The sequence below is a fragment of the Sphingomonas turrisvirgatae genome (assembly GCF_001721295.1).
Lineage (GTDB): Bacteria > Pseudomonadota > Alphaproteobacteria > Sphingomonadales > Sphingomonadaceae > Sphingomonas > Sphingomonas turrisvirgatae.
Genome location: NZ_MDDS01000035.1, coordinates 1 through 230060, shown reverse-complemented (window position 1 = coordinate 230060; position 230060 = coordinate 1). Strand labels below are relative to the sequence as shown.

Below are 230060 nucleotides of genomic sequence, written 5' to 3'. Positions count from 1 at the left end.
CCCGCCTCAGCCTCCTTCAGGATGCCAATAATCTGCTCTTCCGAAAACTGCTTCCGCTTCATCTGTCCGTCCCTTGTAGGGGCCGGTCTCTAGTTCCAACTGGATGAAGAAACGGGGGTCACGTCACGTCCCGCCGCCGTGGACCTGATCGAGATCAAGCGTGCGCCTGCGGTCCGAACGCTTGCCGTCAATGGAACGATCCGGCCGCGCCTTTCGGTCGAGGTGCAGGCACCGGTGGCGGGAACGCTGACGGCCCTTCCTTACGATGTGGGTGCGCAGGTCACGGCGGGACAATTGCTCGCGCGTGTCGACGATGCGCCGCAGCGCGCCGCGATATCGGAAGCGGCGGCCGCCGTCGCTGCGCAGGAAGCGACGCTTGCACAGGCGCGCCGCGACTTTGCCCGGTACGAAAAGCTGGGGCAGTTCGTCACTCGCCAGCGCCGCGAAGAGGCTCGCCTGGCGGTCGATCAGGGCACCCAGGAACTGGCGCGCCGGCGCGCCGTCGTCATGCAGGCGCGGGAAGTGCAGCAGCGTTATGCGATCCGCGCGCCCTTCTCGGGCGTTATTCTCGAGCGGCCGGTCGATCCCGGCCAGACGATCGGCGTCAGCACCGTGCTTTATCGGCTGGCAGACCTTTCTGCGCCCGAGATCACCGCGGAAGTGGACGAATTCTACGCCGCGGCTCTCCGCATTGGTGGCCAAGCATTGCTCAGTCTGCCGGGGCAGGCGCAATCACTTCGCGCCGCGATCGTCCATGTCGAGCCGCGGGTCGATCCCGCGACGGGCGCGCGTGAAGTGCGGCTTCGCGCCGCACGGCCGCTGGATGGGCTGCCCGCGGGCGTGACGGTCTCGGTGAACCTGATCATCGAGCGGGAGAAGGCTGCGATCAGCATCCCGCGCGGTGCCATATTGCGGCCGGACAGCAATCCCGCGGTGCATGTGGTCGATGGTGGCGGCATTGTCAGCGAACGGGGCATCCGGTTTGTCGACTGGCCCGCGGAAACGGTAACGGTCAGCGGCGGACTGGAGCCGGGTATGCGCATTCTGGCGGATCCGCAGGCCGCCGCGCCCGGTAAGCGCGTGCGGTCCGCCCGCTAACGATGCGGTACGCGGCCAAACTCGCCCTGCGGCATTTGTTGTCCAGCCCCGGGCAGACCCTGTTGCTGGTGACGGGCGTCGCGCTGGGTGTGACAGTCTTCATCTTCATGAGCGCGCTGATCGGAGGGCTGGCGACGCTGCTTACCCAGCGAACCGTTGGCAGCATCCCGCATGTCACGCTGGAGATGCGGGAGCGCGATCCACGGCCGGCGCAATTGCCGGGCACGCTCCAGACCGTGGTCCAGAAGGATCTCAGCCGCCGCGAGCAGATCGCAGTCTGGGAGCCCTTTGTAACGGTGATCGAGCGGACGCCCGGCGTCGTCGGCATTTCTCCCCAGATCCGCGGCAGCGCTTTTGTCGAGCGGGGACAGGCGATCGCGCCGGTTGGCGTGACCGGCGTGTCTCCCGGCAATCTATCGGTGATCGCCGACATCCGCGCGGCGGTGGTGAGCGGCGATGCTGGCCTTCCAGTGGACGGCATCTTGATCGGCGAAACGCTGGCCGACGACTTGGGCGTCCGCGTCGGTCAGGTGCTCCGGCTGGTTTCAGATCGCGGACGCGAGCGCAGCTTCCGCATCGGCGGTATCTTCTCGCTCGGCATCGCCAGCGCGGATCGTCAGGCCGTCTATATGAACTTTCGGGCGGCCCGCGCCCTGTTCGACCTGCCGACGGGGGTTTCGCGCATCGAAGTGAAAGTGGCGCCGGTGGACGATGCGCCGCGGATCGCCGAAACGCTGCGCCGCGCGACCGGCCTCAAGGTAACGGCGTGGACCGAGGAGAATGCACAACTCTTCGAAGCACTCGATGCTCAGGCACGGACAGGCACGATCATCAAGGCGTTCGCGCTGATCACCATCGTGGTGGGCATCGCCAGCGCGATGCTGTTGTCGATCGTGCGCCGCCGCGCCGAGATCGGGATCATGCGGGCGGTGGGCGCCAGCAAGCGGCTGGTGACGACGGTGTTCGTGCTGGAAGGGACGCTGATCGGTGCGTGCGGCGCAATCGGCGGCGCGCTGCTCGCCTGGGCGGCGTTGGCGCCCTTTCCCCCGGTCAGCGACGTGCCGGGGGGCGGCCTGCCGATCGACAGCGGACAGGGGCAGTTCCTGCTTGCAGTGCTCCTGACGACAGCCGCTGCCGCCCTTGCATCGATCGTCCCGGCGCGCCGCGCGGCGAGCGTCGATCCGGTCGAGGCGATCGGACAATGAGTGCGCAGCCGCTGATGTCCGCCCGCGGCCTGGAGAAGACCTTTGGCGAGGGCGAGGCCAGCGCAAAGGTGCTGCACGGGATCGACCTCGACCTGGCGCCTGGCGAACTTGCGGCGCTGATCGGCCCCTCCGGATCGGGCAAGAGCACGCTGCTGACCATCCTAGGCACGTTGCTCAAGCCGAGCGCCGGCACGCATCATATGCTCGGGGTGGACCTCACCGGCGCCAGCGAGGCCGAGCGGACGCGTTTCCGCAATCGCAATCTCGGCTTCGTCTTCCAGTTCCATCACCTGCTTCCGGACCTTACCGCGCTGGAAAATGTCATGATGCCGGCGGCAGCGGATGCCGGGCGCGAAACCGCAGCGATGCGCGAGCGCGCCGCCGAACTGCTCGATGCGGTGGGTTTGGCGGATCGCAGGGACTATCGCCCATCCGCGATGTCGGGGGGGCAGCGCCAGCGCGTGGCGGTAGCGCGCGCACTGATGAACCGGCCTGCGCTGGTCCTTGCGGACGAACCCACGGGCAATCTCGATCGCCAGTCCGCCGATCAGGTGATGGCACTGATTGCGAAGATCAACGAGGCGACGGGGTGCTGTTTCCTGATCTCGACGCATGACGAGCACATATCGGCTCGCTGCCGCCGCAAGATCGAACTGCTAGACGGCTCGCTGGTCGGCCAGGGTCAATCAACCATTTCGTCCGCATCATCCGGGGCTGGCGCCTGATCGGCATCCTGCGTCCGGGAGAGCGCGGCGCGCGCCAGAAGCATGAATGCGACCGGCGCCGTGGCGGTCAGGAACAAACCGATCAGCAGCTCGTGCACCGACAGGCGCGAGCGCAGAACCGAGAAGCAGACGATCGAGGCTGCGACGATCAACGCCATGCCAAGCGTGCCGCCCAAGGTCGGCGGATGAACCCGGTCGTAGAAGCTCTTGAAACGGAGCAGCCCGACCGAACCGATCAATGTGGTCGCGGCACCGGCAAGGACCAGCAATCCGACGATGGTCGCCGCCCATGCCGGAAGGTCGGGAGCCTGAATCATTCGATCACTTCCCCGCGCATCAGGAATTTGGCCAGCGCCACGGTGCTGACGAACCCCATCAGGGCGATGACCGCGGCGGCCTCGAAATAAAGCGTGCGCCCGGTCTGGATGCCGAAGGTCAGGAGCATCAGCATCGAGTTGGTGTACAGGGTGTCCAGCCCCAGCACCCGGTCCTGCGCACGCGGGCCGTGGAACATGCGTGCGGCGGCGCACAGCATGGCAAGACCGAGAAGGACCTGGGCGCCGGTTATCGCCAGCGCGAGCAGCAGCGTGGTCATTGGTGGAACATCTCCATCAACAACCGCTCATAGCGCCCCTTGATCAATCGCACCCACTCGCTCTCGTCGACCAGGTCAAGCACATGGATCAGCAGCCTCCCGCTGCGCCGGTCGAAATCAACCCACAGGGTGCCCGGCGTCATTGTAATGATGAGCGCCAGTAGCGCGAGGGCGTCTCGATGGGTGAGGTCGATCGGCACGCGCACGAAGCCGGAGACCCGGTCAGCCCGTCGCGACATGACGATCGACGCCACGGCGAGGTTGGAGCGCAAGATGTCCGTCGCGACGAGACCTGCCAGCCTGAACGCCGGCCGCAATCTTATCTTGCGGGTCTCGTCCGGGCGCAGCGCGGCAAAGGCAAGGCTCGCCAGCCACGCGACGAGGCTGCCCAGCAAGACCTGGCCCGGCGAAAAGGACTGCGTGAGCAACAGCCAGACGAGCAGCAGCGCGGCCGCGAGAAACGGATGGGGCAGGAACCGCGTCATCGGCCGGTGTCCGGCTGCGGCCGGGCGGGATTGCCAAGGACGGCGCGGCCATAGCCCTGCCGGTCGCCGAGCGACTGGCTCGTGCGCTCCATATACCGCATCGTCGGAGCGGCCAGCACCATCAGCCCCATGCAGATCACGAGCAGCAGCGCGACGGGTGCCGCCTCGGCGACGCGCAACGCCGGCTGCGGCTTGTCCGACGGCGCCCAGATCAAGTCGATGCCGGCGCGCGTGGTGGCGACCAATGTCGCAAGCCCCGAGCCTATGATCAGCCCGATCAACAGCCACGACGTCGGCGCGACGGTTTCGCCCAGGCTTAGCAGCCCATCGATCATGACGAACTTGGCAATGAAGCCGGACAGCGGCGGAAGCCCGGCGATCAACAACGCGCAAAAGGCAAAGCCGCTGCCCAGGATCGCCATGGTCGCGGGGATCGCGACGCGCACCTCGGTCTCGACCTGATCGGGCAGTCCGCTGAATTCGTCGTCGAACACCGGCGCTCCGGCTGCGTCGGACGAAGCCTCGCGTCGGTCGACCAGTTCGATCAGGAGATAAAAAGCACCGACGGCCAGCGTCGAGCTGACCAGATAGAAGAGCGCGCCGGCCAGCACCGCGCCTTGGCCGGCACCGACCGCGGCGAGCAAGGTCCCGGCCGAGATGACGAGCGAATAGCCGGCGATGCGGCTCAAGGTCCGCACGGCGAGCACGCCGACGGTGCCGAACGCGATCGTCGCCATGCCGCCGAACAAGAGCCATTCCTCGCCGAAATTGGCCGACCAACCGACCTCGCCGTTCAGCAGCAGCAGGTAGACGCGCAGGACCGCATAGACGCCGACCTTGCTCAGCATCGCAAACAGCGCGGCGACGGGCGGAGAGGCGGCGGCATAGGTGCGCGGCAGCCAGAAGCCGAGCGGCCACATCCCCGCCTTGACCAGGAAAGCCATGCCCAGGATCGCCATGCCACTTTGCAGGATCGCCAGATCGCTGCCGCCGATCGCCGGGATGCGCACGGCGAGGTCGGCCATGTTGAGCGTGCCGGTCACGCCATAGATCGTCGCCGCGCCGATCAGAAACAGCAGCGAGGTGGCGACGTTGATCGAGATGTAATGCAGCGCCGCCTTGATCCGCGCCTTGCCGCTGCCGTGGAGCAGCAGCGCGAAGGATGCGGCGAGCAGGACTTCGAAGAACACGAACAGGTTGAACAGGTCGCCGGTCAGGAATGCGCCGTTGAGGCCCATCAGCTGGAACAGGAACAAGCTGTGGAAGCGTGGCCCGGCGCGATCCCACCGGGCCGTCGCATAGATGAGCGACGTCAGCCCCAGGATACTGGTGAGCATCAGCATCAACGCCGAAAGCCAGTCGAGCACCAGCACAATGCCGAAGGGCGCTGGCCAGCTGCCCAGCTGATAGGCCGTGGTCCCCGGCTGGCCTGAAAAACCCGCATCGGCCACGCGCGCGACCAGCAGCCCTGCCACGACCAGCAAGGTGGCCGCCGTGCCGATCGCGATGCCGCGCCGGACCAGATGGCGCCTGTCCTTGAGCAGCAGGATCGCGGCACCAGCGATGAGCGGCAGCAGGATCGGCGCGACGATCAGGTGATCGATCCAGGGTGTCATTCGCCGTCGTCCCCATCGACGTGATCGGTGCCGGTAATCCCGCGCGAGGCGAGCAGCACGACAAGCAGCAATGCAGTCATTGCAAAGGAGATGACGATCGCGGTGAGCACCAAGGCCTGGGGCAGGGGATCGTCATACAGCGCAGGATCAACCCCGCCCGTACCCACGATCGGCGGCGCATCCACCTTGAGCCGGCCCATCGCATAGATGAACAGGTTGACGGCATAAGAGAGGAGCGACAGCCCCAGGATCACCTGAAAGGTGCGCGGGCGCAGGATCAGCCATACGCCGGACGAAGTGAGCACGCCAATGCCGATCGCGAGGACGATTTCCATCAGGCCCGCCTCCGCCCCGCCGCATCGGCATCGACCGGCGTGCGCACCGATTGATGTGCGATGGCAATGAGGATCAGCGCGGTCGCGCCGACCACGAGCAGGAAGACGCCGATATCGAACAGCATCGCGGTGGCGAGCGGCACCTTGCCGATCACCGGCAGGTCGAGATAGCGGAACCACGAGGTGAGGAACGGGTGCCGCAAGGCGATGGCGGCAGTGCCCACGAATGCAGCGATCAGCAGGCCGCTCGCGATCCACTTGATCGGACGGACGCGCAGGCGCGTTTCCACGCTTCGCGTTCCGGCCGCCATATATTGCAGGATCAGCGCAATCGACATCGTCACCCCCGCCGCAAAGCCGCCGCCGGGCAGGTCATGCCCGCGGATCAGCAGATACAACGCGAACACGGTGATGACGGGAAACATCCATTCCATGACGACGCGCGGCACCAGCAGCGATTCGGCCAGCGTGTCGCCGACGTCGCGCCCCTCGCGCGCATGATCCGACGCGTCCTGCTGCCGTTGCTGCACCGGGTCTGCCACGCTTTCGCGGGCCGGGCGGAACCGCCGCAGCAGCGAGAAGATGGCGAGTGCGACAATTCCCAGAACGGTGATCTCGCCCAGCGTATCGAATGCGCGAAAGTCGACCAGGATGACGTTGACGACATTGCGGCCGCCAGCGGCGGAATAGGACTGTTCGAGGAAGAAGCGCGAGATCGTATCGGGCATCGGGCGAGTCATCACGGCATAGGCAAATAGCGCCATGCCGAGCCCCGCCGCCACGGCGATGAACAAGTCGGTGCCGCGTCGCTGATTGACGCTGGCCGGCTTGTCGCCCTCGGGCCAGATGTCGGGCAGCCGCTTGGGCAACCAGCGCAGGCCCAGCAGCAGCAGCACGGTGGTGACCGTTTCGACCAGCAGCTGGGTAAGCGCGAGATCCGGCGCGGAGAGCCAGACGAAGCTGATGCAGCTGACAAGGCCTGCACCCGACACGAGCACCACGGCGGCAAGGCGATGGTATTTGGCTTGCCACGCCGCGCCGATCGCACAACCCGCACCGATCAGCCAGATGATCGCGAAACCGGGATCAAGCATCGTTCCATCGTTCGCGCCGAGGTCATAGCCATGGCGGACGAAGGGCAGCAGACCGGCAATGCATGCCAGGACGACCAGGATGCGAAGCTGCGGCTGCAGCCGCTGCGTGCCGAATATCCGCTCCAACCGTCGTGCCGCGGTGACGATCGCGGACAGCGCGGTTTCGAACACCCGCCGACCCTTGAGCACGCCGATCAGCGGCGCGGCCGTGATGGCGTTCAGCCGCCGGGCGAACACGACATAGGCGAGCGTGCCGATGACCAGCGCGATCACGCTGAGCACCAGTGGCTGGTTGACGCCGTGCCAGATCGCCAGGCTGTAGGCCGGCGGCTCGGCGCCGATCGTCGATCGCGCCGCCACCGCCAGATACGGGCCGATGGTGGCGGCGGGGAAGATGCCGACGGCCAGGCAGGCCATGACCAGCACCTCGATCGGCAGCCGCATCCAATGGGGCGCCTCTTCCGGCACGCGCGGCAGCCCCTGCGGTGCCGGACCGAAGAAGCTCTGGTGGATGAACCGCACCGAATACAGCACGCTGAAGATCAGCGCGAGCGTCGCCACATAGGGCAGCAGCAGATCGAGCAGCGTGTCGTTATAATCCTCAAGCGCCTCGGCCAGCAGCATCTCCTTGGACAGGAACCCGTTGAGCAGCGGCACGCCGGCCATCGCCGCGGCCGCGACCATCGCCAGCGTCGCGGTGATCGGCATGAACCGCCGTAGGCCGCTCAACCGGCGCAGGTCGCGCGTGCCCGCCTCATGGTCGATGATCCCTGCCGCCATGAACAGCGATGCCTTGAACGTCGCGTGATTGGCGGTGTGAAAGATCGCCGCCACCGCCGCCAGCGGACTGCCGATGCCCAGCAGGAGCGTGATGATGCCGAGGTGGCTGATCGTCGAATAGGCGAGCAGGCCTTTCAGGTCCTGCTGGAAGATCGCCGACCATGCGCCGATGAGCAGCGTCGTGAGGCCCGCGCCGGTTACGATGAAATACCAGGCGTCGGTTCCCGCCAGCACTGGCCACAGCCGCATCAGGACGAAGATGCCCGCCTTCACCATCGTCGCGGAGTGAAGATAGGCCGAGACCGGCGTCGGCGCGGCCATCGCGTGCGGCAGCCAGAAGTGGAAGGGAAATTGCGCGCTCTTGGTAAAGGCGCCCACCAGGATCAGCAGCAATGCGGGCAAATAGAGTTCGTGCGCACGGATCGCGTCGCCCGCCGCCAGCACCACGTCGAGATCGTAGCTGCCGGCGATCTTGCCGAGCAGCAGCACGCCGAGCAGCAGGCAAAGCCCCCCTGCCGCCGTGACGATCAGGGCCATTCGAGCGGCGCTTCGCGCGGCTTCGTTCTGGTGCCAATAGCCGATCAGCAGGAACGAGGAGAGGCTGGTCAGCTCCCAGAAAAAGGCAATCTGGATAAGGTTGCCCGACAGCACGAGCCCGAGCATCGCGCCCATGAAGGCAAGGAAGAACGAGAAGAAGCGAGGGACGGGGTCCTCGGGCGACATGTAGTAATGCGCATAGACGACGACCAGAAAGCCGATCGCCAGAACCAGGAAAGCAAACAGCCACGACAGGCCATCCAGCCGCAGCACGAGATTGAGGCCTTGTGCGGGCAACCATTGCAGTTCGCTGCGCAGCACCAGCCCGTCGCCGATCATGGGGTAGAGGGCGACCAGCAGCGCTGCACCGGCAAGCGCGATTCCGCCGGCAACAAGTCCGGCAGCACGGCGCATGGACGGTGGGAAGAAGGCGGCAATAATGCTCCCGACCAACGGGATCAGTACGATCAGCCACAGGGTACTTGCGCTCGAAATCGCTATGCCTTGCCTCCATGTCGAGCCACCGTCGCTCGATCAGGTCATTGATCACGTTGCTGTTCGTGCCAGCCGAGATTTCGCTCCACCCGGCTGGATCGGCACTAACAGCACGTCTCGGTGCGCGTCGAGCAATACCTGTCATCCAACGCAGGCGAGTAGCAGTCGTTTCAAGCCGCTGCACCGATTGACCTCCGGCACGATCGGATCGGCCTGCGCCTCGGTCGGGCGGCAGGCGCAATTTCCGGACACAAGCTCCCGTCGTGACTGGCCTCCGCCGGATCGAGGGACGGGATTGATCCAAGCTGCGCATCGATCGAGTGCGGCTTTGGCTTGGACCGTCGTGTCTCCGCGCAATAGGCAGGCATCGAAGCGTTCCGCGCATCGATGCGACGCCAGCAAGCTTGGGAGAAGCCAGTGACGACGATGAGCCCGATCGAGATGGGCCGCAGCCTTGGCCAAGGGCTTCTGTCTTTCCCCGTCACCCATTTCGACACCGACGGTCAGTTCGATGAAGCGCCCTATCGCGCACACTGCGCCTGGATGCTGGAACATGACCTGGCTGGCTTGTTCGCGGCTGGTGGCACCGGCGAGGTATTCTCGCTGACGCCGCAAGAGGTCGTCAGGGTGGTTACCGCCGCGGTCGCGGAAGGGCGTGGCAAGCTCCCCGTCATCTCAGGCTGTGGCTATGGCACGGCGATCGCGACCGAAATCGCTCGCGGTGCGGAAGCGGCGGGCGCCGACGGACTGTTGCTGCTCCCGCCCTATCTCACCAATTCCACCCAGGAAGGCCTTGCCGCGCATGTTGAGGCGGTGTGTAAATCGACCGGGCTTGGCGTGATCGTCTACAATCGCGACAACGCCGTGCTGAACGACGAGACGCTCGCGCGGTTGTGCGAGCGCAACCCCAATCTGGTGGGGTTCAAGGACGGCGTTGGCGATATCGAGCTGATGACCCGCATCTTCGTGCGCATGGGCGACCGCCTGACCTATATCGGCGGACTGCCGACCGCCGAAACCTTTGCCACGCCGTACCTTACGATGGGCGTGACCACTTATTCGTCGGCGATCTTCAACTTCATGCCAAAGTGGGCGCTGGCCTTCTACGCCGCCGTGCGCGCCGGGAACCATGCCGAAGTGCAGCGCCAGCTGCGCGAGTTCGTCATGCCCTATCTCGACCTGCGTAACCGCGGACGCGGCTATGCGGTGTCGATCGTCAAGGCGGGGATGCGCGTGATCGGTCGCGATGCCGGCCCCGTGCGCACGCCGCTCACCGATTTGACCCCGGCTGAACAAGACGAGTTGCGCGCGCTGGTCGAGCGCGCGAGCGGGTCGATCGCGAAATCGGCCTGAGGGACCGGTGAACGGCTTGGCCAGTGCCGGCGTGACATTGCCCGTTGCGCCGCGTTACACCGGGGCCATGTTCGAACTCAGCCAGCTCCGCTGCTTCGTCGCGGCGGCCGAGGAACTCCATTTCGGTCGCGCGGCGCAGCGGCTGAACATGACTCAATCGCCGCTCAGCCGGCAGATCCAGTTGCTCGAGCGGATCCTCGGCGTCAGCCTGCTCGAACGTACCAGCCGGCAGGTCAGCCTGACGCCAGCCGGTCACGTCTTCCTGATCGAGGCGCGGCGTATCGTGCGGCTCGCCGAAAGCGCCTCGCTTTCCGCCCGGCGGGTGGCGAAGGGGGATGCCGGCAAGGTCGCGATCGGCTTTACCGCGGTTTCAGGTTACAGTCTGGTTCCCCAGATCGTGGCGCAGGCGCGCGCGAGCCTGCCGCATATCGAGCTGGAACTGCGTGAGATGGTGAGCGGCGATCAGGTCGACGCGCTGCTCACTGGCCTGATCGATATCGGGTTCGTGCGCCCGCCGATCGATCGTCATGAATTCGACACGCTGTGCGTGCTGCACGAACCCCTGCTGGTCGCATTGCCGCCCGGCGATCCGCGGCAAGGCGAACCGACGCTATCGCTTGCCGATTTCGATGGTGAGTCGCTGATCATGTATGCGCGGCAGGGCGCGGGATATTTCCACGACATGCTGGTGCGGCTGTTCGACGATGTCGGGGTGAGGCCGAACTATGTCCAGCATGTGACTCAGATCCACTCGATGCTGGGGCTGGTCCATGCCGGCGTTGCCGCCGCAATCGTGCCGCGCTCCGCTTCCGGCCTTCACCTGCTGGACGTGCAATTTCGCGCGCTACGCACCGAGCCGGCGGCCCCGGTCGAGCTGCACATGGCGTGGCGGCGCGACAATGCGAACCCCGCGCTCGAACCCATGCGCCTGCTCTGCGCACAGCTGGCTTCGACATGATCAATCGGCGGATGCTGCTGGGTGCGCCGCTTCTGATCCCGGCATCGGCATGGGGTCAGCGGGGCGGCGATCCGGTCGCGGCGACCCGCCATGGCCGGGTGCGCGGCACGGTGGAACGTGGCGTGCTGGTGTTTCGCGGCGTACGCTATGGCGCCGACACCCGCCCGCGTCGCTTCGAACGTGCGCTGCCGCCTGCGCGTTGGAGCGGCGTCGCCGACGCCACCGTGTATGGTGCTGCCGCGCGGCAGACACGGGCTGACGAGCCGACCAGCGAGGATTGCCTGTTCCTCAATGTCTGGACGCCCGCGCTCGATCGCGGCCGGCGGCCGGTCATGGTCTATTTCCACGGCGGCGCGCATGCCCATGGCTCGGGATCGGACCCGCTATACGATGGCGGCAATCTGGTGCGGCGTGGCGACGTGGTGGTGGTCACGGTCAACCATCGCCTCGCAGGGCTTGGCTATGCCTATCTCGCTCAACTCGGCGGTCCGGCGGAGTCGGGCAATGTCGGCAATCTGGACCTCGTTCTTGCGCTGCAATGGGTCCGCGACAACATCGCAGCGTTCGGCGGCGATCCGAACTGCGTCATGATCTTTGGCCAGTCCGGCGGCGGCGCCAAAGCGATCACGCTGATGGCGATGCCCGAGGCACGCCCGCTGTTCCACCGCGCCGCGACGATGAGCGGCCAGCATGTCACCGCCGCCGGGCCGCGCAATGCCACGATCCGCGCGCGAGCGTGGATGGAGAAGGCCGGCGCAAAGTCGATCGCCGAGCTGAAATCCTTGCCGGTCGAGCGGCTGGTCGAAGCGATGGCAATGACCGACCCGATCGAGCGCAAGGGGGAGATCAGCTTTACCTCGACGCTCGACCACCATGTCCTTCCGCGCCATCCCTTCGTGCCCGACGCGCCGTTCGAGGCGGCGCATATCCCCCTGATCGTCGGCAACACGCATGATGAGACTGCGCTGTGGATCGGCGACTGGTTGAAGCGCGGGGATACGAGCTGGGATAACCTTGCCGAGCGGATCGGCAGCCAGATTACCAAGGATGTCGCCCCCGATTGGGTCGTGCGGCGCTATCGCGAAATCTATCCCACGAAGACCCCGGGCCAGATCCTGCTCGCCGCGACCACCGCCGGCCGTTCCTGGCCCGGGCACCTCATCCAGGCCGAAGCGCGCGCAAGGATCGGCGCGCCGACCTGGATGTATCAGCTCGACTTCATATCGCCCGAGGCGGGCGGCGTGCTTGGCGCGTTCCACACGCTCGACATCCCGCTGGTGTTCGACAACGTCGCAGCGAAGGGTTCGCGTACCGGCGACAGCCCCGCCGCGCGGCGGTTGGCCGGGCGGATGGCCGACAGCTTCATCGCGTTCGCGCGCGCCGGCGATCCCAATTGCGCGAGCGTGCCGCTCTGGCCGAAGTTCGGGCTCGATCAGCGCCGCACGATGATCTTCGATGCCGACACGCGCGTGGTAAGCGACCCGCGACGCGAAGAGCGGCTGTTGTGGTCGGTCGCGCCCTATATCAAGCCGGGCGGCTGATCAGCGGTCCCACGGAAATGCCAGCGTCGGTGTGTTGGCGTAGCGCCGCATCGCCAGCTTCAGCCGCGCGCCGCAACCCGGTTCGAGTCGCAGCGTGAAATCGCGTCCGCCGACCGCGATCTCGCGCGCGTTCAGCGTGACGCGTTCGATGCGATGCTCGGCATAGGCACCGCCCTGCACCGTCACCGTGCGGGCCACCTTGCCAAGATTGACCAATGTCACCTCGGTCGTGGCATCCCCCAGCGCGTGCACGAGCGCGGCGACATCCTGCGGCACGCCAGCGCGGCGGCGTTCCGCATCGAAATAGCGCAACCGCGCGTGCAGCACGACGCCGCCCTGGCTCGGCGAGGTGAGCGACCAGGACGGGCGCGCGATGTGCAGGCCGCCGGCCATCAGCTGGATCAGGCTCTTGACGCTCGCAGGAGTCTTGTCGAGCGGCCAGTCGGCAAGCCGGGTGTCGCGCGTGGTATCGTCTTCACGCATCTTCTTCTCGCGTTGCGCAACACGCTCCAGGTCGGCGTTCAGCGCCTCGATCGGATAGCCGTCATGGCGCCCTTGCAGGAACTCGACCCAAGGGTCCTTGCCCGCTAGTGCAAGATCGTCGGCACGCTGCGTGACATACCAGATTTCGAACCCGTTTGTCCGGTATGGCCGTGGCTTCCACCCGTACCACCCGTCCGCGCCGTACATGGTCGGCGTCTCGAACTTGCCGTCGCGCTGCCGCCCCGCATCGTTGATCACGGCATTCTGCCGCCGCCACACCTCGATATAAGCGCTGTCTCCGGTCAGCAGCGTGCCGTTCATGAACGCGGTGATCGATCGCGGCACGCGGTTGCGGTCCTCGCGCTTCCCAGTCTGCGGCACGACCGGCGAGAAGCCCCAGCCATACACGCCGCCCCACCAATCGGGCGCGGTCTTGCCGTCCAGACCGACCTTGCTCGGCACGATGCCGTTATTGGCGCCGGCCCGGCTCACCCAGGCGTCGAGATAGTCGAGTGCCCACCGCCGATAGCGCTCGCCGCCGCCCAATGCATAGGCATTGAGGCCAAGCGTCGTCGCATGCAGGTTCAGCGGGTTGTCGCCCACCACATCGTTATATTCGGCGTAGTGATCGAGCGTTTCCTGATAGGTCGTCTCGCCATGCTCCATGTGGAAGCGCGCGCCCGCTTCGAACGGGTCGCCTGCCCAGTCGAGGGAGGTGGCAGGGCGAAGCATCGGGCCGCGACTGCCGTTCATCACGCTGCGGATGATGCGGCGCTGCGGGTCATAGTTGCGCACGCTGGGGTCGCGGCCGGTATAGAAATCGGCGAACCGTTTGGTTCGGACCACCAGTGCCGGGTCGCGCGGCGCGGACAGGCCCATGACGTTGAACGTCGTCAATCCCTCGGCATTGTGCTGCCAGTCCATCTGTACCGGAAAGTCGCGATAGTACATGCCCTGGCGCGCGATCGGCACATCGACCGTGCGCATCGCGGTATACTGTCTTAAATGCCCCTCCCAGAAGCGCTGCGTCAGGGACAGGATCCGGTCCGGGCCGCCCAGCGCATGCAGGATCGCCCAGTCGTTGGTCGCCTCGGCCGCATCGTCGGGGCCGTCATTCGCGCCCCATCGTTCGAACACCTGCAGCCAGTCCCGGCGATCGACATATTTGGCGTAGAAGGCCTCGCACGCTTGCGCATTGCGCGCGAGCAGCTGGCGCTGAAGCACCGCCCAGCGCGGTGCGGCCATTGGCGTGTCGATGACCAGCACTGGCGCATTTGCCCGCGCGATGCCCGGGGCGAGCGAGGCGGCCACGCCACCCATCAACACACGACGCCGATTTGCCCTCATTCGCCCAGTTCCATGCGCTTGATCGGTCCCGCGATGACCAGAAAGGCGAAGATCGTCAGCAGGCAGTGCGCCCCGACATAAACCAGCGCCCAGTCGAACGATCCGGTCGATGCGACGATCACGCCGACCACGATCGGTGTGACGATACCCGCGACATTGCCGAACATGTTGAACACGCCCCCCGACAGGCCTGCCAGCCGCTTGGGCGCGACGTCCGCCATCACGGCCCAGCCAAGCGATGCGATACCCTTGCCGAAGAAGGCGACCGACATCAGCGTCACCACCAGCCACTCCTGCTCAGCCCATACACAGGCGATGATCGCGGTGGCGAGCAGCATGCCGACCGTCAGCGGCCCCTTGCGAGCAAGGTCAAGCGAGCCGGTGCGCTTGAGGATCAGGTCCGACACGAAGCCTCCGGCAAGGCCGCCGGCAAAGCCGCACAAGGCCGGCGCGGCGGCCGCGAACCCGGCCTCCATGATGTTCAGCCCGCGCTCCTTGACGAGATAGATCGGAAACCAGGTGACGAAGAAATAGGTGAGCACGTTGATGCAATATTGGCCGAGATAGATGCCCAGCATCATGCGGTTGGCGATCAGCTTACCGACATTGCCCCAGTCGAATGCTGCGGCCTTGCCCGCGCTGCCCTCGTCCATGTGGACCAGCCCGCCGCCCGCTTCGATATGGTCGAGCTCGGCCTGATTGATGGACGGGTGTCGGGCAGGGCTGTGAATGAAGCGGACGAACACGGCGGTGGCGACGAGCCCCAGCGCGCCCATCACCCAGAAGATCGAGCGCCAGCCGAAGCTGTGCGCCAGCCAGCCCATCAGCGGCGCGAAGGCGACGAGTGAGAAATATTGCGCGGAGTTGAAGATCGCGGACGCCGTGCCGCGCTCGGCCGAGGGGAACCAGGATGCGACCAGACGCGCATTGCCGGGGAAGGACGGCGCTTCGGCGAGCCCGACCAGGAAGCGCAGGGCAAACAGCATCGCGACGGCGGGGAGGAACGCGACCAGCCCGGCAAGTCCCTGCAACGCGGTGAAGATCGACCACAAGGCGATGGCGGCGGCATAGACCCGCTTGGTTCCGAACTTGTCGAGCAGCAGCCCGCCCGGCACCTGAGCCAGCACATAGGCCCAGGCGAACGCCGACAGGATGAACCCCGTCTGCACCGCCCCGATGCCCAGTTCGGCAGCAGCCTGGCTGCCGGCGATCGAAAAGGTCGCGCGATCGGCATAGTTGACGCTGGTGATAATGAAGATGAGCGCAATGATCGCGTAGCGCACATGCGTGGGGCGGGCATCGCTCGCCAGGGTGCGCTGATGGGTCACGCGTCGCTCTCCTTGTCCTCGCACGTCGAACTCGCGCGAGCTTATAGGTGAGTGGCTAGCCGCGCGCGTGCCTGTCGTCCAAGACAAAGAGCGGGATGATCAAGTCGCAAACTGGCTCGATTCGACTGTGCCAGCGCTCGATTCCGGGCGATCGGTGCGTCTCGTGCATCGATCCATGTTCGATTGGCGTTGGCGTTTCGGTGGCTGCGATGACTAGCAAGATCGTGCAATCGGCTCGTGACGAAGCCGTAATTGGTCACTCGAGGGGAGTCTGAAATGTCCCGTACCCGAATCCGCAAGTGCACGCTGGCGCTGTCGAGCGCGGCCTTCGCGCTGTCCGCAGCTCATGCCCAAACGGCCGATGAACTCGCCGTCCCTATCGCTCAGGATGCCGAGGCCGCGCAGGACATCGTCGTCACCGGCTTTCGCGAGAGCCTGACGAGCGCGCTCAACGTTAAGCGCCGTGAGACTGCGGCCGTCGATGCGATCAAGGCCGAGGACATTGCCGAGTTCCCCGACCTCAACCTCGCTGAATCGCTCCAGCGCATCCCTGGCGTCGCGATCAGCCGCGTGAACGGCGAAGGGCGCAACATTTCGGTCCGCGGCCTTGGCCCGGAATATAGCCGCGTTCGCATCAACGGCATGGAAGCGATCGGCACGACCGGCGGGACCGATAATTCCGGCGGCGTCAATCGCGGGCGCGGGTTCGACTTCAATATCTTCTCGTCCGACCTGTTCAACAGCCTGACGGTGCGCAAGACCGCGACGGCCGATGTCGAGGAAGGCTCGCTGGGCGGGACGGTCGATCTGCAGATCGCGCGGCCATTCGACTATCGTGAGCCGACTGCCGTCATCTCCGCCTCGGTCAGCTATAACGACCTTGCGCAAAAGGCGACGCCTCGCTTCTCGACGCTGCTCAGCACGCAGAACGATGCCGGCACGTTCGGCGCGTTGCTGTCGATCGCCTATGAGCGCCGCCGCCTGATCGAGGAAGGCGCGAACATCACGCGCTGGACCTATGGCGGGTTCAACGGCGGCTTCAACCCCGCCTCGACGATCGCAGGCAAGACGATCGCGCAGATCAACGACACCAACCCCGCAACCGCGCTGTTCCATCCGCGCATCCCGGGCCTCGTCAGCTATGACATCGACCAGCAGCGGCTCGGTGCTGCGCTCGCGCTGCAATTCCGCCCGAGCGAAAGCACGCTGGTCTCGATCGACGGCCTCTATTCGCGGCTCGACGGCACGCGCAAGGAAGCACAGTTCCAGGCGATCGGCTTCAGCCGCTCGGGGACCGGCAAGCCGCAGACGATCATCCGTTCGGGTACGGTCGACAGCAACAACAACATCATCAGCGGAACGTTCGATGCGGTCGATCTGCGCGTCCAGTCGCGGTACGACGAGCTCAAGACCGATTTCTACCAGATCACCGGCACGCTCGACCAGAAAATCGGCGAGAGCCTGAAGTTCGGTGCCATTGTCGGCTATTCGAACTCCAGCTTCCGCAATCCGGTTCAAACCACCGTGACGCTGGACGCCGCCAACACCAACGGCTTCTTCTACGATTTCTCCACTCGCTTCCCAACGATCCGCCCGGGCGTCGACATCGCCAATCCGGCGAGTTTCGCGTTCACCAACGGGACGTCGGAAGTGCGCATCCGGCCGCAGACCGTCGACAACAGCTTCACCAATGCCAAGGGCTTCCTCGAATGGACCGCAAGCGACGCGGTCAAGTTCAAGGTCGGCGGCGACTGGCGCCGGTTCGAATATGACTCGACCGAACGCCGCCGCCTTCAGGGCGAAACCGTCGTCACCACGCTGACCGCCGCGCAACTCGCGCCGCTCACCAGCCAGTTCACCGGCTTTGGCCGCGGACTCAACGTTCCGAGCGGCACGCCGACCGGCTGGGTCGTGCCTAATCTCGATGCGTTCGCCAGCTTCCTCACAATCCCGAGCAACCCGACCTATGCCACCGGCGGCGTCGAGAATGCGACTGCGCGCGGCTCATATGTGACGGTGCGGGAAGATGACCTGGGCATCTGGGGTATGGCCGAATTCAACCTTGCCGATGCCGGCGTCCCGATACGCGGCGATATCGGCGTGCGCTATGTGAAGACCGATCAGGTCTCGACCGGTTACGCCAGCCAGGGCGCGAGCGTGAATCTCGTCACGGCCGAGCGTAGCTACGACCGCTGGCTGCCATCTGCCAACCTCGTCTTCGACGTGACAGACACGCTGCTGGTGCGCCTTGCCGCGGCCAAGACGATCGCGCGTGCCGGGATCGGGTCGCTCACCCCGGGCGGCAACCTCAATGTTTCGGGCGGCAACCGCACCTTCAGTTCGGGCAATCCGGACTTGGTGCCGACGGAGTCGACCAATCTCGATGCATCGGTTGAATGGTATCCGACGCGGGGCGCGATCTATGCCGTTTCCGCGTTCCAGAAGGATATCGGCACCTTCGTCCAGACGCTGAGCACGAGCGTGCCGTTCGCCAGCCTGGGCCTGCCGGCCTCGCTGCTGACCGGGACGACGGCGAGCCCGACCGACGTCTTCATCGTCAGTCAGCCGGTCAATTCGAAGGGCGGCCTGCTGCGCGGTTTCGAAGTAAACGTCCAGCAGCCCTTCACCTTCCTGCCGGGCGTGCTCTCCAACTTCGGCGTGCTGGCCAACTACACCTATGTCGACTCCGACATCGAGTATCTGACGTCGGCCAGCGGGGCGACCACGGTGACCGCGCCGCTGCTCGGCCTGTCGAAGCACGCTGCCAATGCGACGCTGTATTTCGAGACGAAGAAGTTCTCGATCCGCGGCTCGGTCGCCTATCGTTCCAGCTATCTGACCGCAGTGCCGGGGACCGAAGGAAACGCCTATAACGGCACGAACGGCACCACCAACATCGATGCGCAGATCTCGTACAACATTACCGACAAGGTGAAGCTGAGCCTGGAAGGCATCAACCTCACCGACGAGCTCAACGATCAGTTCGTGGATGAGACGAACCGCTTGAACGTGCTGACCCACAGTGGTCGCCAGTTCGTTCTGAGTGCCCGCGTGGCGTTCTGATCCTCCCCGATGGGGAACGCCGCTGCACTCTTGGCCAGTCGTCTGCGGACGACTGGCTTTTTGTTGCAGGACAAGACAGCTCCTGCCGGTCGCCACGCGACAAAATTCTGCATCGTGGTTCGCCAAATGCCGGATAGGGTGTGCCCCAGGTTAGGAGAGACGCGATGATCCGGATGGTTGGCAGCGTGCTGATGTTGAGCGCGATGACTACGGTGCCGTCAGGGGCCAAGGTGATCGGCACGATGACGTCGGCGCTGCCGGTGACCGAGGCGCGGATCGAGCAGGCCCCGGCTGCCGAGCGGCCGGCTTGGCGAACCTACATCGCGCGATCACGCGCGCTGATGGCGGCGGACAAGGCGGCGCTGGCTGCCGAGCGCAAGGGTATTGCCGTGCCTGCCGGCCCTGTTGACGGGCCGTCGGGCGGGGGCGGCATGCCGATGAATCGGCCCGCATCATGGTATGCCGGTCCTGAGGGACGGCGCATCGCCGACACCATCGTCAGCTTCCAGACGCCGGCCGGCGGATGGGGCAAGAACCAGGACCGTTCCGGCCCGGCGCGGCTGCGCGGGCAAAGCTATGTCATCGGCGAAATCCTGCCCGGCTATGCTCAGGACGATATCCAGGCCGACGCCGCGTGGCGCTATGTCGGCACGATCGACAACAATGCCACGATCGACGAGTTGCGATTCCTGGCGCGGGTGCAGGCGCAATTGCCCGGAGCGGAGGGAGATCGCTACCGCGCGTCGTTCGAAAAAGGGCTGCGATACTTGCTGTCCGCGCAATTCCCCAATGGCGGCTGGCCGCAGGTCTATCCCTTGCAGGGCGGCTATCACGATGCCGTGACCTTCAACGATGGCGCGGTGGGACAGGTCGCGCAGCTGATGCTGGACGTTGCGGGCCGCAAGGGCGATTTCGCGGTAGTGCCCGGCCCGATCGCGGCGCAGGCCGGCGAAGCGGCGGCGCGCGCAACGGCGCTGATCGTGCGTACGCAGGTCGTGATCGACGGCAAGCGCACCATCTGGGGCCAGCAGCACGACGCCTTCACGCTCGCCCCGGTCGGCGCGCGCAATTTCGAGCCGGCTGCGCTGTCGAGTGCGGAAAGCGCGGGCCTGATCGGATATCTGATGAAGCAGCCCGACCGCTCGCCAGCAATCCGGGCTGCAGTGCGCGATGGCGTCGCCTGGCTTGGGGCGCACGCGCTGCGCGACGTGGAATGGACGCGGCCGACCGGGCGTGATGGGCGGCTGCTGGTGGCAAAGCCAGGTGCCCCGCCGATCTGGGCACGCTTCTACGATCTGCGAACCCAGCGCCCGATCTTTGGCGATCGCGACAAGACGATCCACGACGATGTAGCCGATCTCAGTGCCGAGCGGCGCAACGGCTATAGCTGGTTCAACACGCGTCCCGCCAAGGTGATCGCGGCCTATCCCGCAGGGGCGGGGCGAGGCCCCGCCCGCCGCTGCGAGCGATCACCGCCCCGACCCCTGCAAGCTGAGCCCCCAGCAAAGGGGCTGCTACACACGGACGCTGGGGGAAGCGCCGGCCGAACGCGACTTGCCCGGAAATTCCCGTTCGCCGCACGAGGTGATTGGGCGATACCGCGATCCGTGCGTTACAAGCGCTGCGGTACCTGTACAGCAATCAGCATGGGGCATGACCAGCGTGACGGAGCTTGAGATGACGCGGCGCGGCGTTCTGACGGCGGGAGCAGCGGGCGCGGTGGCCGGCGGCGTGCCGGTATCCACTTCGGCCGAGCGCCGGGAAATGGCGACGATGCCGGTGCGCTTCGAGGTAAACGGCAAGCGCCGCGAGCTGGCGCTCGATCCGCGCACGACCTTGCTCGATGCGCTCCGCGAGCATCTGCACCTCACCGGTACCAAGAAGGGCTGCGACCATGGTCAGTGCGGCGCATGCACCGTGCTGGTCAACGGCGTGCGAATCAATTCGTGCCTGAGCCTGGTGGTGCAGCACCAGGACGACAAGGTGACCACGATCGAAGGACTGGGCACGCCCGAGAAGCTGCACCCGATGCAGGCGGCGTTCGTGCGGCACGACGGCTATCAATGCGGCTATTGCACGCCGGGGCAGATCTGCTCGGCGGTAGCGGTGCTGGATGAGATCAAGCGCGGCGTGCCGAGCCATGTTCAGGCCGACGTGACCAAGACCGCGCGGCCCACCAACGTGGAGCTGCGTGAGCGGATGAGCGGCAACATCTGCCGCTGCGGCGCCTATTCCAATATTGCCGAGGCGATGGCCGAAGTCGCCGGAGCGAAGGCATGAGGTCGTTCACCTACGAGCGCGCAGCCGATCCGGTCACGGCCGCACGCGCGGTGGCGCAGCGGCAGGGCGCCAAGTTCATCGCAGGCGGCACCAACCTGCTCGACCTTATGAAGATCGAGATCGAAACGCCGACGCATCTGGTCGACGTGCAGGATCTCGGGTTCGACAGGATCGAAGCGACCGAGGATGGGGGGCTGCGCATCGGGGCGCTGGTCACCAACACGGATCTTGCCGCCGACAAACGGGTACGCCGCGACTATGCCGTGCTGACCCGCGCGATCGTGGCGGGGGCGAGCGGGCAATTGCGCAACAAGGCAACGACCGCCGGCAACCTGCTGCAGCGCACGCGCTGCCCCTATTTCTACGACCCATCGATGCCGTGCAACAAGCGCAGGCCCGGGTCGGGTTGTGGCGCGATCGGCGGCTATTCGCGCCAACTGGCGGTGATCGGCGGCAGCGACAAGTGCATCGCCACCAACCCCAGCGACATGGCGGTGGCGATGCGGCTGCTCGACGCGAAGGTCGAGACGATCGACCCGCAAGGGGCGACGCGCACCATTCCCATTGCCGACTTCCACCGCCTGCCCGGCGATACGCCGCATATCGAGACCGCGCTCGAACCGGGCGAGTTGATCACGGCCGTCACCCTGCCCAAACCGATCGGCGGCCGGCACGTCTATGAAAAGGTGCGCGACCGCGCCTCCTATGCCTTTGCCATCGTTTCGGTCGCCGCGGTGATCGCGAAGGACGGGTCGGGCCGGATCGCGGCGGGCGGGTTGGCGCACAAGCCGTGGCGGGTCGAAGCCGCCGACACCGCGCTGCCGCAAGGTGCGAAGGCGGCGGCGACCGCGCTATTGGCAGGCGCCCAGCCGACGCCTGATAACGCCTTCAAACTGCCGCTGGTCGAACGGACCATCGCGGCGGCGCTCGACACTGCGAGGTCCGCATGAAGTTCGACACGCCTGCGGGCACCAACCCGATCGACCGCATGAAGGTGGTCGGCAAGCCGATCGACCGGATCGACGGCCCGCTCAAGACGAGCGGGACCGCGCCCTATGCCTATGAGCACCATCGCGAGGCGCCCGACGCGGCCTATGGCTATGTCGTCGGGGCGACGATCGCGAAGGGCCGGGTCCGCTCGATCGACCTCGACGCGGCAAGGCAGTCCCCGGGCGTCATCGCGATCGTCACCGCTGCAGAGGCCGGCAAGCTGGGCCAGGGCAATTTCAACACCGCCAAGCTGCTCGGCGGGCCGGATGTCGATCATTATCACCAGGCGCTTGCGGTGGTGGTTGCCGAAACGTTCGAACAGGCGCGCGCCGCCGCGGGACTGGTGCGGATCGACTATGCACGTGGGGACGGGCGGTTCGATCTCGACAAGGAACTGAAGACCGCGCCGCTGCATGGCGGCAACAGCGACGAGGGCAGCGAATCCGGCCCCGAGCATCGTACCGGCAAGTTCGAGGCCGCGTTCGATGCCGCGCCGGTCAAGCTCGACGCGACCTATACGACTCCCGATCAGAGCCATGCGATGATGGAGCCGTTCGCATCGATCGCGGCCTGGAAGGGCGACGAGCTGCAGCTGTGGACGTCGAACCAGATGATCGCCTGGGGGCATTCGGACCTGGCCAAGACGCTGAACATTCCCAAGGACAAGATCCGCTTCATGTCGCCCTATGTCGGCGGCGGGTTCGGCGGGAAGCTGTTCCTGCGCGCCGATGCGGTGCTGGCGGCGCTGGGTGCGAAGGGGGCCGGTCGACCGGTGAAGCTGGCGATGCAACGCCCGCTGATCGCCAACAACACCACCCATCGCCCGGCCACGCGCCAGCGCATTCGCATCGGGTGCGAGGCGGATGGGACGATCACCGCAATCGCGCATGAAAGCGGATCGGGTGACCTGCCCGGGGGCGAGCCGGAAACGGCGGTCAACCAGACCGAACTTCTTTATGCCGGCGCGAACCGGCTGACCGCGATGCGGCTTGCCGTACTCGATCTGCCCGAAGGCAATGCGATGCGCGCACCGGGTGAGGCGCCGGGCATGATGGCGCTGGAGATCGCGATCGACGAGATGGCGGAAAAGCTAGGCATGGATCCGGTCGCCTTCCGCATCAAGAACGACACGCAAGTCGACCCGATGAAGCCCGAGCGGCGCTTTTCGGAACGTAACCTGATCCGCTGTCTTGAGGACGGGGCGAAGCGGTTCGGGTGGAGCAAGCGCAATGCCACGCCGGGGCAAATGCGCGACGGCCGCTGGCTGGTCGGCATGGGCGTGGCGGCGGCGTTCCGCAATCACCTGGCGCTGACGTCCGGCGCCCGGGTGCGGCTGGGTCAGGATGGCCGGGTGACGGTCGAGACCGACATGACCGATATCGGCACCGGCAGCTACACCATCATCGCGCAGACCGCGGCCGAGATGATGGGCGTGCCGGTCGATCGCGTGGTCGTGAAGCTCGGCGACTCGTCCTTTCCCCGCTCGGCCGGATCGGGCGGACAATTCGGCGCGGGCAGTGCGACGTCGGGCGTCTATGCCGCCTGCGTGACGCTGCGTGAGGCGGTCGCGCAGAAGCTGGGGTTCAACGCCACGGACGCGGTGTTCGACGACGGCAAGGTGCGCGCCGGCAACCGATCGGTCGCGCTTGCCGATGCAGCGCGCGAAGGCGAGCTGGTAGCCGAAGACAAGATCGAATGGGGCGACCTTGGCAAGAAGTTCCAGCAATCGACCTTCGGCGCGCATTTCGTCGAGGTCGGGGTGGACGCGTTCACCGGCGTCACGCGCGTGCGGCGGATGCTGGCAGTGTGCGCGGCGGGACGCATCCTGAATCCCAAATCGGCGCGCAGCCAGGTGATCGGCGCGATGACGATGGGCGTGGGCGGTGCGCTGATGGAGGAACTGGCAGTCGACAAGCGCTTCGGCCTGTTCATCAACCATGACCTTGCTGGCTATGAAGTGCCAGTCCATGCCGACATTCCGCATCAGGAGGTGGTGTTCCTGGACGAGGCAGATGCGACCGTATCGCCGATGAAGGCGAAGGGCATCGGCGAACTGGGGCTGTGCGGTGTCGGCGCGGCAGTGGCCAATGCGATTTACAACGCAACCGGGGTGCGCGTGCGCGACTATCCGATCACGCTTGAAAAGCATCTCGACCAGCTGCCCGCCTACGCCTGATTGTCAGGACGGCCTGCGCATGGTTATCGGCGGTATGCGAGCCAGCCAGTTACAGGACCTGATCGTCACCATGCTCGTCAGGCGGGCAGGCGGCACACAGCGCCAGTGGCGCGCCGTGGTCGGGCCGGTCAAGCTGCACGACATCGCCACCCATGCCCATTGCAACTGGTCGCTCGCACCCTCGGGCCGTGCCGACCAGGTGGCGGAGGTCGAGCGCCTGCTCGACACCGTCCGCCTCGATCACCCGATCGTCACCCCGGGTTAAATCGCCCGAGCGGATCGCCGGCGCGGGCCCAGCGTTGATGGCGCGAGGAGAATTGCCATGGACGAGCAGAACCGCGCCAACCCGTTCGATACCGAAAACGGCTATTCGGGCCAGGATTATCATCGCGCCCGCGAAGCCGAACTGGCTGCGCAAGGTTCGGCGGGCAGGGACGGACAGCCGGCGGCCGATGACGACGCGACGCCGCCCGAAGCCGGCAAGCGTGCCCATATCGATCCGGCAACCGGCGCCGTCCATGGCGCAGGCGCCGGGGCGGGCGGCGGCAATGCCGGCGAGGATTATGACGACGACGCCACCGGCGGCAGCGGCTATCCGCGCACCGGCGTGGATGGCGAAGGACCCGTCATTGAAGCGAGCGGCGACTGAGGCGCGTTGGCGCGGCGACCCCCGGGCGGGCCGCTGCGTCCTTAGTCCTTGTTCTTGGGTTCGGCCATGCCGCGGTGCAGTTCGGCCATCACCGCCATCGGCGTCACGCCGGCGGCGGCGACCTGAAGTTTGTTGAGCAAGCCCGATACGACCGACGCCTTGCCCGCCTTCATCGCCTCCCAGCCGTCCTTGGCCGGCTTAGCAGGATCGGCCTTGGAGTCGGACTGGCCGACATTGGTATCCAGCATGTCGGCGCGCGCGAAGAATTCCGTGTCGGTCGGTCCGGGCATCAGGTTGGTGACTGTGACACCCTTCACGTCCTTCAACTCGTTCTGCAAGGCGGGGAGGAAGATGTCGATGAACGCCTTCGTCCCATCATAGACCGCGTTGAACGTTCCGGGGATAAAGCCAGCGATCGACCCGGTGACCAGCACCTTGCCCTCGCCACGCGCGACCATCTCCTTCAGCACCTTCTGCATGAGATAGAGCGTGCCGGAGATATTGGTGTCGACCGCCCTGCGCCATAACGCCGGTTCGATGTCGAGGAACGCGCCGCCGGTACCGGTCGCTGCGTTCGCGCACAGCACGTCGATCGGCCGACCCTTGGCGGCGGCGAGCAGCGTATCGACGCCATCGAAGGTCGACAGATCCGCCTCGACCGCCGTCACCTGCGTGCCGAACTGTTCGAAGTCGCGCGCGGCGGCATCGATCAGCGGCTCGTCCGCAACGACGATCAGGTCATAACCGTCCTTTGCCGCCAGCGTCGCGAGTTCGAAGCCGATGCCGGTCGAAGCCCCGGTGACGATCGCCAGTTTGCGCGACATGCCGGTCACTCCGCCGCCTGCTGCCATTCGGGTTTCAACACCACCTTGGTGACTTCGTTCTGGTTGTCGTGAAACATGCGGTAGCCCTCAGGCGCCTGTTCCAGCGGCAGGGTGTGGCTGATCAGGAAGGTGGTATCGATCTTCCCCTCCATGATCGCGTTGAGCAGCGCGGGCATGTAATGCTGAACATGGGTCTGTCCGGTCTTGAGCGTCAGGCCCTTTTGCATGAACGCGCCCAGCGGGAACTTGTCGACGAACCCGCCATAGACCGCCGGCATCGAGACGCGCCCGCCCTTGCGGCACGCGATGATCGCCTGACGGATCGCATGGATGCGATCGGTGCCAAGGAATGTCGAAACCTTGATCTGGTCGATGACATTGTCGGCGAACAGCCCATGCGCTTCCAGGCCGACCGAATCGATCACGGCATCGGGGCCGATCCCGCCGGTCATTTCCATCAGCGCCTCATAGGTCGCCGATTCCTCGAAGTTGATCGTCTCGGCGCCGAAGCGCTTGGCGAGCTCGAGGCGACGGGGGAAATGGTCGATCGCGATCACCCGCTCGGCCCCCATCAGGAACGCCGACTGGACGGCGAACAGGCCGACCGGGCCGCAGCCCCAGACCGCGACCGTATCGCCCGGCTCGATCTGCGCATTCTCCGCCGCCATCCAGCCGGTGGGCAGGATGTCGGACAGGAACAGCACCTTCTCGTCCTCAACGCCATCGGGGATGACAATCGGGCCGGCATCGCTGAACGGCACGCGGACATATTCGGCCTGGCCGCCCGAATAGCCGCCGGTCATGTGGCTGTAGCCGAACAGGCCCGCCATCGGCTGGCCATAGCCGGTCTGCGCGATATCCTGATTGTCGGCGGGTAGGCTGTTCTCGCACGCCGAATATTGGTGCTTGCCGCAATGGAAGCATGATCCGCACGAGATGGTGAAGGGCACGACCACGCGCTGCCCCTTCTTCAAGGTCGATTTGGGTCCGGTCTCGACCACCTCGCCCATGAATTCGTGGCCGAGAATGTCGCCGGCCTGCATCGTTGGGATATAGCCGTCATAGAGGTGCAGGTCGGACCCGCAGATTGCGGTCGAGGTGATCTTGATGATCGCGTCGCGCGGGTTGAGGATCTCGGGATCGTCGACTGTGTCGACGCGCACATCATGCTTTCCGTGCCAAGCCAAAGCGCGCATCAGTTCTTCCCTTCTTCGAGGAGGCGGCGGTTGCGGGCGCCGGTGGCGATCTCGCCGGTTTCCATCAGTTGCTTGAAGCGCCGCAGGTCGCGCCGCGCCTGAATTGCCGGCTCACGCTGGAACAGCTTGGCGACGACCTTGCCGATGATGCCGGCGGGCGGATCGTAGAGGATGGTCGCAGTCACCACCGTCCCGCGCCCGCCCGTCGCGTCGCGAAAGTCGATGCGGCCGCTATTGGGCACGTCGGCGCCCTCGACCGAGGTCCAGGCGATCGTCTCGCCCTCTCGCGCCTCGGTGATCTGCGCGACCCATTCGACGGTCGTGTCGCCGGGCGCCTTGACCACCCAGCGCGAACGATCGGCGTCGAGTATCTCGACCTGCTCGACATTCTCCATGAAGGTCGCAAGGTTCGTGAAGTCGCGCCAATAGGCATAGAGTTCGGCGCGCGGCTTGTTGATCGTCACCGACCGGCCGATCAGCGTGTCGGCGTTTCCCTGATCGGGCTTGTCGATCAGCGTAGCGGTCGCGGCATCAAGTGCGGCATCGGTGCGTTTGGACGTGGTGAGCGGCGCATCGTCGGCGACGTTCGGGTCGAGCGTCTCGGCCATCGCAGGTCTCCTGTGTGGAAAGCGTGCGCCAAGAACGATGCCGAATGGCCGCCTGTTCCCCAGGTCGGCAAAAAGGGTTCGAATCTAAAACAGGTTAGGTGCGCGCCCGACCGATTGGCCGGGCGCGCAGCGGATCAGGCCAGCGCCTCGAACTTGAAGTTGCTGAATTTCGCCTCGCCCTGGCCGGCCGAATACAGGCCGGGACGCAGCATCAGGAAGCCGCCACGGACATTGTGGTGATAGCCCGACACTTCCATGCCGCGATCGAAGCGTTGCCACGTGCGGCCGCCATCGCTCGACGTATCGTAAGTGACGATGTGCCGGTCGTTGGTCACGCGCATGCGCAGCTTGCGGTCATGGGGATTGGCCGGACGCCCGCGTTCGATGCCATATTGATGCGTGACGAAGCGCTTCTCGTCGAAGCCGAGGCCGCAATAGAGCTTTTCGTCATAGAACAGGATCAGCCCGGCGACCCCGCCCGGCGCGATCTCGATGTCACACTCAAACCGATAGGCGGTGTCGCCTGCGATGAGCAGCAGTGGCGACGAGGTCGACGGTGCTGCGCCGCGCGCCTTCAGGAACAGCGCGCCATCGCGTACGCGGGCGCGCGTGGGTTCGTCGGCGGCGGGCTTGAAGAAGTTCCACTTGGTGCCGAGCGCCAGGGTCGAGAAATCGTCCGACAGCTGCATGCCGTGCGGGCCGACCTTGGTACCGCCCCTGGGTTTGGCGATCGGCTGCGACAGGTCGCCGCCCTTCATGCGGAACCAGCCATCGGCGGTCCATTCGATCGGATCGAGCAGGGTTTGCCGGCCAAGCGTCCAGAAGCCGTTCTCGAAGCCGTGATACACGCTCCACCAGCTGCCGTCCGGACCCTCGACCAGCGTGGCATGGCCGCGCGACCACCATTTCTCGTCCAGCGAAGTGGTGCGCACCAGCGGGTTGTGCGGACAGTTTTCCCACGGTCCATTGATCGATCGCGAGCGGGCCGCGATGACCATGTGGCCGGTCGGCGGGCCGGCGGTGCCGCCGACCGCAGTGATCATGTAGAACCAGCCATTGTGGCGCGTGATCTTCGGCCCCTCGGGCGCGAAGCCTTCGACCACCCAGTCGCTGGGATAGCGCCATGGATCATAGACATGCTCGGGCTCGCCGATGCGCTTGAGGCCATCGTCCGACAGCCGCACGCGATCGCCCCCCGACAGGAACAGCCAGCGCGATCCATCCTCACCAACGGCATGGCCGGGATCGATATGATTGGGCAGGTTGAGGTCGATCGGTTCCGACCACGGCCCCTCGATCTTGTCGGCCCAGATCACCCAGCTGGTGTTCGGCCCCTTGGTCGGGATGTAGAGGAAATAGCGGCCGTTGTGCTTGGTCAGCTCAGGCGCCCAGACCGACCCGATATTCTTCGTCAGGGCGGCGCCGACCGGCTGCCAGTTGATGAGGTCGCGCGAGTGCCAGATGACCAGACCCGGATAGGAGTCAAAGGTTGAGAAGGTCATGTAATAGTCCTTCCCGTCCTTGAGGATCGTCGGATCGGGGTGGTCGCCCGCCATCAGCGGATTGAGGAAGCGCCCGTCGCCCAGATCCGGCACGCGCTGGTTGTCGAAGCCGCGCTTGTAAGGCGGCGCAGGGCGAGCGCGCCGCTGCTGCGCCGGCGCCGTGCCCGGGATCAGTATGGTACCGCTACCAATCAGCGCGGTGGTCATCATGTCGCGGCGGTTGAACGTCATCGCATCGTCCTTCGGCAGTGATGGGTTAGAGAAGGAGGCCGGTGGCCCAGCTCAGGAACAGGTCGGACCATGCCGCCACCGGCTTGCCGGCGGTGAAGCGCAGGCCGAAGCCGTGCCCGCCATGAGTGAACAAATGCGTTTCGACGGGCACGCCGCGCGCGCGCAGGGCCGCACGCAACAGCAGCGCATTCTCGACCGGCACGGTCGGATCGTCCTCGGCATGGACGATGAAGGTGGGCGGTGCGTCGGCAGGCACGTTGCGGTCGGGCGAGTGTGCGACCTCCAGCGCGGGCGTCGCATCCTTGCCGATCAGCAGCTCGCGCGATCCGGTATGGGCGTGCGGCGCCGACATGGTGATGACGGGATAGATCGGCGCGGCGAGGATCGGCTTGGCCGACAGCTGGTCGGCAGCGTCGACCGGCTTGTAGGTCGGGGTGGCGAAGCGGGTGAGCAGGTCGGCGCACAGATGGCCGCCTGCGGAAAAACCCATCGCTGCGACACGCAGCGGATCGACGCCGTAATCCCTGGCGCGGTGGCGGATGAGGCGCATCGCGCGCTGCGCGTCGGAGAGCGCGACATCGGGTCCTGCGGCCCAGCCTTCGCCAGGCAAGCGGTAGAAGAGGACGAAGACGGTAAAGCCGCGAGCGGACAGCCAGCGGCCCATCTCATAGCCTTCCTTGTCGACCACGACCCAGCGATAGCCGCCGCCAGGCGTGATCATCACCGCCGCGCCGTTGGGGCGGACGGGACGGAAGACAGCAAGGCGCGGCCGGCTGATGCCGAACACCGCGCGATCGGTCAGCAGCGCATTATCGCTGCGTTCGTTGACGGTTTCCTTGAGCGCCGCGCGCGGCATGCCGGGCGCGCCGTTCGGCCACAGGTCGATCGTCTCGATCGGCTGTGGCAGGCCCGGCGGCAGCGGCTTGTCCGCTACCGGCGGGGCAGTTTGGCCGCGGGCGACGAGGGGGAGGAGTGCCCCGCCGCCCGCGACCGCGAGGAAGCGACGTCGGTCGGAACGGGTATCGAGTTCGTTCGGATCGGCCATCGCTTCCTCTCGTGTCACATCTTCACACGGGCGCCGAACAGGATCGTGCGGCCGAAGTGGTTGTTTTCGTACGCACGCTCGGCGGTCTGGTCGACATAACGCGTGCGATAGGTGTCGAGCAGGTTGGTGCCCTCCACCGACAGCTCGATCATCTCGGTCAGCTTGAACCGCACCGACGCGTCGAGGTTGGTGTAGCTCTGATAGCCCTCGAACACGTTGCTGTTGCCGCTGCCGCTGTCGTTGAACGGACCGCGATAGGCGAGCGAGGTGCGCGCGCTGAAGCGGCCGTCATCGTAATAGAGCGTCGCGTTATACGCTTCCTTCGACAGGTTGTAGAGCGTCGAGCTATAGTCACCCGCCACGCCGACGAGCGCGCAGGCCGAAGTCGGCGTCGCACGGGTGCAGGCCGACACTGCCGGACCGGTCAGGCGGTAGGTCGCCGACGAATCCACGAAGGTCGCATTGGCCTGAACACCGAAGTTGCCGAGCAGACCGGGCAGGAAGTTGAACGGCATCTGGAAAGCGACTTCCACGCCCTTCAGGCTCGCGCCGGTGCCGTTGATCGGGCTGGTGATCGTCCAGTCCGGCACCGCCTGCAGCGCCGGGTTGATCGCCGCCGGATCCGACGGCGCCAGCACCGAGGCGGGCAGGCCGGTCTCGGTGAAGGAACCGAGGCGGCTGGCGCTGATCGGGAAGCTCTCGATGTTCTTCTTGAAGAGCGCGACCGAGAAGACAGATTCCGGACGGAAATACCATTCGACCGCCAGGTCGAGCGCGGTCGCGCGGAACGGATCGAGCTGCGGATTGCCGAAGCTGACCGTCCGCGTGAAGCCCGATGCCGAGCCGCCGGGAGTCAGCTGACCGAGCGACGGACGCGTGATCACGCGCGACGCGGCGCCGCGGATGATGACATTGCGTGCCGGGTAGAGCGCGACGTTGAGCGAGGGCAGCCAGTCGTTATAGTCGCGCTCGACCTCGACCTGCACGCCGTTGTTCACGCCATAGGAGGACTGCTCGGTCCGCACGAAGCGCGTGCCGGCATTCGCGGCATAGTCCATGCCGAACACCGTGCCCTTGACGTCGAACTGCACATAGCCACCCGTGGTGGTTTCCTGCACGCCGCGAACGTTGGCATTGTCCACGATCAGCGGGCGCTCGTACAGCCGCGTGAAGTCGATCGCGGCCGGGAAAGCCGGGACCAGCCACTGGGTGGTGGTGCCTGCCGGCGCGCCGGCGCGCGGCAGCGTGGCCAGCTCCGACAGCGCCGACGTCGCCTGGAAGCCATAAATGGCGCCCGGGCCGAACGCGCTGGTGGGCGAGCAGGTGATCGTGCCGAGCACGCGGTCCGCGCCGCCATTGCCGCACACCGGCGTGCTGCGGCCGGCCGCCCACAGATCGAAGTTATAGCGACGCCACATGCCGCCGACCTTGACCTGGAATCCTTCGGCCACGTCCCATTCGGTGCGCAGCTGAACCGTCTTGAACTGGTTGGTGTTGTTCGACGGCTGGTCGCGGATTTCGGCGAGCTGGAAGTTCGCCGGATCGGTCACGCTGGTGCCATAGCTGAGGACCGGGAAGTCCATGTTGCTATAGTCGTACTTGTAACCCTGGGCATCGCGATCATCGAACATGATCGTGGTTTCGACCGGCGTGTCGGCGTTCGACTTGGAGAAGCCGCCGAGCAGGGTGAAGCGGAAGCTGTCGGAGAGCTCCTGATCCCATGTCGCACCGAGCTGATAGAATTCGGTGTTCAGCTCGCGGCGGTAATGTTCGGTGCGGACATAGGCGTCGTTGAGCGTCGCCGAGATCATGTTGCCCTTGTTGTCATAGACGGGGTTCACGACATCGACAGCGCGCTCCTGGCTGCGCAGCAGGACTTCGAGCCAGCGCTCCTCGCGGACCTGGTTGTACTTCGAGTACAGGCCGTCGATCGCGATCGCTCGGCGCGAACTGGACCGACCCGGTGATGCCCAGACGCTCGCGGTCATGCTCGATATAGCCATAGCGAGGGATACGCGGGTGGAAGGCGAGCGCGGCGGCGTCGCAGGCCGCGCTGGGGCGATAGAAGCCGCCGGTGTTCGTGACCGGCGTGCCGCCCGTCGCGCCTGCGACCGAATAATAGCAAGGCGTGCCGTTGACCGAGTCGAAATAGGCCTGCGCCCAGCGGACGGTGTTGTTGCCGACTTCCAGCGTGTTGGTCTTCTGATAGGCGACCGACGCATTGACGCCGAACGTTCCGGCTTCGTTGCGCCAGCTCAGCAGGCCGGCGACGCGCGGGCCGACTGTTTCCGACAGGTCGTTATACGATCCCTGCACGGCGGCGACGGCGGTGAGGCCGGCCTTGCCGCCCAGCGGGTTGCCGGTGTTGAGATCGACGACCGCGCCGAGCGAGCCCTCATCCAGGCTGGCTTCGGCGGTCTTGCGCACGACCAGGCTGGTGAACAGCTCGGAAGCGAAGACGTTGAAGTCGAACGAGCGATCGCGGTTGGCCGATGCGCCGTCGGAGGTGGTGGTGATCGTTTCAAGGCCGTTGACGCGGACGCGCGTGAACTGCGAACCCAGGCCGCGCACGGTGATCGCGCGCCCTTCGCCGCCGTCGCGCTGGATCGCGATGCCGGGGATGCGTTGCAGCGATTCGGCAAGGTTCTGGTCGGGGAACTTGGCGATGTCTTCCGCGACGATCGCATCGACCGAGCTGACCGACTGCTTCTTGACGTTCAGCGCGGCGTCGAGCGAGGCGCGGAAGCCCGAGACGACGATTTCCTCGCCCTCGACGACTTGGTCCGTCTGCGCCTCGGCCGGCGCCTCGGCGGCGGTCTGCGCGCTGGCGGCTTGAGCCCAGCCAGCAATGACCATCAGCGATGCGGCGCCCAGCAGGCGAGCGTTGCGTTGGCGATCGGCACGGTTGCGAAGCGTGTTTCGCATGTAATTACCCTTTATTACGGTGTCACTGACACCGGTGGCTTGTTCGTTCGGCCGCTTTTCAGCGTCCAAATGGGATGGTGAAGGGTTGGTGCCGGGCCGCGCCTGGTGGCGGCGATCGAGCGATCCTCCCCCTTTCCGCCGCGTGTTCGCGGTCGAACGCCGGAAAATTTCTGCTTGAGAAACCGGTGTCATAAGCACATTGTCCGCTTCGGACGCGCATGTCAATAAGTCGGCGCAGAGCGGAGAGGGGTAAGTGCCATGCGAACACTGCTGCTGATGCTCGGCGCGTGGCTGCTGATCGGCGCGGCGCAGCCCGCTCCCGCCATCCTCATCTTCAGCCACACGACCGGTTTCCGCCATGGCTCGATCGAGCCTGCGGTGGCGGCGATCGGGGCGGCGGCGCGCGCCAGCGGCTATGCCGTCACGACCAGCGAGTATCCGGCGCTGTTCGACGATGCGGCACGGCTCAGGCGCTTCGGCGCGATCGTGCTGGTCAGCACGACGACGCGGCGCGACCTGCCCGCCAGCGAGTGGCTGGTCGGTGCGCGCCGTGACGCGTTGCAGGCCTTCGTTCGCGGCGGCGGCGGGGTGGTCGGCATCCATGGCGCGGCGGATTCGCATTATGGCTGGGACTGGTACGGCCGGATGATCGGCGCGCGCTTTGCCCGGCATCCCAAGGGCACGCCCGTCGGCGCGGTGACGCGCGCGCCGCTCGACCATCCGGCGATCCGCGCCTTGCCCGCAGCGTTCTCGCATACCGACGAATGGTATTGGTTCGACGATCTCGACCCCCGCCTGCGTCCGCTCCTGCTACTCGATCCGGCTTCGATCGGGGAAAAGGGCGCCAATCCGCGCCCGCTTGCCTGGGCGCATGCCTTCGACGGCGGCCGGGTGTTCTACACCGCGCTTGGCCATACCGACGCCGCATGGCGCGACCCGCGGGTGGTGGCGCATGTGATGGGCGGCCTCGACTGGACGCTCGGGCGCGGCGCGCGACCCATGGTGGTGATCGACGAGGCTGCCAAGCGCGTGCAGGAGCCGCCGCCGCACGGCCGTATCGGGATGAGCACCGCCTGGCGCATCACCGATGGCGTGCCCGGCCGAATGATGGAATATCGCCGGCGTACGCTGCATCGCGGCAGCGCAATCGGCGCTCACCCCATCGATCATGACGAGGTCTACGCCGTCGTCTCGGGCGAGGGTGAGGTCGTTTCGGACGGCGTCACGGCGAAGCTGCGGCCGGGCATGACCGCCTATCTCTATACCGGTGCGCAGGTCGGCATTCGCCAGACCGGTCGCGCACCGCTCGCGCTCATCATCAGTTATCCGCTCGAAAAGGTTCCCCAGCCATGATCTCACGCCGCTCGCTGCTCGCCGCATCGGCGACTCTTGCCCTCATGCCGGGCGCGACGCTCGCACAGACGCGCGGCGCGCCGGTCGGCAAGGCGAGGATCCTGGAGACGATGAAGCGGGCGACCCGGTTCATGGTCGAAAAGATCGCCTATCGCGGCGGCTATCTCTGGTCGTACCTCCCGGATCGCTCGCGCGTGTGGGGCGAGCTGGAAGCCTATAAGTCGATGATCTGGATCCAGCCGCCGGGCACGGCGACGATGGGCCATCTCTATCTTGACGCTTATCACGCGACCGGCGACGACTATTACTATCAGGCGGCGGCCAGCGCGGCACAGGGGCTGATCGACGGCCAGCTGCCGACCGGCGGCTGGGGCTATTTCGTCGATTTCGGTGGCGCGAAATCGGTCCGACGCTGGTTCGACACGATCGGGAAGAACGCGTGGCGGCTGGAGGAATTCCAGCATTACTACGGCAATGCGACGTTCGACGATCAGGGCACGGGCGAGGCGATCCGGCTGCTAACGCGGATCTATGTCGAAAAGCGGGAACAGCGCTTCAAGGCCGGACTCGACAAGGCGATCGACTTCATCTTCGCCAGCCAGCTCGATAATGGCGGCTGGCCGCAGCGCTGGCCGGCCGTCAAGGATGGCGGGTTGCACGGCAATCCCGACTATACCGGTTACATCACCTTCAACGACGGGGTGATCCACGACAATATCGAGCTGCTGCTGACCTATCACCAGGCAATCGGCGACCCGCGGATCGTTCCGGCGATCCGCCGCGCGATGGACATCTATCTCGCCACGCAGCAGCCGGCGCCGCAGGCCGGCTGGGGGCTCCAGCACTCGCTCGATCTCAAGCCGGCGGGCGCGCGCACCTATGAGCCCAAGGCGTTGGTGACCCATGCCACGGCGGCGAACATCGAACAGCTGATGCATTTCTATCGCCTGACCGGCGAGGCAAAGTATCTGGCACCGATCCCCGCCGCACTCGACTGGCTGGAGAGCGTGCGCCTGCCCGCCGCGCTGCAAGTCGGCGGGCGGCAATTCCCGACCTTTGTCGAGATCGGCACGAACAAGCCGCTATGGGTACATCGCCGCGGATCGAACGTCGTCAACGGCGCCTATTATGTCGACCATGATCCGGCGAACACGATCGGCCATTACAATGCCCGCCGCTCGATCGACACCGCCAGGCTGCGCCGCGAATATGAGCGGCTGCGCGCCATGCCGGGCGCGCTCGCGGCAAAGGATTCGCCGCTGCTGAAAGGACGGCAGGCGCTGCCCGCCTATACGCTGGCGGCGGTTGAGCCGGGATCGGACAAGAACACTGCGGGCGGCAAGACCCCGGCCGAGTTGGTTGCGACGCTGAACAATGAGGGCTGGTGGCCGACACAGCTGAGCGCAATGAGCCACCCTTATGCCGGCCCGGGTCCAAAGACCGTGACACCCGGCGACTTCCGTTCGACCGATGTCGGTGATCGTTTCGATACCTCTCCGTTCAACGTGAAGAACGGGCCGATCGGGATTTCGACCGGCACCTATATCGACCACATGATCACGCTGTTGAACGCGCTGCGCAGCGGCGGCTGATCGAGGGCTACCCAATCGCGACAAGGGAGAAGACGATGTTCGGTAAGGCCGCATGTGGCGTGTTGTTGGCGGCGGTGGGCGGGGCGATGCCCGCTCAGGCGGCGGCGTCCGAACCCTGGTATGTCCGTGAGGATTTCAAGCCCGTGCGCCGCATCGCGGTCCAGATCACCAACGATCTCGACCAGTTCCGCCGCGCGACGCCGGTGACGATCACCCCGGCGCAGATCCCCGAACTCGCCGGCATGCACGAGCTGACGGTGACGCTCGTCGATCCCAAGGGGCAGCCGCGGCCGGTGCCGACCAAAGAGCAGCTCGCGCAGATGGGGCCGCATGGCATCCGTCAGGAAACCAACGGCCGCCAGCTCGACTTGCAGATGGACGATCTCGACAAGGATGGCGTGTGGGACGAGCTGTTCTTTCAGCTCGACCTGAAACCGCGCGAGACACGGACCGTCTATCTCTATCTCGGCTTTCACCAGCGCGGCTGGAACCCGCATGGCGCCGCCGCCACCATCGGCAGCTATTCGCGCCACATGGTGCCTTTCTGGGAAACGGGCAATGTCGGGTGGAAGCTGTGGTTCCCGGACAGCGCCGACGTGTACGGCAAGCGCAAGAACATCCTCATCGCGCCTCAGATTCTGAGCAACAATTGGGACGGCTATGCGGTGTCTTATGTCGATCCGGCTTATGGTTCGGATATCATGTCGGTGGACGACAGCTTCGGTGGCGGCGGGATCGGGTTGTTCGAGACGCCCGGCAGCGACATCGTGTCACGCCCGCGCTTCTCGCCCACCGCCGATGCCGCGGAGCGCTGGAACACCAACCAGCTTACCGACACGCGCTATGCCTTCGAGGTGATCGTCAACGGGCCATTGCGCTCGATGGTGCGGATCAAGACGATGAACTGGAACACCGGCAAGGGGCGCTATGCGCTCGAGCAAGTGTACACCGCCTATGCCCACCACAATTACGCGACGGCGAAGGTCAAGTTCGACCAGTGGCAGCCAGTGGGGAAGGGGGTCGAGTTCGCGGCCGGCATCCGTAAGAAGGAGGGCGAGACGCTGGGGCTGCGGTCGCGCGGCGTGGTGGTGACGACGGCGCCCGAGGCGATCCGCAATCCGGACGACACGGATTCGACCCAGAACGCGCTGCGCGTCGCCTATGCCGGATCCGCGCTGGTGGTGAAGGACAGCTATGGCGCCCGCCACGTCTCGGTGCCGCAGCAGCAGGGGAACGAGCTGTTCCGCTTCCCGGTGCGCGCCGACGGGCGCTATGAATATATGATCGCCGCCGGGTGGAGCGAGGGCGAAGTGCTGAAGACCGCTGCCGAGTTCCGCGACTATGTGGTGGGCGTGGCGAAGGAGTATAATTCGCCAGCGCGCCTCAAGGGCTATGTCGTCGAGACGCGGCAGTAGGGCGGTTCTTAAAGTCGTCTCCCTGCCCGGTGCCGGGAGGACGGGCGCCCACGGCGCCCCTAGGTCCCCGGCTGGATATATGGCACGCGGGCGAACAGCTCGCGCTGCCATTTGCGCGGATCGTCGACCGCGCGGCTGCGCGCATCGACCAGCAGCGTCTGGCGCTGCGGCAGCGTGTGCCGGGGCCAGGCGGGAACGCCGGCGCCGTTCGGATCGCCTTTGGCGGCGAGGTTGATGAACGCGCGCATCAGCGTCGCCGACGCTGCTTGCGCGGCGGGACCGGTGCCTGAAACGCTGCCCTCCGCGCCAAGCGTGCCGAACACCAGCGGGATGTCGTGCGTGTGCGCCGCGCCGCGCTCGGGCCGCAGCGGCGAAGTGAAGTCGAGCTGATAGACCCACGCCGGGACGTCAGCCTGCGCGCGCGCCTCCGCCTCGATCACCTGCCCGCGCCAGCTGCGCCCGGCGGTGGTGGCCGCATAGAAGATTTCGGTGGGCGACCAGCTGGGATATTGTGCGCGATACTGCGCGACGACCCATTCGGGATGAGCGTCGATGCGCAGTCGCGGCTCGATCCGCGCGGCAAGGTTCGACCAGTCGAGCGTGCGGACAAGCTCGCTTTGCGGATCGTCGAAGGCGCGCGTCTCGTCGCGCGTGTTCCCCAGGATCAGCGGGATCGCGTTGCCGAGCGGATTGGGGTCCGGCCAGAAGGGGTGGCGAGTCAGCCACTTCATGTCGAGCACCGGCCCCATATAGACGCCGCCGCCCAGGATCGGATCCTCGGCCTTCAGGCCGTCGATGATGCGCTCTACGGGCATGTCGACCAGATCGCCGGGTCTGGCCTTCAGCCGGTCTAGCAGCGCCTGCGCGCGACGGGTGGCGTTAAGCGGCCCGCTCGCGGTGACCTGCTGGCCGGACATGGTAGCAGCGCGGTGGAACAGGCCCTTGGCAGCGGGCATGCCCATCAGCGTCGCGACCTTCGCCCCGCCCCCCGATTGGCCGAACACCATTACGCGGCGCGGATCGCCGCCAAAGCCCGCGATATTGTCGCGCACCCATTGCAGCGCGAGGATCAGGTCGAGCTGACCGACATTACCACTGTCGGGGAAACGCGGGTCCAGCCGCGCCAGATAGAGATAGCCGAGTGCGTTCAGCCGGTGGTTGACCGTGACGACGACGACATCGCCCTTGTCCGCCAGCGTTTGCCCAAACACCTGCGGTTCGATCACCGTGCCGTTGGAATAGGCCCCGCCATGAAAGTAGACCATGACCGGCCGCCGCGCCGCAGGGTTGGTATCGGGCGTCCATACATTGAGGAACAGGCAGTCCTCGCGCTGGTCGGCGATGCGGCTCGACTGCGGGCAGCTTGGACCCAGGCGCGTGGCGGACAGGGTTTCGCGCACCGGTGCTGGCGCCGTTGCCGGGCGAAAGCGGTTGCGGCTCGGGTCATTGCCATAGCGGATGCCCAGGAACGCCGCGGTCGCGCCATCGCGCTTGCCCCGCCAGCGTCCTGTCTTTCCAGTGGCGACCGGGTCCGCCTGGGCTAAAGCCGGACCGGGAAATGCCGCCAGCGCCGCGCCTGCGCCCAGCACCGTTCGCCGTCCGACCATCGCCACTCTCCCGATCTGTTATCTACGTACGTCGAGGCCACCTTCGAGGAAGGCGTCGATATCGCCCTGCCGGAAGAGCGATGCATCGCCCGGCAGTGAATGTTTGAGGCAGGTGAGCGCCAGGCCGGAGGCAACGGTGCCCTCCAGGTCCTGGCCCGACAGCACGCCGTGCAGGATGCCGGCGGCATAGGCGTCGCCGCCACCGATCCGATCGATGATTCCGGCGACCACCACTTCCCCGGTCTGATAACCGCGCTCGAGCGTATCGACGCGCGCGGCGATGCGATGGCGGTCGGCATCGTCGACATGGCGCGCGGTCGAGGCGATGCGCTGAAGGTTGGGGAAGGCGTCGAACGCAGCCTCGGCGGCCTCGCGGCGGCGGTCGGCGCCGTCGCCCGAGAAGCGCTTGCCGAGCAGCAGCGATACGTCGCGATGATTGCCGAACAGCGTGTCGGAAAGGCTGACCAGTTCGGTGAGGATCGCGCGCGGATCGCTGTCCCACGCTTCCCACAGGCGCGCCCGGTAATTGCCGTCGAAGCTGACCGCGACACCCAATTCCTTGGCGGCGCGTGCGGCCCGCAACGCGGCTTGCGCAGTCGCCGGGCCAAGTGCGGGCGTGATGCCGGAAAGGTGCAGCATCGCCGCGCCGTCCAGCAAGGCTTGCCAGTCGAATGCATCCGCCGGCGCCCTGGCGAAGGCAGAGTCCGCCCGGTCATAGACGATGTCCGACGCGCGCAAGCCCGCGCCCTGCGTCAGGAAGTACATGCCCATGCGGCCGTCGCGATACTGCACGCCGCTGGTGTCGACGCCCTGGCCGCGCACGAACTGCACGGTCGCGCGGCCGAGCGCATTGTCCGGCACCGCGCTGATCATCGAGACGGGGTGGCCAAGATTGGCAAGGCCGATCCCGACATTGGCCTCCGCGCCGCCATAGACGACATCGAGCCGTGGCGTCTGGAGCAACAGTTCGCGACCCGGTGCGGTCAGCCGCAGCAGCAATTCCCCGAAACAGACGATGCGGCCAGCCATGTTCACTCCCTGTGCTGTGCCGGCGTCAGCGCGCCAGCCAGCCGCCGTCTACCGCCAGGATATGGCCTTGCACATAGTCCGATGCGCGCGATGCCAGGAACACCGCCGCGCCGCCCAGGTCCGACGGCTCGCCCCAGCGCGCAGCCGGGATGCGCTCGAGGATCTGGCGGTTGCGCGTCTCGTCCTTCTGCAGCGCGTCGGTGTTGTTCGTGGCGATATAGCCGGGCGCGATCGCGTTGACCGTGATGCCCTTGCTTGCCCACTCATTGGCGAGCAATTTGGTCAGGCCACCGACGCCGCTCTTCGAGGCGGTATAGCTCGGCACGCGAATGCCGCCCTGGAAGGTCAGCATCGACGCGATGTTGATGATCTTGCCCCCGCCATTGGCGATCATGTGGCGCGCCGCGGCCTGGCACAGGAAAAACACGGACTTGAGGTTGGTGTCCATCACCGCGTCCCAGTCTTCCTCGGTGAAGTCGACGGCGTCGTTGCGGCGGATGATGCCGGCATTGTTGACCAGGATGTCCAGCCCGCCCAGCTTCTCCAGCGTCTCGTCCACCACGCGCTGCACCGGCTCGATGCTGGACAGGTCGGCGCTGACGATCTCCGCCTTGCGGCCAAGCGCGCGAACCTTTTCCACCGTCTCGGTCGCGGCCGAGCGACCGACGGCGGCGATGTCCGCACCAGCCTGCGCCAATGCGAGCGCGATGCCCTGGCCGATGCCGGTGTTCGCGCCGGTGACGACGGCCACCTTGCCAGTGAGATCGAATGGGTTGGTCATGGCGCTCTCCTGCCGCACGTGGCGGGGCGGCTCAGGCAAGCCACCCCGCCATCGGACGGTTCATGCAATGGATAATCGGTCGACTTACGCCAGCGCGGGCTCGGCCTGCGTGGCACCCTGCGACAGGCTCTTGAGATAGTCGCTGATCGCCTGATCCTGCGAGTTGGCATAGAACAGCTCGGCGAACTTCTCGCCCGCGATCGCCTTGCGCAGCAGGTCCTGGTCGACATTCTTGAGCACGGTCAGCATGTCATGGCAGCTCGCGGCCTTGAGGTCCTTGAGGATGCCGCGGTTGGTGCGCATGATCTCGGCGCGCTCCTTGGGATAGCCCAGGCCCCGCTCGCCTTCGAACAGCTTGCGATAGACGTCCTGCAGGTTGAGTTCGGCCGCCCAGCCAAACCCCTTGGCATAGGGCATCGAGATGGCGTTGCCGTCGTTGATCTGGCCGAACAGAAACGCATCGGTCGGGTCGATGACCAGGCCGCAGAACACGCCCGGCATCGCATTGCACGCCAGCATCGAACCCATGCCGGTGCCACAGCCGGTGACGACGAAATCGGCCGCCTTGCTGTTCAGCAGGATGCCGGCAAGCAGGCCGTTCATGACATAGGTGAGCGAGGCCGAATCCTCGGCCGTGTACATGCCATAGTTGAACACTTGATGGCCCAGCGGCTCGGCGACGGCGGTCAGCGCCTCGTGGATGACGCCGTTCTTGGCGGCTTGGCTGTTCTCGGTGATCAGCGCGATCTTCATGGCGTGTTCCTCATTTAGCGATCGACCGCGACGCGGCCTCTGCGGTGCCGATTGGCATGTTGCCCGGCGGAATTTCGTGATCCGCGCTGGTAACCGGTGTCAGGCAAAAATGCAAGGCTGGCGGCGCGCGTCGGCCGTACTCATTCCAGCGGGGCGGCGACCGAAGCGCGCCGAATCAGCGTCGAGACGAACAGCGATTCGCCGCTATCCTCGTCATCCTCGCCGATCAGCTTCAGCGCGGCGGCGCGCGCCATCGTCGCGATCGGCCAGCGCACCGTGGTAAGCGGGGGCCACAGGTGCGAGGCGATCGAGGTATCGTCGAACCCGACGATCGACAGATCGCGCGGCACATCCAGCCCCCGCTGCCGTGCGGTGTGCAGCACGCCCGCGGCCATCGCATCGTTCGAACAGAAGACGGCGGTCGGGCGCGGCGACAGGTCGAGCAGCCGCTCGGCAGCGCGCATCCCGGATTCGAACGTGTAATCGCCCTGCGCCACCAGCGTCCGTTGAAGCGTGATGTCGGCGCGGTCCAGTGCGTCCTCATAGCCGCGCCGCCGCTCCAGCGCCGATCGGAACCCATGCGGCCCCAAAACCAGTCCGATGCGGCGATGCCCGGCCTCGATCAGGTGACCGACTGCGCTGCACACGACTTCGCGATCGTTCGAGGCAACCATGTGCAGCGGCTCGTCGAACTGTGCCGAGCCCATGCGGACATAACGCACGCCATTGTCGCGGCACAGCGCGGCGAGCGAATCATTGTCGGAGATCGGCGGCAGCAGCATGACGCCGAATGGCCGCTGCCGCTCGACGAAGCGCTTGATGTCGTCGAGCATCGTCGGCGCGCCGCGATCAACGGGGTGCACGATCAGTTCGAACTCGGTATCGCGCAGCACTTCGAGCAGGCCCTGCTGCACGTTGAGCACCATGTGCGGGTTCGGGTTGTCGTGGATCAGCCCGATCAGGAAATTACGCCGCAGTGCCAGCGCGCGCGCCTGCGGATTGGGCACATAGCCGATTTCGGCGATCACCTTTTCGACCCGGTCGCGGGTTTCGTCGTTGAGCAATGGCGAGCGATTGATCACGCGGCTGACCGTCTTCTTCGAAACGCCCGCTAACCGCGCCACGTCGTTGATGGTCGCTTGCCCTGTCTTCTTCATCGCACCGGCATAGCGCGCCCGATCCCCGCCGCCAATGGATCAGTACCTTGTCACTGACACCGGTTTCCATTAGTCCGATCGCGAAAGCTTATAAGCGAGGGGTGGATGAAGGACTTTGACGCGATCGCAGCGGCGTTCGTCACGGCGCGGCGCAATGCCAGCGGGCTGGCGGATTATCCGGGTACCAAGCCCGCTTCGCTGACCGACGCTTATGACATTCAGGATCGCGCGCTCGCTCTCGCCGGTGGCGAGGTCGTGGGCTGGAAAGTCGGCAAGATCAACGCCCCGCTGGACGGCGAACTGGGCGCGAACCGCCTGGCCGGTCCGATTTTCGCCGACAGCGTCCGCGACGGCGTGGACCAGGCCCCGGCCATGCCCGTCTTCGCCGACGGTTTTGCCGCTGCGGAAGCCGAATTCCTGTTGCGGATCGGCCGCGCGCCCGATCCCGCCAAGACCAGCTATACGATGGAAGAAGCGGCAGACCTGCTCGATGCGGTGCATGTCGGGATCGAGATCGCCAGTTCGCCATTCCCCGGGATCAATTCGGCCGGCCCGCTCGTCACCATCTCCGACTTCGGCAACAATTACGGCCTGGTCGTCGGCGCAGCGATCGAGAACTGGCGCGACCTGTCCTTCATCGACTGGCCGGTGACGCTGGACATCGACGGCGAGCGCATCGGCGCGGCGACATCGCGCACCATGCTGGATGGTCCGATCGGCGCGGCGCGTTTCCTGTTCGAGGCTTTGGCCAAGCGTGGCATCGCGTTGCGGCCTGGCCAATTTATTTCATCCGGGGCAGTAACCGGTGTACACGAGGTGGTCGTCGGCGCGTCCGTGACCGCGACGTTCAACGGAATTGAGGTGAGCTGCTCGATCGAGGCAGCCGGGCCGGCACAAGGAGACTAAGGGATGAATGTCAGCCAGGGCGAGGGGATCCGCACGGCGGCCGCCGCCAATGCGGGACGCTATCGATGGGGCATCGTCGCGCTGCTGTTCGCGGCGACGGTAATCAACTATATCGATCGGCAGATGATCGGCGTGCTCAAGCCCACGCTGATGGAAGACCTCAACTGGACCGAGCGCGACTTCGCCAGCGTCATCATTTGGTTCCAGATCGCCTATGCCATCGGCTATATCGGCTTTGGCAAGTTCGTCGACATGGTCGGCGCGCGGGTCGGCTATGCCGTTGCCTTCGTCATCTGGCAGGTGGCGCACATCGCGCATGGCGGCGCTTACTCGATGACTCAGTTCGCCATGGCGCGCTTTGGCCTGGGCATCGGCGAGTCCGGCAACTTCCCGGCGGGCATCAAGGCGGTGACCGAATGGTTCCCGGCCAAGGAGCGCGCGTTTGCGATCGGCGTGTTCAATGCGGGCGCCAATATCGGCGCGGTGATTACCCCGCTGGTCGTGCCGCTGATGGTCGTCGCCTGGGGCTGGCGCATGGCGTTCGTCATCACGGGCGTGCTCAGCTTCGTCTGGCTGATCGCCTGGTGGACGATGTACAAGAGCCCGCGTCAGCATCCCAAGGTGAGCGAGGGCGAGCTGGCCTGGATCGAACAGGACCCGGCCGATCCGGTGACGCCGATCGGCTATGGCACCGTGCTCAGCCGCAAGGAGACCTGGGCCTATGCGCTGGGCAAGTTCTTCATCGACCCGATCTGGTGGTTCTTCCTGTTCTGGCTGCCTGGCTATCTGTTCAAGCAGTACGACCTCAATCTGCTGACCTTCGGCATTCCGCTCGCCGCGATCTATCTGATCTCGGATGTCGGAAGCGTGTTCGGCGGATGGATGTCGTCGCGGCTGATGAAGGCGGGCAAGTCGGCCAACTACGCACGCAAGCTTACCATGTTCGTCTGTGCCTGCCTGGTGCTGCCGGTGGTGTTCGCCGAATCCATCACAAGCGTGTGGCTGGCGGTGCTGGTCATCGGCGTGGCGACGGCGGGTCACCAGGCCTTCTCGGCCAACCTCTACGCGCTGCCCTCGGACCTGTTCCCGCGCGGCGCTGTCGGATCGGTGGTCGGTATCGGTGGGACGGTCGGCGCGGTCGGCGGCATCCTGATGGCCTTCTACGCCGGCGAGATCCTGGATCGGCTGGGCGTGTACTGGCCGCTGTTCTGGGTGGCGGGCAGCGCCTATTTCCTCGCGCTGCTGGTCGTTCACCTGCTTTCGCCAAGGCTGGATCGGGTCCAGGTCGAGGCGTAAGTTGAAGGCGACGGTTTGATATTATCTGTCGCTCGTTTCGTAGAAGGCGCAAGGAAGGGATGCTTTCCTTGCGCCTTTTGCATGTCTGAGGCATTCACTGTCCTATGACGGCAACACTCAAGCTGGACTCGTTCCTCCCCTATCGCCTGTCGGTGGCGTCGAACCGCGTGTCGAGCACGATCGCCAATGCCTATCATGCGCAATTCGGGCTGCGCATTCCCGAATGGCGGCTGGTCTGCGTGCTCGCCGAGTTCGGCGCGATGAGCCAGCAGGCGATGTGCGGCCGGACTCAGATGGACAAGGTGACGGTCAGCCGCGCCGCCATCTCGCTCTACGAACGCGGGCTGGTGACGCGAACGCCCAATCCCGACGACCAGCGATCGCACCTGCTCGATCTCAGCGGCGATGGCTGGGCGCTATATCGGCAGATCGCGCCACAGGCGTTGGACTTCGAGCGTCGCATCTTCGCCAGCCTGTCGGACGAGGAGCAGGCATCGCTGCGCAAGATGCTGGAGCGGGTGGAAAGCGCCGCCGCCGGCCTCTCGCCGGGTCGCTGATCGGGCCGCGGCGACCCCGCCCGTGCCGACAACATCTTATACACGAAGCGAAAAATCGTTTCGACAGCGAATGAACCTTCTTCGCAGTTGCTCGTTGGCGACGGACGAGCGGGTGCGGCTTCGCGCAGCCCGTCGGGAGGGCAGGGCGATTCTCGGGGTGCGGTTTTTGATGGTGCTGCTGGCGAGCAGTGCGTTCACGCCGGTGAGTGCGCTGGCGCAGATCAATGCGACGCCCAAGCCTGGGCAAGGCGCGCCCGCCGATGATCCCAAGCCCCAGCCCCCCGCGGCCACCGCCTCGGAAAAGCCGATCGTGCCGGACGCCGAGTTCGACGCAGCGCTGCCGCAACTGAGCGACGACATGAACGCGCCGCTCGAACAGATCACACCGGCCGACCCGGCGAGCGCGCCGCAGCCGGTCGAGCCGATCGAGGATGCCGAGGATCTCGACGCCGCCGGCAAGGAGGCGGAGATCGCATCGCCGCTCGCGCCGATCGATCAGTTCGACACCACGCCCGTGGCCGAGACGGCGCCCGTCAACGACGAGAAGGCTGTCGAAATCCGTTACGCCACCCGCATCGTCGGGTTGGACGAACTGGGGCTGGACGATCAGTTCGACGATCTCTCCGCGCTGGAGGATGGCGACGGCCGCGCCGCCAATGCCGCGATCATCACTGCGCGCGCGCGGGAGGATGAAAAGCTGGCCGTGCGGCTGATGCGCTCGATCGGCTATTACGATGCCAGCGCGGTCTCGACGATCGAGCAGACCCCGGGCGCCGCGCGCAGCGTGACGGCGGTTATCACGGCGACGCCGGGGCCGCTCTATCGTCTCGGCTCGATCAAGCTGGATGCCGGCCCGACCGTACCGCCCACGCTGATCGCCGACAATTTCAGGCTGAAGGTCGGCGAGGCGATCGATGCCGTGCGCGTCCAGGCGGCAGAAGCGAATGTCAGCCTGATCCTGCCGCAAAATGGCTATCCGTTTGCGCAGGTGGGGCAGCGTGACATCCTGCTAGACGACGAAACGCACACTGGCGACTATACGCTGCCGATCACGACGGGGATGCGATCCAGCTTCGGCGGCATTCGCACCGAAGGCGATCCGGTGTTCGATACCGGGCATATCGGCATCCTCACCCGCTTCAAGCGCGACCAAATCTATGACAGCCGCAAGGTCGACGACCTGCGCGACGCGCTGATCGCGACCAGCCTGTTCTCGACCGTGTCGGTCGAACCGGTGAAGACCGGGCAGGCGGGTCCGGATGGTACCGAATATGTCGACTTGCTCGTGCGGCAGACGCGCGGGCCGGCGCGGACGCTGGCGGCGGAGGCGGGTTACAGCACGGGCCAGGGCTTCCGCGCCGAAGTAAGCTGGACTCACCGCAACCTGTTCCCGCCCGAAGGCGCGCTGATCCTGAGCGCGATCGGCGGCACGCAGGAACAGGGCGCGTCGGCGACCTTCCGCCGATCGAACGCGGGCAAGCGCGACCGCACCTTCCAGGTATTCGCCTCCGCGCTGCGGTCGGACGTGGAGGCGTTCACCAGCCTGACCGGCACGCTCGGCGCACGCTATTCCTATGATTCAACGCCGATCTGGCAAAAGCCGTTTACCTGGTCGGTGGGGGTCGAGCTGGTCGGCACGCGGGAGGATCGCTACGACTTTGCCCGCGGCGCGCGTGAGCGCGGCAATTATTTCATCGGCGCGCTGCCGCTGTTCGCCGGGTGGGACAAGTCCGACGATCTGCTCAACCCCACGCGCGGTTTCCGCCTGAAACTCAATCTCAGCCCGGAAACCTCGGTGCGCGGCGCCGCGCGGCCCTATGTCCGCGCGATGGCCGAAGGCACCGCCTATTATCCGGTGGGCGACAGCATCGTCGTCGCCGGCCGCGCTCGCTTCGGCACGATCCAAGGTATCGAGCGCGACCTGCTCGCCCCGTCACGCCGCTATTATGCCGGCGGCGGCGGGTCGGTGCGCGGCTTCGGCTTCCAGGAACTGGGACCCCGCTCGCCCGACGGCAAGCCGATCGGCGGCCGCAGCTTCAACGAATTCGCGATCGAGGGGCGCTATCGCTTCGGCAATTTCGGGATCGTGCCGTTCATCGATGCGGGACAAGTCTATGAGAGCAATATTCCGCAATTGACCAACATCCGCTTCGGTGCAGGCATTGGCGGGCGGCTCTACACGAACTTCGGCCCGCTGCGACTTGACGTGGCGACACCCATCGCGCGCAAGCCGGGCGAGAGCAAGGTCGCGCTCTACATCTCGATCGGGCAGGCCTTCTGATGGCCGAGGATATTCAGCCCGACACCGCGCCGGCGCCGGCCGACGATGACGTCGTGATCGTTCGCCGTCCCTTGTGGCAGCGCGTCGCCAAATGGGTCCTGATCGCGCTCGCCGGGCTTGCCGCATTGCTGCTGCTCGCCATTGCTGGCCTCAACACCAGCCCCGGCAAGCGCTTCGTCGTGGATCAGCTCGGCAAGTTCAGCACCGCAACCGGCCTCAACATCAAGGTCGGCCGCATCGAAGGGTCGATCTATGGCGCGATGGTGCTGCGCGACGTGCGCATCAGCGACCCCAAGGGCGTCTTCGCAACGTCGCCCCAGATCGCAGTGGACTGGCGGCCCTTCGCCTTCTTGAGCAACCATGTCGATGTACGGTCGGCGACCAGCCCGCTGGTGACCGTGCGTCGCCTGCCGGAATTCACGCCGGGCGACCCCGATGCGCCGCTGCTGCCCGATCTCGATATCGATATCGGCCGGCTGAGCATCGACCGGCTGGTGCTCGAGCCGCCGGTGGCGGGTGAGCGGTATGGCGCGACATTGGCGGGCGAGGCGGACATTGCCGATCGCCGCGCGCGCGTGATCCTCAACGGGCGCACGCTCGGCGCCAATGGCGGCGACCGGCTGGCGCTGGTGCTCGATGCTGTGCCCGAAGCCAACAAGCTCGACCTGCGCGCCGACCTGAACGCGCCGGCGGGCGGCTTGGTCGCCGGGATGGCAGGGCTCGAACAGCCGCTCGTGGCGCGTGTCTCGGGCCGTGGCAGCTGGGATAACTGGCGTGGTCGAGCGATCGGCACGCTGGGCGGCGCACCGCTCGCCGATCTCGGCATCACGGCGCGCAAGGGCACGTTCGCGCTGCGCGGGACCACTCAGCCCGGGCTGATCCTGAAGGGGCCGGTCGAACGGCTGGCAACGCCCAACATGCAGGTCGCGCTGGACGCGACGCTCGATCAGCGCCGCGCCGATACGCGGCTGCGGCTGCGCTCAAATGCGCTTGCGCTGACCACGACCGGGGTGCTCGACCTCGGCAAATCGGCGTTCGACCAGTTCCGGGTCGAAGCGATGCTGCTCACCCCCGGCGCGATCGCGCCCAATCTCAACGGACGGTCCGTGATCGGCGCGGTCGCGCTGAACGGTCCGTGGGCGACGCCAACGGTGGATTATAAGGTTCAGGCGGCATCGCTCGGCTTTGGCGAGACGCGGCTCGAGCGCGTCTACGCCGAGGGGCTGGCGACGGTGAATGCCGATCGCATCCTGGTACCCATCCGTGCGCGCGCCGCACGGGTCAGCGGCCTCAACGCCGCCGCCGGCGGCCTGCTCACCAATGTAACGCTGAGCGGCGATCTCGCCATTACCGGGCCGCAGATCCTGTCGGAGAACCTGCGCATCCGGTCCGACCGGATCGACGCCACCGCGATCATCGCCGCCAATGTCAGCACCGGCCGCTACACTGGCGCGCTCAAGGGGCGGGTCAACGACTATACGATCGACGGCATCGGCATCGTCAACCTCACGACCGATGCCGACCTCTACGCCGCGCCCGGCGGCGGTTGGGGGATAAAGGGCCGTATCGTCGGGCGCAGCTCGCGATTGTTCAACAGCGGCGTACGCGACTTCCTGGGTGGCAATGCGATCATGCGCGTCAGCGTTGCGCTCGACCCCAGCGGCATCATCAATTTCAGCGACCTGAAACTCGCCGCGCCGCGGTTCAAGGTGCTGCGTGGATCGGGCCGCTATGATCCGGCCGGCGCGCTGCTGCTGAACGCCGACGCCTATTCCAACGATTACGGTCCGCTGTTCGCGCGGGTGAGCGGCAGCCTGACTGCGCCGGTCGTCAACTTACGCGCGCCGCGTCCTGGACTTGGCGTCGGGCTCGCCGACCTCAATGCGCGCATCATCGGGCGCGGCGACGCCTATGCCGTCACCGCGACCGGTGGGACCAGCTATGGCCCGTTCAGCGCCGACGTGCTGGTCCGCACCGGGCGGCAGCTTGCGATCGATATCAACAAGGCGCGCTTCGCCGGAACCGACATCACCGGCCGCGTCGTGCAGACCGCCGCCGGCCCGTTCGCGGGCGAGCTGCGGTTCGCCGGCTCCGGCCTCGCCGGCAATGTCGCGCTGTCCGCCGCCGGCCGCTATCAGCAGGCAGTCGTCCGCGCGACCGCCAACAATGCGCAGATACCCGGGGACATGGAGCTGACCATCGGGCGCGCGGTGATCGACGCGACCGCGATCCTCTATGACGATGCGCCCGCGATCACCGGTCAGGCACAGATCGCCAACCTGCGCAGCGGCGACTTCGTGCTCGCCCGTGCCCGTGCCAAGGTCGATTATCGCGGTGGACGCGGCAGTGCGCAGGCCTTTGCCGAGGGCTCTTCGGGCGTGCCGTTCCGCGTCGCGGCCAATGCGCGGTTCGCGCCCGATCAATGGCTGCTCGCACTGGCCGGCCGTTCGAACGGGATCGACTTCAAGACGGCGCAGCCCGCGCGCATCCAGATCGCGAAGGACAGCTATCGCCTGCAGCCGACGCGCATCGATTTCAGCCAGGGCAGCATGCGTCTTGCCGGCAGCTGGGGTGATGGCCTCGTCATGCAGGCGCGGCTCGACAAGCTCGACCTTTCCGTCGCCAACGCGCTCTCGCCCGGTATCGGGTTGGGCGGGACCGCGACCGGCGCGCTCGATTTCCGTCAGCCGAGTGGGCAGAGCTTCCCGCGCGCCATCGCACGGCTGAACATCGCCGGCTTCACTCGCTCCAGCCTGGCCGGCGTCTCGACGCCGGTGGACGTGGCCTTTGTCGGCCGGCTGCTGCCCGATGGAGGCGACGCGCGCGCCCTGATCAAGCGCGGGCCGACGACGATCGGCCGGATGGTCGCCACGCTCCAGCCGTTGGGCCCGGGCGCAGGCAGCTGGACGACGCGGCTGCTGGCCGCGCCGCTCGCCGGCGGCATCCGCTACAACGGCCCGTCGGCGGTGCTGTTCTCGCTCGTCGGGTTTGCCGACCAGACCGTCACCGGGCCGGTCGCGATCGCCGCCGACTTCTCGGGCCAGGTCCGCTCGCCGCGGGTCGCCGGGATCGTGCGCGGCACCAACCTGGTCTATGAGAACGAGACCTGGGGCACGCGCCTGTCGCAGATGAAGGTCGAAGGGCGCTTCGACATGGACAGCCTTGAGATCAGTGAGATGGAGGCCGTCGCCGGCAATGGCCGCGTCACCGCCGCCGGTACGATCGGCCTGTCGGCAGACCAGGGCTTCCCGATCGACCTCACCGCGCGCTTCCGCAACGCGCGCCTTGCCCGCAGCGAAGCGCTCGGCGCGACCGCGACCGGGCAGCTGCGCATCACCAACGGCCCGGACGGCGGCGCAATCCAGGGGCGGATCATCATCCCCGACGCGCGGTATCAGATCATCCGTCAGGGCGCGGCCGAAGTGCCCGAGCTGACCGGCGTCTATCGCAAGAGCGAGCTGACGTCGGACGGCAAGCGCCCGACGCGCAAGCCGGCCGGCGGGGTGTGGAAGCTCGACATCAGCGTCGTCGCCGACAACCGCCTGTTCGTTTCCGGCATGGGTCTCGAATCCGAATGGGAAGCGCGGATGCAGGTCAGCGGCACGTCCGCAGCACCCGTCGTGACGGGTGAGGCGCGCGTGGTGCGCGGCACCTACAGCTTCGCTAGCCGCCGGTTCGAACTCACGCGTGGCATCGTGCAGTTCGAGGGCGGGGCGCTGTCCGATCCTTCGATCGACATCGCCGCCAGCACGACGGCCGAGGGCGTAACCGCCATCATCAACATCACCGGCACCGGGCAGCAGCCGCGCATCGCCTTTACTTCGACGCCGACATTGCCGCAGGACGAGGTCCTGTCGCGCCTGCTCTTCGGCAGCTCGGTCACCAACCTGTCCGCGACCGAGGCGATCCAGCTGGCTTCGGCCCTCAATGGCCTGCGCGCCACGGGCGGTGGCTTGAACCCGCTCGGCCAGATCCGCTCCGCTACCGGGATCGACCGGCTGCGCATCCTGGGCGAGGACGAGGCAAGCGGGCGCGGCATGGCACTGTCGGCGGGCAAGTATCTGACCGACGACATCTATGTCGAGATCATCACCGATGCGCGCGGCTTCACCGCGGTGCAGCTCGAGATCGCGCTGACCCGGGCGTTGAGCCTGCTGTCGCAAACCGGATCGTTCGGCGGATCGAGCGCCGGCATCAAATATTCGAAGGACTATTGATCGCCCCGACGGCTTGCGCGCCACTTACACGCGTGTAAGTTACCCGGCGGAGAGGCGGATGACCGAGCATTTCGACGTCGTGGTGGTGGGGGCCGGCCTGTCCGGGATCGGCGCGGGCTATTTCCTCCAGCGCGACTGCCCGGACCGCAGCTATGTGATTCTGGAGGGGCGTGAGCGGCTGGGCGGTACGTGGGACCTGTTCCGCTATCCCGGCATCCGCTCCGACAGCGACATGTACACGCTCGGCTACAGCTTCAAGCCGTGGACCGATGCGAAGGCGATCGCCGACGGGCCGTCGATCCTGCGCTATCTGGAGGATACCGCGCGTGAGCATGGCATCGACCGGCACATCCGGCACGGCCATCGCGTGGTCGCGGCAAGCTGGTCGACGCCCGATGCGCGCTGGACGGTCAGCGTGGAGCGGGGTCCGGAACGTGAGGCGACCCAGTTCACCTGCAACTTCCTCTTCATGTGCTCGGGCTATTACAACTATGCCGCGGGCTATCTGCCCGACTTCGCCGGGCGCGAGGATTTTGCCGGCACGGTCGTCCACCCGCAGCATTGGCCCGACAGCCTCGATTATGCGGGCAAGCGCGTCGTGGTGATCGGGTCGGGCGCGACGGCGGTGACCTTGGTGCCCGAAATGGCAAAGACCGCCGCGCACGTCACCATGCTGCAACGCTCGCCCACCTACATCGTCGCACGGCCGGCGCAGGACAAGCTTGCCAACTGGCTGCGCGCCAGGCTGCCCGGGCGGCTCGCCTATCGCCTGACGCGGTTCAAGAATGTGACGCTCGGGCAGTTCTTCTATCGCCTGGCGCGCAAGCGGCCGGAGAAGGTCAAGACGCGGCTGATCGACATGGTGCGGCAGGAGCTGGGACCCGATTACGATGTGGCGACCCACTTTACACCGAGCTACAATCCCTGGGACCAGCGCATCTGCCTGGTGCCCGACGCCGACCTGTTCGCCGCGATCCGCGATGGGAGCGCATCGGTCATTACAGGGCATATCGAGCGCTTCGAAGCGGACGGCATTCGCCTCCAATCAGGCGAGCTGCTGCCGGCCGACGTGATCGTGACCGCGACCGGCCTCGACATGCAATTGATGGGCGGCATTCCGTTCATGGTCGATGGGCGGCGCGTCGATCCGGCGCAGTCGCTCGGCTACAAGGCGATGATGTATTCGGACATTCCGAACCTCGCCTCATCCTTCGGCTACACCAATGCCAGCTGGACGCTGAAGTCGGACTTGACCGCCGCCTATGTCGCGCGGCTGCTCAACACGATGAAGAAGCGCGGGATGCGCCAGGCGACCCCGCGCCTGTCCCCGGGGGTCGAGCCGCAGCCGTTCCTCGAATTCACCTCCGGCTACGTCCAGCGCGGCATGGCGAAGTTCCCCAAACAGGGAAGCCGCAAGCCATGGCGCGCGCATCAGAACTATGCCCTCGACCTGATGGCGCTGAAGTACGGCAGCGTCGATGCCGACATGGAGTTCTCCAACCCCGATCCCCAGTGCCGCGCGGCTTAGCGCCTGGGTCGGCTGAAGTCTGCTTTCGTGGACGAACTGGACGGCGGAAATTAGGTGGTTAGCTGCCCTAAGTCCCTCTTCCAGGGGGAGAGGGAGCCATGTCCGCAATGGGGTCGTTAGCTGACCGGCAGCCTTCATGAGGCAAGCTAGGCGGTGAAGATCGCCCCGTCGCGCACCTCCAGCGGCCACGGGATCAGCGCCGCGCCGGCGCATGGCCCGCCGACACATACGCCATCGGCGATCCGAAACAGCGCGCCGTGCCAGCTGCACTGGATCATGGCGCCGTCGTCGGTCAGATAGTCGTCCAGCCGCTGCGCCAGCGGCGGGCCCATATGCGGGCAGCGATCGACATAGCCGGTAACGGTGTCGCCGTGCCGCACCGCAAAGCCGTGGAAGCGCCCGGCCTTCATTTCCACCACGAAATTTCGCGCGGCGCCGTCACCGATCTGGTCGAGCGGGCCGAGGCGCACGTTCGGCGGGGTGGCGGTCAGGCGTTCGATCATGGGAGTGAGGTTAATGGCCGGGGGTCAGCAGCACCATACGCAACCCGCACGCTGCCCCCGGCCTTCCTCTCCAACTCGTCAGGCGTCGACCTTGATGACGCCGCGCCGGATCTGGTCCAGCTCGATCGATTCGAACAGCGCCTGGAAATTGCCGTTGCCGAACCCTTCATTGCCCTTGCGCTGAATGATCTCGAAAAAGATCGGGCCGAACATGTTCTCGGTGAAGATCTGCAGCAAGATGCCTTCTTCGCCGACATTGCCGTCGATCAGGATGCGGTTGCGCCTGAGCCGCTCGAGATCCTCGCCATGGCCCGGCACGCGCTTGTCCACCAGTTCGTAATAGGTCTCGATCGTATCCTGCAGCTTCACGCCGCGCGCGCGAAGCCGCTCGACCGTGTCGTAGATGTCCGGGGTGGTCAGCGCGAGATGCTGGATGCCCTCGCCCTTATACTCGCGGATGAATTCCTCGATCTGGCTCTTGTCGTCCTGGCTTTCGTTCAGCGGGATGCGGATCGCCTTGTCCGGCGCGATCATCGCCTGGCTGAACAGGCCGGTCGCCTGGCCCTTGATGTCGAAATATTTCTGTTCCTCGAACCCGAACAGCGTCTTGTAGAACTCGCTCCACACCCGCATCTGCCCGCGCCGGACATTGTGGGTAAGGTGATCGAGCAGGTCCAACCCGACATTGTTCTCCGCTTCGGCCGCTTCCCAGCCGGGGATTTCCTCCCAGTCGGCATAGAGGTCTGCGCCGTCCTGGATGAAGTAGAGATAGCTGCCGCCGATGCCCTGGATACAGGTATCCTCTTCCTCGGTACGCTCACCACCATGGGCCAGCGCCCATCCCAGCGCCTTGGCCGGATCGGCGACGCGGAACGCCATTGCGCTGGCCGATGGGCCATGCGCCGCGCGGAATTCGGCAACTCGCCCGGTTTCGTCGCGGTTGAGCATCAGGTTGATGCGCCCCTGCTTGTAGCGGGTGATGTCCTTGCGCGGATGGCGGTGCGTCGGCACGAAGCCCAGCTGTTCGAACTGCGCCGCCATCGCGGCCGGATCGGGCGAGGTGAATTCCACGAACTCGAACCCGTTGAGGCCAAGCGGATTGTGCCCGGAAAGGTCGGCGTCGGTCATGGCAAGCTGCTCCGTCTGTCCACCGGCACGATAGGGCCTGCCGCATTTAGTGTCAATTGATACCAAATGCATATGCCAGTCTGTCGTCAACGCTTGGGACGGGATCGAGGTTCATAACCGCGCGAGCGTCGTAGGGCGGGGGGGCGCACAATCGCAGCCAACTACCCACTCAACGCAATCTTCATTGCCTAGTAGATCGCTGGGAATATGTTCGGGTCATGGAGTCGTCGGACAAAGGAACAGTGGCATGTCCATCTTCTCGAGCCATGACGTGAATGCACCGATCGTCCTGACCGTCCCGGGCCTGGGTGGCTCGGGTCCCTCGCACTGGCAGACCTTGTGGGAAAGCGCGCGACCCGACACGCGGCGAGTCGAGCTTGGCATGTGGCATACGCCGCATCGCAACAGCTGGGTGACGAAGCTCGACCAGGCGATCCGCGAGGCGGAAGGGCCGGTCGTTCTTGCCGCCCACAGCCTAGGATGCCTTGCCGTCGCCTGGTGGGCGGAACTTGCCGGCCAGACCTATGGCACGCCGGTTGCCGGCGCGCTGCTGGTGGCACCGGCCGATGTCGATGGCGGATCGCATGAGGCATTGCGCGCCTTTTCGCCTTCGCCGGCCAATCCGCTGCCATTCCCGTCGATCTTGGTGGCGAGCAGCGATGATCCCTGGGTAGGGATCGATCACGCACGAAATCTGGCGGCCAATTGGGGCAGCGTGTTCGTCGATGCCGGGCCGCAAGGGCATCTCAACGCCGACAGCGACCTTGGCTGGTGGAGCGAGGGGCAGGCGTTGCTCGACCGGGTGCTCGACACGGCCACCGATCGCCGTGGCCGCGCCACGCCGGTCGAGGCGCATCGCTTGCTGGCGGTCAACGCGACCGACGCGGCGCAGCGGCACTATCTGGGCGCGAACTAGGCTCCCGCGTCCAGTGCCGGCGGCGCGCTCAGGCCCGCGCGCCGCCGGTCACTTCATGCTCGTTCCAGCGCAGCGCGTTCAGCACGGTGTCGACGATATGCTCGGCATTCAGCCGCGCCTCGTCATATTGCAGTTCCGGCTTGTCCTGGTCCTGGAAGATGTCGGGCAGGCGCATCGTGCGCAGCTTCAGCCCGGCGTCGATCAGCCCGGCATCGCTTGCCAGCGTCAGGACATGCGCGCCAAGGCCGCCGACGGCATTCTCCTCGATCGTCACCGCCACTTCGTGCGTGGTCAGCAGCCGCCGGATCAGCGCCTCGTCCAGCGGTTTGGCGAAACGCAGGTCGGCGACGGTGGTCGACAGCCCCTTGGCATCGAGCGTGTCGGCCGCCTTCAATGCCTCACCCAGGCGCGTGCCGAGCGACAGGATAGCGACCTTCTTGCCTTCGCGCACGACGCGCCCCTTGCCGATCTCCAGCACTTCGGGCGTAGCGGGCAGCGCGACGCCGGTGCCGTTGCCCCGCGGATAGCGAAGCGCGATCGGACCACTGTCATGCTCGGCGGCGGTTCTGGTCATGTGGACCAGCTCGGCCTCGTCCGCGGGAGCCATCACCACGAAATTGGGGAGGGTGGCCAAATAGGTGACGTCGAAACTACCCGCATGAGTCGCGCCATCGGCGCCGACCAGCCCCGCGCGATCGATCGCGAAGCGCACCGGCAGGTTCTGGATCGCGACGTCATGGACCACCTGGTCATAGGCGCGCTGCAGGAAGGTCGAGTAGATCGCGCAGAATGGCCGCATCCCTTGCGCCGCCAGGCCAGCGGCAAAGGTCACCGCATGCTGTTCGGCGATGCCCACGTCGAAAGCGCGCGTGGGGTGCGCCTTGGCGAACTTGTCCACCCCGGTGCCCGACGGCATGGCGGCGGTGATCGCGACGATCCGCTCGTCGGTATCGGCCAGCTTCGCCAGCGTTTCGCCGAACACGTTCTGATATTGCGGCGGTCCCGGCGGCGCCTTCGTCTGCGCGCCGGTGATGACGTCGAACTTCTGCACGCCGTGATATTTGTCGGCGGCGGCTTCGGCCGGGGCATAGCCTTTGCCCTTCTTGGTCACGACATGCACCAGCACCGGGCCTTCCTTGGCGTCGCGCACATTTTCAAGCACCGGGATCAGATGGTCGAGATTATGGCCGTCGATCGGGCCAACATAATAAAAGCCCAGCTCCTCGAAGAGCGTCCCGCCGGTCACCATGCCGCGGGCATATTCCTCGGCTTTGGCCGTCGCGCTGTGGACCCGGCGCGACAGCTTGCGCACGACCTTGCTCGCCAGATTGCGCAGCCCGAGATATTCCGAACTCGAGACGACGCGCGCGAGATAGGCCGACAGACCGCCGACCGGCGGCGCGATCGACATGTCATTGTCGTTCAGGATCACGACCAGGCGATTGCCGGCCTGCTCGGCGTTGTTCATCGCCTCGTACGCCATGCCGGCGCTCATCGATCCGTCGCCGATCACCGCGATGCCGCGCCCGGGCTTGTCGTTCAGCTTGTTCGCCACCGCAAAGCCCAATGCGGCCGAGATCGAGGTGGACGAATGCGCCGCGCCGAACGGATCATATTCGCTCTCGCTGCGCTTGGTGAAGCCGGACAGGCCGCCGCCCTGGCGCAGCGTGCGGATGCGATCCCGGCGTCCGGTCAGGATCTTGTGGGGATAGCATTGATGGCCCACGTCCCACACCAGCCGGTCGTCGGGCGTGTTGAAGACATAATGGATGGCGACGGTCAGCTCGACGACGCCCAGTCCGGAACCCAGATGGCCCCCGGTCGTGCCGACCGCGCTGATCGTCTCGGCGCGCAGTTCGTCCGCCAACTGTCGCAGCTGTTCGGGCTTGAGCTTGCGCAGGTCAAACGGGGTATCGACGGTGTCGAGCAGGGGCGTGCTTGGAAGATCGGCCATCGACGGCACTTACTCCAGGTGAAATCCAGTGTCGATTGCGACCGTGCCGACATGCGCCGGCCGCGAACGGAAGGTCATGACGAAATCCTGAGAAATCGGTGAATTCGCGACGGTTCAGTCGCAGTCGGCGCACTTGCCGCGCACCTCGATCACCGGCCGCACCGGCGAAAAGCCGGCGCCCTGCGCTGCCGATCGCACGGTCCGTGTAATCGTGTCGTCGTCGAGATGCGTCGTGTTCCCGCACGAATCGCATACCAGGAAGATGCAGTCGTGCAGGCAGTCGGGATGCGCGTTGGCGACATAGGCGTTGGCGCTCTCGACTCGCCGGGCAAGGTTGGCGCCGACGAACAGGTCCAGGATGCGATAGACGCTGTTGGCCGCGACTCGCCGCCCTTCGCGCTTCGACACCGCCTCGGCGATGTCATAGGCGGACGCAGGCTTGTCGAATCCGGCCAGCGCCTCGAAGATCACCGCGCGCATGTTCGTCCACTGCTCGCCGGCCTTTTCCAGCGTCGCCTGGGCGGCATGGGTCAGGTCGGAGCCGTGATGCTCGTGATGCCGATGATCGTCTGACGGATGAGCGCGCATGGATGGCATGTAAGCCTGCCGACCGGTTGCAGCAAGCGCCGCCGGTTGGATCAGTAAGTCGCCCGGCGATTGAGATCGTGGCCCAGCGCCAGCACCAGGACGCCGATGATCGTCCACAGGATCTCCTGGCTGCCATGCGGCAGCGAGAGCGCGCCAGCCATCATGCCCAGTCCGAATGCGCCGACCGCGGCCGGCATCATATAGCCATGCATGAAGATGCCGCGCCCCAGCGCCACGACCCCGAACAGGATGGCAAGGCCCAGTCCGATCTCGTGAATCATCGGGTGCAGCAAGGCGCCAGCCGCGCTCATCAGCGCCAGCAACACCGTGCTCGTAACGCAATGAACGAGGCACAGGCTCGACACCCCGATCGCGATACGATCGAAGCTTGTGTCCACCTGTTCCCAGAAACGCGGGGCGAAAACGGCTGCCATGAACCGGGATATAGACCTGCATTTCTGAAGTTACAATATAACATGGAGCGCCCGCGGCTGGCTTTTGTGCTTGCGAAGGAATAAACCGCCCGCGTGTCCGAGTTTCGTTACCCCATCCGCCCGCGTGCCATCTCCAACTGGCTGTTCGCCGTCGCCGCACTGATCGTCCTGATGGTCGCCGTGGGCGGCATCACGCGACTGACCGAATCGGGCTTGTCGATCACCGAATGGAAAGTGGTGACCGGCACGCTGCCGCCGCTCAGCGAAGCTGCCTGGGCGGCCGAGTTCGAAAAGTACAAGCGCATCCCCGAATATCAGCAGATCAACCAGGGGATGACGCTGGAGGCGTTCAAGGGCATCTATTTCTGGGAGTATCTGCACCGCCTAATCGGGCGCCTGATCGGGCTCGCCTTCGCGCTCCCGTTGCTGTGGTTCGCCATGCGGCGCGCTATCCCGCGCGGCTATGGCGTGCGGTTGACGGCATTGCTGCTGCTCGGTGGGCTACAGGGGGTGATCGGCTGGTGGATGGTGACCTCGGGCCTTGCCGATCGCACCGATGTCAGCCACTTCCGCCTTGCCGCACATCTGCTCCTGGCGCTCTTCATCCTCGCAGCGCTGGTCTGGACCGCACTCGACCTGCGCGGCCTTTCGCGGGATCCCGGTGCGCGGCCGGCACGGCTGACCGGGGTTGCATGGATCGCAGGCGCGATCCTGACGATCCAGCTGGCGTTCGGCGCGTTCACCGCAGGGCTCAACGCCGGCCTCGTCACCGATCAATGGCCGCTGATGAACGGCAAGTTCTTCCCGTCGGAAGTGCTCGGCGTGCGCACGCCCATCGACGCGATCCTCAACGATCCGGCGATGATCCACTGGATCCATCGCTGGTGGGCGTGGGTCGCCGTCGCCGCGCTGATCGTGCTCGCGCGGCGGGCCAAGGCGGCGGGCGACCGACGCGCATCGATCGCGATCCATGCCGCGTTCGGCACGCAGATCCTGCTTGGCATCGCCACGGTCATGAGCGCGGTGGAGATCCATACTGCGGTCCTCCACCAGACGGTCGGCGCGCTGGTCGTGGCGGCAACCGCCTGGGGCGCGCACAGCATCGGACGGCGGGCCGGCTCGCGGTGAGCGGCATCGCACTCGCTCGCGCGAGTTCGCGGTGAGCGACATCGCACTCGTCCACGCGACCTTCGCCGATGCGGCCGAGGCGGAGCGGATCGGGCGCGCGATGGTCGAGCGGCGCCTGGCCGCCTGCGTCAACCTGCTGGGTCCGTGTCGCTCCATCTATCGCTGGCAGGGGCGGGTCGAGGCGGCCGACGAACATCGCGCGCTGTTCAAGACGACCCCGGCGCTGGCGCGCGAGCTGGCCGACGGCATCGCCGCCCTGCACAGCTACGACCTTCCGGCGATCGAGATCTGGCCGGCAGCCGGGGGCGACGCGCTGGCTGCCTGGGTGGCGGAAGCTACTCGCTGACAGTCCCATCGATCGTCATGGTATCATGATACCCGTCAGCAAAGCGGCGGTTTGCTTGACTTTCGACTCGCATTTCGTCATTTGACCGCCGTTCGCGCCGCTCCATCTGGGGCGGCGTCACTCGTTCAAAGAGGTCAAAGCTCCATGAAGGCGCTGATGAAGACCACCAAGTCGGTAAAGCCGGCTGAGGTGGAGAAGAAGTGGCATATCGTCGATGCCGAAGGTCTGGTGGTCGGTCGCGCGGCGGTCGTGATCGCCAACGTGCTGCGCGGTAAGCACAAGACGAGCTTCACCCCGCACGTCGATTGCGGCGACAATGTCATCGTCATCAACGCCGACAAGGTTCGCTTCACCGGCAAGAAGCTGGCCGACAAGGTGTATTACAAGCACACCGGTTATGCTGGCGGCATCAAGGAAGTGACCGCAGCCAAGGTGCTGGAAGGCCGCTTCCCCGAGCGCGTGCTGGAAAAGGCCGTCGAGCGCATGATCCCACGCGGGCCGCTGGGCCGTCAGCAGATGCGCAACCTGCGCATCTACAAGGGCGCCGAGCATCCGCACGAAGCGCAGAACCCGCAGGTCCTCGACATCGCCGGCATGAGCCGCAAGAACAAGGTGGGCGCATAATGTCCGACAATCGCCAGTCCCTCGCCGATCTCGGCGCCGTCGCTGCCGGTGCGCAGACCGACGCCGCAACTGAATCGACCAGTGCCGACGCCTATCTCTCGGGCGCTCCGGTGGTCGAGCCGGCGCCGCTGCGCCAGCAGGAACTCGACGCCTATGGCCGCGCCTATGCGACCGGCCGTCGCAAGGACGCCGTTGCCCGCGTGTGGCTGAAGCCCGGCTCGGGCAAGATCACGATCAACGGCCGCGATCAGGAAGTCTATTTCGCGCGTCCGACGCTGCGTCTCGTCATCAACCAGCCGTTCGGCGTCGCCGAGCGTGACGGCCAGTATGACGTCGTCTGCACCGTCAAGGGCGGCGGCCTGTCGGGCCAGGCCGGCGCTGTGAAGCACGGCATCGCCCAGGCGCTGACCAAGTTCGAGCCGGTGCTGCGCGCGCCGGTCAAGGCTGCCGGGTTCCTGACCCGTGACAGTCGCGCGGTGGAGCGCAAGAAGTACGGCAAGGCCAAGGCCCGCCGCAGCTTCCAGTTCTCGAAGCGCTGATCCCAATCGGATCGGAAATCGGAAAGGGCGGTCACGCTGGGGCCGCCCTTTTTCGTTTCGGTTGCGAACGATACTGTTGCTCCGCGGCATCGCCCGTCCGGCAATCGCGCCTTTGCCCTTTCCGCCTCCTTGACGCCAAGCATCCAGCTCATAGCGTGCAGGCAATCGAAACCGGCGGGAACCGGTCGGCATTTCTAGGGGGTTTGCATGAAATCTGTTCGCACCATGCGTCGTCTTCGCGCGTCGCTGTTTCTGTCGGCTACGGCCATCCTTGCCGTTCAGCCGGCCCTTGCGGACGAAGCAGACAATGCACTGCCGCGCATCGACGGCAGCGCCGCGTTGCTCGAGGCGCACGACACCGCCATGTCGATCAACTCGGCCGACGTTCTGCGGGAAAGCTACAAGCCCGGCCCCACGACGATCCGGATCGATCCGGTCGCGCCCGAACCCGAAGTCTTGATTGCCAACCCGGGCACGCCGACGACGGCGCGCGACCCGGTGAACATCAACGGCATCGCTCAGATGGTGATCGACAATGGCGGCGGATCGGTCGGCCTGTGCACCGGCACGCTGATCAACCCGCGCACCGTCATTTTCGCCGCGCACTGCGTCAACAGCCGCGCCGCGACAGCCTATGGCTCGCAGCAGGGCGGCACCCCGATTGCATTCGGGTTCGAGACCAACACGCGCGCCAATGCCGCGGGCGAAACCGACGAACTGGTCCGCTGGCTGTTCGGCACCGGCCCCAACACGGCCGGACGTTGGCAGACCAATCTTGCCCAATCGTTCTTCAACGTGAACTGGGTGGCCTATAATCCGCTGTCGCTCGAACCGGAGGCGCAGTCCTTCCTGTATGGCGACGTGGCGATGGCCTCGCTCGACACGCCGGCTGCTGGCATCCCGACCTGGGCGCTGCTGTTCTCGCCGCTGACCAATAACGGCACGATCGGCGCTGCGGGTACCGGGTACAATGTCGGTATCGCCGGCTATGGCAATAACGGCACCGGCACCACCGGCGCGAGCGGGTCCGATTTCCGTCGCCGCGCGGCTGAGAACATCCTGGGCGCGCTTACCGACCTGCAGACGTTCGAAGGCTTTCTGTTCGGCGGCGCGCCCAACGGCCTCACCCAGAACCTCTATTTCCTCGATTTCGACGATCCGCGTCGCGGCGGTCTGGGCGCCAGCCCGTTCGACTTCAACGCGTTCCGTGATAATGCCCGTCCGGGCGTCAATGGCGGCCCCTCGCGTGAGGGCATTACCTCGCAGGGCGATTCGGGCGGTCCGCTGATCCTGCAGAATTTTGCGCAGCAGTTCGTGATCGGCGTCTTGTCGGGCGGCTATACCCGCTTCTTCAACGGCCAGCCGGCAAATGGCTATGGCACGGTCAGCTTCTATCAGCCGCTCTATCTCTATTGGGACTGGGTCGCGGCGAACAACCCGTATCACTATGTCGCGGCCAAGGCGGGCGACGGGCAGTGGACCGATGCCGCGCGCTGGGAAACCACGCTCGATCCCGCTTATTACGTCCTGAACGGCAACACGCCGGTCAACGGCATTCCGGGGCTGACCGGCGAGCAGAAGGACGGCACCAGCGGTGACTTCGGCCAGATCTGCTTCCAGTCGGGCGGCGTCAGCGACTGCCTAGACACCCGCACCGGGGTCGAGACGGTCGAGGCGCGCGCGATCGGAACCGGGGGCGCGACCACGGCTGAGAACAGTGCCGGCAGCGCGACGGCGGAGGAAGTCGCCGCCGGCCAGGCGGTCACGCGTGACCAGCTGATCCCGGGCGCTCAGCCCGAGGCGCAGGCCGTCGCCGCCGCTTTGCCCGCGCCGACGCTGGGCAACGGCCTACCGGGCGCGAGCAATTTCGTGCCGAACAACAGCTTGCCGCTCCGCCCGCAGGGCGTGAAGCCTCAGTATTTCGACGTGACGCTGGGCCAGGCCGGGACGACGACGCTGTCGGGTGCGAACATCGCCATCGATCGTCTCACCATCGCAACCGCGGGCGCGTCGCTGGTGGTGGCGAGCGGCGCTTCGCTGCGGACCGAGATCAACACCAACCAGTTCGCCGGCACCAACACCGTCAACGGCACCTTCTCCACCGTCGGCGACTATAGCCTTTTCGGCGGCACGCTGCTCGGCAGTGGTACGATCAACGCGCCGTTCGTCAGCAGCGTCGCGGGCCGCTTCGCCCCCGGCACGGCGGGCACCATCGGCACGCTGACGATCAACGGCAATCTGGTGATGTCGTCAGGTACGACCTATCTCGTCGATCTCGCCAATGGCAGCTCGGACCTGCTGGCGGTCAGGCGGGTCGGCGGCACCGGTGGTACGGCGAACCTTGGCGGCCAGCTTGCGCTCAGCTTCACCAACGCGCTGCGCGCCAGCCAGAGCTATACGATCCTGACGGCAGAGGGCGGCCGCACCGGCACCTTCGCCGCGCCGGCCGCGTTCAGCGCGATCCTGACCCCGACGCTCAGCTACACCGCGAATTCGGTGGTGCTGACCGTCACGGCGGGCAGCTACACCAATGTCGTGCCGGCCTCGAACCCGATCGCCTATGGCTTTGCCCGCCTGCTCGATCAGAACCGCAGCCGCGCGAGCAGCTTCGACTCGCTCTACGGCCCGCTTGACCTGCAGAACGCCGCGACCATCCTCACGACGCTCAGCGCCCAGGCGCCGGCAATCGAATCGACGGTTCAGACCGTCGGCATCGCGGCGGCCGACTCCAATTCGACCTTCATCCGCAATCGCCTGAACAGCCTCGATCCGTCCGAGCTGGGTGGCACGTTCGCCAGCTATGGTCGGCCGGTGCAGGTGGCGTCGCTCGGCTTCTCGCCAGTCGGCGGCAACACCATCGCCAGCGACATGGCCGCGCCGACCATGCTTCAGGAAGGCGCGCTGCCCGAAACGATGAGCGCCTTTGTGTCGGGCGGTTACCTCAACGGTGACGGCCGCAGCATGACCGCGATCGGCGGGCGCGACGATTTCGACGGCTGGTATATCGGCGGCGGCATCGAAACGCAGGTCGGCGACAACGGCCTCATCGGCTTCGCATTCAGCTATACCGATCTCGACGGCGCCGCCTCGTTCGCCGGTCAGACGGTGCGCAGCCAGGCATATCAGGGTACCCTCTATGCCAAGCAGGTCAGCGATTCCGGACTGGTGATCGAAGGTCAGCTGACCGGCGGCCTGCTCAGCACCGACAGCCGCCGCGCGATCAGCTTCCTCGGCACGCCGACCACGCTGCGGGCCAACGACCGTGCCCTGATCGTCAGCGGCGAAGCCACGATCGGCAAGGATTTCGGCACCGACATGTTCGCGATCACGCCAAAGGTCGGCATCCGCAACACGCATATTGGCTTCGGCAGCGCGGTGGAGAGCGGCGGCCCAACCGCGCTGAACCTCACCCGCCAGTCGTTCGACAGTGTGCAGGGCCGCGCCGGCGTGACCTTCGCCGGCAAGGGGGCGTTCCGCCCGTTCCTGACCGGCACCTATGTCCACGAGTTCCTGGACCAGCCCAACTTCGTCCAGGCGAATCTCGTCGGCGGCACGCCGGGCGGCGTGTTCTTCGCGCTGAATGGCGAGGATAGCGACTGGGGCGAGGTGAGCGGCGGCCTCACCTTCCGCACCGGATCGGTCGATCTGTCGGTCGCGGCGGACACCACGGTGTTCCGCAGCGACCTGTCGGCACAGACCTATCGCGGATCGGTGACCTTCCACTTCTGATCGGCAGCGCAATACGAAAAAAGGGCCGTCCCTCACGGGGCGGCCCTTTCACGTTCCTCGTTACTGCGGATGGTCAGGCCGACTGCTGCCTCAATCGCTCGGCAAAGCTTTTGCGCAGCTTGTTGAGCTTGGGCGGGATCACCGCCAGGCAGTAGGGATTGCGCTGGCCTTCGCCCTCCCAATAATCCTGATGATAGGCTTCGGCCGGATACCAGGTGTCATTGGGCTCGATCGTCGTGACGATCGGCGCGGGCCATTCGGACGCATTACGCTCGATACCGGCACGCGCGCGCGCTTCCTGCTCGGGCGATTGCGGGAAAATGGCCGACCGGTATTGCGTGCCCACGTCATTGCCCTGACGGTTCAACTGCGTCGGATCGTGCGTGGCAAAGAAGATGTCGAGCAAGTCATCATAGGACAGCTGCTCGGGGTCGAACACCACCTTCAGCGCCTCGGCATGGCCGGTATCGCCACCGCAAACCTGCTTGTAGGTCGGATCGGCGACATGCCCGCCGATATAGCCGCTTTCGACCGACTGGACGCCGATCAGGTCCTTGAACACCGCCTCGACACACCAGAAGCAGCCGCCCGCCAGGATTGCGGTTTCGCTTGCCATTCGTTTCAACTCCTTGCTTCGTGGACCAAGATAGGGTTGGGCTGGGCTGGCAACCAGAGGGGCGAGCAAGATGCGTGACGGCGCGGTGATGGTGACGGGTGGAGCAGGCTATATCGGCAGCCATGCCGTGCTGGCGCTGCTCGACGCGGGCTGGCGCGTCGTGGTGGTCGACAACCTCGTCACCGGGTTCGACTGGGCGGTCGATCGGCGCGCCCGGCTGGTGGTCGCCAATGTCGCCGATGACGAAAAGGTGCGCGACGCGATCCGCGAGCATGGCGTCACCGCCATCATGCACTTTGCCGGATCGGTGGTCGTTCCCGAATCGGTCAGCGATCCGCTCAAATATTATCGCAACAACACCGCCGCCTCGCGCAGCCTGATCGAGAGCGCGGTGAGCGAGGGCGTGAAGCACTTCATCTTCTCATCCACCGCCGCCACCTACGGCGTGCCCGAGGTGGTCCCGGTGCGCGAGGATTCGCCACAGCTGCCGATCAATCCCTATGGCATGTCGAAGCTGATGACCGAGCATATGCTGCGCGATGTCGCCGCAGCGCATCCGCTCAACTTCGCGGCGCTGCGCTACTTCAACGTCGCCGGCGCCGATCCGCAGGGCCGTTCGGGCCAGTCCACGGCCGGCGCCACCCATCTCATCAAGATCGCGGCAGAGGCGGCGACGGGCAAGCGGGGGCATGTCAGCGTGTTCGGCACCGACTTCGCGACACGCGACGGCACTGGCGTGCGCGATTACATCCATGTCAGCGACCTGGCGGCGGCGCATGTCGATGCGCTCGACCTGCTGCTCGCCGAACCGGGCAAGAGCCACTTCCTCAACGCCGGCTATGGCCGGGGCTATTCGGTGCTCGAAGTGCTCGATGCTGTTGATCGCGTGACCAACATGAAGATCGAGCGCCGCATGGAGGGCCGCCGCGCCGGCGACCCGGACGAGCTGGTGTCGGACAATCGCGCGATCCTGGAAGCGCTGCCGTGGCGGCCGAAATATGATGATCTCGACCGCATCGTGACCGACGCGCTCAGCTGGGAGCGCCATCTCGCGTCCCGCCAATGATCGAACTTTTCATCTCCGCCTTCGCGACGCTGTTCGTCGTCATCGACCCGCCCGGTTGCGCGCCGATCTATGCCGGCCTGACCAAGGGTGCGACGCACGTCCAGCAGCGCGCAATGGCGATCCGGGCGGTGCTGATCGCCAGCTCGATCCTGCTCGTCTTCGCACTGGTGGGCGAAGCACTGCTCAAGACGCTGGGGATCAGCCTCAATGCATTCCGCATCGCGGGTGGTATCATGCTGTTCCTGATCGCGCTCGAGATGGTGTTCGAAAAGCGTCAGGAGCGCCGCGAGGATCGCGCGCAAAAGGTGATGGACACACCTGAGGTCGAGGATGTGTCGGTGTTCCCCATGGGCATGCCGATGATCGCCGGCCCAGGCTCGATCGCGACCGTCATGCTGCTCGTCTCGCGCAGCGACGGGCCGGCCGAGACGGCGGTGGTGTTCGGCGCGCTCGCAGCCGTCCTGGTCCTCACCCTGATCGCCTTGCTCGCCGCCGGGCCGCTGATGCGGCTGCTCGGCGCGAAGATCGAATCGGTCATAACCCGGCTGCTCGGCGTGCTGCTCTCGGCGCTGGCGATCCAGTTCGTGATCGACGGGGTGCGCCGCAGCTTCGGGGTTTAGGGTTGCGGCACCGGCCGGCAGCGTAGCGTCAGACCGAGCTCATCTCGTCGGGCGGTTCCTCCGCGCCCTCCGGCTCGCCCAGCCGCTGTTCGGTCAGGGCGGCCCAGCCGGTGATGAACAGCGCGGCGGCAAGCGGCCCGACGACGATGCCGCTCAGCCCGATCAACTCGATCCCGCCTAGCGTCGTCACCAGCACCATCCAGTCGGGGATGCCCGTATCGCGTCCGACCAGGATCGGGCGCAGCACATTGTCGGCCAGGCCGATCACCAGCACGCCCGACGCGATCACCACCACCGCCTGCCAGATCGACCCGATCGCCAGCAGGTAGATGGCGACGGGCGCCCAGACGATCATCGGCCCGACCGCGGGCAGCAGCGCGGCGATGGCCATCAGCACGCCCCACAGCAGGGCGGCGGGCAGGCCGACGATCCAGAAGGTGATGGCGCCCAGCGCACCCTGAACCAGCGCGACGACCCCCGACCCCTTGATCGTCGCGCGCACCACGGCGCAGAAGCGCTCGGCCAGCCGATCGGCGATGCCGCGTTCCAGCGGCAGCGCGCGCACCACCGCAGGACCAATCGTCTCGCCGTCGCGCAGCAGAAAATAGGTGACATACAGGCCGACGCCGAAGCTCAGCAGGAACGCGGCCGCGTTGGCGCCGATCGACAGCGCGCGCGACGCCAGCATGCTCGCGCTCGAACTGACCGCCTGGCTGATCCGGGCCTGTGCCCGCTCGAAACTGCCGAAACCCGACCGGTCGAGCACGGCCTGCAGCCGCTCGGGCAGTGCGTCGTGCATCTGCTGGAAATAAGTCGCGAAGTTGATCTGGCCCGACCGTATCTGCTGGAACACGCCTGCCGCCTGATCGACGACCAGGCTGGCGACGATCAGCGCCGGGATCACCACCGCCACGGTCAGGATCAGCAGCGTGACGCCCGCCGCCTGATTGCGCCGGCCCGGCCAGCGCGCCAGCAGCCGCTGGAACAATGGCTGGAACAGCAACGCTGCCAGCGTCGCCCACAAAAGCGCGCCCAGATAACCCGATACGATCGCGATCAGCCCGATCGTGATGAGGGCGAGATAGACGATCAGGCCGCCCCGTTCGAGCCGCGCGCCGGACAGCGCCATCAACAGATCGCCTTTCATGAAGAGGGAACCGGGCCTGATACGCGGCCGGTCAGTCTAACGCGGATCGGCGCGCTTGGCTCCATCGGTCAAGGAATTCGGCGGATCGTAACGGATGCGCCACATCCGATACGGCGCATCCTTGGGCAGCGGTACCGGCGTCAGCCAGTCCGGCACCCGACCCTTGGCGAGCTGGCCATAAAAGCCGTTCGGTTCCCGCGCGCGGTATACCGTCGTCTCGGCCATGTTGGGGCAGACGAGCAGATATTGCGCGCCATAACGCCGCGCGATGCCGCGAAACGCGTCCGGCGGCCCGGTAAAGGCGTGATGCACGCCCAGGATCGCGCGCTCGTTGCGATGATATGGCCCTGCGATGCCCTTGTGGTGGGTCATCACGATCAGGCGCGGCCCCAGATCGACATGCGTGAAGATCGTCGAAGGGGGCAGCGTCCGGTCGAGCAGCGACATCGCCGTCGCGCTCGCACAGCGCGCGTTGGCGCGATACACCGTCGACCGGCCGGGCTGCGGCTTGTCGAGCTTCACGAACTGCACGACGAAGCCGGCGAAGAGGCCCGACAGCAGCAGGAACGCCGCCACCCCGCCCAGGATGCGGATTACCATCGATCCGCGTTCCAGGAACCAGGGAACGACGATCCATACCAGGGCGACCGATCCCGGCACCGCCAGCAGCTGCGCCGCCGGCCCGCCGCGAATCTGCCAGAACAGCATCGCGCCGGCGAACGCATTGAACAGCAGGATCGCAATCCACGCCACCAGCTGGTCATGGCCGCGCGCGCGCCATGCCGCGACACCGGCACCGATCACACCGATGACCGGCAGCGCGGCGAGCGGGAATCCGGCGCGGAACGTCTGCGTGGTGATCGACCGCGCCTCGCGCACATTGTTCAGCCAGGTTCGCGTCAGCTCGTCCGACACGCCTTCCGGCCGCGACAGGCAGTGCGGGAACAGCGCCGCGAACCCGCCGGCGATGGCGCCGCCCGCCACCAGCGCCAGCAACAGCCGCGCGCCCCGCGCAGCTGGGTTGATGCGGCTGAGCAGGAACAGCAACGCGCCCGCCGCGACCATCACCGACAGCCACACCGGCGTCAGCGCGTCGCAGCGCATCGCATAATTGGCGTTCGACGCGAACAGCGCAAAGCCAGCCGCGCTGCCGCCGGCAAGACTGAGCGAATAGCCCTGCAGCCGCCGCGCGTCGCCCGCGTCCCAGACCCAGCGCAGCGCGACGATCGCGCCCGCCATCGCGCAATAGGGCAGCAGCTCGAGGCCGATGGTCAGCGACCCCGCGCTCGACAGGCCGACGATGACGCCGCCCCGCGCGCGGGCGGGATCGCTCAGGCCCATGACGGTCAGCGTCAGGAACGCGAGCTGCCAGCCATGATGGTCGATACGCAACGGTGCGAACATGTACATCGCCGCGCCGCAGCCGAGCAGCACGATGATCGCGATCGTCCAGGCCGCCGGCGCGACCAGCCGCCGCACGATCGTCCCCAGTGCGGCGATCACCACGCCGAGCGGCAACAGCGGGGCGATGCCGCATGCCAGCCGCTCGGCCTGCGCCACACCGACGAACGGCTTGAACAGCAGGATCAGCGCCGCGATCGGCAGGTCCACCAGCCGCGACCAGTGGATATCGAGGCCCTCAGGCGGTGCCAGCCGGTATTGCCGCAGGTCGTACCAGCCCTGGCCGGTCAGCAAGCCGCGCACCTGCATCAGGCGCATATTGTCGTCGGTGTCGCCCAGCGCCAGGCCGCGCACCGAACCCCAGCGATCCCACAGGTACCACCCCGCGATCACGCCCCATGCCAGCAGCGCCCAGCGCAGCCAGTGGCGGTCCAGTTCCCGCTCCAGATCGAAGCCGCGTATACAGTTAGCCAAAACTGCTTTCCCTCTCGCCTGCCGCGCATTAGGGCGGCGCGCGGCTTCAGGGCAACAGGCGTGACAGCACTTCTCCATCGTTTCGGCGAATTACAGCGCAGCGGCCTGCTGAGGCAGATCGTGCGGTTCGGCATCGCCGGCGGCATTTCGACGCTGATCTATTCCGCCGTCTATCTGCCGCTGACCTTCTGGGTCTTCGCGCGGAAGGATGCGGTCTATGCGGTTCCGTTCGCCTTTGCCGTCGCGGTGACCGCGGGTTATTTCCTGCACAGCCGGTGGAGCTTCAAGGGGCATGGCACACGCGATCCGGGGCCTCGTCAGAAGCTTCAGTTCGTCGCCGTGCAGGGGGGCGGCGTGGCGCTGAACGGCGTGATTACCTGGCTCGGCACTGCGGTGCTTGGCTATCCCGGTTGGGTTCCGCTGCTGCCGGCGGTGGGCCTCGCGACGATTTTTACCTTCATCCTCAACCGCTGGCTGGTATTCCGCTGACATGGACCGCATCGTCTACGACCGCATGGCCGAGCATGATTCCACCCATTGGTGGTACGTCGCACGCCGCGACATCCTTGCCGACTATATCGACCGCTACGTCAAGCCGCCTGCCGGCGCGCGGATTCTCGAGATCGGCTGTGGGACCGGCCATAACCTTCCGATGCTCGGCGCATTCGGAACGGTCGATGCGATCGAGATCGATCCCGCCGCCGCCGGCATCGCCGCCCAGCGGCTGGGCAAGCCGGTCGGCAGCTCGCCGCTCCCCGAACTGACCGGGGTGGCGGAGGGTCAGTACGATCTCATCGCCGTGCTCGACGTGATCGAACATATCGACGACGACGTCGCCGCGCTGCAGGCGATGGCCAGGCGGCTGAAGCCAGGCGGCAAGATCCTGATCGCCGTCCCCGCGCATCAATGGATGTGGAGCGCGCACGACGTGGTGAACCACCACAAGCGCCGCTATTCGAAAGCGACGCTGACCGATGCGCTGCGCAAGGCAGGCCTTCGCTGGGACAAGCTGCGCTGGTTCAACTCGCTGCTCTTTCCCGCCGCGGTCGCCGCGCGCGTCGCCGGCAAGCTCAGGGGCAAGGACGACAGCGATGATTCACCGCCCGCCAAGCCATTGAACTGGGCGTTCGAGAAGATTTTCGGGCTGGAACGCCATCTGCTCGGCCGCGTGCCGCTGCCGCCCGGCCTGTCGCTGATCGTCGTGGCGCAACCGAAGTAGCACCTCCCCACCGGGAGAGGGGAGGGGGACCTAATTCGCGACCGCTACGGCCAGCAACGCCGCGTCCATCTGCGGCGTCGCGCTGCGATCGCCCGGCACATCGTTGGCAAAGGCGGCGAAGGTCAGCGTCCGCCCGCTCTTCGCGATCAGATAGCCGGCGAGCGCATTGGTCTGGTTGAGCGATCCGGTCTTGGCGAACACCTTGCCCTCCAGCGGCGTGCCCTTGAAGCGCCGCGCCAGCGTGCCATCGACGCCGCCGACTGGCAGCGTGGCACGCCATGCCGCGCCCCACGGCTGTGCGTCGATCCAGCGCAGCAGCGCGATCATCCCGCGCGGTGCGATGCGGTTATAGCTCGACATGCCCGACCCGTCGGAAAAGTCCCATGTCGTCCGCGCGATGCCGGCCGCCGCGAACATCTTCTCGATCTGCGCTACGCCATAAGCGACCGAGCCGCTGCCGTCCTTCAACCCCAGCCGGCGCAGCAGCAATTCGGCATGGAGGTTCTGGCTCACCTTGTTGATCGTGCGCAGGTCCTCGGCCAGCGGGGGCGGGGCAAGACGGGCGATCGCCTCGCCAGCCTGCGGCTCGGGCGCCAGCGCCAGCGGCGATGCCGGATCGTCGGTGAGGGTCACGTACGGGCGGTGACGCGTCCGCACATCGCCGACCTTGACGCCGCGCTCGCGCAACAGCGCCATCAGCCGCCACGCGGCATAATGCGCCGGATCGTCGATGCCGAGCGCCAGCAACTGCGGCTTGGCGTCGGCGGCGATCACCCCGCTGATGCGCAGCGTGCGATCGAGTGGGAGCCGACTGAACTCGATCTTCGTCGTGCCGCCCGCGCGACCGGTCACCGCGTCGTTGACGATGGTGTAATAACCGATCGAGGTCAGCACCGGCGGCTTGCCGGCCGCGCCCGGCACAACTTCGATCCGTGCCTCGTTATCGTCGAGCGTCAGCGCGGAAATCGCGGTGCCATATCGCGTGGGAATGTTGTTCCAGCTCATCCCCGCGCTCCACCGCTCGTCGGGGAAGCGCGTATCGTCGCCGATCACATGACGAACGCGCGACACCTTCTTGGCAATCGCGTCGGCCAGCTGGCTCAGGCAATTGGCGACACAATCGGGGGCGCTCGACAGCCGCGCGTCGCCGCGCCCGATCAGCAGGATATCCTCGCCGACGCGCCGGACCGCTGCGCCGCCATCCAGGTCGGGCGCGTCCAGCCCGGTCAACGATGCATAGGCCGCCGCGGTCGTCACGATCTTGGTGTTCGACGCGGGCATGAAGCGCTGGTCGGGGTTGATCGCAACGATCTCGCGCCCGGCCTCGTCGACCGCGACGATGCCGAACCGCGTGCCCGCCGGCGCTTGCGCGATCGCGGCCTCGACCTGGCGCTGGCCGCCGGCCGACTGCGCCGTGGCCGGCGCGGCGAGCATCAGCGCGAGAAGGAGCGCGACCCGCTTCAGAGCAGGGTCGGCGGCATGGACCCGCCATCGTCGGGCGCTACGTTCGTCGCCGGCTTGCGGCGCGCAACCTTCGCCTTCGCCGCATCGGGTTCGGACAGATCGGGACGCGGCGGGGCATAGGGCGCGACCGTCACCTCGCCTGAATCGGCATAGCGATAGCCGAGCGAGGCATGACCCTTCACCGGTCCGGCAACGTCCGCGACCAGATACAGTGGCCGCCGCTTGGATTCGACATACAGCCGTCCCAGATATTCGCCGATCATCCCCAGCACGAACATCTGCACCGCGCCCAGGAACACGACGACCAGCATGGTCGAGGTCCAGCCCTGGATCGCATTGCCGAACAGCCAGCTGACCACGATGTACAGGAACAACAGCACCGACAGGCCGGTGAGCGCCAGGCCGGCATGGCTGGCGAAGCGCAGCGGCGCGGTCGAGAAACCGGTCACCGCGTCGAGCGCGAAGCGGATCATCTTGGCCAGTGGATATTTGGTCTCGCCGGCATGGCGCTCGTGCCGGTCATAGACGAACGGCACCTGCCGGAAACCGACCCAAGCGACCATGCCGCGGATGAAGCGCGCCTGCTCGGGCAGCGAGAGAAACGCGTCGAGCGCGCGGCGCGTCATCAACCGGAAGTCGCCGGTGTCGAGCGGGATCGGGGTGTCGGTGATGCGATCCAGCATGCGATAGAAGAAAGCGGCCGTCACCTTCTTGAAGAAGGTTTCGCCCTCGCGCTTGCGCCGCACGGCATAGACCACGTCGGCGCCCTGTTCGCGCAGCGTCGCGCGCATCTCGCTCAGCAATTCGGGCGGATCCTGCAGATCGGCGTCGATCACCAGGATTTCCTCGCCCGCACACAGGTCAAGCCCCGCAGTCAGGGCTAGCTGATGCCCGTGATTGCGCGACAGGTTGATCGCGACGAGCCGCGGGTCGGCGAGCGCCAGCCGCTGCATCACCGCCCAGCTGCCGTCGCGTGATCCGTCGTTGATCAGCACGATCTCATAGTCGTCGCCCACCGCCGCCCGCGCCGCGTGCGAGACGCGACTGTGCAGCATCTCGAGGCAGGCTTCCTCGTTGTAACAGGGGATGACGACCGACAGCTTGGGACGTTGCATGGCCGAAGGGTTTAGCGTCGCGCTATCGAAACGTCATGCGCGATTTGCAGCATCGTGAAAGACGCTACTGACGATATGCCGAGGCCCGTGCCGCGAGCGATACACTCAGGCACCCCATGTGCTGACATGGCGCGCCTTGTCGCCCGTCGCCGCCAGGTCAAGAAGCCTCCGGCTGACCCGAAAGCGCGGCTACGCCTTTTCCAGCGTGCATTGCAGCGGGTGCTGGTTCTCGCGCGCGAAATCCATCACCTGCGCCACCTTGGTCTCCGCGACCTCATAGCTGAACACGCCGCACACCCCGACACCACGCTGATGCACGTGCAGCATGACTCGCGTCGCTTCCTCCATATCCATCCGGAAGAAGCGCTGGAGCACGAGGACGACGAACTCCATCGGGGTATAGTCGTCGTTGAGCATCAGCACGCGATAGGGCGTCGGCTTCTTCGTCTTGGCGCGCGTGCGGGTGGCGACGCCAGTGGTGGTCCCCGCATCGTCGTCGCGGTCGTGGTCGTCAGCCATGAAGGGGTCGAGCGGCGCTGTCATGAGGTGGCCGAAAATATGGCGCGCGAGGGAAGAGGGCAAGGGCGTAACCATGAATTTCGCGGGCAACACCGACTTGGCAGCTTGCCGCCCGGTCGTTGGCTCAAACGCAAGAAGGGCGGCTGCCGCGCGGCAACCGCCCTCATTGTTCGGTATCCGTGCGATCGATCAGGCCGCGGTCTTGACCTTCTCGACGGCCAGCGCAAAGCGGCTCGAGAGCGGCTGTGCGGCGTCGCCAGCCAGCTTGATCATCGCTTCGGTGTTCTTCGAGGTCTCGGCGACCATCGAGTCGAAGTGCGAGCGGACGAAGTCGCTCTGCAGCTTGAAGAAATCGGCCGGCGACTTCACCGCCGACATGCTCTTGAGCACGGCGGTCGCGTTCTCGAACGAACGGCGGCCATAGTCGGCAGCGTCCTGACCAAGCGTCTCGAAGCCCTTGGCAGCGATCTTGCCGCTTTCGACCAGCGCCTCGACATTGCCCTTGGCGAATTCGGTGGCTTCACCGACCAGGGCGGTGTTCTTTTCGACCTGAGCCTTCGCCTTTTCGTTGAAGTCGGCGAAGAAAGCCTGGGTCTTTTCGATCGTGGTTTCCATGATGTGCTTTCCTTGAACTGCGGTTTCCGCCGCCTGCGAGGCGGTCTGTTCGATTGGAGCGACGACGGGCTCGGCAAGAGGCGCGGACGCCACCTGCTCGACCGTCTCGGTTACGCGGTCCGCCACAACTTCGGCGGCTTCAACAATCGGCTCGGCGACGCGCTCGGCCGTCGGCGCAAGGTCCAGCGCCTCGGGCTCAACCGTCGTGGTCACCGGCCACTCGATCTGCGGCTGCGAGGCAACCGCCGCCGGCATGCTCAACTCGACTTCAGGCGCCTTGATGTCGGCGAACGGCACGGCCACCTTGGCCTGCGGCGTTGGAATCTTGCCGGCTGACTTCTTGCCGGGTCCCGGCAGCTTGCTGGGCATCGCGTGATCCTCTCGGCACTGTTGCGATGCAGCATATATTGCGCCGGGCAACCCACTTCAAGGATTTTTTTGTGCAGTGCACAAAAATGATCAGCGGTCCCGAACGTAGCGTCCCGGCGCTGCGCCAAGTTCTTCGATCAGCTGCGGAATCCTGGCGCCTTCGGCCTTGATACGGTGGCTGTCGCGAGCTTCGATCCACGCCTGCCAGTCCGGCCACCAGCTGCCCTTGGTCTCGGTCGCACCTGCAACAAATTCCTCCAGCGTCGTGGCCGGGGCATCGTTGGTCCAATACTGATATTTACCGGACGAGGGCGGGTTGACCACGCCAGCGATGTGGCCGGAACCGGCCAGGACGAAGCGCAGCGGTCCGGTGAAATGCTCGGTGATCTTCCACACGCTTCGCGCCGGCGCGATATGATCCTCACGCCCCGCCTGGATATAGGCCGGGGTGGTGACGGTCGTCAGATCGATCGGCGTGCCCGCGACACTGAGCGCGCCGGCCTGCACCAACCGATTGTCGCGATACAGGTCGGACAGATAGCTTTGATGCCATCTGGCCGGAAGGTTGGTGACGTCCGAATTCCAGTGAAGCAGATCGAACGGCATATAGTCTTCGCCCAGCAGATAATTGCTGGTGACATAGTTCCAGATGAGGTCGCGCCCGCGCAGCAGGTTGAAGGTCGCCGCCATGTAGCGCCCGTCAAGGAAGCCGTCGGTGGTCAGCGACTGGATGAGTGCGAGCTGATCGTCGTCGACGAAGACCTGAAGGTCACCGGCCTCGGAAAAATCGACCTGCGCGGTAAAGAAGGTGGCGCTTCTGACCTTGTCCGCCTGGCCGCGCGCAGCAAGCACTGCCAGCGTCGCGGCAAGCGTGGTGCCGGCGACGCAATAGCCGATCGCATGGACCGCCTCGACGCCGAGCAGCTCGCGCACCGTTTCGATCGCATCGATCTGCCCGCGCTCGACATAATCGTCCCACACCACGTCGGCCATCGTCGCGTCGGCTGACTTCCACGATACGACGAAGACGCTGTGCCCCTGTTCGACCGCCCAGCGGATGAAGCTTTTTTCGGGCGACAAGTCGAGGATGTAGAAGCGGTTGATCCAGGGCGGGAAGATGATGAGCGGCGTTTCGAACACGTCCGGCGTGGTCGGCGAATATTGGATGAGTTCGTACAGCGGGGTGCGCTTCACCACCTTGCCCGGCGTGATGGCGATGTTCCGGCCGAGCTCATAGGCGCCCTCGCTTGTCTGGGTCATCTGCCCCTTGCTCAGGTCCTTCAGCATATGCTGCAGGCCCTTGAGCAGGTTTTCGCCCTTCGTCTCGATCGTGCGTTCCAGTACCAGCGGGTTGGTCGCGGGGAAGTTGGAGGGGCTCATCGCATCGATGAATCCCTGCGTTGCAAAGCGCAGCTGCGCCGCATGTTTGGGATCCAGCCCCTCGAGCGCATCGACGCTCTTGAGCAGATGGTTCGACAGGGTGAGATAGCTTTGCCGGATGAAGTCGAACACCGGCTGCTCGCGCCATTGCGGCGCCTTGAAGCGCTTGTCGCGGGCCTGCTCCGGCGTCTCGGCAAAGGGTTCGGCCTGCGCGGGGTCGAGGAAGCGCTGCCACAGCTTCACCGTGTCCGACCAGAAATCGGCGCCGGCCCGCATCGCCGCTGCGGGATCGAGCGCGGGGGGCACCAACGTCGCGCCTTGCGGCACCGGCGGGACCATGGCCATCAGGTCGAAGCCCTGCTCCATCAGCATCTGCTGCGCGCGGCCGAGCACCCAGGTCCAGTGCTGAAGCTCGCCGAGCGAGGGCTGGGTGTCATCGCCGGCCGCGTCCTCGCCGAAGCGCGGCGTATCGGCCTTGGGGTCTGCCGTCTTTTTCTTTTCCGCCACGTCCGGCCTCTCCTATGGCTTGCCCGCCCCGCCCCTGTATAACGAGGGTGCGCATCCGGCGCGACCCAAGAGGAGCTCACCAGAGAAAACGATGTCCGAAGAATTCTACCGCATGAAGCGACTGCCGCCCTATGTCATCGCCGAAGTCAACGGCATGCGGGCAGCGGCGCGAGCGGCGGGCGAGGACATCATCGATCTTGGCATGGGCAATCCCGACCTGCCGCCGCCGGCACATGTGATCGAGAAATTGTGCGAGGTCGCGCAAAAGCCGAGCGCACACGGCTATTCGCAGTCCAAGGGTATTCCGGGACTGCGGCGCGCGCAGGCCAACTATTACGGCCGCCGCTTCGGCGTCGAGGTCGATCCGGAAAACGAAGTCGTGGTGACGATGGGGTCGAAGGAAGGCCTGGCCAGCCTGGCCACCGCGATCACCGCGCCGGGCGACGTGGTACTGGCGCCGAACCCCAGCTATCCGATCCACACCTTCGGCTTCATCCTGGCCGGCGCCACGATCCGTGCGGTCCCGACCACGCCCGACGATCGCTATTTCGAGAGCCTGGAACGCGCGATGGCGTTCACCGTGCCGCGGCCAAGCGTGCTGGTGGTCAACTATCCCTCGAACCCGACTGCCGAGACCGTGGGCATCGAATTCTACGAGCGGCTGGTCGCCTGGGCGAAGGAGAACCAGGTCTGGATCATCTCGGACCTGGCCTATTCGGAGCTTTACTTCGACGGCAAGCCGACCGTGTCGATCCTTCAGGTCAAGGGTGCGAAGGACATCGCGATCGAGTTCACCTCGCTGTCCAAGACCTATTCGATGGCCGGCTGGCGGATCGGCTTCGCAGTCGGGAACCAGACGCTGATCGCGGCGATGACTCGCGTGAAATCCTATCTCGACTATGGCGCCTTCACGCCGGTCCAGGCCGCCGCCTGCGCCGCGCTCAATGGGCCGCAGGATATCGTCGAGAAGAACCGCCAGCTTTATCACAAGCGGCGCGACGTGCTGGTCGAAAGCTTCGGCCGCGCGGGCTGGGACATTCCAGCGCCGCCCGCCTCGATGTTCGCCTGGGCGCCGCTGCCGCCGGCGCTGGCGCATCTTGGCAGCCTGGAGTTCTCCAAGCAGCTGCTGGCCCATGCCAAGGTCGCGGTCGCGCCCGGCGTCGGCTACGGCGAAAATGGCGAGGGTTTCGTTCGCATCGCGATGGTCGAGAACGAGCAGCGGCTGCGCCAGGCGGCGCGGAACGTGAAACGCTATCTTCAGTCGATGGGCGTCAACACGGGCGCGAAATCGGCCTGAGCGATCGGCCAGCGCAGGCGAAGGCGCGACGACCTTTAGGAAACCGCGCCTTAACCTCCTTTGGCTAGTGCGGCCGGATGCGGTCGGGCTTTCTGAATCGAAATAATGTGGCGCATGTCCTTGGCATCGCGCTGGTCTATTTCGTGCTTGCCGCCGCTGCCATCGCCTTCACCCGGCTCAGCGCCAATGTCGCCTTGCTGTGGATTGCCAACGCGCCGCTGCTCGCCGCGATGTTGGCGCGACCGGCGGTCGAGCGGCCGTGGCACGTGGCGGCCTGTTTCTTTGCTTCCATCGCCGCGAGCGTCAGCGCTTCGCCCTATGCCATGCTCTCGCCGCTGCTGGCCGTGGCCAACATCGGCGAGGCGCTGATCGCCTATGGATTGCTGGTGCGCCTGGGCGCGGCGCAGAGTCCGTTCGCGTCGCTCGGACGGTTGCTCGTGTTCGGCATGGCGGCGGGGATCGCGGCGCCGGTCGTGTCGGGGATCATTCCGGTCATCTCGATCTGGGCCTTCCAGGGGACCGCGCCGCTGACCATCTGGTCCAACTGGATCGTCGGCCACGGCCTTGGCGCGATGATCGGAACGCCGGTGGCGCTGCTCGTCATTGCCGGCGGCGCCTATCGCGAGCGGATCACCCGCAGGCACGAGTGGCTACGCGCTATATGGGTGAGCGGCTTGCTGCTCGGCATTACCGGCTTGTGCTTCGCGCAGGACGGGCTGCCGGTCCTGTTCCTGCCAATGCTTCCGCTGATCGTGGCGACGATGGCGTTTCGTCTGGCCGGCGCGGCGCTGGGCGTGTTCGCCATTGCCGTCATCGGCGCAGTGTTCACCGTCGCCGGCCACGGCCCGATCCAGCTGATCGCGGCCAGCCAGGCGCTGCACCTGCAATTCTTCCAATTCTACCTTGGCGTGCTGTTCCTGACCGCGATGCCGTTCGCCACCATGATCGCCGAGAAGAACAAGCTTGCACGCGCGGTCGCGGAGAGTGAGGCGCGCTACCGCCTGATCGCGGAACATGCCTCGGACGCGGTGTTGGTCCTCGATCGCGCCGGCGACGTGATTTTCGCCTCGCCCGCGGTCCGTGAAGTCGGCGGCTACGATCCCGACGGCCTGATCGGGCAAAGCAGCTTCGCCTTCATCGCCGAGGGTGACCGCGCCCGGGTTCGCGAGCTGCACGCGCGAACGCTGGCGCAGCCCGAACGCGTCCACCGCGCTGAATTCCGCGGGATGACGGCACGCGGCACCGCGCGCTGGTTCGAATCGACGGCTCGCGCGGTGACGGACGAAGAGGGCCGGGCGACCACGATCGTCACGATCATCCGCGACCTGTCGCAGCGCAAGGCCCGCGAAGCCGACCTTGAACGACAGGCAACGACGGATTCGATGACCGGCGTGCTCAATCGCCGGGCCTTCCAACGGCGGCTGGCCGACGGGCCTTCGGGCGAAAACGGCGTCGGTGTGCTGGCGTTGCTCGACCTCGATCACTTCAAGTCCGTCAACGACCGATTTGGTCATGCTGCAGGCGACGCGGCCTTGCTGACCTTCGCCGATGTGATGCGCAGCCGGCTGAGGCAGGAGGATGCCATCGGGCGGCTGGGCGGCGAGGAGTTCGCGGTGCTGTTCCCCACGCTGGACGTGCGTGCGGCATCGGCGGCATGCGAGCGATTGCGCAAGGCGCTGGAGCGAACCGAAATCGTGACGCCGCACGGCAGTTTCGGCATCACGGTCAGCATCGGCCTTGCGCCGTTGTCCCCGGGCATGACGCCCGAGGCGGTCTTCCGCCAGTCCGACGCCGCCCTGTATCGGGCAAAGGCGCTGGGACGGAACCGGGTTGAGCTGGCCGAAGCCTGATTACTCCGCCGCTTGTTCGACCGTCTCGCCCACGACATTTTCGGGTAGCGACCAGAGCAGGTCGTGCTTGCCCAGGATGCGGCCGTCATGGCTCATCACCTGGACCGGCGCGATGCGGCGGTGGTCGCGCGCGTCCACCAGCACCGGGGTGGCGGGCATGCCGGTTTCCCACCGCTCGCCCCATTGCCGCAGCGCCACCATGGTCGGCAGCAGCGCAAAACCCTTTTCGGTCAGGCGATACTCGACCTTGCGGCGATCGTCGTCACAGGTCTGCCGCGCCAGGATGCCGTGGTCGACCAGCCTCGCGAGCCGGTTGGCGAGGATGTTGCGCGCGATGCCGAGCTCGGACTGGAACTCCTCGAAATGGCACAGGCCGTTGAACGAACCGCGCAGGATGAGGAACGACCAGCGCTCACCCATCGCTTCGAGCGCGGCGGGGAGGCTGCAGCTCGCGGCGAGCTGGCGAAGCGGCTCTCGCAGTCCGTTGTGACCCATGACGGCGAAACTACCTGAAAATTGACGGTGGACAAACAGCTTAAACCTGTCGCAATGCAGCAAAGGTTTCTTGTTGCAACTTAAAACCTATCGAGATAAGTAGCGTTTCGCAACTTAATGTTGCACGCCCCAGGGAGAACCGTGATGATCCGCTTTGCCTCGCTCACCGCCACCGCGCTTTCGCTGGCCGCGCTGACCCCCGCCGCAGCGCTGGCGCAGTCGGGCGGCTATTATGCCGCGACCGCTGCCGTCGCTCCGAAGAAGGCCTCTTTCGTCACCGCCAATACGGTATGGAAGTGCAACGACGGCGTGTGCACCGCGCCCAAGACGCCCACCCAGGACAAGGTGATGTGCGAGCGCGCGGCCGCCCGCATCGGCGCGCTTTCGGCATTCAGTGCCGGCAGCACCGCGTTCGACGCCGCAGCGCTCGAGGCGTGCAACGCCCGCGCCAAGTAAGTTGCGTTTCTGACACAGGTTAGGCGGGCGTCGGGTCTCCGGCGCCCGTTTTCGTGCAAACCTATTGCAAAGCAGCACATTCTCGCACCATCTTGAGCCGGTGCTGCGTCAATATGAGCTTGTAGACCGGGTCCTGTCCTATGACCCCGATGCCGATGAGGCGTTGCTGAACCGCGCCTATGTCTTCTCTATGCATGCCCATGGCAGCCAGAAGCGCGCGAGCGGCGACCCATATTTCAGCCATCCGATCGAAGTCGCGGGCATCCTGACCGACCTGCACCTGGACGACGAGACGATCGCGACCGCGATCCTGCACGACACGATCGAGGACACGGTCGCAACGCCGCAGGAGATCGAGGCGAAGTTCGGGCCAAGTGTTGCACGGTTGGTCGACGGCGTGACCAAGCTATCCAAGATCGAGGCGCAGACCGAGAGCGAGCGCGCGGCGGAGAATCTGCGCAAGTTCCTGCTCGCCATGTCGGACGACATTCGCGTGCTGCTGGTGAAGCTGGCCGACCGGCTGCACAACATGCGCACGCTGCATCATATCCCAAAGCCCGAGAAGCGGCGGCGGATCGCGCGCGAGACGATGGACATCTATGCCCCGCTCGCCGAGCGGATCGGCATGTACGAGTTCATGAAGGAGATGCAGACGCTCGCCTTCCAGCAACTCGAGCCCGAAGCGTATGAAAGCATCACCAGGCGGCTCGACGCGCTGAAGGTCGAGGGCGAGGATCGTATCGCCAAGATCGGGTCGGGCCTCAAGCTGCTGCTCTCGCGCGGCGGGATCGATGCCGAGGTGTCGGGGCGCGAGAAGCACCCCTATTCGATCTGGAAGAAGATGTCGGAGCGGCACGTCAGCTTCGAGCAGCTGTCCGATATCATGGCATTCCGCGTGATCGTGGACAGCGAAGAGGAATGCTATCGCGCCCTGGGTATCGTCCACCGCCGCTGGCCGATGGTGCCCGGACGGTTCAAGGATTACATTTCGACGCCCAAGCGCAACGGCTATCGCTCGCTGCACACCACCATCATCCATGCCGGCGACACGCGCGTCGAAATCCAGATCAGGACCCAGGCGATGCATGCTCAGGCCGAGTTCGGTCTGGCCGCGCATTGGGCCTATAAACAGGACGTGGTGCGGCCCGACACGCAGGTGCGCTGGATCCAGGATCTGGTCGAAATCCTCGACAATGCCGACAGCGCCGAGGAGCTGCTCGAACATACGCGGATGGCGATGTACCAGGATCGCATCTTCGCCTTCACGCCGAAGGGCGAACTGATCCAGCTGCCCAAGGGCGCGACGCCGATCGACTTTGCCTATGCCGTGCATACCGATCTGGGCGACCAGGCGGTCGGTGCGAAGATCAACGGGCGCGTCGTGCCGCTGCGCACCGAAATCGCGCAGGGCGATCAGGTCGCGATCCTGCGGTCGAAGGCGCAGCATCCGCAGGACAATTGGTTGAACTTCGCCATCACCGGCAAGGCGCGCGCTGCGATCCGCCGGCACCTGCGCCACAAGGAGCGGGACGAGACGATCGCGCTAGGGCGCAAGCTGTATGACGACATCGTCCGCCGCCTGCCGGTCGAGATCGGCAAGGAAGCGCTTGGCGCCGCGCTGACGCGATTGAAGCTCAGTGAAAGCGACGCGCTGATGGAGGCGATCGCGCGGCAGAAGCTGACCGACCGCCAGGTCATGGAAGCCCTGATGCCCGGATCGACGACCGGCGACGATGCCGTGGCGCTGCCCGCGCAGCGCGAGCCGATTTCGATCAAGGGGCTGACGCCGGGCGTCGCCTTCGTCCTCTCGCCCTGCTGTCATCCCATTCCGGGCGACCGCATCGTCGGCGTGCGGCATCCCGATGCGCCGATCGAGATCCACCAGATCAGCTGCCCCGTGCTCGACATGGTCGAGGATGATGACTGGCTGGATATCGGCTGGGGCGACAAGGCGGAGGGCGGCACCGCGCGGATCGCGGTCACGGTCAAGAACGAGCCGGGCGCATTGGGCGCGGTGGCGACGCTGCTCGGCCAGCACAAGGCCAACATCCTCAACATCCGTTTCGACACGCGCGACACGACGTTCCACACCAACATGATAGACCTGGAAGTCCGCGACGCGGCGCACCTCATGAAGCTGATCGCGGCGCTGCGCGCGGCCGATGCGGTCAGCACGGTCGAGCGGGTGTGAGGTTGCGCTGATCCTTTCTTGCGCGGCGCGGCAGGTGCGCTAGTCTGACAGCACACCGCTGAAAGGACCGCCAATGGATCGCCGCACCTTCCTCGCTTCGGGCACGGCGACCGCCGCCTTGGCCGCAACGCCCGCGTTCGCCCGGCAGGCTGCGCAGCCAGCGGCCGGACCGGCAGATGCGGCGCTCAACAAGATCTTCGACGAAGTGCTGGCCAACTATATCGCACGCTCACCCGAAACCGCTACTCAGATCGGGTTCGACAAGGGGCCGGCCAAGGGCAAGCTCGACGATCGCTCACCCGCCGGGAAGGTGGCCGTCCTCGCCGACACCCGGGCAGGGCTGGCGCGCATCCAGGCCGTCGATCCCGCATCCCTGTCCGAAGCGGCGAAACTCAATCGCGAGGTGGTGAGCTATTCGCTCGAATCGCAACTGACCGCGGACAAGTTCAAGCTCGATTCGGTGCAGCGCCCGTTCGCGATCTTCCAGCAAGGCGGCGTCTATTTCGAATTGCCCGACTTCCTCAATTCCACGCACACGATCGCGACGAAGGACGATGCCGAGGCGCTGCTGTCGCGCCTGAGCCAGGTGGGGCAGGCGCTGGATTGGGATACGCAGGCGCAGGCCGATCTCGGCAAGCGCGGCATCCTCGCGCCGGACTTTTCGCTAGACCTCACGCTTGACCAGATGGCCAAGCTGCGCAGCCCCGCGCCGATCGACAACAGCATGGCCAAGTCGCTGATCGAGCGCACCGCGGCCAAGGGCATTGCCGGCGATTGGGGCACACGCGCCGCAAAGATCATCGAAACGTCGGTTTATCCGGCGCTCGACCGGCAGATGGCGCTCATCCGGCAGCAGCGCGCAAGCGCACGCAAGACCTCAGGGGTGTGGGACGTGCCGCAGGGCGACGCGATCTATGCCGCCGCACTCGCTCAGGCGACGACCACCAACTTCACGCCCGACGAGGTGCACAAGATCGGGCTGGAGGAAGTCGCGCAGATCACCGCACAGCTCGATGCGATCCTCAAGAAGCAGGGGCTGACGAAGGGCAAGGTTGGCGAGCGGCTGACCGCGCTGAACAACCGGCCCGATCAGCTTTACCCCGACACGCCCGCCGGCCGGGCCGAGTTGATCAAGTCGCTGAACGCCGACAACGTCAAGGTCGGCGCGCTGTTGCCGCGCATGTTCGACAATCCGACCAAGGCGCCGCTGGAAATCCGTGCGGTGCCGGTCGAGATTCAGGACGGCGCGTCGAACGGCTATTATCATATCGCCGCGCTCGATGGTTCGCGCCCGGCGATCTATTGGATCAACCTCAAGAGCGTCGCCGACTGGCCCAAATACACGCTGCCCTCGCTGACCTATCACGAAGGGCTGCCGGGCCATCACTTGCAACTGAGCGAAGCGATGGGGGCCGCCGGTCCGCTGCTGCGCAAGTTCAGCTTCTTCGGCGCCTATAGCGAAGGCTGGGCGCTCTACGCCGAGCAGGTCGCGGACGAACTGGGCGCCTATGCCGGCGATCTGGAGCGCGCGGGCTATCTGCAATCCTTCCTGTTCCGCGCCGCCCGGCTGGTGATCGACACCGGCATTCACGCCAAGAAGTGGACCCGCGAACAGGCGACCGATTACATGGTCGATACGGTCGGCTTCGCCCGGCCCCGCTCGCAGCGTGAGATCGAACGCTATTGTACCCAGCCGGGCCAGGCCTGCAGCTACAAGATCGGGCACACCAGTTGGGTGCGCGCGCGGGCCAAGGCGCAGGCGATCGCCGGCGACAAGTTCGACGTGAAGCGGTTTCATGAGGTGATCCGGCGCGGCGCGGTGCCGCTCACCATCCTTGAACGGCTGGTCGAGGAAGATGCCCGGCGAGTGGCGAGCGCCTAAGCTCGGGGTCGGGTTTCGGGCAGCCTGAGCAGCACCGGCAGCACGCCGACCGCCACGGCCACCATCAACAGGCCGGGAGCGGCCGGCGAGTTGCCGAGCGTCGTCAGAAGCTGTGCGAGATAAGGCGCGAAACCGCCGAAGATCGCGGTGGCGGCAGTCGCCCCGAGCGCGAGGCCGGTCAGCCGGCCCTCGCCTGGAAACTGTTCCGCCGTGGCGACTGCGCCAACTGCGCTGACCCCGCCACCCAGGGCGGCCAGGATGAGCGCGGCGAGTAGCGCGAGGCCGGCACTTTTCGTCAGCAACGCGAACATGCCCCAGGGCAGCAGAATGGCGAGGGCGCAAAGGCCGATCAGCACCGGCCGTCGCCCGACGCGGTCGCTGAGCCAGCCGACCGCGGGCGTGACGAGGATCACGACCACCGCCGCCGCCGTGGCGAGCCACAGCGCATCGCCCTCGCTCATCGCCCCATGCTGGGTGAGGAAGGCCGGGACATAGGTGATGCCGACATAATAGGTGATCGACCCCAGCGCCGAGATCGCGAAGCCCCGGCCGATGGCGAGGCGATAGTGGCGCAGCGCGTGCCGCAGCGGCCGGGCGGGCACGCTGCCGATCGCCTGCTGCCGCTCGAATTCGGGCGACTCCTGCATGGTCGAGCGCGCGAGCAGGACGAGGCTGGCAAGGCCCGCGCCGATGAAGAAGGGAATGCGCCAGCCCCAGCTTTCCAGCGCCCCGGGCGCCAGGCTGGACACTGTTGCGGCCGAGACGCCGGCGGCGAGCAGGGCGCCGACCTCGCTCGCCGCCGATGCGGACGAGGTGATGAGGCCGCGCCGCTCGACCCGTGCGCCCTCCAGCAGATAGGCGACCACCCCGGTATACTCGCCGCCGACCGAAAAGCTCATCACGCAGCGCAGCAGGATCAGCAGGACGCCGGCGGCGGGCCCGATCTGCGCGGCGGTGGGCAACAGCGCCGTCGCCAGCATCGCCGCGGTCATCAGCGCCATCGAGGCCAGCATCATCGGGCGTCGACCGTATCGATCGCCGAAATGCCCGAACACCGCCGCGCCGAGCGGGCGCATCAGATAGGCAATGGCGAACCCGCCAAGCGTCCCGGCCAGCGCCGTCGCGCCCGCCCCGAAGAAGACGCGCGACAGGACGGTCGCAAAATAGAGGTAGAGGGTGAAATCATACCATTCGACGATGGTCGAGAAGGCGGCGACCAGCATCGAGGCGCGGGTGACCGGCTGTCGCGGCGTGGCCGTTTCGTCCATGGCCGTTCCCCCGCGCCGCATCGCTCGCGACCAGCCTAGGGTCATGGCCTATTACTGGCAACGGCCGTCATCGCCGACGACATAAGCTCCGGCGGCGATGTTCGGGGGAGATGTTCGGGGGGCAGGGCGGCCTGAACGGCTCGGCCCCTCAGCCCGCCCGACGCGTTTCGATCACGATGCGGCGATGACAGCGATGGCAAAAGGCATAGTCGAACAGCTCGGCCAGCGACCAGCGCTGCGCCGCCACGTCCCACGCCGCCCACGCCTCGCGCGTCACGCTGGAGGATGCGCAGCTCGCGCAGACGAAGGTGATCGGTTCGGGCTGGCTCATGCCGCATGTCTAGCGCGCCGCGCATCCGTTTCGGCGCCAAGTGCATCCGTTCCGGGGTCGAATCGCGGTCGGTCCGTTTCGGCGGGAAGCCGCGCCGATCCCGGCCCGTCTGGCAAGGATTTGGTGACCGCCTCGTCCTACGACTTGCGGCATGAAGCATCCGTTCGAACTGCATCGCGACCATCGCGGCAGCTCCGCGCCGCGCCGTCGCACCGATGCGCGCCGACCCAGGTTTCGCTTCGCCGACCTCGCGGTCCTTGCCGGCGCCGCGCTGGCCGGGATCAGCGGCGGCATCGCCTGGACGATGGGGCCGGGCGCCCCTCCGACCGATGCGGCGGCACCGCTCGTGGGCTTGCACGCGCCTTCACCGCCGGATCGCGCCGGCAGCGGTACGCGCGCCAGCTTCGGCCTGTGCCACCGCGGCGGCGGCATCGACTGCGTCGTGGATGGCGACACCTTCTGGATGGGCGGCGAGAAGATCCGGATCGCCGATATCGATACGCCCGAAACACACCCGGCGCGCTGCCATCGCGAGGCGGAGCTGGGTACGGCGGCGACTCGCCGGTTGCAGGCTCTACTGAGCGGCGGGGCCGTCACTCTGGAAGCGGCCGATCGCGACACCGACCGCTATGGCCGCAAGCTGCGTATCGTGCAGGTCGACGGCGTCGGCGTTGGCGACACGCTGGTGGCGGAGGGGTTGGCGCGACCCTATGAAGGCGGACGCCGCGCCGGCTGGTGCGATTGATCGACGGACGCAGGCCGCTCGCGCGCGGCCGGGTGCCGACATCACTTTTCTGTGGATGAATTTCGCTGTCGGATTTTTTTGCGGTTCGCAGTTCGTTCTCTTGCCTTCTGAAAAGGCGAGGAAGGTCCGCGCGTCGCGCCCGACCCGGTACCATTGGCACGCCATGAACCGACTCAAATCGGCGATGAGCCGAGTTTGCGCGCCTTCATTTACCGTCTTGCGAACTCGTGCGATCTGACACAATCTCTTGTGGTCACGACGGGGGACAAGCCCAAGCACTGGTGAAACGCGGCTGCGATCCCATATCGCGGCCTGGACGTGCCATGGCTTGGAGCGGGCGAATGGACACTTTTTGTTCTCACGCCCGGGCGCGCACGATGGTACCATCAGGCTGCATCCCCGAGTCGGATCGAATGGGTACGGGGGCAGGACGATGGACTTCAGGGAACAGCAGGAACCAAGCGTGAGTGAAACCGTGACCGACACCGCAGACCTTCTCGCCGGCGTGACGCCCGCGCCGGAACCGGCGAAGAAGAGGCTCGACACCAAGTCGGTCGCCCCGCGCATCTTCCCGGTCGAGGTCGATCATTCGCGCGACGCGCTGCTGACCGAATTCGGCAAGGAAACGCTGCGCGACCGCTATCTGCTGCCCGGCGAATCCTATCAGGACCTCTTCGTCCGCGTCGCCTCGGCCTATGCCGACGACGCAGCGCACGCCCAGCGCATCTACGACTATGTGTCGAAGCTGTGGTTCATGCCCGCCACGCCCGTGTTGTCGAACGGCGGCACCGGCCGCGGCCTGCCGATCTCGTGCTTCCTGAATTCCGTGCCCGACAGCCTTAACGGCATCGTCGATACCTGGAACGAGAATGTCTGGCTCGCCTCGCGCGGCGGCGGCATCGGCACCTATTGGGGCAATGTCCGCGGCATCGGCGAGCCGGTTGGCTTGAACGGCAAGACCAGCGGCATCATCCCCTTCGTGCGCGTGATGGACAGCCTGACGCTCGCGATCAGCCAGGGCAGCCTGCGCCGCGGCTCGGCCGCCTGCTATCTCGACATCTCGCACCCTGAGATCGAGGAGTTCCTCGAGATCCGCAAACCCTCGGGCGACTTCAACCGCAAGGCGCTCAATCTGCACCACGGCGTGCTGATCCCCGACGCCTTCATGGAGGCGGTGCGCAATGGCGAGGAATGGACGCTGCGCAGCCCCAAGGACGGTAGCGAGCGCGGCAAGGTCAACGCCCGCGCGCTGTTCCAGAAGCTGGTCGAGACGCGTCTTGCGACCGGCGAACCGTACATCGTGTTCGCCGATCATGTGAACAACAACATGCCCAAGCATCATCGCGATCTGGGCCTCAAGGTCTCGACCTCGAACCTGTGCAGCGAGATCACGCTGCCGACCGGCAAGGATCACCTCGGCAACGAGCGTACCGCTGTCTGCTGCCTCTCCTCGCTGAACCTCGAAACCTGGGACGAGTGGAAGGGCGAGAAGGGGTTCATCGAGGACGTGATGCGCTTCCTCGACAATGTGCTTCAGGACTATATCGACCGCGCCGAGCCGGGCATGGAAAAGGCTGCCTATTCCGCCGCGCGCGAGCGTTCGGTCGGCCTTGGCGTCATGGGCTTCCACAGCTTCCTGCAGGCACGCGGCCTGCCGTTCGAAGGCGCGATGGCCAAGACGCATAACTTGCGCATCTTCAAGCATATCAAGGCGCAGGTCGACGAAGCCTCGATGCAGCTCGCGGTCGAGCGCGGCCCGTGTCCCGATGCCGCTGACATGGGCGTGATGGAGCGTTTCAGCTGCAAGATGGCGATCGCGCCGACCGCGTCGATCAGCATCATCTGCGGCGGCACGTCTGCGTGCATCGAGCCGATCCCGGCCAACATCTACACGCACAAGACGCTGTCGGGCAGCTTCTCGGTCAAGAACCCGTATCTCGAAAAGATCCTGATCGAGAAGTCGAAGAACTCCGACAATGTCTGGAATTCGATCCTCGAGCGTGGCGGCAGCGTCCAGCACCTCGACTTCCTCTCGCCGGAGGAGAAGGATTGCTTCAAGACGTCGTTCGAGATTGACCAGCGCTGGCTGCTCGAACTCGCTGGCGACCGTGCGCCCTATATCGACCAGGCGCAGTCGCTGAACCTGTTCATCCCGGCGGACGTCGAGAAGTGGGACTTGCTGATGCTCCACTTCCGCGCCTGGGAGCTCGGCATCAAGTCGCTCTATTATCTGCGATCCAAGTCGGTGCAGCGCGCCGGTTTCGCCGGCGGCGTCGAAGCCGACAACACGATCGACGCGCCCAAGTTCGACCTGGGCGAGAGCACCGATTACGACGAATGCCTGGCGTGTCAGTAAGGTGGTGGGGGTAGGTCGCCCTCACCCTCCCATCGCTGGCGCGATGGGCCCCTCCCTCTCCCAAAGGGAGAGGGGTTCTGATGTCCCTCTCCCTTTGGGAGAGGGAGGGAGCCGCGCAGCGGCGGAAGGGTGAGGGCGATGCGCCTTTACGAGGACCAACCATCCGGCACCGTCCCGCGCGCGCGTCAGCTCCGCCGCGAGGCATCCGAACCCGAACGCCGCCTGCTACGCGCACTCCGCGAAGCGCTACCCGCGTATAAATGGCGGCATCAGGCGCCGGTCGGCCCGTTCTATGCCGACATTCTGCGGTTCGCCGGAAAGCTGGTGATCGAAGTCGATGGTGACACGCATGCCGACACAATGCGCGATGCCAGCCGCACCGCGATCATCGAACGCGAAGGTTTTAACGTGATCCGCTTCACCAACACCGATGTGATGCAGAACCTGGACGGCGTGCTGACCCAAATCTCCCTCTCCCTTCGGGAGAGGGAAGGGGCCCGTCCCTGCGAAAGCAGGGATGGGAAGGGTGAGGGCGACCGTCAATGACAACGCCCGTCACCTTCACCCTTCCGCGCCTGCAGCGCTCCCTCCCTCTCCCACCGGGAGAGGGAAAGCAGCCCTCATTCTTCCTCGATAAACCCGGCGACGTTCGCCGCGGTCGCGCTCAATCGCACCTGATCCCCTTCGACCTCGGCGACCAGGCCGGTCGAGATGTAATGGTGGTGTCCGGCATGCGCGCCTTCGGCGCCCTCGATTTCCGCGCCGCTGTCCTTCTTGGTCAGCTTGATGCGGTCGCCTTCGACCCCGTCGATCGTGCCGACATGTACGCCATCGGCGCCGATCACTTCCATATGTTCGCGAATGTTGCTGGTGTCGGTCACGTGCGTTCTCCTTCTGCGGTTCGCCCGCTCAACGCGCCCGGCCGCCAAACGATGCAGGAGTTCCGGTCATGAAGCGCACGCTGTTCGCCCTCGCCATCCTCGCCAGCCTCACCGCCTGCGCGACCCAGGTCGCCACCACCGTCAGCCCCACCGCACCGGGGTTCCTCCATGGCCTGTGGCACGGCTTCATCTTCCCGGTTGCCTGGGTCTTCTCGCTCTTCATGCCCGACGTCGCGGTCTATGCCGTCCCCAACAATGGCGGCTGGTATGATTTCGGCTTCTTCCTCGGCATCGTCGTATTCGGCGTCGGATCGTGGCGCGGCAAGAAGGTCGTGGTGCGCGAGAAGGTCGTGAAGGTGCGCGAATGACCCGCGCCCTCGCCATCCAGGCCGGCCTCGGTATCGCATCGGGCATCGCCGGTGCCACCCTCCTGCGCCGCCGCCCCGCGACGCGCGAAGCCACCTACGCCCTGCGCATCGCCGGCATGATGCTGCTCGCGCTCGGCCTCTTCCTCACCGGCTTCGCGGCCGTGTTCAACCACTTCAACCGATAAACGCCCAAGGAACGACCATGCCACTTCTCGAAGCCCGCAAGACCTACAAGCCCTTCGAATATCCCTGGGCGTATGAATTCTGGAAGCGCCAGCAGCAGGTCCACTGGCTGCCGGAGGAAGTGCCGCTGGGCGAGGATTGCCGCGACTGGGCGCAAAAGCTCACCGATCACGAACGCAATCTGCTCACGCAGATCTTCCGCTTCTTCACCCAGGCCGACGTGGAAGTGCAGGATTGCTACCACGAGAAATACGGCCGCGTGTTCAAGCCGACCGAGATCAAGATGATGCTCGCCGCCTTCTCCAACATGGAGACGGTGCACATCGCCGCCTACAGCCACCTGCTCGACACGATCGGCATGCCCGAGAGCGAATATGGCATGTTCCTCGAATATTCGGAGATGAAGGACAAGCACGACTATCTCCAGAAGTTCGGCGTCGATACGGACGAGGATATCGCCAAGACGCTCGCCATGTTCGGCGGCTTCACGGAAGGCCTTCAGCTGTTCGCGTCCTTCGCGATGCTGATGAACTTCCCGCGCTTCAACAAGATGAAGGGCATGGGCCAGATCGTCAGCTGGTCGGTCCGCGACGAAAGCCTGCATTGCGAAGGCATCATCAAGCTGTTCCACACCTTCGTGAAGGAACGCGACTGCCTCACCAAATCGGTCCGCGACGACATCATGGACCAGTGCCAGACCACCGTCCGGCTTGAGGACGCGTTCATCGACCTCGCGTTCGAGGACGGCCCAGTGAACGGCATGACGCCCAAGGACATCAAGAAGTACGTCCGCTTCATCGCCGACTGGCGGCTGGGGCAGCTGGGCATGAAGCCGATCTACATGATCGACGAAAACCCGCTCCCCTGGCTCGCCCCGCTCTTGAACGGCGTCGAGCACGCGAACTTCTTCGAAACGCGAGCAACCGAATATTCAAAGGGCGCCACGCGCGGCCAGTGGAACGAGGTCTGGGACAGCTTCGACAAGCGCCAGAAGGCGAAGGTCGTCTCGGTCGCGAACGAGGATGCGGCTGAAGGCGGGCTGTTCGATGGGACGGTGGCTGCTGAATAACGTTTGGTCAGATCAATATAAGGAGGTGCCTATGCTCTGATTTAGCTACAACCCCGAAGCTAACGGTCCTTGACGACTTGTCTCGACTGAACCTTGGTCCCTGAGGGATGGCGGCAGAATAGACCTTAAAAGGGCGGTCAGAACCTCTTAAACCACATATCAAGTTGAACATCGATCCGACAGGCCGAGCGCTTCATTAACTGACGCAAGGAGATTCGAAATGGACGCATTCGTCCATGAGGATCGGATGGGTCTGTGGGGTTGGGAAATCGTTGACCAATATGGTGTCTATCTTCGGTCTATAGCTTGGTTCTTGACCGAATTTGACGCTCGTGATGATCTTCAGCGATCATCGCATCTGATCAGCGCCCAACTGACAACCCATTAAAGATCTGAAAGGGCAGAGGTGCGATCTCTGTCCGATCAGACCGAAGTAGCCTTAGAAGGAGTTGAGCTGCGAGCAATAGCCGCAGGTTCCTCCGTCCCCTTCAAAGAAATAATTTGTCACCCCGGCCTTGTGCCGGGGTGCACCGCGCCACCACGCACCACCGCCAGCGGCTCCAGCCTCAACAGCGCCGGCTAGCCCACCGCGCCATTCGCTCCCGCATCGCTCGAACCGCGGTGGATCCCGGCACAAGGCCGGGATGACGGGCGTGCAGGGTGAAGAGAGGTGGCCGAACGCCGCGCCTGACCCCCCCTTCGTCACCCCGGCCTCGTGCCGGGGTCCACCGCGCCATCACTCACCACCACCAGCGGCTCCAGCCCCAACCCCACCGCCAGATCATTCCACATCGGATTCTCGCGTTCGATCAGGTTGCGCTTCCACTCACGCCGCCACCGCTTCACCTGCTTCTCGCGCGCGATCGCGGCTTCCATGCTCTCGCCGGCTTCGAACCACACCAGCCGGGTCACGCCATAGCGCGCCGTAAAGCCGCCAAACGTCCCCGCGCGATGCTGCATCACCCGGCCGATCAGGTTGGACGTCACCCCGACATACAGCGTGCCGTTATAGCCGCTCGCCATCATGTAAACGCAGGGCAGCCGTTCGCGCATTCCGCCATCCGTGCAGGGCAAGCGGGCGCTTCACAAGACCCGCAACGCGCTGGATACCGGAACGCGGCCGGGGCGGTGAACGAAACCACGCCACCAACCGCTCACTGTGATCCCGGCCCTGTGCCGGGCTCCATCGTGCAGCACGAAATGCCGCGTCGGCTCAGTCCCCGGCCATAGCAACGGCTTGCCGCCGCTCCACCAGCCGCGTCGACGCAGATCGCGCGCTACGCCCCCGCATTTTCCTACACCGCCCCATTGCGCTAGATGGTCGCGCTCCTGCCCCCGGAGCCGCCGCCATGCCCGCAAACCAAGCCTCACTGCATCCGCGCCCGGCGCCTGCAACGACCGCAACCTTTACCACCTTTGCAACCTTCCGCCGGCCGCCAAGTGGGCAACCTTTGCAACCTTCCGCTCGCGCTCGACCAGCGGCACGGCCCTAGTCGCGCCGCAGCCACCCCATGCGCCGCGCCTTTTCGTCCAGCTCCAGCAGCTCCTCGCGCACATGCACCGCGCGCATCGACAGGCGGATCTCGACCATGAAGGCGGTGAGGCCGGCGGTCAGCAACAGCATCGAGATGATGAACGCCACCGCCACCGCGCCGCCCATCTCGACATGGATCAGCGAGGCGATGAACATCAGCGCGACGACCAGGCAGATCGCGACCGCGCTCGCCACGCACAGCGCGATCGATCCGTTGATGACGGTCAGCCGCCGCTGGATCAGCCGCAGCTCCCACACATGCCGGTCATGCTCCTTGCCGGTGGACAGCGGGTGCAGCTTCTCGATCTGCCGCGCGCGGTCGACCACGCGCGCCATCCGCCCGACCAGCACGTTGAGGATGCCGGCCAAGCCCGCGAGCAGGAACACCGGCGCGATCGAAACCTGGATAGTCGCCGCGACGGTGGAGAGCATGGGTGCCATGGCGCCTGCTTATGCCAGCGTGGGCAATCGAGCCAAGCCCTCATCACGGCCACCGCTTGGTAACGCTTCCCGACTAAGACCCATGCCATGACGAAGCCGATGCCGCTGTCCGACTTCACGCGCCTGCCGCCGCTGCTTACGGCCAGTGTCGGCGATGGGCTGGCGAGCGCGCTCGACACCGTCGCAGGGCGCGCTGCACCGACCCATGGCTTCCTGCGCTATGGCTGGTTTGCCGCCGCACTCGCCGCCTATGGCGGTCATGCCCGCACGCTCACCGTGCTGCGCGAAGGCGCGCCGGTGCTCGCCCTGCCATTCGCGCCGACCGGCCCGGCCGCGCTGCGCATCGCCGCCGTGCCCGGCTGCTATTGGCCGTTCCGCAGCTTTCCGGTCGCGCAGGACGCCGGGGCCGAGCCGTTCGACGTGGCGCTCGACACCCTCGCGCGGCACGTCAACGCGCTGCGCATCGGGCCGGTCTATGACGACGACCCCGCGCTTGCCGGCCTGCGCGCTGCCGCCGCCTCACGCGGCTGGGTCGCGCTCGACCGCTTCGTCGCCGAAAGCTTCCTGCTCGACATGGCCGCCTTGCGGGCCGAGGGCATTTGGCCGCGCAATTCGACGCTGCGCAAGAATCGTTTCCACGAAAAGCATATCGCCGACCATGGCGCGCTCGACTGGTCCTTCGTGTCGGGTGCGGGCTGGCGGGATGAGGCGTTCGACGATCTCGCCGCGGTCGAGCGGAAAAGCTGGATCGCCGAGCGGACCGACGGCTCCGACGCGAAGTTCACGACGGCGGGGCATGGCGCCTTCTGGCGCGCGGCCGCGGCCGATCCCGTGGTTGCCGGCATGATGTGGGCGGCGGTGCTGCGCATCGATGGCGAACCCGCCGCCTTCTCGTTCGACTTGAACGCCGGCGCGCTCAAATATGCGATCGCCAACAGCTATGACCCGCGCGTCGCCAAACACTCGCCGGGCAAGCTGCTCTATTATCGCAACCTGGTCCGGGCCATCGACGACGGCATCACGACGGTCGATTGGGGGGCGGGGGACAGCGGCTACAAACGCGTGATCGGCGCTGCCGCTGGACCTGCCATCCGCGACTGGCTGTTCGTACGGCCCGGCCTGCCCGGTATGATCGCCCGGCTGGCCGGATCGCTCTGGCGGCGAAGCGGCAATCGCGCGGGTCAGCTTGCCGCAAACGATCTTGCGAACGCCGCGAGCGACGCATAGCTTTCGGACAGGGTCGGGGGGCCGGCCTGTAGCGAAATTGCCGGGAGATCGGGGGCCGGGGGGCCACAACCGCGATCATCGGCACTGCCGGAGCAACGCGCTTTGCGGTTCATTGGGATGGCGGCGGCCGGGCTTGCGCTGATCGGCGCATCGGCTGCCGGGGCACGGGACGGCGTCGTACAGCGGCGGTCGGTGGTTGCGGTGATCGATTCGGGCGTGGCGCGCACGGCTGAGCTCGGCGGTCGGGTGGTCGCCGAATATGACATGGCGGCAAGTCCCGCGCGTCCCGCCTTTCACCCCGCGTCGGATCACGGCACCATGGTCGCGACGATCCTTGCTCGTGCCGCCAGCGCGCCGGTCGATATCGTGTCGCTGCGCGTCGACGATCCGGCAGGCTGCCCGCCCGGCGCGCAGGCGCCTTGCGTGCGCAGCGTGCACACCGTCGCCGCCGCGATCCGTCAGGCCACGCGGTTGAAGGTCGATGCGATCAACCTGTCGCTCGCCATGGCCGATCATCCCGCGATCGCCGACGCGGTGCGCGACGCGGCGCGGCATGGCATCACGGTCGTGATGGCGGCGGGCAATGACGGCGCGGATCATCCGGGCAATCTGCGCCTGGCCCGCGCTGCCTATCCCAATGGCGTGCTGGTCGGCGCGGTCGACGCCGCCGGCGTCGCCTGGACCGGCACCAATCGTCCCGACGCGGCGACACCGGCGGGCTATCATTACAGCTGGCAGCTCGGCGTCGCGGTGCCGACCGCGCTTGCCGATGGGCGGCCGGTGACCGGCACCGGCACCTCGTTCGCCGCCCCGATCGAGACCGCGAAACGGCTTTCGCTACGCTGAGGGAACGGTCGGGCGCTTTCCTCGTTTGGCCTGCGGGGGGAGCGTTGACCGCCTCCCCTCTTACGGTCGCGCTCCCCTTTGGATTCAGCAGGAGGAGTGCCCGATGAAAAAGATGTTCACAGCAGCGTTGTTGGCCGGCTCGCTCTCGCTCGGCGCATGTGCGACGACGGGTGACAGCGATCTGGCCGCAGTCGGCACGGGCGCGGCAGTCGGTGCCGCCGGTGGTGCTGCCGTCGGCGCGATCGCGGCCGGCGCCCCGATCGAAGGCGCGATGATCGGCGCGGTGGTCGGCGGCATCGCCGGCGCAGTCTGGGCTGACCAGGACGGCGATGGCCGCGCGGACGGTTATTATCGCGACGGTCAATATTATGCCGGCGCGCCCGCTGGCTATGTGCCCGGCGCGCGCCGCTGTGCCAGCGTGGGCGGCTCGGCTGCCAAGGGTGCGGGCATCGGCGCAGCGGCCGGCGTCGGCGTCGGCGCGCTGACCAGCGTCGGTATCCTGGAAGGCGCGATTGCCGGCGCGGTGGTCGGCGGCATTGCCGGCGCGATCTGGGCCGACAACAACAATGACGGCTGCGTCGACGGCTATACCCGTGGCGGTCAATATTATGAAGGCGTGCCTTCGGGCTATCAGGCCGGCTCGCGCGCGGCCGAGCGCGGCTGACGCTCCGCACGGACGAGGAGGAGAAACCGCCCGGTGCGAACCGGGCGGTTTTTTCATGACTAGCGCATGCTCATCCGCATGGATTCGGCGTCGCGCTTGTACACGTCAGCGCGCAGCGCCACACGCTGCCCAGTGGGAAATGCGGTGAAATAGGTGATGTAGATCGGCACCGGGGTGGCCAGTTCCACGCGCTGCTCGGGCTTGGCGGAGGCGGTCGTCAGCGGCTTGCCGAACAGCCAGCGCCCCAGCCGCCGCGCATCCTCCAGCCGGATGCAGCCGGCGCTGAAATAGCGGCCGGCATTGCTGAACAGGCCCTTTTCCGGCGTGTCGTGCAGGTAGATGTCGTCGCCATTGGGGAACATGAACTTCATCCGCCCCATGCCGTTGCCGATGCCGGGTCGCTGGCGAACGCGCACGACGCGGTGCCCGTCCGCCACCGCCTGCCAGTCGACCAGCTTGGGGTCGGTCGGTGCGGCATGCGGCGACCAGTCGGACAGCACATCGTAACCGCCTGCCTTCAGGAACGCCGGTCCCTTGGCGACCACCTCGGGCGCCAGCCGGCTGCGGGTCAGATCGGTCGGCACGTTCCAATAGGGATTGAGCGTCGCATAGCGGATGACGCTGCGCATCATCGGCGTCGGCGTGGCGGGGCGCCCGGCGATCACCTTCATGCTGTCGACGACCTTGCCGCCGTCGAACATGTACAGCCGCCCGCCCGCGGTATCGACCACCACGTGACGGGTATCGCTGACCGGCAGGCCGCGCGCGCGGGTCAGGTTCAACTCAAGCAACCGGGCCTGTCGCGATCCGGGCGATGCCTGCAGCACGGCGCGGCGCAACTGCGCGTAGAAGGGGTGCGCCCAGCCGTTGTTGGTGACAAAGAGGCTCAGCGACGGCGCTGCCGCAGCCTTGGCCAGGATCTCGCGCGCCGAGGGCAGTTCGGTGCGGAAATCCGGATCGGTCGAGGTCATCGGTGAGGCGACGCGGCCGTTCAAATCGCGAACATAGGCGACGAAGCTGCGTGAGATCAGCGCCTCGGCCTTGGCCGCGTCCTTGCGGTTGCCCGTCCGCGCATCCTCGATCGCATCGCGTAACCGGCGCGGGCGGTAGTCGCCCGGGTCCACCCCATCGAGATCGGCCTGTTCGAGGGTTTCGATCAGCCGTTCGGCTGCGGTCATGCTGGCGTTGCTCGCCATCCATATCGGGCGAAACCCGCGCGCGGCATAGAAGGCGCGAAGTTCGCGATCCATGCCGGTGTCCGCGAGCGCCGCGGCCAGCTGGGGATCGGCCAATTGCGCCTGCACCGGTTGAACCGGCAGCGCCGCCGCCAGCGCCAGCGGCGCGACCATCGCCAATTTCCACCCGATCCGTTGCCGTATCATCCTGAACCTTCCGCATGTTCCTTTGCGGAAGGAACACGCAAGCGCGCGGCAGGTTCAACGGCTGCGCGAAGCGGATCAGGTCGCGAACAGCTGCCCCAGGTCGGCGAACGCCTTGAACTCCAGCGCATTGCCTGCGGGATCGAGGAAGAACATCGTCGATTGCTCGCCTGGCTGTCCGGGAAAACGCGTGTGCGGCTCTATGACGAACGCGACGCCATGGCCTTTCAGCCGGTCGGCCAGCGCCTGCCACTGCGCCGGGCGCAGCACCCCACGCCGAAATGCGGCACCGGCACCGCATGGCCATCGACCGGATTATGGGCGGCTGTATCGCGCGGACCTGCGACGCGATGCGCCACGATCTGATGGCCGAACAGGTCGAAATCGATCCACTCGTCGCTGCTCCGCCCCTCGCGACAGCCCAGCACCGTGCCGTAAAAGTGCCGCGCGGCGTGAAGATCGTCGACGGGGAACGCAATGTGAAATGGGGTGAGTTCGCTCATGTCATTGCCCCTTCGACAAGTCGATCGTTCGGGCGACGCCGTCCCGGCGCGGATCGGCCCCGCCGTCGAACCTGCCGCCCCGGATGAAGACGCCGTGCAGCCCGCTATCCTCGCCCTGTCCGGCCCGCAGCATCACGCCACGTTCGGCCAGCCCTGCGACCACACCGGGTGCGAACTTGTCGACTTCGCCGTTGAAGCTCGATCCGCGCGCAATCAGGTTGGGCAGGGCGATCGCGTTCGCGACCGGCAGGTTCCAGTCGATGATCCCGATCAGCGCCTTGGATACATAGCCCAGGATCGCATTGCCGCCCGGCGATCCGATCGCGCCGGCAAGCGTGCGGTCGGAATTGAGGATCACCGTCGGCACCATCGATGATCGCGGCCGCTTGCCCGGTGCGATCGCGTTCGGCCCCTCCGGCACGAACGAAAAGTCGGTCATCTGGTTGTTGAGGAAAAAGCCATCGACCATGCGCCCCGTGCCGAAATAGCTTTCCACGGTGGTGGTCATCGACACCGCGTTGCCGTCGCCATCGATCACGATGAAGTGCGACGTGCCGGCGACCTCGTCGGTAGCGTCGATCCGCGCGGTGACCGCGCCCGGCGGCGTCCCGGCGACCGGCGGCGGGCCAGCGCGCTCGCCGATCAGCGCGGCGCGGCTGGCGACATAGGCCGGGTCGATCAGCCCCTTGACCGGCACGCCCGCAACGTCGCCGACATAAGCGTCGCGGTCGGCATACATCAGTCGGCTCGCCTCGGCATATTTGACCCAGGCGACCGGATCGTCGGAGCCGCGCGCGCCGATGTCGGTGCGTTCGATCATCGCCATCAGTTGCAGCAGCCCCACGCCCGATGAGGGCGGCGGCGGGGCGCACAGGATATAGACGCGATAGCCGTTGCACACCGCTTCGCGCACCACCGGCCGATATGCGGCCAGGTCCGCCTCGGTCATCGCACCCGGCAACTCGCCCTGCCGCACCCGCGCGACGATGCGCCGCGCGGTCTCGCCCCGGTACATTGCGTCCGGCCCCTGCGCGGCCAGCCGTCGCAGAAAGGCGGCATAGGCCGGGTTCTTCAGCGTATCGCCGGCCTTGATCTTCTCGCCGCGCGCGTTGCGGAAATAGGCGACCGCGTCCGGCGCAGTGGCTTGCGGCCCGTTCGAATTGGCAAAGCGGCCGAGGCGCGGGCTGACGATGAAGCCGTTCTGCGCCGCGGCGATGCTCTCGCCGAACAAGTCCGCCCAGCGCAGCTTGCCGTGACGCTGCTGCGCGAGCGCGAGCATCCGCACCACGCCCGGCACCCCGGTGGCACGGCCGGAAAGAACGGCGACAGGGAAGGGGATGGGCTTGCCGTCCGGGCCCAGCAGCATGTCGGGCGTCGCGCCCGCCGGCGCCGTCTCGCGCCCGTCATAGACGGTCACCGCGCGGGTCTTGGCATCATAGCGCGTCATGAACGCGCCCCCGCCCATGCCGCTGCTCTGCGGCTCGACGAGGCTCAGCATGGCCTGGACCGCGACCGCGGCATCGACTGCCGATCCGCCGCGGCGAAGCACCGCCAGCCCGGCCTCTGCCGCCAGCGGGTGCGCGGCGGCGACGAAGCCTTGCCGTGCGGGTGCGGCGGTCGCGGGTGGGGACAGCGGCGCGGGCGCGACGCTCGGCGCGGCAGCGCGCGGCGCGCAGCCGGCGAGCGTCGCGGCAAGGGCGAGCGAGGTGGCAAGAATACGCAAGGACATGGGTCCCCCTTACACGCTGGCGCGCCGGTTGTGGATGCCGCCAAATATGCCCCCGTCATAACCTGGCACCATGGCCGGCAGGGCCGAACACGACGGCGCGAGCGCCGTTCGATCACGGCCGTTGCCAGTAACGAACCCTGACCCTAAGCCTGCACCTCGATGGCCGTTGCGCTCAACTATTCGGATCAACCGTCCCGCCGCACGGCCTGGTATGGTCAGCTTTACGTCCAGGTGCTGATCGCGATCGCGCTCGGCGTGACGATCGGCTATTTCTGGGCACAGACCGGCGAGGCGCTGAAGCCGCTGGGCGATGCGTTCATCAAGCTGGTCAAGATGATCATCGCGCCGGTCATCTTCCTGACGCTGGTGACCGGCATCGCGGGCATGACCGAGCTCAAGTCGGTCGGTCGCGTGGCGGGCAAGGCGTTTGCCTATTTCCTGTTCTTCTCGACGCTGGCGCTGATCGTCGGGCTGATCGTCGCCAACACGGTACAGCCCGGCGCGGGCATGAATGTCGACCCCGCCACGCTCGATCAAGGGGCGGTCACGGGCTATGTCGCCAAGGCGCACGAGAGCGGCATCGTCGCGTTCCTGATGGCGATCATCCCGACCACGCTCGTGTCGGCGCTGGCCGGGGATCAGCTGCTGCCGGTGCTGCTCGTCGCCATCCTGTTCGGCATCGCGCTCTCGATGGTCGGCGAACCAGCCGCGCCGGTCCGCGACATGCTCGAGCGGGTCGGCCTCGTCGTGTTCAAGCTGGTCGGCATCCTGATGCGCGCGGCACCGATCGGCGCGTTCGGCGCGATGGCCTTCACCATCGGCAAATACGGGATCGAATCGCTCGCCAATCTCGCCGGCCTCGTCGCCACCTTCTATCTTACCTCGCTCATTTTCGTGCTGCTGGTGCTCGGCACGGTTGCCCGGCTCACCGGCTTCTCGATCCTCAAGCTCATCCGCTATCTCAAGGCCGAGTTGCTGCTGGTGCTCGGCACCTCGTCGTCGGAAAGCGCGCTGCCCAGCCTCATGGACAAGATGGAGCGCGCCGGCTGCGCCAAGCCGGTCGTCGGCCTGGTCGTGCCCACCGGCTATTCCTTCAACCTCGACGGCACCAACATCTACATGACGCTGGCTGCGCTGTTCATCGCGCAGGCATGCAACGTCGACCTGTCGCTCGGCGACCAGATCGCGCTGCTGCTCGTCGCGATGATCTCGTCCAAGGGCGCGGCGGGGGTCACCGGCGCCGGCTTCATCACCCTGGCCGCGACGCTGTCGATCGTGCCCTCGGTTCCTGTCGCCGGCATGGCGCTGATCCTGGGTATCGACCGATTCATGAGCGAGTGCCGCAGCCTGACCAACTTCATCGGCAATGCCGTCGCCACCATCGTCGTCGCGCGATGGGACGGCGCGCTCGATCGCGATGCGTTGCACCGGGCCTTGAACGGAGAACCGGCGCCGGGTCCCGCCCGCCCCGCCAGCGAAACCGACCCGGACTAGCCATCGCCGGTTGCTACCGCTAGCAACGGAGCAATGGGGAAGGGTGCCACAATTCACGACGTCGCCGATGCGGCAGGCGTCTCCATCCGCACTGTCTCGCGCGTGCTCAATCGCTCGACCAAGGTGAATGCCGAAACGCGTGAGCGGATCGAGGCCGCGATCGCCCGGCTCGGCTTTTCACCCAGCGCGCGCGCCCGCGGGCTGGCGACGGGGCGATCCTACCTGATCGGGATTATTCACAACGATCGCAACGCGCTGGTGCTCGACACCATCCAGCGCGGGGTGGTCGAAGAGGCGACGGCACGCGGCTATGAACTGGTCATCCATCCGACGCCGACCGGCGATGATGGGTCGGTCGCCGACGCGCTCGATTTCGTGCGGCGCTCGCGGGTCGACGGCGTCGTCGTAATGCCGCCGGTGTCCGGGGTAGAGGGCATCGGCGCCGCGCTGCTGGCGGCCGGCGTTCCTGCCGTCGCTCTGTCCTCGACCCCGGTGCAGCACTTCGCAGCGACGCTGATCTCGGACGAACGCGGTGCTGCGGCCGATGTGGCGCGTCACCTGATCGCCTTGGGCCACCGTCGTATCGCGATGATCAACGGCCCGTTGGCGGTGGCCTCCGCCGCGCAGCGGCGCGCCGGGTTCATCGCCGCGCTGTCGGACGCCGGACTGAGCCTCGCCGGGGAAGCGGAAGGCGACTATGATTTCGAATCCGGCAACGCTGCTGCCGAACGCTTGCTGGCGCTCGATCCGCGCCCGACCGCAATCTTCGCGGCAAACGACATCATGGCGGCGTCGGTGGTCAAGGCAGCGGCATCGCGCGGCGTTGCGGTGCCTGACCAATTGTCGGTGGTCGGATTCGACGGATCGATGCTGGCACGGATGCTGACCCCCTCGCTCACCAGCGTCTACCGCCCGCTCGGCGACATGGCGCAACTCGCGACCCGTTGCCTGCTCGACATCGTGGAAGACGCGGAGGAGACGGTCGAGCTTAAGGCCGACCTGCGCCTGATCGAAGGCGGATCGAGCGGGCCGGCGGCGGGGTAGAAGAACGGGTTCACGCGAAGACGCGAAGAGAAGAAGACCGGATTCACGCGGAGACGCGGAGGACGCAGAGATGTTACTTCGGCGCGAAGCGCCTTATCTCGTTGCAACGCTGCGGCTTGGCGGCCCGGGCGAGCATGAAGGCCGCTAGCGCGGCAATCTCTAACCCCTCTGCGTCCTCCGCGTCTCCGCGTGATCTAATCTTCTTCTCTTCGCGCCTTAGCGCCTTAGCGCGAACCCCTTCTTCTTCACACGGTCACCAAAGCATACCCCGCCGGATCGGCCAGCGCGCCATGCGCCCGCGTCACGGCAGCCACGAACCGCGGATCGTCGCCCAGGTCGCCGAACACGTCGCCCATTGCCAGGATCGCCCGCCAGTCGCCGCCCGCCGCCAGCAACCGCTCGGCCAGTGGATCGGTGATGGCGGAACCGCTCGCCGCCGCGCGCTCGATGAAGCGCAGCCAGGCTGCGATCGGCACCACCAGTCGGTCGATCGGGCGGCCCGCTGCCAGCGCGTCGCGCGTGGTATCGAGGATGCGATAAGGCAGTTTCTGCGACCCGTCCCAGGCGATCTGCGACAGCTTGTGCTCGATCGCCGGGTTGGCAAAACGCTTCAGGATGTCGCCGATATAGCCGCTCAGGTCGAACCCGTCGGGCGCCGCGACCGACGGCGCGATATCCTCGCGCATCAGCTGCTCGACAAACCCGGCCAGCCGCGTGTCCGCCATTGCCTGCGCGACGCTGCCATGGCCCAGCCCCAGCCCGACATAGGCCAGCGTCGAGTGCGGCCCGTTGAGCAGGCGCAGCTTCGCCGCCTCGAACCCATGCACGTCGCGGGTAAAGGTCACGCCGGCGCGCTCGAGCTCGGGCCGTTCGCCGGCAAAGTCGTCCTCGACCACCCATTGCGTGAAGCGTTCGCGCTGGATCGGCCAGGCGTCCTCCATGCCGATCGCCTGCGCCACCCGGGCACGCAGCGTATCGTCCGTCGCCGGCGTGATCGAATCGACCATGGCATTGGGAAAGCGGACCTGATCCTCGATCCAGCTCGCCGTGTCGGGATCGGTCGCCGCGGCAAAGGCGCGTACCGCAGCGCCCAGCTTGCGGCCATTGTCGGTCAGGTTGTCGCACGACAGGACCGTGATGCCGGTCAGCCCCTGCCGCCGCCGTTCGGCAAGGCCGAGTGCGAGCCAGCCGATCACCGATTTCGGCGTGTCCGGCGCGTCGAGGTCGGCAAGGATCGCGGGATGCGCCATGTCGAGCGTGCCGTCGCTGCTCAGGCAATAGCCCTTCTCGGTCACCGTCGTGCTGACGATCCGCGTCGTCGGGGCAGTCAGCGCGGCGAGGATCGCGGCGCGCTCGGTCCCGGTCAGCACGCGCTGGACCGATCCGATCACCCGGAACTCGGTCTCCGCCTCGAGCAGCGCGAGCGTGTAGAGCCCATCCTGCGGGTTCAGCGCTTGCGCGACCGAGGTCGAGTTGAGACTGACGCCGGTGATGCCCCAGCGCGGATCGCTGGCGAGCAGCGTGTCGAACGCTGCCGCCTGGTGCGCGCGGTGGAAGGCGCCCGGACCGAAATGGACGACACCCGGTGTGACGCGGGAGCGGCCATAATCCGGCTTGGTGACCGATGCCGGCAGCGCGGCCAGCGTGGCGTTCGACAGCCGCGTCATGCCGCGGCCGCCTGCGGCAGCGTCTGGTCCAGCTTGTACGCCTTGCGCACCAGCCCGTTCGTCAGCTCATATGCCAGCTCGTGTGCTTCCCAATCCTGCATCCGTCCTTCGGCGACCAACCGGGCCAGGAAGCCGCAATCCACGCGCCGCGCGACATCGTGGCGCGCGGGGATCGAGAAAAAGGCGCGCGTATCGTCGTTGAACCCGACCGTGTTGTAGAAGCCGGCGGTCTCCGTGGTCATCTCGCGGAAGCGGCGCATCCCCTCCGGGCTGTCGTGGAACCACCAGCTCGGGCCGAGGCGCAGGCATGGATAATGGCCGGCGAGCGGCGCCAGCTCGCGCGCATAGGTCGATTCGTCGAGCGTGAAGAGGATGACGGTCAGGTTCGGCTCGTTGCCGACCAGGTCCAGCATCGGGCGCAACGACTCGATATATTCGGTGCGCGTGGGCATGTCGGCGCCCTTGTCGCGGCCATGGCTGGCGAACAGTTTAGCATTGTGGTTGCGGGTCGCGCCGGGGTGGATCTGCATCGTCATGCCGTCCTCGACGCTCATCTTCGCCATCTCGGTCAGCATCTGCGCGCGGAACAGCTCGGCATCCGCCGCGTCCCACTTGCCCGACATCACGCGGCCGAACAGCGCTTCGGCGTCGATGGTCGACAGGTTCGCGGTGCGCGCCGTCGCAAAGCCATGATCGGTGGCGGTCGCACCCGCCGCGCGGAAATCGGCACGGCGCTTTTGATGGGCGCGCAGATAGCCCTGCCAGCTTCCCACGTCCTCGCCGGTCAGCTCGGCGAACTTGGCGAGGGCGGTGCCGAACTCCTCATGCTCGGGATCGATCACTGAATCCGGTCGATATGTCGTGACCACGCGGCCACCCCAGCCCGACCGCCGAATCGCAGCATGTTGGTCCAGCGGGTCGTCCGCGCCCTCGGTCGTTGCCAGAAAGTCTATCTTGAAACGCTCGAACAAAGCCCGCGGACGATAGCCGGGGGTGGTGAGCGCTTCGTTGATCGTGTCGTAATAGTGATCGGCGCTTCCGGCATCCAGCAGCCGGTCGAACCCGAACACTTCGGCGAACACATGGTCCAGCCACATGCGCGACGGCGTGCCGCGGAACAGGCGATAGTTGCCGGCGAACAGCCGCCAAGCCGAGCGCGGATCGGTGTCGGGCACCACGCCGCCCCGCTTGGGCACGCGCAGCGCGTCGAGATCGATGCCCTGGCTGTAGAGCATGCGAAAGACATAGTGGTCGGGGGCCAGGAACAGCTCGGTCGCGTTGTTCCACGGCGCATCGGTTGCGAACCATTCGGGGTCGGTGTGACCATGCGGGCTGACGATCGGCAGGTCGGCGATGGTGTCGTACAGTTCGCGCGCAATGCCGCGCGTCGTCGGATCGGCGGGGAGCAGGCGATTGGGGTCGAGGGCCAGCGGGCGCATGAATCTCTCCTTGGTTGCCGACCGGTTAGCGGCTTGTGCCAACGCTGGCAAATGACTATTTGCCGCTAATGCAGACTCTTGCCGACATGCCGATGGCGATGCGAATCGCCCATGAGGACGACGTTGCCGTCGCGCTCTCCCCTTTGGAAGCGGGTGACACGGTGCAGGTCGGGCGCGACACGATTCGGCTGCGCGACGCGATCGCGCGCGGGCACAAGTTCGCGGTGCGCGACATAGCGACGGGGGCAAAGGTCCATCGCTATCGCGCGCCGTTCGGCGTCGCCATGCAGGACATCGCCATCGGCGAGCATGTCCATGTCCACAATGTGAAGACCGCGCTGTCGGGCGAACTCGCCTATCGCTTCGAAGGCGCGCAGCCCGGCGTCGCGGGCGAATCGCGTCACAGCTTCCGCGGCTACAAGCGTGCGGATGGCAGTGTCGGCACACGCAACGAACTGTGGATCCTGCCGACCGTCGGCTGTGTCGGCCGGCTGGGCGAGCGGCTGGCCATGAAGGCCGAAGCGATCGCCGAGGGCAGGGCCGATGGCGTCCACGCTTTCAACCATCCATTCGGCTGCTCCCAACTTGGCGCGGACCTCGACGGCACGGCCGCGATCCTGGCGGCACTGGCGCAGAACCCCAATGCCGGCGGCGTGCTGATCCTCGGCCTCGGCTGCGAATCGAACCAGCTTGACGCATTGATGGCGCGCATTCCTGAGGGTCGCCGCGACCGCATCCGCACCGTGCGCGCGCAGGGCGAAAGCGACGAGTTCGCCGCCGGCATGGCCGCGATCGAGGACTTGCTCGCGATGATGGCGACCGATGTACGCAGCGACGTGCCGCTCGCCGCGCTGCGCCTCGGCGTCAAATGCGGCGGGTCCGACGCGATGAGCGGGTTGACCGCCAATCCGCTGATCGGGCGCATGGCCGATGCGGTCACGCAGGAAGGCGGCAGCGCGATCCTGACCGAAATCCCCGAGATGTTCGGCGCCGAAGGGCTGCTGCTCGCGCGTGCCGAGAGCGAGGCGGTGTTTAATCGACTGACGCAGGTTGTGAACCGCTTCAAACGCTATTTCCTCGATCATGGCGAGCCGGTGTCGGAAAACCCCTCGCCCGGAAACATCGCCGGCGGCATCACCACGCTCGAGGAGAAGTCGCTGGGCGCGGTGCAGAAGGGCGGCGTCGCGACGGTCAGCGACGTGATCGACTATGGCGAGCGGATCACGAAGACCGGGCTCACCGTGCTGGAGGCGCCGGGCAACGACGCCGTTTCCACCACCGCGCTGGCCGCCGCGGGCGCAACGCTCACCTTGTTCTCGACCGGGCGCGGTACGCCGCTCGGCAGCCCGGTGCCGACGATGAAGATCGCGTCGAACAGCGACCTTGCGGCGCGCAAGGCGAACTGGATCGACTTCGACGCGGGGATGGCGCTGACGCAGGGTATGGACGCGGCGGCGCAGGCGCTGCTCGATCGTATCATCGCGGTGGCGAGCGGCGAGCCGGCGCGCAACGAGGTGAATGACGAGCGTGCGATCGGCATCTGGAAACGCGGCGTAACGCTATAAGCGCGGAACCTCGACGCGCCCACGCGTTGTGGCGGGGAGCGAAGAGGAGAATCCATGCCTGAATATGCCGTCGACCGGCTTGTCCTCCTGCCCGACGACATCGACCTGTCGCGCTCGCCGCTGGCCGGGCACATCGACGCCGAGACCTATGTCCTCGGTGCGTTCAATCCGGCGCTGACGCGACTGCCGAGTGGCAACCTGTGCATGTTCGTGCGCATCGCCGAGGCGCTGCGCAAGCCGATCAGCGACGGCCATGTCCATGCGATCCGCTGGCAGGGCAGTGAGGGCGGAACCGGCGGCTATGTCCTCGACGCCTGGCCGCTCGATCTCGTCGATACCGCCGATCCGCGAAAGTTCATGATGCGTGGCGGCGGGTGGAAGGTGATGGCCCTGACCTCGCTGTCCTGGATCCTGCCGGTCGAGCTGACCCCCGACGGGCTTGAGGTGGTGGCGATCCATTACGACAAGGCGATCGCGCCGCAGGGCAGCTATCAATGCTATGGCGTCGAGGATGCCCGCGTATCGAAGGTCGGCGACCGCTGGCAAATGACGACCTGTTCAGTCAGCCCGGAACGGCATTCGACCACGCTCTACAGCAGCGACAACGGCCTAGACTACGCGTTCGAAGGCATCGTGCTCGATCACCAGAACAAGGACATGCTGATCTTCGAAGGGCTGGTCGGCGGGCAATATTGGGCACAGACGCGGCCGCTCGGTGACCTCTATTTCGCCTATCCGCCGGGCAGCGAATGGCGTGCCGGGCCATCGATCAACCTCGCCACTTCGCCCGATGCGCTGCATTGGAAACCGCATCTCCAGCCCGGCATCCGCCCGCATGCGGCGACGATCGCGACGGCGCGGATGGGCGGCGGTACGCCGCCGATCCTGACGAACGAGGGCTGGCTAACGCTGTGGCACGGGGTCGAGCCGAGCGGGATCGTCGGTATCTATCGCACCTATTGGTCGCTGCTCGACCGCGACAATCCGACGAAGGTGATCCGCACACAGCACTCGCCGCTACTCGAAGCCAACCCCGATCTTACCCGCCCGATCGAGCATCAAATGTATCTGCGCGACGTGGTGTTCACGACTGGCATTGCCGATGGCGGCGACCACTATATCGTTGCGTCGGGCGAGGCGGATCTCGCTTGCCGCATCACCTATATTCCCAAGTCGGTGTTCGCTGCGGGCTGATCCATTGCGTGCTATCCCGGCCGCCTCTATGTCGACGAAGAAGTAACGAATGAGACGAGTTCAGGAGGGCGCCATGACCGCCAATGCGCTGCAATATATGCCTGGCTTCGGCAATGATTTCGAAAGCGAGGCGCTTCCCGGTGCGCTGCCGCAGGGCCAGAACTCGCCGCAGCGCTGCCCCTATGGTCTTTACGCCGAGCAGCTGTCAGGCACCGCCTTCACCGCGCCGCGCGGGCGTAACGAGCGTAGCTGGTGCTATCGCATCCGTCCCAGCGTGCGTCACGTCGGGCGTTTTCAGCCCATCGACGTTTCGCATTGGAAATCGGCGCCCAACATCTTCCCCGAGGTCACCAGCCTCGGGCAGTATCGTTGGAACCCGGTGCCGCATGGCGAAGGGGATACCGACTGGATCACCGGGATGCGCACCGTCACCACGGCGGGCGACGTTAATACCCAGACCGGCATGGCGAGCCACATCTATCTCGTCACGCAGTCGATGGTGGACAGTTACTTCTACTCGGCCGACGGCGAATTGCTGGTCGTGCCGCAGCAAGGCACGCTGCGTTTCTGCACCGAATTGGGCGTGCTCGACGTCGCGCCGGGTGAGATCGCAGTCCTGCCGCGTGGCCTGGTCTATCGCGTGGAGGTGATCGAGGGGCCGTGCCGCGGCTTTGTCTGTGAGAATTACGGGCAGCAGTTCGACCTGCCCGATCGCGGGCCGATCGGCGCGAACTGCATGGCCAACCCTCGCGATTTCAAGACGCCGGTGGCGGCGTTCGAGGATCGTGATGCGCCCTCCACCGTCACGCTCAAATGGTGCGGCCAGTTTCATCGCAGCGAGATCGGCCACAGCCCGCTCGACGTCGTTGCCTGGCACGGCAACTACGCGCCGTACAAATATGACCTTTCGACCTATTCACCGGTTGGCGCGATCCTGTTCGACCATCCCGACCCCTCGATCTTCACCGTGCTGACCGCGCGATCCGAAGTGGAGGGCACGGCGAATATCGACTTCGTGCTGTTCCGCGAACGCTGGCTGGTCGCCGAAAACAGCTTTCGCCCGCCTTGGTATCACAAGAACGTCATGTCCGAGCTGATGGGCAACATCTATGGCGAATATGATGCCAAGCCGGACGGCTTCGGCCCTGGCGCGATGAGCCTGCACAATTGCATGCTGCCGCATGGTCCGGACCAGGCGGCGTTCGAAAAGGCGAGCACCGGCGAACTGGTCCCGCACAAGCTCGATAACACGATGAGCTTCATGTTTGAGACCCGCTTTCCCCAGCATCTGACGCAATGGGCGGCGAACGAAGCACCGATTCAGCCCGACTATGCCGATGTATGGAGCGGGTTGGAAAAGAAGTTCGACGGCACCATCGATCCGGGCTGACGCGCCACAGTCCTGTCCTGAGCGTCCGTCCTCCCGGCGAAAGCCGGGATCTCGTGCGGCCGCTCCGGTGATGACCCTGATATACCCTGCTTGGCGATGTGGACGAACAGCGGCCTTGACTCACCACCGCTAAAAAGCGGAACATATAGCGAACATATGTCCGTTGAGTCCTTGCCTTTGCTCAAGCGCCGTCTGGCGCGGATCGAGCGCCGCCACAAGCCGGCGAGCGTCTCGCCGCGCCATGCGCCGACTGGCCATGACGGCCTCGACAGGGCGCTTGGCGGCGGGCTGCTGCGCGGTCGCGTCCATGAACTTCAGGTCGCAGATCCCGGCGAAGCCGGTAGCGGCGCGGGCTTTGCCGGTGTCCTGGCGCAGCGACTGGGCGGCGAGCTGCTGTGGCTGCGTGAAGAGGCGGCGGAGCGCGGCATGGGCCGGTTGCACGCGGCTGGACTGGTCGAGATCGGATTCGATCCCGCACATCTCATCCTCGGGGTGCTGCCCGATCCTGCGGCGGTGCTGCGCTGTGCCGCCGACGCCATTCGTTGCCCGGCACTGGGCGCGGTCGTGATCGAACTCTGGGGCGATCCCCGGCCGCTCGACCTCACCGCCACGCGCCGGCTGGCGCTGGCGGCGGAAGGGTCTGGGGTCACCGCACTGCTGCTGCGCGTTGCCGGGCATGAAGCGCCGAGCGCGGCGCAGACGCGCATTGCCATCGCGCCCGCGCCGTCCATCGCGCTCCCAGCCAATGCGCCGGGGCACCCCGCGTGGCGGATCGAACTGCTGCGCCAGCGCGGCAGGCCGGACGGGGGGGCGTGGCGAGTGGAATGGGATCGGGCGAACGGGACGTTGAGAGAGCAGGAACATGACGGCGAGACGATATCTGGCGCTGTGGTTCCCCTATCTGCCGACCGATCGGCTGGCGCGCTCAACACCGGCTGACTTGGCGGTCGAAGGGCCGTTGGCGCTGACCGAACGGCACAAGGGCGCCGTGCGGCTGACCGCGTGCAACCCGGATGCGGTGGCGCTGGGCCTGGGCATCGGCATGACGCTCGCCGATGCGCGCGCGCGCGTACCCGATCTTGCTGCGGTCGAGGGCGATCCCGCCGCCGACATGTCGTGGCTCGAGCGGATCGCCGACGCTTGCGACCGCTTTACGCCCAGCGTCATGACCGAGCCGCCGGATGGCTTGGCGCTCGACATTACCGGTTGCGCGCATCTGTTCGGCGGCGAATATGGATTGTTGGCGGAGGTTGAGGCGCGGATGCGGCGCTGGACCGGCCATCTGCGTCATGCACTCGCCGACACGCCGGAGGGCGCACGTGCGCTCGCCCGCTTCCAGACTGCGCCATCCTCCAGCGAAGCCGCCGCGCTTCGCCGCCTGCCGGTCGCTGCGCTCGAACTCGATGACGAGGCCGACCGTGCGTTGCGGCGCGCTGGCCTCAAGACGGTCGGCGACCTGGCCGACCGTCCGGCCGAGCCGCTTGCCGCGCGATTCGGCACCGAACTGCCCGACCGGCTCGCCCGCCTGCTTGGCCGCAGCGGCAGTGTCATCACCCCACGCCGCGCGCCGCCGGCCTTGCTGTTCGAGCGGCGCTTTGCCGAACCGATTGCACGCGCCGACGACGCTGTTGCCGTGATCGGCGAATTGGCGGCGCAGGCATCCATTACCATGGAGGAACAGCGCAAGGGCGGCCGCCGCTTCGTCGCCCGCCTGTTTCGCAGCGACGGGCATGTCGTCGATCTCGCCGTGGAATGCGGTGGACCGTTGCGCGATTCCGCCCGCATCATGCGGCTATTCACCGAACGCGTCGCCGCGCTCGCCGACCCTATCGACCCCGGCTTCGGCTTCGACATGATCCGGCTCGCAGTGCCGCGCATCGAGCCGCTTGCCGCCGCGCAGCTTCAACTGGAAGGCGGATTGGACCATGCCGACGAAGCGATCGGCGAACTGGTCGATCGCTTGAGCATGCGCGCGGGTCCGCGTCGCATCCGCCGCTTCGTCGCACGCGACACGCACATCCCCGAACAGGCCGTGCTGGCGCTGCCCGCGATCGAGGCGCCGCCACCCGCCGCCTGGACAACACCCGATCCCGCCGAACCGCCGCACCGCCCGATCCATTTGTTCGATCCGCCCCAACCCGTCGAAGTCATCGCCGAGCTCCCTGACGGTCCGCCGCGTCGTTTCCGCTGGCGGCGCAATCTGCACGAAATCTCGCGCTTCGAGGGGCCGGAGCGCATCGCTGCCGAATGGTGGCGCCGCGCCCCCGGCGATCCCGGCCTGACCCGCGATTACTACCGCGTCGAGGACGTACGCGGCCGCCGCTTCTGGCTGTTCCGCCACGGCCTCTACGACGAAAAGCCTGCGCCCCGCTGGTATGTGCACGGACTGTTCGCGTGAGCGAGAAGGACCAGCAAAGGCGCCTGTTTGCGTGACTGATTACGCCGAACTCGTCGCCGCGACGCATTTCTCGTTCCTACGCGGCGCGTCGCACCCGGACGACATCATCGCGCGTGCGCACGACCTCGACCTTGCCGGCATCGGCATCGCCGATCGCAACACCGTGGCCGGCGTGGTCCGTGCGCAGGTCACCATGCGCCGCCTGCGGGAAAAGGCGGCGGCAGCAGGGTTGCCCGAACCGCGCATCAAATACGTTCCCGGCGCGCGGCTGGTATTCGTCGACGGCACGCCCGATATCGTCGCCTATCCGGTCAATCGGCGCGGCTGGGGCAACCTCTGCAAGCTGCTGACGCAAGGCAATTTGCGCGCTGAAAAGGGCGATTGCATCCTGCGCCTCACCGACCTTGTCGCCTATCAGGACGACCTGCTGCTGATCGTCCTGCCGACCAGCACCGCCAGCCCGCAGCGCCCGCGGCGCAAGCTGGTGGCGTTCGAACCCGACATTGCCGAGCCGCAATTGACGCTGGTTCAGCCGCCGGGTCTCGAACCGCTGCTGCAACGCCTCGTCCGTCTCGCGCCCGGCCGCGTGTGGCTGGGTGCGACCATGGCGCGGCAGGGTCAGGACGAGCGGCGCCTGGCCGAGCTTGCGCTGACCGCCCGCCGGGCCGGCATCCCCCTGATTGCGGTCGGCGACACGCTCTACGCCGACCCCATGAGCCGCCCGTTGCAGGACGTGCTCACCTGTATCCGCGAAGGCACGACGGTCCATGATGCGGGTCGTCGTCTCGAAGCCAATGCGGAACGTCATCTCAAGCCTTCGGACGAGATGGCACGGCTGTTCGCCGGCTATCCCGACGCGATCGCACAGACCCGCCATCTGCTCGACCGGATCGAGTTCGATCTCGACCAGCTACGCTATGAATATCCGCACGAGCCGGTCCCGGCAGGTTGGGAGCCGCAGGCATGGCTCGAACACATCACCATTCAGGCCGCACATGACTATTATCCGCCCGACAAGCTCGACGAAGCGCTCAGGCTGCTGGCCGACGAGTTCGAGCTGATCGCGCGCCGCAACTACGCCTATTATTTCCTGACCGTCCACGATCTGGTCAAATTTGCGCGGAACTGCGATCCGCCGATCCTGTGCCAGGGGCGCGGCAGCGCGGCCAACTCGATCGTCTGCTTCCTGCTCGGCGTCACCTCGGTCGATCCGGTGCGCTACAAGCTGCTGTTCTCGCGCTTCGTGTCCGACGAGCGCGACGAGCCGCCCGATATCGACGTCGATTTCGAGCATGAGCGGCGCGAAGAGGTGATGCAATATATCTACGAGCGTTACGGCCGGCATCGTGCCGGCATCGCGTCCACCGTCATCCACTATCGTCCGCGCAGTGCGGTGCGCGAAGTGGGCAAGGCGCTCGGCCTGACCGAGGATATCACTGGACGTATCGTCGATACCGTGTGGGGCAGCTTCAGCAGCGAACTGCCCGAACATCGCGTGACCGAGGCCGGGTTCGACGTGAACTCGCCCGAAATCCGCCGCCTGATCGATCTGGTCGCTCAGTTGCTGGGGCAAAAGGCGCCGCGCCATTTGTCGCAGCATGTCGGCGGTTTCGTGCTGACTCAGGACCGGCTCGACGAGACGGTGCCCCTCCACAATGGCGCGATGGAGGACCGCACCTTCATCGAATGGGACAAGGACGATATCGACGCGCTCGAGCTGATGAAGGTCGATGTTCTCGCGCTCGGCATGCTGACCTGCGTGCGCAAGGCGTTCGATCTGATGAAGCTTCACGATCTGGGCGAGCAGGATCTGCGCGTCGATCTCGATTCCGACGATCCCGAAGTTTACGCCATGCTCGAAAAGGGCGACAGCGTCGGCGTGTTCCAAGTCGAAAGCCGCGCGCAGATGAACATGCTGCCTCGGCTCGCGCCCAAAAGCCTGTACGATCTCTCCGTTCAGGTCGCGATCGTTCGTCCCGGCCCGATCGAGGGCGATATGGTCCATCCTTACCTCCGCCGCCGCTGCGGCGAGGAGAACATGGAACTGCCTTCGCCTGGACCTGACCATCCTCAGGACGAACTCGAACAGCTGCTCGGCCAGACCTATGGCGTGCCGATCTTCCAGGAACAGGCGATGAAGCTTGCCATCACCGCCGCCGGCTTCACGCCGTCAGAAGCCAACCAGCTGCGCCGCGCCATGGCGACCTTCCGCCATGTCGGCACCATCGGCGAATTCGAAACCAAGATGGTCGAAGGCATGGCCGCGCGCGGTTATGAGCGTGACTTCGCGCAGCGCTGCTACAATCAGATCAAGGGTTTCGGCTCGTACGGCTTCCCCGAAAGCCATGCGCTGTCCTTCGCGCGCCTCGTCTATGTCTCCGCCTGGCTCAAATGCCATCATCCGGCGGTGTTCTGCTGCGCGCTGCTCAATTCGCAGCCGATGGGCTTTTATGCCCCGGCACAGCTGGTGCGCGATGCGCGCGAGCATGATGTCGAAATCCGCCCGATCGACGTCAACTACAGCGGATGGGACAATAGCCTCGAACCGGATGGGCGGGGCGGGCTGGCGCTGCGCATCGGTTTCCGCCAGATCGATGGGTTCCGCCAGGACTGGGGCAACGATATCGCCGCCGAGCACGCGAACGGCCGCTATGACGGGGTCGAGCCGCTCGCCCGCCGCGCCGACTTGCCCCGCCGCGCGCTGCGCCTGCTCGCCGATGCCGACGCCTACCGCTCGCTCGGCCTTTCGCGTCGCGAAGGGTTGTGGGAAGCGCGGCGCACCCCATCCGGTGCGCTCCCGCTGTTCGCCGCGGCCCGCGCGCGTGAACTGGGCGAGGAACCCGAAATCGCGCTGCCCGCCATGCCGCTGAGCGAAGAGGTCGCCGCCGACTATCAGGTGACGCGCCTCTCGCTCAAGGATCACCCGATGACCTTCCTGCGCGACACGCTGCAGAGCGAGGGTGTGCTGAGCTGCGCGGAGACCAGCGCAGCAAAGGCCGGCCGTCGCGTGCGTACCGCCGGCGTCGTGCTGATCCGCCAGCGCCCGGGCAAGGGCAATGCGATCTTCATCACGCTGGAGGACGAGACCGGCGTCACCAACGTGCTGCTCTGGGCGCGCGATTTCGAGCGGCAGCGGCGTGCGGTCATGGCCTCGCGCCTGATGGTGGTGGAAGGGGTGATCCAGCGCAGCAAGGAAGGCGTCGTCCACCTGATGGCCAGCACCGTCACCGATCGCACCGCACTCCTGTCCCTGCTGAACGAAGAAACGCCTCATCTGCCGCTCTGCCCGACCGACGAAGTCGCGCGCGGCCCCAGCCACCGTCATCCGCGCGACGTGCGCATCCTCCCCGGCTCACGCGATTTTCATTAGTCTCGCTCGGATTGCTGGATGCGGCACTACCGATCCACAAGCACCGGTTGCCCTTTGCTGCGCTGCAAGGCATGGGGAACAGAGGAAAGTTCGACACCAAATCGAGGGCGCGATGAAGGACAGACTGGTCACGGTGATCGGCGGCGGCGGCTTTGCCGGTCGCTATGTCGCGCAGGCGCTGCTCAAGGCAGGTGCACGTATCCGCATCGCCCAACGCGACCCGCGCGGCGCGTTCTTCATCAAGCCGCTGGGCGGACTGGGGCAGACTCAATTCATCGCCGCCGATGTGCGCCGCCCCGACACACTTGCCCGCGCCGTCGCGGGCGCTGACGCCGTCGTGAACCTTGCCGGGGTGTTTGGGCCGACGATCCAGGCCGTCAATGCCGATGGCGCGGGCAATGTCGCCAGGGCGGCTGCTGCGGCCGGCGTAACCGCGCTTGCCCATGTCTCGGCAATCGGGGCCGATCCCGATTCGCCCTCAGCCTATGGCCGGTCGAAGGGGGAGGGTGAGGCGCAGGTCCGCGCAGTCTTCCCCGACGCCACGATCCTGCGCCCCTCGCTGATCTTCGGTCAGGAGGATCAGTTCGTGAACCGCTTCGCCGGCATCGCCGCGCGATCGCCGTTCGTGCCGGTGCTGAAGGGCGGCACGCGCATCCAGCCCGTGTTCGTCGCCGATGTCGCCGATGCGATCGTCGCCGCGCTCGACAAGCCGCAGGCCCATGCCGGCCAGACGATCGAGCTCGGCGGCCCCGACGTTATGACTTTCACGCAGTTCAACCAGTGGCTCGTTCAGGCGATCGGCAAGGACAAGCCGGTGGTCGAACTGCCGGATTTCGTGGGTGCGGGACTCGCGCGGTTCGGTTTCCTGCCCGGTGCGCCGATCACCTGGGACCAGTGGCTGATGCTTCAGAAGGACAATGTTGCGAAAGGCGACGGTCTGCGCGACCTCGGTATAACGCCGACCCCGCTCGGCGCCGTCGCCGCGGCGTGGCTTGTGCGCTATCGAAAGCACGGCCGCTTCGCCCGGTCGCGTCACGCCGCTTGACGCGCGCTGCATTCAGCGGCTGCCGAGTGGCGGCCATGGCCCGAGGCGTCGTGCGCTAGGCTGGCCCGGGTGGCTGGACAGGGCAACGGGCCGGTTCCGGAACCAGACCTTATGATGCCGGGCGCATCCGGCGGGGAGCGTCCGTAATGAACGACATCGTCACCTATATCCTCCTCGGCATCATCGAGGGACTGACCGAATTCCTGCCGGTATCCTCGACCGGGCATTTGATCCTGGCGGGCGAGTTGTTCGGCTTTACGGGCGAGGGATCGGTCGCGTTCAAGATCGCCATCCAGTTCGGCGCGATCCTGGCGGTGCTGATCGCCTATTGGCGCACCTTTTTCGACGTCGGCATGGGGCTGCTGAACCGCGAGCCTAGTGCGATCGCGTTCACGCGCAACATCCTGATCGGTTTCATGCCGGCGCTGGTTATCGGCGTCATTGCCTATGACGCGATCCGCGCGGCCATGCAGACGCCGGTGATCGTCGCCGTGGCGCTGATTGTGGGCGGCGTCGCGATCCTGCTGATCGAACGCATGGTGAAGCAGGTTCGCTATACCGGCGTGCCGCAAATCCCCACTGGTACGGCGGTCTCGATCGGATTGGTACAGTGTCTGGCGATGCTCCCGGGGGTCAGCCGGTCGGGGGCGACAATCATGGGATCGCTGCTGATGGGGGTCGAGCGCAAGACGGCCGCCGAGTTCAGCTTCTTCCTGGCGGTGCCGACGATGCTGGCGGCAACGACCTATTCGCTGTGGAAGGATCGCGCGTTGCTGAGCGCCGACGATTTCGGTGGGATCGCGATTGGTTTCATTACCGCGTTCGTCGTTGCGCTGGTGGTCGTCAAGGCATTCGTGAAGGTCGTCGGTCGCTATGGATTTGCTCCCTTCGCCTGGTATCGAATCGTGATTGGAGGTGCCGCGCTGATCTGGCTCCTGAGTAGATAGGGCCGTTCCGGACGGTTTGTTGCAGCTCAGATCTGCGATTGGCTAGCAACAAGCTTGAATTCGCCTTAGATTAGGGCAGTAATACTGACTTATATCGCTAATTTGGCGTGACTCGCCCTGTCGGACCTGGCATGGGCTCCGCATGGCAAAAGAAGTCATGCTCCAATTCGTCGACCGTGCGCAGCAGTTTCCGCCCAAGCGCGAAGCCCCCCTGCGCGCCCAGGACTTTCACGAGATTGCAGAGCGCTATGCTGTGCCCACTGCCGAAGAACAGGCGGGGCGCTGCTCGCAATGCGGCGTGCCCTATTGCTCGGTCCATTGTCCGCTGCATAACCATATTCCCGACTGGCTACGCCTGACGGCAGAGGGTCGGCTGCGCGAGGCTTATGAGCTCAGCAACGCCACCTCGACCATGCCGGAGATTTGCGGCCGCATCTGTCCGCAGGACCGGCTGTGCGAAGGCAATTGCGTCATCGAATTTTCGCAGCACGGCTCGGTCACGATCGGCTCGGTCGAAAAATTCATCACCGACAATGCCTGGGACCAGGGATGGGTCGAACCTCTGGTGCCGGGGCCGGCACGCGGCCAGTCGGTCGGCGTGATCGGCGCCGGCCCCGCCGGCCTGACTGCCGCCGAATATCTGCGCGTCGCGGGTTACGAGGTGCATGTCTATGATCGGCACGACCGCGCGGGCGGCCTGCTGACCTATGGCATTCCGGGCTTCAAGCTTGAAAAGCACATCGTCACGCGCCGCACCGACCGGCTCGCCGCCGGCGGCATTGTGTTTCACCAGGGGTTCGAGGTGGGCAAGGACGCGACGCTCGATCAGCTGCGCAACCGCCATGACGCGATCCTCATCGCCACCGGCGTGTACAAGGCGCGCGCGATCAAGGCGCCGGGCGTCGGCGCGACCGGCGTGCTCGAGGCGCTGGATTATCTGACCGCATCCAACCGCAAGGGCTTCGGCGACGCGGTGCCGGCCTATGATGACGGCAGCCTCAACGCCGCCGGCAAGAACGTCGTCGTGATTGGCGGCGGCGATACCGCGATGGATTGCGTGCGTACCGCGATCCGCCAGGGCGCTGCCAGCGTGAAGTGCCTGTATCGTCGTGACCGCGCCAACATGCCCGGCAGCCAGCGCGAGACGCAGAATGCCGAGGAAGAGGGCGTCGAGTTCGTCTGGCTCTCCGCGCCAGAGGCGTTCGAGGGCGGCGATCAGGTCACCTCGGTCAGGGCAGTCGGCATGCGCCTCGGCGCGCCTGACGCGACCGGCCGCCGCGCGCCCGAACCCGATCCGGGATCGGCGTTCGACGTGCCCGCCGATATGGTGATCAAGGCACTGGGCTTCGATGCCGAAGACTTGCCCGCGCTGTTCAATGCGCCTGAGCTTGGCGTCACGCGCTGGGGCACGATCCGCACGGATTCGCGCACGATGATGTCCAACCTGGAAGGCGTGTTCGCCGCCGGCGACATCGTCAAGGGCGCCAGCCTGGTGGTTCAGGCAATCCGCGATGGCCGCGACGTCAGCGAGCGGATGCATGCCTGGCTCAAGGGGCAGAAGGCACTCGCGCCCGGCCAGCGGATCACGCCCGCCGAGCGGCAGAGCGTCGCCGCATGATCTGCGTTGCGCCCGGTTCGCTCCCGTGTACCGTCGCGCGCCCGTTTCCTCATCCGTCACGCCCGAATACCGATCCGAAGGCCGACCGAAATGACTGACATGACCCTCGACGCGCAGCGCGCCTTCCTTGCCGAGCACGGCATGTACCGTCCCGAATTCGAGGGCGATGCCTGCGGCGTTGGCATGGTCGCGGCGATCGACGGCCAGCCCTCGCGCCGGGTGGTGCAGAGCGCGATCGATGCGCTGAAGGCGGTGTGGCACCGTGGCGCTGTCGACGCCGACGGCAAGACCGGCGACGGCGCGGGCATCCATGTCGACCTGCCGCTGCGCTTCTTCGACGATGCCGTGCTCGCTTCGGGCCATCGCGTGCTGCCCAATCGTCTGGCGGTGGGCATGATCTTCATGCCGCGCGTCGATCTCGGCGCGCAGGAGGCGTGCCGCACGATCGTCGAAAGCGCGATCATCGAGGCCGGCTACACCATCTATGGCTGGCGGCAGGTGCCGGTCGACGTGTCGGTCATTGGCATGAAGGCGCAGGCGACCCGGCCCGAGATCGAACAGATCATGATCGCCGGCCCCATGCCCGACGAACAGAGCGAGGCCGAGTTCGAGAAGAACCTCTACCTCGTCCGCCGCCGCATCGAAAAGGGGATCATCGCCGCTCAGATCAGCGGATTTTACGTGTGTTCGCTCTCGTGCCGCTCGATCATCTACAAGGGGCTGTTCCTCGCCGAGAGCCTCAGCGAATTCTACCCGGACCTCAAGGACGAGCGGTTCGTCAGCCGCGTCGCGATCTTCCACCAGCGCTATTCGACCAACACCTTCCCGCAATGGTGGCTGGCCCAGCCGTTCCGCTGCCTGGCGCATAATGGCGAGATCAACACGATCCGCGGCAACAAGAACTGGATGCTCAGCCACGAGATCAAGATGGCGAGCCTGGCGTTCGGCGAGCATTCGGAGGACATCAAGCCGGTGATCCCGGCCGGCGCGTCGGACACGGCGGCGCTGGACGCGGTGTTCGAGGCGATCTGCCGCTCGGGCCGCGATGCGCCGACGGCCAAGCTGATGCTCGTGCCCGAGGCATGGCAGGCGATCGAATCGATGCCGCAGCAGCATCTCGACATGTACAAGTATCTAGCGAGCGTGATGGAGCCATGGGACGGCCCGGCCGCCCTTGCCATGACTGATGGCCGCTGGGCGGTCGCGGGCGTCGACCGCAACGCGCTGCGTCCGCTGCGCTATACCCGCACGGCCGACGGACTGCTGGTCGTCGGGTCCGAGACGGGCATGGTCCAAATCCCGGAGTCGACCGTCATTGCCAAGGGGCGCCTCGGCCCCGGCCAGATGATCGCGGTCGATCTGGAAGAAGGCCGCTTCTACCACGATGACGAGGTCAAGGACCGGATCGCCGGCGAATATGACTATGCCGGGATGATCGGCGAATTCATCGACATCGACGGCCTGCCGCCGGTGGATGATGTCGGCCCGCTGTTCGATCGCGCCGAACTCACGCGCCGCCAGGTTGCCGCCGGCCAGACGCTCGAGGATATGGAACTGATCCTATCGCCCATGGCGAGCGACGGCAAGGAAGCGGTCGGATCGATGGGCGACGACACGCCGCTTGCTGTCATCAGCGACAAGCCGCGCCTGATCAGCCAGTTCTTCCGTCAGAACTTCAGCCAGGTCACCAATCCGCCGATCGACAGCCTGCGCGAACGCCATGTGATGTCGCTCAAGACGCGCTTCGGCAACCTCGCCAACATCCTCGATACCGGCGAGACCGCGAACAAGGTGCTGGTGCTCGAAAGCCCGGTGCTGACCAACAATGACTGGGCGCGGCTGAAGGCGCATTTCGGCAGCCAGGCGGCCGAGATCGACTGCACCTTCCCGGCCGGCGGCGGTCCGGAGACGCTGCGCGCGGCAATCGCGGAACTGCGCAACCAGGCCGAACAGGCGGTGCGCGCCGGCGCGACCGAACTGTTCCTGACCGACGAGCATGTCAGCGCCGATCGTGTCGCCATCGCCGGCGTGCTGGCGACTGCAGCGGTGCACACGCACCTCGTGCGCAAGGGGCTGCGCAGCTATGCCAGCGTCAACGTTCGCACCGCCGAATGCCTCGACACCCATTATTATGCGGTGCTGATCGGCGTCGGCGCGACCACCGTGAACGCCTATCTGGCGGAGGCGGCAATAACCGACCGGCATGCGCGCGGCCTGTTCGGCGACCTCAGCCTTGCGCAATGCCTGAAAAACCATCGCAAGGCGATCCAGGAAGGCTTGCTCAAGATCATGTCAAAGATGGGGATCGCGGTGATCTCCAGCTATCGCGGTGGCTATAATTTCGAAGCGGTCGGTTTGAGCCGCAGCCTCGTCAACGACTTCTTCCCGGGCATGCCGGCCAAGATCTCGGGCGAGGGCTACAGCTCGCTGCACCTCAACGCCAGGCTGCGGCACGAGGCGGCGTTCGACACCGGCGTCGCGACGCTGCCGATCGGCGGCTTCTATCGCCAGCGCCATGGTGGCGAGACCCATGCCTATTCGGCGCAGCTGATGCACTTGCTTCAGACCGCAGTCGGCACCGACAGCTATTCGACCTATCTGCAATTCTCGCGCGGCGTGCGCGACTTGCCGCCGGTGTATCTGCGCGATCTGCTCGAGTTCAACTTCCCCAATGAAGGCGTGAACATCGATCAGGTCGAGGCGATCACGGAGATTCGCAAGCGCTTCGTCACGCCCGGCATGTCGCTCGGCGCACTGTCGCCCGAGGCGCACGAGACGCTGGCGATCGCCATGAACCGCATCGGCGCAAAGGCCGTATCGGGCGAGGGCGGCGAAGATTCGGTCCGCTACAAGCCCTATGAGAATGGCGACAACGCCAATTCGACGATCAAGCAGATCGCGTCCGGCCGCTTCGGCGTTACCGCCGAATATCTGGGCGCGTGCGACGAGGTCGAGATCAAGGTGGCGCAGGGTGCCAAGCCCGGCGAGGGCGGGCAGCTGCCCGGCTTCAAGGTGACCGAGTTCATCGCCAAACTGCGCCACGCGACGCCAGGCGTGACGCTGATCAGCCCGCCGCCGCATCACGACATCTATTCAATCGAGGATCTGGCGCAGCTGATCTACGACTTGAAGCAGATCAACCCGCGCGCGCGCGTCTGCGTCAAGCTCGTGTCCAGCGCCGGGATCGGCACCGTTGCTGCGGGCGTCGCCAAGGCGCACGCCGATGTCATCCTGGTCGCCGGCCATGTCGGCGGCACCGGCGCGTCACCGCAGACCAGCGTCAAATATGCCGGCACGCCGTGGGAAATGGGCCTGTCGGAGGTCAACCAGACGCTCACCCTCAACGGCCTGCGCGGCCGGGTGAAGCTGCGTACCGACGGCGGCCTCAAGACCGGGCGCGACATCGTCATCGCCGCGATCCTGGGTGCCGAGGAGTTCGGCATCGGCACGCTGAGCCTCGTTGCCATGGGCTGCATCATGGTGCGCCAGTGCCATTCGAACACTTGTCCCGTGGGCGTCTGCACCCAGGACCAGCGCCTGCGCGACAAATTCACCGGCACCCCGGAAAAGGTCATCAACCTCATGACCTTCATCGCCGAGGAAGTGCGCGAGATTCTTGCCAAGCTGGGCGCGAAGAGCCTTGATGAAGTGGTCGGCCGCACCGAATTGCTGCGGCAGGTCAGTCGCGGCGCCGAGCATCTCGACGATCTCGACCTCAACCCGATCCTAGCCAAGGTCGATGCCGACGAAGCCGAGCGCCGCTTCAGCCTCAACACCTTCCGTAACGCCGTGCCCGACAGCCTCGACGCGCAGATCATCGCCGATGCAAAGGCGGTGTTCGATCGCGGCGAGAAGATGCAGCTCGCCTATAACGTGCGCAACACGCATCGTGCGGTCGGCACGCGGCTGTCGAGCGAGATCACCCGTACCTTCGGCATGAGCAAATTGAACGATGGCCATGTCCAGATCCGCCTGCGCGGCTCGGCGGGCCAGTCGCTCGGCGCGTTCCTGTGCAAGGGCATCCGTCTCGAAGTGTTTGGCGACGCCAACGACTATGTCGGCAAGGGGCTGTCGGGCGGCACCATCGTGGTGCGTCCGCTGGTCAGCTCGCCACTGGAGAGCCGCGCCAACACGATCATCGGTAACACTGTGCTCTACGGCGCCACCAGCGGCCGGCTGTTCGCCGCGGGGCAGGCGGGGGAGCGGTTCGCCGTTCGCAACTCGGGCGCGCACGTCGTGGTTGAGGGATGCGGCGCCAATGGCTGCGAATATATGACCGGCGGCGTCGCGGTGGTGCTGGGCCGCACCGGCCAGAATTTCGGCGCAGGCATGACGGGCGGCATGGCGTTCATCTATGACGAGGATCGCGTTTTCGAAGCGAACGCCAACCCCGACAGCATCGTGTGGCAGCGGCTCTCGTCCGCGTATTGGGAGGCGGTGCTCAAGAACCTCGTCGCCGACCATGCCGAGGCGACCGACAGCAAATGGTCGAATGGCCTCATCGAGGATTGGGAGCGTGTGTGCGGCCATTTCTGGCAAGTCGTGCCAAAGGAAATGCTCGACCGGCTCGCGCATCCGCTCGACGACAGCCTCGAGTTGGTCGCGGCGGAGTAGGCTCGTTCAGCGGGGACTCATCGGCTATAGGTAAGCGACTGAATTCGCTTACGACTCGGGAGTCCCCGCCATGCGTACCATTTTCTTCGCGCTTGCGGCCGCTACTTGCCTTGCCACGCCCGCCCTGGCGCAGGAGCGTGAGGTGCGGGTTGCCGAAACGCTCGGCGACCCTGCCGTGCAGGACGGTCTGGCCGCTGCCGTCTCTGCCATCGCCGGCATCGTGCTCGACACGCGGGTCGGCAGCCTCGCCCCCTACAGCGACGGACGCGTCCGTCCCGGGGACACGCTACGCGACGTAAAACGCCGTGAGGATCCGGGCTTCGAGCGCCGCTTGCGACAGGATACGCGCCGTGCGGTCGGCCTGGCGGGTCAGGTTGCGGGCGACGCCGCGTCGGCCAGCGGCGCGATCATCGAAACCGCCGATCGCCTGCGCGCCGCGCTCGCGCCGCTTGCCGATGCGGTCGATGCGCGACGGGACGAATACGGGCCCGACTGACTTCGCTTGCGACGCGCCGCAACGCGCGCCTAAAGCAGGGGCATGTGGCAGCTTTACCAATTCCCGCTTTGCCCCTTCTCGCGCAAGGTTCGCCTTGTTCTGGGTGAGAAGGGCGTGGGGTACGAGCCGGTGCGCGAATCGCCTTGGCTGCGGCGGGACGAATTTCTCGACATGAACCCCGCCGGCCAGGTGCCGGTGATGGCTGACGACCGCGGCGTGGTGCTGATCGATTCGGTCGCGATCTGCGAATTCTTCGAAGAGACGGTCAGCAAGGCCGCGCTGCTCGGCGGCACGGCGGCCGACCGCGCCGAAATCCGCCGCCTCGTAGCGTGGTTCGACGTTCAGTTCTTTCGCGACATTACCGGGCCCCTGCTGAACGAGCGCATGATCAAGCGCATCGTCCACCGCGCCACACCGGATTCGGGCGCCCTGCGCGAAGCGATGAAGGCAGCGGTCGCGCATCTCGACTATATCGACTTCCTGCTCGACCACCGCACCTGGCTCGGCGGCTCGACCATGAGCCTTGCCGACCTTGCCGCGGCCGCACAGATCAGCGTTGCCGACTATCTCGGCGGCATCGATTGGAAGAGCCACGAACAGGCCAAGCGCTGGTATGTCGGCATGAAGAGCCGTCCGAGCTTCCGCCCGCTGCTCGCCGAGCGCATGGAAAGCATCAACCCGCCATCCGACTACGAGAAGCTGGACCTCTGAGCGTGAGCAGGGCGAGCGCAGTCGTCATTGGCGCGACCGGCGGGATCGGCGGCGCCTTCGCCGATCTGCTCGAAGAAGAGGGCGCGCATGCCCGGGTGTGGCGCTTCGGGCGTTCGCTCACCGGCACGGCGCATCTCGACCTCACCGACGAAGCTACCATCGCCGCCGCCGCGGCGCAGGTCGCCGCCGGGCCGCCGCCCTCGCTGGTCTTTGTGGCCACGGGATTGCTGAGCGAAGGCGAGCATGGCCCTGAAAAGGCGTTGCGCGATCTCGATCCCGCATGGCTGGCACGCATGTTCGCGATCAATGCGATCGGGCCGGCGATGGTCGCCAAGCATTTCCTGCCCCTGCTGGCGCGCGAGGGCACGCCGGTCTTCGCCGCGCTGTCGGCGCGGGTCGGCAGCATCGCCGACAATCGTCTCGGCGGCTGGCACGGCTACCGCGCATCGAAGTCCGCGCTCACCATGCTGATCCGCAACTTCGCCATCGACGCCGCGTGTACTAACAAACGCTCGATTGTCGTCGGCCTACACCCCGGCACCGTCGATACGCCCCTCTCCAAACCCTTCCAATCCAACGTCGCGCCGGGCAAGCTGTTCGCGCCCGACCGCGCGGCGAACCAACTGCTCGACGTGGTCGAAGGGCTGAAGCCTTCCGACAGCGGGAAGTGCTTCGCTTGGGATGGCAGCGAAATCCCCGCCTGACGGATTGGCGAGTGGTGCGACACGCGCCATATGTCGCTTCTGAAACCAAGCTTGAGACCGCCCATGTCCACTTACGCCGACCGTCTTGCCGCCCTGCGCGAACAGCTGAAGCGCGACCGCCTGGATGGCTTCGTCGTGCCGCTGACTGATGAACATATGAGCGAATATGTCGGCGGCTATGCCCAGCGGCTGGGCTGGCTCACGGGGTTCCAGGGCAGTGCCGGCAGCGCCGTCGTGTTGCCACAGGCGGCCGCGATCTTCACTGACGGGCGATATACGCTTCAGGTGCGGCAGCAGGTCGATGGGCAGCATTGGCAATATGTGCCCGTGCCCCAGGTCAGCATCGCCGACTGGCTCGGCGAACATGCGCCGCAGGGCGGCCGCATCGGCTATGATCCCTGGCTGCACACGCGCGGCTGGGTGGACGAGGCGCGCAAAGCGCTGGCTGAAAAGGGCGCCGAACTGGCCGCCGTCGCATCCAACCCGATCGACGCCGTTTGGGACGACCGCCCTCAGCCGTCGGACGCGCGCCTAGCCGTCCAGGGCGACGAAGCGGCCGGCAAGACCAGCGCCGCCAAGCGCGCCGACATCGCCGACTGGCTGGGTGAGCGAAAGGCCGACGCTGTCGTCCTTTCCGCGCTCGACTCGATCGCCTGGGCGTTCAACGTGCGGGGCACCGACGTCAGCCACACGCCAGTCGCGCTCGCTTATGCCATCGTCCATGCCGACGGCACCGCCGATTTGTTCGTTGCGAAGGAAAAGGTGGGCGAGGACGTCGCCCAGCATCTTGGCAATGCAGTGCGCATCCATGATCGCGCTGCGTTCGCGCCGGCGCTGTCCGGCCTGACCGGCAAGCGTGTCGCTGCCGACCCCGACCGCGCCGTCGCCGCCATCTTCGACGCGCTCGACGCCGGCGGCGCGAAGGTCCTGAGTGTCCGCGACCCCGTCGTGCTCGCGAAGGCGATCAAGAACGAGGTCGAGATTGCCGGGCACAAGGCCGCGCAGGCACGTGACGGCGCGGCGCTTGCCCGCTTCCTCAAATGGGCGGAGGCCGAGATGCCGCTGGGCGGCGTGACCGAAATGTCCGCCGCCGATCGCCTGCAGGCGTTCCGCGAAGAGACCGGCGTGCTCAAGGATTTAAGCTTCGACACCATCTCCGCGACCGGGCCCAATGGCGCGATCCCGCATTACAAGGTAACGGCGGAATCCTCGCTGCCGATCGAGACGGGGCAGCTCTATCTGGTCGATTCAGGCGGCCAATATGCCGATGGCACCACCGATGTGACGCGCGTCATTCCGGTCGGCGAACCCACGCAGGAGATGCGCGACCGCTTCACCCGCGTGCTCAAGGGGCACATCGCCATCGCCACCGCGGTCTTCCCCGCCGGGACCACCGGCGGCCAGATCGATGCCTTCGCCCGCCGCCCGCTGTGGGAGGTCGGCTGCGACTATGGCCATGGTACCGGTCATGGCGTCGGCGCCTATCTTTCGGTGCATGAAGGGCCGCAGCGCATTGCCGCGCCGAACTATCCCGGCGGCGGCCCGGCCGAGCCGTTGCGCGCGGGCATGTTCCTCTCGAACGAGCCCGGCTATTACAAGGCTGGCGAGTTCGGCATCCGCATCGAGAATCTGGTGCTGGTGGTGGAGAAGGCCATCCCTGGCGCGGAGTCGCCGATGCTCGGCTTTGAAACGCTCACCTTCGCGCCTATCGAGCGCACGCTCATCGAACCGGGCCTGCTGACCGAAGAGGAGCGCCGCTGGCTCGACACATATCATGCGCGGGTGCTTGAGGTGCTCGGCCCGCAGCTCTCTCGCGACGAGCGGGTGTGGCTGGAGGCGAAGTGCCGTCCGATCAACGCGCGCTAATCGCGGGGCGCTGGTGGCAGCGGCTGCGGGGCTGGCGGCGCCGGGTCCGCTGCGCGCGCCTGCGCCTTGCGTCGACGCAGATTTTCGCGCAGCGCAGCGGCCAGCCTGGCCTTTTTTTCGGCATCGTTCATGGCGCGAAGCGATAAACCCGACGCGTTCGCCTTGACAAGCCGCCGCCCCTGCGCAAAAGGGCCGCTCCCCGCGCGGACCGGACCTGCCGCCCGCGCCGAGTGCTGCCGTAGCTCAGTGGTAGAGCGCATCCTTGGTAAGGCTGAGGTCGTGAGTTCAATCCTCACCGGCAGCACCACGCAGTCCCCACCGGTCGGTCTTTAGAGACCACCGGGCTGGAGGCGCGCAAAAACCGCGCAGTTCCGCGGGCTTTTAGAGGCAGCTCTTCAAAAACTCAGGACAGAGACAGGCCGAATAGGGGCATTCTCAACCCGAAATGCCGCGCCGTCTCTGCAGGCCTGCACAGTGTCGTGAGTTTTATTCTGATGGTTGAGAGGCGGCCGGTTTAGGCCGGTCGCTTGCTCAGCTGAACCCAAGCATCTGCCGCTGATCCGACCAGGCGAGCGGCAGCTCGGCGACGCGCAGCAGCGCGCGGCTGGTGACTTCGACCGGCTGGTCGGCGTGATTCACGACGTGACCGCGGCGAAGGAGCAGGAGGCTCCTGCGCGAACTCAACGACACGCTGGAGATGCGCGTCGAGCAGGAAGTCGCGGAGTGTCGCGAGGCCGAGGACGCGCTGCGTCAGGCGCAGAAGATGGAAGCGGTCGGTCAGTTGACCGGCGGGATCGCGCACGGCTTCAACAATCTGCTGACGATCATCATCGGCGGCGCTTCGATACTGATGCCGATCCCCGTGCGCGCCGAGAGCTGGAAAGCGCGCTCAGGGGCGCCGATCGAGCCGGCTCGCTGACCCAGCGGCTGCTCGCTTTCTCGCGCCGCCAGCCGCTCGATCCAAAGACGATCGACATGGGGCGCCTGCTCGCGGGCATGTCCGACCTACTGACGCGCTCGAACTCCGAATCGGTCGCCATCCATGTGACGACTGACGCCGATCTCTGGCACGGATCCGCATCAGCTAGAGAACGTCATTCTCAATCTCGCCGTCGATGCGCGGGACCCGATGCCGGCGGGAGGCACGCTGACCATCGCTGCGCGCAACCTGGACATGGCGCCCACGCCGCTGCCGCCCGGGCAATATGTCGAGATCACCGTCGTGGACAGCGGCATGTCGCCGGAAACGGTAGCGAAGGTATTCGATCCCTTCTTCACCACCACGGAAGTCGGCAAGAGAACGGGCTTGGGCCTTTGGGCCGCGGATAATGAGCTGTTCCGAGCTCACCTCGACCTCGCCGACAAAGGCACGGACATAGCGTGGGCGGAACTGCGGATTCTTGGCGTCGCGCAGCTTATCGCGATAGCTGCGGCGGTCATTCGCTGACTCAGTGCCCTCTTGAGCGCGGCGGCGGCACGGTCGTCTTAAACCAACTCGCCAGCTGCACGCGCACGATTGATCATGCCTGCCTCATCGGTGGCGTATCTTCGTGCCAGGATGATGATCGCAATGACCATGGGCGGCGCCAGCCAGTAGATCGAGAGGATCGCCGTGCCGAGGTTTCCCCCATTCACGTCGCTGATCAACCCAACCGCATATGGGCCAAGGCCGAGGCCCAAAATCGTCATGGTCAGGACGTAGAAGCTCGCCGCCACGCCGCGCATCCGCGGCAACACCAAGTCCATGAGGCTGGCATAGACTGGCGGCAGCCACATCGCGAGCGTGAAGCAATAGATGCCGAAAGCCGGATAGAATTGCGCTGGCGTGGCTGCGTTGTAAGCCCAGAAGGCCAGTATCGGTGAAACCGTGAGCGCATAGAGCGTGACGTAAACTCGTCCGCCGCGCACGCGCGCCGCCAGCCAGTCAGATATTGGCCCCGCGATCAGCGGCCCGGCCGTTCCGACGACCGCTACCAAGGCGCCGAATTTAAGCCCGACTTCAGCGGGGCTCATACCATATTGCTTAATCATGAAACTGGGCGTCCACGCCATGACGCCGTAATTGACCGCTGATTGCAGCGCGGCAATGATGAATAGCAGCGTCAGCGACGGTGTCTTGGCAATCAGGACGAAGGCTGGCGCATCCCGCAACTTCAGCGTCTGCAGCCAGTTGAGCACGACGTAGAGCCCAATGCCCGTAACGGTCCATTGTAGTGCGTTGCCCGACAGCGGATAATTCCCGATCATTAAAGGCGCTTGCACGGTGACCCTTACGCTATCGGTCCAATCCGTGAGCGCCACCATGGTCGCGATGATCGCGATCAAGCCAACGATATTGACCGCCCAGACGCTCGAACTCGCATTCAAGCGGCGTAGGACGAGCCAGTTGCAGCCGGGCGTGATGCTCAGCAATGTGTCCCAACTTGCGCGGAACGCGGCCGGGTCGGGCGGGGTCGCAATACCATCGGCGGCGCCGCGCACTGGTTCCGGCAGTCGCGCGAGCAGTACCGTGAGCACCAGGCCGGGTGAGGCCGCTACGATAAACGCGGCCTGCCAACCGCGCAGACCGAACGGCGCGTCCGCCGCCGTGTAGGTTCGCTCCCACCAGTCGGCGGTGGTGCCTCCGATCCATAAGGAGGCGCCAAGGCCGACCGTGATCGAGGCGGCGAAAACTGCCGCCGCCGCGCCGCGTCGTTCCTTCCGGAAGTAATCGGAAATGAGCGAAAAGCCGGCTGGCTGAACGCTGGCTTCACCGATCCCGACGCCGAGACGTGACAGTGCCAGAACGCCGAACGAGTTCGCCATCCCGCCAAGCGCGGTCATCGCCGACCATGCGCCCACGGAGATGCTGAGCAACCGCGTGCGATTGCATCCGTCGGCCAGCCGGCCGAGCGGTAGCGAGAACAGCGCGTAGAACAGCCCGAAAACGGTGCCGTAGAGCAATCCCATTTCCGCGTCGCCGACCTCCATGTCCGCTTTGATTTGCGGCAGCAGGATGGCGACGATCTGCCGGTCGACCATGCTGACCGCCTGTGTGAGGCTGATCAGGAGCAAGGCATAGGCACTGAGGCCTGCGCTTGGTCGCAATGGCGACGCAGCCGACGTCAAAAGCTGCCTCCGGCAAGGTGCTGGAAACGGGAACGATGGTCAGAACGCAAAACGCGCGCCGATGCGATAACTGCGCCCCAGCATGTCGTAGAGCACTGGATTGGTCGGCGAGAATAGCGGCAGGTAATTGGGCGGGTCGGTATTGAGAACGTTGCTTACAGCCCCGAACAGCTCGATCTTACGCGCGCCGTCATCCAAAATCGCATATTGGGCGTTCAGGTTGAGATACGCATAGGGACGAACGCGGTTCAAGTTCACGCTATCGGGGCGCGTGGTGCTGTAGCGCGGATCATCCGGACCCACCAACAATACGTCGCGCACGCCGCGCGAGATATAGCGCATCTGCCCCGATATCGAAAACGGCCCCTGTTCGTAGGTAAGTTGCGCGGTGCCGGACCATTTGGGCAAACCGCCGGTGGATGGTGCTGTCGGCGGGCCCATCTGGCCGGCGCGATCGATGACCGTGCCAGTCTGGTCCGTGGTCTTCAGGTTCATCACGTGCGTCGCCAGCAGTCGGGTGGAAATCCGCCCGTCGAACAGGGGCATGTTATAGGCCAGTTCGATATCAACGCCCCGAGTCTGTACGCGGTTGAGATTCAGGTTGGTGTTCGAGACCGAGGTTATGACGCCGTTCGCATCGCGTGTGACTTGGGCGCACAGTTCCGCTCGGCCAGCCGCGCACAGGTTGACGATGAGCTGCGATCCGAGGGTGCTGATCGCACCTTGAAGGTCGATATCGTAATAGTCGACGGACACTCGCAGGCGATCTAGGCCGAGAAAGTCGGGCTGGAACACGACACCCGCGGTGAAGGTGTCCGCAACTTCCGGCTTCAAATCGGCATTCCCGCCGAGGATGGACAGCGGCAGCACCGACGCATTGCCGCGCGTCGGATCACTGATGGTCTGGAACGAGGTTTGCCGCGGCCCATAAAGTTCGAACACATTGGGCGCGCGGATGTCGCGCGAGCGTGTCACGCGCAGGCGCAGCTGCCGAGCAGGCTCCCAGGTCGCGCCGACTTTCCAGGTGGTGACCGATCCGGAGGTCGAATAGTCGGTCACGCGAACAGCGCCATTTACATCAAGGGAATGCAGGAGCGTGAGCCCTCTGGCCAGCGGCAAGCCCAGTTCTACAAACCCCTCCTTTACGTCGATCTCGCCGTCGATAGGGGCGCCGGGGCTGGTATAGAAGCGCAGCGCGGTAGAGATTGGGTCGGCGGTGCCGAACGCCCGGTCGTTTCGATATTCGCCGCCGACAGCGAAGGACAGCGGGCCGGCCCACAGCTCGGCAAGATTTCCCGACAGCGTCGCGGCCGCGACATGCTGAGAGATCGTCGTATCCTGTGTGGCGAGGCCATAGGTATATGCCTTCGCCGCAGGCGAGAAACGATACTGACCGAATAAGTTGAGCGGCGAGCAGGCTGGATCGTCGTTCGCGGGATTGGCGTCTGCGTTGATGCGGCAGACGACAGACCCGTTCGGCGCTCGAACGGCATCGACCGCGCGCGTGAAATTGTCATTTATGCGGGTATTCTGCTGCCGCTGACTATAGTCGGTGCGGCCATATTGATAATAGGCGTTCCATTTCCAGCCATTGGGCAATGTGCCTTCAAGGCCGCCTACGATCCGCGTCGTCGCGCGCTCGACCTTGCTGGTAGCTGGTCCAAGATCCTGTCCGATCCGGCCAAAGTTGAAACTGCTGACCCCTGCGGTCGTCATGGCGGTCACGACGGATGAAGGCAGGAATGGATTGTCGCGCTGGATGATGATCGATCCGGTGTCGCGGGTCTGGGCACCGATCGTGCTCGCCTTGACGTTCGCATATGAGAACTCGGCGATCAACTTGATGCTGTCGGTAAGTTCATAGTCGAGCGCGCCAAGCAGCGTGATCCGTCGCGTGGGAGCCGCAAGGGGGATGTTCTCGTAAAACGGGTGCCGCATGTCGCCCCCGCCGGACTGAAACAATCCCGCCCCGTAGTAGACGCCATAGTTGTGCGCGTAGGTTGAAAGGCCGTCCGGCGCAAACTCCTGTCCCGCCAGAGGTCCGGCAGTGATGATGCCGTTCTTGGTGGCAGTGGCAATTGACCCCATCGGCAGCAAGATCGTAGCGGGCAAGCCGTTGTTGCGATTGGGGTTGCTCACTGCAGCACGGCCCGGCAGGCACCAATCGCGCGAATAGCAATCGCCAGCACCCTTCGCGTCGGAAAAGTCGCCGCCGATGATGAAACTGCCGCGCTCGTTCACCGCGGCGCCATAAGCGAGCGAGATCGCATATTCCTTGTTATCGCCGAGTTCGGTCACGCCATATTGCATACTGCCGCGAAAGCCGCGCAACTGCTTGTCCAGGATGATGTTGACCACGCCGGCGACCGCGTCAGATCCGTAGGCAGCTGACGCACCCCCGGTAACCACTTCAGCCCGGCCGACGAGCGAGGTCGGAACCTGGTTCAAGTCAACGACGTTTGCAGGCACCATCGATCCGCCTTGCGTCGTTGCCGCCACGACACGACGCCCGTCGATCAGCACCAGCGTGCGGTTGGCACCCAGTGCGCGCAAATCAGCTGTGGTCGCTCCGATGTTGCTTGCGTAGATCGCGTTGGTCGATGAAGTGTTCATCGACCGGAAAGCAGGAATTTTGTTGAATACCTCAGACACGGTTGTCGCAGCTTGGCGCTGGATCTCTTCAGCTCCGATTACGGTCACGGGGGTAGGCGCATTAAATCCTGCATCACCCAAGCGAGATCCCGTAACAACAATATCGGCCGTTACCGGATCTTCTTCAGTTGCCCGTGTCGTATCAGTAGTCTGCCCCATGGCGGGATGAACTGCCAGTAAGCAGACCGCGAGAGAAGTGGCGGGTAAGTTAAAACGCTCGACACGGCGCATTAAAATGCCAAAGCTTTTCGGCATACCTAGCATCCCCTCTCTAGATCAATGTTATCTATAATATTTATATTATGATAAGATAATGATCGTAGCGGCTAGGCGTCCAATACCTTAGTCTAACCATTATGATGCCGTTCCGGTATTCTGCACTTCTATTTTTCTAAAATGCAATGCGGTGCTGCATCGGCCTGTAGAGGTCTAGCGTTGCGCGAGTTCACCGCTCCTAGCGATATCTGCCGACAAGGTGCGGGATGCTCGCCAGAAGGCGAACGCTGCAACAAAGTTTGGAGCCAGGATCACGATCAAAGCCCAGCGCAATCCGTCGATGCTTCCCAGCTGCGTCGAAAGCAGATCGCTGAGGGCACCCGTGAGCGGCGGCCCCAATCCAACGCCGATCAGGTTGGTGAGCAGGAGCAGGAACGCCATCGCACGCGCCCGCATTGAGCCCGGCACCAATGCCTGAACCGCGGCGTAGAGGGGGGCGGCATAAGCCAGCACGAACAGCGCACCAGACCCGCCGACTACGAGCGCCACCCACCTGTTGGATGCGAGCAGCATGACGAGGGCAGTGGCAACCCCGGCTAACGCTACTATCAGCGGAACATACATCAGCCAACGAACATTGCGCGCCGAAAGCGCATCTGACAGACGCCCGACGCCAAGTGTGACCAGCAACCCGATCATGCCAAGCGCCGTTCCGACCGAACCGATCTGTGCGAGGTTCAGCCCGTGCGCCTTTACCAGGAAAAGGCTCTCGAACGATTTTGCGCCTGAATTGTGAAAGAAAAGAAGCAGGTTGCCGATGCAGAGCCAACGAAAGGATGGCTGCGAGAACACACGCCCGATCACCACGCTCACTGGTAACGGAGGACGCGTGACTGACGCTTGGTCCGATATGACGCGCGCAGGCTCTTTAACGCTCAGCAAGAGCAGCATTCCTAGCGCCAGGCCTGGCAGGCCCATTGCGAGGAACGCATAGCGCCAACCGTAGTGATGAGCGACCAAGCCGCCAACAAGGCCGGCCACAGTGGCCCCGACACTGCCGCCAGCGCTGAAGATGGCGATCGCCCAAACGCGGCGACCTGAACCATAAAGGTCCGCAATCATCGACGTAGCAGCCGGCACCGTCGCCGATTCCGCTGCGCCGGTCACGAAGCGAGCGACCATCAGGTGCAAATAGGACGCCGCCATGCCGCAAGCAGCCGTAGCAGTGCTGAAGACCATCATCGTAACCGCGATCAGGCGCTTGCGATTGGTTCGATCGGACAGAGACGCGAACGGGATGCTGCAGATCGCATAGATGATCGCGAACAAGGGACCCGCGAGAACGCCCAATTGCCAATCGGCCAAGGCAAACTCGGCCTTAATCGGCGGAAGCACGATGTTGAGAATGCTTCTATCTGCGGTGTTGAGCGTATACGTGATCGCTAGAAGGATAAGGACGTAGAACCGATAGGGTTTGGACCCCGAGTCATGCTCGCTTGGAGCGTCACCGTTTGCCTCCGTTTGACCACCCTCACCTTCGCGCAAGTCCATCTCCCGTGTTTCTCGCCCGCACACGATGATCAATTCGGCGAACTGCCGTCCAATGCCATCTTGCCCCCTGTTCGATACCCGCCCGACATCATCGATGATGCTTGCCGTCAGCGTGTCCGTGCAGCGCGCTGGTTCGACAGGCGCTGAAGCTGCCGCATCCGTCTGGGACATGACTGAGGCATCTGGTCCCACTGCCCATGAGCACGTCGAAAGTGCGGCAGGTGAAGGCACTCGACCGCAGCCTTTCGAACGTCCTTGCCAATGGTCTTCCAGCCATTGTTGCGTCGGCGCTACCTAGCCGCACTGAGATACGGCACAGGTCGAAATTCGCGCGGTATCCCTTAGAAAGCGCGTTGATCTGTTTTACGCGCTGGCGGCGGGTGGTGGCAGTCCGCAGTGTACCCCTGACCATTTACGCCGCAGTGCTTGTGAGAGCTATGCCCCCCGTCGTCGTCAACTATGCGCCCTATTAGCAGTCGTTAGTCGCATGGGCGCCTCCGCCTGTTAGCGGACTGGCCGCTTCCAGGCGAGCAAGGTCGCTAGATCGTCCGCTTTTGGGTGGGTAGCAGACAAACAGGCCATTATAGGGCGCTGATCATGTCATCGAACGAGGGCTCGTAACTAAGCTGATACGTTCTGCGCAGAGCGCTGCCGAGCACTGCCGCGCTCACCTGCTTCGGCTTGGCACCCCGTGGCATTGCAGGCGGTCTAACTTCACACGCAGCAAGTGCCTTCATGTCATCGACGAACTTAGAAGCGATTGCCCTGTCGGCGGGATTATTCAAGGCGTGAGCAACGATTAAGAGTCGTTCGGCTGTTGAGCTTAGCGAACTAGGCATGGCGAGGCCTTTCCTTCGTTCGCCCCCTTTGTCTTTCCCAAATATGGTTAATAAAAGCTAAAGGTTAACAAAACCTAAACGGCACTATGGGGTCATTGTCAGCCCGACCGCTCCTAGGAGCGCTCCGCGAGGGGTAGAGCGTCAATCATTGCGCGGTTAGCTGCCGCTATCGCGGGAGCCAGTAGGCGGACGTTGCTTGGCGCGCGGGAACCGATTGACGTTCGCCGCGCTTGTGGCCGAACGGAGGTTCGGATGCCGAGCTACAATATCAATGTCCGAACCGAATCCCACATTGCGGATACGGTGAAGGTCGAGAAAGACGACATCGACCCCCTCTGCAATAGCCGCGCTGACCGCACGTTCATGATGTGAGTTTAGGCAGTAGCTGCTTTGTCATCCCAGAAACTCTCCCATGGTCGGCTGACTTGATCAGACGCGTGGAGTTCGGTGCCGTATGATTAGTCAGAAGGTGCGGATCATACGCACGTTGAGCTTAGCCGACCGGTCGCCAGTGTCGTAGCGATAACCGGTCAGCGGCACTGCCAGTTCGAGATTCACACCCATCCGATTCGTAATGTCGGCGCGCACGCCACCTCCAGCCGATGCCAGCGAGCCGCTGCCGAATCCGCTATCCAGGTTGGTCACGGTGCCGCCATCGGCAAAGGTATAGAGCTGAGCGCGACGGATCAGCTTCAACGGACTGTTGAGCATGTAGCGCAGTTCGATCATGCCCATGGCCGCTTGATCGCCGGTTCGTTCGCTCCAGTCATAGCCGCGCAGGAACGCGCCGCCGCCCAAGCCGGCTTCCTCGGTGATCAGCAGCGGATCGCTGGCGACCTGGCTCTGCACTGCGAAACGCACGCTGAGTTGCCCGGCAAGGCTTCTCGTCCAGTCGGCCCAGTTGCTGAACGATGTAAAGATGCCGTTTGCGTCACGGCGCGACGCCAGCGGATCGCCCGGCGCTGTCGCGTCGAACAAGCCCAGTCCCTGCGACACAGTCGAACTCACGCGGAGCCTTCCGCCCGCGACATCGGCATAACCATACAGTGTCAGGCGCGCGGCAGTGATACGGTCGTGGCGCACCAGCGTGCCGCCGCGGCTTTGCTTCAGATCGCGCAGCCCCATTTCGCCTTGCAGCCAAAGGCTGGCACGCCGCTGGCGCAGGAGCGGCTGCAGCACATCGAACCCGGCAAACCAGCTGCGGCTCTCCAGATCGAGTGGCTCGAGGTAAGCGCCCGGCCGAGTCTGTGAGGCCAGGCCGGTGAAACCGATTTCGGTTCCGGCGCGGGCGACGCGCTTGGCATAGCGTGCCCGCGCGAACTGCAACTCTTTTGGCTCCGCAGCCGTGGTCGAGTAGGTGAAGCTGACGATATCATCGGATGCCAGCACGGCATTGAAATCAGCGTCGATCCGCAGCTGAACGGGGCCAAGGGGGCGGGTACCTTCGTTGGAAAACTGCGCCCGAATGGCGGATCGCTCCTGCGCTACTGCGACCAACAGCACGCCGCGTTCGTTTTCACGGAAGAAGCGACTGCGCGTGATCTGAACCCCATCGATGTCGCCGGCAAGCAACAACCGTCGTTCGACCGCTTGCAGGCGGGCGGGCCGCCCATTAGCGAGCGGCGCCAGCGCCTGGTGAACGCTGGCTGGTGAAGCGCCTTCGACGCGGATCTCATCGATCACGCCTTCATCGACGTGAAGGTTGAGGACGCCGTTGGCGATCCGCTGCGGCTCGATCCAAGCCGAGGCGAAGGGGAAGTCTTTCTCTCGTGCGCGCTCCGCAATTGCGGTGGCGAGCGCCGCGAGTTTCGCGGGACTCAACGTCGATCCGATACGCGTTGCGATCACGTCAGCAAAGTCCGCGGGCGTAAGTTCGCGCAAGCCCTCAAAGGTGATAGCGCCGACCAGCACCGAACCGCGCGCCGCCGTCGCGCCGCTCGGTGCGTCGACCTGCAACGTCACCTTAGGCTGCGGCGGCGGCACATCGGCCAGGTGCTCGCGTTCGCGCTCGGCCTTGGCAGCATCGACGCGATCGAGCGCGTTCTGCGCCATCGCCTCATTTGCGGACACTGCGAAGGATAACGTCGCGGTCGCGCAGAGTGCGTGTAAACATAGGTTAGTCATTTTGTCCCCTCGGGACCTTTTGTGAAGCTAAGCTCTTACAAAATCGCAAATTCCGGCGCGTTAACCATTGCCGACAACAGGGGTGAAACGAACCGGGACATATGGGGCGTTAACTTGGGAGGGGCATGTCCATGAAACGCCTGTTGACACTGTGCGCGGTGCTGATCGCATTCGCATTCTCGCCGGCTGCCGTTGCGCAGGCCGGCCACTGGACGGTCAGCGAGGCGGCGGGGCAGGTAACCGTGCGCGACGCGAGTGGCGAACGTGCGGCAAAGCGTGGGGTTTCGATCGCGGCTGGCGCGCTAGTTGCGACTGGCGAGGGCGCCAAGGCGGTACTCGTTCGTGGCAGGGATTTCGTGACCGTGGCCGCCAACAGTCGCGTGCGCATCCCCTTGCCGGAACAGAAGCGCGGCATGTTCGAGATCATTCAAGAATGGGGTAACGCAATCTTCCAGATTGAGAAGAAGCCGAACCCGCATTTCGGCGTGCAGACGCGATATCTCGCAGCGGTGGTGAAGGGCACGACCTTCTCGGTCACTGTGACGAACGAAGGTGCTTCGTTGCAAGTGCTGGAAGGCGCCGTTCAGGCATCGACCGTCGATGGCGGCGCGAGTGAGTTGATCCGTCCAGGCATCCTGGCCGTGGTGAGCGCTTCGGACCAGATGCGTTTGACTGTGAAGGGGCAGGACACGCGTACGATCGATTCTCCCCAGCGTTCTGCGCCAGCTCAGACGGCGCCCTCCACACCGGCGGCAGCCGACCCCAAAGCCGATGGAACTAGCGATACGACGGTCGGTGGGACGGATGGCGGGTTCGACAATCAGGTGATCGCTGAGCCGATCGTCGCGAGTGCGGTCGACCTTTCCCGATCGACCGGCGGGCTTGTCGGGGGGACAACTGCAATCCAAATTGCCAGCGCTGACGTGGCCTTTGCTCGGGCGGCTGAGAGTAACGGCAACGGCAATGGCGGCTCCGACAACGGCGGCGGGAACGGCAACGGGAACGGCGGCGGCCAAGGCAACGGCAACGGCAATGGCGGCTCCGACAACGGCGGCGGGAACGGTAACGGCAATGGGAACGGCGGCGGCCAGGGCAATGGAAACGGCAACGGCGGCTCCGACAACGGCGGCGGCAACGGCAACGGCAACGGGAACGGCGGCGGCCAGGGCAACGGCAACGGCAACGGCGGTTCCGACAACGGGGGCGGGAGCGGTAACGGCAATGGGAACGGCGGCGGCCAAGGCAACGGCAACGGCAACGGCGGTTCCGACAACGGCGGCGGGAACGGTAACAGCAATGGGAACGGCGGCGGCCAGGGCAATGGAAACGGCAACGGCGGTTCCGACAACGGCGGCGGGAACGGTAACGGCAATGGGAACGGCGGCGGCCAGGGCAATGGAAACGGCAACGGCGGTTCCGACAACGGCGGCGGGAACGGCAACGGCAACGGGAACGGCGGCGGCCAGGGCAACGGCAACGGCAATGACGGCTCCGACAACGGCGGCGGGAACGGTAACGGCAATGGGAACGGCGGCGGCCAGGGCAATGGAGACGACAACGGCGGTTCCGACAACGGCGGCGGGAACGGTAACGGCAATGGGAACGGCGGCGGCCAAGGCAACGGCAACGGCAACGGCGGTTCCGACAACGGCGGCGGGAACGGCAACGGCAATGGGAACGGTGGCGGCCAAGGCAACGGCAACGGCGGTTCCGACAACGGCGGCGGGAACGGTAACGGCAATGGGAACGGCGGCGGCCAAGGCAACGGCAACGGCAACGGCGGTTCCGACAACGGCGGCGGGAACGGTAACGGCAATGGGAACGGCGGCGGCCAGGGCAATGGAAACGGCAACGGCGGTTCCGACAACGGCGGCGGGAACGGCAACGGCAATGGGAACGGTGGCGGCCAGGGCAATGGAAACGGGAACGGCAATGGGAACGGCAACGGCAATGGGAACGGCGGCGGCCAGGGCAACGGAAACGGCAATGGCGGCTCCGACAACGGCGGGAACGGGAACTCCGATCCGGGCAACGGCGGCGGCCGCGACAAGGGTGATCCTGGCAACGGCGGTGGCCAAGGTGGCGGCCCCGGCAAGAAGCCGAAGCACTAACCGTTGACTAGCTGTTAGCACCCGGAACTCTATGTCGCTCAGCCGGGGAGCTATGATGCGCACAATCGAGAGGGTGAAGGATCACTGGCGCCTGGCGGTGCTCGGCCTGTGTTGTGTCGCAGGCATGCTGGCCGGCGTGTCGGATGTCGGCGTCGGTCTCGAGCGTGCCCTGCGGGCGACTGCTTGGCAGATCCGCAACCAGCCGGCGAGCGGTCGGCTCCACATCATCGAGATCGACGCGCGTAGTATCACCGCCATCAATCGGTGGCCTTGGCCGCGCAGCAACTACGCATCCGCGATTGACCAGCTTCGCCGCGCCGGCGTCGCCTTGATCGCCTTCGACGTGGACTTCTCGGCGCTGTCGACACCGGCCGAAGATGCGGCGTTCGCCGCCGCGCTCGACCGCGCGGGCGGCGAGGTGGTGCTGCCGACCTTCCGCCAGCCGCTCGGCGGCGGCCGGGCAGGTTGGAGCGACTCGCTGCCGATCCCGTCGCTGCGACAGCATTCGACACTTGCCGCCGTCAGCATCCTGCCGGACCGCGACGGCTATGTTCGCCGTGCCCCGATCGGCGTCATTACGAATGGGCTGCCGCGCCCCTCACTTTCCGCGAGCATCGCGGGCGCGAACGGCAGTGCCGGCGATGACTTTCCGATCGACTTCTCGATCGATCCTGGCAGCATCCCGCGTCACAGTTTCATCGACATCCGCGACGGGCGTTTCGACGCGGCGGCGCTTGCCGGCAAGCAGGTGGTGATCGGCGCGACTGCGGTTGAACTGGGGGATCGCTATGCCGTGCCGAACCACGGCGTCATACCCGGCGTCGTGATCCAGGCGCTCGCTGCGGAGACGCTCGCGACTGGCAAGCCGCGCGAGGCCGGCTGGCAATTGCCGCTGCTGCTCGCCGTGCTGCTAGGATGGGCAATCCTAAGCGCTGAAAGCCGATCACGGTTTGTGCTTGCCGCCGGCGCTTCGCCGATGATCCTGTTCGGTGCGGCGATCGTCAGCAACGCGGCATTGAACATCGTCTTTCCACTGATCCCGGCCATGTGCGTCATCGCCGCGGCCACGATCGGGGCGACGGTGATCCGCTTGCTCCGCGCCGCCAAGCGCCGGCGCGCGCATGATCCAGAGACCGGACTGCCCAACCGGTTCGCGCTGCGCGAGGCGCTGCGAAGCTACGCCGGCGCGGGCGTGGTCGCCGCTCGTCTGAGCGAGTTCGACAAGCTCGCCGCCAGCTTGGGCGCGGATGGCACCGTGGAGCTTATCCGCCGCGTGCGCGACCGGATTGCGGTGGTGAGCGACGGCACGACCATCTATCGGGTCGAGGATCGCGCGCTGGCCTGGCGCTGCTATGACGCTGCGCAACTTGAAGCCCGGCTAGCCACACTGCGTGCGCTTATGCTTTCCCCGGTCGAGGTTGTGGGCCGGCGCGTCGACGTGGCGCTCGCCATCGGCTTTGCAGAAGAAGCTGCGGGGAATCCACCAGCCCAAGTTGTGGCGCATGCGGCGTTGGCCGCGGACCGCGCCCTGTCGGAAGGCCGCAACTGGCATGCCCATGATACCGCCGACGAGGACGCGACCGACCGCGACGTATCGTTGCTCGGCGAACTGGATGAAGCGATCGGCAAGGGTGAGATCCGCGTCGTCTACCAGCCCAAGCTCGACCTCAAGAAGAACCGCATCGTTAGCGTCGAGGCGTTGGTGCGCTGGCACCATGGCACGCGGGGATTCCTGTCGCCCGACTTGTTTATCCCACTGGCCGAGCGCGGCGGGCGGATCGATGGCCTCACGCTGTACGTCGTTGAGCGCACGATCGCCGACCTTCTGCAATGGCAGCGCGTCGGCCGACCGATTACCGGCGCGGTCAACATCTCGGCCAAGCTGCTGGGGTCAGACAGTTTCACCCAAGCACTTGTCAAGCTGGTGCGGTGCAGCGGCATCCAACCGCAGCTGCTGACATTTGAGGTCACCGAGTCCGCCGCAATGACCGATCCCGAAGCGGCAGCGTCAGCGCTGCACACCTTTCGAGCATTGGGCGTCTCAATCTCGATGGACGATTATGGCACCGGTCAGTCCACGCTCAGTTACCTCAAGAGACTGCCGCTCAACGAACTGAAGATCGACCGCAGCTTCGTCCAGTTCGCGCATCAGAATCGGGCCGATGGCGTGTTGGTGCGATCGACCATCGACCTCGCGCACGAACTCGGGCTGAAGGTAGTGGCCGAAGGCGTTGAGCACGAGGACTGCCTGGCCTTCCTGCGTAACAGCGGCTGTGACCTGGTTCAGGGCTATCTGATCAGCCGGCCGGTGCCGGCTGCGGAATTGTCTTCCTTGCTCGACAAAGGGGTATCACAAGCCGCTTAAACGAAGGGGGACTTGTCGCATTAGCTCGATGGATCCTCCTCAGCAAATCCGATAGCTAACTCGCACGTCGGCTGCGCACGGGCTAGCCCTTCTAATAAGCGTCGAGGTACCGGGAGCGCTCCAATGGAGGTTGCCACGATGCATCCAGGCATCAAACGTCCAGCTGACGTTAGTCTCGGAAGAGGATTTGCGATGAGCGCTCCGAGCCAATTGTCCGCTTACTCGTGATGACGTCTGAAACCGGTTAGTCCGCTACCGGCCCACTATCGATCTGTCAGCTGCTGCGGAAGCGGACCGGCGACAACGCGCCCTATTAGCAGCCGTTAGTTGCATCGACGCCTCCGCCTGTTAGCGGACTGGCCGCTTCCAGGCGATCAAGGTCGCCAGATCTCCGCTGTTGGGTGGAAGGCTGTCGCGTGCTCGATCTCAATGGGACCCCACTGCTTTCACGTCGCTCATGCCGTTTGCTCCTCAAGAACGGCCTCCGCCGAGATCGTAAGTCGTGCGGCTGGAGCTCTGCAGGCCAGGTATCCCGAAGTCAGGATAGTCGCGCCAGCAATTGCGGATCCGGCGAGAACATCGACGATATAGTGGCCGCCGATCGGAACAGCGGCGATCCACATCAGGGCATTGATGCTGCCAATTGGCACCCTCAGCAGCCGAACAGGCCAAACGCCCCAGATGAACAAGATTGCCATCGCGGCGTGAAAGCTGGGAAACGTGATGATGCCACCGAGGTCTTGTAGGTCAAGAACGGTGAGCGACCCGTCTCGCAGGGAGGAAATGATGCCACCGTAATGCTGAGCATTTTCTGGAAGCTGTGCGCCAGCTTGGTAGAATGCAAACGCAGCGCGCGCCGGAAGGAAGAAGAAGATAGCGACGGTCGCCACAAGGGCGAGTCCGTAAGCGAGAAGGAATCGATGCAGCCGCTCGATCTCGTTCGTCCGCCAGAGTGCGGCAAACAAAATAAAGGGCATGACAAAGCAAGCTGAATAGGCTGAATCCAGAACGCTAAACAGCCATCCGTGCCGGTGAACCTCGCTCCAGACAGACGGCCAGCTAAAGCCCATCGATTGGTCCCATCGATGCAGCAGGGTATCGGCGTAACCACTCGAATGACGCATCGCCAAATAGCTCAGGACGGCACCAAGCGTGCTCATCACCATGAACAGCAGCAATCCTTCCAGCGCTAAAAGCGATCGGGCGTTCGTGCCGGTGCGTGACGGAACCACGACGACGCAACCGACCGCAAGAAGCGCGACCGCAACGACCAAGGTGTGTGACCCGCGCGTTAAGCTCAGGCCTGAAAGGTAGCACATCAAGAAGGCGATTGCGGCCGCACCTGCCGTGCCGCACCAAAGGAGATGGCGTAGCTTTTCGGAACCGCTGGACATTGCAGGATGATAGCGGAACTTCGTTAAGGATCCCTCTTTTGCGGGGAAACCAGCGTCTATATCGGGGGCGCTTGCGGCCTCGGACGGCAAGTTGAGCATCAACGGCTCGCGCGTAGAAGCTGCCGCGTAAGGCAGGTCGGACGCAAGGTCGGACTCTGCGGAATTTGCGCCGCCTTTACGCTGCAGCAACCTATTCCCGATACGATTGGATATCGAAGCGTCCGGGGCGGGGAAGAATGAACGACCAGCTGATTGCAGCGGTTTGGGCTGTGGTGTCCCTCACGATCATGGGCGTTCTGTTCTGGATCATCAGCCTGAGGTTGCCGAAACCCGAAGGAAAGAACGAGAACCTTCGCAATTTTCACTGTGTGCACTCGCCCTCGTTGATCAACAGGGAATTCAAGTGCGAGGTCTTCTACCCGCCGATTTCGATGCTGATCACGGAGCCGCTCGTCTTCTTCAGCATCATCGCATTTCTATCCGTCGGCGAGGATCACCTGCCCTTCCAGATCTTCGCCCACCATGTCGTCAGCCTCCCGCTGCTCGTCCAGATCTTTCTCGGCCTGCTGGCCATCGACATTTCGCTTTGGATCCGCCACGCCTTCGTTCACAAATACTTCTGGTCGTTCCACGCCGTCCATCACAGCGCCAGAGAGGTGAGCTGGATCACCACCCACCGTCTTCACCCGCTCGACAATTTCGTCATGAGCCTGATGAATTTCGCCGTGCTGTACGTGATCGGCTTTTCCGCCGAGGGCATGGCGGCGGCGATGGTAATCAAGAACTTGAACAACTACTTCGTGCACAGCAACATCGTCTTGGACTATCCCAAGCCGTGGAAGTACATCTTTGTCAGCCCGAACATGCATCGCTGGCATCATGCGCTTGAACCGGAAGCCCATGACAAAAATTTCTGCGTGATCTTTGCGTTTGTCGACCACCTATTGGGGACCTACTACGTGCCGGATAAGGCACTGCCGAAGGGATATGGCTGCAATCAGCCCGAGCTTGACGACATCGAACGCAAAACGATTCTGAGCGAACTATGCATCCCGTTCAAGCTTAGCCGTCCGGCCGTCACGCCTGACCCGGTTACGTCGCCAACCCTTGAGTCTGGCGAAACCGGAATTGCCCTGAACTAGGTCCTAGCGAGGGCGCGCTCTGCCAGAGACCAGCGCCCGAAACGGGGTCGTTAGCAGCCTAGCCGCTTGTGGATCGGCCTGTCAGCGCCGGAACGGCGAATGATGGGTGGAAAGCTGCCCGACTGTTCCTTCTAGCGCACTAGGCATCGCTGAGACGCCCCTGCTTCTTCCGCACTACCTCTACTCGCATTCCGCCTGAAATACCTGCTCAACCATCATATTAAGCAGCGGATGTTTCGTAGTGTAATATTGCTTTAGCGAGCCAGTATTTGCGTTCAACGTTGTCCCGCCTACAGCCCCCAACGATTGTCCCAGACCATTTTGCGCCTGCGAGCCAGCAGTGAAGCTATAGATGCTGCCGGACTTTCGGGCTTTAAGCTCACCGTTAGTGAGCAGATCGGAGCCCGTAATTCGGATATTGCCATTGGGTAGAATACGTAGACGGAAATTGTCAGACCTTTGATTTACCTCGCGCTGGTATGTGCCCGTGAAGGCGCTTTTGGTCCAAAAATAGGCTTCGCAATAAAAGTCCGTTTGCGCTTGAGCCACGCTATGCGGGGGAGCGTTCGCCACGCACAGCGACAGGCCCAGAATAAGCGACGCTCGCTTAAGAAAAATACGCACAGTCAGTTGCCCTCCAAAAAATCCTGCCAAGTTTGGCGGCCCGAGGTGGGGCTGTAAAGATGATCAAATTGTCCAAGACGACGCGTAAGCGTCCGCAAAAGGGTCGGGAGCCGACAGGCAAGTTACAGCTCGCATCTAGTCGAATTCGCGTTCCGCTCTTTGGCCTATGATGGCCTTGGAGAAGAACGATGGGACACTCACAATATGATCCGGCGATGCAAAGCCGGCCTGCATGGAACGCTGGAAAGACGGTCGGCACCAAGCGCCCGCTGACCCAAAAGCAGATTTGGGCGGTGCGCTTCTTCCTAGATCGGGAGGGCCGCCTCCGCGATCGAGCGCTGTTCGACTTGGCGATCGACAGTAAGCTGCGCGGCTGTGACCTAGTGAAGATCAAGATCGGCGATATTGTTTCCGGTGCCGACATCCGCACCAGAGCGATCATCATTCAGCAGAAAACTGGGAAGCCGGTCCAGTTCGAGCTGACAGCTGACGTACGAGCGAGCCTGCTCACATGGCTCCAGCTCCGCGGCGGCACGGTGCATGACTATGCCTTCCCAAGCCGTGTGGATCATGCCGCCCACCACAGTACGAGGCAGTATGCGCGGCTGGTCGACGAGTGGGTCGATGCCGTAGGACTGCGACGCGCTGAGTACGGCACGCATTCGCTCCGTCGCACAAAGGCTTCTATGATCTACAAGGCAACCGGTAACCTGCGGGCGATCCAGATCCTGCTCGGCCACACGAAGATCGAGAATACCGTGCGATATCTGGGCGTCGATATCGAGGACGCACTTATCCTCGCCGAACGCACTGAGATATGAGGTAGGCGGCCCATCGAGCCATCGATGGGTCGCTTCCAAGCCGGGCGGCTATGCGCCTCAAGCACAGTCATAGCCCCGCCAGCTGTCGAACTCTAAAGCCGCCGCTCGCTTTTTTGGCTTTGAAGGAGTGAAATGGTCTAGATCTCGAAACTCAGGCGCCTAGATGCTCATAGATAAAGTCGGACCGGAGGGGCATGCTTTGGAGGCCATGTGTCGATGGCTTGGAACCGTGTTCCCGTTCAGTCATTGCTCGACCCATGGTGGACAAGGTCAAGAGCGTCGGCGACATTCTCGATCGCATCGATGATATCGCAAGAAGTGAGGAAAAGGTCTGCCTCGGCCGGATGGTCGAGGCGCTTGGCAACAGAAGCTACGGCCCGTTTCTGCTGATCCCGGCTCTCATCGACGTAACGCCGGTTGGCAGCATCCCAGGCCTGCCTACGTTGCTGGGAGCCGTGATCGTTCTTGTGTCCGCGCAGATCCTGTTCGGAAGAAAGCATCTGTGGCTACCTGGCTTCCTTTCCAGGCGCGGCTTGTCGGCCGAGAAGGCATGCAAGGCGACGCACAAGCTCCGCGGCGTAGCTCGTTTCCTCGATCGTTGGTTTCACGGACGATATCCCCGTCTAACGCAAGGCATGTTCGTGAAACTGGCGGCGGCCTGTTGCATCATCCTTGCACTGACCGTGCCGCCGCTCGAGCTCCTGCCCTTTGCCACCACGGCCCCGATGGCCGCGATCGCTGCCTTTGGGCTTGCACTCCTGGTTCGCGACGGTCTGCTGATGATCATCGCCCTGCTGCTGGCGGCAGCAGCATTTGCACTCGGCGTCGGGCTGCTGGGAAGCGCCGGCAATTCAAAGTGATCGCAGGGTGATGATCGGTGATGTTTCCTGACGGATGCCGGTCATCAAGAGCGCCATGGCGCGCCCATTGCCTCGACGGTCCCTGCCGTCGCCAGCACCGGTTCGCCGGGGCTGAGCAGATCGGCGACGAGCAGCAGCACAAGGTGAACAGAACGGTGCCGAAGATGTCACACCACGGCGAGAGCAGCCGACGCAGCGCATCCACATGGCCGCTTTCGCGGGCAGCATCGGATTGCGAGGTCATGACGACGATCAGCGCGCCTCTGGCGCTGCGCCGCCGTGACCAATAGCGCTGGCGTGAAGACCAGCGAAGGGAGCGCTGCCGTTCCTCGCCTCGCGCATGATCTCGTTCACACAAGCAGTGCCGGCAGCCCCTGCCACAGGATCGCAACGCCACTAACGCCCAGCCCCAATAGCGCGATCGTCCGCACCCAGCGATCCATACCCGTGTCAGTATCGATCCGTCGCACATGAAGCGCCAACAACCCAATGGCGCCGAAACAGGCGAGTGTAATCAGCAGCGTCAGGATGCGGGCGAGGGGCGTCGTCAGGAAGACGCTTGCGACGATGTAGAGCGTGAAAAAGTGCACCGCCCAGATGACCAGGCCACCAAGCAGGAGTGCCCAGGTCCGCACCGCTCACCCGCCGACAGCGCGGGTCAGAACCGCGGTCAATGCGCCCTGACCGGCGGTGTAGATCACCCACAGCACGCACAGGTCGAGGCTGTTGTTGCGCGGCCGAACGATCATGCCGCGGCTGTTGCGGGCAGAGATATAGCTCGCCATCAGCAGGCTGATCGTTGCCAGCATCGCTTCAAGGCTGAGCAGTGCGTAGACGGTGGCACCTTGTCCGCTTGCTTCCGGCCGTAAGCCCGAAGCAATCCAGCTCCACAGATCGGCGCCGATGCCGATGGCGAGCGCGATTGCGCCGCACAGGAACAGTACGCCCGGGGTCCAGTGCTCCGTCGCCTCGCGCGCCAACATGTATCTTGCGAGCCATGCGAGGCCCGCAGCAGCGCCATAGGCCGGCAGAATGATCGCGAGCGACCAGAGGTCAGCGGGCGCAACCCAGAAGCGCGGCTGGACGCCATAGAGATAGAAGAAGCTGAACACGCCCATCACGAAGATCATGCCAACGACGATCAGCAGGATCACCATCGCCCACCAGCCATGGCTGCGCGGACCGGTGACATAGGTCGGCAGGCGGATGCCCGCTCCGACGTCGACCTCTGGCTCCTTCACAAGTCTATCAGTGTCCCATAACCAGCGAAGCACGCAGACTACCGCCAGGATGCCGCAGGCGAAGGAGGGCATATAAGCCTGGATGGTCAGCAGGATGAAGAAGCCGGCGGTGAACACAGCGGCGAGGAATGGCCATACCGAGGGGCCGGGCATGATTTGCAGATATTGCGGTTCGGCGCGGACCGGGCTGGTGACAAGCGTTTCCCGCAGCCCGGTGGCGGAGCCTGGCAGGAAGTAGCGACCCGCCTTGACGTCCTTCGCCAGGTGCGGGTCGTCCCAGACCGGTTCGCGGCTTTTCACCACGGGAATGCTGCGCGCCGAATAGAGCCCGGTCGGCAACCATTCGAGCGTGCCGCCTCCATAGACGTTCCCTGCGTCATTGTCCGTCGTGAAGCGGAAGTTGCGCGCAACATCGATCAAGAACGCCGAAATGCCGGCGGCGAGCATGAACGCACCGACGGTCGAGATCATATTGATGACTTCCCATTCGCGGCCAGGCAGATAGGTGTAGATGCGGCGCGGCATGCCCATCAGGCCCACCAGGTGCATCGGCCAGAAGGTCACCTGCATGCCCGTAAACATCAGCCAGAAGGCCCATTTGCCGAGCCGTTCGGACAACGCCCGGCTGCTGATCATCGGCGTCCAATAATAGAAGGCGGCGAACATCGGAAACACCATGCCGCCGATCAGCACATAGTGGAGATGCGCGACGATGAAGTAGCTGTCGTGCGCCTGCCAATCGAACGGCACCATCGCCACCATCACCCCAGTGAGGCCTCCGATCACGAAGGTGACGATGCCACCCAGCAGGAACAAGGTCGGCACGTTGTAGCGCGGCTTACCGACGGCGAAGGTCGCGATCCACGAGAAGATCTGAATGCCGGCGGGCACGCTTACCGCCATGCTCGCGGCCGAGAAGAAGCCGATCGACAGGTTCGGCATGCCGGTGGTGAACATATGGTGGGCCCACACGCCGAAGCTGATGAACCCGGTGGCAAGGAACGCGAGCACGATGAGATAGTGCCCGACGAGCGGCGTGCGCGTCATCGTCGCCACCATCATCGACACGAGGCCGGATGCGGGCAGGAAGATGATGTAGACCTCCGGATGCCCGAAGAACCAGAACAGATGCTGCCACAACAATGCGTCGCCCCCGCGCGTGGGGTCGAAGAACGGCCAGTTGAACGCGCGCTCAAGCTCGAGCAGCAGCGTGCCGAGGATCACCGACGGAAAGGCGATGATGATCATCACGCCCAGCACCAGCATCGCCCAGGCGTAGATCGGCATCTTGTCCAGCGTCATGCCCGGCGCGCGGGTACGCAGCACGCCGACGATGATCTCGATTGCCCCGGCGATGGCGCTGATCTCGATGAACCCGATGCCGAGCAGCCAGAAATCGGCGTTGATCCCCGGCGAATAGGTGATGCTGGTATAGGGCGGGTACATGAACCACCCGCCATCCGGCGCAAGGCCGAAGAACAAGGAGGCGAAGAAGCAAAGCCCGCCCACGAAATAGGCCCAGAAGGCATAGGCGGACAGGCGCGGAAAGGGCAGGTCGCGCGCCGCCAGCATCTGCGGCAGCAGCAGCACGCCGATCGCCTCGACCATCGGCACGGCGAACAGGAACATCATCACCGTGCCGTGCATGGTGAAGAACTGGTTGTACGTTTCCTGCGGCAGGATGCCCTGAAGCGGCAGGGCGAGCTGCACGCGCATCACCAGCGCCAGAATGCCGGCAAGCAGGAAGAACAGAAATGCCGCGGCGACGTAGAAGAAGCCGATATAATTGTTGTTCACTGCAGTCAGCAGCTGCCACCCCTTGGGCGCGCACCAGATCCGTTCCAGCTCCTTCAGCTCACTTTCGGGGCGTTCGCCAGCGGTGGGAAAGCGATCGTAGAGCGCGGGATCGAAGCCGGTTTCCGACTTCATCGCTGCGCCTCAAGATAGGCGGCGAGCGCCTGCAACTCGGCGGCGGACAGCGTCTTGTAAGGCGGCATGCGGTTGCCCGGCTTGATCGATTGGCTGTCGCCGATCCAACCCATCATCGTGCCACGATTGTTGGGCAGGATGCCCGCGCCGAGCGAGCGGCGAGAGCCGACATGCGTCAGGTCCGGGCCAGCCATGCCATTGGCTTCGGTGCCCGCGATACGATGGCAGGCCGCGCAGCCGGTGGAGTGGAATAGCTGCCGCCCGCGCGCGTCGGGAGCCGGGCGGCGTGCGCGTCGCGTGGCCATCAACCGATCGAATGCCGCCGGCTCGTGCGCGATCACCACGAACCCCATCAGCGCATGTGGGCCGCCGCAATATTCGGCGCACTGTCCGGCGAACACGCCGGGCGCGTCAGCCTGGATCGGCAGCGTGTTGCGGCGGCCCGGCACCATATCGAGCTTGCCCGACAATTGCGGCACCCAGAAGCTGTGGATCACGTCGTTCGATTCGAGCTCGAGCAGCACCGGGCGCCCGGCCGGGATATGCAGTTCGTTTGCGTCGAGCATGAAGGGGCGTCCGGACCGATCGAGATAGGCGACGCGCCACCACCACATCTCGCCGGTGATGCGCACTCGCATCGCATCCTGCGGCACGGGGGCGGTCAAGTTGCGGGTGAGGGTGAGCCCGTAGACCAGCAACGCGGTGAGCACGACCACCGGAAATCCGATCCCGCCGATCCAGATCGCGCGCGTGCCGCCGAGCCTTGCCTTGAGCTGTCCGCTGCCGCGCAACGCGATCCACAGCGCGGAGATCACGACGCCAAGCACCGCCACGAACATCGCGATCAGCACCCAGGTGAGCGTCGTGATCGAGCCGGCATAAGGACCCGCTGGGTCAAAGACGGGAAAGATCGAGCCGTTCGTCATCTCAGCGCTTGCCCGAAGCGTAGAGATAGGCCGCGACATCGCGCGCCTCGCCCCGCGTCAGCGGCATCGAGGGCATGGTCGTGCCGGGCAAGGTCGCCGGCGCATCGCGTACATAGGCGGCGAGCAGGTCGGGCCGGTTCGGCAGCCGCCCCGCAATCAGCCCCTGGTCGGCGAAGCCTTCGAGCGAAGGACCAATTTGTCCCTGCGGCCAGCGCAAGCCTGGAATGACATGACACGCGCCGCAGCCGGCGCGCACGATCGCCTGCTTGCCGCGAACTGGATCCGCTTGCGGCATATGCTGAGCCTCGTCTGGCGGCGGCTTGCATGCTGCGGTCAGCAGCAGCGGCAGCAAGGCGCGGACCCTGTGCAATCATCCCCCTTCCGACATGCCGTCAGCGTTTCACCTCCGGAACCGTTGCGGGGCTGCAGCGGTTCCCTGCATGATGGATTTCCGTTCGAAATCGGCCCTTGCCTTGCTGGCTGCCGGCCTTTCCGCCTGCGGCTCGGTCGAGCGCGGGGCGGCGGACCAGTTCACCGCCACGGGCGAACTGATCGCGCTGAGCGGCGGGGATGCCGGGGCGCCGAACGCATGTGTGACCTGTCATGGGCTGCGGGGAGAAGGCAATGGCGCGGGCGCCCCACGGCTCGCGGCCCTCGACCGCGGCTACATGACCGCGCAGCTCGAAGCCTATGCTAGCGGTCGTCGCCGCCATCCCGAAATGGCATCGATCGCGCAGAAGTTGACGGCAGTTCAGCAGGATGCGGTGTCAGCTTACTACGCCGCGCGGCCCTCCGCTGCGAACGCTGCACGGCCCGTCGGCACCGTCGAAGCGATCACGCTTTATCATCGCGGTGACCCTGCCCGGAGCCTTGCCCCCTGTGCCGACTGCCACGGTGCGCAGGGCGAAGGTGCCGGCCCGGCCAACCCGCCGCTTGGCAGTCAACCCGCCGCCTATCTGGCCGAGCAGTTGGAACAGTGGCGTCGAGGTGCCAGGCGCAACGATCCGCAAGGCGTGATGCTGCGCATCAGCCAAGCGCTGTCTCGTCGCGAAGCTGCGGCTCTCGCGGCTTATGCTGCGTCGCTACCCGGGGATCCTCGGCGTCTGGAACCTCCGGCAACATCCCACGCAGCACGTCGTGACGATCCCAGAAATGGTGCTTCAACGCCGCGCCGACATGCAGCGGAATGACAAGCAGCAGGGTGACCACGAGGATCAGGTGAATATCCTCGGCCAAGTCCATGATCCGCCAGCGCGTCGTCAGGGGCAGCTGGTCGAATGGCAATTGCGGCCAAGGCACCACACCGGCGAGGTATAGCGGCCCCGGCTCGGCGATCGAAGACCACATGGCCCAGCCGGAAAGCGGCAGCCCGAAAAAGGCGATGTAGAACACATAATGCATGGCGTAGGCGATCTTGGTCTGCCAGCCTTGCGTGTCGGCGTCGTTCTCGGGGCCGGGGATCATCATTCGCCAGCCAAAGCGCGCGATCGCCAGCAGCAGGATCGGCAATCCGACCGCACTATGCACTTCATAGGCATGCAGCTTGTCGCCGCCGGCCGGCAGCCAGCTCGAATAGTAGCCCCAGCCGATCTGGAACATGACGAGGAACGCCATGATCCAGTGGAAGGCGATCCCTACGGGCGAGTAGCGGCTGCGCTCGGTGTGGGTCCGCGCCCATTTGCGCAACGCACCGATCATGCCGGGCGGGACGTCGCAGCCTGCTCGGCCGAGAACCAGCGCGCCAGCATGGTCAGCGCTGCCGCAAGGTAGAGACCGGCGCCGGGCGCCCACATGATCAGCCCGGCTAGCTGCTGATCCTCGAGCGGGCTCAATCCCCAGGCGAGCGGCGCCACCGCGTGCGGCGCATAGAATGGCGTGGCGGAGAAGGTGAGCAACGCGCCGAGCAGGCCCATCTGCACCATCGTCGCGAGCAGGGCGAAGATCGCGCCGGTGGGCGGCGCCGCGCGCACCGCACGCCAGAGCGCAAGCGCGGTTAGCAACAGGCTGGCCTGCATAAGCCAATAGACGGCGTGGCTGGACAATGCCGCTTCATAGGCGGGCGGCGCGTGCCACAGCCAGAAGGTGGCGGCATGCGCGCCAGCCCACAAACCCCAGCCACCCGGTACGTGCCGGGCGGGCAATGTCGCGGCAAGCAGCGGAGCGGCAAGCGCCGTTAGTGCCAGATGATGTAGGGTCCGGGCGGAGAACAGGGCTGAAGTCAGTGCGCAGAAGGGCGAGACAAACAGCAGGAACAGCAGGGTCATTGCCAGCACCGAGCGCCATCGGGTGGCGGGTAAGGCAGCGCTGAAGCGGAACCCCAACAACGTCGCAATGGTCAGCGCGCCGAGCAGGAGCGGCTCGAAATTCCAGCGCGCGGCAAGCTCCGCCGGCAGTGGGGCGGCGCCGCAATAGGGTATCCAGACGGCGCTTTCGCCCAATGTTCGACGCCCCTCCTAGAAATCTGCCTCAACCGGAACCGATCGCAGCGGGGTCGGTTCCCCTGCACAAGGAGACTCCCATGCCGCAAAGCGATGTCGTGCGTCTGCGAAACCGTTCGCTGCTGGCGATGGGGGTTGGTGCCCTCCTCGCCCTGGCAGGTCTGGTGCTGGCGATCGGCGGCATTTGGCTGGTGTTCCTGGGCGGCTCGCCCTTCTACTTCCTCGCCGGCGTGGGGCTTACTGTAGCTGGCGTGCTGTTGATCGGCGGCAGGGTGCTAGGCGTGTGGGTCTATGTTGCGACCTTCCTGCTGTCGCTGGTCTGGGGCCTCGCTGAAGCGGGCACCGATGGCTGGGGCCTCATCCCCTTCGTCGCCGGGCCGGTCATCCTGCTCATCCCGACGCTATTGATGCTACCGATCCTGCAGCCGGACCGCTGGCGCTGGCGAACGCCGCTCGGCGCGATCAGTGCGGTACTCGCCGTGCTGGTGATTGTCGGCTTGACCCTCTCGCGCATCAATCAGCCACAGGCCGGCATGCTTCCAGCGTTGATCGCATCGACCGTCGCCGATCCGTCCTTGCTCCGCTCCGGCACCGACTGGCCGGCTTATGGCGGGAGCTATGCCGCGCAACGTTATTCGCCGCTCGGACAGATCACGCCGGACAATGTCGGCCGGCTGAAGCGCGCCTGGGTCTACAATACGGGCGATATGCCGGCGGGCGAACCCAAGGAAAGCAAGTACGGCGCCGAGACGACGCCGCTCAAGGTCGGCGATACGCTTTATCTGTGCTCAGCAACGAATATTCTGATCGCGCTTGATCCTGTGACCGGCAAGCCGCGCTGGCGCTATGATCCGCAGGTCTCCGACGAGTACATCCCCTATACGGCAGCCTGCCGGGGCGTCGCCTATCATGCGACACCCGGCGCAGCGGCAGACACGGCATGCGCCGCCCGCATCATCGAAGGCACGCTCGACGGGCGCCTGATCGCCGTGGATGCGCGAACCGGGCGGCCGTGCGCGGATTTCGGCACCAATGGCGCCGTCGATATCAAGCGCGGCATGGGTCAGGTCGAGCCCGGCATGGTCTCGATCACCTCCCCGCCCACCATCGTGCGTGGCGTGATCGTGACGGGTCACCAGGTGCTCGACGGGCAGAAGCGCAGCGCTCCGTCAGGTGTGATCCAGGGCTTCGACGCGGTGACGGGCGCAAAGCGCTGGGCATGGGACATGGTCAACCCGCAATGGACCGGCGACCCACCCGCTGCCCGCGGATATGCCCGTGGCACGCCGAACATGTGGACCATCGCCAGCGGCGACGAGGCGCTTGGCCTCGTCTACCTGCCGATGGGCAATAGCGCGGTCGATTACTGGAGCGGCAGTCGCAGTCCGCAGGAGAACGCTTTCTCGACTTCCCTCGTCGCGCTCGACGTGACCACCGGGCGCCCGCGCTGGCGCTTCCAGACGGTGCGGCGCGACGTGTGGGACTATGACCTCGGCGCGCAGGCGACGCTTGTCGATTTCCCGAGCAGTGGCGGTGCGGTCCCGGCGCTGGTCCTGCCGAGCAAGCAGGGCGACATCTATGTTCTCGACCGCCGCACCGGCCGGCCGCTATTCCCGGTACAGGAGCGCATCGTTCCGCGAACCGGCGTCGAGCCGCAGCTGCGCAGTCCGACCCAGCCGTTTTCCAGCTATCACACGCTGGCTTTCCCGCAGCTGGAAGAACGCGACATGTGGGGCATGTCGCCGATCGACCAGATGATCTGCCGCATCCAGTTCAAGCGCGCCGAGTACCGCGGGCCGTACACGCCGCCCACGGCGGACAAGCGCTTCGTGCAATATCCCGGCTATAATGGCGGAACCGACTGGGGCGGGATCGCGATCGATCCGGTGCGCGGGGTCATCGTCGCCAACTACAACGACATGCCGAACTATAACCGGCTAGTGCCGCGCAAGGAGGCTGAGCAGCAGGGCTTCCCTGCACCGCGCGGCGAGGCGCGGGGCGGCGACATGGGCGAAGGTGGCCATGGCTCGAAGGACCCGCAGGCTGGCACTCCCTATGCCATCTCGGTCAATCCCGGCTGGAGACTGCCGCTCACCGGCCTGCTCTGCAAACGTCCGCCCTATGGCGGCATTCGCGCGATCGACCTGCGCACCGGGCGCACCATCTGGGATCGTCCGTTCGGCACGGCCCGCCGGAACGGGCCTTGGGGCATTCCATCGATGCTGCCGATCAACATCGGCACGCCCAACAATGGTGGCGCGGTAGTCACGGCGGGGGGCGTCGTCTTCATCGCCGCCGCAACCGACAACCTGATCCGCGCGATCGACCTGAAAAGCGGCAAAACTCTTTGGCACGACACGCTGCCGGCCGGCGGGCAGGCGACGCCTGCCGTGTACGAAGTGAACGGCAAACAGTACCTCGTCATCATGGCCGGTGGCCATCACTTCATGGAAACGCCGATCGGCGACGCGTTGGTTGCCTATGCGTTGCCTGACTGATCGCCAGCTTCTGCAGTCGCCAAGCCTGGAGTGCGTTTGCACTGTAGGTAAAGACCGCGGCTCGGCAAAGCGCTAGGCACGGCCAGCTCGTGCACTATTCAGATCGAACTCAATCAACTTCTCGGTTTCGGGCACGGCGTCCAGCGCGGGTCCCAACAGCTTGCCGGAGAACAGGAACAGGTAAAGCCAGCCGACCAGCGCGACGGGAAGCCCAACGGGCCTGATCTCGAACAGGCCGAGAGGGCCGCTGCCCAGCGACGCGCGCCATGTCCTCCGCGAGCAAGTTGGTCGATGTGCCGATGAGCGTACAGCATTTGACGAGCACCGAAATTTACGAGAACGGCATCAGGAATCGCTTGGGCGGTAAACGCAAGGGCTTGGCGACGTCCGGGACCACCGGCGCGCTGATAACTACGATCAGCGCCGAATTCAGAAAGGCCGAGGTGCACCCGATCACGGCGATAGAGAGCCACAGGCCAGCCGCAACCATCTGGCGACATATCACCACCACGGGCGCTATCGCCCCGGTCGAGCAACCCCGAGAGTTCGAGCGCATAGGCATTCACGAAAAGTGAGGCTAGGTTAACAATGGTGCCCAAGACCATCGCCCCCGCCTTCCTCGCAATCGCAATCTTCATCTTTCTGTCGGCCGAGCGCCGAGCTCGCGCAATCCTAAATCGACTGTAAGCTCACAAGGCCACTGCGCTCAAGCCGGTCCGGCCGCGCCTACTGTCCTGGACATATCGCTCGCACTCGTGATCTGGCTGTTCCTGAATGTCTGAGTTCAAAGCTGGTAGGCAGCGCATGTCCGCTTTTACTGCTTCTGCGCCCACGAGCTGCCAGTCCGCAACCGGCCCATCAGCCGTCGGACCTTGATTGGTGGAGCGGCCTGTCAGCAAAGCGCCCCAATTGCAGTCGTTCAAGTTCCCAAGTGACGATTTCGAAGGCGGCCATTCTTCTCCTGAAGCACGATTTATCAGAAAGGGTTGCCGATAAGTCAGGGACCCATTGATGCGATCGGCGCGATATGATCTAGGCCCTCGTGAGGAGACTGGTTTTGAGCAGTCCTTGCTGTCGGGGCTCATAGATGTGCGCCGGACGGACAGGCAGCTGTCCGGACTTCGGCCAGGCTCCGCAATTCCGACGGACCACTTTGACAATGACGACCGATCTTCGTTACCTCGAGCGGCGGTTCCGGGCTGCGCCCTGCCAGGCGTTGCCCAGCGGGCTGAGGCAAAGGGCTGAGACAGTTCTTGCGCGCGGGTCGCACAGCAACCGGAACGGGGACACGTCCAAATGACAGAAACAGGGAGGCCAGCGCGGCGTCACGGCGAGCATCGGTCAAGCGCGGCCAATCGTCAGCGGATCTTGGACGCGACGCTGCAGGTCGCGCAGGAATTCGGCTACCTCGGCACGACTATCCCGCGCGTGTCGCACAAGGCGAACCTGCCGACAGGCAGCGTCTACTGGCATTTCGAGAGCAAGGATATCCTGTTTGCCTCGCTGATGGACGAGAGCCGCAAATGGCTGACCGAGTTCCACACCAAGCGTCGGCCGCGGCCGGGCGAAAGCGCGCGCGAACACCTTCAGCGCATCTATTGCGACGCGGCCGAGAACGAGTTCGGGTCGGCGCATGATTTCTGGCGGCTGGGCGTCATCCTGAGCATCGACAAGTCCGTGCGCGAACAAATCTCGCGCCAGCGCTTTCTCGACATGCGCAAAGCGGTGCTGGAGGAATATGCATCCTGGTACCGGCAGACGCTGCCGGCCGAGATTCAGCGCCGCTGCCCCGATCGCGCCCATAACCTGGGCAAGTTCACGCTGATCTGCGCCGACGGCAACCTGATCATGAACGCGTCGGGCGAAGCGCTGCCCGGCTATCTGCGCATGACCGGGTATAGCCTGATCGCGCTTGCCGAAGCGGATCCCGACGCACTGCCCTGACCCGCTCGCCGCCGATGCTGGCAATGAGCTAGCGCCCGTCAGCGTCCGGCGCGTCGGCCTGTCCTTACTACGGACACGGCGCGAGAAAGGCGTAACCGCCGCGTTCGATCGAGCCTATCACCAGGGCCTGCGATGAATGCAGGGCATGTGCTTTACGGTCGCGAATGGCTAGCGGCGCGACCTGCATCGTGCATCGCGAAGTTCAGTTGCGATCGATGCAGGTGGCCGTGCAGTCGCCGGCGTAAAATAACAAAAAACAAACATGTTCAATGAACTGGTTTAGGGAGGTGTCGGGTGCGATCCTTTGATTTTAACCGTGCCGGATTCGGCGTGAGTTGTCTGGCGATCGCGCTCGCGTCGCTTTGCGCGCCCGGCGCCCAGGCCCAGCAGTCCGATGCTGCCGCCGAGGAGACCCCGCAGAGCGGACTCGGCGAAATCGTCGTGACGGCGCAGCGCACCGAGACCCGGCTGCAGGACACGCCGCTGTCGATCGTCGCGGTCGGCGGCGACCAGCTCGCCGCGCAGGGCGCCGACAGCCTGAGCGGGTTCGACACCTTCATCCCCAACGTCGCGATTGGCGGCACGGCGGCGCAGGGCAATGCGATCGTCAGCGTGTCGATCCGCGGCATCGGCGGCGCGCCGCAAGGCTTCATCACGCAGGAAAGTGCAGTCGGCATCTATATCGACGACATCCTGTTCGCGCGGCCCAACGGCGCGCTGCTCGACCTGCTCGACGTCGAGCGGGTCGAAGTACTGCGCGGCCCGCAGGGCACGCTGTTCGGCCGCAACACGGCCGGCGGCGCGATCCGCTATGTCACCAAGACGCCCTCCGACGCCCTGGAAGGGTCGCTCAAGGTCACCGCCGGGTCGCGCGACCGCGTCGATATCTCGGGCGTGCTCAACGTGCCGCTGGCCGAAGGGCTGGCGACCCGTTTCGCCTTCGCCAAGAAAAGCCGCGACGGCTATGTCCACCGCATCATCGACGACGAATATGTCGGCGGCGGCGATTCCACCACGCTGCGCGGACAGCTGCGCTGGGAGGCGGCGCCGGGGCTCGAGATCAACTTGAGCGGCGACTATATCCGCACCAACGACAACGGCCAGCCGACGCTGGCGACCAATTTCTCGCCCACCGACCTTTATCCCTCGCAGCTTTACGGCGTGGCGATCCCCGGCGATCCGCCGCCTTCGCCGGCCTTCTACAACGGCATGCGCGGCATCGCGCCGCTGTCGGTCTCGCCCTCGGGCTACACTAACGCAGCCAGCGACTTCGCCTATTATTACGGCCAGGTGCGCGGCCGCTACGAAGTCTATGGCGGCCTGCTGCCGGACGTGAACAAGCTCAAGAGCTTCGGGCTGGCGGGCACCATCGCCTATGAGATCAGCGACAGCGTCACGATCAAGTCGCTGACCGGCTATCGCGACATGGACCAGATCCAGAACCAGGATTGGGACCGCACGCCGATCCCGCTCGTCCAGCTCAACGACACGACCAAGATCGAATATTTCACTCAGGAATTTCAGCTCAACGGATCGTCCTTTTCCGACCGGCTGAAGTGGGTGGCCGGCCTGTTCTATTACTGGGACGATTCGATCAACCTGCGCCGCCGCTTCGATCCCACCGCTGGCGTCAATAGCCCCTCCCAGGGCGATGTCGGGCGCGGCACGTTCGAGAGCAAGCACATCAAGACCAAGAGCATCGCCGCCTTCGCGCAAGGGACGCTGTCGGTCACCGATGCGCTGAGCGCGACGGTGGGCCTGCGCTGGGGCAAGGACAACAAGGACTTCGCCTCGTTCCGCGAAGGCCGCGGACAAGTGTGCCTAGCCAATGGTGCGCAGGTGCCGGCGGTGGGCAACCCCGCCAACTGCCCGGCCGGATCGGTCTCAACCCCGTCGACGCAGACCGCCAGCAACAGCTGGTCGAGCATTTCGCCGCGCTTCAGCCTGGACTATCGCTGGTCGCCGGAGGTGATGACCTATGCCTCGGTCGCCAAGGGCTACAAGGGCGGCGGGTTCAACGACGGGATCCAGACGCGCTGCTATCGCTCGCCGTTGCCCAATTGCGGGCTCAACGAATATGGCGACGAGAATCTGTGGACCTATGAGCTTGGGCTGCGCAGCGACTTGTTCGACCGCAAGGTGCGGTTCAACGTCACGGCGTTCCTGACTAAATATGCCGCGCAGCAGATTCAGCTGGCCGATCCGGGGCCGCCGCCGCTGGTCTATACCGTCAACGGCGACTCCACGGTCAAGGGCGTCGAGGTGGAGTTCCTGGCCGCGCCGACCACCGGCCTCGTGCTGCGCGCCAATGTCGGTTATGTCGACGCGAAATATGACGAGGATATCCGCGGCGCCAGCGGCGCGGTGGCCGTCACGCCCGACGTGCCCTTCTATCGCAGCCCGAGATGGTCCTATTCGCTGGGTGCCAGCTATGAAATGCCCGTGGCCGAAGCAGGCGACCTGGCGTTCGACCTCAACTGGGGTTGGAAGGCGAGTCAGGTCAGCTATCCCAGCCCGACCAACTTCATCACGCTGCCTTCCTATGGCCTGCTCAACGGGCGCATCAGCTTCGCGGCGGAGGGCGGTTGGTCGATTGCGCTGTTCGGTAACAACCTGACCGACAAATATTATCTGACCGGTGCCTTCGATCCGAGCGGTCCGTCGACCAAGCCGACCCCCGGCCTGACCGGCGTCGCGCATGACCGGGTGTTCGGCTTCACGATGCTCGACATCGGCCGCCCGCGTGAGTTCGGGGTCGAGTTGAGCTACAAGTTCTGATCCGCCAGGATCGAGCAGAATAAGGGGCGGGGCGGTCCGGACGGGCCGTCCCGCCTTTGCGCGTTCGCGCAGGACGAGATCGCATTAGGGGGAGCATGAGGATGCAGATGAGGCGCAGGTCGTTCATGGAGGCGGCGCTGGCTGCCGGGTCGCTGGCGCTGCCGGGCCTGGCCCGTGCCGGGCAAGTCGCAGCTGCTGCTGTCGCACCCGATTCGATCGAGCCGCTGATCGACTATCTCGTCCGCACGCGCTTCCAGGATCTGCCGGCACCCGCACTGGCCATGACGCGCGCGCAGTTGCTCGACACGATGGGGATCGCGCTCGCCGGTCGCGGCGAAGCCGGCGTGCGCGAGCTGCGCGAATTGGCGCGCGAGCTTGGCGGCAAGGGCGAGAGCGTCGTGTGGGGTTCGCCGCTGCGCGTGCCGGCCCACGATGCGGCGCGGATCAATGCGGTGATGGTGCATGCGCTGGAGTTCGACGACACGTTCGGGCGCGGTTATCTCCACCCGGCGGCGATCACCTATCCGGCCGCGCTGGCGGTGGCCGACCTGGTCGGCGGCGTCGACGGGCGCGAGCTGCTGACCGCGGTGACACTCGCCACCGACATCGCCTGCCGCATCGCGATCTCGTCGCAGCCCGGCGTCGACGGCTTTGCAACCGGATGGCACAACACGACGCTGATCGGCTATCTCGCGGCCGCAATGCTGGCCGGGCGGCTGATGAAGCTGCCGCCGGCGCGGATCGTCGACGCGGTGGGGATCGCCTATCACCAGGCAGCCGGTAATGCGCAGTCGCATATCGACAGCGCGCTCACCAAACGGCTGGGGCCGGGCATGGCGTGCGCGGCGGGCGTGTTCGCCGCGCGGCTGGCCATGCGCGGCGTGACCGGACCGCGCGGCGTGCTGGACGGCAAGAAGGGCTGGTATGCGCAATATCATCGCGGGCTGGCATCGCACGAGCTGCTGCTCGGCGATCTGGGCGAGCGGTTCCCGGCGGAGGAGCTGTCGTTCAAGCCGTGGCCGTCGTGCCGCGGGTCGCACACCTCGGCCGATGCCGCGCTGCAGATCGTTGCCGAACACCGCGTCCGGCCCGATCAGATCGAGCGCGTGGTGATCCGCAACGGGCCGGCCGAATGGCCGTTCCTGAGCAACCCGATCGAGCGCAAGCGCCGCCCGGCCACGGTGGTGGAGGCGCAGTTCAGCATTCCTTGGGTCGTCGCCGCCGCGCTCGTCGACGGCAAGGTGCGCATCGCGCAATTCACGCAAGATGCATTGCAGCGCGCCGACATTTTGGCGATGACCGCTCGCACCAGCGCGGTGCAGGACGACCGGCTGGCCAACCCGCGTGGCGGCCCGGGCCAGGCGGTGGTGGAAGTCGCCACCCGCGACGGACGCGTGCTGACGAAGCATGTCGTCGCGGCCAAGGGCGATCCGCAGGCGCCGATGTCCCCGGCCGAGATCGAGGCCAAGTTCGCCGACTGCATGGATTATGCCGGCTTGCCGAACGCGCAGGCCACGGCGTTGCGGCAACTGATCGCCGGCATTGATCGCGTGACGGACGTGCGCAGCCTCAGCGCCGCGATGGCGATGTCGGCCTGATCGGACGGGGTGGGGCCGGACCGTTCGGTCCGACCCCGGGGGAAGCGCGGATCAGCCGGCCGGCTGCATGAACGCGTCGAAGAAGCCCGCGAGACCCTGATGATCGTCGAATGGCAGGATCTGCGCCACGAACTGGTCGGGCCGCACGACGATCAGGCAGCCGTATTCGCGGTCGATGCCGCGCAGGTCGAAGATGTCCGGGCCGTCCTTGAGATCGGGACAGAAGATTTTTTCGTAATCGCGCAGGCCGTAGCGGCCCGTTGCCGGGAGCAGGAAGGCGGGCATGGCGCCGATCGCGATGTCGCGATGGTTCTGCTGCAGGACGGCGAGCGTCTCGATCACCGAATCCGGCGTCGCGCCCGAGGGCGTGTATCGCACGACGGGCGAGTGCGGGTGCGCAGCCAAGAAGTCGCACAGCTGCGCAAGGTCTCCGCTCGGCGCGGTCGGATCCTGCGCCGGCGCGAAGGCGATCACGCGCCAGCGGCCGTCGGCGCGCAGCGCATGTCCGAGGTGCATCGGCTTGGCATCGGCGAGCCGCACGACCGGCGCGGAATGGAAGCGCATGCCGATGGTGAAGCCGCTGGCCAGTGCCTGGTGCTGGTCCACCGCAACGATCGCCGAGGGCTGATAATGGACCGAGGTACCGGCGGTGAAGCGGCCGTGCTTGACGAAATAGCGCTGAAACTCGGCCGGATCGACGCCGTCGCCCGCTTCGCCTGAATCCTTGGGCCGGGCGCTGAACATGCGCGCGAAATCGCGGTCGAAATCGATGAGCTCCTGCGCGATGGCACGGCGCTCGAGCGAATAGCTGTGCAGCAGTTCGGGCTTGCTCTGGCCGCGCAGCACGGCGGCAAGCTTCCAGCCCAGGTTGAAGCCGTCGGCGATCGACACGTTCATGCCCTGGCCTGCCTTGGGGCTGTGCGTGTGGCAGGCGTCGCCGGCGATGAAGGCGCAGGGCAGCATCGCATCCTCACTGCCGTCGGGTACGTCGTCGAACTTGTCGCAGATCCGCTGGCCGATCTCGTAGACCGACCACCACGCCACTTCCTTGACGTCGAGCGTATAGGGGTGGAGCACGCGCTGCGCGGCGGCGATCAGGTGATCGGTCGTGATGTTGCGGCTAGCGATGCGCTCGCCCGCCGCCAGTTTGTCGAGCTCGATATAGAAGCGGACGAGATGGCCGCCCTCGCGCGGAATGATGAGGACATTGCCTTCTTCGGCCGAATGGATCGCGGCCTTGAGGCGGATATCGGGAAAGTCGGTGACGGCCAGCACGTCCATGACGCCCCACGCCTGGTTGGCCGAATCGCCGCGCAGCTCACGCCCGATTGCGCCGCGCACGAAGCTGCGCGCGCCGTCGCAGCCCACGACATAGCGGGCGCGCACGCGCTCGATCTCACCGGCTGCGGTCTGGAAGCTGGCAGCGACCGGATAGTCGGGCGAGCCGGCGCGGTCGATCGTCAGTTCGACGAGCTGGCGCTGATAATGCGGTTCGAGCCGGGTGGGGGCGTTGCGCATCACTTCGAGCAGGAAATCGTGGATGCGTGCCTGGTTGAGGATGAGGTGCGGAAATTCCGACAGGCCGTCCTCGGTATCCTGGATCCGCCCGCTGCGCGCGATATGGCTGCGATCGGCCGGGTCGGGACGCCAGAAGGCGGTTTCGTTGACCCAATAGGCTTCCTTGAGCACGCGCTCGGCAAAGCCGAACGCCTGGTACATCTCGACCGAGCGGCAGGCGATGCCGTCGGCCTGACCGATCTCGAGGGGCCCCGGCTTGCGCTCGACGATCGCGCAGCGGATGTCGGGAAAGGCCGAAAGCTGCGCCGCGAGCGTGAGGCCGGTGGGGCCGCAGCCGACGATCAGAACGTCGAGTTCGGTCGGGACCGCTGCGTCGCCCGCGCCGTGCGACCCGCCGGGCGCTGGGGGCGAGACGAACGGATCGCCAGGGTAGAAGCCATCAACGTAGAATTGCACGACGATCTCTCTTCTTAGTGAACGGCGCCAGTCAGATCAGCCGGCCCAGGGCAGCTTCTTGGTCCAGGGCAGACGATGGCGATCCCAGGGCGAGATGCTGAAGCGGTGGAAGCGCCAGCGCGTGTCCTTGCGGCATTCGCAGGCGAAATAACCGAGGCTGCGCACGCCACGCTCGCCCGCGGCGGTATTGGCGCGAAAGTGCGTGGCATAGGCATAGACGAGGCAGCCGGTCGCGGTCGGCACGAAATGAAACTGGCCGGCCTCGTGCATCCAGACATCGTCCTGCTCGCGCTCGCGCAGCTGGATCAGGCCCGCGAACCAGGCGAGGATCTTCTCGCGCCCGCGATATTCGATGCCCTTGCCGACCACCAGCGCGTCGGGCGTGAACAGCGCCGCGAATGCCGACGCATCGCTGCAGTCGTAAGCCCATAGATAATCGGTAAACAAGTCCTGGATGCCGACGCGGTCCTCTAGCGACAGGCTGCGTATCCCGCTTGATTTGGCGGGTGCGGCGACAAGCGCGCCGGCCGAAGCAAGGCCGAGGCCGGATGCGGCAAGGCCGCGCCGGCTGACGCGATGTCGGTCCTCGTTCGAATGGGTCATTGCTCGCTCCATGGCTGGCGCCCGGTGATTAGCGGTGCCGGGCGCGGCGGGGCGAGGGCGCGCGCGCGCCCTGTCCGTAAACCGGTCAGCGCGCATTGCACGCTGGCGTGGTGCCGCGCGGATGATATCCAATGGCCAATCACAATGCTCGGTAGCGGCGCCGCCCGCGAGCGAGGAGAGGGCATGATCACGGTACGCCGTTCCACCTTGAAGCTGCTGTCGATCGCGCTGGGCATCGCGTTCACCGCGGGCATCTACAACAGCATGCACAATGGCATGGGCTGGGACTGGAAGGCGCCGGGCACCGGCAAGCTGCCGCGCGAAATCGTGCGCGGCTTCATGGCGCAGGCCTATGACCGTGGCGACGGCGCGGGCGCCTCACGCGACTATTTCGCGTCGGATGCGGCCGACAACGTGCCGCTGGCCTCGGACCGGCGCAGCGGCGCGCCGGTCGCGCACCAGGTGCGCCGCGTGATCGGCGAGGGCCTGACGGTCGTCGTGTTTCATCGCATCGGTGCGGCGCGGGGCGAGCCGGCACGCGACGTGGTGGACATATTCGACACGCGCAACGGCCGCATCGTGAAGCGCGAGCGCCATGTCGATGCAGCCGCGGGCCAGGGCGCGGCGCAATGAAGGGGAGTACGCAACCAGTGGCACATGACGGCAAGGTCGCCGACGATCGCGTGACGATCGCGCTGGATCGGGCCACGTTGTGGACCGGGATCGGCACGCTCATGCGACTGTTCCTCGGCGGATGGATGATCGTCAGCGGCTATAGCCATTGGGCGCCCAGCTTCGGCCTGATGCCGGGCTTTCCGCAGCCCCTGGGGACGCTGCCGCTGTCGAGCCAGATGCTGGTCTCGATGATCGAGGTCGGCATGTTCGACATGGTCAAGACGGTCGAGATCATCGGCGGGCTTTGCCTGATCTTCGGCGTCTTCGTGCCGGCCGCGGTGCTGCTGTTGCTGCCGGTCTCGGCCATCGTCTTCTACAATGCGATCTTCCTCAACCTGCGCACCGACCGGCTGTTCAACCCTACCTATATGGGGGTCATGTGCCTGTACATGAACGTCATTCTGGCACTGGCTTATGTCCGATATTACGTGCCGATGCTGTCGCTGCGCTCGTCGCCCGGCAGCTTGCGGGACCTGTTGCTGCTGGGCCGCGTGTTCAGGCGCGACGATCAACTGCCGCGCGGTTGAAGCGATGACCCGCGCCATTTTCTCCCTCGAACAGGACATCAGCCATGATGCGTGACCGAGCATCCGGGGCGGCGAACGATTCGCCGACCTTTTACATCATCACCTGGATCCGCCTCTTCTTCGGCGCGCATCTGCTCTTCTCGGGCGGCCGCTACATCCTGACCGGCTACGTGCCGGAGATACCGGGCATCGGCGGCGAATGGGCGTCGGCCAATGCCGCGCTCGGCCTGTACCAGGCCGTCAAGTATATGGAGTTCGTCTTCGGCATAATGCTGCTGACCAACCGCTTCGTGCTGCTGGCGTTGATCCTGGAGATGCCGGCGACGGTCAACATCTTCTATCTCAACACCGTGATCGTCCAGACCCCGCGGCAGCTGTTCACCGGGCCGCAGGAACTGTTCCTAAACGGCGTGCTGCTGCTCGCCTATAGCGGGTATCTGGCCGCCGCGATCAAGCCGCGGCTCGACCCGCTATGGCTGTGGCATTCGAACCGCGCGCTCAAGGACGGCTATGCCGAAACCATCCGGTCGGAGGGCACGAAGTGATCCGCAAGAACGAGACGATCGCCATCGTGGCGTGCATCTTCCTGTCGCTGGCCGTCTATGTCGGCTCGACCGGGCTCGGCTACACGATCTTCCGTCCGCTGCGCTATTACGACGTGTTCTCGCTCGTCATCGCTTGGCTGGGGTTCGCCTTCTATCTCTGGCGCAATCGGGTGAAATCATGACGAGCAAGGACAAGGCGCGGCTGGCGCTGATGGTGGTGGCCGGGCTGGGCCTGGCCGGGTGCGGGCAGCGCGACCTGCCGCCGGAGAACCGCTGCACCATGTACTGGGATTATTATTACAACACGGGCCTCGGCAAGCCGGTCGCGGCGCGGCGCACGGCCGAGGGTGTCAAGTTCGACGACATCCGCCAGATCGTGACGGCCGATCCGTCAAAGAAGACGGCCGTGTGCCAGAAGATCCTGAACGACGCGTTCCCCGGCGACCCGGCGCTGAAGGCGGTGGCAGGCCCGATCCCCAAGGCGCAGTAACCCGAAATATTTAAGACACTGAATAACAACAAAACATTGTATATTGTAGAATGAAGAATCTAGAGTAGATTAATCTCATGGAGAGGGCTGCATCATGATTCGCTCGATGGCCTATCTGGGGCTGGAAAGCCCCGCTGCGGCGCAGTGGCGGACGTTCGGGACGGCGATCCTGGGGCTGCAGCTGCTCGACGATGCGGCGGACGGCGCGCAGCGCTTCCGGATGGACGAGGCGGACTGTCGGTTGTGGGTCCATCCCGGCGGGCGCAACGACATCGCCTATATCGGCTGGACTGTGGCGGGTGAGCCGGAGGCGATCGCACTGGGCGAGCTGATCATCGCGGCGGGCCGCGAGCTGCACCGCGCCACTCGGGACGAGGCGGCGGCGCGCAAGGTGGCGGGCTTTTGCTGGTTCATCGATCCCGCGGGGTTCCGCCACGAGCTGGCGTGGGGCCAGTATGTGACCCCGAACGGCTTCGTGCCCGGCCGCGCGATGAGCGGCTTTCGCACTGGTGACCAGGGCATGGGCCATATCGTGCTGGCGGTGCCGGATCTGGGCGTCAGCGACCGTTTCTATCGCGAGGTGCTGGGCTTCAACATCTCGGACCGCATCATCGATGGTCCGCGCGAGCTGCTGTTCTATCATTGCAACGGCCGCCACCATTCGCTGGCGATCGCATCCCCGGTGCCGGGCAAGATGGGCGCGCACCACCTGATGCTGGAAGTCAACGCGCTCGACGATGTCGGCGTGGCGATCGACCTGTGCGCGCAGCACGATGTGCCGGTCAGCAAGTCGATCGGTTGCCATTCGAACGACCGGATGGTTTCGACCTATCTGTTCTCACCCTCCGTGCTGCGCATCGAATACGGCTTTGGCGGGGTGGCGATCCACGATCTGTGGGAACCCAAGACCTATTCGACCACGTCGATCTGGGGACACAAGGAACTGCGCCCCGATCTGCCGCCAGCCATGATCATCGAACGCTGATGACGCCCCGGGCCATCGCGTCCGGACCGTCGAGGAGCATGCCGTGCATATGAACCAAGCCATCGAGACCGACCCGCAGGACCGCATCGATTCGCGCGCGTTCCGCAAGGTGCTGGGCAATGTGCCGACATCGGTCTCAATCGTCACCGCACAGGACGGGAGGGAGCCGGTCGGGATGATCGTGGGGTCGCTCGTCTCGATCTCGCTCGATCCGCCGCTGGTAGGCCTGTTCGTCGACAATCGCTCGCGCACGCTGCCCGCGCTGCTCAACTCGCGCGAGATCTGCGTCAACGTGCTGCCGGCCGAACATGCGCAGCTGTGCCGCGATTTCGGCGTTCGCCGCCAGACGCGCTTCGCTTCGAGCGAGTGGCAGCGCGAGGCCGACGGGGCGCCGCGGCTGGCGGGCGCGCTCGCCTGGATTTCCGGACGGATCGAGCGGTCGCTGGAGATCGGCGACCATCATCTCATCGTGATCGCGACAGAGGCGCTGGAGGAGAATCCGGCCTGCACCGCCAGCGAGCCGCTGATCTTCTTTCGGGGCGACTTCGCCCTTCGGCCGAGGGGCGGCACGCCGGTCCCGGCCCGCACAGGATAATTGGAGAGAGTCATGCAAGTGAGCAAGATCACCCCCGCCACGGCGGAGCGCAATTCGACCTTTGCCGAGGTGCGCGCGAGCATTGATGCGGCGTTGCCGGTGCTGGCCGAAGAGGCGCTGGCGTGCGACGCAATGGGACAGCTGACGCCGAAGGTGCATGCGATCCTGCGCGACAGCGGAATCATGCGTGTGCTGCAGCCGATCGAATTTGGCGGGATGGAAGGCGATCCGTCCGAACTGAGCCGGTTGGTGATGGACATCGCGGCTGAGGCGCCGTCGGTCGGCTGGTGCGCTGGCGTGGTCGGCGTGCATTCCTTCGAATTCGGCCAAGCCGACCCGCGCCTGCAGGAAGAAGTCTGGGGCAAGGACGTCTATACCTGGACCGCGTCACCCTATGCGATGCTGGGCAAGGCGCGTCGTGTCGAGGGCGGCTGGCGCTTCACCGGCCGCTGGCCGTTCTCGTCCGGCACGGACTGGTGCGAATGGATCGTGGTCGGCGGCATGGCTGAAGCCGCGGACGGCAGCCGGCCGGGCGAGTTCACCGAGCCGCACCACTTCATCCTGCCGCGCAGCGACTATGTGATCCATCACGACAGCTGGGACACGATGGGGTTACGCGGCACGGGGTCGAAGGACGTGGAGGCGGTCGATGCCTTTGTCCCCGATCATCGCGTGATCAACGTGCGCAAGCTCAACGATCGCTTCTATTTCCGCCAGAACCGGCCAGACTCCCGGCTGTACGCGATGCCGTTCGACGTCGTGTTTCCCGGCATCATCTCGGCTGCGACGATCGGGCTCGCCGAGGGGGTGGTGCGGCGGTACCGCGACTATTCGGAAAGCCGCGTGAACCGCGGCGGGATCAAGGCGATCGACAACCCCTATCAGATGGCGGTGCTGGGATCGGCGATGGCCGATATCGCCGCCTCGCGCCTGCATCTGATCGACGACATGAAGCGCGCCTATGACCATGCGATGGCGGGCGGCGAGGTGTCGCGCGCGATGCAGCATGAGGCGCGCCGCAACCAAGTTCGCGCGGTGCGCCGCGCGGCCGACGCCGCGCATGCGGTTTTCTCGAACGTCGGTGGCAATGTCGCGCGCAACTCGAACCCGATCCAGCGCTTCTACCGCGATATGTCGGTCGCGATGTGCCATGCGTGCAATGTCGACCAGCCGGTCTATGCCGCGCAGGCGGCGTTCACCTTCGGCAAGCCGATCCCGCCCGGCGTGATCGTCTGATCGAGCGGGCGAGGGCGCAGCGATGACCGACCAGACCCCTCCGGACGTGCTCGAGCAATGGCGCGCGCATCACCTTGCGCCGCTGTGGCTGAGCCCCACCGCGCACCGCCCGCCGGCGCCGCCGCAGCGCGCGCATCTGTGGGAATGGGCCAGGACCCGGCCGCTGCTCGACCACGCCTTTGCCGAAACCTCGCCGGACATCGTCGAGCGCCGCGTGCTGCAATATCTGACGCCGCACGCCCGCTCGCCGCTGGACGAATATACGGTGGGCACGATGCTATGCGCCGTGCAGTGCCTGTTGCCGGGCGAGACGGCGCGGCCGCACCGCCATTCGATGGGCGCGATCCGCTTCGCGCTCGAGGGCAGCGGCGCGACCACCTTCGTCAATGGCAAGCCGTGCCCGATGGAATATGGCGACCTGATCCTGACCCCGGCCTGGTGCTGGCACGAACATCGTCATGACGGCGGCGTGCCGGTGCTGTGGCTCGACGCGCTCGACGTGCCGCTGCACAGCGCGCTGGGCACGGCCCGGTTCCAGCCGCCGCCAGTGGTCGACACGCCGCCGACCTGGCCCGACGACGCCTTTGCCGCGACCGGCTTCGTGCCGGTCGAGGTGCCGGGCGGCGCCGCCCATTCGCCGGTGTTCCGCTATGCCTATGCCGATGCGTGCAAGGCGCTGGCGGCCGCGCCGCGCGCGGCCGACGGTTCGCGCACCATCCGCTACGCCGACCCGCTGACCGGCGCGCAGGCACAGCCGCTGCTCGACTGCGCAATGACCGCGCTGGAGCCCGGCCAGCCGACGACCGCGCGGCGCAGCAACGCCAGCGTCGCCTGTGTCGTCGTCTCCGGCGCAGGGCGTTCGCAGATCGGCGATGTCAGCTTCGAATGGCGCGAGAAGGACTTCTTCACCATCCCGCAGGGCAATCTCGCCAGCCACAGCGCAGTCGGCGGCGAGGCGAAGCTGTTCATGCTGTCCGACCGCGACGTGATGCGCCGGCTTGGCATCCTCAACGAAGAAACCGCCTGAACGGCGCAGCAGTGGAATAAAGATGAAGATTGCCATTTTCGACGAGGGCCGGCTCGGCGTGGTGCAGGACGGCCTGGTCCATGACGTCAGCGCGGCGCTTGCGACGCTGCCGGTGCCGGGTCAGCCATGGATGGCGACGAAGGGCGATCCGCTGATCGCCGCTCTCGAGGTGTTGCGCCCGGCGATCGAGGCGGCGCTTCCCTCGGCCGTGACCAAGCCGGTGGCGCAGGCGCGCTTCCGCTCGCCGGTGCAGCGGCCGAGCAAGATCGTCGGCGTGCCGGTCAATTATCACGCGCACGTCGCCGAGGCCGAGGGCGATGTCGCGACCTTTTCGGACCGGTTTCGCGGCTCGATCGAGCAGCAGGGTTTCTTCCTCAAGGCAGTGAGCGCGCTGGTCGGGCCGGGGGAGGGGATCACGCTGCGCTTCCCCGACCGCCGCAACGATCACGAGATGGAACTGGGCGTGGTCATCGGCCGCACGATCAGCAACATCGGCGTGGACGAAGCGCTCGGCGCGATCGCCGGCTATGCCATCGCGCTCGACATGGTGGTGCGCGGGCCTGAGGATCGCAGCCTGCGCAAATCGGGCGACAGCTATGCCGTGCTCGGCCCGTGGCTAGTCACGGCCGACGAGATCGCCGATCCCGAGAGGCTCGACTTTTCACTGCACGTCAATGGCGAGCTGCGCCAGGCGTCGAACACGCGCCATATGATCATGAAGCTGGCCGAGCAGATCGCCTATGCCTCGCGCTTCTACACGCTCTACCCCGGCGACATCATCATGACCGGGACGTGCGAGGGCGTCGGCCCGGTCGTGCCCGGCGACGTCATCACCTGTACCATCCAGGACATCGCCGACATGACCGTCGCCATCCACCCGCATTATACCGGCAGTGAGGAAACCAAGTGAGCAAGCTGCAGCTGTCCGTCGCGGTCGGCAATTACGATCGCTGCCGCCCGCTGTTCGACGGCGACGTCCAGATCGACGGCGTCGATCCCGTCTTCATGCGGCTGTCGCCCGAGGAGATTTTCTTCCGCGCATTTCGCCAGGCCGAGTTCGACATTTGCGAGCTGTCGCTGTCGTCATCGACCGTAAAGGCCGCGAACGGCACGCTGCCCTATGTCGGCGTGCCGGTGTTCCTGTCGCGTATGTTCCGCCACTCGGCCTTCTATGTGCGAAAGGACCGCATCAAACGGCCGCAGGACCTTAAGGGGAAGAAGGTCGGCCTTCCCGAATATCAGCTGACCGCGATGGTGTGGATCCGCGCGTTCCTGGAGCAGGATTACGGTGTCTCGCCCGAGGATATCACCTGGGTGCGCGGCGGCATTTCCGACGCGGGCCGGCCCGAGAAGATCAAGCTCGACCTGCCTGAGGGCATCCGCCTGATCGACGCGCCGGAGGGCAAGACCATCTCGGCGCTGCTCGCGGAAGGGGAGATCGACGGCTATATCGCGCCGCGCGCGCCGGACGTCGCGCCGGCCGATGCCGGCGAGATCGGCTGGCTGTTCGACGATCCGATGGCCGAGGCGAAAGCCTATTACGAGCGGCGCCGGATCTTTCCGATCATGCACATTCTGGGCGTTCGCCGCAGTATTGCAGAAGCGCACCCCTGGCTGCCGGGCGCGGTGTACAAGGCGTTTTCGCAGGCCAAGGACGTCTGCCTTGAGCATCTGCTCGAAACCTCGGCGTGCAAGATCACCATGCCGTTCGTCGACGAGCGGCTACAGGCCGACATGGCGCTGATGGGCCGCGATTTCTGGACCTATGGCATCGAAGGCAACCGCCATGTGCTCGACGATTTCTTCGCCCAGCACCATCGCCAGGGGCTCTCTTCGCGCCGCATCACGCCGGAGGATCTGTTCCATCCGGCGACGTTCGAGCAATTCACGATCTGAAGCGTCCGCCCGCCTCGCGCGGGCCTGCGCGATGCGGGTTCAGCGCGTGTGCAGGTCGAATTCGGCCGCGATCGCGGCGTGGTCCGCGCCAAGCTCGGGCGGCGGCGCCAGCGTGTCGAGCCGCGCGCCATCCAGCGTGATCGGGCTCTTGATGCCGACCACCTGGCCCATCGTCGGATGCTCGCTGGTCGCAAAGGTGCCGAGATGCGCGACCTGGGGGTCGGCGGCGACTTCATCGACCGACAGCACCGGCGCCGCCGGCACTTCCTGCGCCGCCAGCGCCGCCATCCACGCCTCGCGCGGCCGCGTCGCGAAGATCTCGCCCAGCAGGGCGCGCAGCGCGTCGTAATTGCGGGTCCGCACGACCGGCGTGGCAAAGCGTTCGTCGCTCGCCAGTTCGGGCCGCTCGATGACCTTGAGCAGCCCTTCCCAGAACTTCTTCACCGACGACATGTGGACCGTCAGCAGCCGCCCGTCGCCACAGGTCAGCGCATAGGCCTGGGAAATGCGTACGCGCGTGTCGGGGCCGGAGACGATTCCCGCGCGGCTGTGCTGGGCGAAGGCGTCGGGGATGAACGAGATCGCGGCCTCCAGCATGTTGACCTCGACATGCCCGCCCTCGCCGGTCGCGTCGCGCCGCAGCAGCGCGCCCAGCACGCCCTGCACCGCATACATGCCGGTGACATTGTCGGCGATCGTCGGCCCGGCCATGCGCGGGTCGGCCGGATCCAGCAGCAGCGAGGACAGGCCGGATAGCGCCAGCGGCACGCTGTCATAGGCCGGGCGGCCCTTGTACGGGCCATCCGCGCCGAAGCCCGTGATTGACGCGTGGACAAGGCGTGGGTTGATCGCGCGCAGCCGCGCATGGTCGAGCCCCATGCGCTGCATCACGCCGGGGCGGAAATTCTCGATCACCACATCGGCGCGTTCGAGCAGGCGGATGAGGTCGGCAAGGCCATCTTCCGAGCGCAGGTCGAGCTGGATGCTCTGCTTGCCGCGATTATAAGCGACGAACGGTGGGCTGTAGCGGCCGCCGCCATGGCCGCGAAAGGGATCGCCGGTCTCGGGCTGCTCGACCTTGATGACGCGTGCGCCCATGTCGCCGAGCATCATGCCGGCGAGCGGCGCGGTGACCATCGTGCCGAGCTCGATGACCAGCATGTCGTTGAGCACCGCGTGCATCACAGCCCCGCGCGCTGAAGGATCGAACGCGCCATCGTGGTCTTGAGCACTTCGGTCGGACCTTCGGTGATGCGGAAACTGCGCAGGTCGCGCCAATAGCGTTCGAGCGGCGTCTCGCGCGTCAGGCCCATGCCGCCGTGCAGCTGAAGGCAATCGTCGACCACCTTGTAGCCGCTTTCGACGCCATTGATCTTGGCCATGAAGGTCTCGACCCGCGCCTCGATCCCGCGATCCACCTTGGCCGCCGCGTCGTGCACCATGAGCCGCGCGGCGTGCAGCGCCATATAGCCGTCAGCCAGCATCCACTGAACGCCCTGTCGATCCGACAGCAGCGCGCCGAACGTCTTGCGCTGCTTGACATAGGCGGCGGTCATTTCGAGACACCGTGCCATCGCCCCGCAGCTGTGCGCGCCGTGGCGAATGCGGCCGTAGTTGATGTATTTCTGCGCAAGCGTGAAGCCTAGGCCCTCGCCGCCGACGAGATGCTCGGCCGGGACTTCGACATTGTCGAGGAAGATCTCGTACGGCGTGTCGCCCATCATCGTCATCTCGGCCGGGCCGATGGACACGCCCGGCGTGTCCATGTCGACGATGAAGCAGGAAATGCCGCCCCTCGCGCCCTTTTCAGGATCGGTCACCGCGAACACCTGAGCGAAATCGGCGTCGGCGGCCTTGGTGATGTAGCGCTTGGCGCCGTCGATCTTCCAACCGCCAGCGGTGCGCACGGCGCGGGTGCGCATCGCCGAGGGGTCGGAACCGGCATCGGCCTCGGTCTGGGCAAAGCAGGCCTTCAGCTCGCCGCGCACGACCGGCATCAGATATTTCTCGCGCATTTCGCCTTGGAGCGCGAGCAGGATCGGGCCGATCGTCGGGCCGAAGATCGACTGGTCACGCGCCGACACCGCAGTCGTTCGAGCGATCTCTTCCCAGAAGATGGCGAGCGCGAGCAGGTTGAGGTCGGCGCCGCCAAGCTCCTCGGGCATGTCCATCAGCCAGAAGCCGGCCGCCTTCGCCTTGACCGCCGCGGCGGCCTGAACGTCGGGCGGCAGCTTTCCGTCGATCGTCACATGGCGTTCGAGCGGCATCAGTTCGCGCTCGACGAAACGCCGGATATTGTCGCGGAACTGGATCAGTTCCTCGGGCAGGGCATGGTCGGGCGCGGTGTCGAACATGGTCAGGTCTCACTCTGGGGCGGCGCGAAGGACGATGCGCACGCGATCATTCGATGTCGGCGATCTGGTCATAGGACAGGGTAAGCGTCTCGCCGTTTGCGATCAGGCGGATCTCGCCGGCCGGCTCGGCATCCGCATCACCGGTTGCGCCCCACCGATGCAGCGCCACCGGCTGTCCGGTCACGCTGCGCCCGTCGGTCAAGCGAATGCGCAGCGCATCGAGCGAGCCCCAGAGCAGGCGCTCGAACAATCGCGTGTCGATCGTGGCGAAGTCGGCGGGTCGCATCGGGCGGTCGGCAGCGATCAGCCGGCGATCTCGTTGACCTGCTTGGGCATGTGCGCGTCGGCGGAAAGTCGCTTCCAGCGCTTGCCCGGCACACCCTTTTCGATCGCGTCCATCTCGCGCCAGTAGAGCCGGCGGAGCAAGGCGATGCCCATGTCCGAGCGGCCGAGCACTTCCTTGGTGCGATCGACGATCGTGCCTTGGCCGACCGCTGCGACATAGTCCTGCGCCGAGGTCAGCTGCACCAGTCTGTCGTCGGGCAGGTTGCCGTTGACGAACAGGTCATCGTGGTGATCGGCCGGATTATATTCGGAATATGTATCGAAATAGTCGCGGATGCGTGCGTCCGCCTCGGGCGTGGAGGCGGGGATCGAGTAGATCAGGAACCGCATCGTGTTCTCGTCATCGACCGGCGTCATCCACACGCCGACATCGACCCAGGGATCGTCGAGTTCGAGCGTCGGGTGCGAGATGTGGTTGTTGTTGGGGAAGGTCCAGTCGGACACACGGGTCGAACCGGCCGAGCGCACCGCGGTCTGGCGGATGCCGGCGTCGGTCTCCTCATAGGAGAGTTCGGGCACCGTCGCCGCGACCACCGCGCCGAACGACCCGACCATGCCCCAATGATGCACGAAGCTGACATGCACGGCGTCCATCGAATTCTCGACCTGCTGGAGCCAGTTGCACGGCCAGGTTTCGAGCCGGGCGAATTGGAGCGCGCCGGGACGTTCGAACACCGACTTGCGCGGCAGTTCGAATTCGGGCGCCTCGCCCTCACCCATATAGGCGAAGATCAGCCCGGCATATTCGTGCACCGGGTAGCTGACGATCTTGACCCCGGCATTGCCCGCGGTGCGCTCGGCCGGCCGTTCGGTGCACGCACCGGCGCCGTTGAACTTCCAGCCATGGTACATGCAACGGATCTCATCGCCCTGCACCCAGCCATTGGCGAGCATCGTGCGACGGTGCGGGCAGAGGCCACCGACCAGGAACGGCTTGCCGCTGTCGCCGCGATAGAGGGTAAGGTCCTCACCCATCACGCGGAGGGGCCGGGCCTTGCCGGGCACCACCGAGTCGGCGAGCGCGACGGGTTGCCAGAAGCTGCGCAGCAGCTTGCCCATGGCCGTGTCCGAGCCGGTCAGGTGCAGCTTGCGCAGGCGCTCCATCATGGCGCCTTCGGCGACACGCTCGGTCATCACTGATTCTCCTGTCGATCGGCGGCGGAGCCGGACGCGCTCGCGGCGTGGCCGGGAATCAGCCGTTCCTGAGCCTCGCCGAAGCGCGTGACGCGGGCGTTTGCCGCATAGTCCTTGATGTTGACGCCGCTATGCGCGCCCGGCGTCCAGGTGGGGTATTTGTGGCGCAGGCCGGCATCGACCGGAATGTCGATCCCGGTGATCACGGAAGCTTCGTCCGAAGCGAGGAATACGGTTGCCCAGGCGAGGTCCGACGCACGCGGGAAGCGCTGAAGCGGCAGCATCTTCAGATAGTCGTCGCGCGAATAGAAGGCGGCATGCGTGGGCGCCTGCCAATTGGGGTCGAGCACCTCGTCCTTCATCAGCGTCCACAGCTGATGCTCCATGGCGCACGGCGTCACCGTGTTCACGCGAATGCCAAAGGCGGCGAGGTCCATCGCCGCCGAGCGAGCGAAGCTGAGCAGCGCCGCCTTGGACGAGGTATAGGCAGCACCGTCCGCCTCGCCGAAATGCGCGGCGGTGGACAGAAGGTGGATGATCGATCCGCCATGGCCGGCATCGATCATCGCCCGCGCGACCGCCTTGGTGGTGAGCAGACCGGCCGTCGGGAAGCTGAGCACCGCATCGCGCCAGTCGTCCAGATCCATGTCGAGCAGGTGCGACCAATGTACCCGTCCGGCCATGTTCACGGCAATGTCGACGCGGCCATAGACCGCGACGGTCTGCGCCACGATGCGTTCGACATCCGCGGCGGCGGTGGCGTCACCCTGCAGCGCGTGCGCCTGGAACCCCCGGTCGCGGATGAATGCGACGGTCTCGTCGGCGGCAGCCTGGCTGACGTCGCTGACCGCAACGCTTGCCCCTTCGCGCGCCAAGAAATGGGCGATGGTACCGCCGATGTTCGGCCCAGCGCCGAACACGATTGCCACCTTGCCTTGCAACCTGCCCATGGTCTTCCTCTGTCTCGAAAAACGGCGCCTGGTCCGTGGCCTCCAGCTTTGGGCAACGTCGCCCATTTTGCGAAGGCGCCGCGGCGCGCGCGCCCGTAGAGTGGACATCGAGAAAAGGGGCGGGGCGGCGGGGTTGCCCGCCGCCCGCGCGTCAATCGGCGACCGGCTGCGCCGCCGGCCCGCGCGATCCCGCTGCGCCCGGCGGCGTGGTGAGATCGAGGGTTTTGCGGAAGCTTTCCGGCGCTCGCAGGATGGCGAGGGCGGAAATGACGCACAGCGTGATGTAGAATACGCCGACCGCCGTCGGATCGGTGCCGTTGCCGCGCATCAACAGCCAGGTGGCGAGCAGTGGCGTGAAGCCGGCCGCGAGCGTCGAGCCGAGCTGGAAGGTCACCGCCATGCCGCTGTAGCGGATGTCAGCGGCGAACTTCTCGCCCAGCCAGGCGCTGAGCGGCCCGCCCATCATGGCGTGGACGACCGGATTGGCGAGCACCAGCGCGAGGAACAGCGCCCAGCCATCGCCCGAGCGCACCAGCCAGAAGATCGGGAAGATCAGCACCATGCCCGCGATCGCACCGAACAGCATCACCGGACGGCGCCCGACTCGATCCGAGAGGATGGCGAAGGCGGGGATGGCGAAGATGTGGATGATGTTGACGATCGTCAGCGTGCCGAGCGCCTGCGATCGGTCATGGCTGCCGACGCTGATCGCATAGTTGATGAGGAAGGTCGCGGCGAGCGTCGTCATGGCGAGGCAGGCGAGCGAGCCCAGCACGCCGTTGACCAGCGCCCGTGGATAGGCGCGGAAGATCACGAACAGCGGGATCGGGCGGGGCGCGGCGGCATCGCGCGCCTGCGCCTGCTGCATCGCGACGAAGTCGGGCGTCTCCTCGACCGAGCGGCGCAGATAGACGGCGAGCGCGACGAGTAGCGCGCTGAGCAGGAACGGCACGCGCCAGCCCCAGCTGAGGAATGCCGATTCGTCCATCGCGGCGAAGGGCATCAGCACCACCGTCGCCATCACCGCGCCAGTGGGCGCGCCCGAACCGACGATCGAGGCCGCAAACCCGCGCGACTTCTTCCCGGCATGCTCCATCGACAGCAGCGTCGCGCCGGCCCATTCACCTCCGACGGCGAAGCCTTGAACCAGCCGGAGCAGGATCAGCGCGATCGGCGCGGCGATGCCAACTTGCGCATGCGAGGGGAGCGCGCCCATCAGGAAGCTGGCGGCGCCCATCAGATAGAGCGTCATCATCAGCATCTTCTTGCGGCCGATGCGATCGCCATAATGACCAAAGAAGATCGCCCCCAGCGGTCGCGCGACATAGCCGACCGCCAGGGTCGCGAAGGACGCGAGAACCGCAACCTTGGGATCGAGCGCGAAGAACACCTTGGGAAACACCAGGGCGGCGGCGATGCCGTAGAGCAGGAAGTCGTAATATTCGATCGCTGAACCGAGGTAGCTCGACCAAAGCGCGCGGCGGCGCATTCTGGACGCAGTCTGGTCATCCGCCATTTCAGCCATGTCCTCTCGCTAATCATGTGTCGCACCCGGCCAGGGCCGGTGCAATGCATCAGTGCAGATATTTGTTGAATGTATATTCTGGAACCTGCTATCTGCCTACAGCAGCCAGCGGGTGGTGTCATCCCGCTTGTGGGCGGGTCGTCGGTGACGATGCGCTGGGTGTGGAGGGCGACGCGAGAAGCGCCCTGGAAAAAACTGTCGAGCTGTCCGCGAGGCGGACAGGTGAAGCCGGAACGGTCGGCCTCGAGCCGGCCCGGGAGGAGTGGATAAGGTGCTGACTCAGGAAGCCACGAGCAAGCGGATCAAGACCAAAAACTGGGACATCCACTATAATGAGGCCGGCAGCGGCCATCCGGTGGTGCTGGTGCATGGCGGCGGGCCGGGCGCATCGGGCTGGAGCAACTACAACCCGAACATTCCCTATCTCTCGCAGCATTACCGCGTGTTGGCGGTGGACCTGCCCGGCTGGGGCAAGTCGCAGCCAGTCGCTTATGAAAACCGCGACAATTCCGGCGCGCTTGCTGAGCTGCTGGAGGCGCTGGGTATCGAGCAGGCTGCAGTGGTCGGCAATTCGATGGGTGGCGCATCGGTCATCCGACTGGCGTATGAACGGCCCGAGCTGGTGTCGCATCTCATCACCATGGGATCGCCGTCGGGCGTGCCCGGCATCTTCGAAGCGGGCGGCCTGACCGAAGGCGTCAAGGTGCTGGAACGCGCCTATTTCGAGCCGAGCATCGAGACGATCCGCGCGCTGACCAGCGTCATGACATTCGATTCGTCGAACGTGACCGACGAGCTGATCGCTGAGCGACTCGCCAATACGCTGGCGCAGCGCGCGCATGTCGACAACTGGATCGGCGGCCATGGCAAGGGCCCGATGGTGCGGCTCAACCAGGAAATGATCCCGACGATCAAGGCGCCGGCGCTACTGATGCACGGCCGCGACGATCGCGTGACGCATTTCACCCATGCGCTTCGACTGACCCAGATGATCCGGGATTCGCGCGCGCTGATCGTCAACCGCTGCGGCCACTGGCTGCAACTCGAACATGCCGCCGAGTTCAACACCATGGTCGACCGTTTCATCAAGGATAACCCCCCGAACTGATCCGCACCGACGCGGGCGAAGCCGGCAGGGAAGACGCAAGGAGAGGCACATGGCGATTGACGGACGTTTGCTGACGGTCATCAAATCGATCAACGACCTTGGGATCTGCACCGTGGTCGACCTGCATCGCGTAACCGGGATTTCCCGCCCGGCGATCCATCGTATGGTCGATAGCCTGTGCAGCTTCGGCTATACCGAGCGGGTGAGCGGCAAGAGCGCGATCCGGCTGACGTCGCAGATCCTGTCGCTCAGTGCGGGCTACAAGCCCGAGAGCCGGCTGGCGGAAAAGGCCGCGCCGGTGCTTGCCGAATTGCAAAAGCGGCTGCGCTGGCCGCTCACCTTCGCCACGCCCGAGGACGATGTGATGGTCGTTCAGGAAACGACTCGCGACAGCAACCCGTTCGTGTTCGACAGCGGCCGCACCGGCCTGCACCTGCCGATGACTACGACGGCGATGGGCTGCGCCTACCTCTCGGCCTGCACGACCGAGGATCGTGAGGCGGTTTTGGAGCGGCATCGCCGGCGCAGCGGACCCGACGACGTGCGCGGCGACGGCGTCGCGGCGGCGCGCTATCGTATCGCGCAGGCTGCGGAAAAGGGCTATGCCCTGCGCAGCGGCGGCGAGCCGGAGCGCACCAGCACGATCGCGGTACCGGTGGTCGTCTATTCGACCGCGGTCGGCGCCTTGTGCACCACCTTCCCGACCTCGGCCGTGGTGCTCGGTGATGCGCTGAACAATTACGTCCCGCTGCTCCAGGAAAGCGCGCGGGCGATCGCGGCATCGTTCGAGAATTGATCGGCACGACGTCATTGTCCGGAAGGTGGACGCGGCGGCAACTGCCCGTGTCGCGATTACCGGCCGTCGGCTAGCCTTGGGGATCACTCACCGGGAGCGAAACATGACGGCAGGCGGATCGCGCTGGCACTATATCGTCCTGTTTGCCAGGCTCTATTACGGCATCCATTTCCTGGTGTCGGGGCTGAACTATGCCGTGATGGGCGTGGTTCCCGATTTCAGCAAGGCGGGCGCCGTTGGCGACTATATGGCCGCGCTGTCCGAGGTCGGCATGTATCAGGGCGTCAAATATCTCGAGATCGTACTCGGCGCGATGCTGGTGCTGAACCGCTTCGTGCCGCTGGCGCTGATCTTCATGGCTGCGATCAGCGCCGTGATCATCTATCTCAACCTGCTGATATCGCCGCATCCCCGCCAGCTGTTCACCGGCATACAGGAACTGATCCTGATCGGCTTCCTGCTATTGGCCTATGGTGGCCATTATGCGGGCTTCTGCAAGCGCCGTTCCGCCCCGCTTTGGTTCTGGGACGGGCTGCGATCGAACGACGCGGGGGCGCACCGGCCATGAAGCGTCACGTCGTGATATTGTTAGGCGTCGTAGCGGTCACGCTGATCGCCGTGGTGCTGGCCTCGACCACCTTTTTCGAGCGGCCGCTGCGCCTCTATGACTACGGGACGCCCCTGCTCGCCGGGGTGCTGACCTTCCTCAAGCTGTGGTTCGACGCCCGTGCCGCCGCGCATCGGGGCGGCGCGCCCGGAGAAGGTTGATGACCCAAGGCGTGCATGACACTCGCCCGGCGGTTGCGCGACGCCTATTCGAGCGGGGCCATTTCGCCGCTGCGCAATTGGCTCGAACCGACCGATGCCGACGGTGCATATGCCGCGCAGACGATCAATATGCGTTTCTGAGAGGCGGAAGGGCGCCGGATCGTCGGGCGCAAGGCCGGCTGACGGCGAGCCGGTTGCCTTTCATCGCCGAGACGCCAAGCGAACGAAAAACCGCCTTGATGACCGGTAGCTCGATGGTTCGATCTAGAACCAGGGTACGGGCAACCGGCTCCATCGGACTCCATCGCCTCGGAGCACTCGCTCCAGCCAGGCGAATGTTCCGGCATGGAGGAGTGTGATCCAGGCACCTGGCGGGGCACTTCGAGCGCACGCTCAGTTGAGGTTCTGAGCGAGCAGATCCTGGCGCAGCAGGGCGGTTGGGCTACAGTCCTGCTGCACGCAGAAATGGCCGACCGCTAAATCGGTTCACGTGCCAATCTGCGGCTCTTCCGCGCAACGGTTGTTCCCTGCTTGCGGGTGCCCGCTTCCCTGATCACGAGCAGTTCGTACCCAGATAGCGCGGCTCAATTCCCTGTTATCAACTTAGGGAAAATCGTGACCCAACCGACGCAAATCTGCCATTTGCTGGGCACTGCGCATGCTCGACTAGCTCCAGAAAAAGATGATTTCCCTGTAGATACCCTGTTCTTGCAGGGAATTCATCAGAGACCAATTCGCTACCGACTGCGTCGCGCACCATATTTTCAACGAACCGCCCCGCTTCGCCGGCCCGCCCATCTACACGCCCGATCGCAGTTCGCTGATCGTCTTGCCGGTCCAGCGGCGAACCGCGCGGCGCAGGTTCGCACTGTCGCTGAACCCCACTTTCCATGCGACATCATCCACGCTCATCCGGGTGCTCTGGAGATATTCGATCGCCAGTCTGCGGCGGACATCGTCGACGATCTCGCCATAGCTGGTGTCCTCCGCCGCCAGTCGCCGCCGCAGCGTGCGCTCCTGCAGGCCGAGCTGCGCCGCGACCGCCGTCATGGAGGGAAATTCGCTCGGCGCCTTCATCAGCAACTGATACACCTCGCCTGACAGGCCCGAGGACACACGGGCTTGGCCGATCAGTCGATCGCAGGTCTCCTCCAGCATCGTGCGCGTTAGCCGGTTGCCGAGCTCGGGCGTCTGGTCGAGGATGCCGATCGGGTAGTGAAGCTCGTTCGCGCCCTCGTCATAGAAACACGGGCATGACAGCGCCTCGGCATCGTTCGCCGCCTGCGCATCCTCGGGCAGGGTGAACAGCGCCCGCACCGGCAGATTGTCGGCCCCGGTCGTATCGCGGATATGCGTGAAGGTCATCTTCATCTGCTGCCGCACCAGGAAGGTGCGCACCTCGCTGCTCATCACGTCGCGATAGATTTCCCGGAACCGCCAAATCGCCACGTCGCCCTCCGTGCGCCATTCGAGGCGGACGGTGGGGGTGGCGAGGGGTTGGTAGCGGACGGCGAAGTCGAAAAAGTCGCGCATCGTGGGCGAGCACATCAACGCATAGCCGTACATTCCATAAGCCGACAGGTGCAGGCGCGATCCGATCGCGAAGGCGTCCTGGAACTGCGCACCGGCCGCGATGATGTTCTCGCACGCGATCAGATACTGGCCGATCGACGTCAGCGTATGCGGATCGCGCACGGCCGCTGGCGTCAGGCCGGTGCGTTCGAGCACGGTTTCCGCGGTGATGCCCCGGCCCGCCACCGCGTCGATCACCGTCGCGATCTTGAATGGGGCGAAGCTGCGCTGATTGAGCGAGGGGAAGCCTGCCCGTCCGTTCAGGCCGGTCGCGCCGCCATTCTTGTCGATGCTCGTCGCCATCAGTCCCCGTCCCGATCGCTGTGTCCGCCAAGGACATAGCGATGTCCCCAAATGCACTTATCAGCCCATGTGGCAGAGCATAAGCAGGGCATCAAGTCGGCGCAGTCCGGCGGCGGAATAGCCGCGATGAACCACAGGAGGAGGGGTTGAAGACCATGCTGATCCGAACCATGCGTCAGCGCCAGCGGGCACAGCTGCTTTGCCGATCGGCGCTTGCCGCAGCGTTGCTGTCCCTGCCGATGGCGGCCCATGCCCAAAGCGCCGATGCAGCCAATCCGGCAGCGGACGAGGGCATCGAAGCATCGAGCGAAATCGTCGTGACCGGTTCGAGCATCCGCGGCATTCCGCCCACTGGATCCGACCTCATCAGCGTATCGCGCGAGGACGCCAAGCTGATCGGCGCGGCCAGCACGCCCGAGCTGCTGGCGACCGTGCCCCAACTCAACAGCTTCAACACCGCCCCGCGGGTCAGCAACGGCGGCCTGGGATCCTTCGCGCCAGGCCTGCGCGGCCTGCCGACCGCCGCGACGCTGCCGCTGATGAACGGCCATCGCCTGATTTCCGGCAGCACGCAGCAGACGAACCCGGATTATCCCTTCATCCCCGAACTGGCGATCGAGCGAGTCGAGATCGTCGCCGACGGCGCTTCGGCGATCTATGGGTCGGAAGCGGTTGCGGGGGTCGTCAACTTCATCACCCGCAAGCGCGTGAAGGGGCTCGAGGCAATCGTCCGCTATGGCATCGCGGACGATTATAATGCGTTCAACGCGGGCGCGGTCTTCGGCCAGGACTGGAGCGGCGGGTCGTTCCTGATCGCCTATCAATATCAGGACAACAGCAACATCACGGGAGCCGACCGCAGCTATCGCTCGCTCGATTTCCGGTCGGTGGGCGGCATCGACACGCGGTCGGCGGTCTGCCCCGACGCAAATGTCAATCTATTCGCCGGCACGATCTATGCCGCGCCCGGCCTGGCGCCGGGTCTCAATACCTGCGATCCGCGCGGTCCGGTCGACCTGCTGCCGCAGAACCGCACGCACAGCGTGTTCGCGACGGCGCGGCAGGCGGTGTCCGACAAGGTCACGGTGTGGGCGGACTTCCTCTATTCCGATCGGCGCGACGTGGTTCAGGCAGCGCTGCCGGGGCAAACCTTCGTCCTGATTACCGCTGCCAACCCGTTCTTCCGCGCGCCGCCGGGCACGGGTTCGCTCTTCGGCTATTTCGATTTCCGGCCCGACCGGCTGGTCGGCGCGGATCATTTCGACCAGACCTTCCGCGTGCGCAGCGGCAACGCGACGGCGGGCATCGACATCGAGTTGCCGGGCGGCTTCCAGGCCACGGCCTTCGGCTCGTTCAATTTCTCGCGCAACGACACGTTCCAGCCCGGGATCAACAGCACTGCGCTGACCGCCGCTGCCGCCGGCACGACCACGGCGACCGCGCTCGATCCGTTCGGCTACAACACCAGCCCGGCGGTGGTCGCGGCGATCCTCGACAACCCGACGACCTTCGACAACCGGCAACGCACGCGCATCGGCGCGGTCAAGGTCGACGGGCCGCTCGCGCAACTGCCCGGCGGCGAGCTGAAGATCGCGGTCGGCGCAGAGTATCGGCGCGAAACTTATCGCCAGCGCGGCCAGAGCGGCGGGGTCGGCTTCCCCGAGGATCTCAAGCGCGACGTCCAGTCGATCTATGGCGAACTGTTCGTGCCGATCTTCGGTGCCGACAACGCAACCCCGGGTGCGTACAGCCTCGCGCTCTCGCTCTCCGGACGCTACGATCACTACAGCGACTTCGGATCGACCAGCAATCCGAAGATCGGCCTGACCTGGGAGCCGATCGAAGGGGTCAATCTGCGCGGCAGCTATGGCCGTTCGTTCCGTGCGCCGGGGCTGCGCGACCTGGGGTCGACGGTCGGCTCCTATTACTCGGCGGCCGCGCTGGTCGATGCATTCGGCGCGCGCGATCCCGTGCGCGGCGCGGCGCAGGTCAACACCATTCTGCTGTACGGCGGCAATCTGGACCTGACGCCGGAAACCGCGCGCACCTGGTCGGCGGGGATCGACCTTCGTCCCAAGGCGGTGCCGAACCTGACGGCAAGCGTCACCTTCTACGACATCCATTACGACAACGTGATCGGCACGCCGTCCGGGCTGGGCGCGCTGTTGTTCAGCGATCCGACCTTCGCCTCGCGGGTGATCCGCGACCCGGGCGCGGCGCAGGTGAGTGCGGCGATCGCGAACACCGTGCCCTTCTACTATACCTTTGCCGCGGTGCCGGCGATCGGCAACATTCTCGACCTGCGTCAGGGCAATTTCGGCGTGCGGGAGACCAACGGCCTCGACTTCGACGTACGCTATCGCCACACGGCCGCGTTCGGGACCGTCTTTGGCGGTGTCGCGGGCAATTATATCCTGAACTACCGCAACCAGCTGTCCCCGACCTCCGCGGTGAGCAACTCGCTCGACGCGGGCATTCCGCGCAGGACGCTGCGTACCACGCTTGGCGTCACGGCGGGGCCGGTGACCTTCGTGAACTTCGTCAATCATCGCAGCGGGGTCACAGCATCCTATGCGACTCCGACCGGATCGGCCCTGTACGAGGCGAAGGGCTATACGACCGTCGACCTGCGCCTGACCGTGCGGCTGCCTGATCTGGCCTTTGCCAAGGGGCTGGAGCTCGGGTTGCAGGTGAACGACCTGTTCGACGCCACGCCGCCCTTCTTCCCGGGCACGGATGGGATCGGCGGCGCCTACAACCCGATCGGCCGCTATGCCGCGATGAGCCTGCGCACGTCCTTCTGAACGCGAGCCGGCGGCGTCCTTTGCCGAGCGCCGCCGGCTCGCGGCCGATGACCGATAACGAACAAGGTTTCCACTTTGATGACCGGTGCCGTTGCCCGCGCAAGTTCGACCCCGATCCCCCAGATCCGGCTGTATACCGACTGGCTGAAGCGCACGCGCGGCCTGGATTTTGCCAGCTATGCCGACCTGTATCGCTGGTCGGTCCACGACCTTGACGGTTTCTGGCGCAGCATCTGGGATTATGACGGCATCGAGACGCCGACGCCGTTTTCGACGGTGCTTGTCGATGATGCAATGCCCGGCGCCCGCTGGTTCGCCGGGGCGAAGGTGAGTTACGCGCGGCATGTCTTTCGCCATGCAGCAGCGGCCGACGCGGCGGGCCAGCCCGCGATCGTCGCGCTGGACGAGCGCGGCGGCAGTGTCACCATCAGTTGGGCCGAACTGCGGCGACAGGCGGCGGCGCTCGCGATCGCGCTGCGGGAACGCGGGATCGAACCGGGCGACCGCGTTGCCGCGTACCTCCCCAACATCCCGGCCGCGGTGGTCGGCCTCCTCGCCTGCGCCAGCCTGGGCGCGATCTGGACGCTGTGTTCACCGGACATGGGCACCAACGCCGTGCTGGACCGCTGGCAGCAAACTCAGCCCAAGGCGCTGATCGCCGTCGACGGCGTCTTTTATGCCGGCAAGCCGCTCGACCGCAGCGGCGCGGTGGCCGAACTGCGCCGCGCGCTGCCCTGCATCGAAACGCTGTTCCTGCTTCAGTCCGGCCGCGCTACCGAGTCCGTCGCCGATACGGTCGATTTCGCGGCGACCATCGCCCGTGACGATCCGGCGATCGCCGCCTTCGAGCCTGAATGGCTGCCCTTCGACCATCCGCTCTGGATTCTCTATTCGAGTGGCACGACGGGCCTGCCGAAAGCGATCGTACATGGGCATGGCGGCGTCATCGTCGCGACCGCGGCCGGGCGCATGCATTTCGACCTTGGGCCAAGCTATGCCGCCAACACCTTTGGCGATCGCTTTCACTGGTACAGCGCCAGTGGCTGGGTAATGTGGAACATCCAGGTCGGCGCGCTGCTGAGCGGCACGACCATCTGTCTGTTCGACGGATCGCCGAGTGGGAGCAAGACCGATCCGGACTGGACTCGGCTGTGGGACTTTGCCGCGCGCGCGGGGGTGACCTGGTTCGGCGCCGGCGCGGCGTTCTTCACCAGCTGTCGCAAGGCCGGCGTGGACGTTGCCGCCATCCCCGGACTCGAACGCATTCGCGCGCTCGGCAGTACCGGGTCGCCGCTGCCGCCCGACGTGCAGCGCTGGGGCACGGCACAGTTCGCCGCGCTCGGCCGGCCCGATATCTGGTGGTGCAATGTGAGCGGCGGGACCGAGATCGCCGCTGCGTTCATGGCGGGCAATCCCGAACTGCCCGACACGCCCGGGCGGCTGCAATGCCGCCATCTCGGCGCGGCGATCGAGGCGTGGGACGAGCAGGGCCGGCCGATCGGCGGCGAAGTTGGCGAACTGGTCTGCACGCGACCCTTCCCCAGCATGCCGCTCTATTTCTGGGGCGATGAGGACGGCGCACGCTATCACGACTCCTACTTCGCGCAGTGGGCCGGGGTGTGGCGGCACGGTGACTGGCTGACGATCGGCGACGATGGCAGCTGCACGATCTCTGGCCGCAGCGATGCCACGATCAACCGCCACGGCGTTCGCATGGGAACCGCCGAAATCTATGCCGCAGTCGAGCGCCTGCCGCAGGTCGCCGATACGATGGTCATCGATGTCGAGGCCGGGGAGGGCGAGAGTCAGCTCGTCCTGTTCGTGGTGCCTGCGAACGGCGCGGCGCTCGACGCCGCGATGGAGGCCGCGATTGCCGGCGCGATCCGCACCAGCCTGTCGCCGCGCTTCGTCCCGGACCGGCTGATCGCCGCGCCGGGTATTCCGCGCACGCTGTCGGGCAAGAAGCAGGAACTGCCGATCAAGCGATTGTTCGCCGGATGGCCGGTTGCCAAGGTCGTCAGCGCGGACGCAACTGCCACGCCCGAGATCCTGCCCTGGTATATCGAACAGGCGGCGCAATGGCGGCAGGACCAGGTCGCCGGAGACCGATCGTGAAGGTCGGGGTCGTCGGTGCCGGCCTGATGGGCGCCGAGATCGCGCTGGTGTTCGCACTGGCGGGACACGAGGTCCTGCTGCACGATGCCAGTGCCGACGCGCTGGAGCGGGCGATCGGCCGGCTGCGCGGCGTGCTCGACAAGGGCGTGGCACGGAAATTCTATACGGCGAAGGCGGCTGACGCGGCGCTGGGGCGCATTGTGCCGGTCGTCGATCTGGGCGCGCTGGCCGATTGCGCCATGGTGACCGAGGCGGTGTACGAGGCACTCGACGTGAAGGGCGATGTGCTGCGCGCGCTCGACCAGCTTTGCCGGCCGGACTGCATCCTCGCCACCAATACCTCGACCCTGCCGGTCTCGACGCTCGCGTCGTATCTGTCGCCCGACCGCCGCGGACGATTTCTGGGCACGCATTATTTCTCGCCGGTATCGCGGATGAAGCTGGTGGAGATCATCCCCGGCTTCGCCACGGATGCGGCGGTGGTCGATACGGTCACGGCGTTGCTGCAGGACCTTGGCAAACAGGCGATCGTCATCAAGGACGTCGCCGGCTTTGCGGTGAACCGGATGCTCCACGCCCTGCTGATCGAGGCGGTGAAGCTGGTGGAAGAGGGGGTCGCCACGCCGGCCGACCTCGACACCGCGTGTCGCCTTGGCCTGGGTCATCCGATTGGACCGTTCGCGATGATGGATGTCGTCACGTCCGATCTGTGCCTTAAGGTGCAGCAAATCCTGCACGATGCCTATGGCGAACGCTTCCGCCCGCCCGCCTTGCTCAAGCAGCGCGTCGCGGCGGGGCTGGGCGGGGGCAAGGGGCGGCCGGGCTGGATCGCAGCCAACGAAAACCAGCAAGAGAGGATGTAACGGCGATGGCAGTCACTCATGCGCCGCCGCCGAGCGGCACCGCCGGCGCCAGCCGCGGCTTCGTGCTCGGCATGCTGTGTTTCGTCTATGTGCTCAACTTCCTCGACCGCCAGCTGGTCTCGATCCTGGCGAAGCCGATCCAGGATGGCCTGCAGATTACCGATGGGCAGCTTGGCTATGTCACCGGCTTCTATTTCGCGCTGTTCTATTGCTTCATCGCGATTCCCGTGGGCTGGCTGGCCGACCGCACCAATCGCGTGAAAATCCTGTCGCTCGCCTGTGGGCTGTGGAGCGGGGCGACCGTCGCGTGCGGGCTGGCGGGGAATTATGGCCAGCTCGTCGCCGCGCGCATGGCGGTCGGCGTCGGCGAGGCTGGGGGCGTGCCGCCATCCTATGCGATCATCTCGGACACCTTCCCGCGTGAGCAGCGCGGGACGGCGATGGGCATCTTCAACCTCGGTCCGCCGCTGGGCTCGGCGCTGGGCGTCGCGTTCGGGGCGTCGCTTGCCGCCGCCTATGACTGGCGCGTGCCCTTCTACGCGGTCGGTGCGATCGGCGTCGTGACCGCGGTCGCGGTCTATTTCATGGTTCCAGAGCCCGTGCGCGGGCGCTTCGATCCGGCGCCGGTCCAGGTGCCGGTCGGCAAGGAGCCAGGCTTGGGGCAGGCGATCGCCGACTTTTTCGGCAATAAGCTGCTCGCCGTCGCGGCGCTTGCCAGCGGGGCGGCCAACTTCATCACCTATGGCCTCTCCAACTTCGCGACGCTGTTCCTGATGCGCGAGAAGGGCATGACCCTGGAAGAGGTCGCGGTCTGGTATGCGCTGGCCGTAGGGCTCGGCATGGGCACTGGCATCTTTGCTTCGGGCAAGCTGATCGACCGCTTCGCCGTGCGGAACAAGGCTGCCTATGCGACCATCCCGGCGCTGTCGCTGGTGGTCGCGCTGCCGTTCTTCCTCGGCTTTGCCGCGGCCGATCGGTGGGAGGTCGGGCTGGCGCTGCTGTTCGTGCCGCTGTTCCTCAACTCGTTCTTCCTGCCCGCGACGGTGACGTTCGTGCAGGGCGAGGTGGCGCCCGGCACGCGCGTCATCGCCGGTGCGCTGCTGCTGCTGGTGATGAACCTGGTCGGGCTTGGCCTGGGTCCGACCTTCGTCGGCATGGCGAGCGACTATTTCCGCGCGGACTATCCCGACCATTCGCTGCAGATGGCATTTTACGCGCTGGCGCCGATGTACCTGATCGCGGCGCTGCTGTTCCTCTGGCTCGCGCGGCTGATCAAGCGATCCGCCCCGGCGAGCGTCGCATGACTGGATCAAGAGCGATGACCATGACGATGAAGCGCAAGCACCGCCTTGCCCTCGTGGCCGCAAGCGCCATTGGCTGCGCCGTTCCCGGCATGGCCCAGGCGCAGACGCCGGGCGAGGATGTCGCCGCCCGCTGCGCCGCGCTGGCCGGGCTGACGCTGCCGGACACCAGCATCGCCAGCGCGACGCTGGTGCCTGCCAAGCCTAGCGAGACGACCGTCGCCGGCGCGGTCCCCGGCCACCGCAGCTTCTGCCGCGTTGTCGCCCGCGTGCGCGCCGAAGCGGGGTCGGACGTCGGTGTCGAACTGTGGCTGCCCATTCAGGGCTGGACCGGCGTGTTCCACGGCAATGGCAGCGGCGGCTTTGCTGGCACGTTCGCGCTTGGTTATTCGGGGATGGTGGAGGGGCTGCGGCGCGGCTTTGCCACGGCGACCACCGACGGCGGCACCGCGCCCGCAACCCCGCTGGAGGGCGACGCACTGATCGGCCAGCCGCGCAAGTGGCGCGACTGGGGACGGCTTTCAGCGCACGCCATGACCGTCACTGGCAAGGCAATTACTCGCGCCTTCTATGGGCAAGACGCAGCCAAATCCTATTATACCGGTTGCTCGACCGGCGGGCAGATGGGCCTGGTCGAAGCGCTTTATTACCCCGAGGACTATGACGGCATCCTGGTCGGCGCGCCGGTGATGAACCGCACCTGGGGCCATGCCGCGGTGCTGTGGAACTATGCCGCCGCCAACCGCGCGCCCGGACGCTTGCTGTCGGAAGCCAAGCTCAAGCTGCTCAACAGCGCCGCCATCGCGAGCTGCTGGAAACAGGGCCACGGCCTTGCCGGCGACCGCTTCATCTCGGACCCCATGGCCTGCCGGTTCGACCCGCAGGTGCTGGAATGCAAGGGCACGGCCAGTGACAGCTGCCTGACCAAAAGCGAACTCGAGACGGCGCGCGCATTCTATTCGGGACCGACCGACCGCCGCGGCAAGCCGCTGTTCCACGGCTGGCTGCCGGGTAGCGAAATGCCCGACATCTTTGGCTGGTCCTTCCTCCAGACCCCGATCCAGGACCAGCCGCCGTTCGGCGCGCTGTTCAAATGGGTGTTCGGCGCGAAGTGGGACTGGCGCGGGTTCGACTTCGCGCGCGACATGGCGCGCGTCGATGCCCAATTGGGTCCGATCGTGAACGATGTGACGCGCGGCAGCCTGGCGGCCTTTGCCGCGCGCGGGGGCAAGCTGATCGTGTTCCACGGCCTTGCCGACACGCTCGTGCCGCCGGGCCAGTCGATCGACTTCTTCGATCGCCACGCCGCGCAGCTGGGCGGGGCGGCAAAGCTGTCGCAAAGCGCGCGGCTGTTCATGGCGCCCGGCATGATGCATTGCGGTGGCGGCACCGGTCCAGACGCGTTCAACGCGACACTGGGCATCCCGCCCCGCCCGCCATCGGACGATGCGCGGCATGACCTGTTCTCTGCCCTGATCGACTGGACCGAGCGCGGCCAGGCGCCCGATCGCATCGTCGCCACGCGCTTCTCGCGCGAAGAACCCGGCCGGATCGAGATGCAGCGCCCGCTCTGCCCCCATCCGCAGCGCGCCGTCTATCGCGGCACCGGCTCGACGGGGGCCGAAAGCAACTTTCGCTGCGAGTCGCCGGCCACGCGCTGACCTGGCGACAAGCTGTCGGCGCCGGCGCCGCCAGCCCTGCATCGCGTCGAGCCGGCGCGCACCGTTCGGCTCCAAGCCCGGCCTGCCAACGGGGCGGCGGCGGCAGATCGTCCATATCCCGGCGGGGATATGACGGGGACGTTACCCCTTCATATTCAACGCGAATCATATCGTAGCGGCGCGAGTAGACGCCGCTCGGCAGGGATCATGGGGGTAAGCATGGCTCGAAACATGGATGTAGTTCGCTCGGCTGGTTCACGCGCGTCGGGCGGGTCGGCGGGCCATCGCCGCGCCTTGAGCGGGCTGCTGCTCGCCGGCAGCGCGCTGGGCTGGTCGCTGCTGCCCAGCGCAGCCGCGGCGCAGTCCATTCGCCAGAGCGCGCCCGATGGCAGCCCTATCACGATCGAGAGCGGTGACATCGTCGTCGATGACGGCACCGCCATCTATGCCGAAACGACCGGCCGGATCGCCATCGACAGCCGATCGATCGTAACCACCGCGCCGGGCGGCTATGGCATCAATGCACGCGGCGGTACGGGGACGGTGTCGATCGACAGCGGTTCGGTGACCACGACCGGGCCGGGACAGGTCTATGGCATCTCAGCCATAACGAGCGGCGGCGCGATCGCCATCAACAGCGGCACGGTGAATGTCGCGGGTCGCGGCGCCGACGACAGCCGCGGCATCCATGCCAATTCGGGCGGTGGCGACATCACGATCGATGCCGGAACGACGGTGGGGCATACCCGCGCAATCTTCACCACTACCTTGTTCGCGGGACCCGAGTTGGGTTTCGTCGCCGGGAACACCCGGATCACCAGCCAGTCGGCCACGGCCACCGGCGGCAACGCGATCATCGCGCAGGGTTATTCGGTCAACCTCACCAGCGGCCGTGCCGAGGCGACTGCCAATCCCGGCTATAGCGCCGCGACGATCTATGTCAGCGCGGGGCGCGGTGGCGCCGCGATCCGCGCGGGCGAGACGATCGGCAACGGCTATGGCGTGCATGGCCTTCAGGTCCTGTCCACCGGGGCGCTGACGATCGGCAGCGGTTCGATCGTGACCGACGGTGCGTTCAGCAACGGCATCCTGGCGGCCGGCGCCTCCGCCATTACCATCGACAGCGGCTCGATCCGCACCGCCGGCCAGAATTCGCATGGCATTCAGGTCGATGGCTACACCGCCTATACCGCCGATCCGATCCGCATCACCAGCGACGCGATCACGACGGCCGGCAACGGCGCCAACGGCATCTACGTCTCGACCTTCGACGGGACGAGTGGCGTCACCGGCGACATTACTGTGGACAGCGGCCGCGTCGAAACGTCGGGCGCGCTGGCGCACGGCATCGTCGTCGGCGGATCGCCCAATCCGACCTATCAGTACCGGCCAGTCTCCCCCACGGCGGGGACCGGCGCGCTGACGATCGTCAGCGATACCATCGTCGCGACCGGGGCAGGCGCACGCGGGATCATCGTTGATCATGCCGGTGCGATCGCGCTGACCAGCGGGTCGATCGTTACGCAGGGCAGCGGCATCTATATGTGGGCGGGCTCCACCGTCGATATCACCAGCGGATCGGTGTCCACTCAGGAAGGGCCGGGCATCGTCGTCTATGGCGCCGCCGGCAATGTCCGGATCGATGCCGGCTCGACCGAGGTGGGCGCTGCCGGCGACGTCGGCATCTTCGTCGAGACGGGGGCGGGTGATATCGCGATCACCGCGGATCGCACCGTCACGAACGGCATCCGCCCGGCGAGCGGCTATACCGCCGACGGCATCACCGCGTTGTCGACCGGCGGCGGGGACATCAGCATCGACAGCGGCCTGGTATCGGTGAAGGGCGAGGCCGCGTTCGGCATCTATGCCAGCACGGCAGGCACCGCTCGCATTGTCAGCGACGAGGTGGCGACGACCGGCATCCAGGGCACCGGGATCTGGGCCGCCGGCAGCGCGGGCTTGACGATCGACAGCGGATCGATCCTGACCAGCGGCGACGCGGCGCTGGGCATCCGTGCGCGCTCGGCCAATGGCGATATCGCCATCACCAGTGACTCGATCCGCACGGCAGGCGCCGGCGCTACCGGCATCTTCGTGCCCACTCGCGTTGGCAACGGCCCGGTGATGGGCGGCAACATCACCATCGACAGCGGCACGATCGCGACGAGTGGGGCGGGCGCCTATGGCATCGTCGTCGGCAGTGTCGCCAACCCCGCTTATGGCATGCGGCCCGCGCAGGGCGGGACCGGGGCGCTGTCGATCGTCAGTGACAGCATCATCGCGACCGGCCCCGACAGCTGGGGCATCGCAGTCGATCATAGCGGCCCGATCCGCATTGTCAGCGGCTCGATCACGACCGGTGCGGACGGCGGCGGCGCCGGCATCTATGCCTGGGCCGGCGGCACGGTGGATATCACCAGCGGATCGATCACGACGCCCAACGGGCCTGGCATCGTCGTCTATGGCGGCGCGGGGAACGTCAACATCGATGCCGGGACCACATCGGTCGGGACGGGCGGCGACGTCGGCGTGTGGGCGCGCACCACCACTGGGGACATCAACATCCGCGCCGGCACCACGACGACGACGCTGCCGGGGCTGCTCGCCGGGCAGTTCACCGGCGATGGCGTCACCGGCATTTCCGCCAGCGGTGGCCGGGTCGCGATCGACGCGGGGATTACCTCGGTCATCGGCACTTCGGCCTGGGGCGTCACCGCGCTCACGACGGGGGCCGCCTCAATTGTGAGCGGCAAGGTGACCACGGCGGGCAGCGACGGCATCGGCATCTATGGTCGCGGGGATACCGGCGGCGTGGCGATCGCCAGCGGCGATGTGACGACGTCGGGCGCGCGTGCGCATGGCATCCAGGCACTGGCAACGACCGGCAATGTGCAGGTGACCAGCACCGGCACCATCGCCACCGCCGGCAACGGCGCCGCCGGCATCGTCGCGCGCAGCACGACCGGCGCGATCGACGTCGCGGTCAACCGCATCGACGTGTCGGGCGACGGGGCCAACGCCATCGATCTGGCAAGCAGCGCGGGCGGTGCGATCACGCTCGACATCGGCGGCGTGGTGACCGCCTCGAATGCCGGCGGCTATGCCGGCGCGCTGTTGAGCGGCAGCGGCGCGCTGTCGGTTCGCATCGGCGCTGCGGGCGGTATCAACAGTGGCGGGCGCGGCCTCGTCCTGCTGGGCAGCGGCACGATCGACAATGGCGGGATGATCGTGTCGGCCGGCCGTTCGATTGAAGCTGAGGCGGTGCAGATCGCTAATCGCGGCACCATCAGGAGCAACGGCGGGGTGGCGATCTACGCTGCGGCCGGCGGCACGGTGACCAACACCGGCACGATCCATGCGGCGGAGGCGGCGATCGTCGGTCGCGGTGCCATGGTGCTCGACAATTCGGGCCGGATCGAAAGCGTCCAGGGCCTGGCCGTATCGCTCAGTTCGGCCGATGATCGCCTGATCCTGCGCACGGGGTCGACCATTGTCGGCGGCGTCGATGGCGGCGCCGGTTTCGATGCGGTCACCCTGATCGGCAGCAGCGCGCAGCCGACCGCGGCCCAGGTGATCGGCCGGCTGACGAACTTCGAGGCGCTGACGGTCGAACGCGGCTATTGGACCACGGACCGCTTCGTCGGGGCATTCGACCGTGTCGCGATCGCCGCCGATGGCGCGCTGCAGGTCAATGAAGTCCTTGGCACCGATGGCGACAGCGCGATCGTGACCGGCGACGTGCGCAACGACGGCCTGCTGGTGCTCAATTTCGCCAGCGACGTGCTGCTCGACAGCAGCAACGCCCTGGCCGTGTCCGGTTCGGGCGCCCTGCTGCTGGCTGGCACGGGCACGATCCAGGTCGATACGGACACGCTGACTCACACCGGGGGCACGATCGTCGCGAACGGCGCGCTGCACTTGACCGGTTCGCTCGCCGGCGATGTGACGACGACGGGCAATGGCATCTTCGCGCTGGGCGATGGTGGGACGCGCGGGGACTTCACCGGCAATCTGGTGAACGATGGGACGTTCATCTTCGCGCGGTCCGACAACTACAGCTTCCTCGGTGACTTTTCCGGTAGCGGTCTGCTGGAAAAGCGCGGCGCTGGCGTCCTCACCTTTGCTGGGGCCTATGAATTCAGCGGGACCACGCGCGTTCTGGGCGGATCGGTCAAGCTGACCGGCACGATCGATCCGGAGACGGATTTTGACGTGGGACAGGGCCTGCTCGACCTCAGCGGGACGAACCAGACGATCGGCGGGCTGTCCGGCGGCGCTCAGGGCAGCGTCAACATCGCCGGGGCGCAGTTGACCATCGATCAGGACGAGGCGAGCGTCTTTGCCGGATCGATCACGGGCAACGGCTCGCTGCGGCTGACCGGCGGGGGGCAGCTGAACCTGACCGGCAACAGCAGCTACACCGGCACGACCAGCATCGACAACGGCACGCTGAAGGTGAACGGATCGATCGTCTCGCCCGTGCTGCTCAATGCCGGCGGCGTCCTGGGCGGCAACGGCCGGGTGGGCAGCGTCACGGTTGCCGGCGGCCGGATCGGACCGGGCAACTCGATCGGCCGGCTGACGGTGAACGGCAATCTGGCCTTCAACGCCGGCTCGGTCTACGAAGTGGAGGCGAACGCCGCCGGCGCTGCGGACCGGATCGACGTGACGGGCGCCACCACCATCGCCAGCACGGCCAGAGTCCAGGTGCTGGCCGAAAGCGGCAGCTACCGTCCGCGGACGCTGTACACCATCCTGACCAGTGCCGGGGGGATCACCGGCACCTTCGGTTCGGTGACGTCGAACCTTGCCTTCCTCACGCCGCAGCTGCGCTATTCGGCGAACGAAGTCACGCTGGCGCTCTACCGTAACGATGTCGAGTTCGCGGCGGTCGCCGATGGTGGCAACCAGACGAGCGTCGCGCGCGCGGTTCAAGCGCTCGGCATCGGCAATGCGGTCTATGAGGAGGTGCTGACGCAATCGGCGGCGATGGCGCAATCGTCTTACGACGCGCTGTCGGGTGAAATCTATGCGACCACGGCATCGGTGCTGACGCATGATGCGCGGATGGTGCGCGATGCACTGATCGCCGCGATGCCCGACGAAAGCGTGAGTGGCGGTTTTGCGATCGGCTCCACCACGACGAACTGGGGCACGGTCGATGCGCGTGGCGATGCGGCGGCTGCCGATCTCGACTATAGCAACCTGATCGTCGGTGCAGGTTATGCCGAGCAGGGGATTTCGGTTGCGCTGGCCGGCACGGTCACCAAGTCGCGGCAGGACGTCGATGCCCGGGCGAGCAGCGCGACGGCAACGGGCTGGGGCGTGGCGGGCGTCGTCGGCTATGTCAGCAGCGGCTTCAGGGCGCAGGCCGGTGCGAGCTTTGCCTGGCATGAGGTCGATATCACGCGCGCGGTCAATTTCGGAGCCGGCACGGCCACTCAGCGCGGGCAGCGCGACGCGACCAGCCGCCAGCTGTTCGGCAACCTTGCCTATGACGTCGTGGAGGGCGAGCTTGACCTTGCGCCGTTCGTCCGCCTCGCCAGCGTGCGCATCACGGGCGAGGCGCTGGCCGAGGCGGGCAATGCCGCGGCGCTGTCGGTCGCAAGGAACGTACAGGAAACCACCTTCGTGACGCTCGGCGCGGATGCGCGGCTGCCGCTGGGCGGGGGCGCGGAAGTGACGCTTGGCGGCGGGTGGCAGCATGGCTGGGGCGACCTTGCCGGCACGACGCAGAACCGCCTGCGCGGCGGCACCACCGCGATCCAGGTCACCGGCGCTCGCCTGCCCGAAGATGCGGCGGTGGTCGATCTCGGCCTTCAGGCGCAGGCCGGTCCGGTGCGCATCGGTGCGTCCTACACCGGAAGCTTTGCTTCGGGCTGGCAAGATCATGGTGCCCGCGCGACGATCAGCATCGCCTTATGACCATGTGCTACCGGGGCATTCGCTCCGGTAGCAACGTGATCGACATCGAAAACGAGCTGCGCTGCGCGGCGATATTAACCGGACATTGAGTCCAACTGGGTTTCAAGCTTTACTAAGCTCGCGCGATAGCGCTGGTAATGGCTGGAACGACTTGGGCGCAATGGAACATAAGCTGGGACAGCTCTTCGCGGATGCGCCGCTGGTCCCGGGCGGCTGGGATGCCGCAATCAGTGCGTTCGCGGCCTTCACCGGTGCGGGCCGCGCGCATATGGTGGGCTTTGGCAGCGAACAGACGCTGCCGTTCAGCCGCTTCGTCGGCATGGCCGAGCTTCCGGTCGACCAGCAGGTCAAGGTTGGCGCGGCCGATCCGGGGCGCAGCTGGCGGCTGGGTGCCGTCGCGTCGGTGCTCGAGGTCGTCGGCGAAACGCAATATGCGCGGCTGCGTTCGCGCTCGGCGAGCGAGGCCTATAACGGCCTGTGCGAAACGGCCGATATACCCTACGGCATGCAGACCGTTCTGTGGAACGACGGCGGTGCGATGGTCGGGCTGGCGACCTTTCGCGGTTTTCGTGAGGGGCCGGCCAGCGTGGCCGATCAGGCAAAGTTCGCGCAGGTCGCGCCCTATGCTCGCTCCGCCGTGCGGATGCAGCATGCGATCGAATCGCAGGGCGTGGCTCTGACCCTGGGCGCGCTCGAATCGATGCGCGGGGCGGCGTTCCTGCTCGATCGCAAAGGGCAGGTCGCGCAGATGACGCCGGCGGCCGAGGCCGCGGTGCGCCAGGGCTTGCTCAAGCTTGAGGACAAGCGATTGGCGGCGCGTAACCCCGTCGACGATGCTAAACTGCGCATGGCGGTAAGCGAAGCGCTCAGGGGACGGCCGCTGGCCAGCGAGCGCATCTGGCTGACCGCCGCGGATAACGATCCCGAGCGACGCTTCTGCGAGGTCCATCCGCTGCCGTTACGCGAATGGGCGACCTTGTTCCGGCCGCATGTGCTGGTCACCTTTCACCAGACGGCGCCGATTTCGATCGAGCATGCAGAAACGCTTCGGGCCGCGCTCCAGCTCACCCGGGCCGAGGCCGAAGTGGCGCTGGTGATGGCCAATGGGGTCGCGCGCAACGAGATTGCGGCGGCGCGCGGCACGAGCCCGTCGACCGTCGCGATTCAGATCAAGCATATCCTGCACAAGACCGGCCTGCGCCGCGAGGCGGAGCTGGTCGCGCTGGTCAACCGGCTGCTGCGCCGCTGACCGATAGGCCTGCCCGGTGTGCGTCGCCCTGCGGCAGCGCGGTCGGGAAGCTACGACCCGACTGACGGTGCAGCCGCGACGCCGCTCCGCACATATCGGAAATACCACACCTCATGTCCCTGTCGCCGCGCCTTGCGTTCGTAGCGGGTTTCGGGCCAGTCGTCGGGTCGGGTCAGGAAATCGCTTGCCGTCTGCGCCTGCCATTCGAAATCGCGGCGCTGGTTCATGACCATCATCGACCAGCGGCAATAGGTGGGGTCGTCGGTGCCCAGCCGGAATTCGCAACCGGGCTTCAGCTTGGCTGCGATCAGGTCGAGCGGGCCGTGGTTGATCATGCGCCGCTTGGCATGGCGCGCCTTGCGCCACGGGTCGGGGTGAAGCAGGTAGACGCGGCTCAGGCTGGCGTCCGGCAGCCGCTCGATCACATCGAGCGCATCGCCCATATGCAGCCGAACATTGCCCAGCCCGCCATCGCGGATGTGCACCAGCGCGCCGACCACGCCATTCAGGAACGGCTCGCACCCGATAAAGCCGTGATCGGAGCGCGCCGCCGCTTGCCCCGCCAGATGCTCGCCCGCGCCAAAGCCGATCTCGAGCTCGAGCGGGCGGTCGTTGCCGAACAGCGACTCCGCGGTCAGCGCGCCCGTTTCCGGCACGGCGACGCGCGGCAGCAGATCGTCGACCAGCGCGGCCTGGCCCATGCGAAGCTTGTGCCCCTTGGCGCGGCCATAGAGCCGGCGGAATTTCTGCGGTTCATCCATGCAGCGCCCCTAGGGTCCTGACCCTGGCGCCGCAAGCCGACGCCGCAGACGCCCGAACTTTTCGCAGCGGCGGGGGTTTAGCCAGGCATGGCCCGCACGAAAAAGCCCCCCGCCGAGGCACGTCGTGCCAGCAAGCTAGAACAGGCCGATGCCAGGATCGCTGCCGCGCTCGGCCCGCACCACGATCATCCGGTCATCGCTGCGGTGGGGAAGGCGAGCGAGATCGCGGACCACCCGCCGATGCTCGCGCTCACCGCCGCGACGGCGCTCGCCGGGTTCGTGCTGCGCCGTCCGGCGCTGCTGCGCGCGGGGCTGCGCATGCTGGCGAGCGAGATCGTCGCTACGGGCATCAAGACGCGCATCAAGCACCGCGTCGATCGCACCCGCCCGCATAAGATGCTGGACGAGGGCCGCTATGTCCTGCGCCATGCCGGGGAGGCAGCCAGCCACGACGGGCCATGGTCGTCTTTTCCCTCCGGCCATACCGCCGGTGCCGTCGCCGTAGCGCGCGCGCTGACCCGCGAATATCCAGGTGCTGCGCTGCCGGTCGCGGCGGCGGCCGGCGCGGTCGCCGCAATCCAGCTGCCCCGCCGCAAGCATTTTCCGACGGATGTCGTCGGCGGCGCGGCGATCGGCTGGCTGGCGGAGGCGCTGGTCAACGCCGGCATCCGCAAACTCGCCGCCCGCCGCGCTGACCCTAGCTGACCGGCGCGCCAGCGATCTCGAACGCGATGGCGCGCCGCGAGGGATCGGCCGAAGTCAGCCGCACCCGCACTGGATCGCCCGGCGTCAGGCCGGCCGCATCGATCCGCGCAGTGACCGGCATGTCGGCCAGCTGTATCGAAGCGCCGCGCTCGCCGATATCGGTGACCACGGCATCGAACGTCCGTCCTTCGCAGCCGGCCAGCATCACCGCTTCGGCCATGTCGATTACCGCGCGGTCGATCCGCCCGGCCAGTGCCCCGGCGCGCGCCATCACCTTGGGCAGCCGGTCGAACGCGGCGCTCACCCCATCCGGCACCGCGCGGCCGTTGCCCACCGCCAGTGCGGCCTGAATGACATAGCGGTCGGCGAGCCGGCGCAGCGGTGCGGTTGCATGAGCGTAGGGCGCGGCAACGGCGGCATGCCACGGCGTCTCGTCGGCGCGCCAGGGGCGATAGCTCGCGCCATTGCCCGCGCGCCGGATCGCTAGCATCAGCGCGGCATGGCGTGTGTCGCGGGGATCCAGCGTCCGCTCGAACTGCGTGAGTGTCGCCTGGTCGGGCCAGTCGATGCCCAATCCCTGCGCAGTCAGCCGCAGCCGCCGCTCCGCCGCATCGTCGGGCTCCGCCATCACGCGGAACAGGCCGGTCCGGTGTGCCTGAAGCAAGTCGGCCACTGCCATATTGCACGCCAGCGACAGCGCGGCGTTGCGATCCTCAGACGCGTGCCGCTCGCGGAACGCCAGCATCAGTGCGCCATCCTTGTCCCTAGCCAGCTCCTGCTCGGGCGGATCGACGCGAGCGGCACCGCGCGCCGCTTCGGCGGCAGCGATCCGCGCCGACAGTTCGGCAAAGCCGGCCGGCAAATCGGCCTCTTGCACGGTCGAATAGGCAAGCTTGGCGCGGCTGCGGATCACCGCTCGGGTCACCGCGTCCATCGCCACCGCGCCGTCGCCGGCGACGCGCACGGTGAACACCACCGCCGGTCGCGGCCCGTCGGGCAACAAGCTCGCCGCGCGTTCCGCCAGCATCGGGGGGTAGAGCCCGGCCCTGCCGTCCGGCAGGTACAGCGTCTCGCCGCGCCGCCACGCCTCGCTATCGAGTGCGCCGCCCTCGTCCACGAACCACGCCACGTCGGCGATGGCATAGTGCAGGATCAGCGCGCCGCCCGCCGCTTCGATGCAGAACGCCTGGTCGAGGTCGGTCGCGCTCGCCGGGTCGAGTGTGACGAAGGGCAGGGCGGTCCAATCGGCATGGCCATCCGGCACCCGCTGCGCAACGCGTTCGGCCTCGGCCAGCGCTGCCGGTGGAAACGCCTCCGGCACGTCGAATTCGGTGCGGATCGCGGCCAGCCCCTTGGCCAGCGCATTGGCTGGATCGCGTAACGTCTTCATCCGCCATCTCTAGCCGCGCACCGGGTGGTTGCACAGGCGCGGCCACACGGTATCGTCGGCAACTAACCAAGAGGACCATGACGATGCGCATTCACCTGGCCGCGATGACGCTGGCGCTCGCGACGCCGGTCCTCGCGACGCCGGCATCGGCGCAGAAACCGTCCGCTGCGCGTGAGATCGCCGAACGGTCGATCGACGAGCTTCAGGCGATGCTGGCGCGGGGTGAGATCAGCAGCGTTGCGCTGACCCAGGGCTATCTCGCCCGCATCGCGACGCTCGACCGCGCGGGACCCAGGCTGCGCAGCGTCATCGCGCTCAATCCGCAAGCGCTCGCCCAGGCGCGGCGGGCCGATCGCGACCGTCGCCTGCGCATCGCGCGCGGTCCGCTGTTCGGCATTCCGGTGCTGATCAAGGACAATATCGATTCCGTCGAGAATGCGACGACGGCCGGCAGCCTCGCGCTCGCCGCCAACTTCACGAAGCGCGACGCCCCGCTCGTCGCTCGATTACGCGCGGCCGGTGCGATCATTCTTGGCAAGACCAACCTCAGCGAATGGGCCAATATCCGCGACGACAGCTCGATGAGCGGGTGGAGCGCGGTCGGCGGACTGGTGCGCAATCCCTATGCGCTCGACCGCACCGCCTGCGGCTCATCCAGCGGGAGCGGCGCGGCCGCCGCCGCCAGCCTTGCCGCAGCGGCAGTCGGCACCGAAACCGATGGCTCGATCATCTGCCCCAGCGCAATGAACGGCCTGGTCGGGCTGAAGCCTACGCTCGGGGCGATCAGCCGCACCCATGTCGTGCCGATCAGCCACAGCCAGGATACGCCCGGCCCGATGGCGCGCAGCGTCCGTGATGCCGCAGCGCTGTTCGCCGGCATGATCGGCAGCGATCCCGCCGATCCGGCGACCGCGCAGGCCGATGCGATGCGCACGCAGCTGACGCCCGACTGGTCGCGGGCGTCGCTCAAGGGGGTGCGCCTCGCGGTGCTGCGCCCGCAAATGCGCGCCGATCTCGCCGCCGCATTCGACGCGCAACTCGCGACGCTGAAGGCTCAAGGCGCCGTGCTGGTCGATGTCGAGCGACCCAAGACCGAAGGGCTGAGCGATGCCGAGTTCAAGGTGCTGCTGATGGAGTTGAAGAGCGACCTCGCCGCCTATCTCGCCACCACGCCATCGGCGGTAAAGGTCCGGACGCTGGCCGACACGATCGCCTTCAACCAGGCGAATGCGCGCAGCGAAATGGCCTATTTCGGGCAAAGCGTCTTCGAAATGGCGGAGAAGACCGGCGGCACCGCCGATCCCGGCTATGCCCCGGCACGTGCGAGGTCGCTGAAGCTCGCCAGCGATGCGCTCGACACGATGCTGGGCAAGGCGAACGCCGAGGCGATCGTCACCCCCAGCTACGGCCTCGCCTGGTTGTCCGACCCGGTCCATGGCGACCAGTCGAGCGGCCCCAGCGCCAGCCAGCTGCCCGCCATCGCGGGCTATCCGCACCTGACCGTCCCGATGGGACTGGTGAAGGGACTGCCCGCGGGTTTGTCGTTCATCACCGGCAAATGGCGCGACGGACGGTTGCTGGAACTGGGCTATGCCTATGAGCAAGCGTCCAGGGCACGGATGGCGCCGAGTTATGGTGCGAGCGTGGATTCAGGAACGGCGCTGGAGGGCAGAGCGGACAGTTCGGAGTAGCTGCTTTTGGGTGGAAAGCGGACCGGTTCGAATGTAGCATGCATACGATGCGATACCTGCCTTCCGCGATCCTTGTTTGCGCTGCTTTGGCTTCACCTGTTTGCGCCGAACCGAGCCTTGAGAAAGGGTTCGATGGAGCACTTCGGGGGTGCGAGGAATGGCTGCTGAACCCTGCAAGCTGGGCGGAGGGCACCGGGCCGTTCGTCGAGGCTGTTGGCCTTGGAACGCAGATGGGCCTCGTTAGTCGAGTGGACGAGGTAAACCTTCCACCAGTCGAACTCCGGCGAGCCAATCATTATTGGAGGATCAACTCGACGCTGAATGCGGGCTACGTTCTTGTTGTGTCAGACCAGCTACCGATGTGCCATATAACGGGCGGCGGCGGCACAGACCTTCAACCCAGCATTGAGAGCGTCCTTTCGTCGGCTGAATTCAAGCGGAGATGGCAGTCTGAAAAATCGGCGAAAAAAGGCGGGATGGTGTCCTCTTCGTTCCGCAACCGGAAGAATCCAGCCCTGTCGATAACCATTAGCCGAGCGGACAAACCGGGTGAGCGACGGAATAGGGTGCAGGTGTTAGCGACTGCCGTTTACCAGCTCAGCAACTGACCACCCTCCTAAAAATCGGACGTCCGCAATGGGGTCGTAAGCCGTCATTCCGCTTTCCGTCATCCCGGCCTTGTGCCGGGATCCACGGTGCCGCGCGATATGCCGGTGAGCGAAGAAGGCAAAAACGGCTGCGCAATGGATTCCCGGCACAGGGGCGGGCTGGCGAATATTAGATCGCGCGCCAATCCACCGGCGCATTGCGGTCGAGCGTGCGCGACTTGTCCGGCAACGGGTATTTCAGCCCTGTCGCACAGTTGAACAGCAGCGCGATTTCGCCGTCTTTCACCCAGCCTTCGGACTTCGCCTGCCGCCACGCCGCGAGGGTTGCGCCGCCTTCCGGGCATAGCAGCAGCCCATCGCTGGTCGCGGTGTCATCGACGGCACGGGCCAGATCGGCGTCGCTCACCGCCATCGCGCGGCCGTTGCTCTCACGCACGGCGTCGAGGATCAGGAAATCGCCCACCGCCTGCGGCACGCGAATGCCCGCCGCGATGGTGTGCGCGTCTTCCCAGCGCGCGGCGTGGCGCTCGCCCTGTTCCCACGCGCGGACCATCGGCGCGCAGCCTTCGGCCTGCACCGCGACCATGCGCGGCAGCTTGTCGCCGACCCAGCCCAGCGCCTGCAGCTCCTTGAACGCCTTCCACATGCCGATCAGGCCAGTGCCGCCGCCGGTGGGGTAGAAGATGACGTCGGGCAGGTCCCAGCCGAACTGCTCGGCCAGCTCCAGCCCCATCGTCTTCTTGCCCTCGATCCGATAGGGTTCCTTGAGCGTCGAGAGGTCGAACCAGCCGCGCGCCGCGCAGCCTTCGCGCACCAGCTTGCCGCAATCATCGATCAGGCCGTTGACGCGATAGACGCGCGCGCCCTGTGCCGCGATTTCGCGCACGTTGATCTCGGGCGTGTCGTCGGGACAGAAGATGATCGCTTCCATCCCCGCTTGCGCGGCATAGGCGGCGGCGGCCGCGCCGGCATTGCCGTTGGTCGGCATGGCGATCGCGGTGACACCCAGTTCCTTGGCCATGCTGATCGCCATGACCAGGCCGCGCGCCTTGAACGATCCGGTGGGCAGGCGACCTTCGTCCTTGACCAGCAGTTCGCCGGGCGCAGCGCCCAGCGCCTTGCCGATCTGGTCGAGCGCGACGATCGGGGTGTCGATCTCACCCAGGCTGACGATGTTCGCGGTGTCGCGCACCGGCAGCAGCTCGCGCCAGCGCCACAGGTCGCGCGGCCGGGCGGCAAGGGTTTCGCGGTCCAGCGCGTTGCCCACGCCGTCAAGGTCATAGCGAACCAGCAGCGGCCGCCCGGCGTCGGAAAGGCCGTGCAGCTGGTCGGCTTCATAGCGCTGCCCGGTCAGGCCGCATTCCAGATGCGTGACGAAGGTCGGGCGATCGGTGACGAGGTTGGCGTTGGAAGCTGGGGTCATGCGCAGCGTCTTAACCGAGCAGGCAACTGCTTGAAATGTAGGATTTCGCCTGCTCGACTGGGCCGGCTCTTTGACAATCCGAACCCGCTGCCGCGAAAGATTGCGGTGATCGCGACCTTTGCCATCTTTGGCCCGCGGCCGCTGTGGACGATCTTTGCAACCTTTGCTTCACCGATAGCGCGTGACCTCGGGCGTGGTCAGGCATGCGTCGATCCGCCGCCCCGGCTTGGCAACGGCTGCGCCGCCGATCGCCGGCACATCGAAACCGACGCCGATCTCGTGCCTTGCGAAGCGTCCCGGATCTTCGCCGGCGCAGGCCTGGATCTCGCGCAGCATGTTGGGCGGGGTGTCATGGCCTTCCCATGACAGGCGGAACGTCCCCCAATGGATCGGCAGGGCGTGGGGCCGTCCGAGCCGCCGCCAGATCTCAAGCGCCTCGCCCGGCCCGATATGGCTCGCCGTGCGCATCTGCCCTTCATAGAAGCGGAACGCGCCGATCGGCAGGATGGCGAGCCGGATCGGCCCGTGCGCGCGTGCCTCGTCCGCCCATTTCATGTCGCCGGCTCCCGTGTCGCCAGCAAAGAACAGGTTGCCGCCCGGCAGCTTGACGACGAAGCTCGACCACAAGGCACGGTTACGGTCGACGAACCAGCGGCTGCTCCAGTGGTGGTTGCGCGTGACGCGGACCGAGAAGGCGTGACTGACGTCGAGGCCGCCGTTCCAGTCGAGCGCCACGACCTTGTTCGCATCGGGTTGGTCCGCAGTGCCGATCCCCGCCGAGCGCAGGATGGAGTCATTGCCCAGACTGGTGACGATATGCGGCCGGTCACGCTCCCACAGGCGTTTCAGGGTGGTAAGATCGAGATGGTCGTAATGATTGTGGCTCACGACGATCAGGTCGATCTTCGGCAGCTTGTCGAAATCGATCCCCGGCGGCGATACGCGGTGAGGACCGATCACATCGAACGGCCCGGCGGTATCGCTCCAGATGGGATCGGTCAGGATGTTGAGGCCGGCCGCCTGTACCAGCACGCTGGCATGGCCGACCCAGGTGGCGCGCATCGCCTCGCCACTGACGCGCGCTGGCGGCACGTCCTTGGCCACGGCGACCGATCCGGGCCAGGCCGGCCGGTCGTCGGGCCGCAGGAAGCGCGTGAAGAACCCCGCGCGGCTCCCGCCGGTGGGCGGCGTCGCGGTGTCGTCCACGCCCGGATTGGCGAAGCGTCCGCCGTCGAAATGATCGGTCGCCTGCCCGCGATAATAGATGCGGTCGAGGAACGGCGGTACCGCCGCGCTCGCCACGCACAGTGCGATGACGAGCCACAGCGTGGCAATGCCGATCCCGCGAAGAAGCTTGCGCCAGCTCATGCCTGTTCGAGCAGCCGCTCCTTGGCGATCTTCTCGCGCCAGACCAGCGGGGCGAGCTGATGGACGTTGTTCCCCTCGGCATCGACGGCGACCGTCACGGGGAAGTCCTGCACCTCGAATTCGTAGATCGCTTCCATGCCAAGATCCTCGAAGCCGACCACCCTGCTGCCCTTGATCGCGCGGGCGACGAGGTACGCCGCGCCGCCGACCGCCATCAGATAGGCCGATTTCGCGTCGCGGATCGCGTCGGTCGCGGCGGGGCCGCGTTCGGCCTTGCCGACGCAGGCGAGGAGGCCCTGGTCGAGCATCATGCGCATGAACTTGTCCATGCGGGTGGCGGTGGTCGGGCCGGCGGGGCCGACCACTTCCTCGCCGACCGGGTCGACCGGGCCGACATAATAGATCACCCGGCCCTTGAACTCGACCGGCAGCTGCTCGCCGCGTTCGAGCATGTCGGCGATGCGCTTGTGCGCGGCGTCGCGGCCGGTGAGCATCTTGCCGTTGAGGAGCAGGCGGTCACCCTGTTTCCAGCTGCGCACGTCCTCCGGCGTCAGCGTGTCGAGATCGACGCGGATCGCGGCCTTGTCGGGTGTCCAGTTGACGTCGGGCCATTCGTCGAGCCGGGGCGCCTCCAGGAAGGTCGGGCCCGAGCCGTCGAGGGTGAAATGTGCGTGGCGGGTGGCGGCGCAGTTGGGGATCATCGCCACCGGCTTGCCCGCGGCGTGGCAGGGCGCGTCGAGGATCTTGACGTCGAGGATGGTGGCGAGGCCGCCAAGGCCCTGTGCCCCGATGCCGAGCGCGTTGACCTTGTCGAAGATCTCGATGCGCAGCGCCTCGATATCGTTTTGCGCCCCGCGCGCCTTGAGCACGCTCATGTCAATCTGCTCCATCAGCGCCTTTTTCGCCAGGAGCACGCAGTGTTCGGCGGTGCCGCCGATGCCGATCCCGAGCATGCCGGGCGGGCACCAGCCCGCGCCCATCTGGGGCAGCATTTCGAGCACCCAGTCGACGATCGAGTCGCTGGGGTTCATCATCTTGAACTTGGACTTGTTCTCGCTGCCGCCACCCTTGGCCGCGACATCGATGTGGACCTTGTCGCCGGCCACCATCTCGACATGCAGAACGCAGGGGGTGTTGTCGCGCGTGTTGCGGCGAGTGAAGGCCGGGTCGGCGAGGACCGAGGCGCGCAGCTTGTTTTCCGGATTGAGATAGGCGCGGCGCACGCCTTCGTCGACGACGTCCTGCAGCGAGCGCGTGGTGACGTCGAGGCGGCAGTCCATGCCCCATTTCACGAACACGTTGACGATGCCGGTGTCCTGGCAGATCGGCCGGTGCCCTTCGGCGCACATGCGGCTGTTGGTCAGGATCTGCGCGATCGCGTCCTTTGCCGCCGGACCCTGTTCCGCCCGATAAGCGTCGCCGAGCGCGCGGATATAATCCATCGGGTGATAGTAGCTGATATACTGAAGCGCATCCGCGACGCTTTCGATCAGATCGGCGGCCTTGATCGTAACCATTCATGTCCCCGCATTTCGTCTTTTGCCGCACCCTTTAGCGGATGACAGGCGGGTTTCCAGTCGCTAACCGCCGCGCCGTGCTACGCCGCTTCATCCTGTCCCATCGTCTGGCGTTCGGCGCGCTGCTGGCGCTCGCACTGGCGATGCGGGTGATGATGCCTGCCGGGTTCATGCCAGCGATCGGCACGGGCAAGCTGATGGTGCTCGTTTGCACCGAGTTCGGGCCGCAGCGCGTGGCGATCGACATACCCGGCGCGCCGGCCAGGCCCGACGATGCGAACAAGGCGGATCAGCCCTGCGCATTCGCGGGTCAGGGACAGGCGCTGCTGCCGGGCGCCGATCCGGTGCAGATCGCGGCGGCGCTGGCCTTCATCCTCGCGCTCGGCTTTGCGGCCGTAGTCCTGCCGCGCCTGCGGCCCGCGCGCCATGCCTGGCCGCCACTAAGAGGCCCGCCGCAGGCCGCCTGATCCTTCACCATTTCGAAGACAGCGCGGGTCCGCCCGCCGATCAGGACGATTGCATCATGAACCGACTTCACGCGGCGGCGCTGCTCGCCGCCATTTGCCTTGCCTCGCCCGCGGCTGCCGACGAGCAGCGCGATCCGCCCATCATCGTCACTGGCCATCCCGACGCCGACGATCCGCCCGTCGTCGCCGAAGCGCGCGAGCGGCTTGCGCGCACGCCCGGCGCGGTCGCGGTGGTCGCGGCCGAGACGTTCGAAGATCGCCTGCCGATCGGCCTTCCTGATGTACTGCGCGACGTACCGGGCGTCTTGTCCAACAAGCGTTATGGCGAGGAATCGCGTCTGTCCATTCGCGGCTCCGGCATCGGACAGGGCTTTCACCAGCGCGGCGTGCTGCTGGCCGAGAACGGCATCTCGTTCGCCGATGCCGACGGGTTTTCGGACTTCCAGAAGATCGACGTGCTGAGCGCGCGGATGATCGAGGTGTACAAGGGTGGCAATGCGCTGCGCTTTGGCGGCGCGCAACTCGGCGGAGCGGTGAACTTCGTCACCATCAGCGGCCGCACCGCGCCATCGACGGTGCTGCTGCGCGCGGACGGCGGCAGCTATGACAGCTGGCGCGGGCAGGCGGCGGCCGGCGGGGTGCTGGGCGACGTCGACCTCTATGGCTCGATCAACGGCTACAAGGCCGATGGCTTTCGCGAGCGGTCGTATAGCGAACAGCTGCGCGGCACGGTGAACCTTGGCTACCGCATCGGCCGAGACAGCGAAGTGCGGCTGATCGCGACCGCAGCCACGATCGACCAGGGCGTGCCGGGGACGCTGACCCTGGCCGAGGCGCGCGCAAATCCGCGTCCGGCGAGCGTCGCGGCGCGGACCGGCCGCTGGTCGCGCGATCAGGAGGTGCGCCGCGTGACGTTGCAGACCCGGCTGCGGTTGAGCGAGGGGTTGGTGTTCGAGGGCGGGGTGTATGCGACCGAGACCGACCTGCGCCACCCGATTCCGATCGTGATCGAACAGGACATCCACACGCAGGGCGCGTTTGGCCGCTTCGACCTGTCGGGCGAGCTTGCCGGGCACAAGGCCGATCTGTTCGTCGGCGCGAGCTATCGTACCGGGGCCGTCGACCAGCAGACCTATGCCAACCTGGCTGGCAGGAACGGCATGAAGCTGGGCGACGCGTTGCAGCAGGCGACCGGTCTCGACCTGTTCGCCGAGGGGCGCTTCTTCGTAGTGCCGCAGCTGGCGCTGGTCGCTGGCGCAAGCTGGGGCCATGCGAGCCGCGACTATGCCAACCGCTTGCTCGGCCGCGGCGATGGCATCGATTTCGAGTGGCTCGCGCCGCGCTTCGGGCTGCTGTGGGAACGGGGGGCGGCGCAAGTCTATGCCAATGTCACGCGATCGGTCGAGCCACCGGCGTTCGGGGCGCTGGCTCAAGCAGGCTATTCAGGATTTGCCTTTGTCCCGGTCGATCCGCAACGCGCATGGACCGTCGAACTGGGCACGCGTGGCCGGAGCGGCGCGGTGACATGGGACGTTGCGGCCTATCGTGCCGCGATCGATGGCGAGATGCTGAACTTCGTGGTCGCGCCGAACATCCCGGCAGCAGTGTTCAATGCGGATCGCACACTGCATCAGGGCGTGGAGGCGAGCGTCGACTGGCGTATCGCGCGCGGGCTGCGGTTACGGCAGGGCTGGACGTGGTCGGACTTCCGCTTCGTCGATGATCCGATCTACGGCAACAATCGGCTGCCGGTCGTGCCGCAGCATCAGTTGCGGACTTCGCTGCACATCGAGCGCGGTGGCGCATGGATCGAACCGATGCTGGACTGGCGGCCCGGATCGGTGTGGGTCGACCATGCCAATACGTTGAAGGCGCCCGGTTATGCATTGGTGCACCTCTCGGCGGGAATCGACCTGCCCGGCGGCGTGAGCCTGTTTGCCGATGCCCGCAATTTGACTGACACGAACCATGTGCCCGAGTTCGGCGCGGTGGCGAATGCTGGCGGTGTCGACCAGGCCGTCTATTATCCGGGCGAGGGGCGCTCGCTGTTTGGGGGAGTGCGGGTGCGGTTCTAGGTCGGAGGGGTCAGGGCGTGCACTGGCCGTCCCTGACCCCGCTGACGCTGCCGACGCCCAGGATGATCTTGGCGCGGCGCGAGAAGGTCAGCGCCTGCCAGCGACCGGCATTGCCGGTCGCGGTGCGACTGCGCAGGAAGGTGAGGTGCAGCAGCTCGAACTGTTCGTCGTCGATCCGGCCGGTGTCGATAAGGCAGGTCCATTGCTGGACATTCCAGGCATAGTCGCGGGCGACGCCGTCCTGATCGACGGCTTCGCTGAGGCCCTGATACCAGGTGAGCATCGCCTTTAAACGTTGCGAACGTTGCCCAGGCGCGAGATCGCCAAGCTTGCGGCGCAGGCGGGCGACATCGTCGTCCCCCGGCAGGGTTTTTTGTTGGATACGGGTGTCGATCGCCCATTTGACTTTCCGCGCAGTGATCGGGCCGGCCGGCCAGAGGCGGAGCAGTTCGGTGCGGACTTCGAGCAGCAAGCCGACATAGGTGTCGGCCTGCACCTGAAGCATCGCATCATGTTCGAACAGCCGCGTGAGTTCGGCAAACGCGACGGCGTTGAGTTTGCCGTCCGAACCATGCGCGGCGAGGATGCCCGCGCGGCATCTGTCGCCGACCGGAAGCTTGAGGCAATCCTTCGAGAAGAGCAGCTTGCCATAAGTCGGGGCGAGCAACGCCAGCGGGCGTTTGAAGTGCCGGCGGCTGCGGAAGCTGCTGCGCCAGGCGATCAGCTGGGGTTGCAGACTGCCGGTGCCGTAATTGCGCTGCGACATGCCGACCGAAACGAGCTGGCTGTCGAAATTGCCGACCGGCATTGCCCAGCAACCCATCGTCTCCGGGATCGATGTCTCGCGCATCCGCGCGAAGATCGCGGTACGATCGAGGCCGATCTGCGCGAGCTTTGCCCCTGCATCGGCATCGATAACGATGTGCGGCGCATCGCCGACTTCGCGGCAAGGCGGACGGTCCTGCGCCGCAGCGGGGAGGGCCGCGAGTAAGGCAAGGCTCGCGAGGATCCACTTCATGCCTTCTCCCCTCGCGTCATCCCGGCGAAAGCCGGGATCTCGTGCGGCTTATGTCCTGCTCTTGCCGCCTGAGATCCCGGCTTTCGCCGGGATCACGTAAGCGCTCGCCTATAGCACGTAACGGCTCAAGTCCGTGTTTCGCGCGATGCTGGCGAGCTGGCTGTCGACATAGGCCGCGTCGATCACGAGGCTGCCGCCTTGGCGATCCTCCGCGTCGAAGCTGACTTCCTCGAGCAGCTTTTCCATCACCGTCTGCAGCCGTCTCGCGCCGATATTCTCGACCTCGCCATTCACTTCGGCGGCAATGCGCGCGATGGCGCGGATACCGTCTTCGGTGAAGCTGATCTCGACGCCCTCGGTGCCGATCAGCGCCTTATACTGTTCCGGCAGCGATGCTTTGGTGTCGGAGAGGATCGCGACGAAATCATCCTCGGTCAGGCCTTTCAATTCGACGCGGATCGGCAGACGGCCCTGAAGCTCGGGCAGCAGGTCGCTGGGCTTGGCGACATGAAACGCGCCCGACGCGATGAACAGGATATGGTCGGTCTTCATCGGCCCGTATTTGGTCGAGACGGTCGTCCCTTCGATCAGCGGCAGCAGGTCGCGCTGAACGCCCTCGCGGCTGACCGATCCGCCGCGCACGTCGCTGACCGCGATCTTGTCGATCTCGTCCAGGAACACGATGCCGTTCGCCTCGGCGCTGGCGAGCGCGACGCGGGCGACATCGTCCTGATCCAGCCGCTTGTCGGCTTCCTCCTCGACCAGCTTGGCCCAGGCGGCGTGGACGTTCATCTTGCGGCGCTTCAGCTGCGGACCGCCAAAGCCCTTCATCATCTCGCCAAGGTTGATCATCTGCGGGCCGGCGCCCGGAATCTCGAACGGCATGCCGGATGCGGCCTCCACCTCGATCTCGATCTCGGTATTGTCGAGATGACCGGCGTTGAGGCGCTCGCGAAAGGCTTCGCGCGTCGCTTGCGAAGCATCTTTCCCGGTCAGCGCATCGAGCAGGCGAGTCATTGCGGCGGCCTCGGCCTTATCCTTCACCGCGGCGCGGCGGCGCTCTTTTTCGAGGCGGATCGCCTCTTCAACCAGGTCCCGCGCAATCTGTTCGACGTCACGGCCGACATAGCCGACTTCGGTGAACTTGGTCGCTTCGACCTTTACGAACGGCGCGTCGGCAAGCTTGGCCAGACGGCGGCTGATCTCGGTCTTGCCGCAACCGGTCGGGCCGATCATCAGGATGTTCTTGGGCGTCACTTCGTCGCGCAGGTCGGCCTTGAGCCGCTGGCGGCGCCAGCGGTTGCGCAGTGCCACGGCGACGGCCTTCTTGGCATCACGCTGGCCGATAATGTGCGCGTCGAGGGCGGCGACGATCGCCTTGGGGGTCAAATTGTCGTTCATGGTTCTTCTTTGAAAATCAGGCAGCAGCGTCGAGCGCTTCGACGGTGAGGCGGTCATTGGTATAGACGCAAACGTCGGCGGCGATCTGCATGGCCTTGCGGCAGATCGTCTCGGCATCCTGTTCGTAATCGACCAGCGCGCGGGCGGCGGCGAGGGCATAGTTGCCGCCCGATCCGATCGCGGCGATGCCGTTCTCCGGCTCCAGCACGTCGCCATTGCCGGTTACGATCAGCGTAACATCCTTGTCCGCGACGATCAGCATCGCCTCCAGGTTGCGCAGGAACTTGTCGGTGCGCCAGTCCTTGGCGAGTTCGACCGCGGCGCGCATCAACTGGCCCTGGTGGCGCTCAAGCTTGGCCTCGAGCCGTTCGAACAGGGTAAAGGCATCGGCGGTCGCGCCGGCAAAGCCCGCGATCACCTTGCCGTCGCCCAGCGGGCGCACCTTGCGGGCATTAGGTTTCATGACGGTGTGGCCCTGCGTCACCTGACCGTCTCCGGCGATGACCACGCGGCCGTTGCGGCGCACGGAAAGAATGGTGGTGCCGTGCCACTTCAGCGGTTCGCTCATGGCCCGCATATGGGGAGGGTGCGGGGGCATTGCCAAGAGGTAGTTCGTCATCCCGGCGAAAGCCGGGATCGCGTGCAGGCCGCGCACGGCATCTGGCACGAGACCCCGGCTTTCGCCGGGGTGACGGCCTTCTTTACTTCTCCACGCCCTTGATCTTTCCCCATTGGCGGGCGGCGGTGTAGCCAAGATAGCCCGTGCCGAAGAGCGCGTAGAGCGAATCCGGCAGCCCGGTGAGATAGGCGTTCATGACCGCCGCGATGCTCGTGGCGGTTTCGGGGCGGGCTGCGCCGATCAGGCCCATCGGGATCGCCCACAGGATGAGCGCGTACATCACGTAAAGGAAGCTCGGGCGGGCGCGGCTGGTCCATGGATCGCTCGATTGCGCCTCAGCGACGATCGCCGAGAGTTGCGTTTGGACGCGTTCGAGTTCCTGCGTGCCTTCGAGCTTGATGAGTTCGAGCTTGGCGGCATCGCGCGCCTTGGGATCGGGGATGATCTTGTCGATCAGACCGGCAAGCGGGCCGACAATCGAATTGAGGATGCTCATGATGGATTTCCGTTCAAAGATTGCAAAGGCTGCCCCAGTACGGGCGTTAACCGATCCGGTTGGCGAGCCAGCCATATAGAAAAGCTTCGTTGGCCGGGCGGCGCTCGGCCAGGGCGATGTAGCGTTCGCCCTGCTGGGCCTCGACCGCCTTGAGCAGCACGGCTTCGCCGCAGGCGCCGCGCAGTGCGAGAAAGGCATCGAGCGCGGCGAGCGTCACCGGCCCGATCGCGCCATCGACCTTCATGTCCGGGAAGTCGCGCGCATTGCGGTTGAGCGCGTTGAGCGCGCGTTGCAGGAAGCGCACACCCACTGCGGGACCCATGTTGACGCCGGTGTCGAAGAGTTCGGCGGCAAGCGCCGGCGCACGCTTGGCGATCACGGCGAACCGGGGCTTTTGCCAATAAACACGGCGGTAGATGGCGGCTGCCTCGTCCCGCGGAAACACGCGCATGTCACCGGCAAAGCCATGCGCGCGGGCCACAGCTTGCGTAATGCCCCAGCGGGTCGGGCCGCCGCGATCTGCGGGATGATCGGTATAGCCGCCTTCGCGCGCGATAACGTCGTCGATAAGTTGGTCGATGGTCATGGAGTCCTCCGTTGAACCCGACCACGATGAACCAAATAGGTTTGTGTAGGAAAGTCGAAACGGTTGGGTTAGGAGGCGGTCATGGCCAAGACCCGCCCCGATCAGCTGCTCGTCGACCGTGGCCTGGCCGAAAGTCGCACCCGGGCGCAGGCATTGATCCTGGCGGGGCTGGTGTTCAGCGGCGACAAGCGCATCGACAAGCCGGGGCAGGGCATCGCCGAGGATGCGCCGCTGACCGTCAAGGGCCGCGATCATCCCTGGGTATCGCGCGGCGGGGTGAAGCTCGCTCATGCGCTGGATCACTTCGCCATCGATCCCTGCGGCATGGTGGCGATCGATGTCGGCTCATCGACCGGCGGCTTTACCGACGTGCTGCTGACGCGCGGTGCCGCGCGCGTCTATGCGGTCGATAGCGGAACCAACCAGCTGGCGTGGAAGCTGCGGCAGGACGAGCGCGTGGTGGTGCACGAGCAGACCAGCGCACGCATTCTGACGCATGAGCATATCCCCGAGCCGGTCGACCTGGTGGTATGCGACGCCAGCTTCATCGGCTTGGCCAAGGTGCTGGAACGCCCCTTTGCCTTCGTGCGCGAAGGAGCGTGGGTGGTCGCGCTGATCAAGCCGCAGTTCGAGGCGGGGCGCGAGGAAGTTGGCAAGGGCGGGGTGGTGCGCGACTCGGCGGTGCATGAACGGGTGTGCGACGAGGTCGTCGCGTGGCTGGAACGCGGCGGGTGGGCGGTCGCCGGTGTGACGCGCAGCCCGATTACGGGGCCGGAGGGAAATGTCGAATTCCTGGTCGCTGCGCAGGCCGGCAGGGCAGGGGAATATGCGAAATGAGTGAGGCGTGGCTGACGATTGCCGACGGCGTGCTGGCCGCTGCGATCAACCCGCTGGGTGCCGAGCTGTCCTCGCTCACCGATGCGGCCGGTCGGGAATGGATGACCGACGCCCACCCGGCCTTCTGGACCGGGCGCGCACCGCTGCTGTTCCCGATCGTCGGCGCGCTGAATGGCGGGCGCTACCGACTGGATGGCCGCGAATATGCCATGGCGCAGCATGGCTTTGCCCGGCGGCGCAGGTTCGAGTTGGTGGCGCAGGCGCCCGACGCGCTGCGGCTGCGGCTGATCGACGATGCCAAGACGCGGGCGATCTATCCCTTCGCCTTTTCCCTGGAGGCGGCGTTCACGCTGCGCGCCGGGACGCTGGAAATGGTCTGCACGGTGACCAATCGCGGCGACGCGCCGATGCCAGCGAGCTTTGGCTATCACCCCGCCTTTGCCTGGCCGTTGCCGGGCGAAGCGGACAAGGCAGGCCATGGCATCCGGTTCGATCAGGCCGAGCCGGACCTGCTCGCGCGGCTGGACAATGGTCTGATCGCCGGGGTGGATCGGGCGAGTCCCCTGGAAGCTGACGGGCGGACACTCCTGCTGGACGATGCGCTGTTTGCCGACGACGCGCTGATCTGGCCCGATGTGAAGAGCCGCTCAGTCAGCTATGCCGGGCCGAATGGCGCAACGCTGCGCGTCGATTTCCCGCAGGCGCACCAGCTGGGCATCTGGACCAAGCCCGGCGCACGCTTCGTCTGTATCGAGCCATGGTGGGGACATGCCGATCCGGCGGGGTTCGCAGGCGATTTGTGCGACAAGCCCGGAATGCTGATCCTGACACCGGGTGAGGCACGCAATTTTGCGATGCAACTGACGCCCCAGGCTTAAGTGGCCCGAAACGGGTAAGCCGCGCGTCACGGCGGAATCGACATACCCGATCGTTTAAAGCAGCATCCATCCCCGGGGGAGATGAGGATGCTGAAGACATCGATGTCGGGCACGAGCAAATTGGCACATGCGCGGCCGGAAGCCGCCGGACCGGAGCCGCTGGCCCGGGCCTGCGCCTATCTGGAAGCGATCGGCGCGTGCGTGCTGATCGTCGGCGTGGCGGTGCTGCTGGTGTGAAGCGGGCCGTCGGCGTGAGCTGCCGAGGGTCAGAACCCTAGAGCAAGCGCGAGCGTTCCGCGGCGCGCACGGTGGTGCGGCCGACCGGTTGCGGCTTGGTCGGGTCGGGCCAGGCGGGCGCGGTGGTCCAGCCAAGATGCGGCAAGCTGACGCTGCGCTTGCCTGACAGGTCGGTGCGCGCGACGATCAGGCCCTTTTCCTCGATATGCGCCATCATGCGCTTGGCGCGGCCGAGCGAGCTGGTGCCATAGAGCGCGGCGATCTGGGCGTCGGACGGGCAGGGCTGGTTCAAGCGTGCCGCGCGGGCGATGCCGAGGAACGGGGTCAGCATCTCTTCCGGCAGCGAAGCAGCAAGCGTGAGCGCTTCGTCCCAACCGTCCGCATCCGTGATCCCGGCGCGTGCGAGCGCGAGCGCGGAGCGGAAGGCGGCAAGGTCCATGCCGGGTTCGACCCCGCGCATGCGGCAGCGGACGCTATAGTCCTGAAAGATCGTCGGCAGCGGCTGGCGGCTCGCCTCGCCGGCGATTTCGGCAAGGATCGCGCGGCGGACGTCGGCCTGCTCGCTCTCCTCGAGGACCGGCATGTCGGGCACCGGCGCAGGCGCCGGGGTGGAGACGGCGCGCATCAATTCGGCCATCGGGGTGGGCGCGGGCGGCGGCGGTGGCGGCACTTCGTCCTCGGGCGCGGGCGCGAAGATCATGTCGCGCATCGCGTCGCCGGCGGCGGTGGGCAGCGGGGTGAGCTTGGGACTGACCGCCTTCGACCCGGTCTTTACCTCGCCGATGCGCACGCTGATCGGCCGGCGTGTGATGGCCGGGCCGAGCGCCAGGAACTCGCCGCGCGCGAGATCGCGGATCGTGTCCGCCTGCCGCCGCTCCATGCCGAGCAGGTCGGCGGCGCGCGCCATGTCGATGTCGAGAAAGGTGCGGCCCATCAGGAAGTTCGACGCTTCGGCCGCGACGTTCTTGGCCAGCTTGGCCAAACGTTGCGTGGCGATGACGCCGGCAAGGCCGCGCTTGCGACCGCGGCACATGAGGTTGGTCATCGCGGCGAGCGAGGTGCGGCGCGCGTCCTCCGCCACTTCGCCGGCCGCGGCAGGTGCGAACAGCTGGGCTTCGTCGACCACGGTCAGCACCGGGTACCAATGGTCGCGCGGCGCATCGAACAGCGCGGCAAGGAAGGCGGCGGCGGCACGCATCTGGCCGTCAATCTCCAGCCCCTCGAGGTTCAGCACGACGCTGGCGCGATGTTCGCGGACGCGCATCGCGAGGCGGCCGAGTTCGGTCAGGCTGTATTCGGCGGCATCGACCGCGATATGGCCGAAAGCGTCCGTCAGGCTGACGAAGTCGCCCTCCGGATCGATCACCACCTGTTGGACATGGCCCGCGCTCCCCTCGAGCAGGCGGCGCAGCAGGTGCGACTTGCCCGAACCCGAATTGCCCTGGACGAGCAAGCGCGTGGCGAGCAGTTCCTCCAGATCGACGACGACCGGTTTCCCGCCGGCGTCGAGCCCCATTTCGATTCTTGCGGTCACAGGATGCGGTTAGCGGGAACGGGCGCGGTCGATCAACGCAATGACGATGAGCAGCACGATGCCGGCGCCCAGTCCGCCGATAAAGCCGAGCGACGGCTGGCCGCGCAGGACGCCGATCACGCTGCCGACGATCAGGCTTAACGCAAGCAGCGCGCCGCCGGCGAGGGGCACCGAAGAGGCTTTCTGACTCATGCCCGTCCCCTTGCCACGTCGCGACGCAAGAAGCCATCGCGCTGATGCCGGCGCATGGCCGCGGCGAGCATGGTTTACAGGCGCTTTACCCACATTCTTTTCAGAATCGGGGGATTTGGTGCCTAGGAAGGGCGCACTGGACGCCAGCGTGCGCCCTGCCACCCCTAGCGGAGCGCTCATGGCCCCCAATTCGTCCCCCATGCCTTATCTCGCCGACCGCACCCATGCGCTGGATGCAGCGGAGCTGATCGCGCGGTTCGGGGACGATGCCGGGTTCGAGGCGGCAGCGCGGGCCGATCGCTATCGCGACCTTGGCAACCACGTCAATTTCTGTCGCTGGCGCCAGATCGAGCGGCTGATCGTGCTGATGAGCGTCAATCGGGCGGTCGGCACCGTCCACTGATTTCGACGGTCACGGATACCTGATTGTTCCGCCGCGTTACGCGGGGATGGGGCACGCATGACCACGCCACAATATCTGTCGATCGCGGTGCTGGTCGGCATGATGGCGCTCTTCCTGTGGGGACGATTCCGCTACGACCTGGTGGCGGTAATGGCGCTGCTGGCAGCGGTCGCGGTCGGCATCGTCGCCCCGGACAAGGCGTTCACGGGCTTTTCCGACGACATCGTCATCATCGTGGGTTCGGCGCTGATCCTGTCGGGCGCAGTACAGCGATCGGGCGTGATCGAAAGCGTGATGACCCGGCTGCAACGCCGCGTCACGCGCGTGCGCTCGCAATTGCTGCTGCTTTCCGCGAGCGTCGGCTTCGCCTCGGCGCTGGTCAAGAATATCGGCGCGCTCGCCATGCTGATGCCGGCGGCATTCCAGATGGCAAAGAAATCCAACGCGTCGCCATCGGCGTTCCTGATGCCGATGGCATTCGCATCGCTGCTGGGCGGCCTCATCACGCTGATCGGAACCTCGCCCAACATCATCGTCAGCCGAGTGCGCGAGGAGATGACCGGGCAACCGTTCGGCATGTTCGACTATGCGCCGGTCGGGCTGGGGCTGACGTTGCTCGGCCTTGTCTTCTTGCGCTTTGGCTACCGGCTGCTGCCGCTCGATCGCCGCGCGGCACCCACGATGGGTGAGGCGCTGGACGTCAACGATTATTCGACCGAAGCCAAGCTGGTTCAGGGGTCGGCACCGGTGGGTGAGAGCATCGCTGCATTCCTGGCGCGGCACGAGCGCGCGGTGACGATCAGCGCGGTGTTGCGCGGCGACATGCAGGTAATGGCGCTGCCGTCTGCAGCGCTGCGCGAGGGCGATGTCCTGATGCTGGGCGGCACGCCGGAGAACCTCGAACGCGTGATCGCGCGCGACCGACTGGATTTCGTCGGCACGAGCGAGACGCCGCCGAGTGCCGACGGGGACGAAGTCGGGGTGATCGAGGCGGTGATCGCAGCGCGTTCCGAAATGGTCGGACGCACGGCGGATTCGCTGCTGCTGCGCCAGCGGTTCGGCGTCAATCTGATCGCGGTATCGCGCCAGGGAGAGCGAATCGTGCGGCGGTTGCCGGACGTGGTGTTTCGCGCCGGCGACGTGATCGTGCTGCAGGGGCCGCTCGGCATCATTCCCGAAGCGCTTAACGAGCTGGGTGCCTTGCCGCTCGCCGAGCGCAAGCTGCGGCTGGGCAGCGCGCGCAAGGGACTGCTCCCGCTCGCGATCCTGGCAGCTGCAATGATTGCCACGGCAAGCGGGCTGGTGCCCGTCGCGATCGCCTTTTTCGCCGCCGCTGCGCTGGTCATGCTGACTGGCGCGTTGCCGGTGCGCGAAGCCTATAGCCATGTCGAATGGCCGATCCTGATCATGCTGGGCGCATTGATCCCGGTCAGCGATTCGTTGCGAACAACGGGTGTGACCGAGATTATCGGCACCTGGCTGTCGGCGACGGCGGCGACGCTGCCGTCCTGGGGCGCGGTGGCGCTGATCCTGGCGGCGGCGATGGCGGTGACGCCGTTCCTGAACAATGCCGCGACGGTGCTGGTGATGGCGCCGATCGCGGCGACCTTCGCCAGTGACCTTGGCTATCGGCCCGAAGCGTTCCTGATGGCGACGGCCGTGGGGGCAGGATGCGATTTCCTGACGCCGATCGGTCACCAGTGCAACACGCTGGTGATGGGGGCAGGCGGCTATCGCTTCGGCGACTATGCGCGTTTGGGTGCGCCGCTATCGCTGCTGGTCCTGGTCGTCGGTACGCCGCTGATCCTGTGGGTGTGGCCGGTGGCGTGACGTTGCGGCGGGGCGACGCGCTCCCTAGCTTGAGTGCAATGTAGCAAGGAGCCGATGATGCGAACGCCCGAAGCCGTTGCCGGAATGCTGTGCCCGGTCTGCAAGGTCGGCCTTCACATGAGCGACCGGCAGGGGATCGAGATCGATTATTGCCCGCAATGCCGCGGGATTTGGCTCGACCGTGGCGAGCTGGACAAGATCATCGAGCGCAGCGGCGCAAGTGAAGCCCCGGTGCCGCCGCAACCGCCCCTGCCGCCTGTTCCGCCGCAACAACCGGGCGGACCGTGGGGCGGCGGATACCCGCAGCAGCCGCAGGGCTATGGCCATGACCCGCGCTACTACAAGCAGAAGCGCAAGAAGAGCTTTCTGGAGGAGCTGTTCGACTGACGATCCGCCGGCATGGTAGGCGGCAGCGCATAGGGATGGCGGGGGCGATCGCATGTCGCACGCCCCTCCACCACCGCCTTTGGCGGCCGCCTCCCCGTGCGGAAGGCTTAGGCCAGCGCGCCGACCAGCGACTTGACCTCCATGAACTCGGCGAGGCCGTATTTGCCATATTCGCGGCCATTGCCCGATTGCTTGTAGCCGCCAAACGGCAGGCCCGGATCGGGCTGGCCACCGTTGATATAGACCATGCCGGCGCGCAGGCGCGGGGCCACGCGCTTCACTTCATCGGGGCTGCCGAACACCACCGCCGACAGGCCATAGTCGGTGTCGTTGGCGATGCGGACGGCGTCTTCCTCGTCCTTGTAGGGGATGATGGTAACGACCGGGCCGAAGATCTCTTCGCGCGCGATGGTCATGTCGTTGCGGACGCCCGAGAACAGCGTCGGCTTGACGTAAAAGCCGGTGTCGAGCCCGTCGGGGCGGCCGGTGCCGCCGGTTTCCAGCGTCGCGCCTTCCTCGATCCCCTTGGCGATCAGGCCCTGGATCTTCTCCCACTGCGCCTTGTTCACCACCGGGCCGATATGACGCCCTTCCTGCGCGGGATCGCCGGTTTCGACCGCCTGCATCGTCGCGGCGGCGATACGGGCCGCTTCCTCCGCCTGGCCTTCATGGACGAGCATGCGGGCGGGCGCGATGCAGCTTTGGCCCGAGTTCATGATGACGCTTTGCAGCCCGCGCGGGACCGCCTTTTCAAGATCGGCGCCGGGCAGGATGACGTTGGGCGACTTGCCGCCCAGTTCCTGATGGACGCGCTTCACGGTGTCGGCGGCGTTCTTGGCGACCTGGATCCCCGCGCGGGTCGAGCCGGTGAAGCTCACCATGTCGACATCCTTGTGGCGCGAGAGCGCCGTACCGACGCCCGGTCCATCGCCATTGACGAGGTTGAAGACGCCGGCGGGGACGCCGGCCTTGTCCAGAATTTCGGTGAAGATCGCGGCGCAGGCGGGCGCTTCCTCGCTGGGTTTCAAAATCATGGTATTGCCGGCGGCGAGCGCGGGCGCGACCTTGGCGACGATCTGATTCATCGGCCAGTTCCACGGCGTGATCAGCGCGACGACGCCGATCGCCTCGTGCACCACCAGGCTGTTGCCGATCTGCTCCTCGAACTGGAATTCGCGCAGCGCCTTGATCGTGGACATGAAGTGCCCGATGCCGCTGCCCGACTGGGCGGTCCTGGCGAAACTGATCGGCGCGCCCATTTCGGCGGCCATCGCTTCGGCAAGGTCGCCGGCGCGGTTCTTGTATTCGGCAAGGATCGCTTCGAGCAGCGCGGCACGTTCCTCGACGCTGGTGCGGCTGAAGCTGTCGAACGCGGCGCGCGCCGCGGCAACGGCGTCATCGACATCGGCCTGACTGCCCAGCATGATTTCGGTCACCGGCGCCTCGGTCGCCGGGTTGATGACCGCATGGCGCGTGCCGCCCTGGCTATCGACCCACTGGCCGCCGATATAGTGTTGTAGATAGCTGCGCATGAGGGTCTCCAACCGCGGTTCGAGGGTGTAGATGGCGGCGGATGGCCTGGGTTGCAACGAAAAATGGAGGATCGGGTATGGCGCGGGTGGCGGTGATCGAGCGGACGGGCGGCCCCGAGGTGATCGAATGGGTGACACGCGTGCTGCCGCCGCCGGGGCCGGGCGAGGTGCGCGTCAAACACCATGCGGTGGGGCTGAACTTCATCGACACCTATCACCGATCGGGCCTTTATCCCGTGCCGCTGCCCAGCGGACTGGGCGGCGAAGCAGCTGGCGAGGTGACCGCGGTGGGCGAGGGCGTCGAACTGGCGGTGGGCGACCGCGTGAGCACCTTCGGCCCGGCCATCGGCGCCTATGCGACCGAGCGTAACGTGGCGGCCAGGTCGCTGTTCAAGCTGCCCGACGGGATTGATTACGAGACCGCGGCAGCGGTGACGCTGAAAGGCGCGACGGCCGAGTTCCTGGTCGAGCGCTGCGCGCGGGTGCAGGCAGGAATGACGGTGCTGGTTCATGCCGCGGCGGGCGGAGTCGGACAGCTGCTGGTGCAATGGCTGAAGCATCTGGGGGCCAAGGTGATCGCCACGGTCGGATCGGCGCAAAAGGCGGCGCGCGCGCGTTCGCTCGGCGCGGATCACGTGATCGAGTACAAGCGCGAGGACATTGCCGAGCGCGTGCGCGAAATCACTGGCGGCCGGGGCGTCGAGGTGGTGATGGACGGCGTGGGCGGATCGACCTGGCAAGCGTCGCTGAAGTCGGCGGCGCGGCGCGGCCTCATCATCAGCTTCGGCAATGCCGGCGGGCCGGTCGAAGGAGTCAATCTGGCGACGTTGAACCAGCACGGGTCGCTGTTCGTCACGCGGCCCAAGGCAGGCGATTACTATGTCGAGCCGGCCGAGCGCGCGGCGGGCATGGCGCGCGTGTTCGAACTGGTCGCGGCCGGCGTGCTGAAGGTCGAGATCGGCCAGCGGTTGGCGCTGGAAGACGCGGCGGAAGCGCATCGCGCGATCGCCGCCGGCGAGACGGTGGGATCGACGCTGCTGTTGCCGTGAGGGATCGAGCCGCCCGTCAGGCCGGGGAATGCCGGAGCCTGGTGCGGCACCTTAGCCGCGCCATTGCCTGAAATCCCGGCTTTCGCAGGGATGACGGCCGGAGATGGTGTTTTATCTGCGCTGTTCCCGGCTGAGGCGCGTGATGAACACGGCGCTGCGCAGCGCCTGCAAAGGAATCGAGGTCAGGTCGATCCATTCGCCCTCGGCATGTGCGCCGCCACCGGCGACGCCGAGCCCGGCAAGCGTGTCGACATCCGCCGCGACGAAGGCGGAGTCGGCCGCACCGCGGGCGGCAGGGTCCATCTCGCCCATCAGGGGCAGCTTCAAGGCGCGATTCACCGCGTTGAGCTTGTCGAGCAGCGTGCGGTTGCCGGGGGTCGGCGACATCGGAGGATAGCCCTCGTGGAAGTCGAGCTTCGCGCTCGTGCCGGGCAGGTGCTTGGCAACGATTCCCTGCATCGCGGCGCGCGTCTTTGCCTCCTGTTCCGGCGTCAGCGCGCGCAGGTCGCCGCGCGCCACGGCCTGCGCGGCGACGATGTTGGTCTTGCCACCTGCGCTGACCTGATAATTGTTGTCGGCCAGCGTCGCGGGCGTGCCGGCGGCCATGACACCGACGTTGAAGGTCAGGTTCTTCTCGGGCAGCGCGCGACGGAATTCGTCGAGGATGCGGGCGAGTTCATAGGCCGCGCCATAGCCCAGCACGTCGCTGAACACGCGGCTGCTATGCCCGGTCTTGCCGGTGGCGGTGAGCGTCCAGTTGACCGAGCTGCGGCGCGCGACGGTGCCGAAGTCATTGCCGTCCTCCCGCGCCAGATTTTCATATTCCAGCGCGACATCGGCCCATTTGCCGGCGGCGATCAGGTCGCGGCGGGCAAGGTCGAGCGGCGCGCCGGTACGCTCTTCGTCGCCGGTCAGCACGACCTTGATGTCCGCGTCCTTGAGCGTGCCGGCAGCCTGCATCGCACGCAGCGCGGCGATGATGACGACCACACCGCCCTTGTCGTCGCCAATGCCCGGGCCCGTCGCCCGGTCGCCGTCACGCACGAATTTCTGGAAGGGGGATTCAGCCTCGAACACCGTGTCGAGGTGGCCGATCAGCAGGATGCGCTTGCCGCGCCCATTGCCCTTGTGAGTTGCGATCAGATGACCCGCGCGGCCGGTCGCCTTCATGTCGATCCACTCGACTGCGAAGCCCAGCGGCTCCAGTTCCGCGCGAACCATCTCGCCCACCCGGGTGACGCCGGGCAGGTTCAGCGAGCCGCTATTCTGGTTTACCAGCCGCTCGAGCAGCGCGATGTGGCGGTCCGTCTCGGCCTTCACCGTCGCAGCGATCTTTTGGTCGGCGGGGCCCTGCGCGGCGGCGGGGAGGGCGGCGGCGCGCGCGAGCGAAGCGATGAGCGTGCGGATCATGAAGGGAGCCTAGCGCGAAACACCGGCGAGTGAAGTGAAAGGTGCTTTCGAAGATCGGGTATCCAGCGGCTGTTGGATTAGGGTTTATCCCGACAGCGACCAAGGCGACCAACTTCGAGCATCGTGTCCCTCGCGCGGCGTCGCCGTTGCGCAGGGCGTTGTCGAACGGTCAATTCACGCGGAAAATGTCGCCGTCTAGATCGATGAGGTAGAGGTTGCCGGCGCCATCCTCGCCGAACGAGACGAGCTGGTCGATCGTGCCGGTGTCGGGCGTGAAGTCGATATTGCGGCGCTCGTAACTGGCGGAGGGATAGAGGCTGCCCGCGACGAGCGAAGCGGCCGGGACGGTCCAGATGTTGCCGCTGACGAAGTCGCCGAAGACATAGGAGCCGACGAGCGAAGCGACCGGGCCGCGATAGACATAGCCGCCGATGACCGAGCGCCCCTGACGCGGGCCGTTGCCGGCAAGATATTGCGTGACCGGCGCGGTCAGGCCGGCAGGGGCGGTGCCGCTGAACGGCTGAGTCCCCTCAAGATATCGCCAGCCGAAATTGAGGCCAGGCTGATTGGGCCGGACGGCGTCGATTTCCTCTACCGCGCTCTGCCCGACATCGCCGATGAGCAGCCGGCCATCGGGCGCGAACGAGGCGCGGAACGGGTTCCTCAGGCCGAGTGCGAAGATGTGAGGGTCGCCGCCGCCGGCAAGGAACGGGTTGCCGGGCGCCGGGCGGAAGAAGGTGGGGGCGGCACCGGCATAGGGATCGGCCACGACCTCGAGCCGCAGGATCTTGCCGAGCCGGACGTTGGGGTTCTGCGCATTGTTGGCGGGATCGCCGCCGCCGCCGCCATCGCCGATGCTGGCGTAGAGATAGCCGTCAGGGCCGAAGCCGAGCCAGCCGCCATTGTGATTGTTGGCCCCAGGATGCGGCGTCGCGAAGCTGGCGAGCAGGATCGGTGCGCCGCTGCCCTGGCTGTACTGCCGCAGTTCGACATCGCCATTGGCGGCGGTGGCGAAGACCATGAAGCGCGAGGTGGAGCCGGGCAGCCACGCCATGCTGAGCGCGCCGCGCTCGCCATCGGTCGACAGGTTGCCGACGGTCATGAACAGCGTCTTTGCCCCCGTGGACGGGTTCAGGCGCCAGATGCCGCCGGTCTTTTCCACGACATAGACATCGCTGCCGCCCGGAGCCGGGGCGACATAGACCGGCTGGGTAAATCCGGTGGCGACGCGGCGCACGGCGATGCCCTCGCGGCTGTCGGTGACGGTAATCGCGACATCCTGAGTGGCGGAAAGGCTGCCGTCGCTGACGCGCAACTGGACGCGGTAGACATTGTCGCCATCGGCATCGCCGGGCAGTTCGAAATTGGGGGCGGGCGTGAAGACCAGCGCGCCGCCGCTGCCGATGGTGAAGCGTGCGGCGTCGGCGCCGCCTGCGATCGAAAAGGTGAGCGCGTCCCCGTCCGGATCGGTCGCCGTCGCGGTGTAGGCCGCCGTGCTGTTTTCAACCACAGAGGCAGTGGCCGCCGAGGTGAAGGTCGGCGCGCGGTTGGCCGCTGAAGGGGAAGG

The 230060-nt window shown here is 65.9% G+C and carries 187 protein-coding genes, 1 tRNA gene and 4 pseudogenes; 112 read left to right on the top strand and 80 right to left on the bottom strand.

Annotated elements, in window-relative coordinates:
• Positions 1–138: 138 nt before the first annotated feature.
• The 3 genes from BFL28_RS13725 to BFL28_RS13715 are packed head-to-tail and all read left to right on the top strand — an operon-like array spanning position 139 to position 3028.
• A complete protein-coding gene (locus BFL28_RS13725) occupies positions 139–1098 on the top strand; it encodes an efflux RND transporter periplasmic adaptor subunit (RefSeq protein ID WP_069321089.1) in 960 nt (319 codons plus the stop codon).
• A 38-nt stretch (positions 1099–1136) separates the two neighbouring features.
• Positions 1137–2303, top strand: a complete 1167-nt coding sequence (locus tag BFL28_RS13720) for an ABC transporter permease (protein ID WP_241527332.1) — start codon at positions 1137–1139, stop codon at positions 2301–2303.
• The gene (locus tag BFL28_RS13715; protein ID WP_069321087.1) at positions 2300–3028 is read left to right on the top strand and encodes an ABC transporter ATP-binding protein; all 729 of its coding nucleotides are present in this window, start codon (positions 2300–2302) and stop codon (positions 3026–3028) included. The genes BFL28_RS13720 and BFL28_RS13715 overlap by 4 nt, the downstream gene beginning before the upstream one ends.
• Here the strand turns inward: BFL28_RS13715 and mnhG are convergent.
• Genes mnhG through BFL28_RS13685 form a run of 6 tightly spaced genes read right to left on the bottom strand, consistent with a single transcriptional unit; the run spans position 2986 to position 8938 of the window.
• The gene (gene mnhG, locus BFL28_RS13710; protein WP_119184607.1) at positions 2986–3345 is read right to left on the bottom strand and encodes a monovalent cation/H(+) antiporter subunit G; all 360 of its coding nucleotides are present in this window, start codon (positions 3343–3345) and stop codon (positions 2986–2988) included. The two genes, BFL28_RS13715 and mnhG, sit on opposite strands and share 43 nt — an antisense overlap.
• Positions 3342–3623 carry a K+/H+ antiporter subunit F gene (locus BFL28_RS13705; RefSeq protein WP_069321086.1) on the bottom strand — a complete coding sequence of 94 codons (282 nt, stop codon included), beginning with the start codon at positions 3621–3623 and terminating at the stop codon, positions 3342–3344. Before BFL28_RS13705 ends, mnhG begins: the two co-directional genes overlap by 4 nt.
• Positions 3620–4108, bottom strand: coding sequence for a Na+/H+ antiporter subunit E (locus tag BFL28_RS13700; RefSeq protein ID WP_069321085.1), 489 nt, complete (start codon positions 4106–4108; stop codon positions 3620–3622). The genes BFL28_RS13705 and BFL28_RS13700 overlap by 4 nt, the downstream gene beginning before the upstream one ends.
• Positions 4105–5724, bottom strand: coding sequence for a monovalent cation/H+ antiporter subunit D (locus BFL28_RS13695; protein ID WP_069321084.1), 1620 nt, complete (start codon positions 5722–5724; stop codon positions 4105–4107). Before BFL28_RS13695 ends, BFL28_RS13700 begins: the two co-directional genes overlap by 4 nt.
• Positions 5721–6059, bottom strand: coding sequence for a Na+/H+ antiporter subunit C (locus BFL28_RS13690; RefSeq protein WP_069321083.1), 339 nt, complete (start codon positions 6057–6059; stop codon positions 5721–5723). The genes BFL28_RS13695 and BFL28_RS13690 overlap by 4 nt, the downstream gene beginning before the upstream one ends.
• Positions 6059–8938 (bottom strand): monovalent cation/H+ antiporter subunit A, encoded by a 2880-nt coding sequence (locus BFL28_RS13685; RefSeq protein WP_277621009.1) that lies wholly within the window; start codon positions 8936–8938, stop codon positions 6059–6061. Before BFL28_RS13685 ends, BFL28_RS13690 begins: the two co-directional genes overlap by 1 nt.
• 453 nt (positions 8939–9391) lie before the next feature.
• Here BFL28_RS13685 and kdgD point away from each other — a divergent pair, with 453 nt between their 5' ends.
• From kdgD to BFL28_RS13670, 3 genes are read left to right on the top strand one after another with little or no spacing between them, the layout of a single operon-like run.
• Positions 9392–10318 carry a 5-dehydro-4-deoxyglucarate dehydratase gene (kdgD, locus tag BFL28_RS13680; RefSeq protein ID WP_069321121.1) on the top strand — a complete coding sequence of 309 codons (927 nt, stop codon included), beginning with the start codon at positions 9392–9394 and terminating at the stop codon, positions 10316–10318.
• 31 nt (positions 10319–10349) lie between these two features.
• The gene (locus BFL28_RS13675; RefSeq protein WP_241527330.1) at positions 10350–11276 is read left to right on the top strand and encodes a LysR substrate-binding domain-containing protein; all 927 of its coding nucleotides are present in this window, start codon (positions 10350–10352) and stop codon (positions 11274–11276) included.
• On the top strand, positions 11273–12817 hold the full coding sequence (locus BFL28_RS13670) for a carboxylesterase/lipase family protein (protein ID WP_079247145.1): 1545 nt from the start codon (positions 11273–11275) through the stop codon (positions 12815–12817). Before BFL28_RS13675 ends, BFL28_RS13670 begins: the two co-directional genes overlap by 4 nt.
• Here the strand turns inward: BFL28_RS13670 and BFL28_RS13665 are convergent, their stop codons facing one another.
• Together BFL28_RS13665 and BFL28_RS13660 are read right to left on the bottom strand one after the other, a co-directional pair.
• On the bottom strand, positions 12818–14647 hold the full coding sequence (locus BFL28_RS13665; protein WP_069321080.1) for a DUF8034 domain-containing protein: 1830 nt from the start codon (positions 14645–14647) through the stop codon (positions 12818–12820). It lies immediately after the preceding gene.
• Positions 14644–15975, bottom strand: a complete 1332-nt coding sequence (locus tag BFL28_RS13660) for an MFS transporter (RefSeq protein ID WP_158011658.1) — start codon at positions 15973–15975, stop codon at positions 14644–14646. Before BFL28_RS13660 ends, BFL28_RS13665 begins: the two co-directional genes overlap by 4 nt.
• A 276-nt stretch (positions 15976–16251) precedes the next feature.
• Here BFL28_RS13660 and BFL28_RS13655 point away from each other — a divergent pair, with 276 nt between their 5' ends.
• The 7 genes from BFL28_RS13655 to BFL28_RS13625 all read left to right on the top strand — a co-directional run bounded on the left by BFL28_RS13655 (position 16252) and on the right by BFL28_RS13625 (position 25133).
• Entirely contained in the window at positions 16252–19038 is a 2787-nt protein-coding gene (locus BFL28_RS13655) for a TonB-dependent receptor (RefSeq protein ID WP_069321079.1), read from the top strand.
• A 164-nt stretch (positions 19039–19202) separates the two neighbouring features.
• Positions 19203–20714: a pectate lyase gene (pelA, locus tag BFL28_RS13650; protein ID WP_069321078.1), complete on the top strand. Its 1512-nt coding sequence runs from the start codon at positions 19203–19205 to the stop codon at positions 20712–20714.
• Positions 20692–21318, top strand: coding sequence for an aldehyde dehydrogenase iron-sulfur subunit PaoA (paoA, locus tag BFL28_RS13645; RefSeq protein WP_069321077.1), 627 nt, complete (start codon positions 20692–20694; stop codon positions 21316–21318). The genes pelA and paoA overlap by 23 nt, the downstream gene beginning before the upstream one ends.
• A complete protein-coding gene (locus BFL28_RS13640) occupies positions 21315–22268 on the top strand; it encodes an FAD binding domain-containing protein (protein WP_069321076.1) in 954 nt (317 codons plus the stop codon). The genes paoA and BFL28_RS13640 overlap by 4 nt, the downstream gene beginning before the upstream one ends.
• Entirely contained in the window at positions 22265–24484 is a 2220-nt protein-coding gene (paoC, locus tag BFL28_RS13635) for an aldehyde oxidoreductase molybdenum-binding subunit PaoC (protein WP_069321075.1), read from the top strand. Before BFL28_RS13640 ends, paoC begins: the two co-directional genes overlap by 4 nt.
• Positions 24485–24503: 19 nt before the next feature.
• Entirely contained in the window at positions 24504–24749 is a 246-nt protein-coding gene (locus BFL28_RS13630) for a hypothetical protein (RefSeq protein ID WP_079247144.1), read from the top strand.
• A gap of 57 nt (positions 24750–24806) precedes the next feature.
• Positions 24807–25133 carry a hypothetical protein gene (locus BFL28_RS13625; protein WP_069321074.1) on the top strand — a complete coding sequence of 109 codons (327 nt, stop codon included), beginning with the start codon at positions 24807–24809 and terminating at the stop codon, positions 25131–25133.
• A gap of 41 nt (positions 25134–25174) precedes the next feature.
• Here BFL28_RS13625 and BFL28_RS13620 read toward each other — a convergent pair whose 3' ends face one another.
• The 6 genes and pseudogenes from BFL28_RS13620 to BFL28_RS13595 form a co-directional block, all read right to left on the bottom strand.
• Positions 25175–25957: an SDR family NAD(P)-dependent oxidoreductase gene (locus tag BFL28_RS13620; protein WP_069321117.1), complete on the bottom strand. Its 783-nt coding sequence runs from the start codon at positions 25955–25957 to the stop codon at positions 25175–25177.
• A 5-nt stretch (positions 25958–25962) separates the two neighbouring features.
• On the bottom strand, positions 25963–27153 hold the full coding sequence (locus tag BFL28_RS13615) for a zinc-dependent alcohol dehydrogenase (protein ID WP_069321073.1): 1191 nt from the start codon (positions 27151–27153) through the stop codon (positions 25963–25965).
• Positions 27153–27761 carry an SRPBCC family protein gene (locus BFL28_RS13610; protein ID WP_069321072.1) on the bottom strand — a complete coding sequence of 203 codons (609 nt, stop codon included), beginning with the start codon at positions 27759–27761 and terminating at the stop codon, positions 27153–27155. The genes BFL28_RS13615 and BFL28_RS13610 overlap by 1 nt, the downstream gene beginning before the upstream one ends.
• 134 nt (positions 27762–27895) lie before the next feature.
• The gene (locus BFL28_RS13605) at positions 27896–29494 is read right to left on the bottom strand and encodes a family 43 glycosylhydrolase (protein ID WP_069321071.1); all 1599 of its coding nucleotides are present in this window, start codon (positions 29492–29494) and stop codon (positions 27896–27898) included.
• 25 nt (positions 29495–29519) lie between these two features.
• Positions 29520–30539 (bottom strand): alpha/beta hydrolase, encoded by a 1020-nt coding sequence (locus tag BFL28_RS13600; RefSeq protein WP_069321070.1) that lies wholly within the window; start codon positions 30537–30539, stop codon positions 29520–29522.
• 14 nt (positions 30540–30553) lie between these two features.
• A pseudogene (locus tag BFL28_RS13595) lies at positions 30554–33395 on the bottom strand (TonB-dependent receptor).
• A gap of 327 nt (positions 33396–33722) precedes the next feature.
• Here BFL28_RS13595 and BFL28_RS21555 point away from each other — a divergent pair.
• From BFL28_RS21555 to BFL28_RS13580, 4 genes and pseudogenes are all read left to right on the top strand, one after another.
• Positions 33723–34430: pseudogene (locus BFL28_RS21555) on the top strand (ThuA domain-containing protein); the annotation flags it as partial.
• Entirely contained in the window at positions 34422–34817 is a 396-nt protein-coding gene (locus BFL28_RS21550) for a cupin domain-containing protein (RefSeq protein ID WP_119184611.1), read from the top strand. The pseudogene BFL28_RS21555 and the gene BFL28_RS21550, both read left to right, overlap by 9 nt.
• On the top strand, positions 34814–36409 hold the full coding sequence (locus tag BFL28_RS13585) for a pectate lyase (RefSeq protein WP_069321068.1): 1596 nt from the start codon (positions 34814–34816) through the stop codon (positions 36407–36409). The genes BFL28_RS21550 and BFL28_RS13585 overlap by 4 nt, the downstream gene beginning before the upstream one ends.
• 35 nt (positions 36410–36444) lie before the next feature.
• A complete protein-coding gene (locus tag BFL28_RS13580) occupies positions 36445–37824 on the top strand; it encodes a DUF4861 family protein (protein WP_069321067.1) in 1380 nt (459 codons plus the stop codon).
• 59 nt (positions 37825–37883) lie between these two features.
• On the opposite strand, the gene BFL28_RS13575 is transcribed toward BFL28_RS13580, so the two are convergent.
• The 5 genes from BFL28_RS13575 to BFL28_RS13555 form a co-directional block, all read right to left on the bottom strand.
• Complete coding sequence (locus BFL28_RS13575; protein ID WP_069321066.1) at positions 37884–39431, bottom strand: carboxylesterase/lipase family protein; 1548 nt, start codon at positions 39429–39431, stop codon at positions 37884–37886.
• An 18-nt stretch (positions 39432–39449) separates the two neighbouring features.
• Entirely contained in the window at positions 39450–40460 is a 1011-nt protein-coding gene (locus tag BFL28_RS13570; protein ID WP_069321065.1) for a sugar kinase, read from the bottom strand.
• Between the two features lie 25 nt (positions 40461–40485).
• Positions 40486–41241: a 2-dehydro-3-deoxy-D-gluconate 5-dehydrogenase KduD gene (kduD, locus tag BFL28_RS13565; protein ID WP_069321116.1), complete on the bottom strand. Its 756-nt coding sequence runs from the start codon at positions 41239–41241 to the stop codon at positions 40486–40488.
• An 84-nt stretch (positions 41242–41325) separates the two neighbouring features.
• Positions 41326–41994, bottom strand: a complete 669-nt coding sequence (locus BFL28_RS13560) for an RpiB/LacA/LacB family sugar-phosphate isomerase (protein WP_069321064.1) — start codon at positions 41992–41994, stop codon at positions 41326–41328.
• 140 nt (positions 41995–42134) lie between these two features.
• Entirely contained in the window at positions 42135–43151 is a 1017-nt protein-coding gene (locus tag BFL28_RS13555; protein WP_069321063.1) for a LacI family DNA-binding transcriptional regulator, read from the bottom strand.
• 105 nt (positions 43152–43256) lie between these two features.
• On the opposite strand from BFL28_RS13555, the gene BFL28_RS13550 reads away from it, so the two are divergent.
• From BFL28_RS13550 to BFL28_RS13525, 6 genes are all read left to right on the top strand, one after another.
• Positions 43257–44057 carry a 2-keto-4-pentenoate hydratase gene (locus tag BFL28_RS13550; RefSeq protein ID WP_069321062.1) on the top strand — a complete coding sequence of 267 codons (801 nt, stop codon included), beginning with the start codon at positions 43257–43259 and terminating at the stop codon, positions 44055–44057.
• 3 nt (positions 44058–44060) lie between these two features.
• Entirely contained in the window at positions 44061–45353 is a 1293-nt protein-coding gene (locus tag BFL28_RS13545; protein WP_069321061.1) for an MFS transporter, read from the top strand.
• A gap of 104 nt (positions 45354–45457) precedes the next feature.
• A complete protein-coding gene (locus BFL28_RS13540) occupies positions 45458–45910 on the top strand; it encodes a MarR family winged helix-turn-helix transcriptional regulator (protein WP_069321060.1) in 453 nt (150 codons plus the stop codon).
• Positions 45911–46079: 169 nt separating this feature from the next.
• Positions 46080–48191 carry an autotransporter assembly complex protein TamA gene (locus BFL28_RS13535; RefSeq protein WP_069321059.1) on the top strand — a complete coding sequence of 704 codons (2112 nt, stop codon included), beginning with the start codon at positions 46080–46082 and terminating at the stop codon, positions 48189–48191.
• Positions 48191–52408, top strand: a complete 4218-nt coding sequence (locus BFL28_RS13530) for a translocation/assembly module TamB domain-containing protein (RefSeq protein WP_069321058.1) — start codon at positions 48191–48193, stop codon at positions 52406–52408. The genes BFL28_RS13535 and BFL28_RS13530 overlap by 1 nt, the downstream gene beginning before the upstream one ends.
• 58 nt (positions 52409–52466) lie before the next feature.
• Positions 52467–53936 carry a flavin-containing monooxygenase gene (locus BFL28_RS13525; protein ID WP_173655756.1) on the top strand — a complete coding sequence of 490 codons (1470 nt, stop codon included), beginning with the start codon at positions 52467–52469 and terminating at the stop codon, positions 53934–53936.
• Between the two features lie 146 nt (positions 53937–54082).
• Here BFL28_RS13525 and BFL28_RS13520 read toward each other — a convergent pair whose 3' ends face one another.
• Together BFL28_RS13520 and hppD are read right to left on the bottom strand one after the other, a co-directional pair.
• The gene (locus BFL28_RS13520) at positions 54083–54439 is read right to left on the bottom strand and encodes a Rieske (2Fe-2S) protein (RefSeq protein WP_069321057.1); all 357 of its coding nucleotides are present in this window, start codon (positions 54437–54439) and stop codon (positions 54083–54085) included.
• A gap of 78 nt (positions 54440–54517) precedes the next feature.
• Positions 54518–55567, bottom strand: coding sequence for a 4-hydroxyphenylpyruvate dioxygenase (hppD, locus tag BFL28_RS13515; RefSeq protein WP_069321056.1), 1050 nt, complete (start codon positions 55565–55567; stop codon positions 54518–54520).
• Between the two features lie 247 nt (positions 55568–55814).
• Between hppD and BFL28_RS13510 the strand changes: the two genes are divergently transcribed.
• Complete coding sequence (locus tag BFL28_RS13510) at positions 55815–56483, top strand: RBBP9/YdeN family alpha/beta hydrolase (protein ID WP_069321055.1); 669 nt, start codon at positions 55815–55817, stop codon at positions 56481–56483.
• A 28-nt stretch (positions 56484–56511) separates the two neighbouring features.
• On the opposite strand, the gene dxs is transcribed toward BFL28_RS13510, so the two are convergent.
• The 3 genes from dxs to BFL28_RS13495 form a co-directional block, all read right to left on the bottom strand.
• Entirely contained in the window at positions 56512–58437 is a 1926-nt protein-coding gene (gene dxs, locus BFL28_RS13505; RefSeq protein WP_069321054.1) for a 1-deoxy-D-xylulose-5-phosphate synthase, read from the bottom strand.
• A gap of 114 nt (positions 58438–58551) precedes the next feature.
• Entirely contained in the window at positions 58552–59025 is a 474-nt protein-coding gene (locus BFL28_RS13500; protein ID WP_069321053.1) for a Fur family transcriptional regulator, read from the bottom strand.
• Between the two features lie 50 nt (positions 59026–59075).
• On the bottom strand, positions 59076–59459 hold the full coding sequence (locus BFL28_RS13495; RefSeq protein ID WP_069321052.1) for a MerC domain-containing protein: 384 nt from the start codon (positions 59457–59459) through the stop codon (positions 59076–59078).
• A gap of 93 nt (positions 59460–59552) precedes the next feature.
• On the opposite strand from BFL28_RS13495, the gene BFL28_RS13490 reads away from it, so the two are divergent.
• The 5 genes from BFL28_RS13490 (at position 59553) to BFL28_RS13470 (ending at position 65825) form a co-directional block, all read left to right on the top strand.
• The gene (locus BFL28_RS13490) at positions 59553–60587 is read left to right on the top strand and encodes a COX15/CtaA family protein (protein ID WP_069321051.1); all 1035 of its coding nucleotides are present in this window, start codon (positions 59553–59555) and stop codon (positions 60585–60587) included.
• A 31-nt stretch (positions 60588–60618) separates the two neighbouring features.
• Positions 60619–60933 carry a divalent-cation tolerance protein CutA gene (gene cutA / locus BFL28_RS13485; protein ID WP_069321050.1) on the top strand — a complete coding sequence of 105 codons (315 nt, stop codon included), beginning with the start codon at positions 60619–60621 and terminating at the stop codon, positions 60931–60933.
• Between the two features lie 144 nt (positions 60934–61077).
• On the top strand, positions 61078–61557 hold the full coding sequence (rplM, locus tag BFL28_RS13480; RefSeq protein ID WP_079247143.1) for a 50S ribosomal protein L13: 480 nt from the start codon (positions 61078–61080) through the stop codon (positions 61555–61557).
• Entirely contained in the window at positions 61557–62096 is a 540-nt protein-coding gene (rpsI, locus tag BFL28_RS13475; RefSeq protein ID WP_079247142.1) for a 30S ribosomal protein S9, read from the top strand. The genes rplM and rpsI overlap by 1 nt, the downstream gene beginning before the upstream one ends.
• A gap of 225 nt (positions 62097–62321) precedes the next feature.
• Positions 62322–65825: an autotransporter domain-containing protein gene (locus BFL28_RS13470; RefSeq protein ID WP_241527329.1), complete on the top strand. Its 3504-nt coding sequence runs from the start codon at positions 62322–62324 to the stop codon at positions 65823–65825.
• Positions 65826–65898: 73 nt separating this feature from the next.
• Here BFL28_RS13470 and msrA read toward each other — a convergent pair whose 3' ends face one another.
• Positions 65899–66441, bottom strand: a complete 543-nt coding sequence (gene msrA / locus BFL28_RS13465) for a peptide-methionine (S)-S-oxide reductase MsrA (RefSeq protein WP_069321048.1) — start codon at positions 66439–66441, stop codon at positions 65899–65901.
• Positions 66442–66511: 70 nt separating this feature from the next.
• On the opposite strand from msrA, the gene galE reads away from it, so the two are divergent.
• On the top strand, positions 66512–67507 hold the full coding sequence (gene galE, locus BFL28_RS13460; RefSeq protein WP_069321047.1) for a UDP-glucose 4-epimerase GalE: 996 nt from the start codon (positions 66512–66514) through the stop codon (positions 67505–67507).
• Entirely contained in the window at positions 67504–68127 is a 624-nt protein-coding gene (locus tag BFL28_RS13455; protein WP_069321046.1) for a MarC family protein, read from the top strand. Before galE ends, BFL28_RS13455 begins: the two co-directional genes overlap by 4 nt.
• Before the next feature lie 28 nt (positions 68128–68155).
• On the opposite strand, the gene BFL28_RS13450 is transcribed toward BFL28_RS13455, so the two are convergent.
• Positions 68156–69256, bottom strand: a complete 1101-nt coding sequence (locus BFL28_RS13450) for an AI-2E family transporter (RefSeq protein ID WP_069321112.1) — start codon at positions 69254–69256, stop codon at positions 68156–68158.
• A 54-nt stretch (positions 69257–69310) separates the two neighbouring features.
• Positions 69311–71149, bottom strand: a complete 1839-nt coding sequence (locus BFL28_RS13445; protein ID WP_241527328.1) for an AcrB/AcrD/AcrF family protein — start codon at positions 71147–71149, stop codon at positions 69311–69313.
• Positions 71150–71209: 60 nt separating this feature from the next.
• Here BFL28_RS13445 and BFL28_RS13440 point away from each other — a divergent pair, with 60 nt between their 5' ends.
• Together BFL28_RS13440 and BFL28_RS13435 are read left to right on the top strand one after the other, a co-directional pair.
• Positions 71210–71638, top strand: coding sequence for a GtrA family protein (locus tag BFL28_RS13440; RefSeq protein ID WP_241527327.1), 429 nt, complete (start codon positions 71210–71212; stop codon positions 71636–71638).
• 1 nt (position 71639) lies between these two features.
• Positions 71640–72368 carry a class I SAM-dependent methyltransferase gene (locus BFL28_RS13435; RefSeq protein ID WP_069321045.1) on the top strand — a complete coding sequence of 243 codons (729 nt, stop codon included), beginning with the start codon at positions 71640–71642 and terminating at the stop codon, positions 72366–72368.
• A gap of 30 nt (positions 72369–72398) precedes the next feature.
• On the opposite strand, the gene dacB is transcribed toward BFL28_RS13435, so the two are convergent.
• The 5 genes from dacB to BFL28_RS13410 form a co-directional block, all read right to left on the bottom strand.
• Positions 72399–73802 carry a D-alanyl-D-alanine carboxypeptidase/D-alanyl-D-alanine endopeptidase gene (gene dacB, locus BFL28_RS13430; protein ID WP_069321044.1) on the bottom strand — a complete coding sequence of 468 codons (1404 nt, stop codon included), beginning with the start codon at positions 73800–73802 and terminating at the stop codon, positions 72399–72401.
• 26 nt (positions 73803–73828) lie between these two features.
• On the bottom strand, positions 73829–74947 hold the full coding sequence (locus BFL28_RS13425; protein WP_079247141.1) for a glycosyltransferase family 2 protein: 1119 nt from the start codon (positions 74945–74947) through the stop codon (positions 73829–73831).
• A 189-nt stretch (positions 74948–75136) separates the two neighbouring features.
• A complete protein-coding gene (gene clpS / locus BFL28_RS13420; RefSeq protein WP_069321109.1) occupies positions 75137–75466 on the bottom strand; it encodes an ATP-dependent Clp protease adapter ClpS in 330 nt (109 codons plus the stop codon).
• A 189-nt stretch (positions 75467–75655) separates the two neighbouring features.
• Positions 75656–76450: a phasin family protein gene (locus BFL28_RS13415; RefSeq protein ID WP_069321043.1), complete on the bottom strand. Its 795-nt coding sequence runs from the start codon at positions 76448–76450 to the stop codon at positions 75656–75658.
• Positions 76451–76540: 90 nt separating this feature from the next.
• Positions 76541–78337 (bottom strand): PHA/PHB synthase family protein, encoded by a 1797-nt coding sequence (locus BFL28_RS13410; protein WP_069321042.1) that lies wholly within the window; start codon positions 78335–78337, stop codon positions 76541–76543.
• Positions 78338–78428: 91 nt separating this feature from the next.
• On the opposite strand from BFL28_RS13410, the gene BFL28_RS13405 reads away from it, so the two are divergent.
• Together BFL28_RS13405 and BFL28_RS13400 are read left to right on the top strand one after the other, a co-directional pair.
• Complete coding sequence (locus BFL28_RS13405; protein WP_069321041.1) at positions 78429–79634, top strand: LL-diaminopimelate aminotransferase; 1206 nt, start codon at positions 78429–78431, stop codon at positions 79632–79634.
• Between the two features lie 107 nt (positions 79635–79741).
• Positions 79742–81484, top strand: coding sequence for a sensor domain-containing diguanylate cyclase (locus BFL28_RS13400; protein WP_173655755.1), 1743 nt, complete (start codon positions 79742–79744; stop codon positions 81482–81484).
• Here BFL28_RS13400 and BFL28_RS13395 read toward each other — a convergent pair whose 3' ends face one another.
• Complete coding sequence (locus BFL28_RS13395; RefSeq protein WP_069321039.1) at positions 81485–81979, bottom strand: winged helix-turn-helix transcriptional regulator; 495 nt, start codon at positions 81977–81979, stop codon at positions 81485–81487.
• A 144-nt stretch (positions 81980–82123) separates the two neighbouring features.
• Here BFL28_RS13395 and BFL28_RS13390 point away from each other — a divergent pair, with 144 nt between their 5' ends.
• From BFL28_RS13390 to BFL28_RS13380, 3 genes are all read left to right on the top strand, one after another.
• Complete coding sequence (locus BFL28_RS13390; protein ID WP_069321038.1) at positions 82124–82435, top strand: CC_3452 family protein; 312 nt, start codon at positions 82124–82126, stop codon at positions 82433–82435.
• A 100-nt stretch (positions 82436–82535) separates the two neighbouring features.
• Positions 82536–84626, top strand: a complete 2091-nt coding sequence (locus tag BFL28_RS13385; RefSeq protein ID WP_069321037.1) for a RelA/SpoT family protein — start codon at positions 82536–82538, stop codon at positions 84624–84626.
• A 73-nt stretch (positions 84627–84699) separates the two neighbouring features.
• A complete protein-coding gene (locus BFL28_RS13380) occupies positions 84700–86508 on the top strand; it encodes a DUF885 domain-containing protein (RefSeq protein WP_069321036.1) in 1809 nt (602 codons plus the stop codon).
• Here BFL28_RS13380 and BFL28_RS13375 read toward each other — a convergent pair.
• Together BFL28_RS13375 and BFL28_RS13370 are read right to left on the bottom strand one after the other, a co-directional pair.
• A complete protein-coding gene (locus tag BFL28_RS13375; RefSeq protein WP_069321035.1) occupies positions 86505–87776 on the bottom strand; it encodes an MFS transporter in 1272 nt (423 codons plus the stop codon). The genes BFL28_RS13380 and BFL28_RS13375 overlap by 4 nt on opposite strands.
• A gap of 148 nt (positions 87777–87924) precedes the next feature.
• On the bottom strand, positions 87925–88107 hold the full coding sequence (locus BFL28_RS13370; RefSeq protein ID WP_069321034.1) for a hypothetical protein: 183 nt from the start codon (positions 88105–88107) through the stop codon (positions 87925–87927).
• A 151-nt stretch (positions 88108–88258) separates the two neighbouring features.
• Between BFL28_RS13370 and BFL28_RS13365 the strand changes: the two genes are divergently transcribed.
• The 3 genes from BFL28_RS13365 to BFL28_RS13355 all read left to right on the top strand — a co-directional run bounded on the left by BFL28_RS13365 (position 88259) and on the right by BFL28_RS13355 (position 91754).
• Positions 88259–88852 carry a thermonuclease family protein gene (locus BFL28_RS13365; protein WP_241527326.1) on the top strand — a complete coding sequence of 198 codons (594 nt, stop codon included), beginning with the start codon at positions 88259–88261 and terminating at the stop codon, positions 88850–88852.
• A 433-nt stretch (positions 88853–89285) separates the two neighbouring features.
• A complete protein-coding gene (locus BFL28_RS13360) occupies positions 89286–91208 on the top strand; it encodes a ribonucleoside-diphosphate reductase subunit alpha (RefSeq protein ID WP_069321033.1) in 1923 nt (640 codons plus the stop codon).
• A 138-nt stretch (positions 91209–91346) separates the two neighbouring features.
• Positions 91347–91754, top strand: a complete 408-nt coding sequence (locus BFL28_RS13355; RefSeq protein WP_069321107.1) for an endonuclease domain-containing protein — start codon at positions 91347–91349, stop codon at positions 91752–91754.
• Between the two features lie 74 nt (positions 91755–91828).
• Here the strand turns inward: BFL28_RS13355 and BFL28_RS13350 are convergent, their stop codons facing one another.
• Entirely contained in the window at positions 91829–92089 is a 261-nt protein-coding gene (locus BFL28_RS13350) for a DUF2171 domain-containing protein (protein ID WP_069321032.1), read from the bottom strand.
• 68 nt (positions 92090–92157) lie between these two features.
• On the opposite strand from BFL28_RS13350, the gene BFL28_RS13345 reads away from it, so the two are divergent.
• From BFL28_RS13345 to BFL28_RS13335, 3 genes are read left to right on the top strand one after another with little or no spacing between them, the layout of a single operon-like run.
• Positions 92158–92457: a putative periplasmic lipoprotein gene (locus tag BFL28_RS13345; protein WP_069321031.1), complete on the top strand. Its 300-nt coding sequence runs from the start codon at positions 92158–92160 to the stop codon at positions 92455–92457.
• The gene (locus BFL28_RS13340; protein ID WP_069321030.1) at positions 92454–92642 is read left to right on the top strand and encodes a hypothetical protein; all 189 of its coding nucleotides are present in this window, start codon (positions 92454–92456) and stop codon (positions 92640–92642) included. The genes BFL28_RS13345 and BFL28_RS13340 overlap by 4 nt, the downstream gene beginning before the upstream one ends.
• Before the next feature lie 17 nt (positions 92643–92659).
• Positions 92660–93709, top strand: a complete 1050-nt coding sequence (locus BFL28_RS13335; RefSeq protein WP_069321029.1) for a ribonucleotide-diphosphate reductase subunit beta — start codon at positions 92660–92662, stop codon at positions 93707–93709.
• Between the two features lie 702 nt (positions 93710–94411).
• Here the strand turns inward: BFL28_RS13335 and BFL28_RS13330 are convergent.
• Both BFL28_RS13330 and BFL28_RS13325 read right to left on the bottom strand, forming a co-directional pair.
• Positions 94412–94762, bottom strand: coding sequence for a GIY-YIG nuclease family protein (locus BFL28_RS13330; protein WP_069321028.1), 351 nt, complete (start codon positions 94760–94762; stop codon positions 94412–94414).
• Positions 94763–95198: 436 nt separating this feature from the next.
• Complete coding sequence (locus tag BFL28_RS13325) at positions 95199–95684, bottom strand: DUF2721 domain-containing protein (protein ID WP_069321027.1); 486 nt, start codon at positions 95682–95684, stop codon at positions 95199–95201.
• Positions 95685–95771: 87 nt separating this feature from the next.
• Here BFL28_RS13325 and BFL28_RS13320 point away from each other — a divergent pair, with 87 nt between their 5' ends.
• The 3 genes from BFL28_RS13320 to BFL28_RS13310 all read left to right on the top strand — a co-directional run bounded on the left by BFL28_RS13320 (position 95772) and on the right by BFL28_RS13310 (position 98421).
• The gene (locus BFL28_RS13320) at positions 95772–96911 is read left to right on the top strand and encodes a GNAT family N-acetyltransferase (protein WP_079247140.1); all 1140 of its coding nucleotides are present in this window, start codon (positions 95772–95774) and stop codon (positions 96909–96911) included.
• A gap of 117 nt (positions 96912–97028) precedes the next feature.
• Positions 97029–97757 (top strand): S8 family serine peptidase, encoded by a 729-nt coding sequence (locus BFL28_RS13315; RefSeq protein ID WP_069321026.1) that lies wholly within the window; start codon positions 97029–97031, stop codon positions 97755–97757.
• Between the two features lie 103 nt (positions 97758–97860).
• Positions 97861–98421: a hypothetical protein gene (locus BFL28_RS13310; RefSeq protein ID WP_069321025.1), complete on the top strand. Its 561-nt coding sequence runs from the start codon at positions 97861–97863 to the stop codon at positions 98419–98421.
• 59 nt (positions 98422–98480) lie between these two features.
• On the opposite strand, the gene BFL28_RS20965 is transcribed toward BFL28_RS13310, so the two are convergent.
• The 3 genes and pseudogenes from BFL28_RS20965 to BFL28_RS13295 form a co-directional block, all read right to left on the bottom strand.
• Positions 98481–99770, bottom strand: a complete 1290-nt coding sequence (locus BFL28_RS20965; RefSeq protein WP_158011657.1) for a L,D-transpeptidase scaffold domain-containing protein — start codon at positions 99768–99770, stop codon at positions 98481–98483.
• A gap of 108 nt (positions 99771–99878) precedes the next feature.
• Positions 99879–100303 (bottom strand): annotated as a pseudogene (locus BFL28_RS13300) (VOC family protein).
• A 1-nt stretch (position 100304) separates the two neighbouring features.
• On the bottom strand, positions 100305–102032 hold the full coding sequence (locus BFL28_RS13295; protein ID WP_119184604.1) for a gamma-glutamyltransferase family protein: 1728 nt from the start codon (positions 102030–102032) through the stop codon (positions 100305–100307).
• A gap of 159 nt (positions 102033–102191) precedes the next feature.
• Here BFL28_RS13295 and BFL28_RS13290 point away from each other — a divergent pair, with 159 nt between their 5' ends.
• The gene (locus BFL28_RS13290; protein ID WP_069321023.1) at positions 102192–103526 is read left to right on the top strand and encodes a dicarboxylate/amino acid:cation symporter; all 1335 of its coding nucleotides are present in this window, start codon (positions 102192–102194) and stop codon (positions 103524–103526) included.
• 33 nt (positions 103527–103559) lie between these two features.
• The gene (locus BFL28_RS13285) at positions 103560–104570 is read left to right on the top strand and encodes a LacI family DNA-binding transcriptional regulator (RefSeq protein WP_069321022.1); all 1011 of its coding nucleotides are present in this window, start codon (positions 103560–103562) and stop codon (positions 104568–104570) included.
• 245 nt (positions 104571–104815) lie between these two features.
• Here BFL28_RS13285 and BFL28_RS13280 read toward each other — a convergent pair whose 3' ends face one another.
• On the bottom strand, positions 104816–106237 hold the full coding sequence (locus tag BFL28_RS13280) for a mannitol dehydrogenase family protein (RefSeq protein WP_069321021.1): 1422 nt from the start codon (positions 106235–106237) through the stop codon (positions 104816–104818).
• The gene (uxaC, locus tag BFL28_RS13275) at positions 106234–107676 is read right to left on the bottom strand and encodes a glucuronate isomerase (protein WP_069321020.1); all 1443 of its coding nucleotides are present in this window, start codon (positions 107674–107676) and stop codon (positions 106234–106236) included. The genes BFL28_RS13280 and uxaC overlap by 4 nt, the downstream gene beginning before the upstream one ends.
• An 86-nt stretch (positions 107677–107762) precedes the next feature.
• Between uxaC and BFL28_RS13270 the strand changes: the two genes are divergently transcribed.
• From BFL28_RS13270 to BFL28_RS13205, 14 genes are all read left to right on the top strand, one after another.
• A complete protein-coding gene (locus tag BFL28_RS13270) occupies positions 107763–109241 on the top strand; it encodes a UxaA family hydrolase (protein WP_069321104.1) in 1479 nt (492 codons plus the stop codon).
• Positions 109242–109295: 54 nt separating this feature from the next.
• Complete coding sequence (locus BFL28_RS13265) at positions 109296–110435, top strand: glycoside hydrolase family 130 protein (RefSeq protein ID WP_069321019.1); 1140 nt, start codon at positions 109296–109298, stop codon at positions 110433–110435.
• A 73-nt stretch (positions 110436–110508) separates the two neighbouring features.
• Entirely contained in the window at positions 110509–111825 is a 1317-nt protein-coding gene (hmgA, locus tag BFL28_RS13260) for a homogentisate 1,2-dioxygenase (RefSeq protein ID WP_173655754.1), read from the top strand.
• 156 nt (positions 111826–111981) lie between these two features.
• Positions 111982–112764, top strand: coding sequence for an ImuA family protein (locus BFL28_RS13255; protein WP_079247139.1), 783 nt, complete (start codon positions 111982–111984; stop codon positions 112762–112764).
• Positions 112688–114223: a Y-family DNA polymerase gene (locus BFL28_RS13250; RefSeq protein ID WP_079247138.1), complete on the top strand. Its 1536-nt coding sequence runs from the start codon at positions 112688–112690 to the stop codon at positions 114221–114223. The genes BFL28_RS13255 and BFL28_RS13250 overlap by 77 nt, the downstream gene beginning before the upstream one ends.
• Positions 114201–117593 (top strand): error-prone DNA polymerase, encoded by a 3393-nt coding sequence (locus BFL28_RS13245; RefSeq protein ID WP_119184603.1) that lies wholly within the window; start codon positions 114201–114203, stop codon positions 117591–117593. The genes BFL28_RS13250 and BFL28_RS13245 overlap by 23 nt, the downstream gene beginning before the upstream one ends.
• Before the next feature lie 112 nt (positions 117594–117705).
• Entirely contained in the window at positions 117706–118638 is a 933-nt protein-coding gene (locus BFL28_RS13240; protein WP_069321015.1) for a complex I NDUFA9 subunit family protein, read from the top strand.
• 146 nt (positions 118639–118784) lie between these two features.
• A complete protein-coding gene (locus BFL28_RS13235) occupies positions 118785–119585 on the top strand; it encodes an undecaprenyl-diphosphate phosphatase (protein ID WP_069321014.1) in 801 nt (266 codons plus the stop codon).
• A gap of 142 nt (positions 119586–119727) precedes the next feature.
• A complete protein-coding gene (locus BFL28_RS13230) occupies positions 119728–121203 on the top strand; it encodes an NAD(P)-dependent oxidoreductase (RefSeq protein WP_069321013.1) in 1476 nt (491 codons plus the stop codon).
• 90 nt (positions 121204–121293) lie between these two features.
• Complete coding sequence (gene gltB, locus BFL28_RS13225) at positions 121294–125817, top strand: glutamate synthase large subunit (protein ID WP_069321012.1); 4524 nt, start codon at positions 121294–121296, stop codon at positions 125815–125817.
• 70 nt (positions 125818–125887) lie between these two features.
• A complete protein-coding gene (locus BFL28_RS13220) occupies positions 125888–126313 on the top strand; it encodes a hypothetical protein (protein ID WP_069321011.1) in 426 nt (141 codons plus the stop codon).
• 42 nt (positions 126314–126355) lie between these two features.
• Complete coding sequence (locus BFL28_RS13215; protein ID WP_069321010.1) at positions 126356–127024, top strand: glutathione S-transferase family protein; 669 nt, start codon at positions 126356–126358, stop codon at positions 127022–127024.
• 2 nt (positions 127025–127026) lie between these two features.
• The gene (locus tag BFL28_RS13210) at positions 127027–127728 is read left to right on the top strand and encodes an SDR family NAD(P)-dependent oxidoreductase (RefSeq protein WP_069321009.1); all 702 of its coding nucleotides are present in this window, start codon (positions 127027–127029) and stop codon (positions 127726–127728) included.
• Between the two features lie 63 nt (positions 127729–127791).
• Positions 127792–129594: an aminopeptidase P family protein gene (locus tag BFL28_RS13205; RefSeq protein WP_069321008.1), complete on the top strand. Its 1803-nt coding sequence runs from the start codon at positions 127792–127794 to the stop codon at positions 129592–129594.
• Here BFL28_RS13205 and BFL28_RS21730 read toward each other — a convergent pair.
• Complete coding sequence (locus tag BFL28_RS21730; RefSeq protein ID WP_277621008.1) at positions 129591–129725, bottom strand: hypothetical protein; 135 nt, start codon at positions 129723–129725, stop codon at positions 129591–129593. The genes BFL28_RS13205 and BFL28_RS21730 overlap by 4 nt on opposite strands.
• Before the next feature lie 101 nt (positions 129726–129826).
• Here BFL28_RS21730 and BFL28_RS13200 point away from each other — a divergent pair.
• The 3 genes from BFL28_RS13200 to BFL28_RS21540 all read left to right on the top strand — a co-directional run bounded on the left by BFL28_RS13200 (position 129827) and on the right by BFL28_RS21540 (position 131041).
• A tRNA-Thr gene (locus tag BFL28_RS13200) sits at positions 129827–129901 on the top strand.
• Positions 129902–130291: 390 nt separating this feature from the next.
• Positions 130292–130513 carry a hypothetical protein gene (locus tag BFL28_RS21545; RefSeq protein ID WP_069321007.1) on the top strand — a complete coding sequence of 74 codons (222 nt, stop codon included), beginning with the start codon at positions 130292–130294 and terminating at the stop codon, positions 130511–130513.
• Between the two features lie 210 nt (positions 130514–130723).
• Complete coding sequence (locus BFL28_RS21540; RefSeq protein WP_069321006.1) at positions 130724–131041, top strand: ATP-binding protein; 318 nt, start codon at positions 130724–130726, stop codon at positions 131039–131041.
• A gap of 38 nt (positions 131042–131079) precedes the next feature.
• Here the strand turns inward: BFL28_RS21540 and BFL28_RS13185 are convergent, their stop codons facing one another.
• The 4 genes from BFL28_RS13185 to BFL28_RS13170 all read right to left on the bottom strand — a co-directional run bounded on the left by BFL28_RS13185 (position 131080) and on the right by BFL28_RS13170 (position 140030).
• Positions 131080–132648, bottom strand: coding sequence for an MFS transporter (locus tag BFL28_RS13185; RefSeq protein WP_241527325.1), 1569 nt, complete (start codon positions 132646–132648; stop codon positions 131080–131082).
• A 93-nt stretch (positions 132649–132741) separates the two neighbouring features.
• Positions 132742–135609 (bottom strand): TonB-dependent receptor plug domain-containing protein, encoded by a 2868-nt coding sequence (locus tag BFL28_RS13180; protein ID WP_206599120.1) that lies wholly within the window; start codon positions 135607–135609, stop codon positions 132742–132744.
• A 174-nt stretch (positions 135610–135783) separates the two neighbouring features.
• Entirely contained in the window at positions 135784–137292 is a 1509-nt protein-coding gene (locus BFL28_RS13175) for a spinster family MFS transporter (RefSeq protein WP_069321003.1), read from the bottom strand.
• Between the two features lie 1130 nt (positions 137293–138422).
• Complete coding sequence (locus BFL28_RS13170; RefSeq protein ID WP_173655752.1) at positions 138423–140030, bottom strand: ShlB/FhaC/HecB family hemolysin secretion/activation protein; 1608 nt, start codon at positions 140028–140030, stop codon at positions 138423–138425.
• Between the two features lie 185 nt (positions 140031–140215).
• Between BFL28_RS13170 and BFL28_RS21260 the strand changes: the two genes are divergently transcribed.
• Together BFL28_RS21260 and BFL28_RS13160 are read left to right on the top strand one after the other, a co-directional pair.
• Positions 140216–142195, top strand: coding sequence for a FecR domain-containing protein (locus BFL28_RS21260; RefSeq protein ID WP_069321001.1), 1980 nt, complete (start codon positions 140216–140218; stop codon positions 142193–142195).
• Between the two features lie 55 nt (positions 142196–142250).
• Positions 142251–144560: an EAL domain-containing protein gene (locus BFL28_RS13160; protein ID WP_173655751.1), complete on the top strand. Its 2310-nt coding sequence runs from the start codon at positions 142251–142253 to the stop codon at positions 144558–144560.
• A 455-nt stretch (positions 144561–145015) separates the two neighbouring features.
• On the opposite strand, the gene BFL28_RS13155 is transcribed toward BFL28_RS13160, so the two are convergent.
• On the bottom strand, positions 145016–146143 hold the full coding sequence (locus BFL28_RS13155; protein ID WP_079247134.1) for a phosphatase PAP2 family protein: 1128 nt from the start codon (positions 146141–146143) through the stop codon (positions 145016–145018).
• A gap of 47 nt (positions 146144–146190) precedes the next feature.
• Between BFL28_RS13155 and BFL28_RS13150 the strand changes: the two genes are divergently transcribed.
• The gene (locus BFL28_RS13150; RefSeq protein ID WP_069320998.1) at positions 146191–147096 is read left to right on the top strand and encodes a sterol desaturase family protein; all 906 of its coding nucleotides are present in this window, start codon (positions 146191–146193) and stop codon (positions 147094–147096) included.
• Positions 147097–147276: 180 nt separating this feature from the next.
• Here BFL28_RS13150 and BFL28_RS20760 read toward each other — a convergent pair whose 3' ends face one another.
• Complete coding sequence (locus tag BFL28_RS20760; protein ID WP_173655750.1) at positions 147277–147750, bottom strand: hypothetical protein; 474 nt, start codon at positions 147748–147750, stop codon at positions 147277–147279.
• A 158-nt stretch (positions 147751–147908) separates the two neighbouring features.
• Between BFL28_RS20760 and BFL28_RS13145 the strand changes: the two genes are divergently transcribed.
• Positions 147909–148541 carry a tyrosine-type recombinase/integrase gene (locus BFL28_RS13145; RefSeq protein WP_069320997.1) on the top strand — a complete coding sequence of 211 codons (633 nt, stop codon included), beginning with the start codon at positions 147909–147911 and terminating at the stop codon, positions 148539–148541.
• A gap of 257 nt (positions 148542–148798) precedes the next feature.
• Positions 148799–149401, top strand: a complete 603-nt coding sequence (locus BFL28_RS13140) for an exopolysaccharide biosynthesis protein (protein ID WP_069320996.1) — start codon at positions 148799–148801, stop codon at positions 149399–149401.
• Positions 149402–149751: 350 nt separating this feature from the next.
• On the opposite strand, the gene BFL28_RS13135 is transcribed toward BFL28_RS13140, so the two are convergent.
• The 4 genes from BFL28_RS13135 to BFL28_RS13120 are packed head-to-tail and all read right to left on the bottom strand — an operon-like array spanning position 149752 to position 153867.
• Positions 149752–150036: a hypothetical protein gene (locus BFL28_RS13135; RefSeq protein WP_069320995.1), complete on the bottom strand. Its 285-nt coding sequence runs from the start codon at positions 150034–150036 to the stop codon at positions 149752–149754.
• Positions 150037–150039: 3 nt separating this feature from the next.
• The gene (locus BFL28_RS13130; RefSeq protein WP_069320994.1) at positions 150040–152571 is read right to left on the bottom strand and encodes a cbb3-type cytochrome c oxidase subunit I; all 2532 of its coding nucleotides are present in this window, start codon (positions 152569–152571) and stop codon (positions 150040–150042) included.
• The gene (gene coxB, locus BFL28_RS13125; RefSeq protein WP_069320993.1) at positions 152568–153497 is read right to left on the bottom strand and encodes a cytochrome c oxidase subunit II; all 930 of its coding nucleotides are present in this window, start codon (positions 153495–153497) and stop codon (positions 152568–152570) included. The genes BFL28_RS13130 and coxB overlap by 4 nt, the downstream gene beginning before the upstream one ends.
• Position 153498: 1 nt before the next feature.
• Positions 153499–153867 (bottom strand): c-type cytochrome, encoded by a 369-nt coding sequence (locus tag BFL28_RS13120; protein WP_069320992.1) that lies wholly within the window; start codon positions 153865–153867, stop codon positions 153499–153501.
• A gap of 16 nt (positions 153868–153883) precedes the next feature.
• Here BFL28_RS13120 and BFL28_RS21875 point away from each other — a divergent pair.
• Positions 153884–154522: pseudogene (locus BFL28_RS21875) on the top strand (c-type cytochrome); the annotation flags it as partial.
• Position 154523: 1 nt separating this feature from the next.
• On the opposite strand, the gene BFL28_RS21530 reads toward BFL28_RS21875, so the two are convergent.
• Positions 154524–155195: a cytochrome b gene (locus tag BFL28_RS21530; protein ID WP_069320989.1), complete on the bottom strand. Its 672-nt coding sequence runs from the start codon at positions 155193–155195 to the stop codon at positions 154524–154526.
• Positions 155192–155935, bottom strand: coding sequence for a cytochrome c oxidase assembly protein (locus tag BFL28_RS13100; RefSeq protein WP_079247132.1), 744 nt, complete (start codon positions 155933–155935; stop codon positions 155192–155194). The genes BFL28_RS21530 and BFL28_RS13100 overlap by 4 nt, the downstream gene beginning before the upstream one ends.
• A gap of 80 nt (positions 155936–156015) precedes the next feature.
• On the opposite strand from BFL28_RS13100, the gene BFL28_RS13095 reads away from it, so the two are divergent.
• From BFL28_RS13095 to BFL28_RS13075, 5 genes are all read left to right on the top strand, one after another.
• A complete protein-coding gene (locus tag BFL28_RS13095; protein WP_069320988.1) occupies positions 156016–158433 on the top strand; it encodes a membrane-bound PQQ-dependent dehydrogenase, glucose/quinate/shikimate family in 2418 nt (805 codons plus the stop codon).
• A 299-nt stretch (positions 158434–158732) separates the two neighbouring features.
• Positions 158733–159008 carry a hypothetical protein gene (locus BFL28_RS21800; protein WP_173655748.1) on the top strand — a complete coding sequence of 92 codons (276 nt, stop codon included), beginning with the start codon at positions 158733–158735 and terminating at the stop codon, positions 159006–159008.
• Between the two features lie 721 nt (positions 159009–159729).
• Entirely contained in the window at positions 159730–160377 is a 648-nt protein-coding gene (locus tag BFL28_RS13085) for a TetR/AcrR family transcriptional regulator (RefSeq protein ID WP_079247131.1), read from the top strand.
• A 294-nt stretch (positions 160378–160671) separates the two neighbouring features.
• Positions 160672–163155 carry a TonB-dependent receptor gene (locus BFL28_RS13080; RefSeq protein ID WP_079247130.1) on the top strand — a complete coding sequence of 828 codons (2484 nt, stop codon included), beginning with the start codon at positions 160672–160674 and terminating at the stop codon, positions 163153–163155.
• A gap of 107 nt (positions 163156–163262) precedes the next feature.
• On the top strand, positions 163263–164753 hold the full coding sequence (locus tag BFL28_RS13075) for an MmgE/PrpD family protein (protein WP_158011655.1): 1491 nt from the start codon (positions 163263–163265) through the stop codon (positions 164751–164753).
• Positions 164754–164804: 51 nt separating this feature from the next.
• Here BFL28_RS13075 and BFL28_RS13070 read toward each other — a convergent pair whose 3' ends face one another.
• A complete protein-coding gene (locus tag BFL28_RS13070; RefSeq protein WP_069320984.1) occupies positions 164805–166727 on the bottom strand; it encodes an FAD-binding monooxygenase in 1923 nt (640 codons plus the stop codon).
• A gap of 36 nt (positions 166728–166763) precedes the next feature.
• Positions 166764–167330: a nuclear transport factor 2 family protein gene (locus tag BFL28_RS13065; protein WP_069320983.1), complete on the bottom strand. Its 567-nt coding sequence runs from the start codon at positions 167328–167330 to the stop codon at positions 166764–166766.
• Positions 167331–167513: 183 nt separating this feature from the next.
• Here BFL28_RS13065 and BFL28_RS13060 point away from each other — a divergent pair, with 183 nt between their 5' ends.
• From BFL28_RS13060 to BFL28_RS13010, 11 genes are all read left to right on the top strand, one after another.
• Positions 167514–167963, top strand: coding sequence for a hypothetical protein (locus tag BFL28_RS13060; protein WP_069321100.1), 450 nt, complete (start codon positions 167514–167516; stop codon positions 167961–167963).
• Positions 167960–168532 carry a DoxX family membrane protein gene (locus BFL28_RS13055; protein ID WP_206599118.1) on the top strand — a complete coding sequence of 191 codons (573 nt, stop codon included), beginning with the start codon at positions 167960–167962 and terminating at the stop codon, positions 168530–168532. The genes BFL28_RS13060 and BFL28_RS13055 overlap by 4 nt, the downstream gene beginning before the upstream one ends.
• 44 nt (positions 168533–168576) lie before the next feature.
• On the top strand, positions 168577–169077 hold the full coding sequence (locus BFL28_RS13050; protein WP_193790887.1) for a hypothetical protein: 501 nt from the start codon (positions 168577–168579) through the stop codon (positions 169075–169077).
• A complete protein-coding gene (locus tag BFL28_RS13045; protein WP_206599117.1) occupies positions 169074–169259 on the top strand; it encodes a hypothetical protein in 186 nt (61 codons plus the stop codon). The genes BFL28_RS13050 and BFL28_RS13045 overlap by 4 nt, the downstream gene beginning before the upstream one ends.
• The gene (locus BFL28_RS13040; RefSeq protein ID WP_069320982.1) at positions 169256–169567 is read left to right on the top strand and encodes a hypothetical protein; all 312 of its coding nucleotides are present in this window, start codon (positions 169256–169258) and stop codon (positions 169565–169567) included. Before BFL28_RS13045 ends, BFL28_RS13040 begins: the two co-directional genes overlap by 4 nt.
• A 94-nt stretch (positions 169568–169661) precedes the next feature.
• Positions 169662–170552, top strand: coding sequence for a VOC family protein (locus BFL28_RS13035; RefSeq protein WP_079247126.1), 891 nt, complete (start codon positions 169662–169664; stop codon positions 170550–170552).
• Between the two features lie 49 nt (positions 170553–170601).
• Positions 170602–171147 carry a flavin reductase family protein gene (locus BFL28_RS13030; RefSeq protein ID WP_069320980.1) on the top strand — a complete coding sequence of 182 codons (546 nt, stop codon included), beginning with the start codon at positions 170602–170604 and terminating at the stop codon, positions 171145–171147.
• Between the two features lie 18 nt (positions 171148–171165).
• Complete coding sequence (locus tag BFL28_RS13025) at positions 171166–172383, top strand: acyl-CoA dehydrogenase family protein (RefSeq protein ID WP_173655747.1); 1218 nt, start codon at positions 171166–171168, stop codon at positions 172381–172383.
• Positions 172384–172405: 22 nt separating this feature from the next.
• A complete protein-coding gene (locus tag BFL28_RS13020; RefSeq protein ID WP_069320979.1) occupies positions 172406–173410 on the top strand; it encodes a cupin domain-containing protein in 1005 nt (334 codons plus the stop codon).
• A gap of 22 nt (positions 173411–173432) precedes the next feature.
• Positions 173433–174320 (top strand): fumarylacetoacetate hydrolase family protein, encoded by an 888-nt coding sequence (locus tag BFL28_RS13015; protein WP_069320978.1) that lies wholly within the window; start codon positions 173433–173435, stop codon positions 174318–174320.
• Entirely contained in the window at positions 174317–175306 is a 990-nt protein-coding gene (locus BFL28_RS13010; RefSeq protein ID WP_069320977.1) for an ABC transporter substrate-binding protein, read from the top strand. Before BFL28_RS13015 ends, BFL28_RS13010 begins: the two co-directional genes overlap by 4 nt.
• 39 nt (positions 175307–175345) lie before the next feature.
• Here the strand turns inward: BFL28_RS13010 and BFL28_RS13005 are convergent, their stop codons facing one another.
• The 6 genes from BFL28_RS13005 to BFL28_RS12980 all read right to left on the bottom strand — a co-directional run bounded on the left by BFL28_RS13005 (position 175346) and on the right by BFL28_RS12980 (position 181614).
• A complete protein-coding gene (locus BFL28_RS13005; protein WP_069320976.1) occupies positions 175346–176488 on the bottom strand; it encodes a CaiB/BaiF CoA transferase family protein in 1143 nt (380 codons plus the stop codon).
• Complete coding sequence (locus BFL28_RS13000; RefSeq protein WP_069320975.1) at positions 176488–177660, bottom strand: acyl-CoA dehydrogenase family protein; 1173 nt, start codon at positions 177658–177660, stop codon at positions 176488–176490. Before BFL28_RS13000 ends, BFL28_RS13005 begins: the two co-directional genes overlap by 1 nt.
• A gap of 46 nt (positions 177661–177706) precedes the next feature.
• Complete coding sequence (locus BFL28_RS12995) at positions 177707–177946, bottom strand: hypothetical protein (RefSeq protein WP_069320974.1); 240 nt, start codon at positions 177944–177946, stop codon at positions 177707–177709.
• A gap of 17 nt (positions 177947–177963) precedes the next feature.
• Complete coding sequence (locus BFL28_RS12990; protein ID WP_206599116.1) at positions 177964–179139, bottom strand: Rieske 2Fe-2S domain-containing protein; 1176 nt, start codon at positions 179137–179139, stop codon at positions 177964–177966.
• Positions 179139–180089: an SDR family NAD(P)-dependent oxidoreductase gene (locus BFL28_RS12985; protein WP_069320973.1), complete on the bottom strand. Its 951-nt coding sequence runs from the start codon at positions 180087–180089 to the stop codon at positions 179139–179141. Before BFL28_RS12985 ends, BFL28_RS12990 begins: the two co-directional genes overlap by 1 nt.
• 151 nt (positions 180090–180240) lie before the next feature.
• Positions 180241–181614, bottom strand: a complete 1374-nt coding sequence (locus BFL28_RS12980) for an MFS transporter (RefSeq protein ID WP_069320972.1) — start codon at positions 181612–181614, stop codon at positions 180241–180243.
• A 271-nt stretch (positions 181615–181885) separates the two neighbouring features.
• On the opposite strand from BFL28_RS12980, the gene BFL28_RS12975 reads away from it, so the two are divergent.
• From BFL28_RS12975 to BFL28_RS21520, 5 genes are all read left to right on the top strand, one after another.
• Positions 181886–182722, top strand: coding sequence for an alpha/beta fold hydrolase (locus BFL28_RS12975; RefSeq protein ID WP_206599115.1), 837 nt, complete (start codon positions 181886–181888; stop codon positions 182720–182722).
• A gap of 49 nt (positions 182723–182771) precedes the next feature.
• Positions 182772–183518, top strand: a complete 747-nt coding sequence (locus tag BFL28_RS12970; RefSeq protein ID WP_158011654.1) for an IclR family transcriptional regulator domain-containing protein — start codon at positions 182772–182774, stop codon at positions 183516–183518.
• Between the two features lie 103 nt (positions 183519–183621).
• Positions 183622–184086: a DoxX family membrane protein gene (locus tag BFL28_RS12965; RefSeq protein WP_069320969.1), complete on the top strand. Its 465-nt coding sequence runs from the start codon at positions 183622–183624 to the stop codon at positions 184084–184086.
• On the top strand, positions 184083–184286 hold the full coding sequence (locus tag BFL28_RS12960) for a hypothetical protein (protein WP_069320968.1): 204 nt from the start codon (positions 184083–184085) through the stop codon (positions 184284–184286). Before BFL28_RS12965 ends, BFL28_RS12960 begins: the two co-directional genes overlap by 4 nt.
• A 15-nt stretch (positions 184287–184301) precedes the next feature.
• Positions 184302–184427: a hypothetical protein gene (locus tag BFL28_RS21520; protein WP_338152254.1), complete on the top strand. Its 126-nt coding sequence runs from the start codon at positions 184302–184304 to the stop codon at positions 184425–184427.
• A 657-nt stretch (positions 184428–185084) separates the two neighbouring features.
• On the opposite strand, the gene BFL28_RS12955 is transcribed toward BFL28_RS21520, so the two are convergent.
• Positions 185085–186161, bottom strand: a complete 1077-nt coding sequence (locus tag BFL28_RS12955; RefSeq protein WP_069320967.1) for an AraC family transcriptional regulator — start codon at positions 186159–186161, stop codon at positions 185085–185087.
• A gap of 155 nt (positions 186162–186316) precedes the next feature.
• Between BFL28_RS12955 and BFL28_RS12950 the strand changes: the two genes are divergently transcribed.
• The 7 genes from BFL28_RS12950 to BFL28_RS12920 all read left to right on the top strand — a co-directional run bounded on the left by BFL28_RS12950 (position 186317) and on the right by BFL28_RS12920 (position 202079).
• Entirely contained in the window at positions 186317–188965 is a 2649-nt protein-coding gene (locus BFL28_RS12950) for a TonB-dependent receptor plug domain-containing protein (RefSeq protein WP_069320966.1), read from the top strand.
• Positions 188966–189043: 78 nt separating this feature from the next.
• Positions 189044–191080: an acetoacetate--CoA ligase gene (locus BFL28_RS12945; RefSeq protein ID WP_069320965.1), complete on the top strand. Its 2037-nt coding sequence runs from the start codon at positions 189044–189046 to the stop codon at positions 191078–191080.
• Entirely contained in the window at positions 191077–191943 is an 867-nt protein-coding gene (locus BFL28_RS12940; RefSeq protein ID WP_206599114.1) for a 3-hydroxyacyl-CoA dehydrogenase family protein, read from the top strand. Before BFL28_RS12945 ends, BFL28_RS12940 begins: the two co-directional genes overlap by 4 nt.
• 5 nt (positions 191944–191948) lie before the next feature.
• Positions 191949–193247, top strand: coding sequence for a spinster family MFS transporter (locus BFL28_RS12935; RefSeq protein ID WP_069320963.1), 1299 nt, complete (start codon positions 191949–191951; stop codon positions 193245–193247).
• A 14-nt stretch (positions 193248–193261) separates the two neighbouring features.
• The gene (locus tag BFL28_RS12930; RefSeq protein ID WP_241527324.1) at positions 193262–194905 is read left to right on the top strand and encodes a tannase/feruloyl esterase family alpha/beta hydrolase; all 1644 of its coding nucleotides are present in this window, start codon (positions 193262–193264) and stop codon (positions 194903–194905) included.
• 231 nt (positions 194906–195136) lie between these two features.
• Positions 195137–200830 carry an autotransporter-associated beta strand repeat-containing protein gene (locus BFL28_RS12925; RefSeq protein WP_173655746.1) on the top strand — a complete coding sequence of 1898 codons (5694 nt, stop codon included), beginning with the start codon at positions 195137–195139 and terminating at the stop codon, positions 200828–200830.
• 160 nt (positions 200831–200990) lie between these two features.
• On the top strand, positions 200991–202079 hold the full coding sequence (locus tag BFL28_RS12920; protein WP_069320961.1) for a helix-turn-helix transcriptional regulator: 1089 nt from the start codon (positions 200991–200993) through the stop codon (positions 202077–202079).
• 50 nt (positions 202080–202129) lie between these two features.
• Here the strand turns inward: BFL28_RS12920 and trmB are convergent, their stop codons facing one another.
• Positions 202130–202840 carry a tRNA (guanine(46)-N(7))-methyltransferase TrmB gene (gene trmB / locus BFL28_RS12915; RefSeq protein WP_069320960.1) on the bottom strand — a complete coding sequence of 237 codons (711 nt, stop codon included), beginning with the start codon at positions 202838–202840 and terminating at the stop codon, positions 202130–202132.
• A gap of 87 nt (positions 202841–202927) precedes the next feature.
• Between trmB and BFL28_RS12910 the strand changes: the two genes are divergently transcribed.
• On the top strand, positions 202928–203545 hold the full coding sequence (locus BFL28_RS12910; protein ID WP_069320959.1) for a phosphatase PAP2 family protein: 618 nt from the start codon (positions 202928–202930) through the stop codon (positions 203543–203545).
• Here the strand turns inward: BFL28_RS12910 and BFL28_RS12905 are convergent.
• Positions 203538–204935: an RNB domain-containing ribonuclease gene (locus BFL28_RS12905; RefSeq protein WP_069320958.1), complete on the bottom strand. Its 1398-nt coding sequence runs from the start codon at positions 204933–204935 to the stop codon at positions 203538–203540. The genes BFL28_RS12910 and BFL28_RS12905 overlap by 8 nt on opposite strands.
• Positions 204936–205018: 83 nt before the next feature.
• Between BFL28_RS12905 and BFL28_RS12900 the strand changes: the two genes are divergently transcribed.
• Together BFL28_RS12900 and BFL28_RS20755 are read left to right on the top strand one after the other, a co-directional pair.
• Positions 205019–206626, top strand: coding sequence for an amidase (locus BFL28_RS12900; protein ID WP_069321093.1), 1608 nt, complete (start codon positions 205019–205021; stop codon positions 206624–206626).
• A 47-nt stretch (positions 206627–206673) separates the two neighbouring features.
• A complete protein-coding gene (locus tag BFL28_RS20755) occupies positions 206674–207234 on the top strand; it encodes a hypothetical protein (RefSeq protein ID WP_131818649.1) in 561 nt (186 codons plus the stop codon).
• Positions 207235–207403: 169 nt separating this feature from the next.
• Here BFL28_RS20755 and BFL28_RS12890 read toward each other — a convergent pair whose 3' ends face one another.
• The 3 genes from BFL28_RS12890 to BFL28_RS12880 all read right to left on the bottom strand — a co-directional run bounded on the left by BFL28_RS12890 (position 207404) and on the right by BFL28_RS12880 (position 211542).
• Entirely contained in the window at positions 207404–208657 is a 1254-nt protein-coding gene (locus BFL28_RS12890; protein ID WP_069320956.1) for a threonine synthase, read from the bottom strand.
• A 168-nt stretch (positions 208658–208825) separates the two neighbouring features.
• A complete protein-coding gene (locus tag BFL28_RS12885) occupies positions 208826–210025 on the bottom strand; it encodes an MBL fold metallo-hydrolase (protein WP_069320955.1) in 1200 nt (399 codons plus the stop codon).
• On the bottom strand, positions 210022–211542 hold the full coding sequence (locus BFL28_RS12880) for a fumarate hydratase (protein ID WP_069320954.1): 1521 nt from the start codon (positions 211540–211542) through the stop codon (positions 210022–210024). Before BFL28_RS12880 ends, BFL28_RS12885 begins: the two co-directional genes overlap by 4 nt.
• 41 nt (positions 211543–211583) lie before the next feature.
• On the opposite strand from BFL28_RS12880, the gene BFL28_RS12875 reads away from it, so the two are divergent.
• Complete coding sequence (locus BFL28_RS12875) at positions 211584–212009, top strand: hypothetical protein (protein WP_079247123.1); 426 nt, start codon at positions 211584–211586, stop codon at positions 212007–212009.
• Positions 212010–212065: 56 nt separating this feature from the next.
• Positions 212066–214084: a TonB-dependent receptor family protein gene (locus tag BFL28_RS12870; RefSeq protein WP_069320953.1), complete on the top strand. Its 2019-nt coding sequence runs from the start codon at positions 212066–212068 to the stop codon at positions 214082–214084.
• Between the two features lie 10 nt (positions 214085–214094).
• Here BFL28_RS12870 and BFL28_RS12865 read toward each other — a convergent pair whose 3' ends face one another.
• The 5 genes from BFL28_RS12865 to BFL28_RS12845 form a co-directional block, all read right to left on the bottom strand.
• Positions 214095–215102, bottom strand: coding sequence for a hypothetical protein (locus BFL28_RS12865; protein ID WP_069320952.1), 1008 nt, complete (start codon positions 215100–215102; stop codon positions 214095–214097).
• Positions 215103–215210: 108 nt separating this feature from the next.
• Complete coding sequence (gene hslU, locus BFL28_RS12860) at positions 215211–216503, bottom strand: ATP-dependent protease ATPase subunit HslU (RefSeq protein WP_069320951.1); 1293 nt, start codon at positions 216501–216503, stop codon at positions 215211–215213.
• Between the two features lie 16 nt (positions 216504–216519).
• Positions 216520–217071 (bottom strand): ATP-dependent protease subunit HslV, encoded by a 552-nt coding sequence (hslV, locus tag BFL28_RS12855; RefSeq protein ID WP_119184601.1) that lies wholly within the window; start codon positions 217069–217071, stop codon positions 216520–216522.
• A gap of 133 nt (positions 217072–217204) precedes the next feature.
• Positions 217205–217618 carry a holin family protein gene (locus tag BFL28_RS12850; protein ID WP_069320950.1) on the bottom strand — a complete coding sequence of 138 codons (414 nt, stop codon included), beginning with the start codon at positions 217616–217618 and terminating at the stop codon, positions 217205–217207.
• Between the two features lie 46 nt (positions 217619–217664).
• On the bottom strand, positions 217665–218204 hold the full coding sequence (locus BFL28_RS12845; protein WP_069320949.1) for a glycoside hydrolase family 108 protein: 540 nt from the start codon (positions 218202–218204) through the stop codon (positions 217665–217667).
• Positions 218205–218285: 81 nt separating this feature from the next.
• Between BFL28_RS12845 and BFL28_RS12840 the strand changes: the two genes are divergently transcribed.
• The 3 genes from BFL28_RS12840 to BFL28_RS20960 all read left to right on the top strand — a co-directional run bounded on the left by BFL28_RS12840 (position 218286) and on the right by BFL28_RS20960 (position 220156).
• Positions 218286–219041, top strand: a complete 756-nt coding sequence (locus BFL28_RS12840) for a TlyA family RNA methyltransferase (protein ID WP_069320948.1) — start codon at positions 218286–218288, stop codon at positions 219039–219041.
• Positions 219038–219919 (top strand): aldose 1-epimerase family protein, encoded by an 882-nt coding sequence (locus BFL28_RS12835; protein WP_069320947.1) that lies wholly within the window; start codon positions 219038–219040, stop codon positions 219917–219919. Before BFL28_RS12840 ends, BFL28_RS12835 begins: the two co-directional genes overlap by 4 nt.
• A gap of 87 nt (positions 219920–220006) precedes the next feature.
• The gene (locus tag BFL28_RS20960; protein ID WP_158011653.1) at positions 220007–220156 is read left to right on the top strand and encodes a hypothetical protein; all 150 of its coding nucleotides are present in this window, start codon (positions 220007–220009) and stop codon (positions 220154–220156) included.
• Between the two features lie 37 nt (positions 220157–220193).
• Here the strand turns inward: BFL28_RS20960 and BFL28_RS12830 are convergent, their stop codons facing one another.
• Both BFL28_RS12830 and BFL28_RS12825 read right to left on the bottom strand, forming a co-directional pair.
• Positions 220194–221690 (bottom strand): helicase HerA domain-containing protein, encoded by a 1497-nt coding sequence (locus BFL28_RS12830; RefSeq protein ID WP_079247122.1) that lies wholly within the window; start codon positions 221688–221690, stop codon positions 220194–220196.
• 9 nt (positions 221691–221699) lie between these two features.
• Positions 221700–221882, bottom strand: coding sequence for a hypothetical protein (locus tag BFL28_RS12825; RefSeq protein ID WP_069320945.1), 183 nt, complete (start codon positions 221880–221882; stop codon positions 221700–221702).
• Positions 221883–222081: 199 nt separating this feature from the next.
• Between BFL28_RS12825 and BFL28_RS12820 the strand changes: the two genes are divergently transcribed.
• From BFL28_RS12820 to BFL28_RS12810, 3 genes are read left to right on the top strand one after another with little or no spacing between them, the layout of a single operon-like run.
• Positions 222082–222285: a hypothetical protein gene (locus BFL28_RS12820; protein ID WP_069320944.1), complete on the top strand. Its 204-nt coding sequence runs from the start codon at positions 222082–222084 to the stop codon at positions 222283–222285.
• 57 nt (positions 222286–222342) lie between these two features.
• Positions 222343–224115, top strand: coding sequence for an SLC13 family permease (locus BFL28_RS12815; RefSeq protein ID WP_069320943.1), 1773 nt, complete (start codon positions 222343–222345; stop codon positions 224113–224115).
• A 57-nt stretch (positions 224116–224172) separates the two neighbouring features.
• On the top strand, positions 224173–224502 hold the full coding sequence (locus BFL28_RS12810) for a TFIIB-type zinc ribbon-containing protein (RefSeq protein WP_069321090.1): 330 nt from the start codon (positions 224173–224175) through the stop codon (positions 224500–224502).
• A 107-nt stretch (positions 224503–224609) separates the two neighbouring features.
• On the opposite strand, the gene BFL28_RS12805 is transcribed toward BFL28_RS12810, so the two are convergent.
• Positions 224610–226034 carry an aldehyde dehydrogenase family protein gene (locus tag BFL28_RS12805; protein ID WP_069320942.1) on the bottom strand — a complete coding sequence of 475 codons (1425 nt, stop codon included), beginning with the start codon at positions 226032–226034 and terminating at the stop codon, positions 224610–224612.
• A gap of 77 nt (positions 226035–226111) precedes the next feature.
• On the opposite strand from BFL28_RS12805, the gene BFL28_RS12800 reads away from it, so the two are divergent.
• A complete protein-coding gene (locus BFL28_RS12800) occupies positions 226112–227083 on the top strand; it encodes a quinone oxidoreductase family protein (protein ID WP_069320941.1) in 972 nt (323 codons plus the stop codon).
• Positions 227084–227194: 111 nt separating this feature from the next.
• Here the strand turns inward: BFL28_RS12800 and BFL28_RS12795 are convergent, their stop codons facing one another.
• Both BFL28_RS12795 and BFL28_RS12790 read right to left on the bottom strand, forming a co-directional pair.
• Positions 227195–228493, bottom strand: a complete 1299-nt coding sequence (locus tag BFL28_RS12795; RefSeq protein ID WP_069320940.1) for a M20/M25/M40 family metallo-hydrolase — start codon at positions 228491–228493, stop codon at positions 227195–227197.
• 169 nt (positions 228494–228662) lie between these two features.
• The coding region (locus BFL28_RS12790; RefSeq protein WP_069320939.1) for a PQQ-dependent sugar dehydrogenase at positions 228663–230060 on the bottom strand (1398 nt) is incomplete at its 5' end.

What these genes read in the sequence shown, in the direction of transcription:
- BFL28_RS13640 (WP_069321076.1), top strand. Translation starts at nt 21,315, where the DNA reads ATGAGGTCGTTCACCTACGAGCGCGCAGCCGATCCGGTCACGGCCGCA.
- BFL28_RS12865 (WP_069320952.1), bottom strand. Translation starts at nt 215,102, where the DNA reads ATGAAGTGGATCCTCGCGAGCCTTGCCTTACTCGCGGCCCTCCCCGCT.
- BFL28_RS13095 (WP_069320988.1), top strand. Translation starts at nt 156,016, where the DNA reads ATGCCGCAAAGCGATGTCGTGCGTCTGCGAAACCGTTCGCTGCTGGCG.
- BFL28_RS13270 (WP_069321104.1), top strand. Translation starts at nt 107,763, where the DNA reads ATGCCGATGGCGATGCGAATCGCCCATGAGGACGACGTTGCCGTCGCG.
- BFL28_RS13575 (WP_069321066.1), bottom strand. Translation starts at nt 39,431, where the DNA reads ATGGTCGGACGGCGAACGGTGCTGGGCGCAGGCGCGGCGCTGGCGGCA.
- BFL28_RS13520 (WP_069321057.1), bottom strand. Translation starts at nt 54,439, where the DNA reads ATGATCGAACGCCTGACCGCCACCCCGCCGAACGTGCGCCTCGGCCCG.
- BFL28_RS12950 (WP_069320966.1), top strand. Translation starts at nt 186,317, where the DNA reads ATGCTGATCCGAACCATGCGTCAGCGCCAGCGGGCACAGCTGCTTTGC.
- BFL28_RS13330 (WP_069321028.1), bottom strand. Translation starts at nt 94,762, where the DNA reads ATGCGCGAACGGCTGCCCTGCGTTTACATGATGGCGAGCGGCTATAAC.
- BFL28_RS13435 (WP_069321045.1), top strand. Translation starts at nt 71,640, where the DNA reads ATGGACCGCATCGTCTACGACCGCATGGCCGAGCATGATTCCACCCAT.
- BFL28_RS13335 (WP_069321029.1), top strand. Translation starts at nt 92,660, where the DNA reads ATGCCACTTCTCGAAGCCCGCAAGACCTACAAGCCCTTCGAATATCCC.
- BFL28_RS13545 (WP_069321061.1), top strand. Translation starts at nt 44,061, where the DNA reads ATGAATGTCAGCCAGGGCGAGGGGATCCGCACGGCGGCCGCCGCCAAT.
- BFL28_RS12850 (WP_069320950.1), bottom strand. Translation starts at nt 217,618, where the DNA reads ATGAGCATCCTCAATTCGATTGTCGGCCCGCTTGCCGGTCTGATCGAC.
- BFL28_RS12910 (WP_069320959.1), top strand. Translation starts at nt 202,928, where the DNA reads ATGGCCCGCACGAAAAAGCCCCCCGCCGAGGCACGTCGTGCCAGCAAG.
- clpS (WP_069321109.1), bottom strand. Translation starts at nt 75,466, where the DNA reads ATGGCTGACGACCACGACCGCGACGACGATGCGGGGACCACCACTGGC.
- hmgA (WP_173655754.1), top strand. Translation starts at nt 110,509, where the DNA reads ATGACCGCCAATGCGCTGCAATATATGCCTGGCTTCGGCAATGATTTC.
- kdgD (WP_069321121.1), top strand. Translation starts at nt 9,392, where the DNA reads ATGAGCCCGATCGAGATGGGCCGCAGCCTTGGCCAAGGGCTTCTGTCT.
- BFL28_RS12920 (WP_069320961.1), top strand. Translation starts at nt 200,991, where the DNA reads ATGGAACATAAGCTGGGACAGCTCTTCGCGGATGCGCCGCTGGTCCCG.
- BFL28_RS13315 (WP_069321026.1), top strand. Translation starts at nt 97,029, where the DNA reads ATGGCGGCGGCCGGGCTTGCGCTGATCGGCGCATCGGCTGCCGGGGCA.
- BFL28_RS13630 (WP_079247144.1), top strand. Translation starts at nt 24,504, where the DNA reads ATGGTTATCGGCGGTATGCGAGCCAGCCAGTTACAGGACCTGATCGTC.
- BFL28_RS13310 (WP_069321025.1), top strand. Translation starts at nt 97,861, where the DNA reads ATGAAAAAGATGTTCACAGCAGCGTTGTTGGCCGGCTCGCTCTCGCTC.
- paoC (WP_069321075.1), top strand. Translation starts at nt 22,265, where the DNA reads ATGAAGTTCGACACGCCTGCGGGCACCAACCCGATCGACCGCATGAAG.
- BFL28_RS21545 (WP_069321007.1), top strand. Translation starts at nt 130,292, where the DNA reads ATGCGCGTCGAGCAGGAAGTCGCGGAGTGTCGCGAGGCCGAGGACGCG.
- BFL28_RS12995 (WP_069320974.1), bottom strand. Translation starts at nt 177,946, where the DNA reads ATGCGACCCGCCGACTTCGCCACGATCGACACGCGATTGTTCGAGCGC.
- BFL28_RS12845 (WP_069320949.1), bottom strand. Translation starts at nt 218,204, where the DNA reads ATGACCATCGACCAACTTATCGACGACGTTATCGCGCGCGAAGGCGGC.
- BFL28_RS13405 (WP_069321041.1), top strand. Translation starts at nt 78,429, where the DNA reads ATGTCCGAAGAATTCTACCGCATGAAGCGACTGCCGCCCTATGTCATC.
- BFL28_RS13295 (WP_119184604.1), bottom strand. Translation starts at nt 102,032, where the DNA reads ATGTCCTTGCGTATTCTTGCCACCTCGCTCGCCCTTGCCGCGACGCTC.
- BFL28_RS12800 (WP_069320941.1), top strand. Translation starts at nt 226,112, where the DNA reads ATGGCGCGGGTGGCGGTGATCGAGCGGACGGGCGGCCCCGAGGTGATC.
- BFL28_RS13380 (WP_069321036.1), top strand. Translation starts at nt 84,700, where the DNA reads ATGGATCGCCGCACCTTCCTCGCTTCGGGCACGGCGACCGCCGCCTTG.
- BFL28_RS13390 (WP_069321038.1), top strand. Translation starts at nt 82,124, where the DNA reads ATGATCCGCTTTGCCTCGCTCACCGCCACCGCGCTTTCGCTGGCCGCG.
- BFL28_RS12825 (WP_069320945.1), bottom strand. Translation starts at nt 221,882, where the DNA reads ATGAGTCAGAAAGCCTCTTCGGTGCCCCTCGCCGGCGGCGCGCTGCTT.
- BFL28_RS13655 (WP_069321079.1), top strand. Translation starts at nt 16,252, where the DNA reads ATGTCCCGTACCCGAATCCGCAAGTGCACGCTGGCGCTGTCGAGCGCG.
- kduD (WP_069321116.1), bottom strand. Translation starts at nt 41,241, where the DNA reads ATGACCAACCCATTCGATCTCACTGGCAAGGTGGCCGTCGTCACCGGC.
- BFL28_RS13355 (WP_069321107.1), top strand. Translation starts at nt 91,347, where the DNA reads ATGCGCCTTTACGAGGACCAACCATCCGGCACCGTCCCGCGCGCGCGT.
- BFL28_RS13700 (WP_069321085.1), bottom strand. Translation starts at nt 4,108, where the DNA reads ATGACGCGGTTCCTGCCCCATCCGTTTCTCGCGGCCGCGCTGCTGCTC.
- BFL28_RS13535 (WP_069321059.1), top strand. Translation starts at nt 46,080, where the DNA reads ATGGTGCTGCTGGCGAGCAGTGCGTTCACGCCGGTGAGTGCGCTGGCG.
- BFL28_RS12905 (WP_069320958.1), bottom strand. Translation starts at nt 204,935, where the DNA reads ATGAAGACGTTACGCGATCCAGCCAATGCGCTGGCCAAGGGGCTGGCC.
- BFL28_RS13495 (WP_069321052.1), bottom strand. Translation starts at nt 59,459, where the DNA reads ATGGCAGCCGTTTTCGCCCCGCGTTTCTGGGAACAGGTGGACACAAGC.
- BFL28_RS13425 (WP_079247141.1), bottom strand. Translation starts at nt 74,947, where the DNA reads ATGCAACGTCCCAAGCTGTCGGTCGTCATCCCCTGTTACAACGAGGAA.
- BFL28_RS12930 (WP_241527324.1), top strand. Translation starts at nt 193,262, where the DNA reads ATGACCATGACGATGAAGCGCAAGCACCGCCTTGCCCTCGTGGCCGCA.
- galE (WP_069321047.1), top strand. Translation starts at nt 66,512, where the DNA reads ATGCGTGACGGCGCGGTGATGGTGACGGGTGGAGCAGGCTATATCGGC.
- BFL28_RS13150 (WP_069320998.1), top strand. Translation starts at nt 146,191, where the DNA reads ATGAACGACCAGCTGATTGCAGCGGTTTGGGCTGTGGTGTCCCTCACG.
- BFL28_RS13325 (WP_069321027.1), bottom strand. Translation starts at nt 95,684, where the DNA reads ATGGCACCCATGCTCTCCACCGTCGCGGCGACTATCCAGGTTTCGATC.
- BFL28_RS21800 (WP_173655748.1), top strand. Translation starts at nt 158,733, where the DNA reads ATGAGCGTACAGCATTTGACGAGCACCGAAATTTACGAGAACGGCATC.
- BFL28_RS13665 (WP_069321080.1), bottom strand. Translation starts at nt 14,647, where the DNA reads ATGAGGGCAAATCGGCGTCGTGTGTTGATGGGTGGCGTGGCCGCCTCG.
- BFL28_RS13670 (WP_079247145.1), top strand. Translation starts at nt 11,273, where the DNA reads ATGATCAATCGGCGGATGCTGCTGGGTGCGCCGCTTCTGATCCCGGCA.
- BFL28_RS13530 (WP_069321058.1), top strand. Translation starts at nt 48,191, where the DNA reads ATGGCCGAGGATATTCAGCCCGACACCGCGCCGGCGCCGGCCGACGAT.
- BFL28_RS13250 (WP_079247138.1), top strand. Translation starts at nt 112,688, where the DNA reads ATGACGGCGAGACGATATCTGGCGCTGTGGTTCCCCTATCTGCCGACC.
- BFL28_RS13580 (WP_069321067.1), top strand. Translation starts at nt 36,445, where the DNA reads ATGTTCGGTAAGGCCGCATGTGGCGTGTTGTTGGCGGCGGTGGGCGGG.
- BFL28_RS12960 (WP_069320968.1), top strand. Translation starts at nt 184,083, where the DNA reads ATGAAGCGTCACGTCGTGATATTGTTAGGCGTCGTAGCGGTCACGCTG.
- BFL28_RS13570 (WP_069321065.1), bottom strand. Translation starts at nt 40,460, where the DNA reads ATGGCTGGCCGCATCGTCTGTTTCGGGGAATTGCTGCTGCGGCTGACC.
- BFL28_RS12885 (WP_069320955.1), bottom strand. Translation starts at nt 210,025, where the DNA reads ATGAGCTGGCGCAAGCTTCTTCGCGGGATCGGCATTGCCACGCTGTGG.
- BFL28_RS13365 (WP_241527326.1), top strand. Translation starts at nt 88,259, where the DNA reads ATGAAGCATCCGTTCGAACTGCATCGCGACCATCGCGGCAGCTCCGCG.
- BFL28_RS12970 (WP_158011654.1), top strand. Translation starts at nt 182,772, where the DNA reads ATGGCGATTGACGGACGTTTGCTGACGGTCATCAAATCGATCAACGAC.
- BFL28_RS20755 (WP_131818649.1), top strand. Translation starts at nt 206,674, where the DNA reads ATGCGATACCTGCCTTCCGCGATCCTTGTTTGCGCTGCTTTGGCTTCA.
- BFL28_RS12810 (WP_069321090.1), top strand. Translation starts at nt 224,173, where the DNA reads ATGCGAACGCCCGAAGCCGTTGCCGGAATGCTGTGCCCGGTCTGCAAG.
- dxs (WP_069321054.1), bottom strand. Translation starts at nt 58,437, where the DNA reads ATGGCCGATCTTCCAAGCACGCCCCTGCTCGACACCGTCGATACCCCG.
- BFL28_RS13280 (WP_069321021.1), bottom strand. Translation starts at nt 106,237, where the DNA reads ATGACGCGGCTGTCGAACGCCACGCTGGCCGCGCTGCCGGCATCGGTC.
- BFL28_RS12835 (WP_069320947.1), top strand. Translation starts at nt 219,038, where the DNA reads ATGAGTGAGGCGTGGCTGACGATTGCCGACGGCGTGCTGGCCGCTGCG.
- BFL28_RS13375 (WP_069321035.1), bottom strand. Translation starts at nt 87,776, where the DNA reads ATGGACGAAACGGCCACGCCGCGACAGCCGGTCACCCGCGCCTCGATG.
- BFL28_RS21520 (WP_338152254.1), top strand. Translation starts at nt 184,302, where the DNA reads ATGACACTCGCCCGGCGGTTGCGCGACGCCTATTCGAGCGGGGCCATT.
- BFL28_RS13510 (WP_069321055.1), top strand. Translation starts at nt 55,815, where the DNA reads ATGTCCATCTTCTCGAGCCATGACGTGAATGCACCGATCGTCCTGACC.
- coxB (WP_069320993.1), bottom strand. Translation starts at nt 153,497, where the DNA reads ATGACGAACGGCTCGATCTTTCCCGTCTTTGACCCAGCGGGTCCTTAT.
- BFL28_RS12945 (WP_069320965.1), top strand. Translation starts at nt 189,044, where the DNA reads ATGACCGGTGCCGTTGCCCGCGCAAGTTCGACCCCGATCCCCCAGATC.
- BFL28_RS13585 (WP_069321068.1), top strand. Translation starts at nt 34,814, where the DNA reads ATGATCTCACGCCGCTCGCTGCTCGCCGCATCGGCGACTCTTGCCCTC.
- BFL28_RS13075 (WP_158011655.1), top strand. Translation starts at nt 163,263, where the DNA reads ATGAGGCGCAGGTCGTTCATGGAGGCGGCGCTGGCTGCCGGGTCGCTG.
- BFL28_RS13345 (WP_069321031.1), top strand. Translation starts at nt 92,158, where the DNA reads ATGAAGCGCACGCTGTTCGCCCTCGCCATCCTCGCCAGCCTCACCGCC.
- hslV (WP_119184601.1), bottom strand. Translation starts at nt 217,071, where the DNA reads ATGAGCGAACCGCTGAAGTGGCACGGCACCACCATTCTTTCCGTGCGC.
- BFL28_RS13145 (WP_069320997.1), top strand. Translation starts at nt 147,909, where the DNA reads ATGGGACACTCACAATATGATCCGGCGATGCAAAGCCGGCCTGCATGG.
- BFL28_RS21260 (WP_069321001.1), top strand. Translation starts at nt 140,216, where the DNA reads ATGAAACGCCTGTTGACACTGTGCGCGGTGCTGATCGCATTCGCATTC.
- hppD (WP_069321056.1), bottom strand. Translation starts at nt 55,567, where the DNA reads ATGACCGACGCCGACCTTTCCGGGCACAATCCGCTTGGCCTCAACGGG.
- BFL28_RS13705 (WP_069321086.1), bottom strand. Translation starts at nt 3,623, where the DNA reads ATGACCACGCTGCTGCTCGCGCTGGCGATAACCGGCGCCCAGGTCCTT.
- BFL28_RS13360 (WP_069321033.1), top strand. Translation starts at nt 89,286, where the DNA reads ATGGACTTCAGGGAACAGCAGGAACCAAGCGTGAGTGAAACCGTGACC.
- BFL28_RS13180 (WP_206599120.1), bottom strand. Translation starts at nt 135,609, where the DNA reads ATGCCGAAAAGCTTTGGCATTTTAATGCGCCGTGTCGAGCGTTTTAAC.
- BFL28_RS21540 (WP_069321006.1), top strand. Translation starts at nt 130,724, where the DNA reads ATGCCGGCGGGAGGCACGCTGACCATCGCTGCGCGCAACCTGGACATG.
- BFL28_RS13130 (WP_069320994.1), bottom strand. Translation starts at nt 152,571, where the DNA reads ATGAAGTCGGAAACCGGCTTCGATCCCGCGCTCTACGATCGCTTTCCC.
- paoA (WP_069321077.1), top strand. Translation starts at nt 20,692, where the DNA reads ATGACCAGCGTGACGGAGCTTGAGATGACGCGGCGCGGCGTTCTGACG.
- BFL28_RS13285 (WP_069321022.1), top strand. Translation starts at nt 103,560, where the DNA reads ATGGGGAAGGGTGCCACAATTCACGACGTCGCCGATGCGGCAGGCGTC.
- BFL28_RS12815 (WP_069320943.1), top strand. Translation starts at nt 222,343, where the DNA reads ATGACCACGCCACAATATCTGTCGATCGCGGTGCTGGTCGGCATGATG.
- BFL28_RS13540 (WP_069321060.1), top strand. Translation starts at nt 45,458, where the DNA reads ATGACGGCAACACTCAAGCTGGACTCGTTCCTCCCCTATCGCCTGTCG.
- BFL28_RS13015 (WP_069320978.1), top strand. Translation starts at nt 173,433, where the DNA reads ATGAAGATTGCCATTTTCGACGAGGGCCGGCTCGGCGTGGTGCAGGAC.
- BFL28_RS13005 (WP_069320976.1), bottom strand. Translation starts at nt 176,488, where the DNA reads ATGCACGCGGTGCTCAACGACATGCTGGTCATCGAGCTCGGCACGATG.
- BFL28_RS20960 (WP_158011653.1), top strand. Translation starts at nt 220,007, where the DNA reads ATGCTGAAGACATCGATGTCGGGCACGAGCAAATTGGCACATGCGCGG.
- BFL28_RS13555 (WP_069321063.1), bottom strand. Translation starts at nt 43,151, where the DNA reads ATGAAGAAGACAGGGCAAGCGACCATCAACGACGTGGCGCGGTTAGCG.
- BFL28_RS13600 (WP_069321070.1), bottom strand. Translation starts at nt 30,539, where the DNA reads ATGGCCGATCCGAACGAACTCGATACCCGTTCCGACCGACGTCGCTTC.
- pelA (WP_069321078.1), top strand. Translation starts at nt 19,203, where the DNA reads ATGATCCGGATGGTTGGCAGCGTGCTGATGTTGAGCGCGATGACTACG.
- BFL28_RS13160 (WP_173655751.1), top strand. Translation starts at nt 142,251, where the DNA reads ATGCGCACAATCGAGAGGGTGAAGGATCACTGGCGCCTGGCGGTGCTC.
- BFL28_RS13140 (WP_069320996.1), top strand. Translation starts at nt 148,799, where the DNA reads ATGGTGGACAAGGTCAAGAGCGTCGGCGACATTCTCGATCGCATCGAT.
- BFL28_RS13050 (WP_193790887.1), top strand. Translation starts at nt 168,577, where the DNA reads ATGATGCGTGACCGAGCATCCGGGGCGGCGAACGATTCGCCGACCTTT.
- BFL28_RS13175 (WP_069321003.1), bottom strand. Translation starts at nt 137,292, where the DNA reads ATGTCCCAGACGGATGCGGCAGCTTCAGCGCCTGTCGAACCAGCGCGC.
- BFL28_RS13560 (WP_069321064.1), bottom strand. Translation starts at nt 41,994, where the DNA reads ATGAAGATCGCGCTGATCACCGAGAACAGCCAAGCCGCCAAGAACGGC.
- BFL28_RS13085 (WP_079247131.1), top strand. Translation starts at nt 159,730, where the DNA reads ATGACAGAAACAGGGAGGCCAGCGCGGCGTCACGGCGAGCATCGGTCA.
- BFL28_RS13020 (WP_069320979.1), top strand. Translation starts at nt 172,406, where the DNA reads ATGACCGACCAGACCCCTCCGGACGTGCTCGAGCAATGGCGCGCGCAT.
- BFL28_RS20965 (WP_158011657.1), bottom strand. Translation starts at nt 99,770, where the DNA reads ATGGTCGCGCCGCTGGCGCTGGCGGCGGCGCTGCCGGTTCAACCGGTG.
- BFL28_RS13320 (WP_079247140.1), top strand. Translation starts at nt 95,772, where the DNA reads ATGACGAAGCCGATGCCGCTGTCCGACTTCACGCGCCTGCCGCCGCTG.
- BFL28_RS13290 (WP_069321023.1), top strand. Translation starts at nt 102,192, where the DNA reads ATGGCCGTTGCGCTCAACTATTCGGATCAACCGTCCCGCCGCACGGCC.
- BFL28_RS13255 (WP_079247139.1), top strand. Translation starts at nt 111,982, where the DNA reads ATGTCCGTTGAGTCCTTGCCTTTGCTCAAGCGCCGTCTGGCGCGGATC.
- BFL28_RS13500 (WP_069321053.1), bottom strand. Translation starts at nt 59,025, where the DNA reads ATGCGCGCTCATCCGTCAGACGATCATCGGCATCACGAGCATCACGGC.
- gltB (WP_069321012.1), top strand. Translation starts at nt 121,294, where the DNA reads ATGACTGACATGACCCTCGACGCGCAGCGCGCCTTCCTTGCCGAGCAC.
- BFL28_RS13040 (WP_069320982.1), top strand. Translation starts at nt 169,256, where the DNA reads ATGACGAGCAAGGACAAGGCGCGGCTGGCGCTGATGGTGGTGGCCGGG.
- BFL28_RS12890 (WP_069320956.1), bottom strand. Translation starts at nt 208,657, where the DNA reads ATGACCCCAGCTTCCAACGCCAACCTCGTCACCGATCGCCCGACCTTC.
- BFL28_RS12925 (WP_173655746.1), top strand. Translation starts at nt 195,137, where the DNA reads ATGGATGTAGTTCGCTCGGCTGGTTCACGCGCGTCGGGCGGGTCGGCG.
- BFL28_RS12820 (WP_069320944.1), top strand. Translation starts at nt 222,082, where the DNA reads ATGCCTTATCTCGCCGACCGCACCCATGCGCTGGATGCAGCGGAGCTG.
- BFL28_RS12840 (WP_069320948.1), top strand. Translation starts at nt 218,286, where the DNA reads ATGGCCAAGACCCGCCCCGATCAGCTGCTCGTCGACCGTGGCCTGGCC.
- BFL28_RS13690 (WP_069321083.1), bottom strand. Translation starts at nt 6,059, where the DNA reads ATGGAAATCGTCCTCGCGATCGGCATTGGCGTGCTCACTTCGTCCGGC.
- BFL28_RS13450 (WP_069321112.1), bottom strand. Translation starts at nt 69,256, where the DNA reads ATGGCGCTGTCCGGCGCGCGGCTCGAACGGGGCGGCCTGATCGTCTAT.
- BFL28_RS12805 (WP_069320942.1), bottom strand. Translation starts at nt 226,034, where the DNA reads ATGCGCAGCTATCTACAACACTATATCGGCGGCCAGTGGGTCGATAGC.
- BFL28_RS13610 (WP_069321072.1), bottom strand. Translation starts at nt 27,761, where the DNA reads ATGGCCGAGACGCTCGACCCGAACGTCGCCGACGATGCGCCGCTCACC.
- BFL28_RS21730 (WP_277621008.1), bottom strand. Translation starts at nt 129,725, where the DNA reads ATGAACGATGCCGAAAAAAAGGCCAGGCTGGCCGCTGCGCTGCGCGAA.
- rpsI (WP_079247142.1), top strand. Translation starts at nt 61,557, where the DNA reads ATGTCCGACAATCGCCAGTCCCTCGCCGATCTCGGCGCCGTCGCTGCC.
- BFL28_RS13340 (WP_069321030.1), top strand. Translation starts at nt 92,454, where the DNA reads ATGACCCGCGCCCTCGCCATCCAGGCCGGCCTCGGTATCGCATCGGGC.
- BFL28_RS13240 (WP_069321015.1), top strand. Translation starts at nt 117,706, where the DNA reads ATGAAGGACAGACTGGTCACGGTGATCGGCGGCGGCGGCTTTGCCGGT.
- mnhG (WP_119184607.1), bottom strand. Translation starts at nt 3,345, where the DNA reads ATGATTCAGGCTCCCGACCTTCCGGCATGGGCGGCGACCATCGTCGGA.
- BFL28_RS12980 (WP_069320972.1), bottom strand. Translation starts at nt 181,614, where the DNA reads ATGGCTGAAATGGCGGATGACCAGACTGCGTCCAGAATGCGCCGCCGC.
- BFL28_RS13615 (WP_069321073.1), bottom strand. Translation starts at nt 27,153, where the DNA reads ATGCGCGCTTTGGCTTGGCACGGAAAGCATGATGTGCGCGTCGACACA.
- BFL28_RS12870 (WP_069320953.1), top strand. Translation starts at nt 212,066, where the DNA reads ATGAACCGACTTCACGCGGCGGCGCTGCTCGCCGCCATTTGCCTTGCC.
- BFL28_RS21550 (WP_119184611.1), top strand. Translation starts at nt 34,422, where the DNA reads ATGGGCGGCCTCGACTGGACGCTCGGGCGCGGCGCGCGACCCATGGTG.
- BFL28_RS12795 (WP_069320940.1), bottom strand. Translation starts at nt 228,493, where the DNA reads ATGATCCGCACGCTCATCGCTTCGCTCGCGCGCGCCGCCGCCCTCCCC.
- BFL28_RS13220 (WP_069321011.1), top strand. Translation starts at nt 125,888, where the DNA reads ATGCGTACCATTTTCTTCGCGCTTGCGGCCGCTACTTGCCTTGCCACG.
- BFL28_RS13715 (WP_069321087.1), top strand. Translation starts at nt 2,300, where the DNA reads ATGAGTGCGCAGCCGCTGATGTCCGCCCGCGGCCTGGAGAAGACCTTT.
- BFL28_RS13245 (WP_119184603.1), top strand. Translation starts at nt 114,201, where the DNA reads ATGTGCACGGACTGTTCGCGTGAGCGAGAAGGACCAGCAAAGGCGCCT.
- BFL28_RS13525 (WP_173655756.1), top strand. Translation starts at nt 52,467, where the DNA reads ATGACCGAGCATTTCGACGTCGTGGTGGTGGGGGCCGGCCTGTCCGGG.
- BFL28_RS21530 (WP_069320989.1), bottom strand. Translation starts at nt 155,195, where the DNA reads ATGATCGGTGCGTTGCGCAAATGGGCGCGGACCCACACCGAGCGCAGC.
- BFL28_RS13060 (WP_069321100.1), top strand. Translation starts at nt 167,514, where the DNA reads ATGATCACGGTACGCCGTTCCACCTTGAAGCTGCTGTCGATCGCGCTG.
- BFL28_RS13695 (WP_069321084.1), bottom strand. Translation starts at nt 5,724, where the DNA reads ATGACACCCTGGATCGATCACCTGATCGTCGCGCCGATCCTGCTGCCG.
- BFL28_RS13415 (WP_069321043.1), bottom strand. Translation starts at nt 76,450, where the DNA reads ATGCCCAGCAAGCTGCCGGGACCCGGCAAGAAGTCAGCCGGCAAGATT.
- BFL28_RS13455 (WP_069321046.1), top strand. Translation starts at nt 67,504, where the DNA reads ATGATCGAACTTTTCATCTCCGCCTTCGCGACGCTGTTCGTCGTCATC.
- BFL28_RS13035 (WP_079247126.1), top strand. Translation starts at nt 169,662, where the DNA reads ATGATTCGCTCGATGGCCTATCTGGGGCTGGAAAGCCCCGCTGCGGCG.
- dacB (WP_069321044.1), bottom strand. Translation starts at nt 73,802, where the DNA reads ATGCTCGCCGCGCCGGCCACGGCGCAGTCGGCCGGCGGCCAGCGCCAG.
- BFL28_RS13265 (WP_069321019.1), top strand. Translation starts at nt 109,296, where the DNA reads ATGCCTGAATATGCCGTCGACCGGCTTGTCCTCCTGCCCGACGACATC.
- BFL28_RS13620 (WP_069321117.1), bottom strand. Translation starts at nt 25,957, where the DNA reads ATGTCGCGCAAACTGGCGATCGTCACCGGGGCTTCGACCGGCATCGGC.
- BFL28_RS13470 (WP_241527329.1), top strand. Translation starts at nt 62,322, where the DNA reads ATGCGTCGTCTTCGCGCGTCGCTGTTTCTGTCGGCTACGGCCATCCTT.
- uxaC (WP_069321020.1), bottom strand. Translation starts at nt 107,676, where the DNA reads ATGCGCCCGCTGGCCCTCGACCCCAATCGCCTGCTCCCCGCCGATCCG.
- BFL28_RS13000 (WP_069320975.1), bottom strand. Translation starts at nt 177,660, where the DNA reads ATGTTCGACACCGCGCCCGACCATGCCCTGCCCGAGGAACTGATCCAG.
- BFL28_RS13605 (WP_069321071.1), bottom strand. Translation starts at nt 29,494, where the DNA reads ATGACGTTCAACCGCCGCGACATGATGACCACCGCGCTGATTGGTAGC.
- hslU (WP_069320951.1), bottom strand. Translation starts at nt 216,503, where the DNA reads ATGAACGACAATTTGACCCCCAAGGCGATCGTCGCCGCCCTCGACGCG.
- BFL28_RS13370 (WP_069321034.1), bottom strand. Translation starts at nt 88,107, where the DNA reads ATGAGCCAGCCCGAACCGATCACCTTCGTCTGCGCGAGCTGCGCATCC.
- BFL28_RS12900 (WP_069321093.1), top strand. Translation starts at nt 205,019, where the DNA reads ATGCGCATTCACCTGGCCGCGATGACGCTGGCGCTCGCGACGCCGGTC.
- BFL28_RS12880 (WP_069320954.1), bottom strand. Translation starts at nt 211,542, where the DNA reads ATGGTTACGATCAAGGCCGCCGATCTGATCGAAAGCGTCGCGGATGCG.
- BFL28_RS12935 (WP_069320963.1), top strand. Translation starts at nt 191,949, where the DNA reads ATGGCAGTCACTCATGCGCCGCCGCCGAGCGGCACCGCCGGCGCCAGC.
- BFL28_RS13065 (WP_069320983.1), bottom strand. Translation starts at nt 167,330, where the DNA reads ATGACCCATTCGAACGAGGACCGACATCGCGTCAGCCGGCGCGGCCTT.
- BFL28_RS12985 (WP_069320973.1), bottom strand. Translation starts at nt 180,089, where the DNA reads ATGGGCAGGTTGCAAGGCAAGGTGGCAATCGTGTTCGGCGCTGGGCCG.
- BFL28_RS12965 (WP_069320969.1), top strand. Translation starts at nt 183,622, where the DNA reads ATGACGGCAGGCGGATCGCGCTGGCACTATATCGTCCTGTTTGCCAGG.
- BFL28_RS13395 (WP_069321039.1), bottom strand. Translation starts at nt 81,979, where the DNA reads ATGGGTCACAACGGACTGCGAGAGCCGCTTCGCCAGCTCGCCGCGAGC.
- BFL28_RS13230 (WP_069321013.1), top strand. Translation starts at nt 119,728, where the DNA reads ATGGCAAAAGAAGTCATGCTCCAATTCGTCGACCGTGCGCAGCAGTTT.
- BFL28_RS13625 (WP_069321074.1), top strand. Translation starts at nt 24,807, where the DNA reads ATGGACGAGCAGAACCGCGCCAACCCGTTCGATACCGAAAACGGCTAT.
- msrA (WP_069321048.1), bottom strand. Translation starts at nt 66,441, where the DNA reads ATGGCAAGCGAAACCGCAATCCTGGCGGGCGGCTGCTTCTGGTGTGTC.
- BFL28_RS12955 (WP_069320967.1), bottom strand. Translation starts at nt 186,161, where the DNA reads ATGGCGACGAGCATCGACAAGAATGGCGGCGCGACCGGCCTGAACGGA.
- BFL28_RS12875 (WP_079247123.1), top strand. Translation starts at nt 211,584, where the DNA reads ATGACAGGCGGGTTTCCAGTCGCTAACCGCCGCGCCGTGCTACGCCGC.
- BFL28_RS13550 (WP_069321062.1), top strand. Translation starts at nt 43,257, where the DNA reads ATGAAGGACTTTGACGCGATCGCAGCGGCGTTCGTCACGGCGCGGCGC.
- BFL28_RS13215 (WP_069321010.1), top strand. Translation starts at nt 126,356, where the DNA reads ATGTGGCAGCTTTACCAATTCCCGCTTTGCCCCTTCTCGCGCAAGGTT.
- BFL28_RS13055 (WP_206599118.1), top strand. Translation starts at nt 167,960, where the DNA reads ATGAAGGGGAGTACGCAACCAGTGGCACATGACGGCAAGGTCGCCGAC.
- BFL28_RS13205 (WP_069321008.1), top strand. Translation starts at nt 127,792, where the DNA reads ATGTCCACTTACGCCGACCGTCTTGCCGCCCTGCGCGAACAGCTGAAG.
- BFL28_RS13030 (WP_069320980.1), top strand. Translation starts at nt 170,602, where the DNA reads ATGAACCAAGCCATCGAGACCGACCCGCAGGACCGCATCGATTCGCGC.
- BFL28_RS13235 (WP_069321014.1), top strand. Translation starts at nt 118,785, where the DNA reads ATGAACGACATCGTCACCTATATCCTCCTCGGCATCATCGAGGGACTG.
- BFL28_RS12990 (WP_206599116.1), bottom strand. Translation starts at nt 179,139, where the DNA reads ATGACCGAGCGTGTCGCCGAAGGCGCCATGATGGAGCGCCTGCGCAAG.
- trmB (WP_069320960.1), bottom strand. Translation starts at nt 202,840, where the DNA reads ATGGATGAACCGCAGAAATTCCGCCGGCTCTATGGCCGCGCCAAGGGG.
- rplM (WP_079247143.1), top strand. Translation starts at nt 61,078, where the DNA reads ATGAAGGCGCTGATGAAGACCACCAAGTCGGTAAAGCCGGCTGAGGTG.